Source organism: Cyclobacterium sp. 10D3-21 (assembly GCF_055809755.1).
This window is the reverse complement of record NZ_CM147924.1, coordinates 3,171,926-3,402,611: the sequence shown is the minus strand read 5'-3', so window position 1 is coordinate 3,402,611 and position 230,686 is coordinate 3,171,926. Positions and strand designations below refer to the sequence as shown.

176 protein-coding genes and 2 tRNA genes (2 of these 178 cut by a window edge) are annotated in these 230,686 nt (G+C 38.2%); 64 read left to right on the top strand and 114 right to left on the bottom strand.

The annotated features are described in order from the left end of the window. The 13 genes from AC0L7T_RS13515 to AC0L7T_RS13455 form a co-directional block, all read right to left on the bottom strand. Positions 1-302: the 5' portion of a DUF5683 domain-containing protein gene (locus AC0L7T_RS13515; protein ID WP_473343189.1), read on the bottom strand. Its footprint begins 301 nt before the window's first position; 302 of the gene's 603 nt are visible here — the first part of the coding sequence; the start codon lies at positions 300-302; its stop codon lies beyond the left edge, outside the window. Positions 303-307: 5 nt separating this feature from the next. Then, on the bottom strand, positions 308-1,231 hold the full coding sequence (locus AC0L7T_RS13510; protein ID WP_473343188.1) for a ParB/RepB/Spo0J family partition protein: 924 nt from the start codon (positions 1,229-1,231) through the stop codon (positions 308-310). Positions 1,232-1,244: 13 nt separating this feature from the next. Then, a complete protein-coding gene (locus AC0L7T_RS13505; RefSeq protein WP_473343187.1) occupies positions 1,245-2,024 on the bottom strand; it encodes a ParA family protein in 780 nt (259 codons plus the stop codon). 6 nt (positions 2,025-2,030) lie between these two features. After that, the gene (locus tag AC0L7T_RS13500; RefSeq protein WP_473343186.1) at positions 2,031-2,714 is read right to left on the bottom strand and encodes a metal-dependent hydrolase; all 684 of its coding nucleotides are present in this window, start codon (positions 2,712-2,714) and stop codon (positions 2,031-2,033) included. A gap of 554 nt (positions 2,715-3,268) precedes the next feature. Further along, positions 3,269-5,092 (bottom strand): membrane protein insertase YidC, encoded by a 1,824-nt coding sequence (yidC, locus tag AC0L7T_RS13495; RefSeq protein ID WP_473343185.1) that lies wholly within the window; start codon positions 5,090-5,092, stop codon positions 3,269-3,271. Positions 5,093-5,143: 51 nt separating this feature from the next. Beyond that, entirely contained in the window at positions 5,144-6,763 is a 1,620-nt protein-coding gene (locus AC0L7T_RS13490) for a CTP synthase (protein ID WP_473343184.1), read from the bottom strand. A 192-nt stretch (positions 6,764-6,955) separates the two neighbouring features. Then, positions 6,956-7,792 carry a fumarylacetoacetate hydrolase family protein gene (locus AC0L7T_RS13485; RefSeq protein WP_473343183.1) on the bottom strand — a complete coding sequence of 279 codons (837 nt, stop codon included), beginning with the start codon at positions 7,790-7,792 and terminating at the stop codon, positions 6,956-6,958. 189 nt (positions 7,793-7,981) lie between these two features. Further along, positions 7,982-12,871, bottom strand: coding sequence for a malectin domain-containing carbohydrate-binding protein (locus tag AC0L7T_RS13480; RefSeq protein ID WP_473343182.1), 4,890 nt, complete (start codon positions 12,869-12,871; stop codon positions 7,982-7,984). 669 nt (positions 12,872-13,540) lie between these two features. After that, the gene (locus tag AC0L7T_RS13475; protein WP_473343181.1) at positions 13,541-17,995 is read right to left on the bottom strand and encodes a T9SS type A sorting domain-containing protein; all 4,455 of its coding nucleotides are present in this window, start codon (positions 17,993-17,995) and stop codon (positions 13,541-13,543) included. 84 nt (positions 17,996-18,079) lie between these two features. Continuing rightward, entirely contained in the window at positions 18,080-19,444 is a 1,365-nt protein-coding gene (locus AC0L7T_RS13470; protein ID WP_473343180.1) for a GntT/GntP/DsdX family permease, read from the bottom strand. Between the two features lie 70 nt (positions 19,445-19,514). Continuing rightward, complete coding sequence (locus AC0L7T_RS13465; RefSeq protein ID WP_473343179.1) at positions 19,515-20,156, bottom strand: bifunctional 4-hydroxy-2-oxoglutarate aldolase/2-dehydro-3-deoxy-phosphogluconate aldolase; 642 nt, start codon at positions 20,154-20,156, stop codon at positions 19,515-19,517. Further along, complete coding sequence (locus AC0L7T_RS13460) at positions 20,125-21,120, bottom strand: 2-dehydro-3-deoxygalactonokinase (protein ID WP_473343178.1); 996 nt, start codon at positions 21,118-21,120, stop codon at positions 20,125-20,127. Before AC0L7T_RS13460 ends, AC0L7T_RS13465 begins: the two co-directional genes overlap by 32 nt. A 293-nt stretch (positions 21,121-21,413) precedes the next feature. Continuing rightward, complete coding sequence (locus AC0L7T_RS13455) at positions 21,414-22,538, bottom strand: DUF748 domain-containing protein (RefSeq protein WP_473343177.1); 1,125 nt, start codon at positions 22,536-22,538, stop codon at positions 21,414-21,416. 807 nt (positions 22,539-23,345) lie between these two features. Here AC0L7T_RS13455 and AC0L7T_RS13450 point away from each other — a divergent pair. The 3 genes from AC0L7T_RS13450 to AC0L7T_RS13440 all read left to right on the top strand — a co-directional run bounded on the left by AC0L7T_RS13450 (position 23,346) and on the right by AC0L7T_RS13440 (position 28,766). Further along, the gene (locus AC0L7T_RS13450; protein ID WP_473343176.1) at positions 23,346-26,684 is read left to right on the top strand and encodes a SusC/RagA family TonB-linked outer membrane protein; all 3,339 of its coding nucleotides are present in this window, start codon (positions 23,346-23,348) and stop codon (positions 26,682-26,684) included. Between the two features lie 13 nt (positions 26,685-26,697). Then, positions 26,698-28,182 (top strand): RagB/SusD family nutrient uptake outer membrane protein, encoded by a 1,485-nt coding sequence (locus AC0L7T_RS13445; RefSeq protein WP_473343175.1) that lies wholly within the window; start codon positions 26,698-26,700, stop codon positions 28,180-28,182. 80 nt (positions 28,183-28,262) lie between these two features. Continuing rightward, on the top strand, positions 28,263-28,766 hold the full coding sequence (locus AC0L7T_RS13440) for a hypothetical protein (RefSeq protein WP_473343174.1): 504 nt from the start codon (positions 28,263-28,265) through the stop codon (positions 28,764-28,766). Positions 28,767-28,914: 148 nt separating this feature from the next. Here AC0L7T_RS13440 and AC0L7T_RS13435 read toward each other — a convergent pair whose 3' ends face one another. The 8 genes from AC0L7T_RS13435 to eat all read right to left on the bottom strand — a co-directional run bounded on the left by AC0L7T_RS13435 (position 28,915) and on the right by eat (position 42,924). Next, complete coding sequence (locus tag AC0L7T_RS13435; protein WP_473343173.1) at positions 28,915-31,473, bottom strand: phosphocholine-specific phospholipase C; 2,559 nt, start codon at positions 31,471-31,473, stop codon at positions 28,915-28,917. 133 nt (positions 31,474-31,606) lie between these two features. Beyond that, positions 31,607-33,160 (bottom strand): SusD/RagB family nutrient-binding outer membrane lipoprotein, encoded by a 1,554-nt coding sequence (locus AC0L7T_RS13430; protein ID WP_473343172.1) that lies wholly within the window; start codon positions 33,158-33,160, stop codon positions 31,607-31,609. 20 nt (positions 33,161-33,180) lie between these two features. After that, complete coding sequence (locus AC0L7T_RS13425; RefSeq protein WP_473343171.1) at positions 33,181-36,435, bottom strand: SusC/RagA family TonB-linked outer membrane protein; 3,255 nt, start codon at positions 36,433-36,435, stop codon at positions 33,181-33,183. A 333-nt stretch (positions 36,436-36,768) separates the two neighbouring features. After that, positions 36,769-38,133 carry an aldehyde dehydrogenase family protein gene (locus AC0L7T_RS13420; RefSeq protein ID WP_473343170.1) on the bottom strand — a complete coding sequence of 455 codons (1,365 nt, stop codon included), beginning with the start codon at positions 38,131-38,133 and terminating at the stop codon, positions 36,769-36,771. A 3-nt stretch (positions 38,134-38,136) separates the two neighbouring features. Beyond that, positions 38,137-38,880, bottom strand: coding sequence for a gamma-glutamyl-gamma-aminobutyrate hydrolase family protein (locus AC0L7T_RS13415; RefSeq protein ID WP_473343169.1), 744 nt, complete (start codon positions 38,878-38,880; stop codon positions 38,137-38,139). 3 nt (positions 38,881-38,883) lie between these two features. Continuing rightward, positions 38,884-40,032 (bottom strand): iron-containing alcohol dehydrogenase, encoded by a 1,149-nt coding sequence (locus AC0L7T_RS13410; RefSeq protein WP_473343168.1) that lies wholly within the window; start codon positions 40,030-40,032, stop codon positions 38,884-38,886. A 196-nt stretch (positions 40,033-40,228) separates the two neighbouring features. Continuing rightward, entirely contained in the window at positions 40,229-41,593 is a 1,365-nt protein-coding gene (locus AC0L7T_RS13405) for a glutamine synthetase family protein (RefSeq protein ID WP_473343167.1), read from the bottom strand. Then, on the bottom strand, positions 41,590-42,924 hold the full coding sequence (gene eat / locus AC0L7T_RS13400; protein ID WP_473343166.1) for an ethanolamine permease: 1,335 nt from the start codon (positions 42,922-42,924) through the stop codon (positions 41,590-41,592). The genes AC0L7T_RS13405 and eat overlap by 4 nt, the downstream gene beginning before the upstream one ends. 551 nt (positions 42,925-43,475) lie before the next feature. Between eat and AC0L7T_RS13395 the strand changes: the two genes are divergently transcribed. Continuing rightward, positions 43,476-44,093, top strand: coding sequence for a deoxynucleoside kinase (locus tag AC0L7T_RS13395; protein ID WP_473343165.1), 618 nt, complete (start codon positions 43,476-43,478; stop codon positions 44,091-44,093). Here the strand turns inward: AC0L7T_RS13395 and AC0L7T_RS13390 are convergent. Next, positions 44,090-44,734, bottom strand: coding sequence for a DUF7255 family protein (locus AC0L7T_RS13390; protein ID WP_473343164.1), 645 nt, complete (start codon positions 44,732-44,734; stop codon positions 44,090-44,092). The two genes, AC0L7T_RS13395 and AC0L7T_RS13390, sit on opposite strands and share 4 nt — an antisense overlap. Positions 44,735-45,188: 454 nt before the next feature. Between AC0L7T_RS13390 and AC0L7T_RS13385 the strand changes: the two genes are divergently transcribed. Both AC0L7T_RS13385 and ggt read left to right on the top strand, forming a co-directional pair. Further along, positions 45,189-45,527 carry an Hpt domain-containing protein gene (locus tag AC0L7T_RS13385; protein WP_473343163.1) on the top strand — a complete coding sequence of 113 codons (339 nt, stop codon included), beginning with the start codon at positions 45,189-45,191 and terminating at the stop codon, positions 45,525-45,527. 63 nt (positions 45,528-45,590) lie between these two features. Further along, positions 45,591-47,288, top strand: a complete 1,698-nt coding sequence (gene ggt / locus AC0L7T_RS13380) for a gamma-glutamyltransferase (protein ID WP_473343162.1) — start codon at positions 45,591-45,593, stop codon at positions 47,286-47,288. 30 nt (positions 47,289-47,318) lie between these two features. Here the strand turns inward: ggt and AC0L7T_RS13375 are convergent, their stop codons facing one another. The 7 genes from AC0L7T_RS13375 to AC0L7T_RS13345 all read right to left on the bottom strand — a co-directional run bounded on the left by AC0L7T_RS13375 (position 47,319) and on the right by AC0L7T_RS13345 (position 58,775). Further along, positions 47,319-47,477: a DUF6958 family protein gene (locus AC0L7T_RS13375; protein ID WP_473343370.1), complete on the bottom strand. Its 159-nt coding sequence runs from the start codon at positions 47,475-47,477 to the stop codon at positions 47,319-47,321. Between the two features lie 109 nt (positions 47,478-47,586). Next, positions 47,587-49,095 (bottom strand): IS1634 family transposase, encoded by a 1,509-nt coding sequence (locus AC0L7T_RS13370; RefSeq protein ID WP_473338654.1) that lies wholly within the window; start codon positions 49,093-49,095, stop codon positions 47,587-47,589. A 695-nt stretch (positions 49,096-49,790) separates the two neighbouring features. Next, entirely contained in the window at positions 49,791-50,825 is a 1,035-nt protein-coding gene (locus AC0L7T_RS13365; protein ID WP_473343161.1) for a S41 family peptidase, read from the bottom strand. Positions 50,826-50,901: 76 nt separating this feature from the next. Next, on the bottom strand, positions 50,902-51,678 hold the full coding sequence (locus tag AC0L7T_RS13360; protein WP_473343160.1) for a hypothetical protein: 777 nt from the start codon (positions 51,676-51,678) through the stop codon (positions 50,902-50,904). A gap of 574 nt (positions 51,679-52,252) precedes the next feature. Next, positions 52,253-53,686: a hypothetical protein gene (locus AC0L7T_RS13355; RefSeq protein ID WP_473343159.1), complete on the bottom strand. Its 1,434-nt coding sequence runs from the start codon at positions 53,684-53,686 to the stop codon at positions 52,253-52,255. A gap of 205 nt (positions 53,687-53,891) precedes the next feature. Further along, positions 53,892-55,607 (bottom strand): RagB/SusD family nutrient uptake outer membrane protein, encoded by a 1,716-nt coding sequence (locus tag AC0L7T_RS13350; protein ID WP_473343158.1) that lies wholly within the window; start codon positions 55,605-55,607, stop codon positions 53,892-53,894. A 45-nt stretch (positions 55,608-55,652) separates the two neighbouring features. Beyond that, on the bottom strand, positions 55,653-58,775 hold the full coding sequence (locus tag AC0L7T_RS13345; protein WP_473343157.1) for a SusC/RagA family TonB-linked outer membrane protein: 3,123 nt from the start codon (positions 58,773-58,775) through the stop codon (positions 55,653-55,655). A 571-nt stretch (positions 58,776-59,346) separates the two neighbouring features. On the opposite strand from AC0L7T_RS13345, the gene AC0L7T_RS13340 reads away from it, so the two are divergent. After that, positions 59,347-60,573 carry an IS4 family transposase gene (locus tag AC0L7T_RS13340; RefSeq protein WP_473343156.1) on the top strand — a complete coding sequence of 409 codons (1,227 nt, stop codon included), beginning with the start codon at positions 59,347-59,349 and terminating at the stop codon, positions 60,571-60,573. A gap of 437 nt (positions 60,574-61,010) precedes the next feature. On the opposite strand, the gene AC0L7T_RS13335 is transcribed toward AC0L7T_RS13340, so the two are convergent. The 6 genes from AC0L7T_RS13335 to AC0L7T_RS13310 form a co-directional block, all read right to left on the bottom strand. Next, on the bottom strand, positions 61,011-62,558 hold the full coding sequence (locus AC0L7T_RS13335; RefSeq protein ID WP_473343155.1) for an SDR family NAD(P)-dependent oxidoreductase: 1,548 nt from the start codon (positions 62,556-62,558) through the stop codon (positions 61,011-61,013). A 556-nt stretch (positions 62,559-63,114) separates the two neighbouring features. Then, a complete protein-coding gene (rsgA, locus tag AC0L7T_RS13330) occupies positions 63,115-64,179 on the bottom strand; it encodes a ribosome small subunit-dependent GTPase A (RefSeq protein ID WP_473343154.1) in 1,065 nt (354 codons plus the stop codon). Between the two features lie 32 nt (positions 64,180-64,211). Further along, entirely contained in the window at positions 64,212-64,790 is a 579-nt protein-coding gene (locus AC0L7T_RS13325) for a Crp/Fnr family transcriptional regulator (protein ID WP_473343153.1), read from the bottom strand. Between the two features lie 200 nt (positions 64,791-64,990). After that, positions 64,991-65,533 carry a hypothetical protein gene (locus tag AC0L7T_RS13320; RefSeq protein WP_473343152.1) on the bottom strand — a complete coding sequence of 181 codons (543 nt, stop codon included), beginning with the start codon at positions 65,531-65,533 and terminating at the stop codon, positions 64,991-64,993. A gap of 305 nt (positions 65,534-65,838) precedes the next feature. Further along, positions 65,839-67,371, bottom strand: coding sequence for an arylsulfatase (locus tag AC0L7T_RS13315; RefSeq protein ID WP_473343151.1), 1,533 nt, complete (start codon positions 67,369-67,371; stop codon positions 65,839-65,841). Between the two features lie 176 nt (positions 67,372-67,547). Then, on the bottom strand, positions 67,548-67,811 hold the full coding sequence (locus AC0L7T_RS13310; protein ID WP_473343150.1) for a hypothetical protein: 264 nt from the start codon (positions 67,809-67,811) through the stop codon (positions 67,548-67,550). 114 nt (positions 67,812-67,925) lie between these two features. On the opposite strand from AC0L7T_RS13310, the gene AC0L7T_RS13305 reads away from it, so the two are divergent. The 3 genes from AC0L7T_RS13305 (at position 67,926) to AC0L7T_RS13295 (ending at position 71,626) form a co-directional block, all read left to right on the top strand. Further along, positions 67,926-68,927: a hypothetical protein gene (locus tag AC0L7T_RS13305; RefSeq protein WP_473343149.1), complete on the top strand. Its 1,002-nt coding sequence runs from the start codon at positions 67,926-67,928 to the stop codon at positions 68,925-68,927. A gap of 431 nt (positions 68,928-69,358) precedes the next feature. Then, positions 69,359-70,462, top strand: coding sequence for a DUF2652 domain-containing protein (locus tag AC0L7T_RS13300; RefSeq protein ID WP_473343148.1), 1,104 nt, complete (start codon positions 69,359-69,361; stop codon positions 70,460-70,462). A gap of 456 nt (positions 70,463-70,918) precedes the next feature. After that, entirely contained in the window at positions 70,919-71,626 is a 708-nt protein-coding gene (locus AC0L7T_RS13295; protein WP_473343147.1) for an NRDE family protein, read from the top strand. 239 nt (positions 71,627-71,865) lie between these two features. Here AC0L7T_RS13295 and AC0L7T_RS13290 read toward each other — a convergent pair whose 3' ends face one another. Together AC0L7T_RS13290 and AC0L7T_RS13285 are read right to left on the bottom strand one after the other, a co-directional pair. Beyond that, positions 71,866-72,429 carry a YceI family protein gene (locus tag AC0L7T_RS13290; RefSeq protein WP_473343146.1) on the bottom strand — a complete coding sequence of 188 codons (564 nt, stop codon included), beginning with the start codon at positions 72,427-72,429 and terminating at the stop codon, positions 71,866-71,868. 40 nt (positions 72,430-72,469) lie between these two features. Continuing rightward, the gene (locus tag AC0L7T_RS13285) at positions 72,470-72,949 is read right to left on the bottom strand and encodes an OB-fold protein (protein ID WP_473343145.1); all 480 of its coding nucleotides are present in this window, start codon (positions 72,947-72,949) and stop codon (positions 72,470-72,472) included. Between the two features lie 80 nt (positions 72,950-73,029). On the opposite strand from AC0L7T_RS13285, the gene AC0L7T_RS13280 reads away from it, so the two are divergent. After that, positions 73,030-73,368, top strand: coding sequence for a hypothetical protein (locus AC0L7T_RS13280; protein ID WP_473343144.1), 339 nt, complete (start codon positions 73,030-73,032; stop codon positions 73,366-73,368). 244 nt (positions 73,369-73,612) lie between these two features. Here AC0L7T_RS13280 and AC0L7T_RS13275 read toward each other — a convergent pair whose 3' ends face one another. Further along, positions 73,613-74,905: a hypothetical protein gene (locus tag AC0L7T_RS13275; RefSeq protein ID WP_473343143.1), complete on the bottom strand. Its 1,293-nt coding sequence runs from the start codon at positions 74,903-74,905 to the stop codon at positions 73,613-73,615. A 212-nt stretch (positions 74,906-75,117) separates the two neighbouring features. Further along, positions 75,118-75,894, bottom strand: coding sequence for a carbohydrate-binding family 9-like protein (locus AC0L7T_RS13270; RefSeq protein ID WP_473343142.1), 777 nt, complete (start codon positions 75,892-75,894; stop codon positions 75,118-75,120). A gap of 577 nt (positions 75,895-76,471) precedes the next feature. Between AC0L7T_RS13270 and AC0L7T_RS13265 the strand changes: the two genes are divergently transcribed. Beyond that, on the top strand, positions 76,472-78,049 hold the full coding sequence (locus AC0L7T_RS13265) for a M81 family metallopeptidase (RefSeq protein ID WP_473343141.1): 1,578 nt from the start codon (positions 76,472-76,474) through the stop codon (positions 78,047-78,049). Between the two features lie 439 nt (positions 78,050-78,488). On the opposite strand, the gene ltrA is transcribed toward AC0L7T_RS13265, so the two are convergent. From ltrA to AC0L7T_RS13240, 5 genes are all read right to left on the bottom strand, one after another. After that, positions 78,489-80,000 (bottom strand): group II intron reverse transcriptase/maturase, encoded by a 1,512-nt coding sequence (gene ltrA / locus AC0L7T_RS13260; RefSeq protein WP_473337647.1) that lies wholly within the window; start codon positions 79,998-80,000, stop codon positions 78,489-78,491. A gap of 758 nt (positions 80,001-80,758) precedes the next feature. After that, on the bottom strand, positions 80,759-81,898 hold the full coding sequence (locus tag AC0L7T_RS13255) for a bile acid:sodium symporter family protein (RefSeq protein WP_473343140.1): 1,140 nt from the start codon (positions 81,896-81,898) through the stop codon (positions 80,759-80,761). A gap of 262 nt (positions 81,899-82,160) precedes the next feature. After that, complete coding sequence (locus tag AC0L7T_RS13250) at positions 82,161-83,306, bottom strand: DUF4221 family protein (RefSeq protein ID WP_473343139.1); 1,146 nt, start codon at positions 83,304-83,306, stop codon at positions 82,161-82,163. A gap of 228 nt (positions 83,307-83,534) precedes the next feature. Continuing rightward, positions 83,535-83,963, bottom strand: a complete 429-nt coding sequence (locus tag AC0L7T_RS13245) for a DUF2141 domain-containing protein (RefSeq protein ID WP_473343138.1) — start codon at positions 83,961-83,963, stop codon at positions 83,535-83,537. 44 nt (positions 83,964-84,007) lie between these two features. Further along, the gene (locus AC0L7T_RS13240; protein ID WP_473343137.1) at positions 84,008-85,204 is read right to left on the bottom strand and encodes a hypothetical protein; all 1,197 of its coding nucleotides are present in this window, start codon (positions 85,202-85,204) and stop codon (positions 84,008-84,010) included. Between the two features lie 283 nt (positions 85,205-85,487). On the opposite strand from AC0L7T_RS13240, the gene AC0L7T_RS13235 reads away from it, so the two are divergent. From AC0L7T_RS13235 to AC0L7T_RS13220, 4 genes are all read left to right on the top strand, one after another. After that, positions 85,488-86,774, top strand: coding sequence for a DUF4270 family protein (locus AC0L7T_RS13235; RefSeq protein WP_473343136.1), 1,287 nt, complete (start codon positions 85,488-85,490; stop codon positions 86,772-86,774). Between the two features lie 6 nt (positions 86,775-86,780). After that, positions 86,781-87,761, top strand: coding sequence for a Kelch repeat-containing protein (locus AC0L7T_RS13230; protein WP_473343135.1), 981 nt, complete (start codon positions 86,781-86,783; stop codon positions 87,759-87,761). A 385-nt stretch (positions 87,762-88,146) separates the two neighbouring features. Then, positions 88,147-88,830, top strand: coding sequence for a sensor histidine kinase (locus AC0L7T_RS13225; protein ID WP_473343134.1), 684 nt, complete (start codon positions 88,147-88,149; stop codon positions 88,828-88,830). After that, positions 88,827-89,570 (top strand): LytR/AlgR family response regulator transcription factor, encoded by a 744-nt coding sequence (locus tag AC0L7T_RS13220; protein ID WP_473343133.1) that lies wholly within the window; start codon positions 88,827-88,829, stop codon positions 89,568-89,570. The genes AC0L7T_RS13225 and AC0L7T_RS13220 overlap by 4 nt, the downstream gene beginning before the upstream one ends. 765 nt (positions 89,571-90,335) lie before the next feature. Here the strand turns inward: AC0L7T_RS13220 and AC0L7T_RS13215 are convergent. After that, positions 90,336-90,575, bottom strand: coding sequence for a hypothetical protein (locus tag AC0L7T_RS13215; RefSeq protein ID WP_473343132.1), 240 nt, complete (start codon positions 90,573-90,575; stop codon positions 90,336-90,338). A gap of 758 nt (positions 90,576-91,333) precedes the next feature. Here AC0L7T_RS13215 and AC0L7T_RS13210 point away from each other — a divergent pair. Together AC0L7T_RS13210 and AC0L7T_RS13205 are read left to right on the top strand one after the other, a co-directional pair. Continuing rightward, entirely contained in the window at positions 91,334-92,329 is a 996-nt protein-coding gene (locus AC0L7T_RS13210; RefSeq protein ID WP_473343131.1) for a hypothetical protein, read from the top strand. 155 nt (positions 92,330-92,484) lie between these two features. Next, positions 92,485-92,952 (top strand): outer membrane beta-barrel protein, encoded by a 468-nt coding sequence (locus AC0L7T_RS13205; RefSeq protein WP_473343130.1) that lies wholly within the window; start codon positions 92,485-92,487, stop codon positions 92,950-92,952. A gap of 252 nt (positions 92,953-93,204) precedes the next feature. On the opposite strand, the gene AC0L7T_RS13200 is transcribed toward AC0L7T_RS13205, so the two are convergent. From AC0L7T_RS13200 to AC0L7T_RS13185, 4 genes are all read right to left on the bottom strand, one after another. Next, positions 93,205-93,903, bottom strand: coding sequence for a hypothetical protein (locus AC0L7T_RS13200; protein WP_473343129.1), 699 nt, complete (start codon positions 93,901-93,903; stop codon positions 93,205-93,207). Between the two features lie 370 nt (positions 93,904-94,273). After that, a complete protein-coding gene (locus AC0L7T_RS13195) occupies positions 94,274-94,858 on the bottom strand; it encodes a hypothetical protein (RefSeq protein ID WP_473343128.1) in 585 nt (194 codons plus the stop codon). 44 nt (positions 94,859-94,902) lie between these two features. Next, positions 94,903-96,321, bottom strand: a complete 1,419-nt coding sequence (locus tag AC0L7T_RS13190; protein ID WP_473343127.1) for a phytoene desaturase family protein — start codon at positions 96,319-96,321, stop codon at positions 94,903-94,905. A gap of 247 nt (positions 96,322-96,568) precedes the next feature. Further along, on the bottom strand, positions 96,569-96,742 hold the full coding sequence (locus AC0L7T_RS13185; protein ID WP_473343126.1) for a hypothetical protein: 174 nt from the start codon (positions 96,740-96,742) through the stop codon (positions 96,569-96,571). 264 nt (positions 96,743-97,006) lie between these two features. Between AC0L7T_RS13185 and AC0L7T_RS13180 the strand changes: the two genes are divergently transcribed. Continuing rightward, positions 97,007-98,164, top strand: coding sequence for a DUF4221 family protein (locus AC0L7T_RS13180; RefSeq protein ID WP_473343125.1), 1,158 nt, complete (start codon positions 97,007-97,009; stop codon positions 98,162-98,164). A gap of 445 nt (positions 98,165-98,609) precedes the next feature. Here the strand turns inward: AC0L7T_RS13180 and AC0L7T_RS13175 are convergent, their stop codons facing one another. Beyond that, positions 98,610-98,804 (bottom strand): hypothetical protein, encoded by a 195-nt coding sequence (locus AC0L7T_RS13175; RefSeq protein ID WP_473343124.1) that lies wholly within the window; start codon positions 98,802-98,804, stop codon positions 98,610-98,612. Between the two features lie 500 nt (positions 98,805-99,304). On the opposite strand from AC0L7T_RS13175, the gene AC0L7T_RS13170 reads away from it, so the two are divergent. Next, complete coding sequence (locus tag AC0L7T_RS13170) at positions 99,305-99,550, top strand: hypothetical protein (protein WP_473343123.1); 246 nt, start codon at positions 99,305-99,307, stop codon at positions 99,548-99,550. A gap of 21 nt (positions 99,551-99,571) precedes the next feature. Here the strand turns inward: AC0L7T_RS13170 and AC0L7T_RS13165 are convergent, their stop codons facing one another. From AC0L7T_RS13165 to AC0L7T_RS13145, 5 genes are all read right to left on the bottom strand, one after another. Continuing rightward, a complete protein-coding gene (locus AC0L7T_RS13165) occupies positions 99,572-101,842 on the bottom strand; it encodes a xanthine dehydrogenase family protein molybdopterin-binding subunit (RefSeq protein WP_473343122.1) in 2,271 nt (756 codons plus the stop codon). A gap of 12 nt (positions 101,843-101,854) precedes the next feature. Beyond that, positions 101,855-102,313, bottom strand: coding sequence for a (2Fe-2S)-binding protein (locus tag AC0L7T_RS13160; protein WP_473343121.1), 459 nt, complete (start codon positions 102,311-102,313; stop codon positions 101,855-101,857). Positions 102,314-102,421: 108 nt separating this feature from the next. Further along, a complete protein-coding gene (locus tag AC0L7T_RS13155) occupies positions 102,422-104,662 on the bottom strand; it encodes a xanthine dehydrogenase family protein molybdopterin-binding subunit (protein WP_473343120.1) in 2,241 nt (746 codons plus the stop codon). Positions 104,663-104,931: 269 nt separating this feature from the next. Beyond that, on the bottom strand, positions 104,932-105,378 hold the full coding sequence (locus AC0L7T_RS13150; RefSeq protein WP_473343119.1) for a nuclear transport factor 2 family protein: 447 nt from the start codon (positions 105,376-105,378) through the stop codon (positions 104,932-104,934). Positions 105,379-105,397: 19 nt separating this feature from the next. Next, a complete protein-coding gene (locus AC0L7T_RS13145) occupies positions 105,398-105,847 on the bottom strand; it encodes a nuclear transport factor 2 family protein (RefSeq protein WP_473343118.1) in 450 nt (149 codons plus the stop codon). Positions 105,848-106,137: 290 nt separating this feature from the next. Here AC0L7T_RS13145 and AC0L7T_RS13140 point away from each other — a divergent pair, with 290 nt between their 5' ends. Beyond that, the gene (locus AC0L7T_RS13140; protein ID WP_473343117.1) at positions 106,138-107,136 is read left to right on the top strand and encodes a sensor histidine kinase; all 999 of its coding nucleotides are present in this window, start codon (positions 106,138-106,140) and stop codon (positions 107,134-107,136) included. Next, positions 107,133-107,837, top strand: coding sequence for a LytR/AlgR family response regulator transcription factor (locus AC0L7T_RS13135; RefSeq protein ID WP_473343116.1), 705 nt, complete (start codon positions 107,133-107,135; stop codon positions 107,835-107,837). Before AC0L7T_RS13140 ends, AC0L7T_RS13135 begins: the two co-directional genes overlap by 4 nt. Positions 107,838-107,869: 32 nt before the next feature. Here AC0L7T_RS13135 and AC0L7T_RS13130 read toward each other — a convergent pair whose 3' ends face one another. Beyond that, positions 107,870-108,739: a winged helix-turn-helix domain-containing protein gene (locus AC0L7T_RS13130; RefSeq protein ID WP_473343115.1), complete on the bottom strand. Its 870-nt coding sequence runs from the start codon at positions 108,737-108,739 to the stop codon at positions 107,870-107,872. A 125-nt stretch (positions 108,740-108,864) separates the two neighbouring features. Here AC0L7T_RS13130 and AC0L7T_RS13125 point away from each other — a divergent pair, with 125 nt between their 5' ends. Then, the gene (locus AC0L7T_RS13125) at positions 108,865-109,923 is read left to right on the top strand and encodes a ligand-binding sensor domain-containing protein (protein ID WP_473343114.1); all 1,059 of its coding nucleotides are present in this window, start codon (positions 108,865-108,867) and stop codon (positions 109,921-109,923) included. 867 nt (positions 109,924-110,790) lie between these two features. On the opposite strand, the gene AC0L7T_RS13120 is transcribed toward AC0L7T_RS13125, so the two are convergent. From AC0L7T_RS13120 to AC0L7T_RS13090, 7 genes are all read right to left on the bottom strand, one after another. Beyond that, on the bottom strand, positions 110,791-111,132 hold the full coding sequence (locus tag AC0L7T_RS13120; protein WP_473343112.1) for a type II toxin-antitoxin system HicB family antitoxin: 342 nt from the start codon (positions 111,130-111,132) through the stop codon (positions 110,791-110,793). Next, a complete protein-coding gene (locus tag AC0L7T_RS13115; protein WP_473343111.1) occupies positions 111,129-111,371 on the bottom strand; it encodes a type II toxin-antitoxin system HicA family toxin in 243 nt (80 codons plus the stop codon). Before AC0L7T_RS13115 ends, AC0L7T_RS13120 begins: the two co-directional genes overlap by 4 nt. A gap of 902 nt (positions 111,372-112,273) precedes the next feature. Then, positions 112,274-112,546, bottom strand: a complete 273-nt coding sequence (locus AC0L7T_RS13110) for a type II toxin-antitoxin system RelE/ParE family toxin (RefSeq protein ID WP_473343110.1) — start codon at positions 112,544-112,546, stop codon at positions 112,274-112,276. Positions 112,547-112,585: 39 nt separating this feature from the next. Continuing rightward, positions 112,586-112,831: a hypothetical protein gene (locus tag AC0L7T_RS13105; RefSeq protein WP_473343109.1), complete on the bottom strand. Its 246-nt coding sequence runs from the start codon at positions 112,829-112,831 to the stop codon at positions 112,586-112,588. A gap of 339 nt (positions 112,832-113,170) precedes the next feature. Then, entirely contained in the window at positions 113,171-113,821 is a 651-nt protein-coding gene (locus tag AC0L7T_RS13100; protein ID WP_473343107.1) for a ParA family protein, read from the bottom strand. Between the two features lie 12 nt (positions 113,822-113,833). Further along, the gene (locus tag AC0L7T_RS13095) at positions 113,834-115,336 is read right to left on the bottom strand and encodes a relaxase/mobilization nuclease domain-containing protein (RefSeq protein WP_473343106.1); all 1,503 of its coding nucleotides are present in this window, start codon (positions 115,334-115,336) and stop codon (positions 113,834-113,836) included. Beyond that, positions 115,336-115,716: a plasmid mobilization protein gene (locus tag AC0L7T_RS13090; RefSeq protein ID WP_473343105.1), complete on the bottom strand. Its 381-nt coding sequence runs from the start codon at positions 115,714-115,716 to the stop codon at positions 115,336-115,338. The genes AC0L7T_RS13095 and AC0L7T_RS13090 overlap by 1 nt, the downstream gene beginning before the upstream one ends. A gap of 164 nt (positions 115,717-115,880) precedes the next feature. On the opposite strand from AC0L7T_RS13090, the gene AC0L7T_RS13085 reads away from it, so the two are divergent. Then, complete coding sequence (locus AC0L7T_RS13085; protein WP_473343103.1) at positions 115,881-116,078, top strand: ATP-binding protein; 198 nt, start codon at positions 115,881-115,883, stop codon at positions 116,076-116,078. Positions 116,079-116,140: 62 nt separating this feature from the next. On the opposite strand, the gene AC0L7T_RS13080 is transcribed toward AC0L7T_RS13085, so the two are convergent. The 12 genes from AC0L7T_RS13080 to AC0L7T_RS13025 form a co-directional block, all read right to left on the bottom strand. Further along, the gene (locus AC0L7T_RS13080) at positions 116,141-116,413 is read right to left on the bottom strand and encodes a hypothetical protein (protein ID WP_473343414.1); all 273 of its coding nucleotides are present in this window, start codon (positions 116,411-116,413) and stop codon (positions 116,141-116,143) included. A 270-nt stretch (positions 116,414-116,683) separates the two neighbouring features. Next, entirely contained in the window at positions 116,684-117,109 is a 426-nt protein-coding gene (locus tag AC0L7T_RS13075; protein ID WP_473343102.1) for a hypothetical protein, read from the bottom strand. Between the two features lie 289 nt (positions 117,110-117,398). Then, entirely contained in the window at positions 117,399-119,042 is a 1,644-nt protein-coding gene (locus tag AC0L7T_RS13070; protein ID WP_473343101.1) for an RHS repeat domain-containing protein, read from the bottom strand. Between the two features lie 502 nt (positions 119,043-119,544). Beyond that, positions 119,545-120,015, bottom strand: coding sequence for a hypothetical protein (locus AC0L7T_RS13065; protein ID WP_473343100.1), 471 nt, complete (start codon positions 120,013-120,015; stop codon positions 119,545-119,547). After that, the gene (locus AC0L7T_RS13060) at positions 120,008-121,399 is read right to left on the bottom strand and encodes an RHS repeat domain-containing protein (protein ID WP_473343099.1); all 1,392 of its coding nucleotides are present in this window, start codon (positions 121,397-121,399) and stop codon (positions 120,008-120,010) included. Before AC0L7T_RS13060 ends, AC0L7T_RS13065 begins: the two co-directional genes overlap by 8 nt. 432 nt (positions 121,400-121,831) lie before the next feature. Further along, positions 121,832-122,644 carry a hypothetical protein gene (locus tag AC0L7T_RS13055; protein WP_473343098.1) on the bottom strand — a complete coding sequence of 271 codons (813 nt, stop codon included), beginning with the start codon at positions 122,642-122,644 and terminating at the stop codon, positions 121,832-121,834. A gap of 17 nt (positions 122,645-122,661) precedes the next feature. Beyond that, positions 122,662-123,099, bottom strand: coding sequence for a hypothetical protein (locus AC0L7T_RS13050; RefSeq protein ID WP_473343097.1), 438 nt, complete (start codon positions 123,097-123,099; stop codon positions 122,662-122,664). After that, positions 123,100-123,657: a hypothetical protein gene (locus tag AC0L7T_RS13045; protein ID WP_473343095.1), complete on the bottom strand. Its 558-nt coding sequence runs from the start codon at positions 123,655-123,657 to the stop codon at positions 123,100-123,102. 11 nt (positions 123,658-123,668) lie between these two features. Beyond that, on the bottom strand, positions 123,669-124,421 hold the full coding sequence (locus AC0L7T_RS13040) for a hypothetical protein (protein ID WP_473343094.1): 753 nt from the start codon (positions 124,419-124,421) through the stop codon (positions 123,669-123,671). Between the two features lie 114 nt (positions 124,422-124,535). After that, the gene (locus tag AC0L7T_RS13035; protein ID WP_473343093.1) at positions 124,536-125,039 is read right to left on the bottom strand and encodes a hypothetical protein; all 504 of its coding nucleotides are present in this window, start codon (positions 125,037-125,039) and stop codon (positions 124,536-124,538) included. Next, positions 125,020-126,483: an RHS repeat domain-containing protein gene (locus AC0L7T_RS13030; RefSeq protein ID WP_473343092.1), complete on the bottom strand. Its 1,464-nt coding sequence runs from the start codon at positions 126,481-126,483 to the stop codon at positions 125,020-125,022. The genes AC0L7T_RS13035 and AC0L7T_RS13030 overlap by 20 nt, the downstream gene beginning before the upstream one ends. 45 nt (positions 126,484-126,528) lie before the next feature. Beyond that, a complete protein-coding gene (locus tag AC0L7T_RS13025; RefSeq protein WP_473343090.1) occupies positions 126,529-128,052 on the bottom strand; it encodes a hypothetical protein in 1,524 nt (507 codons plus the stop codon). A 248-nt stretch (positions 128,053-128,300) separates the two neighbouring features. Between AC0L7T_RS13025 and AC0L7T_RS13020 the strand changes: the two genes are divergently transcribed. Next, a complete protein-coding gene (locus AC0L7T_RS13020) occupies positions 128,301-128,975 on the top strand; it encodes a hypothetical protein (RefSeq protein WP_473338467.1) in 675 nt (224 codons plus the stop codon). 339 nt (positions 128,976-129,314) lie between these two features. Here AC0L7T_RS13020 and AC0L7T_RS13015 read toward each other — a convergent pair whose 3' ends face one another. The 5 genes from AC0L7T_RS13015 to AC0L7T_RS12995 form a co-directional block, all read right to left on the bottom strand. Further along, positions 129,315-130,244, bottom strand: coding sequence for a helix-turn-helix transcriptional regulator (locus AC0L7T_RS13015; protein WP_473338468.1), 930 nt, complete (start codon positions 130,242-130,244; stop codon positions 129,315-129,317). 6 nt (positions 130,245-130,250) lie between these two features. Beyond that, complete coding sequence (locus AC0L7T_RS13010; RefSeq protein ID WP_473338469.1) at positions 130,251-130,814, bottom strand: GNAT family N-acetyltransferase; 564 nt, start codon at positions 130,812-130,814, stop codon at positions 130,251-130,253. A gap of 594 nt (positions 130,815-131,408) precedes the next feature. Then, complete coding sequence (locus AC0L7T_RS13005) at positions 131,409-132,284, bottom strand: toprim domain-containing protein (protein ID WP_473338470.1); 876 nt, start codon at positions 132,282-132,284, stop codon at positions 131,409-131,411. A 208-nt stretch (positions 132,285-132,492) separates the two neighbouring features. Beyond that, positions 132,493-133,698 carry a VapE domain-containing protein gene (locus AC0L7T_RS13000; RefSeq protein WP_473343089.1) on the bottom strand — a complete coding sequence of 402 codons (1,206 nt, stop codon included), beginning with the start codon at positions 133,696-133,698 and terminating at the stop codon, positions 132,493-132,495. A 114-nt stretch (positions 133,699-133,812) separates the two neighbouring features. Beyond that, the gene (locus tag AC0L7T_RS12995) at positions 133,813-134,094 is read right to left on the bottom strand and encodes a helix-turn-helix domain-containing protein (RefSeq protein ID WP_473343088.1); all 282 of its coding nucleotides are present in this window, start codon (positions 134,092-134,094) and stop codon (positions 133,813-133,815) included. Between the two features lie 21 nt (positions 134,095-134,115). Between AC0L7T_RS12995 and AC0L7T_RS12990 the strand changes: the two genes are divergently transcribed. Beyond that, positions 134,116-134,355, top strand: coding sequence for a hypothetical protein (locus AC0L7T_RS12990; protein WP_473343087.1), 240 nt, complete (start codon positions 134,116-134,118; stop codon positions 134,353-134,355). A gap of 280 nt (positions 134,356-134,635) precedes the next feature. Here the strand turns inward: AC0L7T_RS12990 and AC0L7T_RS12985 are convergent. Next, positions 134,636-134,724, bottom strand: a tRNA-Ser gene (locus AC0L7T_RS12985). A 347-nt stretch (positions 134,725-135,071) separates the two neighbouring features. Here AC0L7T_RS12985 and AC0L7T_RS12980 point away from each other — a divergent pair. From AC0L7T_RS12980 to AC0L7T_RS12955, 6 genes are all read left to right on the top strand, one after another. Beyond that, positions 135,072-135,683 carry a fumarylacetoacetate hydrolase family protein gene (locus AC0L7T_RS12980; RefSeq protein ID WP_473343086.1) on the top strand — a complete coding sequence of 204 codons (612 nt, stop codon included), beginning with the start codon at positions 135,072-135,074 and terminating at the stop codon, positions 135,681-135,683. After that, positions 135,670-137,538, top strand: a complete 1,869-nt coding sequence (locus AC0L7T_RS12975) for a M23 family metallopeptidase (RefSeq protein ID WP_473343085.1) — start codon at positions 135,670-135,672, stop codon at positions 137,536-137,538. Before AC0L7T_RS12980 ends, AC0L7T_RS12975 begins: the two co-directional genes overlap by 14 nt. 53 nt (positions 137,539-137,591) lie before the next feature. Further along, positions 137,592-138,041: a thioredoxin-dependent thiol peroxidase gene (gene bcp / locus AC0L7T_RS12970; protein ID WP_020892330.1), complete on the top strand. Its 450-nt coding sequence runs from the start codon at positions 137,592-137,594 to the stop codon at positions 138,039-138,041. 10 nt (positions 138,042-138,051) lie between these two features. Next, entirely contained in the window at positions 138,052-138,903 is an 852-nt protein-coding gene (locus AC0L7T_RS12965) for a transketolase (protein ID WP_020892331.1), read from the top strand. A 34-nt stretch (positions 138,904-138,937) separates the two neighbouring features. Next, a complete protein-coding gene (locus tag AC0L7T_RS12960) occupies positions 138,938-139,906 on the top strand; it encodes a transketolase family protein (RefSeq protein ID WP_473343084.1) in 969 nt (322 codons plus the stop codon). 961 nt (positions 139,907-140,867) lie between these two features. Further along, positions 140,868-141,812 (top strand): DUF6807 family protein, encoded by a 945-nt coding sequence (locus AC0L7T_RS12955; RefSeq protein ID WP_473343083.1) that lies wholly within the window; start codon positions 140,868-140,870, stop codon positions 141,810-141,812. A gap of 76 nt (positions 141,813-141,888) precedes the next feature. Here AC0L7T_RS12955 and AC0L7T_RS12950 read toward each other — a convergent pair whose 3' ends face one another. The 4 genes from AC0L7T_RS12950 to AC0L7T_RS12935 form a co-directional block, all read right to left on the bottom strand. After that, positions 141,889-142,239 carry a hypothetical protein gene (locus AC0L7T_RS12950; protein ID WP_473343081.1) on the bottom strand — a complete coding sequence of 117 codons (351 nt, stop codon included), beginning with the start codon at positions 142,237-142,239 and terminating at the stop codon, positions 141,889-141,891. Positions 142,240-142,654: 415 nt separating this feature from the next. Continuing rightward, positions 142,655-143,365, bottom strand: a complete 711-nt coding sequence (locus AC0L7T_RS12945; protein WP_473343080.1) for a DUF1003 domain-containing protein — start codon at positions 143,363-143,365, stop codon at positions 142,655-142,657. 235 nt (positions 143,366-143,600) lie between these two features. After that, complete coding sequence (locus AC0L7T_RS12940; protein WP_473343079.1) at positions 143,601-144,263, bottom strand: hypothetical protein; 663 nt, start codon at positions 144,261-144,263, stop codon at positions 143,601-143,603. Continuing rightward, positions 144,260-144,862 (bottom strand): outer membrane beta-barrel protein, encoded by a 603-nt coding sequence (locus AC0L7T_RS12935; protein ID WP_473343078.1) that lies wholly within the window; start codon positions 144,860-144,862, stop codon positions 144,260-144,262. The genes AC0L7T_RS12940 and AC0L7T_RS12935 overlap by 4 nt, the downstream gene beginning before the upstream one ends. Positions 144,863-145,312: 450 nt before the next feature. Here AC0L7T_RS12935 and argS point away from each other — a divergent pair, with 450 nt between their 5' ends. The 10 genes from argS (at position 145,313) to hisB (ending at position 156,461) form a co-directional block, all read left to right on the top strand. Next, the gene (argS, locus tag AC0L7T_RS12930) at positions 145,313-147,103 is read left to right on the top strand and encodes an arginine--tRNA ligase (RefSeq protein ID WP_473343076.1); all 1,791 of its coding nucleotides are present in this window, start codon (positions 145,313-145,315) and stop codon (positions 147,101-147,103) included. Between the two features lie 2 nt (positions 147,104-147,105). Then, complete coding sequence (locus AC0L7T_RS12925) at positions 147,106-147,711, top strand: glutathione peroxidase (protein ID WP_473343075.1); 606 nt, start codon at positions 147,106-147,108, stop codon at positions 147,709-147,711. Positions 147,712-147,802: 91 nt separating this feature from the next. After that, positions 147,803-148,714 carry a 1,4-dihydroxy-2-naphthoate polyprenyltransferase gene (locus AC0L7T_RS12920; RefSeq protein ID WP_473343369.1) on the top strand — a complete coding sequence of 304 codons (912 nt, stop codon included), beginning with the start codon at positions 147,803-147,805 and terminating at the stop codon, positions 148,712-148,714. A 79-nt stretch (positions 148,715-148,793) separates the two neighbouring features. Then, entirely contained in the window at positions 148,794-149,645 is an 852-nt protein-coding gene (locus tag AC0L7T_RS12915) for a universal stress protein (RefSeq protein WP_473343074.1), read from the top strand. 9 nt (positions 149,646-149,654) lie between these two features. After that, the gene (locus tag AC0L7T_RS12910; RefSeq protein WP_473343073.1) at positions 149,655-150,011 is read left to right on the top strand and encodes a translation initiation factor; all 357 of its coding nucleotides are present in this window, start codon (positions 149,655-149,657) and stop codon (positions 150,009-150,011) included. 234 nt (positions 150,012-150,245) lie between these two features. Next, positions 150,246-151,487, top strand: coding sequence for a Rossmann-fold NAD(P)-binding domain-containing protein (locus AC0L7T_RS12905; RefSeq protein ID WP_473343071.1), 1,242 nt, complete (start codon positions 150,246-150,248; stop codon positions 151,485-151,487). Between the two features lie 547 nt (positions 151,488-152,034). Continuing rightward, positions 152,035-152,895, top strand: coding sequence for an ATP phosphoribosyltransferase (gene hisG, locus AC0L7T_RS12900; protein ID WP_473343069.1), 861 nt, complete (start codon positions 152,035-152,037; stop codon positions 152,893-152,895). Positions 152,896-152,980: 85 nt separating this feature from the next. Next, positions 152,981-154,276 (top strand): histidinol dehydrogenase, encoded by a 1,296-nt coding sequence (hisD, locus tag AC0L7T_RS12895; protein ID WP_473343068.1) that lies wholly within the window; start codon positions 152,981-152,983, stop codon positions 154,274-154,276. Further along, entirely contained in the window at positions 154,277-155,347 is a 1,071-nt protein-coding gene (gene hisC, locus AC0L7T_RS12890; protein WP_473343067.1) for a histidinol-phosphate transaminase, read from the top strand. Positions 155,348-155,360: 13 nt separating this feature from the next. Continuing rightward, positions 155,361-156,461 carry a bifunctional histidinol-phosphatase/imidazoleglycerol-phosphate dehydratase HisB gene (hisB, locus tag AC0L7T_RS12885; RefSeq protein WP_473343066.1) on the top strand — a complete coding sequence of 367 codons (1,101 nt, stop codon included), beginning with the start codon at positions 155,361-155,363 and terminating at the stop codon, positions 156,459-156,461. A gap of 121 nt (positions 156,462-156,582) precedes the next feature. On the opposite strand, the gene AC0L7T_RS12880 is transcribed toward hisB, so the two are convergent. From AC0L7T_RS12880 to AC0L7T_RS12870, 3 genes are all read right to left on the bottom strand, one after another. Beyond that, positions 156,583-160,014 carry a HEAT repeat domain-containing protein gene (locus tag AC0L7T_RS12880; protein ID WP_473343065.1) on the bottom strand — a complete coding sequence of 1,144 codons (3,432 nt, stop codon included), beginning with the start codon at positions 160,012-160,014 and terminating at the stop codon, positions 156,583-156,585. 57 nt (positions 160,015-160,071) lie between these two features. Continuing rightward, positions 160,072-163,494: a HEAT repeat domain-containing protein gene (locus tag AC0L7T_RS12875; protein ID WP_473343368.1), complete on the bottom strand. Its 3,423-nt coding sequence runs from the start codon at positions 163,492-163,494 to the stop codon at positions 160,072-160,074. 239 nt (positions 163,495-163,733) lie between these two features. Further along, a complete protein-coding gene (locus AC0L7T_RS12870; protein WP_473343064.1) occupies positions 163,734-165,116 on the bottom strand; it encodes an AGE family epimerase/isomerase in 1,383 nt (460 codons plus the stop codon). A 230-nt stretch (positions 165,117-165,346) separates the two neighbouring features. Between AC0L7T_RS12870 and AC0L7T_RS12865 the strand changes: the two genes are divergently transcribed. The 6 genes from AC0L7T_RS12865 to AC0L7T_RS12840 all read left to right on the top strand — a co-directional run bounded on the left by AC0L7T_RS12865 (position 165,347) and on the right by AC0L7T_RS12840 (position 170,832). Further along, entirely contained in the window at positions 165,347-165,703 is a 357-nt protein-coding gene (locus AC0L7T_RS12865) for a BlaI/MecI/CopY family transcriptional regulator (protein WP_473343063.1), read from the top strand. Positions 165,704-165,706: 3 nt separating this feature from the next. Further along, positions 165,707-167,011, top strand: coding sequence for a M56 family metallopeptidase (locus AC0L7T_RS12860; protein WP_473343062.1), 1,305 nt, complete (start codon positions 165,707-165,709; stop codon positions 167,009-167,011). Positions 167,012-167,358: 347 nt separating this feature from the next. Next, a complete protein-coding gene (tyrS, locus tag AC0L7T_RS12855) occupies positions 167,359-168,648 on the top strand; it encodes a tyrosine--tRNA ligase (protein ID WP_473343061.1) in 1,290 nt (429 codons plus the stop codon). Between the two features lie 43 nt (positions 168,649-168,691). Next, positions 168,692-169,390, top strand: a complete 699-nt coding sequence (locus tag AC0L7T_RS12850) for a TetR/AcrR family transcriptional regulator (RefSeq protein ID WP_473343060.1) — start codon at positions 168,692-168,694, stop codon at positions 169,388-169,390. 196 nt (positions 169,391-169,586) lie between these two features. Next, positions 169,587-169,790 (top strand): hypothetical protein, encoded by a 204-nt coding sequence (locus tag AC0L7T_RS12845; protein ID WP_473343059.1) that lies wholly within the window; start codon positions 169,587-169,589, stop codon positions 169,788-169,790. Positions 169,791-170,064: 274 nt separating this feature from the next. Continuing rightward, on the top strand, positions 170,065-170,832 hold the full coding sequence (locus AC0L7T_RS12840; protein ID WP_473343058.1) for an SDR family NAD(P)-dependent oxidoreductase: 768 nt from the start codon (positions 170,065-170,067) through the stop codon (positions 170,830-170,832). Between the two features lie 453 nt (positions 170,833-171,285). Here AC0L7T_RS12840 and AC0L7T_RS12835 read toward each other — a convergent pair whose 3' ends face one another. The 5 genes from AC0L7T_RS12835 to AC0L7T_RS12815 form a co-directional block, all read right to left on the bottom strand. Continuing rightward, positions 171,286-172,233: a YihY/virulence factor BrkB family protein gene (locus tag AC0L7T_RS12835; RefSeq protein ID WP_473343057.1), complete on the bottom strand. Its 948-nt coding sequence runs from the start codon at positions 172,231-172,233 to the stop codon at positions 171,286-171,288. Between the two features lie 921 nt (positions 172,234-173,154). Beyond that, a complete protein-coding gene (locus AC0L7T_RS12830; protein WP_473343056.1) occupies positions 173,155-173,712 on the bottom strand; it encodes a 1-acyl-sn-glycerol-3-phosphate acyltransferase in 558 nt (185 codons plus the stop codon). After that, positions 173,709-174,515 carry a patatin-like phospholipase family protein gene (locus AC0L7T_RS12825; RefSeq protein WP_473343055.1) on the bottom strand — a complete coding sequence of 269 codons (807 nt, stop codon included), beginning with the start codon at positions 174,513-174,515 and terminating at the stop codon, positions 173,709-173,711. The genes AC0L7T_RS12830 and AC0L7T_RS12825 overlap by 4 nt, the downstream gene beginning before the upstream one ends. Before the next feature lie 56 nt (positions 174,516-174,571). Beyond that, positions 174,572-175,519 (bottom strand): acetyl-CoA carboxylase carboxyltransferase subunit alpha, encoded by a 948-nt coding sequence (locus tag AC0L7T_RS12820; RefSeq protein ID WP_473343054.1) that lies wholly within the window; start codon positions 175,517-175,519, stop codon positions 174,572-174,574. Between the two features lie 88 nt (positions 175,520-175,607). Then, positions 175,608-176,261, bottom strand: a complete 654-nt coding sequence (locus AC0L7T_RS12815; protein ID WP_473343053.1) for an ABC transporter ATP-binding protein — start codon at positions 176,259-176,261, stop codon at positions 175,608-175,610. Between the two features lie 252 nt (positions 176,262-176,513). Between AC0L7T_RS12815 and sucC the strand changes: the two genes are divergently transcribed. Next, complete coding sequence (gene sucC / locus AC0L7T_RS12810; protein ID WP_473343052.1) at positions 176,514-177,728, top strand: ADP-forming succinate--CoA ligase subunit beta; 1,215 nt, start codon at positions 176,514-176,516, stop codon at positions 177,726-177,728. Between the two features lie 37 nt (positions 177,729-177,765). Continuing rightward, positions 177,766-177,839 (top strand) — tRNA-Arg (locus AC0L7T_RS12805). Positions 177,840-177,973: 134 nt separating this feature from the next. Here the strand turns inward: AC0L7T_RS12805 and AC0L7T_RS12800 are convergent. Next, positions 177,974-178,393 carry a transposase gene (locus tag AC0L7T_RS12800; RefSeq protein ID WP_473343051.1) on the bottom strand — a complete coding sequence of 140 codons (420 nt, stop codon included), beginning with the start codon at positions 178,391-178,393 and terminating at the stop codon, positions 177,974-177,976. A 582-nt stretch (positions 178,394-178,975) separates the two neighbouring features. On the opposite strand from AC0L7T_RS12800, the gene AC0L7T_RS12795 reads away from it, so the two are divergent. The 5 genes from AC0L7T_RS12795 (at position 178,976) to AC0L7T_RS12775 (ending at position 186,195) form a co-directional block, all read left to right on the top strand. Then, the gene (locus tag AC0L7T_RS12795; protein WP_473343049.1) at positions 178,976-181,450 is read left to right on the top strand and encodes a M56 family metallopeptidase; all 2,475 of its coding nucleotides are present in this window, start codon (positions 178,976-178,978) and stop codon (positions 181,448-181,450) included. 121 nt (positions 181,451-181,571) lie between these two features. After that, positions 181,572-182,783, top strand: coding sequence for a glucuronyl esterase domain-containing protein (locus AC0L7T_RS12790; RefSeq protein WP_473343048.1), 1,212 nt, complete (start codon positions 181,572-181,574; stop codon positions 182,781-182,783). Continuing rightward, entirely contained in the window at positions 182,773-183,909 is a 1,137-nt protein-coding gene (locus tag AC0L7T_RS12785) for a mannonate dehydratase (protein ID WP_473343045.1), read from the top strand. Before AC0L7T_RS12790 ends, AC0L7T_RS12785 begins: the two co-directional genes overlap by 11 nt. Positions 183,910-184,132: 223 nt before the next feature. Continuing rightward, complete coding sequence (locus AC0L7T_RS12780; protein ID WP_473343043.1) at positions 184,133-185,719, top strand: neutral/alkaline non-lysosomal ceramidase N-terminal domain-containing protein; 1,587 nt, start codon at positions 184,133-184,135, stop codon at positions 185,717-185,719. Positions 185,720-185,736: 17 nt separating this feature from the next. Then, the gene (locus AC0L7T_RS12775; RefSeq protein WP_473343042.1) at positions 185,737-186,195 is read left to right on the top strand and encodes a DUF1801 domain-containing protein; all 459 of its coding nucleotides are present in this window, start codon (positions 185,737-185,739) and stop codon (positions 186,193-186,195) included. 50 nt (positions 186,196-186,245) lie between these two features. Here AC0L7T_RS12775 and gap read toward each other — a convergent pair whose 3' ends face one another. Beyond that, a complete protein-coding gene (gap, locus tag AC0L7T_RS12770; protein WP_473343041.1) occupies positions 186,246-187,250 on the bottom strand; it encodes a type I glyceraldehyde-3-phosphate dehydrogenase in 1,005 nt (334 codons plus the stop codon). Between the two features lie 272 nt (positions 187,251-187,522). Between gap and AC0L7T_RS12765 the strand changes: the two genes are divergently transcribed. The 4 genes from AC0L7T_RS12765 (at position 187,523) to AC0L7T_RS12750 (ending at position 191,212) form a co-directional block, all read left to right on the top strand. Next, on the top strand, positions 187,523-188,434 hold the full coding sequence (locus AC0L7T_RS12765) for a bile acid:sodium symporter family protein (protein ID WP_473343040.1): 912 nt from the start codon (positions 187,523-187,525) through the stop codon (positions 188,432-188,434). Next, a complete protein-coding gene (locus tag AC0L7T_RS12760) occupies positions 188,415-189,440 on the top strand; it encodes a 1-acyl-sn-glycerol-3-phosphate acyltransferase (protein ID WP_473343039.1) in 1,026 nt (341 codons plus the stop codon). The genes AC0L7T_RS12765 and AC0L7T_RS12760 overlap by 20 nt, the downstream gene beginning before the upstream one ends. A gap of 33 nt (positions 189,441-189,473) precedes the next feature. Beyond that, positions 189,474-190,358 carry a pirin family protein gene (locus AC0L7T_RS12755; protein ID WP_473343037.1) on the top strand — a complete coding sequence of 295 codons (885 nt, stop codon included), beginning with the start codon at positions 189,474-189,476 and terminating at the stop codon, positions 190,356-190,358. A 212-nt stretch (positions 190,359-190,570) separates the two neighbouring features. Next, complete coding sequence (locus AC0L7T_RS12750) at positions 190,571-191,212, top strand: carbonic anhydrase (RefSeq protein WP_473343035.1); 642 nt, start codon at positions 190,571-190,573, stop codon at positions 191,210-191,212. Positions 191,213-191,284: 72 nt separating this feature from the next. Here the strand turns inward: AC0L7T_RS12750 and AC0L7T_RS12745 are convergent, their stop codons facing one another. Then, positions 191,285-191,704 (bottom strand): phosphoribosyltransferase, encoded by a 420-nt coding sequence (locus AC0L7T_RS12745; protein ID WP_473343034.1) that lies wholly within the window; start codon positions 191,702-191,704, stop codon positions 191,285-191,287. Between the two features lie 526 nt (positions 191,705-192,230). Here AC0L7T_RS12745 and AC0L7T_RS12740 point away from each other — a divergent pair. From AC0L7T_RS12740 to AC0L7T_RS12730, 3 genes are all read left to right on the top strand, one after another. After that, positions 192,231-193,751, top strand: coding sequence for a GH3 family acyl-acid amido synthetase (locus AC0L7T_RS12740; RefSeq protein ID WP_473343032.1), 1,521 nt, complete (start codon positions 192,231-192,233; stop codon positions 193,749-193,751). Positions 193,752-193,854: 103 nt separating this feature from the next. After that, positions 193,855-195,090, top strand: coding sequence for an MFS transporter (locus tag AC0L7T_RS12735; protein ID WP_473343029.1), 1,236 nt, complete (start codon positions 193,855-193,857; stop codon positions 195,088-195,090). 29 nt (positions 195,091-195,119) lie between these two features. Beyond that, positions 195,120-195,905: a hypothetical protein gene (locus AC0L7T_RS12730; protein ID WP_473343028.1), complete on the top strand. Its 786-nt coding sequence runs from the start codon at positions 195,120-195,122 to the stop codon at positions 195,903-195,905. A 374-nt stretch (positions 195,906-196,279) separates the two neighbouring features. Here the strand turns inward: AC0L7T_RS12730 and AC0L7T_RS12725 are convergent, their stop codons facing one another. Further along, on the bottom strand, positions 196,280-197,335 hold the full coding sequence (locus AC0L7T_RS12725; protein WP_473343027.1) for a glycoside hydrolase family 113: 1,056 nt from the start codon (positions 197,333-197,335) through the stop codon (positions 196,280-196,282). Then, complete coding sequence (locus tag AC0L7T_RS12720; protein ID WP_473343026.1) at positions 197,322-198,800, bottom strand: BCCT family transporter; 1,479 nt, start codon at positions 198,798-198,800, stop codon at positions 197,322-197,324. Before AC0L7T_RS12720 ends, AC0L7T_RS12725 begins: the two co-directional genes overlap by 14 nt. 1,077 nt (positions 198,801-199,877) lie before the next feature. Here AC0L7T_RS12720 and AC0L7T_RS12715 point away from each other — a divergent pair. Then, positions 199,878-200,510: a porin family protein gene (locus AC0L7T_RS12715; protein WP_473343025.1), complete on the top strand. Its 633-nt coding sequence runs from the start codon at positions 199,878-199,880 to the stop codon at positions 200,508-200,510. A 374-nt stretch (positions 200,511-200,884) separates the two neighbouring features. On the opposite strand, the gene AC0L7T_RS12710 is transcribed toward AC0L7T_RS12715, so the two are convergent. The 12 genes from AC0L7T_RS12710 to AC0L7T_RS12655 form a co-directional block, all read right to left on the bottom strand. Next, entirely contained in the window at positions 200,885-201,616 is a 732-nt protein-coding gene (locus tag AC0L7T_RS12710; RefSeq protein WP_473343024.1) for a hypothetical protein, read from the bottom strand. 13 nt (positions 201,617-201,629) lie between these two features. Then, positions 201,630-201,776, bottom strand: a complete 147-nt coding sequence (locus tag AC0L7T_RS12705; protein ID WP_473343023.1) for a hypothetical protein — start codon at positions 201,774-201,776, stop codon at positions 201,630-201,632. Between the two features lie 940 nt (positions 201,777-202,716). Continuing rightward, positions 202,717-203,250 carry a hypothetical protein gene (locus tag AC0L7T_RS12700; protein WP_473343021.1) on the bottom strand — a complete coding sequence of 178 codons (534 nt, stop codon included), beginning with the start codon at positions 203,248-203,250 and terminating at the stop codon, positions 202,717-202,719. 770 nt (positions 203,251-204,020) lie between these two features. Next, the gene (locus AC0L7T_RS12695) at positions 204,021-205,838 is read right to left on the bottom strand and encodes an FAD/NAD(P)-binding protein (protein WP_473343020.1); all 1,818 of its coding nucleotides are present in this window, start codon (positions 205,836-205,838) and stop codon (positions 204,021-204,023) included. Between the two features lie 92 nt (positions 205,839-205,930). After that, positions 205,931-207,517, bottom strand: coding sequence for a glucoamylase family protein (locus tag AC0L7T_RS12690; protein WP_473343019.1), 1,587 nt, complete (start codon positions 207,515-207,517; stop codon positions 205,931-205,933). A gap of 38 nt (positions 207,518-207,555) precedes the next feature. Continuing rightward, the gene (locus tag AC0L7T_RS12685; RefSeq protein WP_473343018.1) at positions 207,556-209,523 is read right to left on the bottom strand and encodes a glucoamylase family protein; all 1,968 of its coding nucleotides are present in this window, start codon (positions 209,521-209,523) and stop codon (positions 207,556-207,558) included. A 57-nt stretch (positions 209,524-209,580) separates the two neighbouring features. Beyond that, positions 209,581-210,666: a LamG domain-containing protein gene (locus tag AC0L7T_RS12680; RefSeq protein WP_473343017.1), complete on the bottom strand. Its 1,086-nt coding sequence runs from the start codon at positions 210,664-210,666 to the stop codon at positions 209,581-209,583. Positions 210,667-210,689: 23 nt separating this feature from the next. Continuing rightward, positions 210,690-212,231, bottom strand: coding sequence for a RagB/SusD family nutrient uptake outer membrane protein (locus AC0L7T_RS12675; RefSeq protein ID WP_473343016.1), 1,542 nt, complete (start codon positions 212,229-212,231; stop codon positions 210,690-210,692). A gap of 13 nt (positions 212,232-212,244) precedes the next feature. Continuing rightward, the gene (locus AC0L7T_RS12670; RefSeq protein ID WP_473343015.1) at positions 212,245-215,334 is read right to left on the bottom strand and encodes a SusC/RagA family TonB-linked outer membrane protein; all 3,090 of its coding nucleotides are present in this window, start codon (positions 215,332-215,334) and stop codon (positions 212,245-212,247) included. Positions 215,335-215,753: 419 nt separating this feature from the next. Further along, the gene (locus tag AC0L7T_RS12665; RefSeq protein ID WP_473343013.1) at positions 215,754-217,640 is read right to left on the bottom strand and encodes a 7TM diverse intracellular signaling domain-containing protein; all 1,887 of its coding nucleotides are present in this window, start codon (positions 217,638-217,640) and stop codon (positions 215,754-215,756) included. A 2,098-nt stretch (positions 217,641-219,738) separates the two neighbouring features. Beyond that, entirely contained in the window at positions 219,739-221,166 is a 1,428-nt protein-coding gene (locus tag AC0L7T_RS12660; RefSeq protein WP_473343012.1) for a BNR-4 repeat-containing protein, read from the bottom strand. Between the two features lie 128 nt (positions 221,167-221,294). Next, positions 221,295-224,027 (bottom strand): DUF6797 domain-containing protein, encoded by a 2,733-nt coding sequence (locus tag AC0L7T_RS12655; protein WP_473343011.1) that lies wholly within the window; start codon positions 224,025-224,027, stop codon positions 221,295-221,297. A 374-nt stretch (positions 224,028-224,401) separates the two neighbouring features. Here AC0L7T_RS12655 and AC0L7T_RS12650 point away from each other — a divergent pair, with 374 nt between their 5' ends. Beyond that, positions 224,402-224,572, top strand: a complete 171-nt coding sequence (locus AC0L7T_RS12650) for a hypothetical protein (RefSeq protein ID WP_473343010.1) — start codon at positions 224,402-224,404, stop codon at positions 224,570-224,572. A gap of 115 nt (positions 224,573-224,687) precedes the next feature. Here the strand turns inward: AC0L7T_RS12650 and AC0L7T_RS12645 are convergent, their stop codons facing one another. The 4 genes from AC0L7T_RS12645 to AC0L7T_RS12630 all read right to left on the bottom strand — a co-directional run. Next, a complete protein-coding gene (locus AC0L7T_RS12645; protein ID WP_473343009.1) occupies positions 224,688-225,065 on the bottom strand; it encodes a response regulator in 378 nt (125 codons plus the stop codon). A gap of 459 nt (positions 225,066-225,524) precedes the next feature. Next, positions 225,525-226,940, bottom strand: a complete 1,416-nt coding sequence (locus AC0L7T_RS12640) for an enolase C-terminal domain-like protein (RefSeq protein ID WP_473343008.1) — start codon at positions 226,938-226,940, stop codon at positions 225,525-225,527. A 9-nt stretch (positions 226,941-226,949) separates the two neighbouring features. Further along, the gene (locus AC0L7T_RS12635) at positions 226,950-229,328 is read right to left on the bottom strand and encodes a c-type cytochrome (protein WP_473343006.1); all 2,379 of its coding nucleotides are present in this window, start codon (positions 229,326-229,328) and stop codon (positions 226,950-226,952) included. Between the two features lie 13 nt (positions 229,329-229,341). Continuing rightward, on the bottom strand, positions 229,342-230,686 hold the 3' portion of the coding sequence (locus tag AC0L7T_RS12630; protein WP_473343005.1) for a sulfatase family protein. Its footprint extends 104 nt past the window's final position; the window shows 1,345 of its 1,449 coding nt (coding positions 105-1,449); the start codon falls outside the window, past its right edge; its stop codon occupies positions 229,342-229,344.

Sequence of the window (230,686 nt, the reverse complement as noted above, 5' to 3'; positions counted from 1 at the left end):
CTGTTGTTAAAATTCAAAAAATACACCGCAGCCGAGACACCACTGTAAAGTAAAGGTAATTTCCAGACTTTTTCATTATATACCTGCCCTGCTCCGGGAAACATTAAGGCCAAATAGAGTGCTTTTTTAGGATTTTTAACATTTGTAGGCGCTTCATTTCCCACAGAGTCGGTAAGAGAGTCATTGGAATCTTGTTCTTGAGCAAGAGTGGAGTGTGCCAAAAAAAGACATAACAGTCCTAAAACAGCACGCATGAGTTTTGTTTGGATATTAATATTGTCTGCCATAGAGAATTCAGGCATTTCACTTAGATCAATTCAAGAATTTCAAGAATCCTATTAAGGTCACTGGTAGAGTGAAAAGGAATTTTAATCTCTCCTTTGTCCTTTTTATCTGATTTTAACGAAACTTTGGTACCAAAATGAGAAGCCAATTTTTGTTGAAGCTTATTGATCTCATATTTCTTTACAGGATCCAGGCTTTCCGTTTCTTTAGCATCCTTCTTGGGAACACCATCGTTGAGCTCTTTTACAAGTGCTTCTACTTTCCTTACACTTAATTCCTCCTCTATGGTTTTCTTAAAGATGGCAAGTTGCTTGTCTACATCTTCAATATTGATCAAAGCCCTGGCATGACCCATGCTAATTTTCTGATCTCTAATGCCAGCTTGAATATCTGGAGGTAATTTTAATAGGCGAAGATAATTGTTGACAGTGGTTCGATTCTTTCCTACTCTGTCGCCAAGTTGCTCCTGCTTAAGGTCACATTCTGCCAAAAGTCTTTGGTAGGAATGCGCAATTTCTAAAGCGTTAAGGTTTTCTCTTTGAATATTTTCGATCAGGGCCATTTCCAGCATTTGCTGATCATTGGCAGTTCGAACATAGGCTGGAATCATTTCCAAACCTGCAATCTTAGATGCCTGGAATCTCCTTTCGCCAGAGATAAGCTGGTATTCATTCTCAGCCAGTCTTCTCACTGTAATTGGCTGAATAATCCCTTGAATTTTTATAGATTCGGCCAGCTCTTCTAAGGCTGTTTTATCAAAATGCGTTCTTGGTTGGTATGGATTTACTTGAACATCTGTTAAAGAGATCTCAAAAATCCCAGCAACTGGATATTTGTCATCTGAAGAGTCTACATTTTTTTCTTTTTGAGGAGAATCCTTCAATAAGGCCCCCAATCCTTTTCCCAAAGCGCCTCGCTTTTTACTATTTGTTTTATTGACAGTCATTGTTCTTTTTTATTCAAATTTCTTTAGCCAATCCGTTTTTAGCAGCAATTTCACTGGCCAAATTCAAGTAAGCGACAGCTCCTTTTCCAGTTGCGTCAAAAGCAACAACAGGCATACCAAAACTTGGTGACTCACTCAACTTCACATTTCTAGGAATGATTGTATCAAAAGTCATGTCTTTGAAATGCATACGCACCTCTTCTACTACTTGATTGGATAGTCTTAATCTAACGTCATACATTGTCAATAGTATGCCTTCTATCTCAAGTTCTTGATTCAATCTAGTTTGGATAATCTTTATAGTGTTTAATAACTTTCCCAAACCTTCCAATGCGAAGTATTCACATTGAACAGGAATCACCACCGAATTAGCAGCGGTGAGGGCATTGATGGTTATCAAACCAAGAGATGGAGAACAATCAATGATTATGAAATCATAGCGATCCCTTATTTCCTGGATAACACCTCTCATCTTCTCCTCTCTGTTCTCCAAATTAACCATTTCTACTTCAGCACCTACAAGGTCTATATGTGAAGGGACCAAGTCCAAATTATCAATTTCAGTTGATATAATGATCTCATTGATATCATTTTCATTGACCATACATTCGTAAATACTTATTTCTATTTCCTTAGGATCAAAGCCCAGGCCAGATGTGGTATTGGCTTGGGGATCGGCATCGATCACCAAGGTTTTGTACTCCAATACAGCTAAACTGGCGGCAAGGTTCATAGCAGTAGTGGTTTTTCCTACTCCTCCTTTTTGGTTGGCTATTGCGATTATTTTTCCCATTGTTTTTTAAAGCGAAATACTTTCCCCTATGTTTAGCAAAATCAATTCTTTCCCACTTTTCGCTGCTTCACTTTTTGCTGCTTTTTTATTTATTTTAATTGATGCAAATGTATCAAAATGCATCCCTATAATTTTATCTGTTCCCACAAAATCGGCAGCTATCAATGCATCTGTAATGCCCATGGTAAAGTTATCCCCAATTGGTAAAATTGCAAAATCAATGTCAAATGATTCTCCAATTAATTTCATGTCATAACTTAAGCCTGTATCCCCTGCATAATAAAAGGTGCCCTTATTGGAAGATACAACATATCCTCCCGGATTTCCTCCATAAGAACCATCGGGAAGAGAGCTGCTATGAGCTGCATATACATATTTGATGCTAGCAAAATCAAAAACCTTTGTCCCTCCATGATTCATTCCTAAAACCTTCTCAATCCCTCTTTTTTGAAACCAAGTGACGATCTCAAAATTCGAGATCAAGGTTGCGTCGTTATTATTTATGATCCTTTCCACGTCAAATACATGGTCCTCGTGTCCATGACTGACCAAAACAAAGTCAGTAGTGATTTTATCAATATCTATGTCAGAGGCATGTAAATTGGGTGAAATAAAAGGATCGAATAGGAGAGATTTGGCTTCAATTCCCACCAAGAAAGTCGAATGACCAAAATACGTCAGTTCAATCATAGATTATTTTGAATTTCGATTTTTCATGCGATTACAAATATATCATTTTAATCCGAACTATGGCCAGCAACCCTGCCCGTTCCGGTAGTTAAAAAAACAAGTCCTTTGAAATCTTCACTTTTAGGTCAAATTATTTTTTAGCTACAGCCATTTTAACTGGCTTTTTAGGCTTGAACCGAAATATATACCCGACCTACTATTAGCTGATGAAATCACTTCAAGATTATCCAATCTTAGCTTTTTTCGACTGAACCATTGGGAGGTAGGTTTCACTCTCCAGATGAATATATTTTCTTATACTTCAAAAAAAGGGCATTAAACCCTTTCACTAAATCCGGGTCCAACAGCAAAAATCAAGAATGAAAACCATCAGATTAAACAATAAACATCCTTTTGGCGGTATTGTTGGTCTTCCTTTACATCAAGGTTCACGAAATGCCACTCCCTGTTTGTTGATAAATATTAATTTTCACGTGCATTATAATCAGCTTAAAAAGACACAAAAAAAAGGCATGGAAATTTCCATACCTTTTTATTATCGTTAGAAAGGCAATTTATTTGTCTTTGCCTTTTCTTTTCTTGGTTTCACTTTTGCTGCTTTCGGAGGCCTTCATGGCTTGTTCAATCTTCATTTGAAATTTAGATTTTTTCTTATTTGCATTTTTAAGTTTGCTTTCTTCAACCTTCGCTCTGATCTTATCATCATCTACAAACTGTTTGATCAAATACTGCTGACCGAAAGTCACCATATTGGATACGAAATAATAAAAACTTAATGCTGCAGGGAATGAATTTAAAACAAACATAAATACTACAGGCATCACATAGCCAATGTTTTTCATTGGGCCCTGAGCAGTTGTCAATTGATTATTGAAATGCGTATAGGCTATTTGAGATACCGTCATCAGTAAGGTGAATAAACTTACATGTGACCCATAAAATGGTATGGTGAAGGGAAGGTTTGCAATAGAATCATAAGTGGACAGATCATGTGCCCATAAAAATGATTCCTGCCTCAATTCAATGGAATTAGGGAAGAAAAAGAACATTGCCAACAAAAATGGCATTTGAAGCACCATAGGCAAACATCCTGAAATAGGACTCACCCCAAGCTGACTGAAAAGTTTCATCTGCTCTTGTTGCATTTTGGTTTGGTCTTCACCGTACTTTTCTTTCAACTCATCTATTTCCGGCTTAATCACTCTCATCTTCGCCATACCAATGTATGACTTGTAGGTCAATGGCAATAAGAACAATTTGATGATGAAGACAATCAATATTATTATTATCCCATAATTATCAAAGAAATTTTCCAGCCAATGGAATAAATTTACGATGATGTACTTATTGACCCAGCTTACAAAGATATACCCCATGTCCACATTCTTGTCGAACTCAGGGGTTACTTTTTTAAGTATTTTATAATTATTAGGTCCAAAGTAATAACTTACTTCACCAGTTATAGGAAGAAATAATGTCGCAAACATGTTCTTCACATAGGAAGAATCCAAAGGAGTTTCTTGTGCTAGATTGCCACTATTAAACTGATCCTTGGCTATAATTCCAGTTGTGAAAAAACGCTGTTTGAATGCTATCCACTTTAGCGGTTCTCCTATTTGCTCTGCATCATCACCATCTCCTGTAGACAAGTAATCATAGGTTTCATCCGCAGTATAGAAATTCATATAGGTTTTCCTTCTGGATTCACCCATATCCTGTTCCAGCTTCTTAAGTTCACTATTCCAGTTGATCGTCAAAACATCATCACTAATCAGGCTTTCCAGGCTAGAACCTTCAATCTTGTGGGAAAGTTGGTAACCTGTCTGTGGCAATTGATACTTTCTGACGATACTACCCGTTCCAGCATTTGCCGTGAAAGTTACAGTACTTACCTGTACCCCATCAATAAGCTCACTAGATTCATTCGCTACGAAGAAAAGGTCATTTAAACTTAAATCTCCTTGTTTTGAATTAATTTTATAATCTAATTTCCCAGCTTTGCTATCAAATAATATTAATGGCTCCTGATCGAATGTTTTGAATCCTTTGATTTCTACTTTTTGGATTTCTCCACCCTTATTAGACAATGTAATTATTACATTTTCATTCTCTAATACAGTAGCTTGTTCCTGACCCCTTACAAGGTTAGAAAAATCACCATACTTTTGCTTTTCAGCTACACTACTCAGACTATCAGTGATTGCATTTTCAACTTGCTCAAATTCCTGATCTGCATCGACCGATTTAGATTGTACCTGAGTACTTTCATTCGTTGTTTGAGGTTCGATAATTGGTTGGGGATCACTCGCAAAAAAGAGCGAATAAACCAAAATTACCGCTGCGAAAAGAATTAGTCCTGTCGCTTGATTTCTATCCATAATTCAATCGGTTGTTTAATACAGGCTTTTACCTGTCACTAAATAATTATTTTACGATTTATTTTTATTATCACTTACAGCTTTGATAAACCTCACAAACAATGGATGAGGATTCAAAACAGTACTTTTATATTCAGGGTGGAATTGTGAACCAATAAACCAAGGGTGATCTTTCAACTCTATGATTTCCACCAATCCCTTATCTGGATTCGTCCCAGTAGCCATCATTCCATTTTCTTCAAAAACCTTAAGGTATTTATTGTTAAATTCGTACCTGTGCCTATGTCTTTCTGAGATTTTTGATTTACCATAAGCGGTGAATGCTTTAGATCCCTTTTTCAACTCACAAGGATAGGCTCCAAGACGCATCGTACCCCCCATTTGTAGTACACCTTTTTGCTCTTCCATAAGGAAGATAACCGGATCTTTACATTCTGGATCTATTTCAGTAGAAGAGGCATCTTTCAAATTCAGGACATTTCTTGCAAACTCAATGACAGCAACTTGCATCCCCAGGCAAATGCCAAAGTAGGGAATTAAATTCTCTCTGGCATACTTGGTAGCAATTAGTTTACCATCCAAGCCTCTTACTCCAAAACCAGGAGCAACGAGAACACCATCCATAAACTCAAGCTTCTTAGCAATATTCCCTTCGTTTAACTCTTCAGAAGAGACCAAGTGTAGGTTTACCTTGCATTCTAATGAGGTACCTGCATGTATAAAGGATTCGATAATGGATTTATACGCATCGGGTAGAGAAACATATTTCCCTATCAGCGCTATATCCACCTCCATTGTTGGATTCTTGAGCTTGCCCAGAAACTCTTTCCAATGCTCAAGCTCCGTATTGGTTTTGGAAGTGATTTTCAGCTTGGTCATCACCCGTTCATCAAGCCGCTCCTTCTTCATCAGCAAAGGAACATCATAGATTGAATCTGCATCCATTGCTTCTATCACACAATTCAATTGAACGTTGCAAAATTGAGCAATTTTCTTTTTTACATCTACAGGTAAATGATGTTCTGTTCTACATACCAGAATGTCTGGCTGCACCCCTGCTTCTAACAGTTGTTTTACAGAATGTTGGGTAGGCTTGGTCTTTAATTCTTTTGCTGCTGAGAGGTAAGGTATCAATGTTAAGTGAATAACTAAAAAATTATTGGGGCCTAAGTCCCACCTCACTTGTCTTACTGCCTCTACGAAAGGCAATGATTCAATGTCTCCTACACATCCGCCAATCTCAGTAATAATTACATCATACTTGCCCTCACTTCCTAGTTTATAAAAATTGCTTTTGATCTCATCAGTGATGTGAGGAATTACTTGAACTGTCTTACCGAGATATTCTCCATTCCTCTCTTTGGTAATAACGTTGTTATAAATCCTCCCCGTTGTAACATTGTTACCCTGAGACGTTGCTGTATTTAAGAACCTTTCGTAATGGCCTAGATCAAGATCCGTTTCTGCACCATCTTCGGTGACATAGCATTCCCCATGTTCATAAGGGTTCAACGTTCCCGGATCAATGTTCAGGTAAGGGTCAAATTTTTGGATGGTAACCGAAATACCTCTTGATTGAAGAAGCTTAGCAAGTGATGCAGCTATAATTCCTTTTCCAAGTGAGGAGGTAACTCCTCCGGTAATAAAGATATGTTTTGTGGACGCAGCCATAAGAACGGTTATATGAAATTTTGTTTATATTCTTATGGGATTCAAAATTAGGTAAAATAATTGACTTGAAGGCCTAGAATTGAGTTAATATTTTGATTTGAGAATCTATTTAGATGGAGGTTAGGATTAACTTGCCCACTAGCAAAGCTTTAGCTTCACTCCTTCAAATAAACAGTAAGTATCATTTTTTTTTTATTCTACAGCGTTTATTAAAGTGCCAATTCCGCTAATTTGGATCTTTACCACATCTTTAGAGGCTAAGGTAAAATCACTGCCCGGAACAATACCTGTCCCCGTCATCAAAAAAGAACCTTCTGGAAAGCTATATTCTGCATATAAATAGGAGATCAATTCATTAAAATCTCTTTTGATCTGATCTATCGTAACGGTATCACTAAAAATCAAATTGCTTTCTCTGATCACCTCCAATTTTATCTCAGTATCCTTTGGCAAGGGCTTGTCTGTAATGAAAACACAGGGTCCTAAAGCAGTGCTTCCATTGTACACTTTTGCTTGAGGAAGATACAAAGGATTTTCACCTTCAATGCTCCTAGAGCTCATGTCATTTCCTATGGTATAGCCTAAGATTTTCCCAGAAGAACTTACCAACAGGGTAAGTTCTGGCTCGGGTACATCCCATGAAGAGTCCTGCCTGATTCTAACTTTTTGCAAATGGCCCATTACCCGAGGCCCGGTTGATTTCATGAATAATTCAGGACGCGCTGCATTGTATACCTTTTCATAAAAAGTTCCTCCCCCGCTGTCCTTGGATTCTTCCTGTCTGCCTAATTTACTCTTAAAATAAGTTACTCCACTTGCCCATACTTCCTGGGTACCAACCGGAGCCAACAACTCTTCATTGATCCAATGATGGGCTTCCTCAGATGGGTTGGAAGACTGAACAATCTCTTCCAGCTTACTGTACAAGTTATCGTCATTTATAAACAAGTCCCAATTTTCATCGGGCCGGGCATACAATTGATTACTTGTTTCAATAACAATTCCTTTTTTAGTTCTGTAGATTTTCATAATAAACAAACTTAAAATATGTGAAGTAAAAAAGCGAATTAAATTTGATTAAAGCTCGTTTTCACAATGGCAAAAATAGTTAAAAAACCAGTTAATGTTAAATAATGGAATACTTTTGTTTAATTTGAAGCTAAACATAAAAAAGGCTCCTTGAAATTATTCAAGGAGCCTTTTTATTGAATTGTTATGTTAAGGATTAACGATTAGTCTTTGTTTGTTGATGATGGTTTGTTCGTTGCTTACACTTACCAGGTAAACTCCTTGAGAAAGGTTGTCAAGTGGAATGTTGAACTGGTTGTTAGTCGTTTGAATACCACTCAGATCGAAATGGCTTACCAACTGACCGTTCATGTTGTGGATAAGGACTCTTCCCTGACCAATTTCAGCATTAAGCTCCAAAGTAGCCCTTTCCTTAGCAGGGTTAGGGAAGATACGGATCTTGTCTTCAGCATCCACTGTTTCAGTGTATACATCCATTTCTTTGTATCCCCTTACGTACATTTCTTTGTATCCTCTTTTCAAAGAATTTTGAAATGTTCCTAAATTCGCTGCAATGGTTCCACCTTTTGCATCACTTCCTACAATGGCAATACCTGAAATACTTGCGTTGTTAACTGAGGCTGACAATTCAAGGCTTAATACCCCATCCGTTACCTCGATGTTTTCGAAAGACAATATTGCAGGTGCATTGTTGTTTTCTACAAAAAGGTCAAAGTTACTTTTTAACACTTCACCCTGTAGCGCGATGTCATAAACTCTTTTTCCTGCTTTGGCAGTACCTCCTGCATATCCAAACCAAAGCTCATTGTGCATGGTATATACTGTGTACGTTCCATTGGGTACCGGGATAGTGTATGTTAGATTTTCTCCTCCTCTTTCTGTTTGGAAAAGTGCATCTTCAGCTGTTTTACTGTTTTCATATCTTTTGGTTCCGTCGTTGTAATAGGCTTCAGAAGTAGACTCGTCCAGGTAAGTGATGCCGTTTAGTGTAGCATCTGATTTTCCACCAGCATTTAAAAAGTAAAGGTGTTCCGAACCAGGTTTTTGAGGAGTGTCTTTTCTTTCCTGAATGATAGTAATACCCGAAATAGAAGCATTGTTTACACTTGCGATCAATTGAAGGTTTAAAACTCCATCTACTACTTGAATGTCTTCGAAAGTAAGGATGGTCTGTTGGTTGTTGCTGTGGGTATAGATATCAAAATTGTCCATTACCACATTGTCTTCCAATAAGATGTCGAATACCCTTCTGCCTTTTCTGGCAGATGAACCGCCTTTACCAAAGTACAACTCATTGTGGTAGGTTTTTACGGTATACGTTCCGTTTTCCACAGGCACCATGAAACTCAATAAAGAAGAGTACCTTTCTGACTGGAAGATTTTATCGTCACTGGCTTTGGTATTGACAGAAGTCTTGGCGTTTGGAGAATTGATGTACTCAGTTCCTGAAACGAAGACATTGTCATTAAAAGTAACCTCGTCCTCGTAACTGGTATTGAGGTACATGACAGGATCTGTGTTGGATGCATTGCTTTCGGAAATAATAGCCAATCCACTGATGCTGGCACGGTTTATAGAAGCATTCATTCCCAGGTCAAGCTTTCCATCTACCACCTCAACTTCACTGAAAGTCAGTGTAAGGGGTTGGTTGTCATTTTCAACAAACATGTCCAGGTTTTCTTTGACTAGTTGGCCTTCAAGAAGGATGTCAAAAACTCTTCTTCCTTTTCTGGCAGAAGGACCATCCTGTCCGAAGTACAATTCTTTATGGAAAGTTTTAACAGTATAGGTTCCGTTGGGAACAGGAATTTCAAACACAAATGCATCACCGCTTCTTTCGGTCTGGAACAAAGGCTCCTGAGATTTTGTATTGGAATAGGTGTAAGTCTTTCCTGAAACATTAGCGGTTACTGCCTGCTCTCCTTCAAATTCAATTCCACCATAGGTGATTTCTTTTTGAGTACCCAGGTTTACAAATAGGCTGAATGTTTCTCCTGATTGATCATAAGTGATTTCAGGTACTTCCTCTTTTGTAGCCACAGTAACTACCACTTCATCAGACAATCCTTTACCGCCATCATTGTCAACCACCTGCAAAGCAAGGGTGAAAACTCCTTCTTGAGTAGACGTCCAGGAAAATTCGTAAGGAGATTTAGTGCTAGAAGCTGCAGTACTTCCATTTACTAAAAGGTTAACCTTGGCAATGTCCCCATCCAGATCAATTGCAGAACCTTTTACCTTTACACTTTCCGAAGTGTTGATATCCGTGTTCTCAAGAGGCTGAGTAAGCGTAATGACTGGCAATATATTTTGTTTTTTGACCTCAATGGCAACACTATCGGAGAAAACCGTTCTGCCGTAAATGTCTACCGCTTCAGCATAAATATAGTGAGATCCGTAAGGGATATTCTCCCAGGTAGAAGACAGTGGACTCTCTTCTTCTGTAGTGATCAGTGTTTCACAAAAATAGTAATTGACCTTAGCTACTTCTAATTCTCTGCCTGCAGATACATTCAAGGTAATAGGAAGGTCATCCCCCTCAATCATTCCAGATCCGTACTCTGGGATAATCACTCTCACTTCTTCTATTTCAGCTGGTTGTGCAGCTACTTTTGAGGTTTTGATTAAAATCACAGAGCGGAAAGGAGCAATTTTTATACTTCCTGAATAACTTTTATTGTCCATATCGACAAACTCACCGGACAAGCTGATTGTTTTTTCATCACTTCCCTCGTTGTAGGCAAAAAGTATTTTTTCGTCAGGATCAGCTAATTTTAGATCCGCCTCGTGTACGTTAAGGTTGTCCATTTGGAAATCAGCAGCGCTTACATTTTCAAACTTGAACATTAGCACGGTTTTTTCAGAAGTTTCTGCTGGGCTTAATAAGATTTCGTACTCATTTCGCTCAGTGGAATACTCTATGGTGTTGACAGCACTTACAGTTCTCCATGGAGAATAGGTTTCTCTCAAATAAGCTTTTCCGGCAAAGGCCTTGTTGCCAATACCACTAAATCGAATCAGGTAATCAGTACCCTTAACTACTTTGCCGATACTTACATTCATTTCAAAGGTACCGGATCCGGTTACGCGTAAAGCGCCACCATCTAGTTTAGACTTGCTCGACCAGCTGGTCTTTCCATTTTTTACTGTAACGTAATCGGCATTTTTATCAAATCCTTCGTTGTTGTATTTGTTATCGCCTATTACTCCATTCACCTCATAAGCAGCAACGTCAATAGGGTGAATTTTTGACCCTGAATCCTTGCCATAAAGTTTTTTCCAGCCATCAAGATCCAATACCTGTGTAACTTCAGAACTGGTTCCCATGTTGTATTTACTGATAATCCTGTAATTGTCAGTCAATGGACTGGCATACACGTTGTCTTTAAAGGAAGCCATCTGGCTCAGGTCATTTTTGATAGAGCTTAGGTTTAAGTTATTCTGCTCTCTATTTTGGGAGAAAAACAGGTTGTTTTCGATGACATTGCTGCGAATATCAGCACCCATATCGTCATTTCTGAAAAACAATTGGTAAGCACTGTTATAAACCGTGTTGTGGTGAATGTGGTTTTGACGTGCATTGTGCAGGTAGATTCCTTTGCTCGAGATATTGGCAATGGTATTGTAGGCAATTTCAACACCTGAAGTGTTGTCATCCAGGTAGATTCCCTCAGACTGTGGTTTAGCTAAAGCAGACCGGATATTTGTTCCTTCTACTACTCCATGACCATTCAGGATAATGTTTCCTATTACTTTTCTGTTGTAATAAGTCTCGTTGCTGTTGCCAGTATAAACGTAGATTCCACCGCCGTCATTTTTTGTTTTGTTAAAGTGGTTGATAAAATTATTTTTCACCAGGCTATTGTTTCCGCCAAAGCGAATTCCTACATAACCAACGTTGATGATTTTATTGCCTTCAATGGTATTGTTGTCATTAGGAGAAGTGATGCCAAATCCATTTCCATCACCTGATTTCCCCATTCCTGGGAACAAAAGAATATTGTTGATCTCGTTGTTGCGAATAATGGCATCGTCACAAGACTTCAATTCAATACCTGAATTGTGAATATCGACCAATTCGTTTCCTTCCAAACGCAACTGTTGATTTCCTTCTCCGAAGATGCCATTTTCACCAACCAATTCTATTTTAGTGTTTTTGATGGTTACATTCTTTCCTGTGGAAAGTTGAATGGCATTGATATTGGCTCCTTTAAAGTGAAGGTTTTCGATTACTACATTGTCCACCCTTTTCACTTGGGTTAGTAAGATGTCTAGGGCAGCTACTTGTATGGAATGGTTTTTAGGAGACTCATTTCCAAAGAAGATATTAAGTTTAGAATTGTTGGTGTCATAATACCACTCTCCTAGTTGGTCCAGGGTTCCGATATGGTTTTGGATAAAATAACCGAACTCATTTTTAGGTTGGTAGCTTGTCTCGCTGTTAGTGGCATACTTGATGGTATTGCCAGAGTGAGCGGTTATTTTGTGACGATCAAGAATCCAATAGACTTTTCTAGCAACCACTTCAGCACCGGTCCAGTTTGGCCATGAGCTTAGCTCCTTGTCAGTAATAGCATTCCATGAACTGGACTCATAAGTAAGGTACCCTTTGTCACTGCTGTCTGAATTGGGGTATCTGCCCATTTCGGCGTTCTTCTCATTAAAGCTAACCATGTTAATGGCTTTGGCCTTTAATTGAGAGTGACCCGCTTCATATATCCCATTGCCTATAGACTTCCAACTGGTAAGGTCTACAAAACCGCTGACAACTGGTTTCTCGCCACTGCCATAAGCCCCTATTGTGATTGGGTTATTGGTGGTGCCTGAATTATTCATTACTATAGTGCCGTAAAAGGTTTCTCCCCTTCTCAACAATATTTTGTCTCCCGGATTTAAGGAAGCAAAAATGGCATTCAGTTTTTCGATTGATTTCCAAGGAGTCTCAGCATTTTGTGCCTGCGAAAAGCTTCTTGAATCATCTCCCTTTTCTTTGGAAAAATGATAACTAGCAGCATGTCCCTGAATAACTGAGAAGGTTAATACAATAAGAAAGGAAATTGAGAAAAGTAACGCTTTCATGACACTAAAAATTAAAGTTTATATTAATTCGGTTTTTTATATCCACCTTATACTTCAGGTGTTTGTTAATTTTGTCCTACTATTTTTGATTTATGAAGTCTTAAAACGGTATTTCAATTAAAAGAATCTTGTTTTTTGATTTTCATATATATCAAAATGAAATTCTAAATATGAATCTCATTTCAATAATAAACAGTATAAAGTTCTTAAAAACAAACTTTTCATTTGTATAGGAAGTTGGAGACGGGAGGAGAATATTGAATAATTTCAATAGGTGAAGAGAATAGTGCTTTTGGAATTCTGAAATTTGTTGGTGATCTAAAAAATGGAAGAGAAAATTTTTTTAAATTATTTTCAAGAAAACGCTGCACTTGAAGGGTTTACCCACTGAGATTTGAATGTGGGATGGAGACGAACTAGAGGTACAAAAGGTTAAAAAAGTGGATATATTGAAAAAATACTTCTTTAAATGGTTATTAGTTGCAGGAAGTTTAAGCTTATTTAAATCTGGAACAGTAAGATTCTGTAAAATTCTAACAAAGTCCATCCATGGTATGATTCGTCCATTCTTAAGAAAATACAGTACAAGTAATGGAATCTATTAAACAAGACAAAAAAAGCTCCGAACATCTGTCCGGAGCTTTTAAAATTACTATTTGAATAATTCTTTTAATAGATAAATACCTTCTTAGAAATCACCCTGTCTCCATCAGTAACATGTATCAGGTACAATCCTGAACCATAACTTCCAAAGTTAAAGTCTGAGGTATTGGCCATCTGCCCACCGTGGATCAATTGACCATTGCCTTTATAGATCATCACCATGGCATCTTCCTTAAGGGAGGATGGGTATCGGATGTTGACTACGTTTTGAGAGGGTTGTGGATAAAGGGTAAGGTCCTCTTCCTGTCCACCCTCATTGGCACCAACTTCAGCAGCATTGGCCTCAAGCTGATTTAGGAACTCATTGCCAATCCTTAAATTGTCTCCCTCATCAAAGCCCGCTCTGAAGTTAACCGTTAGGCTTTCTCCCATCATATTGTCGCTATTGTATGGAGTAACCATCAATTTATAATTTCCTTCCTGAAGATACTTGCCAACATAATCACCTGCAGGTAAATCCCCGAAGATCGCATAAGGGGCTTTTCTTTCCGTCCAATTGTAATTTTTGGCTCCAGAGAGTTGGAAAGTCATGGCCGCAATATCTTCTCCTTTTGCATCCGCCCTAATATTCAACTTGACATCTTTGTATTGATTCAGGTCGATGTAGGCACCCTCCATTAAGGTCATGATGTCCATGTCAGTATCCGCATTTACCAAAGTGAGCTTATCCACTTTAATGTTATGAATCACTTCAAAATTAACAGTTACAGTTGCTCCACCGATACCTCTTTCGGAACTTAATGTGAATGGGAAAGCAGTTGCAGACATTGTGTAGTTTCCTTCAGGAAGGTTCTTTCCACTATAGTCTCCATTATTATCTCCAAACAATGTAAATGGCATTTCTTTCTCAAATCTGGAGAGGCTCACAGGACCTTCAATCATCAGGCCTAGTCCACCTTGCTGATCGTTAGGAACGTTTGCTCTAATGTTAAACTTTGCATCACCGAATTTGGATAGGTCTATTAAATCACCATCCTTTATTATTCGAATATCAGTATCATCTGTTGCATTGACCAACGTGAAGCTATCAATGGTTCCTTCAAACATTACTTCAAAGTTTACCGAGGATTTTAATCCCTGATTTCCAGAAAGATCCTTCATTTCATAAGGTGTGGCACTTAACATATACCTACCAGGCAATATAATTTCCCCTTTATAATTGCCATTGCTGTCACCATATAATGCATAGGGCATAACATTCTCTGTAGTACTACGCATATCGAGAGCACAGGTTGGACATAAAGTCAATGCTTCCATTTCCAATTTCACACTTCCTACTTTCTCAGGATCAGTAATAACCATCAGATTGACCATTTTGTCTTTCACTGTGGAATATGGGATTTGATCCCCATCCATAATTTCAGCGATCAATGTGTTTGTTCCCGCATCAACCAACCAAAAGCTTTCAACTCCCAAGGCATCGCTTTCTGTTACTACTTTAATATTCGCTTTAGCTGGTTCTCCACCTTCATAAGTAGCGGTCACTATCAAATCGCCCATTTTATCTGGTGTACCACAGAATTCTACTCTACCATTTTCATCAGTGATCCCTTTATCGTAGAACGAGCCATTTACATCAAAAGAAACTTCTACACCGACCAAAGGCATTCCAAATTGATCTAAAATAGTGGCTGCCAAACAAATTTCCTCGCCTACCACAACCTCGACTTCGTTGTCCACAAAAGTGATGATGGTAGGAACAGGCGTATTGTCTACTACAGTTATGCTAGCGGTTACCGAGTTTTCGGAAGTATAGTAGAAACTGTATTCAAAGTCACCTTCAGTATCAGGTGTAAAACAGTAATTAAGCATACCATTCTCATTGGTCATCATAGCCCCTGAAGCAACTCCATTTAAGGTGACAAACACCTCAATAGCTTCAACAGGATTATCGAACTGATCCAGCACCCCAACTTCCAAGCAGGTCTCCACTCCTATGGAAACAACTTCCTCTGTAGGGTTTACTGAAATGGTTGTGGCAATTATTTCAACCTGAATAACCTTAACAGAGCCATTTACTGGAATTCCTCCAGAATAACTAACTAAGAACTCAAGATCTCCCAATGTTTGAGTGACCAGACAGTATTTTACTATTCCATCCTCATTGGTAATTAGGGTTGCTACAACATTTCCATCAACTTCAATTTCTACCTCAGTATTTGGCAATGGGTCTCCATTTTGATCCAAAACCAGAGATTCAAAGCAGGCTTCCGCTCCAAGTTGTACTTCAACAGGTAATCCAGAAATAGAAATTGAACTGGCAACAAGGTCTCCACCTCCGCCATCATTTCCACCACCTCCGGAATTAAGGACTTTAATGCTGCTAGAAGCTGGTGTTCCACCACCAACATAATTAACAACGAAAATGAGCAATTCTCCATCTTCCACTTCGGCGGCTTTGCAAAACTCAGCAACTCCGTTTTCATCCGTCATCTCTGAGCCTGCAGATTCTCCATTGATTTCCAGTTGTACTTCTACCCCTTCCATTACTTCTCCAAACTGATCTAGAACAGTAGCTGTAACGCAAATCTGCTGTCCTATATTAATCTCATTGGATTCCGAAGTAATAGTAATACTACTCGGTATTGATGCTGGAATAGCAACCAAAACCATTGCTTCAGTTTTATCTCCACCATCAAAATAACTACTGAATACCAGGTCTCCCCCTGCATCTGGAGTGAAACAATATTCAATTTTCCCATTTTCATCAGTAAAACCACTATACAATACATTACCCATGTACTCAATAAATAATTCTTCCCCTTCAATTGGATTACCGAACTGATCCAATACCTGACTGCTGAGACAAATTTCTTCTCCTAAAATCACTTCCTCAGGTAACGAAGAAAAGTGAACAATATCAGGCCTGGGTATTGCAGTTACTACGGTTGCTTCTGCCGTTGTACTGCCTACGGAGGCGATGACTCTATCTGTTCCTTCGTTGACTGCATCAAAGCAGAAATTGGCAATTCCTTGCTCATCAGTCACTGCAAAACCTATTTTTTCATTGGGTCCTTCAATTTCAAAATCTACCCGGACACCAAAAATGGGCTGGTCATCATCATCCGTCACAATAGAGTTAAAACAATAAGTTGTTCCTTGCTGTATTTCCTGCTCCAGATCCAGGTTGATACTCCGTACCTGCTCCACGCTCGCTAGTGCTTGTCCTCCGGGATACCCATAAGAATCATAGTTACCAAAACCATACATAAAAGCACCAAAGGCTAAGTTTCCCGATAAATTATGTGTCCCTTCACCCACTTCTACCTGAGCACCTGCAAAGGTAGAACCAGGGATATCAATGAAAATGGAAGGATCTAAAAAACTGCCATCCAATTCAATTTTGTCTTTTTGATCAACAGGTACGGCTAGATTTATATAGTGTTTATTGAATCCGGAGGCTGGTGTGCTGACCGTATACTGATTTTGAAATTGCTCAAATGGAGGAATCAACATCATAAAGGGATCGGAAATTACTTCGTCTGAATCTTGCCCCTTCGAAAATTGAGCAACTAAAATCGCCTGATCTGATTCAATTTTTGAATAAACATCACTTGGAATACTCAATTCTTTATAGCCTCCTCGATTTAGAACAAAATCCTCGTTGTATCCATCGGTTCCATCAATAGAAATATTGGTACCATCTTTTGTGGCCAAAATCCTGAAAATATCTCCTGCTTTTCTCGAGGCAAGAGGAACAGTTACAAAACTTTGCCCCAAGGAGGTTATTGGGGGAATTTGCTCAACCAAATGATCACATGCTCTAATATTCAGAGGAACATTGGCGCAAGTATGCCCACTAAATACAGCTATGGGATTATTAGAACTAATAATACTACCCGTTAGGTCTCCATTGTTTACTGCTGCTAACAGTTGATAAGTCTCTCCTTTTTGTAAGGTAATTTGAAATGGCACTCCAGCCTGTCTGCTACTGGTATTGCTCGAAGGAATTATATTTACCTCTGTATTGTCCATTGCTGCGACAATACCAAAAATTGAAGCGGCTGTGACATCTGGAATCAGCGTAGTATAAGACATCACTATGTATTCATTTCCTAAAATATCTACAGGCAATGCCAAAAAAGCATCAGTAGTTTGATCTTTTTGATTTAAACCATAAACCGTAATCTCTTCATCAGCCATTACATGAATACCTTTCATTTCATTACCATCTGCAAGAGTAGCTACAAATTGGCTGGGAATATTAACAGTTGTAATGGCGCCAGGTGTAACATCAAAATCAACAACCGTTAAATCTGGGAAAACTACTTGTCCATTTGTAGAATTATCCCCCGAAATAAACAAGTCCAGATTTATACCACTGATATCATAATTCCGGTTAAACATTAACCAAAATTCTTTCCCTTTATTATCGGGGATTTCGGTCTGAGAATATACCATGCCCAGGGGAAGCATGATCATCAGAAAAATAAAGATTAAAACATTGTAGGTTTGTCTCATAACATACATATTTATGGTTTATATATACATAAATATATATGTTATAAGTAGAATAACAAATTTAACTTTCTAGTTTTTAATTCTTTAGAAAAAAACAAAAGAAATAAGCAAAACGATAAGAAAACCTGAAACAGATATTATTGTTTCTAAGGTAGTCCAGGTTTGTAAAGTTTCCTTTTCACTTATATTCAAATATTTCTTAACCAACCAAAACCCACTATCATTCACATGGGAAAGTATACATGCACCTGCAGCTATAGCAATCCCTATTAAAGCCTTGTATGGGTCAGACATGTTCATGTCTATAATTATAGGAGAAATCATACCAGCAGCGGTTACCATGGCTACTGTTGCAGAACCCTGAATGACACGAATAATTACAGCGATAAGATAAGCCATAACAATAGGAGCTACATTATAGGCTATAAAAACTTCTGCTAGGGCTTCTCCAGCACCACTTTGGACCAAAATCTCTTTAAACATCCCTCCCGCACCAGTAATAACAATAATCAAGCCTGCAGGCGCTAAAGCTTTGTCCGAAAACTCCAGCAATTGTTTGGCCTTAAATCCTTTTCTATATCCCAAGAAATACAAGGCTACCAAAGTAGCAATAGTGAGCGCTATAAAAGGATGACCTAAAAATTGCGCTAATTCTAAAAGGTAATTTTCCCCATTTAAATAACCTGTCTCTACCAAAAGGTTTGAGGTAGTAGCGATCAAAATCAATAGTAAGGGAAGTATGATGATAAAGGCTATCAAATAAAAATCTTGACGAGAAGGATTGGAATTGCTATCTTCTTTAAATTCAATGTATTCAGGAACAGGAACAAATATTTTTTTTGAGATATACCCTCCAAAGACAGGCCCAGCTAATATAGCACAAGGCAATCCCACGACCGCACCAAAAATAATCATCCAACCTAAGGGAGCATTCAATATTTCTGCAACAGCTACTGGTCCAGGAGTAGGTGGAATAAACGCATGTGTTACTGCCATCCCAGCCAACAGTGGTACGGCATAATGCAATAAGGACAAGCCAGATTTTTTTGCCAATGCATATACCAAAGGAATTAATATAATAAACCCTACATCTAAAAAAACGGGGATAGATACAATGAAACCAGTTAGCATCAATGCCCATGAGGTTCTCTTTTCTCCAAAGCCTTGGATAAGAAAATGCGCCATGGTTTGGGCACCTCCAGAGACTTCAAGCAGTTTCCCTAAAATTGCTCCCAGCCCTACCACAATGGTAATAAAACCAAGAATATCTCCCATACCTTTTTGAAGACTGCTTATAAGCTCCATAAATGGCATTCCGGAGGCTAAGCCTACAAAACAACTGGCAAGTAATAAGGAAATAAAAGCATGAATCTTTAATTTCATTACTAAAACCAGCAATAGCAAAATAGATAAAGAGGTAATTATAAACAAGTAGAGTGTTTGATCCATGGGTTTATTAAGTAATAAATGAAGGTATAAGAAAGGTGATAGGATAAATGAAAAATTTACAAGTACACGTTTATATAGCGTCTTGATAGGTTTTTAGAAAAAGTTCTAAATGCTTTGTTAGTCCTTTCCAGTCTTTATTTTGAAGATGAACTTTAGGAACAACAGCACTCCCTACACCTACTCCACTTGCACCTGCTTTGAAATAATCTGAAAGATTATCTATACTTACCCCTCCTGTTGGCAATAATTTGATACTGTCCAAAGGACCTAATAAATCCTTGATATAGGCAGGGCCTAATGCACCGGAAGGAAATACCTTAACCATATTCGCTCCTAGTTTCCAAGCCGAATATATTTCGGTAGGCGTGAAAGCTCCAGGAAACACTGGGACGCTTTGTTCTACACAATATTGGATGACTTCTTTATCTAACACAGGTGTAACAATAAACTGTGCGCCAGCATCTAGCGCAGAATGTAAATCATTTAAGTCACAAACAGTACCTGCACCAATATTGAGATCATCTCCAAATTCATCGACCAATCGTTTAATGTCTTGGGTAGCATTCTTAGAGTTCAGGGTTATTTCCATCGTGGAGAGTCCAGCAACTTTAAAGCATTGTGCTACTTCTAAAAGATCATCACTCTCTAAATTTCTAAAAATGGCGACGATGGGTGCTTTATTAAAAGCTTCCCAGGAAAATGTTTTTTTCATTGTTAATATTTTTATTCAAAACCTGAATTTGACCATGTATTACGGACTGGCTTACCCATTGAGTAGGTAATACTTTCGGATTAAGCCCTAAAGTTTCCATTCCTATCACATAATTGGGATGAAGTTTACCTTCTGAGCAAAGGTAAATATTTGACTCTTTTTCCTGCACCAAATTAGTCAGTTCATTTCCAATCAGCAAACCGCTTAAATAATGGAAGTTTTCCTCTTTGGAACAGCGACCAAATAATTCATTCGTTCGCGTATTAAAAAGCACTGATAACAATGCATTTTCGGCACCCACGTTTACGCCTTCTGTGAAAATAGCTTTGAATTTCTCATTATCGGAGGAGTCAAATTTTACGCTTTTAGATAAAATGCTTTTATAAGCCATGAGATGAAAGACCTCGCCTGTCATATAAGTCTTAAATCCAGTCATTTGATTATTTTTCACCCATATGTGTTTGGAATGAGTGCCAGGTAAAATAAAAATACCATTTCCAGAAAAATCCTTCAATTGACGGATAACACCTATTAGCTGGGTTTCTTCCCCTCTCATTACATTGTCATCACTTTTAACACCTGAGAGTAAAAGTAAGGGGTGGTTAAATGCCTCTGATGAGTGAAAATATTCCAAATTCATCGAAGCGCCTAAAGTATCCAAAGGTAAATTGGCATAGGGCAATTCTCTTATACCGATACTGGATGAGGCCATACCTGAGCAAACAACCAACATGCCATCCAAATTAACATTCAAGGATTCCCCCATCTTTATAATTTCGTTTCTAAGTATACCAAAATAAAAACTTTCTCTGCTATCATCTTTCCCATTTTCTATATAGGATTGATAAGCAGACTGAATCCCCGCTTCATTAATATATTCACCGCAGATGGAAGCATCATCTAAATTTACAAGCCTTAGCCTGAAGGAGCTTGTACCCCAATCACAGCTTAAAAATCTCATCATATTTCGAGTAACATTAAGTTGAGTTCAAGATTGACATAAAATAACTTCAATCCTTATGGTCAAATATTAACCACTCAATAATTAAATGAAATTAGGAAATTCAAACTGAAATTAGGATAAAGTGTCAAAAAAATACCATTTAAATGCTTGAGGACTTAATTAAAAACGGAAGTAAAACTTCTAAAATACGCTCATTGAACTATTTTAAAGAGATTTTATAGTAAGTTTCATTTGGAGAAAGAAAACACCTATCCCTATCACCCAACCTCCTGGGAAGCCGTTACCTAAGTTCATTAATCATTTTTATCTCCACTGAATAATTCATTAAAAAAGCCTTTACCACCTTCCTTCTTTTCCATATTGGAAATATTAATTGATTGCTCAATTGATGGCCTTAAAGCTTGTACAAAGGCATTCCTTAAAATCAATACGATGGCTTGACCTGTATGAATATCTGGGTTTTCGAAAGTGTTCTCAATTAAAATTTTTGAGCCGATCTGGTCTTCTTTTTGATTTTCGAAAATCTCTGCAGCACCTGCTACTACAGTTTCCCAGAGGACTTGCAATACATTACCCTCCTCTTTGTTCCATTGGACGATATCAAGCGCTTTGATTAGGGGTTTTACATATCCTTTAAAATTTCCATCCTTGGCTGCAAACTCTGTAAAAACATTAAACTCTCCTTTTTTCACATCAAAATTTCCATAAGCACGCAAAAAATCATTCAACCCCACCATGTCTACCTTTTCAATTTCGGCATTCATATCAAAAGTAGGTTGATCTGCCAAGGCATTTAATTTAACATCTAAATTGAATGTTCCTCCGTAAGCTTTCCCATTTGCATTTAGGGATGAAGGCAAAGAATCACCATTTACTGGCTTATTGGTCAAGTGCTCTGCCAATATATTTAGGTCCTTGATAAAAACATCAACGTTAGGCGAGGCCATATTGTCTATATAATGAATCTCACCTTGATTAATTTCAAAGCGATTTATAGCTAAAGGCATCAAATCCCTAATCAATCCTCTGAAATCAGATGTATCTTGTTTTACTTCAGGGTCATTTTGCACTGTATTGACAAAATTTAATTTAGGTTGATCTACTATCAGTTCACCAACAATTTTCCCTTGAAACAAGGCATTCCATTGAATGGATAGATCTACTCGTGGACAAGTAAAAAATGGAATACTGTCTGAAATTTCCCGATCTTCTGTATCCCTTTTTAATATATTGATTTCATCGATTACATAGGCTCCCCTGATTAAGGCAATATCAATGTCTTCTACCTTGCCTGTGTACTCTTCCATTTCTGCCAATTGCTTGTTTACAAAATGGAGTACAATGCTTGGCAAAAAAAGCCTAAAGACAATTAAAAGTACTATAATAACTCCCAGTATAATTGTTGTTTTTTTGCGCATTTCTATAAATTTATTCTAAATTATTTTTATCAAAATCATCCACTAAAGGACTTAAACGAAAAAATATACCTGAATATCGGTTCAAATTATTGGTATGTTTTTTTATTAACGAAGGATTGTAAACTTCCAAAATACTATATTCATCCCATAATTATTGGACGTTTTTAAGCTCAATGATCGGATACAATACACCGAATAATAGAGTGGTTAATCGCAAATAATATGCCACTAAGTTTTGGCGTATATCAAACTGAAACATCTTTTTGAGCTTAAAACCGTTTAAAACCAATTGGCTCAATTTTGGAAAATTAAAGTAGGACGCCCATAAATTTTTGTAAATTATATTTTTTACAAAAATATATAGATCTAATTATCACAATCACATATAATCAGTTATATAATTACATATCATCGAGCTAAACTTTATTTAAAATCAAAAATCGTAATTACAAAAATTGAATTTTTATAGATAAAAATTTATATTTCTTTCCTCATTATAAATTATAGCTTTTTAAAGTAAAATTAAATCTATATAATTGGGTTAATAATTCTTAGTATTTTTCTCATCTGAAACGCTTCTTATATTCTTATTCTCAACCAATTAAAATGCTAAATAACGAGTTAACAACGTGTACGTTACCTCGTAAAATCTCAATAACCAACTGACTTATATAAATAATTTAAAGAAGGTTGAACAGTTAAAATAAGTAATATTAAATACTTCTTTAGAAAACAATATTTTATTAAGATTCGAACAAGTTTTATCCAAGATAATTATTATCAAAATTAATTATAACCCCAATAACTATGAAAAAAAGTATACCTCTCCGGCGGGTAGGATGTAAAAAATTATTCACCGGCCTGCTACTGGCCACCTTGACAACCAGTCAAATAACGGTTAATCCAGTAGTCGCAAATACCGCTTTTATTCCCGGTATTACAGCAACAAGTGATCTTTTGAAGGTCAACAAGTCCTTATTTGTGGATGTGACTATTAAAGGTGTGGTCACCGATACCAATGGTGAACCATTACCAGGTGTAACAATATCCATTCCAGGAACCTCAGTGGGAACGGTTACAGACATCGATGGTAGCTATACCTTGTCAGTACCTGAGAATTCTACCTTGGTATTCTCCTTTATTGGCTTTGAAAAACAAAGCATTGCCATTGGTGGTCGTAGCATTTTAAATGTGACCTTAAATGAGAATGTTTCTGCTCTTGATGAAGTGGTGGTTATTGGGTATGGTACACAGGAAAGAAAAGACATTTCCACCGCTATTTCCTCTGCCTCAGCAGAAGACCTAAAAGATCGACCATCTTCCAACTTTGCTCAATCATTGCAAGGGAAAATGCCAGGTGTAAGAATTTCAAACAACAACTCTGCGCCAGGTGGTGGATCCAATATTGTCATCAGGGGTGTAAGTTCAATTAATGCGAGCAATAGCCCATTGATCGTTATTGATGGCTTCCCAATAAAGGATGGCTATAATAAAACGGAAAACCCATTAAACTCCATCAACCCAGCAGACATAGAGTCTATTGAAGTATTGAAGGATGCCTCTTCAAGTGCTATTTATGGTACTCAGGCGGCGAATGGTGTAATTCTGGTTACTACAAAAAAGGGTAAATCAGGCAAACCAAGCATATCAGTTAATGCCACAACAGGTGTTCAATCAATGCTAAACAAAGTGGAAGTTTTGAATAGGGATCAGTTTCTTCAAATGATGGATGAATCCAGGGCTGCTGCTTATGTAATTGAAGACCCGAATTTTGGTACCAATGACCCTGAGGCACCGTTATGGCAATGGACCGATTCTGATGAAACAAGAATCAGCAATTGGACCAACTACTCTCAGTATTCTGCAGGAATGCAAGATCCTTACCAAATGTTTTACAGGTGGATTACAGTTACTGACACAACAAAAAACAGCCCATACAATACCGATTGGCAGGATGTGATAAGCCAAATGGGTAAAACTAACGATGTTCAGCTTTCCGCCTCTGGTGGAACGGATGATATTACCTACAGAATTTCAGGTGGTTATTTCAACCAGGAAGGTATCGTTAAATCTTCTGGATACGACCGTTTTTCTTTTCGGGCGAACATAGACATGAAGGTGAATAGCTACTTGAAATTGGGTCTAATGTTGGCTCCTTCTTTGGAAAACACACAAGTATTGGCCAACACAGAAGGTGGTAGTACAAGAAACCCATTTTACAATGCATTGGGTTTGCCTCCAATTTGGGCACCGACGGACGAAAATGGGGTTCCACATTACTATGGAACAGAATCCACTTATGAAAACCCATGGTTTTGGAACTTAGATTTCGCAGTCAATCCTTTGTCAAACTTTCAAATAGAAGACAAAAGAAGAACCGTTAAAAATCTGGCAACACTTTATGGAGAAATTCAACTGATGGAAGGACTTACTTTCAGGTCAGAATTCCATACACAATTCAGGTTTTGGGAAAGAAACTATTTTCTTCCTAACGCAATGCCTACCACTTCACAACCTTTTTCCAGGTCTAGAGGTATCAATCAAATCACAACAAGTTTTACATGGAATTCCCAAAATTTCCTGACTTATACGAAGAAGTTCAATGAGCATTCGTTTAATACCATGGTCGGCTACTCGGTAGATGATGCAAGTTACAGGAGCACCTATATCAATAAATACGATTACCCTACTGATTTAATACCAACATTGAATCAAGGTGTAACCATTGTTAATGCTCAAAATGATGCCCGTACCAATCGCTCTAGTGAATCTATGATTGGTAGTTTTGCAAGGGTAATTTATAACTACGATAGCAAATACTATTTCACAGGTAGTATCCGTAGAGACGGATCTTCTAAGTTTGGTAAAGACAATAAATGGGGCGTTTTCCCTTCCATGTCTCTGGCATGGCGGGCGTCTGATGAAAATTTCTTTGAGCCTTTAAGAAGTGTTATCAGTGACCTTAAAATTCGAGGAGGATGGGGAATTATTGGTAATGCTGGTATAAGCAATTACCTGGCCTTAAGTACCTTGAATTCCGGAGCTTATGTTTTGGGAGCAGGATCAACTGTAGCGCCATCGTATGTAGATGGAAAAGTAGCCAACTCCTCTCTGGGATGGGAAGAAACGACTGATTTCAGTATAGGTACAGATGTGGAGCTCTTCAATAGTAGGGTTATGTTTAGTGTGGACTATTTTCACAGACTTACCGAAAACATGCTGTTTAATTTGCCATTGCCAGTGGTAACTGGGTTTAGTTCTTTTATGGCCAACGCTGGATCTATGAGAAACAGAGGTTATGAATATTCCATTTCTACAAGAAATCTTGACGGTGCGGTCACCTGGAATACTACGGCCAATCTTTCTTATTACAGAAACAGGGTATTGGATATAGGAAAAGACAAACGACCTATAATCAATAACAATGGCTATACTGCTGAGGACAGACCTCTGGCAGGAATATGGGGTTATTCAAACCTTGGAGCATTTGATGATTGGGAAGATGTAAAAACTTCGCCAATATTTAATCCTCAACAAGCGCTATGGAGCAAGCGATCTGCACCTGGTACGCCAAAAGCAGCTGATGTAAATGGAGATGGTATTTTGGATAGCAATGACCAGACAGTTATTGGACAAAATAACCCAGCGTTTATTTGGGGTATGACCAATAACTTAGGATACAAGAATTTTGATTTCTCAGTTCATGTGAACGGCGTACAAGGAGGAGACCTTTCTATGGTGGAATTTGAAAGTATGCTCGGAAGAGGAGGAGGAAGAAGAAGTATGACTACAGAATATTTCAACAATTACTGGACCCCAGAAAGGACAAATGCAGCTTATGCCTCTCCTACCAGAAAAAGCGCTGACGGTTCCAGTGTATCGGGTAGTCTTTTATTCAAAGGTTCCTATGTAAATATTCAAAACATAGTTCTAGGATATACTTTACCAAATCAAATCGCCAATAGAGCGAATATCAGTAATCTTCGTGTGTATGTAAGTGCACAGAATGCTTTTTACTTTACAAAGTATCCAGGTTACAATCCTGAAGTAAACTACCAGGGAAATTCTGCCTTGTCTCAAGGCATAGACAGAGGAGCTTATCCTTTGGCAAGAACCATCTCTTTAGGAATCAATTTAGCATTGTAAACAGCACTCAATCATGAAAAAAATAATTAATCTACTTATAATAGCTACACTCCTCGTATCCTGCTCGGAAGAATTCCTTGACAGACAACCTGAGGATGCACTATCTACGGGGGCGTTTTACAATAACCCCTCTGAAATCAAAGCAGGCCTGATGGCGTGTTATTCCCCCTATCAGAATATTTATTCTCGGTCTGAAGTACCACAATACCTGGAAATCATATCAGATGATGCAAAAGATGTCTTGTGGCAAAGCAATGACTACCTTTTCAAAAAGAATACGGGAAACTCCCGACCAAACTTTTGGAGAGACCATTACAAAGTCATTGTAAATTCCAATAATATTATAGACATCATAGACAACTACACTCCTTTAAATACTGCGGAAGAGAACGAAATAAAAGCCTACAGAGGGGAAGCCCAATTCCTTAGAGGATTGGCTTATTTCAATCTTGTACGGCTATACGGAGATGTTCCTAAAGTAGTGGAAAGACTGGACGATCCTAACGTAGCCATTGGTATTGGTAGGACTTCTTTGAATGAAATCTATACCTCTGTAATTATTCCTGATATGGAAGGTGCAATTGCCAATTGTCTTAAAAAAGGAGACTCCGAACTTCAGGGAGAAGAAGCAAGAGCGACTAAAGGCGCTGCCATGACCATTCTTGGTAAGGTATATTTAACCTTAAAAAACCATGCCAAAGCAGAAGAGGTTTTGAAAAGATTGATCGTAAACAAAGAAGCCGGTGATTATTCACTTTTAAGTGACTTTACTGATATCCATAAAATGGACAACAAGTTTAACGAGGAATCCATTTTCGAAATCAACTACAATGCTTCTTTGGGACAGCCTAATTTCTTATTTAAATGGATGACCAATGAGAATGGATACCTTTATGGAATTGCTTCAGGTGGTGGACCAGTGATCATGTTTAACTTACTGCAAGAGTTCGTTGAGGACAATGACTGGATAGACCAACCAGACTGGACAAGGTACACTGCGACCCTTGATTCAGGATTATTGGAAGGTGGTAGCCCTGAGTTACAACCTTGGCCTAAAAAATTCACCCCAGAAACAAGTACGCTTGCCCAATACAATGTAACAGGAACAGATTACAATTACATGGTAACCAGGTATGCAGATGCGCTGTTGATGTATGGAGAAGCTTTGGTTGGCAACAATAAAGCCAGTGAAGCCCTGCCTTATTTTAATATGGTTAGAGAAAGAGCTGGCCTAAAAGGTTTGACAGTAGACCAATTGGACATTGATCAAATTTTACATGAAAGAAGGGTTGAATTGGCTTTTGAAGGCCATCGCTTTTTTGATTTAGTAAGAACGGATAAGGCTGTGGAAAAAATCTCCTGGGCCTTGATGACCATCGTAGGGTATGATGCTAGAATATTTACTACAGAGCCAATAGAAGAATATCAGCTCTTACTACCTATTCCTGTTGGTGAGATTCAAAAGGATGCTTCTCTAAATCAAAACCCAGGCTATTAAAAACCTAAGCATAGAATTTCTGAAACCAATGCAAATTGGACGTTTCGAAATTGAATTGCCAAAAATTTAAATTCAAGAAAATGAAAAAGATAAAAAACATACTAATGATGGGGGTATTGGCTCCATTTATTTTCTTCTCCTGTTTACAGGAAGATATAGTCCCGGTACCTACAGTTCAAGGTCTTCAGTTGGTCATGACAGATATTGAAGGGAATGATTCGCTTATAAATCAACCTACTGCCAATAGGTCTTTCCGATTTGTGGTAGATACTGATGCAGACATTGCTACAGTATGGCCTGGTGGAGAACGTCGTATTGTAAAGAAAGTGAATACTGAAACAGATTCATTGGACATGTTCGGTCATCCAGTTCTTATCGTAAGTGATTACTATATGGATTATGGCTTGGTAAAAGCAAGAGGTTATAAAACCGCACTTGGTGAAACCGGATGGTATACTTCTTACACCTACAAAGAAAGTGGCGATTTTGACGTAACGGTTGTAGTAACCAATCATGGTTACAGCAGTGCCGATTACAAACAGGTCGTGCATGAAGCTGGAACAGTTACAGTGCTACCTGAATAAGCTTATGTAGAGCATACTATTGAATTAAAAAAGCCTTTTTCCATTAAATGGAAAAAGGCTTTTTTTATAACATTTGCTTTTAGCGCAAAATGTTATCAAGGTCTATTAGAGGATTAATACATAATACTGATTAATTAAACCTAAGTTTCTAGCCAAGCGTAAATGAAACTTCACCGCCCATCAAAGGATCTGATATACTGTCCTTGCCAAATTCTAAGCGACCACAATACCTTCTACTAAAGGTATTATTCCCTATAATCTTTAGGGTAAAATCATACCAGCCATTGCTTTTTACAGTAGGCACGCGAATAGGTTTTTTCTCTCCAGCAGCCAGTGTTATAGATTTTTTACCATGCTTATAGGCATTGTCATTCACCTCAACCGTCACCTTCTCCTGAGCCGTGTTTTCCATATCTATGCTATAAACGCCAGTCTTTTCTTTACCAGCCTCAGCAGTATAGGTAGAAATCAAAGTCAATTTAGGATCACTTTTATCCCCCTTAAATTCTCTAAAAAAACCATTTGGCCCATAAACCTGCAAATGATAAGTAGCCCCTTCAAAAGCTTCTAAAGGCCATTCATAGTTCAAACTATCTCCGGCTTTTACTGCAAAGGACCAGTTTTGAGCACTTTCAAAAGTATTTGTTTTTGGATTTTTATAAGCACCAGGCGCATATACTGTAAATGGAGCACCAAGGGCTTTCTTCCCAAATTTCTTATTGGAAGCAGCCAAATCAAGTACAATGGATTTACGGGAAGACTTAAATTCACCATCCACATACAATTCATAAGCAAGTGCATTAGAAGGTTTGGTTCCCGGCTCTTGTTTAGGCATCAAAGGTGACTGCAAGTGACTGTTATTAATCAGGCTCACTTCACTGTCTGTCAAAACTTTAAAGTTGTCAGGAATGTCTTTATAGCTGGCATTGAGAATTTTCTTAACATGTCCTTCCATGGTCAAGAAATTGGGCAAATCTATTTTCTCACCATTATAGGGTCTAAAAACGGAGGTGAGGTCTCCACTTACCGTCCTACGCCATGAACTAATATTGTCTTCTATAATTTTTTTACCTGTTTTATGGGACAAAAACTTTTCCATAAACATAATGGTGGTAGTTATGTCACAAATCTCCGAGTTAACCCAGCCCCCTCTACTCCAAGGTGAGGCAACAATTAATGGCACTCGATATCCCAAACCTACCGGACTTTCACGAACATCTTCGGCATCCATTCCTGGGTAATTTTCTTCTTGCTCCTTAAATACAAATTCAGTTCTGGCATCTATGCCTTTGGATACTTTTCCCGCACTTGGATCATTGGGTTTTGGTGGAACAAATGGCGGAACGTGATCAAAATAGCCGTCGTTCTCATCGTAATTGAGTATGAAAATTGTTTTTTTCCAAACCTCAGGATTCTTCGTTAGAATTTCCAGTGCTTCAGATACATACCAAGCCCCATACCAGGGAGCGCTAGGGTGGTCAGAAAAATTCTTTGGAGCCACTAAATAGGACACTGTTGGAAGATTTCCGGAGTCCACATCTTTTCTAAATTCGTGGAAAATGTCTCCTTTAGGGATTTTAGTGGACCTTTTTTCTCCTTCTTCCTCGTACTCCAGCACCTCAGTTTTATGGTAATCCGGATCTGAAATGTTCGTGGTGAATGCGCGCTGATGCATTTCCTTGTCTCGAGCTGATAACTTTTCAAAGGCCTCTGGCCCAAATTTTTCTATGGAATTGTTTACAAATTCAATGGCCTCTTTTTTAGAAACAATTGCTTTTCTTATATCGGCTTTATCTGTTTCAACTGCCTTGTCAAGTGAAGCTTCCAATTTGGAAATTTCTGCAGGAAGTGTTTTTTGCTTGTGTTTCAAAAATTCATAATGGCCGGGAGTATACCTCACCTCAAATTGCTTGAACCATTCCAGGTTATTGTCTGTAAAATTAGCCAACCAGGAACTGTCCTCTCCTTCCAGCATGGTCGATAAACTTACTTCATTCTGGTATACCTTCCATGGAATGCCATTGTCCTGAAGGCGATCAGGGAAAGTTTTCCAGTCTACTTCTTTTCCATAAGTGTGTTCTCCATTTCTCACCAAAGGTTTTTCGCCAACTTTACCTACCGTTTTACCTGCCCAGTGAAAATTTCGGTTGGTAGTGGTCCCAGTAAGTGCTCCACAAAAATGCTGGTCACAGACTGTAAATGCGTCGGCGAAGGCATAATAAAAAGGAATATCTTGTCTTTCATAAAACCCCATTGTCATGGGAACATGTTGGTATTCTTTTCTACCTGGTCTTTTGGCTTCTATCCAGCCATCGTATTTACCATTGTTCCTCGCATCCACCTGATTCTCCCAGGAATGAGGAATATCACTCATCCAGGTCGCTTTGGTCTCATTTATATTAAACCTAAAAGGCGTAAAAGCATTTCCTTTATTGTCTCGTTGTAACCAGACTTTATCTTTGTTTGGCAATGAAATAGTTCTCGGATCATTAAAACCTCGAACACCTTTTAACTTTCCAAAACAATGGTCAAAAGATCGGTTTTCCTGCATTAATAAAACGACGTGTTCAGCATCTTGAAAAGTTGTTCCCGGATCAGGATTGATGGCCATTGCTTTTTCGATGGAAGCAGGCAAAACACCCCATAATCCCAGTCCTCCAGAAAAAAGGGCTGCTTTCTTTAGAAAATCTCTTCTATTATCATTCATAATTTAAACGCTATATAAAATCAAATTCTTTTAATATAATTCCAATTTAAACAATCGCCCCATTTATCAATTGTCTTTTATAAAAAAAGGGGGATTAAACTCCCCCTTTTTACTATTTTAATCTACAATCAGACTATTCAACATCCCACCAAACTCGGGTAGTGATCCTATCCTCTCCCTGAGCAGCAACAGCGTCAAGGTAATTTTGTTTATTGAGCGCCTGAACACCTGTAGGATACATAAACCTAACAGGAACAGTAGAAATATAGGCTGCTGGTCCGGGGTTGATTTCAGGAATCCCCGTTCTTCTCCAGTCAAACCAACCTTCCATGCCGTTAAAAAACAGACTTAACCATTTTTGCGTACCTATTTTTTCTAGTTTTTCGGCTTGAGTGCCACTATAATTAACACTTTCCTGGCTAAAGTAACTCTCCTCTGGCTGCAAAACATCTGCAATTTCTCCCAAACTGGCTACTCTAAGTCTCGATTCATAATAGTCAAATGAGCTACGAATACCATTTTCATAATAAGTCGCAGCATCTCCACTTGTGATATAACCTTTTTCTCTGGCTTCTGCCAAAATAAATTGAACTTCAGAATAGGTCATAAGAAGAGATTGGTAACCAATAGGGGAAGCGTAATCTGAGCAAGCCAGACAAGAAAAGAAAACCCCTACTCTGGAAATATAATTAGACCCTCCCTTTTCAGGGTCTCCAGAAGGTGAATAACCTACTGCATTTTCATCAGCCAAACCATTGGGAACACCTGCATAATCCTCTTCTTCACCTATCAAACCAGCTCCACTGTTGTTTGTTGGTTGGTAATAGACATATAGGCGATTGTCTTTCATGTCCTTAAGGTAGGCTTCGATGGTAGTACTTAGCCTATACTCATCAAATGAGCCTGACCTTGTAGTGAAAAGGGCATGTTGGTTAGGAACGTCCTGCAAATGCTGTAAAGCAGCATTGTCTTCAATACCTTCAAAAATAGGAAATTGAGTAGGGTTAGAAACGATTGCCTGCATGCCTGCTGAAGGATCTTTACGATCTGAAATTCTAAGCAAAGCCCGTAAACGCAATGAATTCGCGAATTTTTTCCATTTCATAATATCCCCTTGAAATAGAATATCTCCTTCTACACTTTCCGAAGTACTCCCCAATAATTGGTTCGCCAGTTCCAAATCATTGATTATCCCATCATATATCACTTCTTGGCGATCAAATTTTGGATAATTGATTCCTTCTTTGGCACTAGTGGCTTCTGTATAAGGAAGGTCACCGTAAGCATCCGTCATGAAGGCATACATTAATGATTTCACAACAAGTGCAACACCTACATAATTGTTTTCTCCCAATTCACCGGAAATTTTGATCACATTATTGACATCTCTAAGCGAATTGTAATAGATATTATAAGGATCTCCCTCAGGGCCCCAGTTGTACCGGTCCTCATTGGTAAATTGAATCTTGGCAGTATACTGCATAACCACATTACCAATTCCCCAAGCCTGACCAGCCATTTCACTAGCTGCATTTCTAATAATATTTGGCAATAACAAAGAGGCGGAAACCTCTTCAGGACTATTGGGGTTTTTATTTACTTCTTCAAAATCCTTGTCACAGCTTACCAGAACAAGCAAGAAGCAGAAGGATAAAGTGCGCGTTAATATTTTATATATAGCTTTCATTTTTGTCTAGATTTAAACAATTAAAACTTAAGATTAAGGTTAAATCCTACGCTTCTGGAAGAAGGCAAAGACATGTCTTCTACTCCAGGAATTAGCGTTCCACCACTCATTGCCATTGTCTCAGGATCAAAGTGCGGGTTATCTGTCCACAAAGCCAAATTTCTAGCGACGAAGGAAATTTTCGCACTGTGAAATGGTAATTTGCTCATGGCTGAAGTTGGAATAGAATAACCTAAAGTCACTTCTCTAAGCTTTACAAATGATGCATCATATTTGGCAGCTTCAACATTACTTCTTTCATAATACCTGTTGTGCCAATCTCTCGAACTTATTTTCATCGTGTTTTCTACGAAGGATCCATCTTCATTTTGGATCACGCCCGGACTAACAATTCCATTGCCTTCTACAGATAAATCATAGCCATTTTCCCTACCATATAAAGTCTCTGCCAATTGCCCAGAGGTGCTACCAATGGTTTTGGTTCTGGAAACTACAATTCCTCCATATCGGATATCAAATAGAAAGCCGAAGGAGAACCTTTTGTAATTGAAGCTATTTTGAATCCCAAGCATCCAATCGGGATTGTAATTGCCCTGGTAAACCAATTCAGAATCTGTTAAAGGTGTTCCAGATGTATTGTGAATAATCTGGCCAAAGAAAGGGCTATTCTCATCTTCTACCCTTGCAAAACCTCTTCCATAAATATTACCCATTCTTTCGCCAATTCGGGCTTGAATCGTGGCACCATTGGTTCCAACCATGGTGTAAGTATCTAGATCATCGGTTAATTCCAACACTTTACTCCTACTTCTGGTGAAATTGGCCATTATATTCCAATTCAATCCATTGATGTTTTTTACAGGATTCCCGGAAAGCACCAATTCAATACCATTGTTTTGAATTTCCCCAGCATTGATAATTCGGGAGGCATAACCCGTGGAAATGTCAAGCTCAATAGGAATGATTTGATTTCGTGTTCTATTGTCATAATAGGTAAAATCCAATCCCAATCGTCCTTTCAAGAACCTCATATCTGCACCAAACTCAACAGAACTGGTCCTTTCTGGTTTCAATTCAGCAATGGCCAATCTACTTGATTCAGATTTACTTTGAATGGAACCCCATGCCGTAGCTGGGTTGTAAACATTGGTTAAACTGTATGGGTTTGTATCATTACCCACTTCAGCATAGGCTGCTCTTACTTTGAAAAAGGAAACCGCATCCGGCAAAACAATCATGTCTGATATTATCCCACTCATCGTAAATGAAGGGTAGAAATAGCTATTGTTGCTTACAGGAAGTGTACTGGACCAATCATTCCTTCCGGTAACATCAAGAAATAAAATATTATTATAACCTATTTGTCCAAAACCATACAAGGAGTTGATCCGCTTTTCTGAGACGGCGTGTTCTACCTGTAGGTTCACGGCAGTATTGGTGAAATTATAAATGTCTGGTATCAATAATTGAGGAGCCATTGTTTTGGTAAACCTGTTTTCCTGGATCATTTGGTTACCACCTACAGAGAAAGTATAAGACCATTTGGCTTTTTCAGTATCAGAATAGGTCAACAAGAAATCACTGTTTCGCTCACTAAAGTAAACCGCATCTTCTCTATAACTACCCAATGGAAACCTCTGCGTACTGAAGGCACGCTTTCTGTCTCTTAAGTCATTGTATAGATCAAGTCCGGTCCTAACCATCAAATTCAGTTTATCAGTAAACTTGTAATTGGCCATCACATTACCATATACCCGGTCTTTTGACTGTCCATTGGTGTTCTCATAAACATTGAAGTAGGGATTGTCATGGTAATTGTAATTGTAATTATACTGTTGTCTACCTTCCAATCCCGGCATCCAATAATTCCTTAAACTATTGGTATTGATCTGCCTTCCGTACCATATCCACAAATACATCAAACTCTCCGTTCCATAACTGATGCTTGGTCTGTTGTCACTAGTAGATTTTTGATAATTGATGGCCGTATTTATCGTTAACTTATCCGTTACTTTAGTCATACCGCTAAAAGCAATGGTATTTCGCTTCAGATCCGTATTCGGCACTGTTCCTTTTTGATCTAGGTTGGTCCAGGAAAATCTGAAGTTGGATTTTTCATTTCCTGAGGCAATGGCCACATTATTGGAAAGTGTTACCCCAGTTTCAAAGAAATCACTGATATTATTGGGATTGGATACCCAAGGTGTTGGCGTAATGCTGCTTCCTGCTGGTGCATTTAAATCTCCCCCTCTAAAACCAGCAACATCTCTTGGAGAATCAAATTGAGGAATCATGGAACCTTGATCCAATGCTGGGCCCCAACTTTCATCCACACCATCGGCATTTCCTGAACCTGCTCCATCTACAAAGGCAAATTGTCCATTGTTTCCCTGGCCATATTTATTTTGCCAATCTGGCAATTTCAAAGGATTGTCAAATGTCACATTAGAATTTATAGAAACGCCTAGTCCTTTTTTACTCTTACCAGATTTGGTAGTGATAAGGATTGCTCCATTCGCTGCTCTGGAACCATATAAGGCTGCAGCTGCAGGACCTTTCAATATACTCATGGATTCAATGTCATCTGGATTTATTTCGCCTGCAGGATTTCCATAATCCACAGGTTGGTTTCCAGATCCTGAAGAACCTACAATATTGTTACTGATAGGAACGCCATCAACGATGAAAAGGGGTTGATTGGCATTAATGTTTAAGGAAGACTCACCTCTTATGGTAACCCTTGTTGAGCCGCCTACTCCACTTGATGAGTTGGTAATCTGAACCCCTGCCACCCGGCCGCTTAGGGAATTCATCACGTTTGTTTCACGTGCTTCCGTAAATTTATCACCGTTTACGGCTTGAACAGAATAACCCAAAGCTTTGGTTTCTCTTTCCACTCCCAATGCTGTAACGACTACTTCACTCAATTCTTCGGAGGAATAGTCAAGTACCACATTTACGGTAGACCTATTCCCAACCAAAATTTCCTGAGATTGAAAACCAATGTAGGACACTACCAAGATGGATTCATTGGAGGGAATAACCAATTCAAATTGACCGTCCAGGTCTGTGACCGTACCAGTTGCTGTTCCTTTGATAAGAATCGAGGCACCTAATACAGGTTCAGCGTTTTCACTGTCTGTTATTGTTCCTGTAATGGTACGCGATTGAGCTGTGGCTATTTGGATGGAAAACCCCAATATTAGCCCTACTAAACACAGCGCTTTGATTGCTGTGGGGACTGAGTCCCTAATACTTTGTAATGATTTCTTCATAATGAACAAGGTTTAAGTATTAAAATGGTGAATACCCAAGGACCTATTTAGGGTCCTTAATTTAAATTAAAGGAGATTAAATAAATTGTTGGTTTTTGTTTGAAGTATAACCTCTGGCCAAGAAAGAGCTCGCTATTTTAATACAAACTCCCTCAATGACAATTGGTTATACACTAAATATAATTAATTATTATACTTCAAAAGCTTATATGCAGCAAAAATGACCAAATTAAGCATCCACTATTTAAACAACCGTTTAATAAACCATGAACATTACTACTGGAAAATTAACGATAAAATAAAGCCATTTCACATCCATTTCAGGGTCAGCGACTACCCTCTTATTTGGTATGCTTTTGGTTGGGTAAAAGCACGAATTCCCATATAGGATAAGGTAACACCCATCCCTGAGTTTTTCCTGCCTGTCCATGGTAGATTCGGACTTACCCTGTCACAACAGTTAATATACACAGTACCTGTTGGTAATCCATCCACCAATTCTTTCGCTCTTAATTCGTCACCTGAGAACACTGCGGCGGTCAGCCCATAAGAAGTATCCTTCATTAATTCAAAGGCTTCCTGGTCATTTTTCACCTTTTGAATCCCTATGATCGGTCCAAATGATTCTTCCATCATAAGGTCCATGGTATGGTCCACATTTGTTAAAACAGCGGGAGTCAAATAATATCCTTTATCTCCCCATTTATCTCCTCCATAAAGAACTTTAGCTCCTTTATGCTTAGCATCTGCTATCTGTGAAAGAATGACATTCATTTGGTCAGCTCTGGTGAGCGGTCCTATAAAAGTTTCCTCCTCATTTGGATCACCAATTTTATAGGTGGACACTTCATCCACAAATGCCGCTACAAATTCATCATAAATCTTTTCGTGAACATATACCCTTTCGACTGCACAACAGCTTTGGCCATTGTTGTAAAATGCTCCCTCTGCGGCATTGATTGCTGCTTGTTTCACATCTGCCACATCCTCCATCACATACAAAGGATCTTTACCTCCCAATTCCAACTGCACGGGTACAAGTTTGGAGGCTACTTTTTGCGCAATGTATTTGCCTGTTTTATAAGACCCTGTGAAGAAATAGCCATCCAGATCTGCTTCCAATAATAGCTCTCCCACTCCAGCTCCACCAAGAAAGCATTCAAATGCATCTTTTGGGATTCCTGCCTCCCAAAGTAATTCACGGAATTTAAGCCCTGTAAGTGAGGCAAACTCTGAAGGTTTATAGGCGACAGCATTACCTGCCAATAGTGCATATAAAAATACATTGTATCCAACATTGTAAGGGAAATTCCAAGCAGAAATATTGGCAATAACCCCTAGAGGTTCGAAAGCTATTTCCTCTCTCGTTCCACCTTCTTCGGTAATTATTTCCTTTTGTAACCATTTGAGCGCATCCTTTTGAATGTGGTCAATTCTATTTTGTGCCCCTTTGATCTCATTTTTGGCTTGTTGAATAGGCTTGCCCGTCTCCGAAGTCAAAATCTTCGCCAGCTCCTCTAAATTCTCCATTACTAGGTCACCGTACTTTTTGACAATGGCTATTCTTTCTTCCAAGGGTACACTGGCCCACCTTTTTTGTCCAGCTTTTAAAGCGGCTATTTTATTACTTACCTCAACAGCTGTATCTTCCGTAAGCTTTTCAATTGTGCTACCTGTAGCAGGGTTTATGATATCCATTTTTTATTGTCTTTTTACTTTGTCTATAAAATATTCATAGAGTTTTAGTGGATCTAGAAGCGGTGCTCCTTTTCCTACTGAAAACTCAGGGTGCCATTGCACGCCTAGTACATTGCCCTCCTTGTTTTGCAAGGCTTCTATAATGCCATCTTCCTTACTTATCGCTAAGGTTTCCAAACCATCTCCAATGGTTTTTACCCCCTGGTGATGCACGGAATTCACCACTGCTTGGACGACATTAGGGTATATTAAATTCAGGGTTTTACCCTTTTCAAAAATGATTTCATGCGTTAATGCATCGTATTTTTCAGCATCTCTATGCTGAATCGCTTCTGGCCTTTGCGTTGCGATGTCCTGGTATAAGCTACCGCCGAAGTAAACATTCATCAGTTGAAACCCTCTACAAATGGCAAGGGTTGGTTTCCCATGTTTCACGGCGTAGTCCATTATTCTAAGTTCATAGGCATCTCGATAAGCATCTCCTAACCATTTGCCCGCAACTATTGGGGTCTCGTTATAGGTTTCAGGTGCCAAATCGGTTCCACCTTGAAAGACAAACCCATCAAGTTCGTCCAAAATCGGTTCCAATAGATTTATTGGAAGATCTGGCAATAACACAGGAAGTATGCCTTTTTGAGAGACATAATTGAACATGTCACATTCCACATAAGCCAGGTTTTTAGGACCAAATACGATTCTAGAAGGCTCTTTATACATGAAACATGCACTGATTCCAATTTTTAACATAATCTATAGGGCGAGCTTATAAATGGATTTAAAGTCTGCTTCAGTAACAGGTTTAGGGTTATTTGGATGGCAAAAATCCGCAATTGCTAGCGAAGCCAGCGTATCGATATGCGCTTCCTTTACTCCTATTTCTGATAATTTGGCAGGCAGGCCTAATTTTTCATTTAAATCATTGATATAAGCGATGAAGTTTTTCCCTTCCCCTTGTTTGAGTCCTATCATTAGGCCCATTTGCTCGTACCTGTCCTCAAATCCTTCATAGTTAAATGCCAAACCATGGGGTAGATTTATGGCGTTTGCCAGTCCATGATGCGTATCCAATAAACTGGACAATGGGTGGGCCAAACTGTGCACAATTCCCAAGCCTTTTTGAAAGGCTATCGCTCCCATCATGGAAGCCATTAACATCTTGCTTCTGGAAACCAGATCAGGTTTTAGCGTAGCTGTTTCTATGGATTCACCAATTAATTTAATCCCCTCCAGGGCAATGCCACTACACATTGGATTCCAGTTTTTAGATAGGTAAGCTTCAATATTGTGCGTCAGTGCGTCCATTCCAGTGGCTGCGGTTACAAATGAAGGCAAATCCATGGTAAGCTCAGGGTCAGCAAATACTATTTTGGCCATAAGTGTTGGCGCAAATAGGATCCGTTTCTTCTTGCTCTCATCCTCAGAAATAATGGCACTTCTTCCTACTTCACTTCCAGTACCTGAGGTAGTGGGAACGGTAATAAAATGCGGAATAGGTTCAGTTACGTATTTGTCTCCTCCTATCAGGTCATCATAATCGAATAAATCCCTGTGGTGATTAATGCTTAGTGCGATGGCTCTTGCCACATCTAACGCCACTCCTCCCCCTATTCCAATAATGGTGTCCCGGTCGGTAGATTGGTACAAAGCTTTCCCTTTAAGCACATCCGTCTTGACTGGATTTTTATGAACATCTGAAAAAACTTCAACTGATAGACCTGATTGGCTTAGTTCTTTTTCTATTTTTTTGAAAAACCCCAGTTCCCTAACCACAGGATCTGTCACCAATAGCGGTCTTTTTAAATGGTTTTGTTTGAGATAATCAGACAATTCACTGATAACGCCTACCCCAAACCGGATGGAAGTAGGAAAACTAAAATTAAATTTTTGACGAATATCCATTTTTATAAATGAAAATTTTGGTGATAATACTTAAGACAATACTGTTAAACTTAAAATTCTTTTTGAGCGCAAATCGTTCAAAAATAAGACTACAATTGGGCCAACGTATAATAAACAGTAGAACTATTCCTTAAGTGCAAAAACGTTTTCTTTCTTGAGGTTGTACACTTATTTCAAGCCCTATTGAAAAATGCAATTAAATAATTTCAAAATAACGTTTCCTTTCCCAATCGGTAACTTTAGAAGCAAACTCTCTACATTCCCATTCCCTGGTCTTGCAGAAATGATCCACAAAAACCTCCCCAAACAAAGATTTTGCGATGGGTGAATTTTTCATTGCTTCGGTTGCTTCTTTGAGTGAAGTTGGGATAGATCCATTAGAATAATCCTCATATCCGTTTCCTACAGTGGCTGGTCTATCCAATTCCAATTTGTGCTGAATTCCATATAAACCGGAGGCAAGACAAGCAGACATGGCCAGGTAGGGATTTACATCGGAACCTATTACCCGGGTTTCAAGGCGGGTTGATTTGGCTCCTCCAGAAAGCACTCTTAAGGCAGTGGTTCTATTGTCTTGTGCCCAGGTCAAGGTTGTTGGGGCCCAGGCACCTTCTACCAACCTTTTATAACTGTTAATAGTAGGCGCAAACATTGGCAATATATGCGGCAAACATTTCAATTGACCTGCAATGTAATGTCGCATCAAAGGACTCATGCTATATTCACCTTTTGGATCATAGAACAGGTTATTTTTCACGTCTTTGTCCCAAATACTTTGATGTACATGCCCTCCATTTCCAGGAAGGTCTTCAGTCCATTTGGCCATAAATGTGGCCATTATACCATGTTGGTAGGCAATTTCTTTTACACTTGTTTTGAACAAAGTGGCACGGTCTGCAGCCAATAAAATATCACTGTATTGAATTGCCGCTTCATATACGCCAGGGCCTGTTTCTGTATGCAAACCCTCTAATGGGATGTCAAACTGATGACAAAGATCGAACAGATCATTGAAAAATTCACTTTTCAGTGAGGATCTCAAAATGGAATAGCCAAACATTCCTGGTGTCAATGGTTTGGTATTGGAACAATTCTCCCCACCAAAACCATCCGGAGTACTTTCAAAGTTAAACCACTCAAATTCTTGTGAAAACTGAGGCGTAAATCCAGCTTCAAATGCCTGTTCTTTGATATTCTTCAATAAGGTTCTAGGGCATACAAGTGCACCATTTTCTTTGTCTTTGCTAAAATCAGCTAAAAAGAATGGGAGGTCATTTTCCCAAGGTATTTTGCGAAAAGTAGATGGATCAATTGCTGCTTGAAAGTCTGGATAACCCGTATGCCAACCCGTTACAGAAACATTGTCGTAAGATTTATCTTCGACGTCCCAGCCAAAAACCACTGCACAAAAGCCCATTCCACCATCCAAAATTGAAAGGAATTTATCCAGTGAAACCACTTTACCCCGCAATACGCCATCAATGTCAACAATAGCCAGTTTCACCTTATTAAAGGAACTGTTCTTTAAACTTGAGATTACTTCTTCTTTAGAAAATTTCATGAAGTTTTAGTCTTGTTGAGGAATAATACAAAGAAAAGATAAGCGCCTAAAAGCATGGCGAAAAACAATAGCGCTAGATTAAAATTATAGATGGTCATGGCAATTAGTGATAAACTTGCAATGACCAAGGCCACAAGCGGAAATAATGGATAATAGGGTACCTTAAAGGGTCTTTCCAGATCAGGTTCATTTTTCCTTAGTTGGAGGAAAGCGAGCATGGATAAAATGTAAAGACATAAAGCACCAAATACAGCGATAGTAATGATCTCTCCGGTTTTTCCCGTAAAAAGAGCAATAATCCCAATGATCATGTTAAATATCAATGCGTTTACAGGTGTTTTAAACTTTTTATTCACTTTGCCTATTGCCTTGGGAGCATAACCAACACGTCCAAATTCAAATGTAGTTCGACCAGCTGCTAAAATGATCCCGTTAAAGGAAGCCACGAGTCCAAAAAGAGCTATAAATACCAATAGGTGGTAATAAAAGGGATTGTCACCTTTAACCAAACCCATTGCTAAAGGCAATGGGGAATCAGAAGCAACTCCTGAACCATCAGGATAAACAATCGCTTCCCAACCGCCAACACCTACAGCAGCCAAAAAGGTCAGCACACATAAAATAACCAGGGTAAGCAAAGCAAAACCAAATCCTTTCAATATGTTTTTCTGCGGGTTAATGGTTTCTTCCGCAACATTTGCTACTCCTTCAATCGCTAAGAAAAACCATATGGCAAAAGGAATGGCTGCCACTATACCCATATAGCCATTGGGAAGTGCGTTGATCTGTAAGTTTTCTACCTTAAAGGCAGGCAAGGTTACACCTGCAAAAAACAACAGGCCTAAAACAGCGACAATGGTAATGAACAATTCGAAAGTAGCAGCCACCTGAAGCCCTACAACATTAAGGGCAGTGAATATAAGATAGGCTACAATTCCTATCAACAGAGGGTCCAGTTCGGGAAAGAAAATGCCGAAATAAGCCCCTATAGCTGAGGCAATTGCAGGTGGGGCAAAAATAAACTCAATATTTTGTGACATGCCCGCTAAGAAGCCAAGGTGCTTACCCAATCCTCGCTCTGCATAGGAAAATGCACCTCCCGCCTTAGGTATGGCACAAGCCATTTCAGTGTAGCTGAAAGTAAAGGTAACATACATTATAATGATAAAGAATATGGCAATGGCCGCACCAAGGGTGCCCCCTTCAGCAAGCCCTAAATTCCATCCAAAATAATTTCCAGAAATAACATAACCCACTCCCAAACCCCACAGCATAAACGGCCCTAAAGTCTTTTTTAACTGTTGTTCTTTGTCGTTTGTTTTTTGATTCATATAAACTTTACTTTTGGAAAGGAAATCGGACTATATTAAAATTGATTTTATAACAAAAAAAGCGTGCTTATGGATTATAATTACAAATTCTTCAATAAGTCCCTCCTAAAATTAGAAATAAATTTGATTTTTCGAGTAACTGATCAAAATTATTTAAATAAAAAGCTTGGATTAGAATGAACATTGTTTTCTAACCTTTGAAAGGAATTCAAAAACTTTAACCCACTAAAATCCTACATCCGAGACGAAAACAGCGAAATAATAAAGGCAGTAATTTTAAACATTTAAAAATCACAAACTATTGATTATATGCGTATTATGTTATTAAATCTGATAAACAAAAGAAAATTAAGAAATAATTTCGAACTTAAAAAAAAGGTATTTTGTAATTCAGGTAGGAATGAAAAATCTTTATGGGTTAATGCCTAAATCGCATCGACAGGCTTTAAGCCCATAAATCACAAAGATTGTGGTTAATAATCTTAACCCGCGAATTAAAGAAGTCATTGCTTGTTTTGGTTTTGATAGGATAAAAATAAATAGAAGGACACATGCATATCGCAATTTCAGGTAATATTGGAAGCGGAAAGACCTCACTTGCCTCAAAGTTATCGGCGCACTATGGGTGGCAAATTGAATTTGAATCGGTTGAGGAAAATCCCTATTTAAAAGATTTTTATACCGACATGCCCAAATGGGCCTTTCATTTGCAAGTTTTTTTCCTTCATAGCCGCTTTAACCAGGTGAAAAGAATCCAGGAAAGTGGGGTTTCCACCATTCAGGACAGAACCATATATGAGGATTCTCACATATTTGCTTCCAACCTATATGAATCCAACCTGATTACTGAAAGGGATTATGAAAATTACAAAGGCCTATACCATTCGATGGAGCATTACATCAATCCTCCTGATTTATTGATTTTCTTGAAAGCAGATATTCCCAAACTAGTAGATCAGATTGAAAAAAGGGGAAGAGATTATGAAAGAAGCATTCAAATAGCTTACCTCAAAAATCTAAACAACCTCTATGAAAAATGGATATCTGAGTACACTCTTGGGAAGCTGTTAATTATAGATGTCAACAATATGAATTTCGTGGAGAATCCAGAAGATTTCTCGACAATTGTTGGAAAAATAGACCGAGAAATTTTTGGGCTATTTAATTAATCCATTTTTCTAACCATCCAAGAGCCTATGACTCTTAAAGTGTCTGCATTTGGCCTTAGTAACAATTTATCAATCCGCTGAAGCTTACCACCGATCATAAGATTTTCATAGGCAGGAATTCTTACTAGCTTGAATCCTTGCAGCCGACTAATCAAGTCATATTGCAAATCATTGTAAGCATTTAGCTTCCAACCTGACGAACCATTTCCGGAGAGATCGGGAGCTTCTTCAGACTTTCCAAAGCACCTTGAAGCAATGGGGGGGCCATTCCAAATGCGCTCTTGGGAGCCTGAGAGTAGGCACTCTCTTTCGAAAGTTCTACACATTCTGAGGTAACTTTGATGCCAGGAAAAATTAAAAGTGGAATAAACGTCTGCTTTTAAAGTTTTAAGTCTGTATCTGTTAAAATGATAGGCATCATCATAAACAAATAAAAACTTTCCTATTTTAATATCCACCTTTAACTGATTTAAAAGCGGAAATGCATCATTTCCATTCAGTTCACTGTAGGCCTCTGAGAGCAAAACCTCCCCTTTTCCTTCTATTAGACTTTTCTTAACTGGTATGATGAAATCAATTTCAGAAGCCATTTCAATTTCTTCCAAACTTTTGATTAATTGATCTATTTTAAGATGATGCATTTAAGTGAATAAATATAGGTTGAAATAAAGGATTGATAAGTCGATTAATCATTTTCAATTCTTTCTTTCAAATTAGGCTTGGACCCCGGAAATGTAGTCTTCGAGGACATATCATATCCTATCCATAGCATAATAGCCAAAAACACAAGACCAAAAATGAGAAAAATCAGCTTGTTCCTATTCATTATTTTTTCAAATTTAAAACTTAAACCAATCAGGAATTTATAAGGATAGTTCCATATAATCCTATCCTTTTAAAGGGATTACGGACGTTTCCTTTAAATTATTGAAAGGGAATAAAAAAGGCGCTAAACCGCAAAAATCATTATTTATGTAAAAATAATTTAATTATTTGTTAAATTACATCATTCCAACGCTATTTTTGCGTTGAACTATAATACCTATTGTTCATTGCCTATTTTATATCAATTAACATTCTCAACAAACCTGTTATATGTACAAACAGATCAAACCAGATATGATTTATCATTATTTCGATCAGGATATTGAACTTATCCATGAAATCATAGAATTGGTTTTGGAACTGAATGTGCAAGATTTAAAAAATCTAATGCCTCTTTACCAAGACGGGAAACTAAATCAAATAAAGAAGAAATTTCATAAATCTAAGCCCGTTTTTAGTTTACTAGGCGCTGGGAATGTGAATAAATACATTGTCACTTTAGAACGTAATCTTGATGAGGAATTTCCAGAAAAATACATTGAATTCCTGGAAACACTGGAAGAGCTTGAACAGGATTTGCACTCTTTTCTAAAAAGTTCTCCTCATTAATTGACCTTTGGCAATGATTTTAGCCATTTTTTTTATCCTCAACCCCCTCTATTAAAGCATTTAATGATTAAGTCTCCTTTTTATTGCCGATCACCATTTTCTGTTATCTTTCTTTTGCTTGTATTGGTTTTTTCTTGTGTACCACAGAAGCACAATACAGGTTTAGTGGGTGAAAAAGCCATGGTTGTGAGTGCCCACCCTGTGGCTTCAGAAGTAGGTAAACAAATATTACTCAAAGGAGGCAATGCGGTGGATGCTGCTATAGCAGTTCACATGACCTTGGCGGTAGTTTATCCTCAAGCAGGAAATATTGGTGGTGGCGGATTTATGGTCATCAGAGAAAAAGATGGTAGTACTCACTCCCTTGACTACAGGGAAAAAGCACCCATAAATGCGAGTAGAGATATGTATCTGGATGATCAGGGGAACCCACAACCAGAGAAAAGTCAGAATGGACACCTGGCCTCAGGAGTGCCAGGGTCGGTGGATGGGATGGTAAAAGCTCATGAAAAATTTGGATCACTTCCATGGGATCAATTAATAAGCCCGGCAATTTTACTCGCTGATGAAGGTTTTCAATTGACAGCTAAAGAGGCTGATTTCTTTACTGAAGCTTCCCTCAAGCTCAAAAAGTATTCTTCTATTGATCCCGTCAATTTTACTGCTAAAGCATTTAAAGAAGGAGATGTATTGGTTCAAAAAGACCTTGCCAATACACTTAAATTGATAAGGGACCATGGTCGTGAAGGATTTTATGCTGGCCAAGTAGCAGACTATTTAGTCGCCGAAATGAAGAGAGGTGGTGGATTAATAAACCATAAGGACCTTGAAAACTACCAAAGCATCTGGAGAAAACCGCTTACCGGGAATTATAAGGATTACCGGATAATTACCATGGGCCCTCCAAGTGGTGGGGGAATCATTTTGCTTCAGATGCTAGGCATACTTGAAGACCATAAAATTTCTAAAAACGAATTCAGTAATTATCTCCATTTGAAAACAGAAATGGAACGCAGAATCTTTGCAGATCGAGCAGAATACATGGCCGATGCTGATTTTTATCCCGTTCCAGTAGAGCAGTTGATCGCAGACACTTATTTAAGGGAAAGGTTTCAAAATTTCAACCCAAATAAGGCTACATCTTCTTCGGAAATCAATGCAGGTAGGCTTCTTCAAGAGACTGAGGAAACAACTCATTTCTCAATTATTGATCAGGAAGGTAATGCTGTATCAAGTACGACTACCCTAAACGGAAATATGGGATCGAAAGTGATGGTAGCCGGTGCCGGATTTCTCTTAAACAATGAGATGGATGATTTTTCAATTAAGCCTGGTTTTCCTAACATGTTCGGTGTTCTTGGAGGAGAGGCCAACAAAGTTGAGCCTGAGAAAAGGATGCTTAGCTCCATGAGCCCAACCATTTTGGAAAAAAATGGCAAATTGTTCATGGTAGTAGGAACACCAGGTGGTTCTACTATACCCACTTCCGTTTTTCAGTCCATTGTAAATGTTATTGAATTTGGAATGGGAATGCAGGAATCAGTTGATGAAAACCGCTTTCATAGCCAATGGAAACCGGATTGGATAAGCTATGAAAAAGGGTATTCAAACAAAGCCATACTGGACGAACTAAGGGCTAAAGGCCATGAGCTAAAAGAAAGAAATGCAATTGGTAAAGTCGATGCCATTCTTGTCCGAGAAGATGGAACATTGGAAGCAGGAGCTGATTATAGAGGTATGGATTCGGCTGCAGGCTTTTAACCTACAATAGTTCATCGGCTGGTAATAAAATCACTCCTTGTTCACACCCATTCTCACAAAATGTGGACTTGTTCCTGGAATACGCTCAATTATTTTTCTCGCCTCCAAATCCAGCTTTACCGAAACAAGGTACCAGGGAATTGAGCCATCAAAACTATCCTTCAATGTAGCTATGGCTAATTCATTCAGTTCCTTGTAGGAAATCTCATTCCTTTCCTCTAGGATGTTGAGAATAAATTCTTTAACCCAACTTGGCTATTGAGTAAATTAACATTTTGATTATTAGTGTTTTACAAAATCAGTGGTACACTACATATTTTTTCACTGCCTTTTGTGTATCCGTACAGCCAGTGGCCTTGTAGATCTGTTGGACTTCCCTGATTGGCTTTGAGGGTTTTCTTATGTGGATATCCTTTTTATCGGTTGGCAGTTCTATGGTCTGGATGGTCTGTGTGGCCATGATGCGCAGGATATTCTTCCAGTCATGACGGATGCCTTTTTTCCGGAGCATGTACCGGATGGTATTTACCAGTTGATAGGCCAATATGGTCAGGTAGATGTGTGCTTCGATCCTTTCGTCATTTTGATGGAAAACTGGTCTGATGCTCAGGTCAGACTTCAGGCATCTGAAGGTAGATTCCACCTCTCTTATGGTGTTGTAAATATCCCAAAGCTCTTTTTCCCCAGGATCCTTATAACTGGTACGGATAAAATATACCCCCTTTTCCTTCTCATCTCGTACCGAGTCGGCCCTGCGTTCCCATTTTATGTCGGTGGCTGTCCCTTTGGACTGCTCTACGTTGACCTGATATCTGCCGGATGCCCGATTGTGTTTTTGCTTTGCCCTGCCGATCCGCTCCCATACTTTTTCAACCTTTTTGGTGCCTCCCTTTTTGTTGAGGGCCGCTCTGATGCCTTGCAGCTCTTCTTCAAAACGCCCTGCCAGTTTTCCGGCCATTGATTCTTCCTTCTTCCTTTTGGCAGCACTCTGCACGTACATCCAGGTGTCTGAATAGCCTTTAGGGTGGAAAATGGCCAGCTTCACTTTGTTCTTGTCCCTGTCGGTAAACTGGCTGACGGTTGTTGCCGCCGAATAATTCCGAAGCCTTTTGCGTGATACGCAGACATAGTCATAGCCCTTTTCCCTAATCAGGGCCAAGTTGTCCTCCGTGGCAATCCCGGCATCCATCACGATGGTCTTTTTATGGGCCTTGCCACTGTGTCTTTCCAGGTCTTCCACCATATCGGAGAGTGTGTTGGTATCAGGCTTGTTGCCTTCGTAGATACGGGAGTGCCGGATAAATCCCTGGGCATTGATAACCCCGGTAAAGACCACCAACGGACAGTCGCTCCTCTTTTCCTTGCTTCTTCCATGGAAGGCTAACTTACTGCCCTTTTTGCCTGTCTCAAAATAAGTATTGCTGATATCGAAGATGACCAGCTTGTCCTCAATGTCAAACATATCGGTGATATGGTCATATAAGAAACTGTCAATCTTCTCTTTGTGGGCGTAAAGTTGATCGGAAACTGCATAAAGCTGTTTATGGGTGATCGAAGAGCGGTATCCGAAACATCCTGCCAGTTCGCTGTTCATCTCCAGCAGCTGTGCGGTTTTGTACTCGGAACTGGAAAAAACAGCCCGTGAGGCGATGGCTATCAGTGCCTTATCAGCCTGCTTACCCTCAAAACCCAGGTTGAGCAGGCATTCCCTTAGCTTAAGCTTGTCCAATACCTGCCTGCACAAATGTTCGCCGCCAAAGCTCTTCACATCGGCCACTTGAAGTCCTTTGATATCGACATGGTGCATCTCGGCCCTCTCGGGTGCCGGGGGGATGGAGACCTGGTCCGGTTCTGGCTCGCCGTATTTGATAAGGTACTTTTCGTAAAGAGACAAAGCCAGTGTGTGCAAATATTCGGGGGCATCATGGGGAAAGATGTCGGGTTGCATGAAAATCTTCGATTTAAGCATGCTCAGGACAATTTTCCGGTTATCCTTGTCTGCCAGAAGGGGGTCTGAGCCCAGGTACAGTATGACGTTCTGTTTGACTTTTCCTTCAATCCTGGAGGTTTGAACCAGATTGTACTGGAAAAAAGTTTTGCTGTCTTTGCTTCGCTGTTTTTTGACTTCCCTGATGAACATGACACAAATATAGGAAATGTAAAATAAACAAACAACAACCGTACATCACTACAAATGAAAAAAGCCAAAATAATCGGCCTTTAAACGCAATAAAGGCACTTACACCTCTGAAAATTCATGAAAATATGATGCGTAGAGCCAAGTTGGGTTAATTATTGTGTATTTAGACTCCAAAATGTTAACCCCTTTCTTGCCTTCTGGATGCAATGTCAATAGCCTTTTTTCCATAAAAGTTCATTCGATTTTTCAAGCCCTATTTTAAAATAAACTTCAACATACAAAAAAACATTAATTAATTTAAGTTATTAATGATCAGACTACTACAACTGACTTATCTGTAAATAGAGGAATTAGATAAATTTTTATTTCACCCCATATTCATTGGACAAATAGTCTATTGCTTGCTCCACCACAAGGTCCAGATTATTATTGATGCTATTCTCTGTGTTCTTCACATAAACATCAGGAACATGGCCGATGCCATCTAAGCTTTGACCATTAGGCAATAAAAATTTCTGTATAGAATACACATACCTCCAACCATTTGGGAGAAAACGCATATTGCTCACTGTAGAAAAATCACCAGCAGTGGTATCTCCCATTTGAGTTACATGGTCAAAAGCATTTAGATGTAGCAAGAAAATTTCTCCAGCACTAATGGTTTTTCTATCTGTAAGCACTATTACCGGCTTGGTGTAAGCGTTATTACTATCAAATTGGGTGTAATAAATCTTCTTTTCATCAAAATCATTGTAATCCCTGCCATTTCTAGTCTGCACGCTGTATATTTCATGCTTTCCGTCAGAAAATGCCTGGGCAATTCTTGCTGAATACCTGTCGTCTCCACCACTATTCTGTCGTATGTCCAATACAATGGCTTCGGTATTTTCAAATTTTCTAATTACCTCATCAATGACTGAAGGGTTATACCCATCCATTGCCCCCAAATAAATGTATCCTATATTCCTGTTCTTGACAGCTCCATACCAAAGTTCATCTTCTGATTTTACTACGGTAACATTCTCTACGTACTTTGAAAGCAATAACTCAGCACTAAATTCAGCAATTGATTGGTCGTTGAGGGCATAGCCAGATTTATAACGAACATTTCCATCATATAATGTGGTATGGCTGTCATCCAAGTGTTCTATCATGGCTGTCATTACCTCCCATAGTTCTTCATTAGACAGCTCATCGCTCACTTGTGGACGATAAGTTTGGTACAACTGACCCCAATCTATGCCCCTAACTTCAAATAGGCTGTAATGCTGGTCAAAATCATTCCAGAAGATTTCAAAATTGTTGGTCGGGCTATTTGGTGCATCCTCACCTAAAAAAGCTTCTTCACAGCCAAACCAGAAAAGAGATACGATTATTAAACAAATATTTTTATTCATCTTGGAAAGATTAAAATTGGAAGCCAATGAATTTTTAATTTTATCAATTTTAACTCGGGAATTTCTAGTCACTTGGTTAAAAGTTTAAGGTTATACCAGTTGAGGGTGTCATTGACATCCTTTTATAAGGGTGTAGTCCATCTACTTTTTGGAGGAATAGTGAATAATCAATGTTCCATGCCAAATGTGGTGAAATTTGGAAGGTGTAACCCAAACTCCAATCCAATCCTAAGTATTGACCAAAAGAGGAAGGTTCTCCCTGCAACATAATGTTAACCGGACTATCCTGGTTCTCTATTATAAATTCATCAATCCCATTATAAGGCGGCCTACCTAAGAATTGGACAACTGGTATTCCAAGAGATGTTTGAATGCTGTGCTTAGGGTTAAATCGCTTTGTTAGCAAACCCTTAATTGCCAAACCTTGTGTAGAAGTGTAGCTAAATGCATCCAAATCGTTCCACTCAACGAAAAAAGCCCTGGTTTCATAGGCTCCGCCAACATGGAAGTCGATGGATTCGTTTTGGTTTGCAATCTTTACTAAATATTCCAATCTTATTTTTATGTCTAAATAGGTATTTGTGAATCCATTTGTCTCATTGGAATTTAACTCACCAGCACCATAGGCCATTGAAATGCTTAAAATGTTTTTTGCAATTCTTCGATAGGCAATGCCAAATTGCATCCCGTTTCCTTGTTGATTTAAGGGGGATAAAATAGCGTCTTTTAGGTAATTGTTCTGATATCCTGCATGTACCTTAAATTGGTTAACTGTCGGATAAACTCCATTCTGCGCTTTTGATAATCCAGCCGAGAGGAAAAAAAATAAAGTATATAGAAGGGCTTTTTTCATTTTATAATTAAAGGTATTTTTAAGGATAATTGTGCTTCGTTAAAGTAAGACAACCAAGTAGTAGTATTCCCTTGCTATAAGAGAAATTATTTTTGAAAAAGAACAGGGCTGCTTAAGTTTTGTTTTCCACTAATGATTAAATACCTATAAAACAATAGCTTATCTAAATTCAATAGGACTTGTTTACGAAGGAGAGGGAACAAAAGAAAATCCTACTATTTGTAGATGATGCGACGACCTAAGTTATTGAAAAGTTAAAAATAACAAAGAAGTGACTAATTTTGGAAGTGTTTAATCAAGCTATAGGAGGATTATTCCCTATTTTAACCCAAAGCCAAGTGATAAAGGTATTTTGTCGGTATTGATGTAAAAAAATCAACAATACCGACAAAACAATTTGGATTTAATTTTCATTTCCACGGATTAAAAAACCGTATCCATGTATTTCTAAGCTCCCTAAAAACTGATGTATGATTGGGCTTAAACGTGATATTTTAAAAGTGTTTACTGAATTCACTCTGATAGTGGTTGCATCTGGCATTTTCAGATAGATCGTCATTTTCGGATTTAAGCTTTATTCTTTTAGTAACTCTTTAATTGCCTTCATCAGTACTCCTTCTACTTCAGGAGCAACATTTGAGGCCCTATTGCTTACTTCATACCCACCTTTTTCATAGGCCAGGGCCGTTCCAATATAACCAGGTCCAAGATCACCATATGAGGCCATGGCGACAAATAAATCCGGTCGTTCCGCTTTTGCCGCAAGCTGGTATTCAACAAATAATTCACCAGGCATATGCAGCAGTCGGGTATCATTTATGCTAAGGCACATTATGTCTAATTTTTTTCCAGCTTGTGACCTGCGCAACCAAGCCATTTTACGTGCGTTTCCGCTGCTTTTTTCTAATAAATCATTACTGGTCTTTAGCTCTTCTTGCATTTGGTACAAGTATTTGGCAGGAGGCAAAGAAACCGACGCTACATTCCAAGCCACATTCTGTGCCGTTATAGGCTCTCGCTTAGTGGTTTTCCAGGCTTTTTCCATTCCAGCAGCCAATCGTTCTGCAAAAATAAGCCGGTTTTCGTGAGAGCCATCATTGTATTTCCCTGCCGCAATATTGCCCCCAGCTCCGTTAAAATGCACATGTAGGGCATCTGGTACGGCTAATTGACGAAAAAATCTGGCCACTCCTACGAAATCCGGATTAGGAATACCTGTACGGTAATAACTCTGTGGGTGCGTGGCATAATAACTAAAAATGGCCACGGGTTCGTCTTCATTCCAAAAACTGACAAGTGACAACTCAGGATCAATCAATCCTTCAGGTTCCGCACGAATTTCAGCATCTTTGGTAGTGGACATACGTGTCACTCTTACTTTACCATCTGCACCGTAAATGTTTCGGTTGGATGCTACCTTTTCCACATTTGCCTTTCCCAAACCCAAATGGGTAACAGGCTGCGTATGGCCAAGAGAATTTTTAACTGCAACAGTTAAACGACGAAGTGCATCCCGGGCAAAAGTACCGTCAAATTGAGTAGGGTTAATTTTTGCCGGATCAATTCCAGCTTCGATAAGGATCTGTTCAGCCCCTGCATCAAATCTGGGTGCATCGTGCTGATGAATTACACTCACTGCAATCCGTTCGGGAATAGAACCAACAGCAGCAGCAAGTGCCCGCTTGAAATCATCCATTCCTTCATTGCCAATGGCAAGCCAGTCTACTGCACACATAACAATCGGCATTCCGGCTCCTTGTAATACTACTCCTTTGGCACGTAAACCCAAGTCCCAGGTGTTAATGGAAACATCATAAGCCAAGGGGTTTCCTACCGGTGGCGTAACATCAATATCAAAAGTGGACAGACGGAGTCCCTCTTGAAGGTTTTGTTGGGAAGGCTGCTTGATTTCCTTGTTGCTTCTACCCTCTGCTATGGATAGTTGCGCAAAAAAAAGTAGGGAAACCATACTAAGTATACCAGACAACCTTTTATTAAAACCGCTCATAATTTTAAACATTTATCATTCAATACAAAAACAAATCTTTCTAACTCCTCAATTTAAGGGAATCTATTGTAATGATCAAAGGAGAAACCTAAGGTTTCTCCTTTGAAATTAAAACCCAAATTGATTCTCAGGGAAAACCTGAAAACTCTGGGGATTGAAACTATTTATTCCAACCAGAACAATTCATTTATCTATCGATAACTAATTAATATCCAGGATTTTGAGGAAAATCTGCATCCACATTTAAATCAATTTGGGCTTGAGGTATAGGCCACCTAAAGTTATGTTCTGCGATATTAGCACCAGGTACTAGAGGGTTATCATTGTATTTCCTTACCCTTTCAAGTAGCATTCCTGTGCGCCTCAAAACAATAAGTCTCCACTCTTCACCATACAATTCTCTAACACGTTCATCCAATAAGAAATCCATATCAATTTCTGACGCAGAAACAGGAGTTGCATTGGAGCGATCTCTCACCCTATTTACATCCGCTGCTGCAAGGCTATTATTACCCAATTCCAAATAAGCTTCTGCCCTAATAAGCAAGGTTTCAGCAAAACGCAAGGCATACCAATCCTTGTGCGTAATACCTCCACCTGAACGGTTAGGCTGCAAGAAGTAATTTAAAGGATCTGTAAATTTAGTATGGATAGGGAAAATGATTTTAGTAGAATCTACCAAAGGATCAGGTCTAGGCGGATCATAAAGGCTGAAATCTATCTTTTGTTTATCATAAGCAGACTCCGGATTGTCAAAATAAAAATTACGCTTTAGGTTATGTTCAGCGTTCCTGATATCATTGTCCCAATTGTCTTTCCACACTTCATAATATACCAGGCTGGTACCTCTACCATTTGCAGTAGGACGACCCAATGAATCGGAATATCCAGTATACAAACCATTGAACAATTCACCTTGAAAACCTTTTTTACCATCTGGAGTAAGTCCAATATCAAAATAACGTGGACCGAATATATAGGCACTCGCTATTTGTCCACCACCAATAAGGAAAGGCTCAACCTGGATGGCCCACATCGTCTCTTTATTTTCCGTCAAGTTGTGATTTCCAAAACCAAAGAGGTCTAGAAACACATCTCCGGAGCCCCAAACATCATTGCCAAGTTTTGTACCAAAACGGCTTGTCATCAAATCGTAATCATAACCATCAATCACACTTGTAGCTGCTTCAGCTGCCAACTCAAACTCATCCTGCTCAAGATAAGTCTCCGCAAGATAATGCCAGGCTGGTCCTTGGGTAATTCTTCCAGGAGCATCTTCTTCACCTGGTTTAGGCAAATTAGCAGCTGCAAATTTGAAATCCTCTACCATCAAGGCATGAATATCCGCAACAGGGTTTCTAACAAAATCAGCCTTGGCCGAATTAATCGGCTCGGTCAATAAAGGAAGGTCCCCATAAGTTGAAACCAGGTACCTGTAGGCAAATGCCCGAAAGAATCTAGCTTCAGCTATGTATTTGTTTTTTCCTGCTTCTCCACCCACAAAAACATCAGGATCTGCAATGCCTACTTTATCAATCAATACATTTGACCATTGGATAATCTCAAACCCTACATTCCATGTAGCGATAACGTTTCTCCAAACAGGGGTCATGTCATCATATGAGTTTAAATAAGAACCTCCAGGACCAGGTGTTTCACCATTGTATCCAATATCAGACCCATGTGTGGCCCAATTCATCACACCAAATTCACCGAATGAATAATAAGCTGATCTGACACGGTCGTGAATAGCTGTAATTCCTTGAAATGCCCCCGCTTCAGTTAGGTAAGCATTGTCTGGTGAAAGAAAATCGATGGGTTTTTCATCAAGAATATCATCACTACAGGACGGAAATATAAACAGCGCAATGACAGCAACCACCAAAGATTTAATTGCTAGTTTTTTTATATTTATGTTCATTGTTTTTTTATTTATCAGGTAATACTTAATTAATAAGCTGATTACTTATAGGCTAAGATTCAAACCTAAAATGAAATTTCTCATAAGCGGAGTATCACTTACACCCGTTTCCGGATCCCAACCTTGCCAATTTGTGAATACATAAGGGTTTTTGCTTGCGATATAAACCTGAGCTGACTGTAAATTTAATTTATTCAGAAAGTTTTGTCCGAAAGTATAACCAAGGGAGATGTCTTGTATCCTTACAAAACTTCTGCTTTGATAAACCCCACTTTGACGCTGTGGCACATTATAAATACCTGTGGTATTCGTTGTTGGATTTTCTGGTGTCCAGTATGGATTTACTGCTGAATTATTTCTTCTATCCGGGAAATAAAACAGAGGGTTGATAATTGCAGCATTGTCCGCTAAATAATAATTTTTTCCTCCCTGAATGGAATTAATAAAAACTGAAAGGGTGAAATTATTATAAGTAAAGGAGTTGTTGATACTGAAACGATAACTTGGGGATTCGTTTCCAATTACCTTTCTGTCATTTGTTGGATCTATGCCTCCATCACCGTTCTGATCAACATAACGGAATTGACCTGGATACCATCCATCTAGCGTATTTCCACTAAAAAACTCTTCTTCAGTCCAAACTCCTCCGGCCATTTCATAATCGTATAGTGCACTAAGGGACTCGCCCACAAACCAGCCGTTCCCGATGTCATTGTCGTTCTCGCCACCATACAATTTGGTGATTTCATCCCTATTCAAAGCAAAGGTGAAATTGGTCTCCCATCTTAACAGTCCATCCATATTGATGGTTCTCAAATCAAACTCTACCCCTTTGTTTTTAATGCCTCCTATATTCGTCCATATATTTTCATAACCTGCCGTTCTTGGCAGTTGTCTTTCGACCAAAACATCTGTTGTGTTTGCAGTATAGGCATTGAATGAGCCTGTAATTCTATTTTGCCACAAACCAAAATCCAGACCTAAGTTATACGAAGTAGTCGTTTCCCAAGCGAGGTTTTCATTTCCAAGATTACTTGGATAAAGCCCTATAGCTGTTGATTGTCCATAAACATAATACCTGGTCCCCATTCTTGACAAACTTGAATACCTGCCAATCCCTTGGTTACCATTTTTTCCATAGGAGGTTCTTAATTTCAAATAGACGCCCAAATTCTCAAGGAATGGTTCATCAGAAGCTACCCAAGCCAAGGATGCAGATGGGAAAGTTGCCCATTTATTTCCAGCACCAAAGCCTGAAAATCCATCCCTACGTACCGTACCAGTAAACATATACTTGGATTGGAAACTATAATTGACACGAGCCATATAGGCAAGACTATTTTCTTCATAAGCGTCTGATTCACCTGTGATGACCTCAGCCAAACCAATATTATTATAACCAAGGATTTCATTTTCAAACCCTGAAGCAGTAAGAGTAGAAGAATTTCCACTTCTTCCTTCTCTACTGAATAGGAAAGTAGAATTTATCTGATGGTCTCCAAAACCTTTAGAATAACTAACTATATTGTTAATGTTAAAGTCTGTGGATTCAGAAGGGTTCTTTATAGCCAAACCTCTATTTGATACTCCTTGAGGAGTAGTACTTGAATGAAAGGTATTGTTATTCCTGTTGGCGTATACCTGAGAATAATTAAACTCATAATTTAAGCCTTCAATCCAAGGCACTTTAACCTTGATTCTTCCAACAGCAAAAAGCTCATTGTCGATATCAGAATTATCAATGTACTTGTACACCAGCGGGTAAGGCTGGAACAATTCTCCTCCTAGGAAAATGTCGTAATTAGGCTCTCCGATATAATTATTGACCAATGGACTTGCATCCCTTGCATTCGATAGACTGGTTGGAATTCCTGAATTATCCCTGGAACTATAGGACACATTCAATCCAAAAGTTAGCCAATCTGTTATCTCACTCTCTACATTACTACGTAGTGTAAAGCGTTTGAACTTATCATTTTTCTGAATTCCTTCAACATCTGTAAAAGAACCAGAAACATAATAGGTGGACCGTTCAGTCATACCCTGAAGACTCAAGTTGTAATTTTGCATCGGAGCAACCTGTAAAACCTGATCTACCCAGTTAATTTCATTGCCAGCAAGATAATTTTGTTGCTCTTCAAAAGTTTTCAAATAAGAGCCTACTGTTTCTCTGTTGGTTAAATCAGCTCTTTGTGGTCTTCCTTCCGCACTTGTAGGATTGGTTTTATACCAATTGTAAACTTTACTCTGATGATCCCAATCAACCAAACGATTTGCAAACTCGTCCCCATTCATTACTCTCATATCGTTATTGGTCATGTCCTGGAAGCCAGTATACATTCCAAATGAAATCACCGGTTTTTCGGAGGTACCTTTTTTGGTGGTTATCAACAAGACACCGTTGGCAGACCTTGATCCATAAACAGCAGCAGCACTGGCATCCTTCAAGATATCAATTGTTTCCACATCATTGACGTTGATGTTGGATATGCTTCCATTGTAAATCACACCATCCATAACTATCAAGGGACCGTCTGAAGCAGATAGGGAAGTTTTACCTCTTATTGAAAGTTCAGGCTCACTTGATGCTCCTCCCCTTCCTTCAAGGTTTACTCCTGCAGAAGCACCTATTAATGCCTGAAAGAGGTTCACATTTGCCTGATTTGCCTTGTCTTTCATAGAGATTCTTGCTACAGATCCGGTAAGATCACTTTTCTTTGCCGTACCGTAACCAATCACAACAATCTCATCCATTGAGGTTACATCCTCTTCTAATACTACATCCAAAACCGTTCTGTTCCCTACGGCAATACTTTGGGTAACGTACCCAATATAGGAAAAAGACAAAGTTGCATCTTCAGGTACAGTAATGGTATATTTCCCCATTAAGTCAGTGGCAGTTCCTGTGGTAGTTCCAGGAACGAATACAGTAACACCAGGAATGGTTTCCCCATCGGTATCCGTTACGGTACCGGTAACGGTGATGTCCACAATAAAATTATTGTTGTCTAATGGTTCATTATTTACAACTTTTATTGCAGCATCATTCCTATAGTCCGTCTTCTTTTCAGCAGCCCAGGAAAATCCCAGTGTCAAAAATTGTACGGATAAAGCAAGGACAAATAATCCACACTTTAATTTTAAATTTTTAGGTAATTTTCTACTCATCAGCTTGGTTATTAAAATCCATAAATTAGGTTAAATATTAAATAACATAGAATTGTTTTGAATTCATTAAGCTATGAAAATTATAAACTACTTGACTCAATCACAAACATTTTTATAACATTTTTATTTTAAATGGTGAATTAAGATGAATTTTGGCGTAGATTCCCTACTGATCACTCCTCCCTCAGGACACGCTAAATGTTTAAAACTTCCTTTTTTGGAAAAGCTAAAATGATCTAGCCTTTCCTGATTAAATAACATCAACAATTTATTTCCTGCCATTCGTAAAAATGATTGAATAGTTATTGTCCAACGCAGGTTGACCAATGTTTTACAACAAAAAAATTCAAAAAACCAAATTTTCAACCATTGGGTGTAGCTAAGTATTTGCTACGGATTGACTTTCGATAGTCTAGAAGGCGGCACTTTTTTCTTAAAAACTTTTACTGTCGTCCGAGAACAAAAATAGGTTAAATAAATTAATCTATAAATAGTACAAAATTAAAGATGGGAAGCTCTTTGGAGCTATCCCATCTTTTTTATATTGTTGTTTCGACCAAAAAATAACAATATGAAGCAAGATAAGAATAATTTTCTGTCGGGACACCCTATTATAGCCCAGCTTTTATCTATGATTCCAAAAGATATTTTTAGCCAAGTTGTGGAACAGGAAAATAGTGATCGGTATTATAAGAAACTGAAATCTATAGATCACTTTATCTGCATGTTCTATGCCGTTTTGACTAGAAACAGTAGCCTCAGGGAAGTTTGTAAGAATATTTCCTTGATAGCCCAAAAGCTGATTCCATTTGGAATCAAGCAGTTGCCGGCAAAGAGCACACTTTCTGACGCTAACCGTAAACGGGACAATAAGGTTTTTGCAGTACTCTATTCAAGACTCTTCGCTCATTATAAAAAGAAACTTCAGGGTAATTGGTTGGATATTGGCGGAGAAGTAGATCCCAGTTGCGTGGAAGTTTTTGATTCCACAACAATTACGCTTTTTAAGGAGATACTCAAGGGAGCTGGTCGAAACCCTTTAAAGGGGAAGAAGAAAGGAGGAGCTAAAGTATTTGCCAAGATGAACCTGGCAGAAGGAGTTCCCAATTATATTTGCATCCGTTCGGCAGCCACTAATGAAAACATGTTTTTAAAAGTTATGGAACTTCCAGAACATGGAATAGCGGTATTCGACAAAGGTTATAACCGCTATTCATGCTTTGAAAAGTGGAGTAGCTCTAACAGGTATTTTGTAACTCGAAAAAAAGATAATGCCCGATATGGAGTGATTCGGGACTTTGACTGTTCCCATAGCAAAGATGTTATTTCAGACCAACTTATCTCCCTGAATTACAGAGAGAAGGGTGTTTCTCGGACAGTTAAGGCTAGATTGGTAAGTTACATTGACCCAGAAAGCGGTGAAAAACTGGAGTTTATCACTAACCTGATGGGACACAATGCCCTGACTATAGCTTTACTTTACAAAAACAGGTGGATCATTGAAGTTCTTTTTAAGCAGATTAAGCAAAATTTTGAGCTTAAATATTTTTTGTCGGACAGCGAGAACGGGATCAAAATCCAGATATGGGTGGCATTGATACTGAATTTACTCTTTACAGTACTCCATAAGAGAATAAAGGAGGCGGAGGATTTTTCCACAATGGTGATGGTAGCGGCAAAAAATTTATGCTCTTATGTCAGTCTAGAAAAGTTTTTGGTCTATTCCGAGGCTTATTTTAAAAGTATATTTCAAAAAAATCTAAATAATACCCAAACCCAATTAATGTTCTCAGGGTAGGGGTACTTTTTTAAAATCATAAATAAAGTCTTTTTAAATTCAGTATGACCACTTTATTTTAAATTTGATAATTTAGTCGGACGACAGTAAAAAACTTTTCTCATTCAAACTAAAGATTCAAATTTCAATATCAGTAAAAAGTATCATGAAAAAGTCATAGAATTGAAAATTATACTATGCATAAAAATAAAAAATTGATTAATCGCAACAATCAATCATTTCTTTTAAAGGGGGTAACATGCTAAAAATCATGAAGTAACCATTTACTACCTATCATTTGGTGCTAAATAGGCCTTAAGGAAGAAAAAACACTCAACCTTTCCATAAATTATAGAATAAACTTAATCCCAATGCCCTCCTATCTATTTTGAAATGCTTAGCCACAAAAATTTTAGACTGCTATCCTTGGTAGCATAATCTTATGGTAAATCGTATCGTTACCAACTTGTTGGCTTAAAGTCTTTCAGGAATTTCCCAGTCCAGTGTTTTCCAGTATTGATCCCATCGAACAAAGGATCCATCACCCGGGCTGCACCGTCAACAATGTCTAAAGGAGGCTGAAAGTCATGGATTTCTTCTTTCTTCCTGGCCAACTCAATTGGATCTTCGTCTGTTACCCATCCCGTATCTACTGCATTGGTATAGATCCCATACTTGGCAAAATCTGCTGCTGAAGTAAGGGTCATCATGTTCAATGCGGCTTTGGCCATATTGGTGTGTGGATGGCGAGATTCTTTGTGGTATTTATGGAATTTCCCTTCCATGGCAGAAACATTGATGATGTGTTTCTTACCCGTGTTGTCTTTTTTCATCACATGAACCAAACGATTGCAGAGCACAAAAGGGGCAATAGAATTGACAAGCTGCACTTCTAACATTTCATTGGTATGAATCTCCCCTAATTTTAACCTCCAGCTATTGGTCTTTCTCAAATCGACTTGTTGCAAATCCGCATCCATCTTACCTATTGGGAAAACTTCCTCAGACGTCAAAGCATGGTCAATCGTATAGGCAATTTGGGATAATTTGGCTGAAGCAGTCAAGCCAATACCAACTTGCTTTCCATGCCAGGTTACGGGTAGGTTTCTGTTAGAATCTTCAAGCATTGCACCGCTTGCTCCTAACTCTTGCAGGCAGGCTTCATAGTCTGATAGCAAATCTTTTACAGAAGAAGAAAATTCAGCATAGGAAAGCGCTTCATTTGGCAATAGATGCTGGTAAAAACCTGCGGGACGCCTAACGGTCTGCGCAGCATTATTGATCAGTACATCCAACCTGTCATATTGTTGCTCTATAAAATTACAAAACAGTTCTACGCTGGGAATATGCCTGAGGTCCAATCCATGAATTTTAAGCCTATGTCCCCATGTTTTAAAGTCCTCCTCTTTGGCAAAACGCAAAGCAGCATCTACTGGGAATCGTGTCGTCGCAATTACCGTGGCACCTGCCCGTAACATCATTAAACTAATGTGGTACCCAATTTTCAGGCGAGAGCCCGTAACAAGCACAACTTGTCCTGTTAGGTCTGCGGTTTGAAAGCGCTTGGCATAATTAAAGTCGCCACAGGGCCCACACATGGTGTCATAAAAGTGATGCAGGGTGGTGAAAACCTCCTTACACACGTAACATTCTCGTGGAGCAACAGTTACTGGAACAGGCTTTTTCTGTTCACCATTCGATGTTATCATTTTAGGTGCAACAAATACAATTGCTTCTCTGGCACTCCGAATTCCTGTATTGTTTCGTGCTTGTTTATGACTGTCAGCCGTTTCCTTTTTGACTTTCTTCTTCGCGTTTTTCTTACGCTTGATCAACTCCTCTTTTTGAGGCCTTGAGAGTCTGCCTGCCTGAGTGATTAATTCAATTCTTCGATCCAATGGAATATTGAATATTTGGTCGGTGTCATTGTTTAATGTTTCTAATATGGCGATGCATTGATCAATTTGATCTTTGCTTAGGCGACCTTTTTCTATATTGAATTCCATTGATTTGATTGGTGTCGTGTACAAGACGGCTCTGTTCCTGGCAATGTTTGTTTCGGAGGTCAAAGGTACTGAAATTCAATTCAACTCTAATTCGTAAAATTTTTATTTTGGCCCGAATAAGGTATTCGAGATTTTGTCAGCATTGTTGCAGAAAAAAAGCAACAATGCCGCCAAAATCGTTTAATGCGTATCCACTGAACCACGGGCTACACCCGTGGCTATCCTATTACGCCCTTCCAGGGCTGCCAATTCGGATAAAAAATTACGGGTAAACATCCATCAGGAAAAACCTAAACCTTTAACGAAGTAGGTGAACTCTATGATATCGGCAAAAAAGTAATGATGTTAACTTAAGAGATTTTGTCAGCATTGTTGCAGAAAAAAAGCAAAAATACCGCCAAAATTGTTTCTTATGCATTTCTCAAATCTATGGATTGAAATTCATGGCTATTGATTCCATCGGTTCTTCCAGAAAGCGTTGGACGAAATTACGCAATAAGCTGTTGCCTATTTTGGTTTAAGGCTTGTTTCTAAGAAATACTCTCCCAAAAATATTCTAGTATTTATTGTCTTTCCTTTGCTTTTTCACCTTCTTAATCATTTTACCGAAATCCTTGTCCTTCTTTTTTCTCTCTCTTGCATTGGATTCAAAGTGCATTTTTTCTTTTTCCATTTTCATGAAATTCGCATAGGAATCGTGGTCTAATGTTTGATTTTCCAATGCCAGCAAAACTGCGCATCCAGTTTCATTGGTATGGGTACAATCATTGTATTTGCAATCTTTGGCAAGACGCATTATTTCATCAAAAGTCACTTCAAGCCCATCCGAAATATTGGTGATCCCAACTTCTCTCATTCCAGGATTGTCAATAAGTATCCCAACGTCTAGCACCATTAAGGCTCTATGGCTTGTAACATGTTTCCCGCGATCAATGCGCTCACTAATGTCTCCCGTTTCCATCAGATTGGTATTCGATAAAACATTAATAAGGGTAGATTTCCCAACACCTGATGAACCCAATAAACAATAGGTTTTACCTTTTATCAATTTAGATTTTAACTGATCAATACCCATTTGGGATTGATTACTAATGGCAATTAAGGGGACGTCTTTAATTCTTGCTTTTACTTGAGTTAATATTTCTTCTAACTGCTGTTTCTCAACTAAATCAATTTTACTTAAAACGACAATGGGTTCAATTTTGAAAGCGTTACAAATGGTCAGGTAACGTTCCAAACGATTGATGCTAAAGTCTCTGTTTACAGATTGAATAATCAGTCCAAAATCAACATTTGTAGCTATTATTTGGGTCTCTCCAAACTGGCCAACAGCTTTTCTTTCTACAATCGATTTTCTTGGAAATACAGCATGAATAAGCGCTTTATTGTCATCGTATTCTGAGATTGCTACCCAATCCCCTACCGCTGGTAGGTCAGGCCTATTGGTGGCCGTAAACCTTAAATTACCTATAAGCTCAGCATCGAATTCATCCGTTTCGGTTTTGACTGTATATCGGTCTTTATGCTCCGAAGTGACTCTTCCAACACCAAAGGAGTCCAGCTTGTTTTCTTTTCGGTAATCAGCAATTTTCCTATTGTATCCTAAATCTTCAATTGTCATTGCTTTTCTTTTCTGATTTTTCCTTCAATAAATCAAGAAGTAGCGCCTACTGCTTTTTTCCTGATTCTGCTTAATGTTTCCGGTGTCATACCAAGCATAGAAGCAAGATATTGCAAAGGCACCTGATTAAACAGCTCCTTATTAAAATCAAAAAGGTGATTGTACCTTTCTTCTGCTGTCATAGATAGATGCGTGATAACCCTATCTTCCAAAACGGTAAAACATTTTGCTATAAATAGTTTTTCCAATTCCTTCCAGCGCGGAATCAGCTCTCCTATTTTTTGGTAGTCCTTGTCGTTAATGATATACAATTCGCAATCCGTCAATGCTTGTATATTCCATCGAGCTGGGATTTTAAACATAAAACTGGCCAGGTCAACTACAAAATAGCCCTTAGTGGAAATCCACTTGGTTATTTCTTTGTCATCAATGAAAACGAATTCTCTTACAATACCTGTTTGGACAAATCCAAGCCTGTCTGAATGCCTTCCAGTTTTAACAAAATAGTCTCCCTTTTTAAAGGCTACTGGTTTGAAAAACGAGCTAATTTTTGATAAATCCTCCTTGTTAACACTAAAATAGGTGTGAATGTACTTCTCAAGTTCTGTCATTGTTTGCTAAACATCATTCAATTTAAATATATTAACCTAAATAGTCAACAAACATTCAATTGCATAATTAAAACGCTTACCGGTTGAGTCAAGTCACTACCTATCCTATTGAATTATTCAGGTTTAAAAATATATGGAAATTGAAAAAATACACCCATGCCACTGCTTCATGGAAAATATGAACCTTAATCTTAGATTTTTTAATCCTCAAATTCATCCCTTATTATTTGGTGTTTCATTCTCCTTTGCTTTTTAGTTCGCTTCGATTTTATTTTTGCAGCACCTTCCTTTTTATCAGATTTGAAGTGCATACTTGCTTCTGCAAACCATGAGCCTTGCTTTATCATTAAACCATTGTAAGGGCAATCCTCATGTCCACAATTGTGCTTGGAGTACTCGCCAAAATTCCTGTGTTTAATTTTTTTGTCGGAAAGTATTTTTTCTTGATTGAAGCTGATATCACTCCAGATTTGTCTTTCGTCAGCAACGGTCAGCTCAAGCCCTAATGTTGTTAAGTCAAAATGGGTTCTGGGGTCTTTTAGTTGATAAAAATTGAATGTTTTCCCGAATACTTCATTGGCATAATCTCTTACCTCAATTTGATCCCTTAATTCAAGGTTTTCATTCTCACAAATGGAACGGTACAATCCTAAGGTATTGAAATCTGAGTATTTCTTATAATTGTCTATAAAGTAAAAATATTCCTCTTTGCTCAATTGATTGAACTTCTTGTCAATTTTCATTTTTTTCAGTTTAAAGAGTCTCGTATTATGGTGAAAATTATTGTCACAGAAAAAATATTCAATGTGGCAAGTGTAAATTAAAAACCTGAATTACGCAATAAAAAATCAAGTGATGTCAGCAAACGACGCTCAATTGAATATTCTTAACCACCAATTGAAATAAGTGTAGACAGGACTTATCTCACAATGGTATTGTCATCGACACCTTTTTATTGTATCAAAAACAGCTCCAATGAACCGAAGACTTACTTCGCCTCATTGGGGCTTTATGGTCATCCCTTCAAGTTTTATGAAGTCCTTAAAGCTTAATTTAACTCAGGTTTTACCCAATCTTTGATCCCCTCAGCTTCCTTTTGTTTTTCATATTCCACCCAAAAAGGTTTCTCTTTTGCTAAAGGTGCTGTTTCGTTAACCATTAAAGGTCGCACCTCATCCCACCAAATCCCATAGGCTTCTCTCATTTGTTGGATGAGCTCAGGATGCTCTGCTGCGATATTATTTGTTTCTCCAGGATCTTGATCCAAATCATACAATTCACTGTTTTTCACAAATCTATACTGTTCGTTTCTAACCGCATATTTCTTGAATTTTGAACTGTCAGGGTTCGACGTTTCTGCGGTTCCTACCCAACGTTCAGTGCCTTCCTGGTCTGTAATATTGTCTGGATTTAATGGCCATCTACCCTCATGAAAGAATCGAAACCTGTCTTCAGATTGAATGCTGTCATTATTCAAATAAGGAAGGAAGCTTTGACCATCCAGATCCGGAAGGTCAGAGATATCAATATTGGCAATTTCTGCAAAGGTGGGCATCATGTCATAATGATTAAGCATCACATCTACTTCTTTGCCTTTATTGAATTTATTGGGCCACCGGATAAAGAAGGGAACTCTTGTTCCTCCTTCGTAAACACTTCCCTTAAACCCTTTCATCCCTGCATTGTAGGTTTCTCCATGCACGGTATTGTAACCACCATAAGTTTTTCCATTGTCCGACATAAAAATCAAAATGGTATTGTCGGCAATGCCCCAGGCATCTAGTTTATCCATCAATATACCCAAGTTATGGTCCACGTTTTCGATCATTCCATAAAACCCCTGGGCATCTGTTGGGTAACCCTGATCGATGAATTTTTGCTTGTATTCTTCAGGAGCTATAAAAGGACCGTGAGGTGCATTGGTGGTTATATAAGCAAAAAACGGTTCCTCTGTGGAGGATTTTTGCTTTATCCAGGACAAGGCCTGTGTAAAAAACACATCGGTACAAAACCCTTCCGTTTTCACAAAGGTGCCATTGTGTTTGATAACGGGATCGAAATAACCATTTCCAGGAGCATCGGCACAGGAACCCGCATAAGCCTGACCTATACCGCCAGCACCATGTATAAACACCTCGTCAAATCCACGACTATCGGGTTGGTACTCCTGTTCATCGCCCAAATGCCATTTTCCAAATATACCACTGGTATAACCTCCCCGTTTCAATACCTGAGGCAAGGTAGTTAGACCTAGCGCCATTCTTTCTCTTTCCAGAATAGTATGCGTAATGCCATTTTTAAAAGGATGTCGCCCACTCATAATGGCAGATCTTGTAGGCGCACAAGTAGGACTGACCTGAAAATCTTCCAAACTAATGCTCTGAGATTTCAACTTATCCATATTTGGCGTAGAAACATCCGGACTTCCATTGGCAGAAATGTCGCCATATCCCTGGTCATCTGTCATTACCAATATAATATTTGGCGGCAATGGTTCCACCTCTTTGTCCTGCTTACAACCGAAAATCAGCATGGCCAGACCAAAGAAGAAAAGTGAATTTAATGGGAAAGTGTTTTTCATTTTAAGTTCCATTATGGATTGATTACAAAAATAGCAATAAGATGGGGAAAATAGGTGTTATTTGGTTTAATGGTTAATTGTTAATTGTTAATTGTTTTTTAACGTATACTCTTCAATAATCTATAAACGGTGTCTGAACCTGTCAAACGACCGGTGCCTGGGCTTGTTGGACTTCTCTACCTGCTGGACTTCTCTACCGGTGCCTGAGCTTGTCGAAGGCAAAGGTACCTGAACAGTCTCATATCCGACTTCCGTAATGGTGCCTGAGCCTGTCGAAGACTGGTGCCTGAGCCTGTCGAAGGCAACCATGAAGTGAGCAACTTAAAAAAATATGTGGATTTAGTATTGATGGCTAAAAATTTTCTCGCCACTCCCATCACCACATCTCCTATCACTCTATCACTGATCACTCCATCTCTTATCACCCAATCACGGATCACTCCATCACCGATCTCTCATTTCGACCTTGTTTTTCTAGCAATTTTACTACAAAATAAAAAAGACATTGTATATTTCCGGTAGAACAAACTGTCTCCTACCCAACCCCAAATACCATGCGCAGATCCTATGCCATCGCAGGCCTTATAAGTATTTTAATAATGGCTGCTGGCTTTAATAAGCTAGCCAAACCTCCTCAAACGGAAATCAGTAATGGGATAGTCACAGCAAACCTCTACCTACCAGATCATGAAAATGGTTATTACCGTGCTTCTCGCTTCGATTGGTCAGGAGTAATTTCAAGCCTGGAATATAAAGGGCACCAATATTTTGGGCAGTGGTTCAAAAATTATGATCCAATGACAAATGATGCCATCATGGGGCCTGTGGAAGATTTCTCTCCTCTAGGATATGATGAAGCAGAAGAAGGTGGCGTGTTTGTTAAAATTGGGATAGGTGCCCTAAAGAAGATCAAGGAAGAAAAATACCGCTTCTCCCGTACCTATGAATTGGTAAATGGCGGGGAATGGAAGGTGAAGACGCATAAAAACCGGGTGGAGTTTTCACATGAATTAATAGATGCGGATGGCTATTCCTATCAGTATACCAAAATAGTGGAATTGGTAAAGAGTAAACCATTACTTGAAATCAGACACGAGCTGAAGAATACAGGGAAAAAAGCAATCAAAACAAGTGTCTACAACCATAATTTCTTTGTGATCGATCAGGAACTTACAGGACCAAATATCAAAACCACCTTCCCTTATGACATCCACCTAGACAATAGCGAAAAAAAGAAAGTGGTGAATTTTGATTCATTAGGAATAGTTTCCGACCGTACCATCAGCTTTAGCCGGTATTTCAAAAATGGGGAAAGCGTATATACCAGCGGTATTATGGGTTTCAGAGATTTGCCTGAAGACTATCAGTTCTCTGTAATGAACACCAAGACTGGGGCCGGAGTAAAGATCAAAGGGGACAAAGCTTTGGAGAAAATTGTTTATTGGGCCAACCCAAGGACTTACTGCGCTGAACCCTATATTAGACTTGAACTGGAGCCTGGCGAGTCCATACAATGGAAATTTGACTACAGTTTTTTTACTGAGGATATAGAGTGATGATCCTAACACCCCATTAGACTTAGAACTGATTGGTAACTACATAAACACATACAACTACCTGATATAGAAGAGATGCCAATACATTATAAATAATCATTTCCCAATCTGTATGAATTCACTTGAATGATTTGTTGATTTAAACAATACTATTTTGTCAGGAATTCCAATCCCAGCGTCCATTCTAATAAAGTATTCCCATTTACCATTAACCTAAATTCGGGGTAAGATTATGTTAAAAAAATAGGAAAAGCCATGCCTTCAATCAGCGTTTTTTTATTTACCTATTATACTTTCCATCCCAAAAATTAAGTTTATGTCTTTAAAAATTAAGTAATTTTGTGGAAGAAAATTAATTTTTCTCCTTCTTTAAATACATCTAGCCGAATTGGTAATCTCTTTCGATAATAAGTAAACCCCACATCCCCACAATGCATGCTTTTTCCCCAATAACGGATTCAAACAATGGGATTATTTTTATTCCTGATATAAGCGGGTTCACCCAATTCATCAAACAAACTGAGATCAGTCATAGTCAACACATTATCACTGAGTTATTAGAACTAATAATAAGAGAAACAGGTGAAGAATTTTCCGTTTCGGAAATAGAAGGAGATGCCGTTCTCTTTTACAATACCAATTCAACCCCTGGTTTTGAAAAACTTACCTTACTCTGTATTGCGATCTTTAAGAAATTTCATCAGCATCTAAAATATTATGCCAGAGATAGGATTTGCCAATGCGGTGCCTGTAACTCCACGGAAAATTTATCCTTAAAGTTTATATTACACGCTGGTACCATTACCAGGTATCAGGTAGGTGGCCACCAAAAACTTCTGGGAGAAGACGTAATTGTCGCCCATAGGTTTTTGAAAAACAGTATCAACCAATCAGAATACATTCTTTTCAGTGAAAATTTCATAAAAGCAGCAAAGCTAGAGGAGCATCAATTGAAGACACTCAGCATGAGTGAAGAAAAACTGGAAGGCTTGATTAAAACGGTTTTTTATTACCGGACACTTCGTTCCTTTAAAGAAAATATCGAAGAGCCGCCACCAAGAAATTCCATTGCCTTTCCCCAAATAAAAACTGGCAGGATGGTGGAAATACTCGCCCACCCTAAAGAGCTACTGCTAATGCTAGCAGAACCTGAACATCGGATTAAATGGATGAAAAGCTTAAAAAAAATCACTTTAAGGGATCAAAAGATTAACCGGATTCTATCCTCGCATGAATGTTTGCTTGGGGCAAATCAACTTGAAATTTCCATAGAGGATGTGATTTCAAACGACTTGGGCATCAAATTTTTTGAACGGGCGAGGATGAAGCGCCCTCAGATTGATTTCATCATCCTTTACCATTTGGAAAAAAAGGACGATAAAACAACACGTATAGGCATTGGAAATTATTTTTTCAAATCAAGACATTGGGCAATAAACCTATTTTTACTTCCTGTTTTTTCGATTATGTTTAGGTTTTTAAACCAAATCAATCTTAGAAGGCTTAAAAAATATGTTGAAAAAGAGTTGAAATAAAAAATTAATAGTCGAATCAAAAACGCTTTTAATCTTCTTTTTACTTTAAATACTGAATTGACAATAGTCTTCCTATTATCCACTGAAATGACTTCAAATTCAATCACTAAAATGCCGCTTCCTTATTCGGTGTCAACCACATGCATAAAACCCTATAAGCTACATTTTAACCAGGAAATAGTTTAAAAATATTTCCTTAATTACCTCTAATGCTATTATACTCAATGGCTGCTTTTACCAGGCTATGGGAGGTTTGGTGGATTAAATCCAGACAAGATGAATTTTCAGGGATACTTTTTTCTCAAATCAGGAGATTACCAAAGCCTAAATCCTTCTCTTATAAACACTCAAAACTTCACATTTAAATAAAAAAACAATTTTTTTTGTCAGGAAACGAAATAACCGTCGTCTAATAAAGGTTAAAGAATTAGCAATAAGCAAAACCGTATTCAACAAATGTCTACATTAACCTATATTCCCCTGGCTGATGGCTATTTACTGACTTCGAGCAGGGATGAATTTATTAATAGAGAAACCCTTCCACCAATGGCTTACCCCCATGCTGATAAAAAAATCACCTATCCAAAGGATGTACTTTCTGGTGGGACCTGGATCGCCGGATGCAATAATGAAGCTGTTGCTTGTTTGTTAAATGGGGCTTTTGAAAAGCCCCAAAAAAAGCCTACACAGGTAATAAGCCAAGGGAAGATGGTAATAGAATCCCTGGAATACGATGATTTTAATGTATTCATTGAAAATTTCGATTTTAACCAAGTGGAGCCTTTTACACTCTTGATGATAAAGGATCGATTGTTTTTTGAACTAATATGGAACGGGGAATCCACTTTCTTAAACAAACTGGACAAAGACAAACCGAAAATTTGGTCATCACCCACCTTGTATACTACGGAACAACGAATAGTAAGGGAAAAATGGTTTTTCCAATGGCTTATTGGCAATTCCGGCCTATCGGGTTTTGACATGATAGGATTTCATAATAAACAGCATGGTGAAGACAAGACCTTCGATATTTTAATGCGTAGGCCTAATGGCATGCAAACGGTTAGCATTACCCAAATTCATAACACAAGATTTAATCCCTCGATGATCCATGTTGATTTAAAAACAAATGAAACCTATGGACCTATTTTTTTCACAGTGTAACCTGAATGCTGAACCTGTTAAAATGGTAAAGATGTGAATTAAGGTTGTGATCTCGTCATAATTCCGATTTTTTCATAGCAAAAAAAAATTACCTGACATTGCAAAATGTAGGTAGCTAAAAGTAAGAAGCAAGATTAGTTTTATATAACCTGTATTTTCTCAAAAAACATTCTGAAAGGAAAAAAGTGCAGGGCCCATCACTGCGCCCTTGCACTTAATCAATCCATCAACAACCTATTTTAATTGTCGTACTCACCTTTAAAAGTGATTTCAATGGTTTTTGCAATATTGGAAGCAGGTTTCCCTTTTTCAAAAGTAATACCATAATCAGCAAGCGTGATTTCAAAGGTACTTTCTGCAGAGACTTTGCCACCACTTACAGTGATTGTTCCTTTTTCATCGACATCTTTCGTCTCTCCTTTGATTGTCATCTTACCCTTAACGGATGCCTCATAGGTACCGTCTTTGGCAAAATTTACATCTCCAAAATTCGTGATTTTACCAACAAATTTGGATTTAGGAAAAGACTTTGTATCCAAAAAGTTTTTGCTATTGTAATGCTTTTGCATTAGGGCTTTTTCGAATTCAAAACTTTGCATGGGCACTGAGAATACTATGTCTCCAGTTGATGTATCAAGCGTACTGGTAGCTTTGTAATTATCAGCAGTGATGTCTTCAACAGGTGTAGAAGAAAAAAAGCTGATATGGGTTTTTTGACTGATAAGCTTTTCTACAGGAGAAACAAATGCAGCTGTGATAAGCATAACAAATGGAAGGGCTAAAACAATTGATCTAATTTTCATAATTTTTAAATTTTGTATGGGTTAATTTTGTATTGATTAATTATATATTGGTGACCAGGTCACACTTTTCCATGATTACATTTTCGTACATTTCCAGGTCGGCATCATAATTGGCTCCTGAACGGATGACACCCTTTACTTTTATTTTTTGGCCTACTTTTATGGATTGACTTAAATCTTCTTGTCTCGATAAAAAAGTACAACTTACACCAGCAACTTCATCTTGGGCTTTTAGCAGAATGACCGTCTGTTCGTTAAAATCCTTGCTGATTTTCGACACTTCTCCCTCTACCTCCAGGATTTTAGATTCCCCGGATTCATCAAGGTATTTGTCATATGCTGTTTCTCCATTGGATAGAAACTCATCCACCAACTCCTTTGAAGAAATACCAAAATCGGTTTGTGCAGATTGAACATCCCTATGAGGCATGTTTAAAAGATAGGTTACTATCCCGAGACCAATGACTGCGGTTACCGCAAGGACTATGAGTAAAGGCATAAGCCATTTGTATTTTTTCATGGTTATTGATTTTGATTTCGCCTGATTAGTCGTAGCCCTCTGTCCTTCCTGACCGAAATGAGCCATTTATTTGAAAAAAAATGGAAACCTTCAACCAAATAAAACCAATCGTAAGAAAAAAATCTTGTGCCCCATGGCTGGATTATAGCATAGTAAATAGAGAGGTATTGAGGACCATCAACCCTCATTTTTACATTCCTAAGTATTTGAATTCTATGAAGTACCATCTAGGAAAAGAGGCATTGGATAACATGGGGAATTTCGTCCAGTTATTATGGTTATTGGAAAAAATCGCCACATTGGAAAGCACTAATGAAAGGTTTTATATGACCCACTTTTCTTTTAAGGCAATTGAAAAAATCAAGACTCAGGGGGTACTTGCACAGAACTGGTCCAGCAATTTAATAATCTGGTTTTAGTCACTTGGGCCAATACCATTACAGGAAATGATTGCCTTCTTTAAAAAATTGTATATCGATAACCATTCGCTCTCACCCCCCTTGAGCCAAGAAGGACTATTGACCACCTATTCAAGGGGAACTACCCAAACCTTTTAATAGAAAAAATCCACGAGTGCTCACCCGTGGATTTTTTATTAAAGCAATTAAAGTAAACAGAACGATATCCATTCACCAGGAATATTCATCTCTCTATAGGATTCACTTAATCGATTCTTTTCCCATTTTCATCCCATCCGGTTTTACAAAAATGAGAAGCATTTGGCGTTATATAGCTTACCTTAGCTAGTTCCGGAGTTTTAAGCTTTTTGTGCCCTAGAATTCTTGACTCTAAAGCAAAATCCAATATTCCACTGCTGAGCATGGTTCGCTCAACAGGATAAGGAGCCTCCCCTGTTTCAAATAATATCTCAATGTTTTTAACCAGACATCCAAAGTGATGGTGCGGTTTGCCTTGTAATCGCATAAGGGTAGAATAGGGCTTGGATGTATTCTCCAACTCAACGGCTACAGTAAAATCCTGTACCAAACCTGTCAATAGGAAAGCAGCAACTTTTAACCCATCCTTATAATCCACTACAAAAAGAGCAGGGGATTTCACCAATTCTTTCATGTCACCTTCTACCTTGGTGAGACTATGTGAAATTGCCTCCTTAAACAGTCTGTTGGCCCATTCATTCTGATCCAAAAACTGCCAGCAGTCCTCTCCTTCCAGACATTGAACAGCTTTCACACCCGTTTCTCCTCCTTTTCTCCTCTCTACTACCGACTGAAGTGAATCCAGCAAATGAAAGCCATAAATATCCAAACCACTATAGGAAATCCCTACAGCATATTTTTGGGCTTCTCCGTAAGGCGTATCAATCGCCGGAATGCGCCATGCTACGGGAACAGAAGAACCTGCCAACATCGGGAAGTCAAGTTCCTTTGAAATTTCCACCATACGTTTGGCCTGCCTCCAACTGTACGAAAGATGCTTGTCATTGAAGACGGGGACTGATTTCTTCGTTTCTCTAAAAACATCCGTAATTTTCAAAAACATTTCAAATCGTGGATATTGCTTTTGCTCCTTGTCATTCATTCGGTAAACCCCGTGTTCTCCTATAAGCAAAACCGCATCTACCGCCAGTTTGTCTCCACCCAATGTAAGTGCATCGGCCACGGTTCGAAAAATGGGAATATCATATTTCTTGGCCATGTCACGGCTCATATCTGTATCAGGAACCTGCTCGGTAAACATGGAAACGATTTTCGACCGCGGATAAGGCGCCATACCGTCTTGATTGTACCCTTCCAGGTACTTACCAACAATCACATCCGCATGTGAATTGGGTCGGTATTCTGTGAGAATAGCAGCTATTCTTTTGGGTTTTCCCTGGAAAAACTTATCGACATCAACCATGATGTTTTCCTTTGCTTCTGCAGGAGTGATGGAAAGTATTTGCCCAGGCAATATGGGCGTTAAGGCGAGATATCTGAGAAGGTCACGACGTTTCATTTTGTGTTTTTATGTTATGTTAATGGTTTTATTTAAATCGTAGATCCCTTTTCCAACCCTAAGAAGAAGTTCATTTTCTTAACTTTGATGGCTAAGACTACTCTTTAATTCCGAATCCAATCCATCCAGACAGGTGGAAACAAAGAAGCAGGGCGTAGAGGTAATCTTTTCATTTGTTGAAAATTCAATTCTTGGGAGAATAGGTTTCTAGATTATTGAAATTTTAAGGTGCCAAAAAACTGTGGCAAATGAAAGTTTGGTTTTGGGTTGTCAACATAGGACCATGTCAGGAAATTTGGATTGCTGGTTCTGCTACCTGTCTTGTAAAAGTTGGCTTTCCAAATCGTACCACTTTCAGGCTGGGTAATTTTCGAATGATTTTTCAACATAGAAAGAGGTATCCGATACTCAATGGTCCAGGTCGTCGGCTCAGTAATTTCCGGGTCCACTACTTTAGGCAATGAATGGGCAATTTCTATCTGATCAATGTCTTCCTTTCCTAATTTTGTAAATTTATCCCAAGGTTTGGCCACATAAAAAATCAGCGGCGTACCTCCAGCATTGATTTCAAGATTGAAATAACTCAATGGCAAGTCCGTATCAGGCGAAAAGAAGAATTCCACACATGAATCTCCGGAAACATTTCCATTGTATTCCTGGACGACAGATCTGACATATCGGTCTTCCACCTTAAAAATCCCATAGATATTTTCATCATCATACATCAATTTTGCCTGAACTTTTGGAAGAAACTTTGGTTCAGTTCCCATATTGTAATCAAGCGTGACCGGCTTAATTTTCTTCCATTGAGCCTTGTCCCAATTTGCATCTATAGGCATTGAGCCCTTTTTCAGTTTTTTAACCAAATACTCTGCTTTTTCTTTGATTGGGGTTAACTCGCTCTTTACAGGATCTTTCGTTATCTTATTTTGATAACTGTAGAATAACGGTAAGGTTAACAATGATAAAGATAAAACTATTGCTTTCATGAAATTAATGGTTGGTGCTAAATTTAGGTAAGTAACTTTGGCTTATACAAAAAATAAATTTTTGCAAGCCAACCTCTCTGGACTTCAAAGAAAATAGTTGTCAAAACAGGTATTAGTGCCTGAATATATGTAAAAGTTCAAAAAGTTGGCTACAAAGTAAGTATCTTTTTGAGTTTTTATTATATCTATGGTTATTATGGGGTGAAAAAATTTGTAAGGGTAGCAAACTCCCTTCTTTGGTAGATAGATTGAGTGGGAAAAAGCGAGACGACCAAGGTATATAATTTTTAAAAAACTAATTAGCTTTAATACCTTTTGTAAATACAATAATCACTTAAAAAAACTGAGATTCGCTCAAAATAAATAATTACAATCACAAAAACTTAAAATATAAATCCGGAATGTCTGGACTCCAATTACTAAATTTATAAGAAATTGATAACATTGAACCCTTTAAACATATCCCTTAAAAACATTGAATTTTAAGGAAATAAACGGTATTATTGATGAATTTACTTTAAAACAACCACCTTTTTAAGTCATTTAATAAATGACTTAAATCTTATAAAAAACCAAAATGAAAAAATCCACAATTCTGAGAATTACTATTGTTTTACCGCTCGTTCTGTTTTCCTTCTTGACTACTTTTGCTCAGAAAAAGCCCATAATCGGCGTAGCTGGAATTGCACATGAATCAAATTCTTTCAGCAGTCAACCTACGACACTGGACCTATTTGATTTTCAATTAGGAGAAACGCAAAAAGAATTGGCCAAAAAATTCTTTTCTTATGCCAATTCCCAAACCATAAGCTCAGGTTATATTGAAGGAGCAAAACGTTTTGGATTGGAGCTTTATCCTACCGTAGTGACCAGGGCCAGACCCATGGGCCCGCTTACTGACAATGCCTTCGATACCATAATGGGCGAAATAATTAAACAGTTAAAAGCAGGACCAAAGCTAGACGGTATATTGCTGAACCTTCACGGCGCAATGGTAGTGGAAAGTTACCCCAGTGGTGACGAAGAAATAGTAAGAAGGGTGCGAGAAGCATTTGGACCTAAAATGCCAATCATTGTTACCCATGATTTTCATGCCAATGTTACACCAGAAATGGTTAAGTTATCAAATGTCCTGATCACCTTTAAGGAAAACCCTCATCTTGATACTTTTGACCGGGGACTACAAGCGGCAAAAATAATGGCTGAAATGGTCAAAGAAGGTATCAAGCCAACCCAGGCTATTGTGAAGCCACCTATGGTTTATAATATTGTATATCAAAGTACTTTTTCAGACCCATTACTTCCCATCACCACAGAAAGTAAAAAACTGGAAGAAAATGAAAAAGTACTTGCAGTAAGTGTTTCTGGAGGCTATCAATATGCAGATGTGCCATGGATGGGCCCTTCAGTGATTGTAGTTACTGATAATGACCCGGAACTTGCGCAAAAGGAAGCGCAAAGACTCTCGGATATGCTGTGGGATTCCCGTGATAAAACAATCCTTGATAGTCCTCAGCCAGCAGAAGCTGTAAAAATGGCAATGGAACATGATGGTCGACCCGTTGTCTTGATTGATATGGGTGACAATATCGGTGGTGGATCCACAGGTGACAGTTCCTTTTTATTGGAAGAATTGATCAAGCAGGGAGCCCAGGGATGGGTGATGGTAATTGCTGACCCAGAAGCTTATAAGATCGCTGAGAATGCAGGTGTTGGAAATGATTTTGATTTTGAGGTAGGCGGAAAAACAGATGATATGCATGGAAAACCTGTTAGGGTTAAAGGCCAGGTTCGTTCTTTAAATGTGGGACGTTATCTTGAGACAGAAGTTCGCCATGGAGGTGGTCGTTACTGGAACATGGGGCATACAGCGGTTATTCAAGTAGAAGGTTCCACTTTGGATGAACCTAATCTATTACTATTGACTACTTTGGCATCCAGCCCAAACAGTGCACACCAACTTATCTCTAATGGCGTTTATGTTGAAAGACAGAAAATAATTGTGGCCAAAGGAAACATTGCTCCAAGAGCTGCATATGAACCATTTGCTTCCTTATTGATTCAAGTTGACAGTCCAGGTTCTACCGCTGTTAATCCAACATGGTTTACTTTCAAGCGTGCCCGAAAAGGAATGTTCGGAATGGGGGATTACTAATTGGTTTTTATTAAACAATAAATGTTTGGTTGCCAACTGCAAATAATCCTAGACAGTTGAAGATTATATTTGACGCCCTCCTGGCCGTGCTATGGAGGGCGTTTTCATTTACCAGAGTGCTAATGTCAATCCTCTTCTTGGGAAGAGTCAGGAAATCCTATTGCCTGGTTCTAAGTAATTCTATTAGTACTTACCTCACATGAAGGTGAATCCCTACTCATGATAGTTACCTAATGTTGTTTATCAATACCTTCCTACCTGGGTAAATTGGTTATTAAATTGATTGTTCAACCCTTTTCAGGGTTGCGGAAAAATAGTGCGTTAAGGTCCGTGAGTTGACACTCACGGTTAATCGGGATGGGTGGGCGGTATTCTACCGCCGTCCCCCCCACACCACCAGGCATACGCTTTAACGTACCATGGCGGTTTCTTCTAAAGGTTAACCCTTCTGTACAGCGACCAAAGACCTAAGACCGATGCCTGCGAACCATGCCAGGCCCATGCCCTTTCGTACATATGGTAGGTTGGCCATAGGCCACCAACCATAGAATCTCACGGCGTTCCACGATTGACCCTCTGCTAATCCAAGAGACCTTAGAAAACGGTAGGTTGCGTATTTCCGCCCGTGTTGTTTTAGTGCATAACATCTGAGTCGGTTGCGTATCCATCCGTCCATTTCTCTTAATGAACTCAGCCATGTGTTGCATTTACGGTAGTAGATTGCCCAGCCTTGGATGATCAGGTTAAGTTCTTTTATAAGCCTCTTAAGCGGTATCGCCCGATTGCGCTTTGTAACTTCCCTGATCTTTACCTTGAACCTCAAGATACTTTTATCCGCTATCCGGATTTTGCCATCTCCCATGATCGTATGACCTAAGAATTTGACTTTATCACATCTGCGGACTCCGCTTTTCTCTAGGTTCACTTTTAGCTTGAGCTTCTTTTCGATATAGGTCGTGATGGATTCCAGCACTCTGTGGGCCGATCTTTCACTTCCCACAAAGATATTACAGTCGTCCGCATATCGTACAAAGCTCAGACCCCTTACTTCTAGCTCCTTATCCAGCTCGTCTAAAACTATGTTGGACAGCAGCGGCGATAGTGGGCCTCCTTGTGGCGTTCCCGCTATTCGTTGTGTCTCCACCCCGCCTTGCATGAGTCCGGCACGAAGGAATTGGTGGATTAACTTCAATAGTTTCTTGTCCGAGATACTATTCCTGAGCCGATTCATTAATCGGTCATGGTTGATTTCATCGAAGAAACTTTTCAAGTCTATGTCCACTACCCATATCTTGCCTTCCTTTACACATTCGCTCGCACGCTCTATTGCCTGATGGGCTGATCGGCCCGGACGAAAGCCATAGCTGTTTTCACTGAAGAAGGGGTCGAATACCATTTGCAGTTCTGTCTGTATACTTTGCTGTACTAACCGGTCTGCTACGGTCGGTATACCCAATAAGCGTGTACCACCGTTCGGTTTCTCTATCTCTACTCCCCTTACCGCATTTGGCTCATAGGTTACAGCCTTGAGTTGGATTTGTAGTCGTTTAATATTCGCTAATAACTCACGCTCGTATTCTCCAACCGTTGTTCCATCTATCCCGGCTGTCCCATTGTTGCTTTTCACTCTTCGGAATGCTTGGAGTAACTGCAACTGATCTGATATTTTGTCTACTGTGTTGCTGGTCAAGGTTCGCTGTTCTTCCAGTCGAGAAATTAACGCTATCTTCTGCTCTTTCCGAGAGGTTCCTCCTCTTTTCTTGGTCACAGAATCCTGTTCCTTGGCAAACAGATCTCCCTGTATGCCATGTTTGCATTCTTTCGATAGTTTGTTCTTTTTACTCACTTTAAGTTCACTTCCTTGTTTAGAAAATTCAGGCCTTCTCCTGACTTTTATCGTCAGGATACTATGCCCTCTGCTGACTTCTGTTGACTTGGATTCCTTCAGCACTCGCACGTACCTCCGGCAATTGCCCTAGTCACAGACCTCCCGGGGTAAGACTTTCTACTTTCATCCGATGCGGCTGAATTTACCAATAGATCCTTTGTCTGACTATTGGGATTAGACGCTGCAAAGTGCGCTTCCCCAAATCTATTGGCCTACTATTCAGTTTCTGTTCGTCCACATCTGGAGTTTGCCGCCGCCTTCCTTCAGATTTCCGGTCGCCCGGAACACCCTTGGCTTTAGCTATGGGGTTCCCGTCAGAGGGCCCCCTAGGGACATGCTCTCTCCATTGAGATTGCTCACCCTTGAGTAGAATGCCATGCCCGGCACACTTATTGTTCAGGCCCTTTAGGCCTGGCTTTTATATTTGATAGAAGCCACTTTTATACCCTGAGCTTTCAACCATATTAACAAGGGTTTGAAGGAAAGTAAAATAAAAATCACTGTTTCTATACCTAAAGACAGAACATATTTTTTGTATTTTTCTTAAGTTGTACTTTGGAATTAGTTTAAAAAAATAGAGAACATATCCTTGAAGATAAAAGGCTACAACTTCCATAACATTCTCTGATAAATAGTGTAAAGAAATAAAATCTTAATCAAAGTAACGGCTTACTAATTGATTGTTCAACCCTTTTCAGGGTTGGAAAAAAATTGACTTGTTTGCCGCCGTGAGTTGACACTCACGGTTAATATTGTTCAGGCCCATTAGGTCTGGGTTTTATACTAGAAACCGACCACTATGAAATTCGGGAAATCAGGCTTTATTTTTCAATTTCCTTTAATGGTTGAGGGCCACCAGTAAGTTCTGCTGCATCCTTTTCTCCCGTGGGTGCTGTCCGCCACCAGTTGGCGAGGAAAGAGCCGGATATGTCCATCCAGGTGCCAAAGATCGCGGGGAATAACCCCAGTGTAGCAGCCTTTCCCAGCTCCGATGCAATGCCTGCTGCCATGCCTCCATTCTGCATTCCTACTTCTATAGCAATGGTACGACTGTCCACTTTGTTCATCTTGAAGAGACGACAACCCCAATAGCCCAAAACATAGCCACTTGCGTTGTGTATGATGGCTGCCAGCAACAGTAAAAGACCAATCTCCAAAAGGCTGTCACGCCCTGCAGCTACAATTACAGCAATAATTACTACGTTCGCTGCCATGGCAATATAGGGCATGGCAATATTAAGCCATACTGCCCTCCCCTTGAAAATCTTATTGAAAACCATCCCTGCAATTATAGGTACAAATATCATCTTGATTATGCTCACCATCATCTGGAAAGAGTCAATCGGAATAAACTGACCTGCCAAAAGCTTCATTAACAGGGGTGTTAAAAAAGGTGCCAAAATAGTAGTAAAAGCAGTTAAAGTAATGGACAAAGCCAGGTTTCCCTTGGCCAGGAAGGTGATAATGTTGGAAGATACGCCACTAGGTGAGGAACCTATAAGAACGATTCCAGCTGCAATCTCTGGTGGAAATTCCATCAATACAGCCAAGGTTATCGCAAGGATGGGCATAATGGTAAACTGGGAAACCAATCCGACAATTACTCCTTTTGGCATCTTTAATACCCCTTGGAAATCTTTAATGCCCATGGTGGTTCCCATTCCAAACATAATGAGCTGTATCAATGGGACAATAAAGTTATCTGTTTTATAGCCAGCAACCTCTGTTATGTAACTTGGGAAAGTCATGCTTATGGCTACAGCTGCAATTACCCAAACGGTAAATGAAAAACCTTTTAACCTATCGTAACCTTGCATGCCTATAAGCAAAAAAGCAAAGAAAAACAGCACCAATTGAGAAGCTTCCTTTTGGTAAGTCAATAAAAGCATGCCAACTATACCTACTAAAGATAATCCTGCTAAAGCAAGAGAGGAGCTAAATATCGTTTGCCTTTTATTCATGTTTCTTTTCGTAAATGCTTTCTGATTTGATTTGTAATTAACCACAACTCTGTAGTCGGTCCATCAAGGTTAGGTGAACTTCCCTGATTTGCCAGCCAAAATGGCTGTCTGGTAAATATAGAAGGGATTTTATTAAGTAGGGGCAACTTATTCCCCTTTTACCTCAAAAAATGTCTTTAATTTTGCTAAAAAATCTATGATGGTATTTAGCCTTTGTAGAAAACAAAGTAAAAATTGGTTTTGACGCTATTGCAAGCGCCAACTACAAATCAATATTGAGTCGGACGAAACCCATTTCGTCATCAATATTCTCAAAAATCCAAATCTTTCCGTCCTTTACAAAATAACTTGAAGGAACTTTATCCAACATGGGTATCAATGATTCATTAATTTGATCTAAATTTTTATCATATAAGGTCAGAAATACCTTGAATTTGCCGGGTGTTAGGTCATGGTTTGGCTTATCAGAATCCGGAATATATTGCCCAAGGAAGGAAAACCGGTAATACAATTCTTTATCGTCATCCCAGAACGGGGCTCCATAGGAAATCTCCTCATTGATTGTTCGATAAACAGCATCCATCTGTTCCTCAGAACTTACTTCATTTTGGTATTTACCGGACTTTTCAGGAGGCATGATTTCACTTTCGTATGCGTGATAGTGCAAGGTATCTACTAACCTGTCCAAAACATATAACTCATTACTAACTCCTGTACCCACTATAACTTTACTCCCTTCAGTAACCAAAAAAATTGCAGGAGATACAGATTTGATAGCCGGCCCATCCCTGAAGGTTACCTTAAACGGTCTTATTCGATCCATTAGTGGCAATGGAGTCCGGTTAATATGATTAGACCCTATATCAATTTTTGCCAGTTCATATTTATCTCTGTCAAAAGCAGTGATAAGCCCATAAAAAACCTCGCCATTATTTGAAAAACATTTTATACTACTCAATTGTTCACGTGGAGAAACCTGGGTCGATGGATCTCCATATTCATTTAAGGGAAGGTCCATAAGTTTTTTACCCTCCAGTGAAAAAACCCCTCCTACCCCATTGTAACTTCCAAAATACACGCTTTCTGAGTTTATGCGTAGAACTGTACTTACATTATTTCCAACTCCATTTGGACCTTCCTTTTCAAAGGGAAATTTTTCTACTAATATCAAATTATCTAAATCAATTTTTTCAAGCGTATAATCAAACAAATTGAAATTGAACAAATACCGGTGATCATTGGAAAGAAAGGACGGACGAAGGTTCCAGTTCAGATAGAGGATTTCGCCAGTTGGGTTTACCAAGACGGTATCTAGTGAAAACGACATAGTGCTTTCATTGCTATTCTCTGATTGCTTATTGATTCCACAGGACACAAAAAAAGTCAAAATAAATAGGCCATATTTCATATACATCATTTTAATTAGACTAAATAATAAGTAAATTTTCAGAGAAATATAAATTATTTAACGTTTATAAATGATAAATGAACTAAAATCACCAGTTTTATTAAGCATTGGTTATTAGCTTTAACTAAGAATCAATAAATCTTTCGATTACTTACAGTTCTTCAATAAGCTTACTTGAGTATTTTAAGAAAGCAGATTTTACTTTCCAAGCAAAAAAAATTGCCCTTATCAATAGCAGACATTAACAGTGATATCCTGGGTTCCTGAATTTAATTGTATGTAATGCAATTCCGGCATAGGATTTTTTGTCTTACAGTTAAATTCTCCTGAAAAACCATACCCCTCTTTAGGAGATCCAAAAAAGCTGTAATCCATTTTTCCATTTTTATTGCTATCATGGAATACGGCTATCATGTACTCGCCAGGTTCCAATTCAGGCAGATTAACATAAGGAGCTTTTTCCAAAGTTACCTGTAGCTTTACAACAGGCTCCAATTCCGTCAACATATCAATAGGTTGTTTTTTAAACACCTGAATCCGAACATCCCCGCCCAATTCAAAATCCAAATTACCTACCCTTAAATTGGTATGGTTCAGGATTGGGGAAGTAAAAGAGCAAATTAATAAGCTATATAAAAAGGCAAAAGCTATTTTCATTTTTGAACGATTAGAAGTAAAATTTTATAAGACCATTTCACGAATTATTTATAGCCTTTCTTTTGAAACCAGATATCAGCAAGATTAATATTTAATGTGATCCCATGAGTAGTCTCCCTGGACAAAAGTGAGGTACTTCCCTGTTTTTCATATTGATAGGACAAAGTTAACCTGGTAAGATTTTGTATGGGAAAGCCTATTCCCGCTGAAAATCCCCAACGACTCACAGGTGTATTTTGAAATAAATAATTACCAGTATCATAATAAAGACCTGCTGAATAATTCAATTGCTTCGGAAAACTATAACCATAAAAATCCGGCACATATTCAGCCCCGAGACTTACTTGCTGTGCAGGGGTATAGTTCTCCCATGAATCTGGGAAATATTTATAGGTATAATCTGCGGCAAGTATCCAATTCTTGGTTTGGTAAGAAATCCCTGCCTTGGCAGATTGGAAGAAATCCATTCCCTCCATTTCTCCACTTGATTCAAAAAGAAGTGAATCTGAATCAAGGAGCTGAACTTCCTCAGAAAGTTGTTCACTGACACTTGCAGGGGCATTATAAGTCAATCCCAGTATTAGTTTTTTGTCTTTGTTTTTATAAGCAATGTATTGCATACCAAGGTCTACTCCCACTCCGCTATAATTATTCTTTAAATTCAGCTGAAAGCTGTCTACTGATCCGTAGACATCGGATTGGACTTCATATAAATTTGTATTATTGATATGCCCAAATAGGTAATAGGGTCTTACACCCAGCGACAATCTGGGGTGAAGGGAATAGGCATAATTCAGAAATACCTTGCTTATGTCACCATAATTTTTGGTGTATTTAGAATAAGGATCTGCCGATCCTACAAAATAAGTGGTTTCCAGAAAACTATTGTCCACACTACTAATGGGCATCAGTCCAAAGGTAAAGGCTGATGATTTGGATACTTTTAACCAAAAAGCTACATGGGACAAGTTGGTCCTATTGATGTCAATATTTTCTTCAGAGGTAGCGATGTTCATCATCTGGTATTTGACATCCGCATCAATCATGAAATTATAGGCGCCAAGAATTCCTACGCTTGAAGCTGGATTGATGTGGTTGAGGAAATAGGGTGATTGAACAGCAACACCTGTTCCACCGAGTCGGGTTGAATACCCCACATTGTCATTATTGATCAATCCTATACCATAGGAAGAATATAAGGAACCGTCTCCCCGTTGTGCTAGCAATGTTCCTGTTAGCATAAAGGAAATAACATATAGGCAAAGCGCTCGAATTGGAAAAACCATTTTTATTTTTTCCGAAAGCTATTCTTTCGATTCTGGAAATTCTCTTATAATAGATATAAGCTGAAAATGTATAGACGTAATCCTATTATTTACCTCTTAAGGCCAAAACAGTAACTTCAATTCCGGTTTTGTAGATCATAGAGAACAAAGGGCCTTTCGTCGACAACATTGGCTCCTAGGTCTATTATATCTGATTTTTCAGCGAAGATTGATTTGGTTTGGGGCAAAAATAATCTCTATGGATTCTAGTTTCACTTTAATCAAAAATTTTTGTTTCTCTGCTGTGGCCATTTTACTGACAGGATGTTTTGAAAATGACATACTTGTCCAGCCTGAAGTCATCAAAGACGATGAACAGCTGGAAGTGAGCTTAATTGAAAGCACGGAGATCTTACTGTACAACTATTATAAAGATAGTCTGGTAACAAATGGCAAGACAAATTTCATGGTTGGCTCCTATAAAGACAATATCAGAGGCGATGTAAACGCAGTTTCCTATCTGCAATTCGGCGCTGAAAGTGCTATTAGGATGAATGATGAGGCACAAATGGATTCGGTCGTCCTCGTTTTGTTCTATGAAAGTTTCCAATATGACACACTCCCTATTTTCGATTTAAACATCTACGAATTGCTCGAAAATCCAGAACCGGATGATTATTCTGCCATCTATAACTTCCAAACTTTTGACTATAGCTCAAGTCCCATGACAAGCAAACGGGTTCAAGCCTTGCCTCATAAGGATTCGCTTACCCTGACCTTGCCTTATCAATTTGGTCTTGAGCTATTTGAAAATTCAAAATCAAGTAGCTCAGTATTCAATTCTAATGAAGACCTGGAAGAACAATTCAAAGGTTTGGTCATTGAAGCTGTGGGAAATGGGCCTTTGTTATCCTTTTCCGAAACTTCTTATATAGGTTTTTATTACAGAGCTTCGGCCAACATCGACCAAACAAATGCTCAATTCAAAATTACCGTACAGAATGGTACCGAGCATTTTACAAATTTGAATGTAGACAAGTCTACTGGCCTATTGAGTGGATTTGCTTCTTATACAAATATTGATTCCGAGGAAACTTCCGGGACAGTAATGGTAGATCCGCTTTACGAATCAGGTATCAGGATTGAATTTCCCGAAATCCAGATGCTGAAAGAAATTTCCGAGAGCTTCTTTATTTCTTCGGCCGTACTTCACTTGCCAGTAAAACCAGGGACTTATAACAATTATTTCAACACCCCATCCTTTTCCATAGACGTTTATATGGTAGATAAAAACAACCAGATCATTGGCTCTTTAGGAACTGTGGGCATGACAGCTTTTGATGCTCAATTTCAGGAGAAAACCTATTATGAAATTCCAGTTAAAGATTTTATCGACTACCAGCTAGGAGCCAATTACGAAAATGGGAATGCCATATGGATTACATTACCTGTTAGCACAACACTCACCTCAAGGTATTTGGTATTATCTTCTCATTCTACACAACAAAAAATCAAATTAGATATTGTATTTCTTCCTTTAAATTAAATTATTATGAATAAAACACGTTTGTTAATAGGAGTTATTATTGGAGTTTTTTTCTTGGGAGGCTGTATCAGTGATGATGTGACTACCAGTGAAGGAAACTGGGTCCGTAGGTCCTATTTTGAAGGCAGCAACCGCTCCAATGCTGCATCTTTCTCAATTGGCGACAGGGCTTTTGTAATGGGAGGCTATACAGGAGAAGATTATTTAAATGATTTCTGGGAATACAATTCTGCAGGGGATTACTGGATCAAAAAATCGGATTTTCCTGGGCAAGCTCGAAGCAATGCAGTCGCATTCACCATTGATGGTAAAGGTTATGTTGGAACAGGATACGACGGAACAAACAAACTCAATGATTTTTGGGAATATGATCCTGAAAATGATTCATGGATGGAAGTGGCTTCCTTCGGTGGTACTGCCAGGTACAATGCAATAGGGTTTTCTCTTGTAGGAAAAGGATACATTGGAACTGGGTATGATGGAAGTGAGCAAAAGGATTTTTGGCAGTATGATCCTACCAGCAATTCCTGGTCTCAAATAATCTCTATGGGAGGGGCAAAACGTCAAAGTGCCATGGTTTTTGTTATAGGCGACATTGCTTATATTGGAACAGGAATTAACAATGGTTCTTATGAGTATGATTTCTGGGCCTTAGACGGCAATAGCATGGAATGGACCAGAAAAAATGACCTTGATTATGATGACGATTACAGCTTGGTTAGAAGTGAAGCAAGTGCTTTTTCTGTTGGCTCATTTGGCTATCTCGTAGCAGGTTCTCTTGGTTCGATTTTAGGAAGCACCTGGGAATACAACCCTGAAGATGACCTTTGGGAAGAAAAGACTCCACTTGAAGCAGTTTATAGAGCTGGGGCTTCCGCCTTCTCGGTTAATGGAAGAGCTTATGTTCTTTTGGGAAGAAGTTCCAGCTTAAGATTTGATGACATATATGAATTTCAGCCTTTTGTTTATTATGACGAGGAAGATTAAACCTTTCACAGCGATATAAATGTTGCATTTTGAAAAAAAAGTAATTCTAAAGACATTGGTTCATGTCTTGATACTGGGGGTAATTTTATCCCCAGTATTTTTTATTATCTCAAATAGAAACCAGGAATTACGAACAAATTTCTACCTGAGTATTTCCAATATTACCATTATTTTTTTCTATTTGGTCAATATTGTTTGGATGATTCCTCATCTGTTGTTCAAACAAAAGTATTCAAACTATGTACTCTTTCTAATTTCCTTTCTTGCACTGTTTATATTCCTCGAGTATACTTTTATGGATTTCATGCTCATGGGCGAAGGCCGTCCTACTCCCAGATTTCGAGGAGGGGATCGTAGAAAATTGTTTTTTTTAATACCTTCACTGATGAGATTCGTCCTTATGATGGTACTGGGAACAGCCATAGAACTTATTACCAAGCTTGATAAAGAGCAAAAAAGATATGATGAGTTGAAGCGACAGAAAATTGTCAAAGAGTTAAATTTTCTTAAAAGCCAGCTTAACCCTCACTTTTTATTCAATGCCTTAAATAACATTTATTCTCTTGCAAGTCGAAAATCTGAATACACCACCCCTTCCATTATGTTGCTTTCTAACATCCTCAGGTACGTTTTATATGAATCTGGGAAAGAAAAGGTGTTTATTCATCAAGAGATGGATTTCATAAAAAACTATGTAAATCTGGAAAAGCTCAAATTTTCGGATAACAACGCTCCGCAAATTAAGTGTTACTTTTCGTTTACAAATGAAAACTATACAGTAGAACCGCTCTTGTTTATTACCTTAATTGAGAATGCTTTTAAACACGGGATCAGTTACGTTACGCCTTCATTTATCCTTATTTCCTTTAAGGAAGACAAGGATGAAATATTCCTTTCGGTAATCAATAGTGTGGGCAAAAAAGACGAGCAAAACATCAATACCAATAAAGTGGGAATAGGCATCGAGAATCTAAAGAAAAGGTTGGAGTTTCTGTACCCAGGGAAACACAGCTTTAAGCAAATCTATGAAAACAGTACTTTTAAAGCTTTTCTAAAAATAAAGAAATGAAGATTAACTGTATTATCATTGATGATGAGGTTTTGGCACTGGATATATTGGAAGATTATATTTCCAGAATGCCAATGCTGGAACTTAAAGGCAGGTTTGACTCTCCCCTAAAAGCCATGGATTGCATTGTTCATGATGAAATCAAGTTGATGTTTTTGGATATTAATATGCCGGACATGAATGGTATTAAATTTTATGAAAGTCTTTCGAACAAACCCAAGGTCATCTTCACCACCGCCTACAGCGAATATGCAGTGAAAGGTTTTGAGATTAACGCCATTGATTATTTGCTAAAACCAATCAGTTTTAGTCGTTTCTTTCAGGCCGTAGGGAAAGTTATCCATATCCCAAATGTCCAGCCAAATGCCGTCCCACAAGCTGCTTATCAGGAAAGCCAGAGCGATGAATCGTCGAGGTTTATTTTTGTGAAAGTAGAACATTTTACGATTAAGGTCAGTCTTAAAGACATTGCCTATCTTCAAGGTTACAAAGATTATGTCAAAATATACCTCATTGGCAATGACAAGCCAATACTTACGCTTAATTCAATCAAACACTATGAAATGAGCCTCTTTTCCAAGGGTTTTATCCGCATTCACAAATCCTATATTGTATCTGTCAACCAAATAGAAATCATCAGCCGAAATAAAGTCAAATTGATAAATCAGGACCTACACATAACCATTGGCGGGAACTATCGGGATTTTTTCTACGAGCTGGTGGTGAATAAAAATATTTAGAGTAGTTGAAGGTTTTTTCCATTGCATGCCCCAACAAATAGGCTGTTGAGTAAGACGTGCCACTTTGGATTCTGATTGCGCTTTTTGAATCTTGAGTAAAATAGCCAATAGCCTAACCTATCTACCTTAAAGGACTTTAGTAACACCCGTTTTAATAAGGCCATTTGCCATTACCTTCCAAATGGCATTAGAAAACAGATTTAAAGGAAACTTAAAGCATAAAATTTTTATATAAAAATAGTTGCCATTAATTCGACTATTTCATTGGACAAGATGAACACCCTTCGCAGGAATAGATTGACCGATGGAGTATAATGGTACAGAAAGTTGGTGATTTAAATGATCCTGATGAAATCGATAAATATTTCTCGAAAAGGTGTTATCGTGAAGAAGTGGAACATTCATAATGCAAAGAACCAGCAGCTTTAATGACTGCTGGTTCTTCTATTTACTAACATAGGAAAATTATTTTATTCATTAAGACAGGTATCTGACGTAGGTTAACCGTTTAATTCACTAATAATTGAACATTGTTAAAGTTCCTATTTAGGAAATCCGTAGAAGCGCTATTTATTTACTTTTCCTTCAATGATCTTTTGAAACAAAAGCTTAGAAAAGGTCATTGCTACACCTAGAGGAATTTGATTTTAAAAGGAATTATTGAAATTATCAATAAAACAGACAATATTTAAAGGAAATTTTGCTGAACGTAATATAATTAAGGAATCCAAAAGCTCAAATGGAATGGGATAAACCAATCGGCTACTAATCCTTATCGTTTTCTTTTAACCAGGTAGTTATAAACCTTACTCCCTCATCCACAATCGCCTCATGGCTTCCCTCGTGCAAATTTAGCTCTATCCTTTCCGGCATTTTTAGTTTCTGATAATGCACTATTGATTTATCATATTCTTCCACAACCTGAGGCCAATGGGCTATTCCATCCTTCTTCCCATGCTGGATCATCAATGGCCTAGGAGCAATCAAAGTAGGCGTCAAGGACAAACCCCGCCACTTAGTATCATCTCGGTAAAAATTTAATGATCCGTTTTTTATAAATGACTGACTTATACTAAATCCAAATTATAGGATTAAGAGAACATCAGCTTTTTCTAAATAAGCTTCTCCCCTATTAAGAAAATACTTGATAACAATCAAAAAAGATAAATCCGAATAGACATATAAAAATATACAAGCGGTATTTAAAAATAAAACCTAAGCCCCATCACTTTTCATTTTATGCCCTGCGAGGGAGTTGCTAATCCCTTAAGACTTAAAGTTATGATTGCAAACTCACACCTGATTCCTTAATCTGCATCCTATTGTTATTGCTTTTTCAGGACAATAAAGTAAAAAAGATAGAACAACAACAAAGGGATTTATTTCTTTAATACTGTACTACTCTTGCATTTTGTCCAGAACATATTTGGTCAAAGACCGCAGTAATTAATATAAAATATAATTTTATGTTTTAATATTAAGAGGCATACTATGCGATTATATTTTTTAATATAAATGACTGTAAAAATTAAAAACTTTTATTAATACAGATCAAGATTTTTTTTTTACTGAACCACCAATATTGGTGAACAGATTGGAAATCCGATCCTTTAAATTTGGTTTAAGATCTATAAATCATTGACCAACATCTCAGAAGAAACCTTACCCTTAGGCCATACATCCGACTGAAAAGCATTGATTATTTAGATAAATTATTAAGGGTATTTGATTCGAACAAACCTTTCAACCAAAATAATAAAACTATGGAAACCTTAAATTTCATTCAAAAGTACCGGTTTATTAAAATTGAAAAACTGGTGAAATATTTTTTTCTATTTTATTTATTAATGTTCAGTATCGATTCAATGGGGCAAGACCAAGCTTCTAGCGAACCAAAGGTGGATTATCTCCAACGAATATATTTTTCGGGAGAAAATCATGAGGGGCTAATGTCTAATATAAATGAAACTATTGTTGAACTGAATGATAAAGCTCCTACTCCTTCTCTTGCCTCCCAATTTGCCTTTTTGATGGGGATACAAGAAAGGGCAGAAAAGGCTGGTAATGCCTGTGATGTATTGGATTTGCTCTCGGTTGGAATCTATGATATAGACAAGATTGAAGCAATTAAGGAAGGCGTTCAAATGCCTACAGAAAATGCCAAGGAAAATACAGTTGATGTATTGGATAATCTTAATAAAATAAGCGAAGCATCAAAGTCATTTAGTAGTACTACAAGTAATTTGACATGGTCCAGTTATTATTTAGCCAATAGCAGTAACTATTTGGGTTTAAGTAAAATTGCTGGAACGACACAAATGGTCAGTCAAATTGCTGGAGTGGCATCAGGAGCAGGGAAAATGGCGAAAAGCCTGGGAATTAAATTTAAGGGTAAAGACAAGCCTTGTAAAGGAGTACCCACTAAGGAAATTCAAATTGGTGAACATAAGGCTATAGCGATGGATGTAGACTTGTCCTCTTTCGAAAATGGTGAGAAGGAAGAGGATCAATTGACCACGGTAATCACCATTACCGACTTGGACTTTTCCTCATTTAGAACCTTAACGGACACATTGGACAATCATAAAGTGATTCGTTCCTTCGATAAAACATTTCAAGATTCAATGTCTACCATTACTGTTATCCATTTAGGAAGCACTGATGAATTAGCGAATTGGATTTATGATCGTTTCGACGATACCTTGAATCTTGTGGCACTTGAAGAAGGTAAAATTAGCTTGGCTTCTAAGGACGATTAAGAAAATAATCCGAATTAAAGCAAACGCTATTTTGCTAACAATCCTTTCCTTCCCCTATTCTAATACCCTCTATTAAACTTTTGAAAACCATCCTACAAAAAGGTTTTTAAATCATTCTTATGAAAATCTATTTTAACATTCAAATCAAAAAAACGATGAAAAAATTAATTTTATTAGCAGTGTTTGTATCAATTGCCACATTTTCACAAGCCCAAGAAACAGGTACTATCCGATTACAGGCAGGAGGCGATTATGGATTCGAAATCGAAACATTTGGTATAAACTTTGGAGGTGAATACTTCATAACTGAAAACATTTCCGCTGCACCAAACTACACGATTTATTTTCCTGACGGATTCAATTCCAGTTCATTGAATATTGACGCAAGGTATTATTTAACACTAGATGAACTTCAATGGTATGGAATGGTAGGGTATTCCAATTTTAGTATTTCTAGTAAATTTATGGATGTGAAATATTCTGATAGCAGTTCAGAGGTAAATATTGGCTTAGGAGGTGTCTTGAAAATTGCTGATAATGTAGCCTTAAACCCAGAATTAAAATACCAGACTATAGGCGATGGGCAATTTGTATTGAAACTCGGAATCGTTTATATATTATAGGTACTGCTAATAGGTTGCTATTCATGATTAACAAAAGCTTCATAAAGAAGCTTTTGTTTTTTTCATTCATTTGTCTATTGTGATGATGTAGTATCGCCAAAATAAAAATATAAACCAGTCAAATGTGACTGGTTTATATTGCGAGATTTTTTAGCCCACCACTTGGCGTAGCCAAATTATGGACTTGGGCCGAGTGATTTTGAAAATAAACCCAAATGTCTTCAACGAATTGTCCTTCGAAAATAGGTCAAATTATCCTTTCGTAAATAATCGTCTGGTTATTTTTTTGAAATACAAATGCACAGCGTTCGGTAAAAGCATGAGTATCGAAGGAATACAAACTACAAATAAAATAGTATGGGATGGAATTGGAATGGGTTTAGGATAATAACCGGAAATTATAACTACTGCTAAAATTAGAAAAGCCGTTAAAAACGCTTTTTTATTCCGAATAAAATAGTGTTGAAATTTTTCTGAAAGTTCAGATTTATTTTCAGAATAGAAATAAATTAAATAAGGTATAAAAATCAAGACATGTGATGTAAAGGGTATATTTAGCATTAACAGTACACCAAGGTGAAACAAAGCTGCTATTCCTATTGATCTCAAAAACAGGGCTGACCAGAATATTGTAAATATGAATCCCAATTCGAATACTAGGGTACTGTAATCTAGCATTTTATAAATAAACAAATTATTTATCTTTGCAAACATTTCATTTAAGTACAAGGGTTCTTGACCTGAATGAAATCTTCTTAAAATATACCCTGCGGTGGTAGAAAATGAAGGGTCTAACCATCCTCCTAATAGCTTTGGCAAACCTGCGGTAAAATAACCCCATCCCAGCAAAAACGAAAAATATGATAATGGCCATCCTTTCGGTTCAATTTTCGTGTTTTTATTCCTTAATGAATCTATTGATAGCGCCCCTCCCCAATTGGTAAAAGCCATAATTATTGGGAAAACAACTGGATAAATGTTATGATTAATTTTTCCGTAACTGTAAAGATATGTATAACCGAAAAGTAAAAATAATCCGAAAATGATAGATGATACCTTTGTTCGATAACCTACCAATACAGCAACAAAAGTTATTCTCAGAAACAAATCGAAAACCCACCAAAAATCAGCTGAATCAATGGGCCCAATGATTAAAGATAATCCTGGAGGCGGGTCAAAAAACACCAGCTCAAGATTTGATATCTCTATAAATTGGGGAATGCCATAAGTAAAAATCCCCAGGCAAAACAAAATTCTGGTAAGGCCCAATTGAAAAAAAGTAGGCTTCCATGTATTTTTAAGCCAACTGGTTATTTTTTCGTTAATTGATAGTATCATCCTCAAATTTAAATTCTTTGTGTCTTACAATTTCTCTATACTGAAAGCCATCCACTTGGTGGTAATATTCTTTGTACTCATTGACAATAAAGCCGGTTACCTCATTGGATTCAAATGGTTTCTTTTTATACATTAGTTTGGGTATTTCTATATCTGCTCCCCCAATCACGTCATTTGTTATCCACTTTTTTATTGTTTCACGGATTTTAACTCCACCTGGAATTGATGATATTATTCTTCCATTTGGTTTATTTGATTCATTAAGGTATGCTTTCGCTTGATTGAAAAAAATAAATTTCATATTACTCCTGTATTTAACTAAGTTTCCCGGATTGAAAAGCGCTATTAAATCTCCCCTCCATACCTCTTCTTCATCATTCAAATAGACAATTTCAAAGGTACTGGTAGCTAAAGTATCACTATCCATTCCACTTCCTTTAAAGGCAGGCATATTGAAACTTGGATATGGCTCTTTTGCTAATTTGGCAAATCCCATCGATATAAATAGGAAAATGACGGTTACATAGAAAACCAAAGTAATTTTATATTTCTTTAGGAAATTATACATCTTGTTTATTTTTTTCAAAAATAATAATTGTAATTCATTGAACCTTAAAATAAATCTTTAATTGCTCTATTTGCAGCATAATACCCGCCCATTCCATGAACTCCGCCTCCTGGTGGAGTCGATGCAGAGCAGATATAAATGTTTTTTGCTGAGGTTCTATAGGGAGAGATCCTAAGGGCAGGCCTGGTAAACAATTGGGACCAGTCTTGTACGCCAGAATTGATATCTCCTCCGATATAATTTGGGTTATAGTTTTCAATCTCCCTGGTATTGAAAGTATGCTTGCCTATAATGGTTTCTTTAAAACCTGGGGCGTATTTCTCGATTTGATTCTCGATTGCAGCAGACATGTCCACTTCAGAACCCGATGGTACATGACAATAAGCCCATGCGGTGTGATATCCATCTGGAGATCGTGATTTATCAAATAGGCTTTGTTGAGCCAATAGAACAAATGGGTTTTGACTGTATTTTCCTTCCCAGGTTAATTTTTCTGATTTTGAAATATCTTCAATCGTGCCTCCTAAATGGACTGTACCAGCTCCATTAAGTGCTGTTGATTTCCAGGGTATGGGTTGAGAAAGTGCAAAATCCATTTTAAACACCCCCATGCCATACCTGTAACGATTCAGTTGCCAACGATACAATTTGGAGAACTTGTCTCCAGCTATATTTAACAAGTTTTTTGGGCTCACGTCAAACATTACCAATTTCGCATCAGGAATTTGGTTGAAGTCAGCTATCATTTTCCCTTTTTCAATTTTACCGCCCAAGGCTATAAAATAATTCGCTAAAGAATCGGCCAGTGTTTGAGAGCCTCCTTTAATCATCGGCCAGCCACTATGATGACCAGCCGCCATCAAGACCATTGCAATAGCTGAAGTAGTGATATTGGTTAAGGGTTGGATGCCATGTGCTGCCATACCTGCCCAAAGTGCACGGGTACTGGTCTCTTTGAATTTTCTCGCAAGCAGGGTGGCAGGTTGAAGTGCATTGAGCCCAAATAGACCCAACTTTATCGGGTTATCAGGGATTTTTAATGGTGCTAAAAAATCCGATGACAAGGCATCCCAATGGTCCACAAGAGGATTTAATAAATCGATATAGGCTTTTCTATCACTGCCCAGTTGATCCGCGGTTTCAGATAAGGACCGATGCAAGGAAGCCACCCTCCCATCCGGTAGCGGATGTCCGGCCAACGTTTTAGGGTGAATGTATTCAAGGCCGTATTCAGCAAGGGGCAATGTCTTAAAAAAAGGGCCTGCAGCTGCCATAGGATGAATTGCAGAACAAACGTCATGGTGAAAACCAGGAAGTGTAAGCTCCATCGTTCGCATGCCACCACCAATTGTTTCCTTTCCTTCAATTAGAAGAACATTTAATCCATGTTTTTGTAAAACAATTGCCGCTGATAGTCCGTTTGGCCCCGATCCAACAACTACAGCATCATAAGTAGCGTCCATAGGTAGTTATTTATGGTAAAACTACTATAAATATTAGTTCAAAAAAAGAGTAATCACCACTATTCAATAACATATGCCCAAACAATCCATTTTTTTCTAGAATGCCTTTTTGAGGATACTAACCTAAATGAGAAATCTGTCATTTTCGAGGTTCTACCCTACATCAATTGGAATAAAAAAGTTCTCGTTCAGGTGATCCTAAAGTTGGTGTTTTTCTTGCCAGCAAAGATATAAAATAAGATTGAATCTACATTTTTGTTTGAAACCATTTAAATCCATAATAGCTCAAATAGAACCACACTATGGCAGCCCCAATTGAGGTATAAAAACCAACCTCCAAAGGATTAAAAGATCCATAAGAACCGAAGGTCATCAATAAAATTGCCATTCCCATACTACCTATGATAAATCGCTTTTTCAATTTCCCCTTTTTAAAGTGATCATTCTTACTTCAACTAATATAATGAAATTCTATTACGTTCTAAAACAAGGTAACAGCAAGCTGAAATCCCCACCATAAAAGGCAGCTAGAAGAATCCAATAGCTCAACTAAAAATTGAATTCAAATAATATATCGAGAAGGATTGGTGAATTCTTAACAACTACCCTATTCAAATTCAAACCTTAAACTGAAATTTTAGTCCTTAAAATTTGATTAATTGTAAGATTAGTTCAAATTAGAGACATGAAAAAATTCGGTTATTTATTTGTGGGTATTTTTCTATTGTATTCCTGCAATCAATCTTCTTCAACGTCTAAAAGCGTTGATGGCTTGGACATTGCTGTTGATACGGTCATGATAGCTACTGGCGATGATATTATTAACCTTAAATGGGGAATTTATCAGTCCGGTATTAGCCATGATAAAAAATACCTGTTCATTTCCGGTGGCACAAGTCCCTATTTGGAAAGGATAAATCTGGAAACATTGGCCTTTGAAGAAAAGATGATATTTGATGTTGAAGGGCCTAATGGATTTGGTGATTACGTTTATGCGGTAAGCTCAGATGTCAACAACAATTTGATTTTGACAAGTCATTATTCCACAAGCATTTTTAATTTTGATAAACAAAAACTGAAAAAGTACCTATTGATTGGGCGTAATTTTGAAGGAGAACAATTAATAAAAAGAGAACAATTTACCTCTAAAATCATCCCTTCAAAAGACTATAAAACAGCGTTTGGCTTGATTCAGAACCATGATACCGGAGAAATATTTTTTGCTCTTGTAAATGAAAAAACAGATATTTTAAGGAAAGTAAAACTAAATGGATTTGAGAAGGCAGAAGATTTTACAGTAAGACATCAGCAAGGAAGAGGTGCATCAATTTCTCCCCAAAATACAGAAATTGTTCAATTGGGAAATAAACTCGTGATCACAAATCCCGTATTCAGCAAAATTGCAGTATATGATTTAGTTGAGCAAAACTTAAAGTATTATCCCTGTCTACCGACATTAACGGCCTCAGAAAAAACCGGCACCTATATCAAAGATGTCAATTCAAGAGAAGAATTCTTGATTCGAAAAATAGAGATAGGGAAAGAAGTCACATTTTCACCTTTAATGACAGAGGCCACTACTAATAAGTATGTCAGAATTTCTACCATAGGCCTACCAAAATTAAATGACAAAGGCCTACCCGAAATGAATGACCACAAAGTATTTATCAGTATTCTTAATGATTCCTTTGAAGTAATCAAAGAAACTGAAGTTCCAGATGGTATCGGGAAGCTTTTTTCTAATTTCATACCGCAAAAGCCATTTTTAAAAGATGGCAAGATTTGGCTCTATTTAAATATAAATGATGAATTGGCTTTTGTCCGCCTGGATCTGGGTTTATAATAGTATAAAAGAAGTTTCTAATGAACGGATTAATCTCGGTGCTTCACCCAGGGTTTATTCTCGTAGGAATTACAAATGAGTACTGCCCGATTAAATAACCAAGGAATGGTTGATTTGAATGAGCATTCAATTTCATCAGACACTGTTCAAAATTTTAGACCATTCTAAACCAAGACGCTCATTAGTAATCCTTGGCTGATCAATCGTAATTATCCTTTCTGTGGCCGACTTTTCAGGCATCCACCAACAGTATTTCATGGTCAACGGCATATACTACCCTATAATCAGCTACCCTGATACGCCAGTTTCAGACCCACCCCGAAGCTTTTTGGCACCAACCTGCCTTGGATACTCTGATAGGGCCATTCAGGCCTTGATAAGTTTATTATTGACCCGTTTGGGCAATTTGAATACTTCTTTTGCGGCCGACTTGCTGACGGTTATCTCATAATTTATCCAGCTTTCCTTCTTCTTTCAAGGAACTGATCAACTCAGACAATGGTATTTTTTCCTCGTTTTTCCTTTGCTCTGCTACCAAATTATCATAAAAATCCTCCCACAGTTTACCGTGTTTTTTCAGGTCTATCGGGACAGCCACTTTCCTGTCATTCTCATCCGTCACGTAATTTAATCCTTTCATCAAATTAAATTTTATCCTTCTAAAGTCAACGATTTATTTATGTAATTGATTCACCCTAGCGGCGGGTGTTTCTATATCTGCCACTTTTTATTCCTAAAGGTCTTTTCTCTGTACCTCTCCTTTGTGCTCGAAAGTTGTCACTTCCTACGGCTAGGACATTACCTAGGTGGTTGGATAGTTCGTATTTCTTGCCTACCAGGGTTCGGTAGCCTGCTTTGGAGGATGCCGTCATCAGACCTAGGCGGGAAATGCCATCAATTCAATTTTTAAAGAACTTTTTTGGCCTAATTGACAATCCTAAAGATATTTTTTTTCTTTCAATCACAAAGGTTTCAATTGAAAAATAGAGATCGGTCTTCGAATCCCTTAAGAATAAAGGTGGTAAAAAAAATATTCCTTATTTGCGATCTGTAAATATTTTTTAATTGTGGTGGCATGAACATAGGTAAGGGAATTGCAAATTCCCATTGATAGGAAGGTGTAGATTAATCTACACCTGGTTGCCACTAGTCATTCTAAACCTAGCTGTGACTGTTTTCCAAATTCTCAACTACGAAGGAGACCTCACCAAAGAAGTTACTGTAAAAGACAAAAAAGGATTTGAGCAGCTCAATATGATTAACCAACTCGACGAGGAAGATAAAACCACCGTTTTCAAAATCATTCACACCATGCTCACCAAAAAGAATCTCAAAGACTTCTTTAATAAGAAGGTGGAAATATCTTTAATGGATAAATCTAATTAAATACATTATTATTACAATTAATTACATTCCAAAATTTTGTATTTGAATGATTTTTGGATAGAAAGGTTGTTCATAAAGCCTTTTCCCTGTCGCTTTGTAAAGGGAATTCCCCAATGCAGCAAATACCGGTGGAAATAAAGGCTCACCCAAACCAGTAGGGTCCTCATTATTTTCTACAAAGTAGACTTCAATATTTTTAGGTGCTTCGCTATGGCGGATCATTCGGTATTTATCAAAATTCCTTTTTGTTGGCGCCCCATTTTCAAAGGCCATTTCACCATAAAATGCATTCCCTATTCCATCTACAATTGCTCCTTCTCCCATATTGGCCGCAGCGTCCGGGTTAACTACTACCCCACAGTCAACAGCAGCAAAGACATTTTCAACGACAGGTTGATTGTCAACAATAGAAATATCAACCACCTCGGCCACATACGAATTATGACAGAAATAGGCAGATACACCACGGTGAATTCCGGGTGAAGGTTTCTCCCAATTGGATTTATCCCGAACTAGTTTCAAGACTCCTGCATATCGCATTGGATCATAATCATTATTATCACCCACAGGGTTGGTTGCTGCTTTTTCAAGCAGTTCAAGACGAAAATCAATGGGATCTTTATCCATCACTTCCGCAAGTTCATCCAGGAAACTTTGCTCAGCACCTGCAATAAAGTTGGACCTCGGTGCACGAAAAGCTCCTATAGTTATATTCGATTCAATTTGCCAACTTTCGGCAAGGTAGTTTTCGACAGCTCCGGCAGGAAATCTATTTGCATGCAATGGAGATTCAGGAATTCCTCCTGCCTTTACATAAAAGGCCAAAAGGTTATTTTCGTTATCCAATGCAGCCTTATAGGTCGCTGAATAGGTGGGTCGGTAAACCCCTGCACTCATGTCGTCTTCACGGGTATAGGTCATTTTTACAGGAGCCTGAATTTTTTGAGAAATTAATGCCGCCTCCACAAAATGATGACTATATGCCCTACGGCCAAAACCTCCACCCATTCTGGTCAGCTTTATTTGTATATTTTCCCGAGGAATCCCCAAGCTACTGGAAAGCGTTCCCATAATAAAATCCGGCGCTTGTGTAGGCCCGTAAATGACAGCCTTGTCACCTTTCACATCTGCAAAGGCATTCATTGGTTCCATGGTATTGTGTGCCAAAAAAGGAGCGGTATAAGTACGTTCAATCACTTTAGTCGCCCGCTTGAATGCACTTTCGGGATCCCCATCTTTTCTTCGAACCTGTCCCGGCTTAGCGTGGTAATCGGCCATATTCTTTTTATGAATACTGGAGCTTTCCAATCCTGCCGGAACCTTCACCTCAATATTTTCTCCACCTCTACCTGCCATAGGGAAAGTACTTGTAGGAGCGGGTTCCCATTCTGCTTTAATACTTTTTTTGGCTTGCATGACTTCCCAGGTTGAGTTGCCAACAATGGCTATAAGCTCTGGAAAGGTCGTGGTGTCGAAAAAATTTCTTGCATAATCATCTTTAAAAACCTCGATCTTAAAAGCATCCTGAATCCCCGGCAATGAGACCACAGAACTCCTGTCAAAATCCACTAGCTTCATCCCAAATGCAGGAGGATGCACAATGGCTGCATACTTCATACCAGCAACTTTATGGTCAATCGAAAAAATTGATTTGCCGGTTACAATCTTATCTCCATCAACATTCTTTTTGGATTTACCGATGATTTTGAAATCAGAAATTTCCTTTAATTTAACGGTTTCAGGATCCGGTGTATCCAGTGTTCCAGCCAATGAGGCCATTTCTCCATACCCCGCTCTCTTTCCAGAGGTTTTGTGTTCAACATTTCCGCGATTGGTAGTAATTTCACCTTCCGGCACATTCCAACTTTGGGCTGCAGCCTGCACAATCAGTTTTCTTGCAGTAGCTCCCGCAGTACGTAAAGGAATCCAACCCTGCCTTATCCCCTGACTCCCCCCTGTAAACTGCCTGTCAAACCTTTCAGGATAAAAATCTGCCTGTTCAACGGTGACCATTTTCCAATCTACATCCAACTCTTCAGCCAACAACATAGGTAAGGAAGTTTTTACATTGGAGCCAAATTCAGGGTTAGGGTTAAATAGAGTAACCACCCCATTGTCTCCAATTTTAATATAACTATTCAATTCAAACCATTCATCCGGCATGGTCAGCACATCTTCCGACTTTGGTTGACAACCCGCTAGCCAACTAAAACTAAGCATCATACCTCCTCCGGCCAAGGCAGAAACTTTCAGGAATGATCTTCTATCTAATTTATTATCTGTAAAAGCCATAATTCTAATAGTTTAAGCGTTTTGGGAGGCAGTTTTAATTGCAGCTCTAATTCTCGTATAGGTTCCACATCGGCATATATTACCATTCATGGCCTGGTTAATCTCTTCATCATTTGGACTAGGGTTCTTCTTCAAAAGGGCTGAAGCTGACATGATTTGCCCTGCTTGACAATATCCGCATTGTGGTACATCATGTTCCATCCATGCTTTTTGAACGGGATGGTCTCCTTTCTCAGAAAGCCCTTCAATGGTTGTAATCTCAGCCTCTTCAACGGAAGATACAGGTAATTGACAAGCCCTTACAGCATTTCCATCCATATGAATGGTACAGGCACCACATTGGGCAATACCACAGCCAAATTTAGTTCCTACCAGATCCAAATGATCTCTCAAAACCCAAAGCATTGGTGTATTTGGGTCTACTTCTACCTGATGCAATTTCCCGTTAATTTTAAGCTTGAATTGTGCCATTAGTCTATGTATTTGGTTCTAAATTAATGCTTTACAGCATTTAAATCAAATGGATATATTTTTTTTATCAACTTATACCTGAGTTCCTTCACATTATAAAAGCTGGTTTCAGCCATTCAATTGATTTATAAATGGTTGATCATAAAACCTCTTTCCTGTAGCCTTATACAAGGCATTGGCCACTGCTGCGAAAATAGGTGGATAGGCAGGCTCTCCTAAACCTGTAGGATCTTCGCCATTTTCTACAAAATAGGTGGCTATGGATTTGGGAGCTTCTTTTATTCGAATCATCCGGTATGTATCAAAATTGGATTTATTTATTACCCCATCCTCAATTCTTAGTTCCCCAAACATGGCTGTCCCAATTCCATCAATTACTGCCCCTTCACAAAGATTTCTTGCTGCATCTGGGTTTACAACAATTCCACAATCTATCACATTTGTCACCTTCTCAAAGTGAACTTCACCATTTGTTACCTTTAAATCAACTACCTGAGCAGCATAACTATTGTGGCAATAATAAGCTGAAACGCCTTGATGCACTCCTTCAGGGGCATTTCCCCAGTTTGCCTTTTTCTTCACCATTTCTAAAACCTTGGCATAACGTTCCGGATTGTAATCGTTATTTTCACCCACAGGGTTTTCCTTTGCCCTTTGTAACAATTTCAATCGAAACGCTATAGGGTCCTGCCCCGATACTTCCGCGATTTCATCTAAAAATGATTGCTCCACGCAAGCCATAAAATTTGACCTGGGTGCACGAAAGGAACCGGTAGTAATATTTGAAGCTACTTCCCAACCTTCAGCTAAATAGTTGGGCACAGCTCCTGCGGGAAATCTATTGGCGTACAATGGATTTTCAGGTAAGCCGCCAGCATTGACATGAAAAGCTACCAATTCATTTTTGATGTTAAATCCTGCACGATAGGTAGCTTGGTAGCGGGACCGGTATACTCCTGCAGTCATTTCGTCTTCCCTGTTGTAAAGAAGTTTTATAGGCGCGCCTGTTTTTTGGGAAATCACTGCTGCTTCAATTAACCAATGGGCATAAGATCTGCGCCCATAGCCCCCTCCAAGTCTTGTCATGGATATTTCGATATTTTCAATAGGGATCCCTAGCCTGTCTGCAAGTGCCTGTTCCGTTAATTCAGGCTTCTGTAAAGGCCCTGCACAAAACACCTTATCCCCTTGAACATGGGCAAAAAAATTCATAGGTTCCATACAGTTGTGAGCCAGAAATGGCCCGGAAAAACTTCGTTCAATTACCCTAGTAGCTTTTTCGAATTCTTTTTTAGGATCACCATCCATCCTTTGTTTCTGAGGGCTCATGGCGGCATGCCTCATTTTATGTTCCTGCTCGGCACTATTCTCCAATCCTTCAGGAACCACTCTTACTCCGGCTCTACCAAACATGTCACGTTTTTCTTCAAAACCTTTCTGAATTTCCCATGAAACTGTAACAGCTTTTTTGGCCTGTTGAACTTGCCAGGTACTATCTCCAACCACAGCAATAAGATCTGTAAATTGAACGGTGTCAAAGAAAGTTCTTTTATAATCATCCTGAAGGGATTTAATTGCAAATACGTCCTTTATTCCCGGCATTGCACGCGCTCGATTGGCGTCAAAAGATTTCAATTTCTTACCAATGGCCGGCGGATGAATAATCATCGCATAAAGCATTCCCGGTTTTTTGAAATCTATGCCGAAAAGTGGTTTTCCTGTTATAATTTTATGTAGATCAACGTTCTTTTTAGAAGTTCCAATAATTCTAAAATCCTGGACTTCCTTTAATTTAACGTCTTCCGGTATGGGTAAAGTGGCTGCCAATGCGGCTAAACTCCCATAGTCTGCTTTTCTTTTTCCTGAAATATCCAATACAAAACCGGAAGCTGTTTTAATTTCACTATCAGGAATATCCCAGGTTTTTGCAGCTGCTAAGATTAACATCCGGCGTGCAGTGGCTCCTGCCGTTCGCAAGGCTTTCCAACCGGTACGAATAGCCTGGCTTCCCCCAATAAATTGCCGTGTAAAATTGTCCGTATCTAAAGGGGCTTGTTCTACAATAACTTTGTTCCAATCGACATCAAGCTCATCGGCTATAATCATCGGCATGGAGGTTTTAACATTTTGTCCACCTTCGGGATTGGGAGACATCAAAGTGATACTTCCATTTTCCCCGATTCGAATGTAACCATTCAACCTGAACCAGTTTTTTGGCACACCTAAGCTTTCTTCCTCTTTAGGTTCACAGCTGACAATCCAGCCAAAATTCAAAGCCATCCCTCCTCCGGCTATAGCCGAAACTTTCAGAAATGACCTTCTATTGAAGTTGCTGGCAGGCCTAGACATGTCTTTTTATTTTATAGGTAATATAAATAATTAAGTTACTCATTATCAGTCCTAAAAACTAACATTCGGATGATTTTCTCGTGGGATTATTGTTCATAAAATGAAGAAACAGAAGTGAATTTCTGTAGGCTTTCCAACCATTTATTTACTGCTTGTCTTACCTCCTTTTTTTTTCACCTTCCATAACATATAAAATACCATCACGCTCTATACCCCAGTGGAGAAGCCTTTCAATACATGGCTGTTTTGGCAATGCCTTTTTACAGTTTTTAGCGGTTGCCGGCTATCATCAATTTGGTAAAAGAGAGGGCAGCCAACTTCCAGCCATCTGCTTTTTTTATATATACCTCAGTGACTTCAAACGGGTTGGTAACTTCATTCCCTCCCACCTCTGCAGTCAAAGTGATACGATTCAGCAAAATGGCCGTATCGTTTATTAACGCTACAGAAACCTCATGTATATCGGCGTTTTTATACCAAATACCACCACTACGAATAATATTCACTTCACGCTCCTTTCCCCAAGAACCTCCCATATGGACAAATACCGCTTTATCGTCAAAGAGTTCAACCAATTTTTCAACCTCCTTCTCTGCCATCCACTGCCATTTGTTTTTAGAAAGTTCAAGGATTTCTTGTTTCGTTTTTTCCTCTTGTCCAATAGCAAATTGTGAGATCGGTAAGAGGGTCAATACAATAAAAATCGTCTTTCTCATTGCTATAATGTTGAAGGGTTTAATGTTCAATTTCATGAGTATCCCTAACACTGCTAAAGGTGAAAACCAGCATTTTCCAGTCCTCTCCCTGTTTTTGATAAACTTCTGTTACTGTAAATTCATTTTCAACATCATTGCCTCTTACAAAAGCGGTCAAGGTGATTCTGTTCCATACTACTGCAATGTTGCCTGAAAGCTCTACCACTGAATCATGAACCTCAGCATTTTTATACCAGATGCTTCCCGTTTCAATAATCTCCAATTCACGATCTTTTTTCCAGCTTCCACTCATATGGACAAACCTAGCCTTATCGTCAAAGAGATCTTCCAGTTTCGACACCTCCTTTTCAGCCATCCATTGCCACTTGTCCATAGAGAGTTTTTTTATTTCCTGCTCTATGGCAGATTGAGCAAAAGTGATGGAATTGCATATAAAAATAAGACCAAACAGGCATAAGTACTTTTTCATTTAAATCTGGGTTTTGATAATTAATTTTTTATTCCTGGAAATAATAAAAGCCATTCATTCATTACGAATAGACAAAAAAATTTCTAAATATTTAACCCAATTCAATAGAATGCATGGTTCTCTCATCCGAATGTCAAATTTGATCTACGAATGAATAGGGCTTCTATTAAAGCATGGTCGGGAGGTGTGGGCATTACCACTTATTGGATTAAAAACACCTACTGTAGATCAGTACTGTCCTTTGGATGATTGCTATAAAATTGTGTTATTTAAAAAGCTATATTTCCACAATGAAAAATAATTTTATTTCTCGACCAGCCTTCTATGTGCTGCATGTCTTTTTTTGGCTATGCTATGGGACGATTCTGTACGCCTCCTTAGGCAATTGGATCAATTCTTCTCGGGAAATTTCGAGAGCGGTAGTTTCTGATGTCTTAACTTCCTCGGCCATTGCCTATTTGAATTATTACCTTTTGCTACCGAAACTTTATAAAAAAGGGAAATATACCGCTTACATTTTGGCTTCCATTGCGGTGGTCGTTACCATAGTCTTACTGAGGGTAAACCTGTTAGGAATGACCCACAGGTCTGTAACCTATACCTACTTTATTCGATCAGTACCTGCCTTTGGCTTTTACCTTATCACCACCGTCATTTGGTTTTTTGCCAATATGATATCAGCGCAGCGAAATGAAATTGAACTTAGAAACAGTCAATTGGCAACTGAGTTGAAGTTCCTGAAACTTCAATTAAGTCCACATTTTCTTTTCAACACCTTGAATAATATTTATTCTATGGCGTATTTCAAGGAAAACAACACCGCCCCTGCGATTATGAAACTCTCTGAAATGATGCGACATATGCTTTATGAAGACCAAGGGCGGTATGTTTCACTTTCCAGAGAAATCAAATTCATGGAAAATTTCATTGAATTATGGAAATTAAAGCTCGATGAAAAGCCACGGATAACGTTTAATTATGAAGGGGTATTGGAAAGGCATAGGGTTGCCCACTTGATTTTTTTGGTTTTCCTTGAGAACGCCTTTAAGCATGGCAACACCATTGACGGGAGGATAGCCATTAAGCTTAGTATAGATGCAGAAGACATCCTTCATTTTTACATTAGCAATGATGTAATTCTTGCCCGTAAAACAGCTGAGGAAGAAAGTGGGGTTGGCCTGCTGAATGTGAAGAAAAGGCTTAACCTTATTTATTCGGGAAAGCATGAGTTGAAATTAAATCAAAATAACAGCTCCTTTGAAATAAAATTAACCATAGACCTGAAATGAAATACCATATCCTTATCGTAGACGATGAGCCACCTGCTAGAAAATTACTTAAGGACTATGTTTCCAAGCTTGGTGATTTAGAATTGGTAGGTGTTTGCAACAACGGAGAAGATGCCTTGAGCGTGTTGAAGAAGCATCCTGTGGATATTCTATTATTGGACATCCGCATGCCATTGATGACAGGAATGGATTTGTTGGATGAACTTAGGGAAAAGCCATTAACGATCTTTGTAACAGCCTATGAAGAATATGCAGTTAAAGGTTATGAATTGGATGTGATTGATTACTTGATGAAACCAGTTTCATTTGAGCGTTTTAATAAAGCCATTGAAAAGGCCATCGAATACCTGTCCGTTCAGGTTACTTCCAAGCATGCCAAAGAAACACCAGACTATTTTTTCATAAAAACAGATACCCGCATTGTGAAAATTAGATATGAAGAGGTTCAAGCCATAGAAGCCCAAAGAGAATACATCAAAATCATTACTCCAACAAGAAAGGTTTTGTCTTTAATACCCCTTACAAATGTGGCAAATGGCTTACCGGAGGATTTTGTTCGCATCCATCGTTCATTTATTATCAATATGAGCCAAATTGATGAAGTTCAATCCAATGAAATCTTGATAGGTAAATCCTATTATCCCATCAGCAGGAATTACCGAGAAGCATTTTTCAAAAAACTGGAAGAAAGAAGGTTGTAATCATGTAGCATCAATATGTTTTCCGGCGCTTTTTAATTAACATGAAGTACATACCCCCTACCACGGATATTTTTAATTTGAACATTCGGGTCTTGCAATAGCTTTTTGCGAAGTTTGGAAACAAACATATCCAGGCTTCTGCCCACAAAGACCCCTTCATCTTCCCATATTTCTTTTAGCAGGTGATCTCTCTCAAGCATTTCGTTTGGGTGTAAGGCAAATAGAGTAAGCAACTTATTTTCTTTCTGGGAAAGTTGAATTTCCTCACTTCCGATCTTCAAAAGCTGTTTACTGTGATACAGTTCAAACTTCCCGATTCCCACGGATTGACTATTGTCCATGTTGTTACTCTTGCTGGGTTTAAGTGCATTTTTATTGTATAGCAACAAAAAGCCAAAGGCCAAAATCCCAAAGATAATAGGCACAGAAAAGTTAGATGCCCTCATTGGATTGTGTTCAAACCGGATTTTGATGCTATAGCAATCTTTTGGCTGCACACGGCCCTGACATGGAATTAGGGTTTTGTCTTTGTGACTGGACATTTGATAACTGTAAACAACCTGATTGTCTATGCATTCCACAACATTAACCAGATATTTGTCTTCAGCTTTTTTGCCCACCAAGCCTTCCCCCAAACCCTTATGAATGACTTTGACCAAACTGTCCGGGTCAAATTGGAAGGGGTTTTCAAATACAATAATATATTCACTCTCGCTGATTCTCTTGATTGGCAAAACCCTAGAAGTGCTATCCCCTGAGGCAAGCAAGATTTGGTGTCCCACATTTCTCAACCTGATTTCTCTGTTTTCTGCAAAATCATCTGACTTCCATGGCCACAAAACGACCATCACCAAAAGCATAGTGATCATCCCGATTCCGGCCGGTTGTATCAGTTTTTTCATTGTTCAAATATAAGGCTTAATAAAGGCCAAATGTCAATTTTACCCTGTTTTACAATCTTTTTACATTCTATTTACGATCTTGACTTTGGATAGCTTTAGGTTTGGACATGCTTAATAAATAAAAAATGAAAAAACACTTAAGATTATTTTCTTGGCTAATGCTGTTGGTTTTTATCGTCTCATGTAATGATCAAGTTAAAACTGACCAACCAAAAGACCATTCCAATTCCGAAAACCATCATTTAAACTCTTCCAAAGCGCCTAATTCTATCGTACGTAATATAGTACAGGATGACATAGGAAACATTTGGATGGCTACCTGGGAAGGGGTGTTTCGGTATGATGGAAAATCTTTTACCAATGTAACAAAGCAAGTAAGTTCAGCTCGCTTCTTTTCAGTTTTGGAAGACAGCAAAGGCAATATGTGGTTTGGAAGTATTGGATCAGGTGTATATTATTTTGATGGAAAAGACTTTCAACATTTCACAACCAAGGAAGGGCTTCCGAATAATGAGATTACCAGCATTTATGAGGACCAAGCAAATAATATCTGGTTGGGTACAAATGGGGGATTGAGCCGGTACGATGGAAAAACTTTTCAGAATTTTATGTTGACCAAAGATTCTATTGTTGAAGATAAAACAGGGAAAACAGTTCCGAATTTCACCCGCCCACCTAACGAGGTCAACTCCATCATTGAAGACAAAACGGGTATTTTTTGGTTTGCCACAAGGGGCAACACCTATCTTTATGACGGAAAAATATTTACCATTGTAAGCCATAAGGACAAGCCGTTTACCAATGTTCGATCTATAATCGAAGATAAAAAAGGCACTATCTGGCTAGGTGGAAATGATGGCCTATGGCGCTATGACCCTTCGACTTCGCTCAGGGCTGGTGGGGGTGAGTTTTCCAACATCAGCAAGAATTTTATTGGATACATTCACGAGGATAAAAAAGGCAATATCTGGACAAATTCAGAAACTAAAGAAGGACCTTGGGTACTTTCTCTTTATTATTCGCAGACCTTTTTAAATAAAACACCCGCTGCAACCGAAATAAACACCAAGGAAAGAAAGATGCTTTTTGGAATTTTAGAAGCCAATGATGGCAGTATTTGGTTCGGCTCTGATGGGGTGTATCGATACAATGGAAAAACCATAACCGATTTTAGAAGCAAATAGGCTGCACCCCACAAACGAATAGTTTTCAAAATACCCTTTTACCCATTCCAAGTGGCAATTGGAAGGGATGGATTCAATAGTGATCCACGGCTATCAAACCTTGCAATCCATCATAGTTTCTGATGGGTGTAAACATCTCTGATTTCCTATGCTCCATTCACCTATAGACTTAAGTGAAGCTTTGGCTCTTTCGGCCAAATCGTCTTCTTTGGTTACAAATAAGTCTTTATCTTGATCTAGTAATTGTTTGATCCTGAGTATAAGGTGACATTTTCGATAGTAGTAAAACGAGCTATAAGTCCAGATTTTTCACTTCTAAAATCCATAGCCTTTAGGTTAAGATTCTTAATTTATGGATTTTCTTTATCCAGTCGCTAAGTGACTAAGTCTACTTCGAATCTTTAGATTTACAAACGTTTCATTTTTTTCTCTACCATAAAGTAGACGTTTTTTTTGGTAAGTTAAGTTTCCACCTTAGAAGTATTTTATGCCTTTGTCAGCAGGATGTAGTTTATCATCCCTACCACCAGACAAACCCAAAACAGTCTTATAGACTGAATATTTATGGTTTGTTCTACCCTTCTATCCTTTCCAAGTGGCAACTGAAGGATAAATGAAATTACCAAAACAAAGAGGTGATTGGAAATCCATCTACTCAGCAATTGCTATAGACCTAGAACCTTCTTTAAAAAAAATATGTCTTTGAGTCACATTAAGGACTTCCGGACACACCTGTAAAAGAATAATAGTAAGCAACCGTTTTATTTGAATGAATTTTTCCTTGATAGTGATGAAAATCGCAGCTTTTATTCTGGTAGCAGGTTGGCTATTATGGTGATTTCTCAGAGGCTTGCAAGTTGTGTTTTACTATACTTTTTCTTTTGTTACTCGCGAACGTATGGATTCTGCAACAAAGTTGTTTAAAGACATTTTAGCTTCTCTTGCTAATAAAGCTGCTTTTTGATGTAATGAAGCTGAAATACGAACATTAAAGCTCCCTTTATAGGGTTTCTCCGGTGTTTTACCTGCTTCTTTACAATCAGCTAAATAAACATTTATCGCTTCTTTAAAATCATTTTCTAACTCTTGACCTGTTAAGCCTTCATAAGAAATTAAACCTTGAATACCGAGTACCTTTCCATAAAGTAAATTATCATCGTGGTTATACTCAATACTCCCTTTGTAACCTTTGTAATCTAAATACTTCATAATTCTAAAACCTCCTTTACTTGTTTTAATTGGTACGCTTTCATTATGCCACTTGGGTGCGGTTTGTGCAACATAATCGGTACACCCGATTCGTTTTCAAACTTAACCCTTGAACCACTGGTTTTACCCTTTTTTATTTCCTCAAAACCATAGTAACCTAAAAGCTTTACCATTTCATCGTAATGAAAATCTTTAGGTTGTGTAAGAAATCGTTCCAGTAGTTTTTCTTTCTTAGACATAAACACGAAGTAACTGTATTTAGTTGCTATTTCAAAGTTTTTTTTTTTAGAACAATAAATACTTGTTTACGTCTTCTTGAAAATTGTCTAAACCGTTATTAAATACGCTTCTGTATTGCTTACGTAATAATAACCAGCCATAAATTGTCCCCCTAGGTGTAGTTTATGACTTCGTAAACTGGGTGTAGGCTTGCAAAACACCTTTCTATTATTTTCAATTTGCAATTGGAATTGGACGGAATTACCAATGATCAACGATTATCAAACCTTCTAATTCAGCATAATTTCATCTGTTGATAATTGTTTTTAATGGTCAGAACTTGCCCCGGTTTATCGGGGTGGAATCTCGCATAGCTGATGATCGTCTAATCACGTGACAATTGGGTCATGCTCGATTTCTTGCACTCGAACACATGTAGTCCTTTGGTTTTTCCACGATTCCTGCCCTTACCGGATTCTCATGAATACAATTGGAATGTGAAAAAATAGGGTATTTCATCTGTTTATATTTGTTTTCAAAAGGTCAGAACTTGCCCCGGTTTATCGGGGTGGAATCTCGCCACAATAATCATCCTTATGCATAACGATTTCGTCATGCCTATCTGCCTCGGGCAGGCTCGATTTCCTGATCTCTTATTTGATAAACCGCACCCATAACTAAAAATAGTCTATCCTTGATTGAATTACAAATAAATGATGCCCGAGTAACTGAATAAAGTGTCGTTGATTTGGATGGGGTCTCAAATTTCAGTCAAAAAGTATTCAAAATTTTGTCCATTTGTTTACTAAAGAGGTCTTTCAGAAGCCATTGTAAATGGCATATAAAAGGTTTCGACTTCAAAGTAAGTTAGGAATAAAAGGGGGTAGAGGATTCTACACGAAACCCTGATCCAGCTTGGTGGCTATTTATTCCTTTTCGGTTTCCTGGTAGGTTTCTGATAGTTGCTAAAAATATCCGTGACAATAACGATTTCACTATCAACCATGTAAATGATTTTGTAATGATATTCCTGCAAATATCGGTGCCCTTTCCCAAGAGATATCAGGTCATCTTCTACTCTTCCTCTATCCGGATAGTTTTCAAGCGTTTCTGCTCTGTCAATTATTTTATTTACAATCTCAGTCGCTTTTTCGGGACTGGCTTCCTCTGAATAATGATCGTAAATCTCTTTCAAGCACATTTTCGCCCACTCTGAAAACCTAACCTCCCTGGATTACCAATGCTTTATTTCTTCCCTGACCTGTTTTGACGTTTTTACACGGCCTTCTCTAATGTCCTTTTCAGACCTTTCCGCCCTGGATATTAGTTCCTCTTTTGTGATAGCTGTGCCATCGGGTTTATATCCAACAGGTGAAGCTATTTGGTCTGCTTTAATCAGCCCATGAATAAGTTTTAACACACGATCATCTGCATGTTGAAGGTATTGGCTTATTTCTTCTCGTATTTTAACTGTGTCCATCGGTTTTTTCTTTTCGTTCCCTAAAGTTAACGATTCCGTATTACAATTTGATTGGTTCCAATGGAGGATATTTCAGTTTTTGACTTTTCTTAGGCGGTAAACAAAAAAGTTCCACCCGATGTATTTCATAATGTTTTCGGCTGTCATCAGAATAATATTCTGTTTAGATTTGTCCCTTTAAAGCTAGATAAGGCTTTTTAAATTAAAGTTCATCCCAGACTGGGTGTAGGTTTGCAAAACACCCCCCCTTCTATTCTTTCCAATTTGCAATTGGAATTGGACGTAATTACCAATGATCCACGGTTATCAAACCTTCTAGTCCAGAATAATTCCACATACTCAAACACATGTAATCATCTTGTGCCATGCCGGGTCTATGTATTCGTTATAAATGGATTCAAAAACAGGTTCGATCACCTCAATGATATTCGAAGGAATGTCATAGGTAGTGATCCGCTGGAAATCTATCCTTTCAGTGATGCTACTGGTGACTGCTCCGAAATTTTTCAGCGCGTCCTGAACCGATTTCATGGTTTCGTATTTCACACTGCTCCGCACCCTATTGGGAATAAATATGATTTTGGCGTTCGGATTAATTTTTTTGATTACAAAGGAAAACTCGATGGTAGAGGACACGGAGTATTCGTCATAACTGAAGGGACATAGGATGAGGTCCGATTTTTGGAATACCGGAACAAGTTCATCATCATCCATTTTACCCGCCAGGTCAATGATGCTGACCTGATTTTCTTTTTTGGTGTCCTTTTTTTGTATGGCATTAAATTGAGACAATTCGGCGGCCTCTACGGGGTACAACGGCGTGTTTTCAATCATTTCTGCCGCCTGGGCCTTATTGTAAAGCGACCGTTGAAAGTCCATGTCATAGACCTTTACCGGTTTGTTTTTGGCCAGGGTTAGGTAGTTGGAAAATAGCACCGAAAGGGTACTTTTACCGACTCCTCCTTTTTGGTTTGCGAATAGAATTATCATATGCATTGGTTTTTATCTGATGCTTCTCTTTTTGTTGTCTTTATCTTTGTTTCTTCTCCTTCCATGCATTGCTTCGTCGTCCACATCCTGATGGATATCCAGGTTAATAGTGGGAAGTGGGGACACTGTCTCCCGGTCTGGTTCGGCGTATTCATTGCCCAAAGTGTGGGGTAAGACCTTTTCGCTGTCCGCTTGTATTGGTAATTGAACTTTTGAATTAGAACCTGATTCGATATAAGCAGGTTGTTCTGCCCCATTTCGGAGAGGGACTTCCCAAAGTCTGGCAAATCTGTTGTATTCTTTATTTTGCAGAATGGCTTCCAGCCGAATAAAAAACCGCTCTTGAGTGTCCAGTAAAAACAAGCGCTTTTCGTTTACCAGTAGGTGTAATTTGAATTCCTCAAGACCCGTTTGGAGGTTGGGGTAATCTTCCAAAACAGACAGTAATTTCAACCGGTAAGCCGTATTTTCCGGAAAACGTTTGATTCGAAAAAGGGTATCTGAAGCGCCTGTAATGCTTTTATAAGCAGGAATATCTGATGGAAAAAGAAAATTGATCACTTTAACTTTATCCTTGGTTTCTTCCTGAATCAGATTTTTAAGCGGATAGATTTCACCTCCCTTGAAGATGATTTTCCTGCTATGGTCAATAATCGTATAGCCATAAGGTTTCTTGCCATCCCTGCCATGAAACAACAGTTCTATTCCAAATTTTTCTTTGAGAAAGTCGGCCATTTCTGACCGGTAACCCTTTGGTTTCCCAAGGCGATTGCCTTTCAGCGGTTCAAATATTGGAACAGGGGTGCTGCAGTAAACCTTCCTGTACTTTTCAAACAAGGCATGTAGCTGCTTTTTTCTTGCCTTGTCAATGGTATAGGCATTGGTCTTGTGCATTATTTCCTTTAGGGAAAGTTCGCCTTGTAGCAAACCAAATTTATACAGGAACAATTTATCTTCTTTTTCCTGAAGGTTATATCCCCGAGTTTCCAGATATAACTTGGCCTGGTTGAGGGTGGAAAAGGTAAATGATTTTAACTGATCCAGGATCTTCCTGCATTCCTGACCCGGATTTCTTTCCATGATCTCCAGCATGCATTTCTGTGTCCTGATCCTTTCCATACTGTCATTAATCTTTTTGCCATCGTTGCCGATTCTGGAGGAGACCATATGGACATGGTTGTTTTTGGTATCTCCATGGAATACGATCAGGTAAGGGTTGTTTCCATAGCCCATTTTTTCAAGCCACTCCTCGGCCATTTTGGTGAGTTCCTTCTTGTTGTATTCTCGTTCCTTGCAAGAAATCATGGCATGAAATTGTTTGTTTTGTACCCTGGAATTTCGGTTAGAATGGACTTTGAGAAAGGTTTTCATTTCAGCCGGGCTTACTTTTTGCGCCGATTGCAGGTAACCGAAATTTTTGAATTTCATCAGTTCACCTTTGCCGGACTGCATTTTGTTGGTGTTGTAGGAAACCCCTTTGAAAGTACTGGTGGATGATAGAATTTTGACTGTCATCAGCTGATGGATTTATAAATTTTTCGGAAAGTCCTGTTCATGTCCTCCTGAAAGTCAAGGTGCCGGTTTAGAAGCGTATTAAATCTTACAAATACCTTAGGGTCCAGGTCACTTACCTTGGAATATTGATTGGCATGCCTGGCCAGTTGATTGATATTGTTGTTTACCCTACCCTGCTCAGCTGCAAGATCAGACAGGGTATTAAGCAATTTATCGGTCTTGATAATGGTTGCATCTCCCTGGATTTTCCGGATCAGGTTCCTGAGTGTATCGCTTCTGGAAACACCTGCACTCCCAGCAAAATCATCCAGGAATTTTGCCTCCTGCGCTTTGAGCCTGAAGGTGATTTTGTGTGTTTTATTTTCATGGTGATCCTTCATGTTTTTCAGGTTGTCTGGTTCTTGCTAACTATTAACAGACCCAAAGAGAAGGAAAAAATATAAGGAAGGAAATACGTAAAAAGGGCTATTTTAGGTGAATACGTAGGTATGCGTATATAGAAATGTAAGGTTATTCAGGTATATATTGTTCAATAAAAACCAATTTGCTTATCCTAGACTATTTTGGGTTGACCCACCTGAAAAAACAACACCAAATGGATCTGATGGAAATAATAGAAGATAGGCATACCAGAACAGCTACCTTAATAGTCATTCAATTACCAGTTGGAAGTTGGTTTGATATTATAGGGGAAGCCACTAATGTTGATGTGATTTTGGATAGATTGGTGCATACCTCTTGAAGAATTGAAACCAAAGGTGAGTGTCTTAGGAAAATAATATTAGTTTATCTCACTAGCCTTTTTTAGTTACCAAAATCCAAGGGGGACAATATCACCGTTGGAGGGGTCAACATCACCGGTATTTCCAGATAAAAAGCATCATCGTCTTTTTGGCCAAAAGAAAGCATTTGCTGCCCATGGAAACTCATAATAAATTCATCGGCTAATTTTTTAAGTTTTTTGATCTCAAACTCATCAGAAGAACTTCCGATTGTTTTTACAACCTTATAAACTCCTAGATTTTTTTCTATAACCTGAACTGATACACTGCCAGATCGATTCGTTTTAGCTCTCACAAACATGAAGTAAAGCTACAAATAAAAAAAACGGGACACCCAAGACACCACCAAAAAACATCCTCAGACGCTGGGATCAAACGTTATTAGTTTAATAATTGATAATTGATGAAGTCAGGAGCAATTAAGGCTGATTGCCGAACTGGACGAAGAAGATAAAGAGGTGATCTTTAAAATGACTGATACCATGCTTACCAAAAAGAAGTTTAAGACCTTCTTTCAAGAGAACATCAGTAAATAAAAAAGCCCCACCGAATTGAGGCTTTAAATCTATTTTAGTTTACTAAAACTTATACTACGATTTCTTGCGATTAAGTCCATTCCTTTTTCATCTAAATATACAACCGTATTAACAACAGTATCTTTATCTAATGTATCAAACTCCTTGATTTCAACTTTGGATGACAACTTACCATCTTTCATAAAATTGAAGACATTTCCTTTCTTCTCATAATACGAGATAGAGTCTTTAATAGAAAGAACAAAAGGATTTTTATACTCAAGCTCTCCATCATAATAATAAGCCATTGTATCGTTTCTTATTTCTACAATAAATCTTTCATCAGTTGACAAAACCCATCTGCCAGTAATGAGTTTCTTTATCTTTTCAGACTTACCTTGACTACCTGTATTTAAGGTACTACAAGCAAAGGCACTTAAAATCATTGAAAAAACTATTAAAAGAATATCCCTCATACCTAATTATTTAATAGTTCTATTAACTTTTTCAAACAACGATTTTCGCCTTGGAAAAGATTGCTTATCATAAAAGTTAACCTTTCTACTAACAGCATCAATATTGTAGCTATCTAAACCAAACAAACCATTTACTTTAAAGAAAATTAATCCACTTCTAACAGCTATTTGATGGTCAGTAGCCAATAACGCTGGCGTTTTCGTAAAATCGTAGCTTGTTCCGTATCTACTATTATACCTATTGCTTAAAGTTTTATAGTTGCTCTCCCAAGTTGTATGAATCAAGCCTCTACCTCTGTAGTCTAACCCATTTCCTGCCCCCCCCATATAAAAGAACAGCAAGCTTATCACCATCTTTTCTGACAGTATTCAAATATTCATCAGAATAGCTACTTAATCGTTTAAAATTCCCTCTAAGACCTGATAAACTATAATTTAGGTTTTCTATCAACTTTGTAAAGCCTTGCGTTTCAATTCCTGTTTGGGCTAAAAACCCATTTAACTCAGTTTGAGAACTTATTCCAAAACTCGACCCTTCTAAATTAAGAGTAGTTTCTACTGATTTAAGTAATCCTTTATCACTTTTAGGAAACAACGTACTTAATTCATTTTGAGTAACTCCCGCACTTGTAGAGCTCCAAGTATTATTATTCCAAGTCCATCTATAATCGTCTGTTCCTTCGCAATCATCTCCACATTTATCCCTTTGCGGAGCTATGGCTCCTTGTCCACCATAAGAACCAGATTCAGTAGGTTCCAAGCCTTCAAGCTCTATCATATCAATAACTCTATTACCACTAAATTGGTAACTTGAATAATATGGATATTTCGCAGCAAGTGGGTCTACCGCAAAAAAGCGTCCTAACCTTGGATTGTATCCTCTAAACGTATAATCAACGTAATTTCCCGCTCCATAAATCTCATCTATTTTTTCCTGTCCTTGGAACCCATATCGGTAACTACTATCCTGCTCGCTACGACCACCCATAGCCAAGCCAAACGGATAAAAGTCCGTCGTATTAATCAGGGATGTCCAAGTACTGTCCTGATCTAGGTGGATATTATCACTTACAACAGCTAGGACATTACCCAGGTGATTGGATAGTTCATACTTCTTGCCACCTAATGATCTGTAACCCGTCTTTGATGCGTAATTAACCAATCCTAGGCGTGAACTACCATAAATGGATTGCTCCGCTAAAGTGTCATTCTTATAGACACCCATTACGTTACCGCTTGCATCACGAACATAAATGGTCGTATCACTTTCAGTGATCTTGGCAATCCTGTTTCCTGCGGCATCATACCTAAAATGTACTTCGGAAGTATCGTTTTTGTAAACGGCCCTCACCTTACCATATGGCGTCCAAGCAATACTATCTATACCTTCGGCATTGTCACTAATCAGGTTGCCGATCTCATCATAGGTGTAATTTTCAGTCTCCGTACCATCCACATTCTTCAGTTTATTGCTGAAGTCGTAGTATTCGTATGTCAAATCATCTTGGAGAGACGTACTCTCATCCCTTCTCTGTAAAGTTAATAAATTCCCATTAGGATCATAGCTATAATCCGTATCGTATTTTTTTGGGTTCTCTGGATTGTAACTCCTTTGGACAAAGCCGGTAGTTTCTGAGCTGGTCAGGCTTCTGGCTTGAACGATTCGGTGGAGCTGATCGTACCCATAAACCATCGCCTGCATACGATCCGGCTCTCCCAAACTGGGAAGGTCAGTACTCATCCAGGAAATATTGCCATTGTACAAACCAGTTGCTGAGATTGTATCCCTTGTGTCTTTATAATGATCCCATAGTTCGTCTCGTGAATCGGAAATGGTTACACTGGGATTGATGGGTTTGTAATCCCCTTGGTAATACCCGAGCGCAAAGGAAAAGGCATCAGTTCCTGTACGGAATCCACCTAAGCTAATCATCCTTAAAGTGACCTCCTAGCTTAATTTCGAACCTTGTTTTACATATTCAAAATATTGAAGTCATTAAACCGCAATTGTCATGGAAGAAACAGAATAAATTAAACTAGTGAAGGAAAAAACAAACAGTAAAGGCCAAGCATTGAAAATGAATAAAGAGAAAAGAGCAATGCCGTTTTGATACTGATATTTGATTTAGATACCTCAATAAGTAAGAGGAATATTAAAGGGGAAAAAGAAAAAATTGTTACATAACCCATATCATCGTGACGGTAAACATAGTAAGTATTAAAAAATAACATACGTTCAAGACTATCGTAAATTAAATAAATAAACGGTAAGACATACAATATATGGCTTTTTTGGGAAAATGTTTTTTTAAAAATAAAAAACCATAAAAAGATCAAAATCATCTTTGATATAAAGTAATACCATCCGAAACTTGTGGCATATATGAGAGTTAAGCTAATAATATACGAAACTATAATTGTTGCCGTTTTCTTCATTAATTCAAGAATAATCTATTGAAGGGGAAATCCACAAGAGTAAATGCAATTGATTCCACGCAAAAACATGAACTTTGGCTTCTAAATTCATCTTGCCATAACTCGTGTTGAAATCCTAGACCTTTATCTAATGAATTAAATAATACCTTTTCATCGGTATAGAAAATGATTCCATCCTTATTATAACACCAATCGACAATTATCCTGCTGGGATCTCTATTACTTAATATCAAGTAATTATTTTCAGGTATTTCATAATCCTTATAGATACCTGGTACAATTACTGCTATTGAACCTTCGGCATTGCTAGAAAAAAAAATAGTTAAGTTTTTATCATTCACAGGTGATTGAATAACAGCCTTCATTTTAGTTAAACTAAACCATGTTATAAAATTTAAAAGCAAAATGACAAAGGACATTACAGTTAAAGATGCAACAATAAGCCCTTTTGAAACTCTTCTCTTATTCATATGGCCTCCCCCATCTTTCACTTGGTGACAAACTATTAACCATTTCTCGATATCTACCAATGCCAACTTCCCAGCCATATCTTTCCGCTTGCACCGTTCCTTTAGTTTCTGGGACTCCGTTAAGAGCTCTTCCAATTCGTTCTACCCAAGTGTAATTTGTATTAGTAAAGTCATTCATACCTTGCCTCATCTCAAATGCACGTTTCGTCACTAGCCAGGAAAGCCCAGAGTTCCCAGCAGATTTACCCGCCTGTATGTTACCGACATCCCTGGCACTGGCGATCAACCCATTGTCTAATCTAGCACCTCGATAATTGTAAATTGAATTTCCCTGTTCGCTCCGTTCTCCATCCCTAATTGCCTTGTAGTCATAATTATTGGGATTGGGTAGCAAATATCCAAGAGCTTCTAAATTTTCGTTCTTATCAAGGAACTTTTGGTGGGATTTATCATTGAGATCAATTCTGGCACCTTCCACCCAACTTTTCTTATCATAGTTATAGAAGGAACCAGTAAACAATGTTTCTCCAATGCGTTCACGTTCTTTATTCGCATTGAGTACATAAACCCCTCTGTCATCTCCTATCAAGCTTCCCCCAGTTACATTATATGTTCCGTCTTTATTGCTATTGACAAAGGTTGAGTCACCAAAGGGGTCAGAATAGAATATGGGGTTGCCGTCGAATCCAATGTAAGGACTTTGCCAAGGGAAATTGGTTGCCAATGGATCCACTCCCCACCACCTTCCTACGACGGGATCATACTGCCTGAATTCTGTTGTATAGCTCCTGCCGGGGCCATTTACCTCATCGTCCCCTTCCATACCATTAAACCCATACCTATAACTACTATCCTGCACGCTACGACCATCCATGGCCAATCCAAAGGGATAGTAATCCGTAACATTTACTACACTGGTCCAAGTGCTGTCCTGATCAAGATGAATATTATCCGAAACCACCGCCAGGACGTTCCCCAAGTGATTGGACAGTTCATACTTCTTACCGCCTAATGACCTGTAGCCTGTCTTGGATGCATAATTAACCAAGCCTAGTCGAGAACTGCCATAGACTGATTGTTCTATCAAGGTGTCGTTTTTATAGACAGCCATGACATTTCCAGAGGCGTCCCGGGCATAAACCGTGGTGTCTGTTTCGGTGATCTTCGCGATGCGGTTTCCGGAGGCATCGTACCTGAAATGGATTTCGGAGTTGTCGTCCTTATACACTGCCTTCACTTTCCCGTAAGGAGTCCAAGTGATGCTGTCTATGCCTTCTGCAGCATCAGAAATCAGGTTGCCGATTTCGTCGTAGGTATAGTTTTCTATGGTTGATCCATCTACATTTTTAAGTTTATTGGTTACATCATAGTAACTGTATGTCAAGTCCTCTTGAATGGCCGTCTGCTCATCCCTATTGTTACGCTTTAAAGTTAAGGTTTTTCATTAGAATGTTTGCCGCAACTTACTTAAAAGTACTAACAAAAAAATACTCACATAATGCCCCCCTGCAACCTGGCCCCTACCTAAAAATTTCCACAGGACATTTTCTTAACTGTCAGTCCTCATTAGGATCATAGGTGTAATCTATCATATTATCACTTATTTAGGGAAATCTGCAATATTTTTTAATGTAGATATCCACTACATTAATAAAAGATCTGGGAAAGTGTACAAAAGACATCTAATCCTTAGCATATTAATATTCAAAAGGCCAATAACATAAGGTAAACCATCTGGGGATCTGGATAAGGACTATATCCTCCAAAAGGCTCTATTCATATTCCCTAATTCTATTTGCGAATCAATAGCTAAGCCTTACTCATAATGAATATCCTTAGTTGAGATATCATTTTGTTTAAATGCATCTTCTATATTTTCGTAATCTAGATATTGAATCTGAAAAAGTTTGTTATCAGCAAAAGTTAAAACAATTCCAACTGTATAATCCAAACAGCATTCTGGAGCTACACGATTATACCAAGTATTGTTAATCGAAGTAGTTGCTTCCATTAAAACAAGTTTAAACATTCGCTTTTGGTTAAAAAGGATTGCATCATACGGTATTTCCAATGCTGACATTACTTCTTTAAAGTCGGAATTATTTGAAAATTTTTTATTTAATTTGAATAGGCTATCAGTAGTTGAAAAATACCTTACGCGTAACTCATTTTTAATTTGGAAATCGTCACTTTTTAAGTCATGGCTCAACACGATAATCGAATCCTTTGAATTATAAAACCCAGTCAAAAAAGGACCTTCAGTGTATTCTACTTTATTAAATTGATTATTCTTAAGCCTATTACTATTTTTAAAGTTAATATATTTAGGAATAAATAGATTCCAATATGTACTAGATAAAAATTCAACTCCCTTCTTTCTGTTATAAAAAATATAGTAATAATTACCAGCTACAAAAGATAACAATATTTTCTCATCAATTATTTTTGACAAGTTATTAGAATCTGTTTCCGATGGAAATATTTGTTTCCCTATTAAAATAGTATCCAAATACCCAATACTCAAGGTATCAGTATTATGAGAACTAATTACCTCAATTGCTTCAGAGCAAGAATATAACAATACAGTTACAATTAAAATAATAACCAAAGTTTGATTTCTGCCATTCATATTGAAAAGTCAACTTTTTAAAATCCTGTTTTTTGAATTAGTTTATATTCGATTCCATTGCCAAAATCAGAGCTTGGTCTAGCCTTTGTACCAACAGCATTATAATCCTTAGTTGCTCCTAACATTTTGTTTATTTGTTTGGACGTTTGTAAACTCAACTTAGATTTATAAAAAATTTGTCCATTGGTAAATGAATAATCTGAACATACAACATAACAACCTTCTGTCCACTGAATTGCTCCTGTAATTTCCCTTTTAGAAGGAGCCGGATGGATTCTAACACCTCTTCCTCCGACATAACCATTATTTTCTCCCTTACTTATTCCTGGTTGTACCCATTTTAAACCATGCGAGGAAGGGGCAGCAATTTCATATTGATCATCCGGTAATCTCTTTCCCGAATTTATTGAGGTACTTGGTTCCCCTCCAGGGATTGAATGTATAAAAAAAGCCACTCATTGAATGACTTTTCTTTTTCTGATTAACTGCCATAATAAAAGCAATAGTGATATTATCGCTCCTGTAAAGAATAAAAGTCTTTTCATAGTTATTTCTTTAGCACTTCCCTCAACTAAATCAGTCCATCTGTACTTATCCTTTACTTGTTCAAATTTAGTTTCTGACATATCTTCAAAACTGATTTCAGGGCTTCCATTATCACTTTTATTTCCTGTTTCGTAAGAAGATAAATACTTGATGTTATTTAAGCTATCTGTAACTTTTGCAACAATAGAAGTGTCATTATAGCCGTAGCCTAAGAAATTTTTAATCTTAAAATCACTATTCCTATATCTAAATCCAATACCCATCAATTCAAAATCATCATCATCCATTAAAACAAAGCTTTGCGGATATTCAAAATTAAATCTTGGCTTTACGTTGTATGGAAGCATATTACTGCAAAAAGCACAATCCCATCCATAATCATATCTTTCGCTATCATACTTTAGAGATAGAAAAACAAATACAATAAATGATAATCCAAGTAATAATCGAACTACTGTTTTTTTCATAATCTGTCAAGTTATTTTTGTTCTTCAACAGGTTTGAAAAAGAAAGTTCTTTCTCTTGTTTTATAATCATAAGGTGTCCCTCCAAACCTTTCTAAGTTTGGTCCTTTCCCATCTGGTTGATATTTCTTTATACCCAACCTTCCTAAAGTGTTTTCATCAATAAAATCAGGGTCCCAAAATCCATCTCTCGAAAATAATGTATAATTTACGGAACTTGAATTTCCATTGCCGTCCACCTTATAATCTACATTTGTTCTACCTATATGAAAAGTTTCACTTCTCAAGTCAACTGAGAAAAATCCTTCTGGCTCAACACTTTGGCTTGTGATTTTTTTATGTTTAGCTTGAAATTTATCTGAACTTAATAGTTCTACTGTAGAAGCATCTCCAACATCTGCAGATGCACCATTTCCGTTAAAATAATGACTTGTTGCTTCTTTAGAATTATTTACAACAGCACCACTTCCAGACTTAGAACCTACCCATAAATTATTTTTAGCAAAAGACTGTCCTTCTTTAAGGTTCAAAATTCCTTTATCATTTGCAGTAACTCCACCTCTGTTTAGGATAGTCATTGCATTTTTTTGACTTGTTCCTAAAAATTTCGCTAATGAATATGATTGGTCGCCTTTTTCAGCAACAAGATTCCCTACTGCATCCCATTCCCACCTACCATCAGGGTCAGTATACCGTATTGGGTTATTAAAGCCAAATCTGTATGATGTCCAACCTGGTGCATCAGATGCGAGAGGGTCAACACTCAAAAACCTCTGTGCGGTTTTTACATCGGCTTACATTTTTCCCTACACGGCTTTTCAATCAAAGAACACTTGCAAAATGCCGTTGCACTTACGCTGACTTAAAAGGAAATCTAAGGATTAAGGGAAATTTGAATCTATAAGTAATTGCCACTGGTCAGAAAGAGAGACTTTTCTTATTGTCTCTGATCTATAGTTAATTTCCTCTTCTTTACATGTATCATATATAAAATATACTGAAGGGTAACCTTTTTGATAATATTCAAAATATAATTTGTCAAAATAAATCAAAGAATCGCACTTTTCATTTTCTTTTTCCATATGAATATTTGAAACATGCACTTGCTCCATAAGTCTTGTCAAATTTTCTTCTACTATTTCTATTTTCAATGTAGGCGTTTGCAAATTCGGATTAACAAATATCATTCTACCTAAATCTTTATTCCCACTATCCTTTCCATAATAGCTTACTAAATAATCCTTGATTACCTCAAAGTCTTGCTTTCGCTCTTTAAAGTGTTGCAGATACTCCTTTTCATCATTTTTTCCCGCACAAGAGGCAATTAAAATGACAAAAAAAATCACTGCACTAGTCCTAAAAACACTATTTTTTATCCTTCGCATTTTCTCTATATTCTATTCGTCTTTCCAATACTGCACCTTTTATACTATTATCCTTTAGTAGATTTAGAGCTTTGATTCTTCCTGCGGATATTGCTTTCTGTTCATGAGGCTCATCTGACCTCCCTTGGATTTGGCTTCCCGCTTCAGCGATTGCATTTGGAGAAATAAATGATGCGTGATATTCTAAAGACAAACCCCACAAATAATTCCCAGCTTCATTAGCATTATAGGTTACACCATCTATCTCAAGTAATTGATTTCTTCCTATTAGCCTTAGATCGTACATTTTACTCTTAAAATCCAATTCTTTTCCAGACCCCCTAAATGCATTTGATTGTAAAGCTGTAGCCTGCTCAACATTTCCATTGTACACGTCATTTATTATATATGAAGCATATCCCAAAGCTGAAATGAGGTCCTCTTTTTGTAAAGTTGAAATTCCAGAAAAATCACCTATTTCATCTATTCCATTATCTCTGCCCTCAAGAGTTTTGTAGCTATTAGCTGTATAGATTCTATTTGCTAATTGAATTTTAAAAATTTCCTCACGAGGAGCATTGGCATTAACAATTGTTATTTCTGAGTTAATCAGTTGAACTTTAGGTTTTCCAGTAGTAAAAGTGAACCTTGTTTCAACTTTTTCAAGCCCATCTAAATCGACATTTCGAATAACATCATTCTCGGCAAAAGAATACGGGCTATTCCATGGAAAATCCTCTGCCAACGGGTCAACACTTAGGAACTTCCCTATCCTAGGATTATAGATCCTAAAACCGTAGTCGTAATGGCTTTGATTTCCCCATTCTCCGCCATCATCGAGTTCCTTGCCGTTGAACCCATACCTATAACTACTGTCCTGAACCGTACGGCCATCCATAGCCAATCCAAACGGATAATAGTCTGTAATATTTACCACACTTGCCCAGGTGGAATCCTGGTCTAGATGGATATTATCTATTACTACAGCTAGGACATTTCCAAGGTGGTTGGATAGTTCATACTTTTTGCCACCTAGGCTTCTGTAACCCGTCTTTGAAGCATAATTAACCAATCCTAGGCGTGAACTACCATAAATGGATTGCTCAGTTAAGGTATCGTTTCTATAGACTGCCATGACATTTCCAGAGGCGTCCCGGGCATAAATGGTCGTATCCGTTTCAGTTATCTTCGCGATGCGGTTTCCGGAGGCATCGTACCTGAAATGGACTTCGGAGTTGTCGTCCTTATACACTGCCCTCACTTTCCCGTAAGGAGTCCAAGTGATGCTGTCTATGCCCTCTGCATTGTCACTAATCAGGTTGCCGATTTCGTCGTAGGTATAGTTTTCTATGGTTGATCCATCTACATTTTTAAGTTTATTGGTTACATCATAGTAACTGTATGTCAAGTCCTCTTGAATGGCCGTCTGCTCATCCCTTCTTTGTAAAGTTAACCTCCCCCACATCCTGGCCCTTCGCTAAATTCATACTAAGGTATAAATTTTTTACGCTCAGTCCTCGTTTGGATCATAACTATAATCCGCATCATATTTATTTGCACCTGGCGACCTCGAATCAAAACCAGTGCTTTGTGAACCACTCAAGCTTCTGGCCTGAACGATCCTGTGCAGCTGATCGTACCCATAAACCATAGCCTGCATACGATCCGGCTCTCCCAAGCTGGGAAGGTCAGTACTCATCCAGGAAATATTGCCATTGTACAGACCAGTTGCTGAGATTGTATCCCTTGTGTCTTTATAATGATCCCAGAGTTGGTCTCGTGAATCAGAAATGGTTACACTCGGATTGATGGGTTTGTAATCCCCTTCGTAATACCCAAGCGCAAAGGAAAAGGCATCAGTACCTGTACGGAATCCACCCACTCCATCCCCCCCGGGATCTCCTTCCATTGGCATATTGATACCTTTCAGCCAGCCCTGTAGCGTATAGTAATAATCCATACCCTGAACATTGTACTCACCCAACTCTACCCTGGCCAGCGGTCCATGTGGGTAGTAATAATAGGCTGCATCCCTATTCCATACCAATCCATCTGTGCTTGTCTGCACTTCTTCCAGTCGGTTGTCAGCATCGTATCGATAGCGGTGAATCAATTGATCAGGATAACCTTTTTGGTAGTGCACCTGGTTCACGTTGCCACTAACCAGATCATATACATACTCCGTACGTTTTGGGCCTACTCCGGGAAGATCCTGAAGCAGGGCTTTGACATTGCCATGGGGATCATAGCTATAATAAGTAAATATTGTATCGGTTGAGTTTTTCTCCACCATTGCTGTCCAGGATACCCGGCTGCGCAGGTATTCCTGAGAAAAAGTTGGATCTTTGGGTAGACCTGCCCGATCGTAAACCGTGAGCGTCACATCTACACAGCCATAGGTTCCACAATCGGGAAAGGTTAAATCTTCCAAATTCACCTGCAAGGTATCGGTGGGTTCTATCGAATAAATCTCCCCTGTCTCTATCACTCTGCCCTGCTTGTCGTATCTGGTATAGCTGTACAGATCATTCACAGTCTGTTTGGCATTTTGCGACAATCGAAGTTGCCCGGCCTTATTGTACCAGAAACGGCTTACTCCACCATCCGGGCTGTCCTGCCAAATCAATTGGTTTCGGCTATTGTATTGGTAGCGGGTTTCCAGTCTGTGATAGGGATGAATAGCTGTACCACCTTTCACCGATGTAACCTGCTCTCCACTTAGTGGCTGCACTCCTGCCGGGGGCACAGTTTGAACTAGGCTACCGGCCTGATCGTAATAGTAAAGGGTATAGTGGTATTCCTTGGGAATATAAGTGTAAGACAAACTCTCCTCCGTCAGTTCCAAACAACTCCTGTCAAAGGTGGCATAGTATTCTTCTATTCTCCGATCGAGCATTTTCGATGCTGCCAGTTCTTTTAGCGAAGAGGCCCTGGCAGCCTTATCCGCCATACAAGAATCCAATACTGCCTCCCAATCCGGGCTATAGAAAAATATGCTCGCAGATGAGGTAACAGTGGGCCCTGATCCGTTCATGGAGGGAAACTCTCAAAAACAAGGTAACCAAATGTAAATAGGTAAATGCAGGAGTATAGGTTTTAAATCTTAAGAATAAATAATTATCTTGTATTCTAAGTAACTCGATTGGCCTCACCAGCTAAAAACATCCTTAAAAACTGAAAATTAAATAGATACATTTATCAACAAGCAAAATCTGAAGGTTAAAAAGGGTAAGTTTTGATTCCGCCATAGTTTTTAGTCTTAATGCTATCTGTAAAATATAAATGCGATATTTCACCGTATTAATCATTGTTTTATTATTAAATGGTTGTAAAGAACAAGCAGAGAGTAACACATCATTAGCTACCCAGTTGATATCTACCGGCAAAGACGAATATCAATGGCTTCCAAAATTAGAAGAAGGACACTTACTTATTGAAGTGGAAAAAATCAAAGATCGTCTCACTCAACTTATAATTTTAGATTCGGTTGAACTGGCACTTGAAGAAATTTACTATCGAGATCAAATATATCGTGACAGTATTCAAACAGTACCTAACTTAAAGAAAGCTGATATAACACGGCTTTATCAAAAAATTAATCACTTCGATAAAATAAATTCGGAGCTAGCCATAAAACTATTAAAAAAATGGAAATGGCCCAAAACAAGCCATATGTCAAATGAAGCTCAAGAGGCTCTCTGTTTAGTAACAGTACACAATAACATATTAGAATTAAATCAACTTGTATCTGAAAATTTTCACAGAGCATATCATATTGATTCTTCGTTTAGCCCCTATATGTTTGCTGTAATTTCGGATAGATTATCACTTAGAGCTGGTGGGCAATATATTTTTGGAACACTTACTTTTAAGCCAGAAAATTACTCTGAAAGCGAAATTAATCAGATCAATACAAACAGATCTAAATTGGGATTAAAGGATCTATTAAATAGATAGTCAAGTAGGTAAAGGGGAATCCCACCCCTAAATGGGTCATTCCATAAGGCGCTTAACATCCTGTCGGTTGATTCATTATGTTATACTAATATGTATCTCAGTCCCCTATTGTAGAAAAGGTTTGGAAAAGAGACATTAACATATCTAAGCCATGTAACTATCTTGACCTTGCTTTCTATGAAGCTTTTTTATTTGTTCAGAATCCACTTGATCAAACGATGGAGCAGGTAATAAAACACTGGTTTTAAACTTCTTCGTCTTATTTTTCCATTATAGTGAACCGCGATGCATAAAATGATTCAATTTGTGTCACTACATTACTTTTAGCATTCCAGATGATTAACCCACCTCAGCTGTCCTTTCACCTTTAGTAATCTTATTCAACAAATCAAACTTGTTATTACTTTCTGCTTTTTTGAAAATATTCTGCATATGTTTATTCACTGTTCTTTCGGAGATAAACAAAGTGTCAGCTATATCCTTGTATATATGACCTTCTCGAACCAATTCGCAGACTTCAATTTCACGCTTTGTAAAGCCAAGCTTGGTACAGCGAATGGTGAAAATTTCATCTTCATTTTTGGTTTGCAGAAGATTCAGGGTTTCCAAATCTTTTCTATTTTCCTCGACCATGTTCCGGATGTAAAGTACAGTGATTACCAGGAAGCCACCATTTGTCAATAAAACTTCAGTAAGCTGTGTTACTTCCAAATAGGCCAACAAAGGCATCAATGTCCAGGGAGCTACAGCAACGTAAGATAGAATAGCATCGAAGGAAGCCTTTCTGGTTTTGTAGCGTTGCCGAATGCCCCAAAGTATATTGTAAACCATGTAAAAAGCATAGGAAAACGGAATGATCATTCCCACGTAGATCATGGTCTTAAAGTCTATTCCTATGGGATATAAAATACAGAAGAAAAGTACAAACGGTAAGATCAAAAATATTAGCACCCCGTATTTGGCATGAAATTCCAAATGTGTAATATTGAATGCCCTGTAAAAATAATAAGGAAAATAAGCTCCCATTCCGAAACCGGCACCATAGGCAAGAATGTATTGCAATGTTACTGACAGGGGTAAATCTTCATCTGGAAAAAGTCCTCCGGCCAAATTGTAAACAATCAGAAGAAAAAGCAAAATTAGGTAATATTTCCTCTTCTTCTCATTGGGCTTTTGGAGGTAAAAAACCAGTTGATGAGAAAACATCATCACCTCCAGCAAAACAAATACTAAGGTTACAATGTGAATTTCGGTATTCAGAACAGTCATAGCGTTTTAGGCAGTTTTCAGGAAGTAAAAGGGAAATCCAAACTTTTCGGAAACGGTATAAATCTCCAAACCGTGTTTCTGATACCAGGGGAGATTGCTCTCCGTAGATGTTTCAAGGTAAACAGGACGGTCAAGTGTTTTGGAATAATCCAGTACATGCTTCAGGATCTTAGTGCCAAAGCCATTTTTTTGCTTTTCCGGGCTGACCCCAACAAACCATAGGTAGGTAAAAGGCGCTTTGGGATAATGCTTCTTGATAAAGGATTCTCTGGATAAGGCTTTGGGAATATTTCCCACCCCAATGGTTTTGAAAATTAACTGTATATCCAGATAGGTACTTTTCCAAGAGAACTTTTTCTTATCCTGAAATTGGATCATGGCACAAGCATTGCCATCCTCCGAAATAAAAACTTCCCCCATATCAATGCAGTTTTCAAAAGAATACTCCATCAAATAGCGAATTTTTTCTTCTTCTTTGCCAGCAATGTAGTTGACACTTTTGTTTTTTTTAAATGCTTTCAACAGGATGGTCACGACCTGTTCCCTGTCATTTTGAGTTGCTTTTTTCATTTGATTTTTTTGTTAAAATCCGAGTTGCGAGGATTTTTCTTCTCCACTCCACATTGCACAACTGTCGAACAAGAAGGGAAATGGGAGGGGCAAGTTCGTCTTTGGTAGAAAAAAACCCAGTGGTTTTTTGTCGGACAAAGACACAACTTGCAAAGACCGCGCACAGCGGAATTCTAGTGGCACCAGAGCGGTAATTAGACTCTAGTTGGTTAAATAAAGAACTGTTTTAATGTAAATTAATAACTAAATATTACTAATAATATTGCTTAACATATGTTTTTATCTAAATATATACAAATAAATATTATATTTTTATTGGGATATAGGGATCTTTAAATACATGGTCATATGTGTATATGGATACCTGAATAGGCATTTATTATTGGAACTCAGCATTCCATTTTTCGTCATTCCCCCCTCCCCTTCGGAATATAATTAGGTATAGCATTATTTGAATAGGAATGTATGTAAGTATTGGTATATAGGCATATCCGTATATTCAACAATTTGCTAGGCAAAGCCTTAAGTCTCCTCCACTCATCTAGACATTTTCTTAGTTTTTCTGTAGTATCCTAAAAATCTTAATTGGTTCGGTTACCTTTTTACGCTTAAATTTTCCCTACTCATCCAATACTCGTTTAAATCTTTATGGGGATGAAATAATTCTGACTGGTCTCTGCAATGGGGTAGGCTATCCATTAATTTTCTGGCCGCCTCTTTCCCAGCCTTATCCCTGTCCAAAAATAAGTTTACACAGCTGTACTTATTTATTTTCGAATAGAACCCCTGTAAATTAGCCAAAGAATTAAGCACCATAAAGTCCTCTCGGTAATGGTCCCCTTTTCTCATCTCCCTATAACTCAGCAGGTCAAATATTCCTTCAAAAAGGCAAAGATCAGCTGAATTGTTACAGTAGGTAGATACCCCCTGGGCAGTGCAGCCTTTCCAATATTTGTTACGAATTGCCCAACCATTTTCATGAGGGTTGCCTAGACCAAAATATCTGTTGTCACCAATGCGGTAATAGACTTCACGGCAAAATTCTTTAGCTGTGTCCAGAAGGATTCGCCTAGATTGAAGGTAATCCGTTATTGCGCTATTGTTTCCTAATGGTTTGGTTTTAATTATCTTGATTCCTTCAGCTGTCTCTACAGATGGGTCGGGTCGGGGAATAGCAGGCTGATGAAGATAAAAAGAAGAGCCACTTACCGTTTCGATTTCCCTAATAGCATCAGGAACAGTATAAGCAGGATTCATTTTAAGAACCAGGTCAATCAACGTACCCCCAGCATTTCCATCTCCGAAATCTACCCATAGATTTTTGCTCGGGCTTACCTTAAAAGAAGGGGTGGATTCCTCCCGGTAGGGAGAATAATAAAAGCAATAACCTGCTTTAACTTTACTTGGTCTGATTCCTATCTGGTCCAGATAGGTTATTATGGATATTTTATTTGCCTCTTTTGCATTCATTGTTCTTAAGTTTAATTTTTTTGAAAAACCACTTACTACAGCTACTACCTTACTACAAACACCCGTTTAATTATTGATATTCAACTGGTTATATTATTATGCATCAAAGACCATCTTACTACAAAAGCGCTATTTGTAGTAGGTTGTAGTAACTTTAATTATTTTATCTTACTACAGGTTAATTAGCTGTATTTCAATTATCTACCTCCTATTTGTAGTAAGTAGTAGGTTGGTTTTGTTTTATGTAGTATCCCTTTTCGGGGAAGGTTTGGGTTTCGTTTCTCCGTACTTGGGTCTGAACATGACCAAGCAGTTTCAAGGCTTTCCCAATCTCCACAGGGCTAATTCTTAGATTGCCGGAAATATTTAAAGCCAGCTGATGGCAGATATCCGTTGCAGTCATGAATTTGTCATGGTCCTCTTTGGTGCCTGGTGTAAAGAACTTTTGCACTAGCTCTACTTCAGGAGAAATGGTTTTGTATTGATTGTTCATGATTTCATTTTCCCGGATTTCCTTCGCTGTCATTTCATAATGAAAATTCGACAGGTATAGCTGATAAGCCTGTGCCCAAACCCTATCGATTTCAATTTCCTTTATGTAATTCCAATTAATTTCCCTTACCGTAAAGCAGAGCCAACGCACGCTACCTGTCACATCTGTAAGGAACTCGGCCTTATTGGTAGATCCCCATATGGAAGCCCTTCTCGGTTCCATTTTAGGCTTCTTGTCATAAGGATGCCTGACTTTGACTTGTGATTTACTCATCAGCGTTTTCTGTGCATTGATCTCGGTTTTGGAAAGTGTGGAAAGCTCATCCTGAATGATTCCGAAATTCTGGCTCAAGGCGATCAGGCTATCCTTGTCCACAGAAATATTTTCAGCTTGGTAAGTCTTCAGCTGATCTGGAATCAGGAAACGAGTAAGTGTGGTTTTACCACTATTCTGTTGCTCCTGTACAAAGATCAAAGCTTGCTTATTGAAAAAGTCATCGCGGAGACAACAGACCACACAGCGCACCAGCCATTTTTTGAACTGGACCTCAAATCGTTCTTGTCCTTGTACCTGAATATAGCGAGTGAACTCTTGAATATAGTCGCCATGGCTGACTTCACTCCAGGAGTCCCGGACATGCTTAAAGTAATTCACGAAAGGGTTTGTTTTTGGGATAAAATCTGAAGACAGAAAGGTATTGATCTCTGCCACCGAGGTACGGTATCCCTCCTGTCGGCACTCTATGTAAAGCGTGTGGGGATTGACTGGGTGGTACTTCTCTCCTTCTTTTTCTTTTGCAAAGACCTCGTTGAGTACCATGTTATTTTTAAACTCATATTTTGTCATAAGGAATCTGATCATTCGAATGGTTGCACTCGAAGATTTCTCATCAATCTTTTTGATAGGGGTTTGATCGTCCATATTTCTGTAGATTTGGGTTGATTATTTCATACAGAAATGGTATATTTATCTCAGTGAAAGTGGAATACCATTTCCTAATGAAATTAATTAAGGCGGATCGGGCATGATCCGCTTTTATTTTTTCCGACCGTTTTTTTGGTGACCGGCATTGAGGATATCCGACTTTTTAAAATATACCCTGGTGTTAATTACTTGTTCCTTCAGGAAACCTTCCCTCCTCCAGTTGTTGATCGTAGTGCGAGAGCGCCCGAGCAGTTTCATGGCCTCAGGTATCTGTATCAATTCATCGTCAGGATTTGCTGGCTGCAACTCTGGGATTATCCTTGAAGCTACTTCTTCAGCAATCTCCTGGATAAGTTGTCTTTTGTCAATTGAGGAAAAGATCATGTCATTCATATTCGGTTTTCGTTTGGTTTGTTGGCCGAATATGGTCACAAGTTTGCAGGGGTAGTTAGCTGGGGTAGTACCCCAAGTTTTTGGAAAGCCTCATGGTTGGCTGGAATGAAGGGTTTTGAAGGAAAAAAATTGCATGAAAGCAAAATGCTTATTGAACTGATAAGAATGATCCTTCAAGTCATTGAAAGAGATGACTTCATTCTTCCACGGAAGCATATCAAAGATTTTGAAAATGTAAGTTTGAAACTGGCCGTTGGATGATATGGAGGAAAAGCTAAAAGTTTTATTCTAAAATTAAGTGCATTTCAATTTTCAAGTCACTCCACCCAATTGTTGTAATGAAAAAATATTTGAAGTTGGAAACAATTAGGTCTCATTAAAAAAAAAATTCAGCAAATTCTAGAAAATGAAAAAACAGGAATACTTAATTTGAATTAAGCGGTTAGAGTGAAAATTTAGATAATCCGCCCCTGAATTTGCCCCTGACTAAAAAAATAAAACCCTAACCTATTGAAAATCAATAAGCCAGGGTTTTGTTCAGTAGAGAGTGGGGGATTCGAACCCCCGGTACGCTTTAAGACGTACGACAGTTTAGCAAACTGCTGGTTTAAGCCACTCACCCAACTCTCTATGTGTTGGTGAAGCAATTAAACAATTAATTTTGATCCTTTATCGATCCAGCAACCTATTTAAATAAACAGGCCATTTGAAAGGTTTCAAATCATATCTTAATAGTATTTCCGACCGCTTCCCGATCAGTGATGCAAATATAAACCAATATTCTCCAATTTAACAAAACCAAAACAGGAAAAAACGGTACTTTTTTACAGCTTTTGCCGGAAAATGAAGCTAATCGATTTTAAGCCAGCGGAATAAAATTTTAAACAAATTCTCAACTTCCTTCCAATTAAATAATCCTTCTTTTAAAATCGCATTAGAATTCCTTTCTTTGCAGCCCATACTATATTTCTTTAGAGATGAAAATTATTGCCATAGGCCGAAATTATGCGGCACATATAGAAGAACTTAACAATGAAAAGCCGGATGCGCCGGTCGTTTTCATGAAACCGGACACGGCCTTGCTAAAAAACAATGCCCCTTTTTACCACCCGGAATATTCTGACAATATCCACCATGAAGTAGAACTGGTCCTAAAAATAAGTAAGGAAGGCAAATACATTCAGCAAAAGTTTGCCCATAAGTATTACAATGAAATCGGGATAGGTATAGATTTTACTGCCCGGGACTTGCAGCAAAAATGCAAAGACAAGGGGCTCCCTTGGGAAATTGCCAAGGCTTTTAATGGTTCCGCCCCTTTGGGCGAATTCAAACCTGTAGCCCTTTTCCCCGATCTGGCCAATATTAATTTCCACCTTGACATCAATGGGGAAAGGCGCCAAACCGGAAATACTTCGCTTTTACTTTTTCCATTTGATGTGATCATCGCTTATGTTTCTAAGTTTTTTACCCTAAAAACCGGTGACCTGATCTATACCGGAACACCTGCCGGAGTTGGCAAAGTAAATATAGGAGACAGACTAGAGGCTTATGTGGAAGATGAAAAATTGCTGGACTTTGAAATCAAATAAAACCCTAAACAGCCTCCTATTCATTTTCCTTGCCATTGTCTTTCTTTCTCAAACCCAGAAAGGCTACTATCTCTTTCCGATCAAACCAGGGCAGCAAAATTTTCTGGCCGGAAATATGGGCGAGATAAGAAGCAACCATTTTCATACTGGAATTGATATAAAAACCGAGGGAAGACAAGGCCTGCCGGTACACGCTTCCGCCGATGGGTATGTGTCTAAAATAAAGGTTTCCTCTTTTGGTTACGGAAATGTACTGTACCTGAAACATACCAATGGATCAAGTACAGTATATGCGCATCTCAGGAGTTTTGAGTCTCCTATAGCGGAATACATGCAGCGCAAAATCTACGAAGCGCAAGAGAATGAATTAGAATACATACTAAAGCCTGGCGAATTGCCCATCTCTCAAGGAGACACCATCGCCTATTCTGGGAATACCGGTAGTTCTGGTGGCCCACACCTCCATTTTGAGATCAGAGACTCCTTGGACAGGGCCATTGACCCCCTTCATGCTGGCTTCAAAGAAATTGTAGACACCACCTCTCCCATTGTCCGGAGGGTAGCAATAAGCCCACTTACACCGGAAAGCCGGGTCAATGGGATGTATCGTCGTCAGGAGTTTTCACTTATCTACAGCTCTGGGGCATTTGAGGTGCAGCCTACCGTAAAAATCTCTGGAAAAGTAGGGATCGAAGTACTGGCTTATGATCAGCTGGATGAAATGTACAACAGAAATGGCTTTCCTATTTTTGAAATTTATGAGGAGGGCAACAAAATATTCAGGGCGGAAGTCAACGAAATAGACTTTAACGTTGGCCGCCATATTCTCTTACACACCTACCGCAACCGATATACCCGTCTATATAAAAAGCGTAACAATAAGTTCGCCTTTTATACACCCGACTCAGTATTGAGTGGTGCTATTTCAGCTTTGCCAGGTGAAGAAAAATTAATCACTTTGAAATTGGCTGATGCCTATGCCAATGAATCCGACTTGAGGATCAAGTTTAGTGGAGAGCTAGCACCAACTGACCTGGATGGCGTAAACTATACATCTGGCAATAGGCAGATAGAATACCTTGACAATGTTTTAATCCTGAACAGTATCGATGCAGAAGACGGCGACCTGGCCATTGTATATGTACATGGACTAAGCATGGAACTGCCTTATGCTTATGTCGGGAGAAACAAACGCACCTACCTTTGGGACATGGCTTTGGGGGTCCCCGACTCCATCAACCTTTGTTCAGAAACCCTATTTCCGGAAGTGGTTGCCAAAATTCCTGCAGGAAAAGAGACGCTAATAGACAATGGGGAGGTCAAAATTATCTTTGAGGAGGAAAGCCTTCTAGAGGACCTCTATCTGAGGATCGACACCTTTGAAGACAAGGGGATGAAAGGTTTGACACTCAATGACCAATTTGAATACCTTTGGCAACCTTTTTCGGTAAAGATGAAAGTGGACAATTTCCAAGGGGATACTTCAAAAACGGATATGTATCAACTGTACAGAAACGGTCACAGAAATTTTCTAGGAGGCAACTGGCAAGGACAGTTTATTCATTTCAAGACCAGGGTTTTTGGGGATTTTGTATTGGCTACAGATAGTATTGCTCCCACAATTCGTCCAGTTCGTATCAATAATAGGGAAATAAGGTTTGTAATTAAAGACAATTTATCAGGAATCAAGGATTTTGAAGCCTGGGTAGATGGAAAATGGACCCAGATGAGATATGAACACAAGCAGGCAATAATTTGGTCTGATCCACTGCCAGGAACGGCCTTAAAAGGCGAGGTTCTCCTAAAAGTAAGAGATCGTGCAAATAACGAGCGCATTTATAAGGGAAACATTTAATTTATTCCGATATTTAAGGGCTAAAATCAATAGTAAAAATTAAAACTACAACTATGTCACTAGAAGTAGGCCAAACGGCACCTGACTTTGAGTCAAAAGATCAAGATGGAAAAGCTATCAAATTGTCCGATTTTCAAGGCAAAAAAGTAGTCTTGTACTTTTACCCAAAGGACAACACACCTGGATGCACAGCTCAGGCCTGTAATTTGAGAGACAACTATGAAAGTCTCCAGAAAGCTGGTTATGTAGTGCTTGGAATAAGCTCGGATGCAGAAAAATCTCATAAAAAGTTTATAGAGAAATTTGAACTTCCCTTTCCGCTTATAGCCGATGAAGACAAGAGTGTACACGAAAAATATGGTACCTGGGTAGAGAAAAACATGTACGGTAGAAAATACATGGGCACTGCCAGAACCACATTTATTATTGATGAGAAGGGAATAATTGAAGAGATTATTTCAAAAGTAAAAACAAAGGAACACACCAATCAAATTATTAAATAATTCCAAATCAATGGAAAAAAAATCAACCGAACAATTAGAAGCAATTTGCTCCCAGGTAAGAAGAGATATTTTACGAATGGTGCATGCCTGTCAATCAGGTCATCCAGGAGCATCTTTGGGCTGTACGGAGTTTTTCGTAGCCTTGTATTTTGACCAAATGACCAATAACCCAGATTTTAATCTTGACGGACCTGGAGAAGACCTATTTTTTCTTTCAAATGGGCACATTTCCCCCGTTTGGTACAGTGTATTAGCCAGAAGCGGTTATTTTGAGACAAGTGAATTAAAGACTTTCCGCAAATTAAATAGCAGATTACAAGGTCACCCAGCCACTGAAGAAGGACTTCCGGGCATACGCATAGCCTCAGGTTCTTTGGGCCAGGGACTATCTGTAGGGATAGGCGCTGCATTTGCAAAAAAAATCAATAAAGACGACAAAACTGTCTATGTCCTTATGGGAGATGGAGAACAGCAAGAAGGACAAATCTGGGAGGCTGCTTTAAGTGCACCTCACCATAAATTGGACAACTTGATCGCAACCATAGATCTTAATGGACAACAAATAGACGGACCTACCAAGGACATCATAAACTTGGGAGATCTGAAAGCTAAATGGGAAGCATTTGGCTGGGAAGTCATCGTGACTGAGCATGGCAATGACATGTCAGGCGTAGTTAAAGGACTGGAAAAAGCAAAAAGCCTCCTTGGAAAAGGAAAACCAGTACTAAACCTGTTACATACCGATATGGGCTACGGCGTAGATTTCATGGTTGGCACCCACAAATGGCATGGTGTAGCTCCAAATGACGAGCAACTTGAAAATGCCTTAGGACAACTGAAAGAAACACTTGGTGATTATTGATTTCGGTGATAACAGATCTAAAAAAGTTTGAATAATGGAAAATAAATTGGATACAAAATATACATACACTGAAAAAAAGGACACCAGGTCCGGTTTTGGTGATGGTCTACTAGAAGCTGGTAGAAGAAATGAAAACGTAGTAGCGCTTTGCGCAGACCTTATTGGTTCATTGAAAATGGGTGCCTTCCAAAAGGAATTCCCTGAGCGTTTTTTCCAAATGGGTATCTCAGAAGCCAATATGATAGGTGCAGCTGCAGGACTAACCATTGGAGGAAAAATACCTTTTACAGGTACATTTGCTAACTTTTCTACTGGTCGTGTTTACGATCAAATCAGACAGTCTGTAGCCTACTCTGAAAAGAATGTAAAGATTTGTGCCTCTCACGCGGGACTTACTTTGGGAGAAGATGGTGCTACTCACCAAATCCTAGAAGACATAGGCATGATGAAAATGCTTCCCAACATGACGGTTATAAACCCTTGTGATTACAACCAAACAAAGGCAGCAACCATTGCCATCGCTGAGCATGAAGGCCCTGTGTATTTACGATTTGGTAGACCAAAATGGCCTATTTTCACTCCTGAAAACCAGGAATTTGAAATAGGTAAAGCCTGGAAAATGATCGAAGGAACAGATGTTACCATTTTCGCCACAGGACATCTTGTGTGGGAAGCGGTAGAAGCGGAAGCAATCTTAAGAGCTGAAGGCATCTCTGTTGAATTAATAAATATCCATACCATCAAGCCTTTGGATACTGAAGCCATCCTGAAATCTGTTGCTAAAACAGGATGTGCAGTAAGTGCAGAAGAACACCAATTCAATGGTGGCTTAAATGATAGCATCGCTCAGACGCTAATCAGAAACCAACCTGCACCTCTTGAATTTATAGGTGTAGATGATTCTTTTGGAGAATCAGGAAAACCTGAAGAGTTATTGGAAAAATACGGTTTGAATGCTAAAAACATCGTTGAAGCAGCTAAAAAGGCTATTTCAAGGAAATAAGTTATTCAAAATTAAATTGAAGCGGAGAAAGTTTAGAAATTTCTCCGCTTTTTTGTTTTATAGGGGTTTAGGATGAAAAATTAAACCCGGATTATTCAATAGGGTTTCTGACATTTTTTAGCCTGACCTGATCATAATCTAAGGGAGGTGATTTCAGCACGAAGTAGAAAGGATATTACATATACCATCTAAATATTTATAGCCTGACATTTCTTTCTATATTGATGTTGACTGTGGAATTTTATAAAACTCAAAAACACCAAAGGAGTGGAATTTTTATAGCCAGACATGCCAATCCCTGGTAAAACCATCAGTACAATACTATTTTACCGGTATTCGGTATTCTTGCTTTTTTTTCTGCAACAATGCTGACAAAATCTTACGCTAAATTAGCTCACCTACGTTACTTTTCCGAGGCCTTAGAATTACATCTAAATCTTTATAGTATGATACTTCTTCCTATGTTGATGTTGACTTTGGAATATTATAAACCCCAAAACCCCAGAAGGGGTGGGATTTTTGTAGCCAGGGATGCGAATCCCTGGTAAAAACAATCAGCACAATACGATTTTGGCGGTATTGTTGCTTTTTTTTTCTGCAACAATACTGACAAAATCTCAGGCTAAGTTAGCTTCTAAACGTTACTTAGCGATGTCTTTGAATTCGGGTTAAATAAACCCCGACTACTAGGTATGAAGATATGTTGTCAATGGGGAGTTGGTAAGCCTATAATACCCGAAAAACAATTACTGTTGAAATGAAGCCTCAGCTAAAGGCAAATCCACCACTTATCCAACCCCGATTGATTTTCAACTGGACATTAGGCATCATCATACCTCCCCTACCATCGAACGCTGGTTAATTGACCTTTTTTTATTTACTTCAGCCACTTATGAAATAGGCACTTGGTTAGCTCATCCTTATCTTTTACTTTTATGAACAACTAACCTTTTTCCATCCAATGAAATACCTACACATAACCCCTGTAGTCCTTTTACTATTTTCAGCAATATTTCTCATCGCCGAAGTGCCTACAGCCACGGCACAAATGCTCACATTCGAGGAAAAGGAAGGTGGCGTGCTTCTACTTTCAGATGGAAAACCAAGGTTGTTTTACCAAAAGGAAATGATTAGTCAAAATGGGGAATATCCGAGAGCAAATTACCTTCATCCAGTTTTTGACACAAAAGGAGAGATCATTACAGAAGATTTCCCTAAAGACCATTTGCACCATAGGGGAATTTTTTGGACCTGGCATCAGCTATGGGTTAATGATTTGAGGATTGGTGACCCATGGATAAGTGATGGCGTTGAATGGGAAGTAAAAAAGATCAAAACCAAAATTCACCCCAATAATTCTGCTACCATTGGCCTCAAGGTGATTTGGAAAGGCAATAAGGTTTTGAAAAAGAACCTTATTGAAGAAAATACAGTCATCACCTACCAGCCAATTGGAAACCAGGCTTATAAGATAACCTTTGACATTACTTTAAAACCATTGGTATCCGGGGTGCGTATCGGAGGCTCTCAAGATGCTAAAGGGTACGGAGGCTTCTCACCAAGGCTTAAATTGTCGGAGAATGTTGGCTTCTATGATGAAAACGGTGAAGTGACACCTAACAATTTACCCGTTTCTGGAGGCGATTGGATGAATATTACAAAAAATGGTCCCGATGATCCTGGTGTTGTCATTATGGGCGAACCAGACTTGCTCCCCTCCTATCAAGGATGGATTCTCCGAAAAAGAAACAGCATGCAGAACATGGCATTTCCAGGCCAAGAACCGTTATTGCTAAATAAAAAAGAACCTTTACACTTCAGAAATCAATTGTTGGTTCACCAAGGAATGTCAACCCAGGAAATAATAAATCAGTATAGAATTTTCAGAAACCAATCCACTCAATAAAATTTGGAATAAAAAAAGCAATGGTCAAAGGCCATTGCTTTTTAGTTGGTTTATTTTTAAGGGTATTTGCCCAAGATTATTTCTTAACTGGCTCTGCTTTTTCTACTGGAGCTTCCTCTTCTACTTCTACTACTTCCTTACCCATGGCATCAAATTTCTTTTCGATTTGTTCGCCAGGAGTATCTGATTCAAATTTTATCAGATAATGCACCTGCGCTTCTTCCATCACTTGATGGGCTTCGGCAATTTTCAGGTCCTTCAATTCCAAATCATTCTGAATTGCTTCTTTCACTTTTTCAGGAAGACTTTCAGGATCAATCTTAGTTGTTTCCTGGTACCATTCTTGAGGAATAGGTACAACAGTTGATCCGGCGTTTGCAAAAGCAAATACAGTCATTGCGGCGACACTCAAAATTAACTTTTTCATGACTTTTTACATTTATAGGTTTAAATAATAATTGGTTAAACAATACTTTTTAAATATCATTTTCAATTATCCTAAGCCAAATGATATGCCAAGTTATTTTTCAATTAATAAATTAAACTAAAATAGTACTCAATCTCTTTTAAACAAGGTTTTTATTTACACTGGAGAAATTGAGAGGTATATGATCTGGAAACGCTAGAATCATAAAAATGTGGAGCAAGCTCCACAAACTGTAAATAACCTTAACATTTTATACACAATTACACGAAAGGCTATTATATTATATAAAAAGTATATTTTTAATTTGAATAGTATAAATAATTCTGTTATTTAGAAAAACAGGCTGAAAAATGATACAAGAATTGAAAAAGAGAAGGATTTAAGATTGATCACTCAAGTTTGCTAGCTACTCTTATTATTTCTTATGGTCCGGTTTGCTATTTTTCAATTCCTTCATCAAGTCCTCTAAATAGTCAATTTGCACTTCCTGGACTTCGAGTAGTTTTTTGTTTTGATGCACCAATAAATGATCAATTTTCTCATTCAGTAGTTGGATTTCAAGTTCAGACTTAAGGTTAATTTTGTAATCGAGTTCAGCTCTCTGTCTGTCTTTTTGCCCTTGCCGGTTTTGGCTCATCATAATAATTGGTGCCTGTATAGCAGCGATACAGGAAAGCATTAAATTCAACAATATAAAAGGATAGGGATCAAAAGTACGGCTGGCAAGCAACCAAATATTGGCTATGATCCACAAGGTTAAAAAAGAAAAGAAAGCAATAATAAAGGTCCAACTCCCTCCAAAAGAAGCGATTTTATCGGCCATCTTTTCCCCTAAGGTTAAAGTGGTATCAATGTCTTCCTGTAAGTTTTCAGAAAGTATGGAATTGTTGCGAATGGCATCCATTACATCCTTGTCAATGGCAGCCAAATCCCCTTTTTCTTGTTCGATAAGCTTGGTTAAATACAGTCGACGGTATTTATTGAGCTCTCCGATAGAAATATAGCTTTCTCTGGAAAAATCAGGATATTGAGATTTTATAAAGTCGAAAATTCCGTCACGGATTTCATTCCCATTGACAACTTCCCCTCTATTGATCTCTTTTTTAGAAATATGGCTCTTGTTCATTTTATTTCCGGATTGTTTCCACCCTGATTACACCTTATATGGAAATCTATTTATTGATTTCCATATAAAGCCTAAAAATAAGCATTGGTAAACTTATAAAGCCAATAAATTTACTTTTTTAGCACACTTAGGATCGTATACTCCACGCTATACGATTGGCACACAATAAGATTATGCCCAACAAGAAACCATTTTTCCGGTTGAAAAGATCACTTAAGTTTTTTAATTGGCCGAGTTAAAAATAATACCTTAGGGCAAGGCTTGGTTGGTCCAGAAAACCATCCACTTCAAAACCCCAACCATTGTCCTGATAGTTGCTGTTATATTGGCCACTCCATATATGTTTATTATAAACCTTAAAAAATTGACCTTCTATAAATATTAGTTCAAAACTAAATTTTTCACTTGGAAAATAAGCCAATCCCAGGTTCCCGAAAAGGCCAAATTGATTTACTTTTTGCCGGGAAGTGTTAAAGTCCTTTTCATCTGCAATAACTGATTCCGCCAAATTATCAGTCCATGAATACCTTAATCCATAGGTCGCTAGCATAAATAATTTGGGGCTGATTTCAATGTGTTTTCTTAACCCTACAAAAACATCCAACTCTTTTCTTTTCCATCCTGGAGAATTGGCATTTTGAGTAGTATTATTAATTTTCCGCTTGTAAAAACGCCCACCACCTATAATACTTAGCTGATCTTTAATAAAGTAGGAATAGCTAGGTGTAAACCTAAAGTAATCGTCTTCTTGAGTTCTTTCTTCATAAAAATCTACATTCCTATCACTCCAGCCGAATTCCAGGCCCACAGATTGATTCCCCTGCGAAATCTGAGCAATTGCATTGTTCCCCATGAGGCAAAGCCCTAAATAAAAGAAAGGAAATATTAGCTTCTTCATTGGTCCTTTTTATTAAAAAAATAATTGATCCCTATGCTATTGGTGGTGACTAAATCAAAGGCAAATCGAGAATTATTATAATCTTGATTTGGTCCTGAGTTATCATAGTTGGTATTATAAACAAGCCCACCAAAAGTTGCTTCGACCATCCATTTGTTGTTAATCCTATAGGATGCTCCGGGTGCTAATGAAAACCCAAAATAATTGAGGTCATTTTCTCCTACAAAGGTCTTATTAAACATCACTTTAGGTTCTAGAAAAAGATAAAAATTGTCGATCACAGGAAAGTACCTCCTATAAAACAACCCAATACCTCCCGATACATCTTTGTTGATAAATTTTGAATTTGAAGTGGTTGTTGTACTATGAAAAAATTTTACCTGAGGAGAAACACCTATCAAAGATCGGTCAGAAATAAAATAACCCAAATTTGGATTAAGGTTTATACCGTATGTGGAGGAACTGCTTGGATTTGAGCTTTCATTGGAATTTATGGAAAAACCAAAATTACCCCCAACATACCGATCTCCTTTTTCAAATTGCGCAAAGGCAGTGGAGATCCCGGAAATAAAAAAGAGCAATAAGAGACAGTGTTTCATATAAATAATTTGGTGTAAAAATTTATGAATTTTATTACTTATTTAAATAGTTAAAGGCAATCGGAATATCTACGAATTAATTAGTCTGATGGTTTCGAAATAAACCTTATTTATTTTTTAAAATCAATAAATAGCCATGAGGCATAAAACCTTTCTTTTCCCATAGAATGCTGACATAATCACCAGCTAAGCTAGCTACCTATCCGTGTCTTAGAATCCTGGTTTTTTCAATCAATTGGCATTCTTGTAGATAAGTTACATGAAGGAAAACTACTCCATTAATCCTAAATATTTCAGATTCCATGGTTTTATCGTTTATTTTGAGTTTTACATATGTAATGATAACACCTTATACTCAAAACCCTCGCCATTTAATTTAGGCCTAGCCCTCTCCTCTTTGAAAGGAAAACCTTATATTTGCGCCTCGATAATTAGGAAGTAATTGACAATATGGATATTCAAGAGAGCATTTTAAAGACAATAGCCAAGGCCTTTGAGCAACTATTTAATCATAAGGTTGACAGTGAAGACCTAAGCCTACAACCTACCAGAAAAGAATTTGAAGGCAGCTACACCTTTGTGCTTTTCCCCTACCTGAAAATCACCAAAGGATCTCCTGAACAATCTGGAGAGAAGATTGGTAATTATTTGAAGGAAAACCATCCTTCAGTAGCTAATTTTAATGTTGTAAAAGGATTTTTAAACATCAGTCTTTCGTCAGCTTTTTGGATAGAGCTACTCGCTCAAATGATGACTGAAGAAACTCCAGGCCAATTTGCACCTAGAAATCAAAAGGTAATGGTTGAATACAGCTCACCAAACACCAATAAGCCTTTGCACCTTGGACATTTGAGGAATAATTTCCTTGGCTTCGCAGTTTCCAACATCCTCAAGGCCTACGGCTATGAAGTCATCAAAACCAACCTGGTAAATGACAGAGGCATCCATATTTGCAAGTCAATGGTCGCTTACCAAAAATTGGGGAATAACGAGACACCAGAAATGGCAGGAATGAAAGGTGACCACCTGGTGGGCAAATACTACGTTCTTTTTGATCAGGAGTACAAAAAGCAAATAAAAGAGCTTATAGCTGATGGGATGACTGAAGAGTTGGCCAAAAAAGAGGCGCCATGGATGAAAGAAGCGCAAGAATCATTGGTAAAGTGGGAATTGGGGGATGAAGAAACCGTCAGCCTTTGGAAGAAATTAAACAACTGGGTTTACCAGGGCTTCAATGAAACCTACGAAAAGATGAACGTTTCTTTTGACCAATATTATTATGAATCGGACACCTACCTATTGGGAAAAGATATAGTGACTGAAGGCCTGGAGAAAGGAGTGTTTTTCAAGAAAGAAAACGGTTCTGTTTGGGCAGATTTAAGCAATCAAGGACTCGATGAAAAGCTTGTTTTAAGAGCTGATGGCACTTCCGTCTACATGACCCAAGACATGGGAACTGCTGACCTTAAATTTAAAGACCATGGCATAGATAAATCTGTGTATGTAGTGGGCAACGAACAAGATTATCACTTTGAGGTCTTGTTTAAGATAATGGGTTTATTGGAGCGACCTTATGCCAATAATCTTTTCCACCTATCCTACGGCATGGTGGATCTACCTTCTGGTAAAATGAAGTCCCGTGAAGGAAAAGTAGTAGACGCCGATGACCTGATTCAGGAAATGGTAGATACAGCACGTTCCCACACACAAGAACTCGGTAAAATAGATGGTTTTAGCCAGGAAGAGGCAGAAAAACTATACGAAATGTTGGGTTTAGGAGCAATCAAATATTTCCTTTTGAAAGTAGATCCAAAGAAGCGGATGTTGTTCAACCCTCAAGAGTCAATTGAATTCCAAGGAAATACTGGCCCATTTATCCAATACACACATGCCCGAATTGCCGCTATTTTAAGAAAGGCCGATCAAATTGGATTAGATTATAGCAGCAATAACTTTGATGGCTTAGGCGAACTAGAGAATGTTGAAAAGCAATTGGTATTTATGCTTGCAGATTATTCAAAGAAAATAGCAATGGCAGCGGAAGAGCTATCTCCTGCTGTTATCGCCATGTATTTGTTTGATTTGGCCAAGGAGTATAACAGATTTTATGCGGAACTTCCTATATTTAGTGAAGCAAAAAATGAAGTCCAATCCTTTAGGGTAACCTTATCAGACAGCGTAGCTAAAACAATCAGTGCTGGAATGAAGTTATTGGGCATAGATGTTCCACAAAAAATGTAATTATGAAATCAATTTTCTACATTTTCGCAATAAGCATGGTTACTTTTCAGTTTCCCATGCAGAATCAGTTGACAAATGCTTTATCTACGCTTAATTTTCATGAAAATAATAGCCCAGAAATCATGAAGGAAACCAGTAGTATTTATGATTTCACATTGAATGATATCGATGGAAATCCGGTTGATTTGGCAAAATATAAAGGCAAGAAATTGTTGCTTGTCAATGTGGCTTCAAAATGCGGATACACTCCTCAATATGCTGAATTACAAGAACTTTATGAAGCCTATAAGGGTAAGCTAACTATTCTGGCTTTTCCGGCCAATAACTTTGGAGGCCAAGAACCCGGTAGTAGTGAAGACATCAAGTCATTTTGTTCAGAAAACTATGGCATTTCCTTTCCTATCTTTGAAAAAATATCTGTTAAAGGCGTGGACAAACATCCGCTTTACAGATGGTTATCAGACAAAGATTTGAACGGATGGAACAATGAAGAACCATCCTGGAATTTCTGTAAATATTTCATCAATGAAAAAGGTGAATTGGTAAAGTTCTTTCCTTCCGCTGTAAAGCCAATGGACAGTGAGATTATAAAATTAATCAATGCCTAATCACCTTGGTAATCCAAATTTAAAGGACAGATAATTTAGATGCACCAAGGATGGTAATTTGTCTATGTTGTTTACAATATCATAAAAATTAATTAAGTTGCTCATTAACACCAAGAGACAAGCCTGGATCCACGCCCTTAGACTGAGAACACTCCCACTTGCATTGTCGAGTATATTCATGGGGAGTTTTATTGCATTTCAGATGTCTGGATTTAGATGGTCAGTATTATTATTGGCAGCAATTACCACTACTCTTTTACAGATATTGTCCAACCTGGCCAATGACTACGGAGACAGCATAAATGGTGCCGACCACGCTGGTCGACAGGGGCCAATAAGGGCTGTTCAATCAGGCCTAATCAAAGCTTCTGAGATGAAAGTCGCAGTGATTATTTTTTCAATCCTATCCTTAATTAGTGGTTTGATTTTGTTAATCATCGCCCTGGATGACATTTATAAATTCCTATTGTTTTTAGGCATTGGTATCTTAGCTATTATCGCTGCAATCGCCTATACCTCGGGGAAAAAGCCCTATGGTTATGCCGGTTTAGGAGACATTTCCGTGTTTTTATTTTTTGGCTGTGTGGGGGTAATGGGCACCTATTACTTGCATACCTTGACTTTTGATCCAGCGCTTTGGTTGCCTGCAGCTTCGATAGGACTCTTAAGTACAGCTGTATTGAATATCAATAATATAAGAGACATTGAATCTGATAAAGCTGCCGGAAAACTTTCCATTCCGGTGAGAATAGGGAAAAAAGCAGCCCAAAAGTACCACTGGGCACTTATTGTTATTGCCTTGCTATTGTTAGTAGCATTTATTATAATTGAGCAGGCCTATGGGGCTTTGGCATTTTTATTTATGGCACCTACTATTTTGAAAACCGGATGGGCCGTTGGGAAGTTTGAGACTCCAGAAAAATTAGATCCTTACTTAAAAGTAATGGCCTTATCTACTCTTTTTTGCGTTTTATTTTTCGGAATAGGGTGGATGATTTTTTGAATTATTGGTCCATTTAGTACCTAAATTGTTTACTTTTATGTAGTTTAACTGAAATATTAAATTAAACAGCACAATACCTATGAAAAGTATTTTAGTACCTTATGATTTTTCAGAAGAGGCTAATTTCGCCTTTGAACTCGCCCAGGAATTAGCTACTAAGGCTGCATGCAATCTTAAGCTAATACATATAATCGAAATCCCTACCTCTCAGAACTTCAACACGATGGGTGAAGTAAGTATGGGAGAAAACTTCATTGATAAAATCTACATGGTTGATTTGGTCAATAAAAGGAAGGAACAATTCAAAAAATTACAGGAGGACCATGCAGGCAAAGCCTATAAATTCAGCACAAATTTATCCTTTGGCAGTCCCTATGCTGGCATATCTGGAGAAATAACAGATGTAGAAGCAGACCTGGTAATCATGGGATCCAAGGGATCTAGTGGACTTGAAGAAATTCTTATCGGCTCAAATACTGAGAAAGTAGTAAGGCATTCGGCATGTCCTGTAATTACGGTTAAAGCTAAGGTTGGTGCTTCTTCCATTAAAAATATTGTGTTTGCGAGTGACTTTGGAGAAAGCAACAAAAAGGTAGTCAAAAAATTAAAAGTACTGCAGGAATTGCTAGGTGCAACACTCAGACTTGTAAAAATAAACACGCCCAATTCCTTTGAAAGATCCATTGTCTCAATGGAAAAAATCAGTGCGTTTATAAAATCTAATAAACTGGAAAACACAGGAATTGACATTTTCAATGCTGACAGTGAAGAGGAAGGAATCAATGAGTTTGCCGATTTCATAGATGCTGATTTAATAGCAATGGCCACACATGGTAGAACCGGCTTTTTGCACCTCTTGGGGGGCAGTATAGCAGAGGATGTAGTCAATAGTTCTAAAAAGCCAGTATGGACAATGAAGTTCAAAAAATAAAGGAAGAATATGGCTAGAAAAAAGAGCAACGATTGGAAAAAGAGAGATGGGGTAGTCTATTCTACGGCAGATAGCTTTGATTTTGAACTAGAGAACAATGGGAATGAAAGTACACTTCCCCCAAAGCAGCAAAATTTAAAGGTCTTATTAGACAAAAAATCAAGAGGAGGAAAACAGGTTACACTTGTAACAGGCTTCATTGGGCAGGAAGATGATTTAAAAACTTTGGGTAAAGACCTAAAAGCAAAGTGTGGTGTAGGTGGAAATACCAAAGATGGCGAAATTCTAATTCAGGGTGATCAAAGAGACAAAGTACTTGATTACTTGATAGGTATAGGCTATAAAGCCAAAAAGTCCGGTGGCTAGAAACCGGGCTTTTCTTTTTTTAAAAGCTTTTTAAATATTATGTTAGCTCAGTGATTTATTTCACCGTCCAATTGAGCCATCTTATCGACGATACCTACACGTTCATCGACTAATTTTTAATAGTTTTTATATTATTTTTAAATTTGAGTATTAATTTTTAAAAACCGGTAAATCCGGCAAAGTGTGGAGATACGTATAGTATCAATACATTAACAGCAAATACAAACAGCAATAATGGGACAGTTTAGATTATTGAGCTTCAGCGGCAATTTATACAACTTAAAAAGCGACGCATTTTATTTGAACTCGGATGAAAGTAAACAATTACTTTTCACGCTGAAATCCTGGCCAGAAATTAAAGAGTTAATTATCCTGTCAATTCCAGAGAGAACTGAAATAATATATTACAGCGATATAGACTTGGAAGACAGAGTATTTGCAGCTATAACTGATTGTATATCCATTGGTGGCATGCCTCTGAAAAATGAATTCCACCAGACCTGTGATGAAGAGAAATTATTGGTTCACCTTTCAGAACTTTGTTTTGGTGTTCAGTCTTCTAATTATGGTACCACTCCCCTCTTCCCTCATTTTATTCAGGCGTATAATTTGGCGCTAGAAAATGGTATGGTAGGCGAGTACCTTGAGAGATGGTGGAATAACTTACTAGCCACTAATAAACGTATAAAAGAACAAGTAGATTACCAATTGCCGAATTTTTCGATAACCTTCACGGTTTCAGATTTGATAACTGATTTGGTGAAAAATTTAAAACATCCAAAAATTGCAATTATTGGATTCAATGCATTAAGCAAAAGAATTTACAAAAATCTTACTCGCAAAGGCTTTAAAAACATTTCCATCGTAGATAAAAGTATTGCCTCATTTTCATCATTAGCTGAAATGGATTTAAACAACTTTATCTTTCAGCCCATGTCAGAGGTTGAAAATGTGATAAAGGAAAATGACATATTAATCTCCACCTTTGAAGATGCCCAACAAATACTACATCAAAATTACTTTCAGAAGAATTTTGACACGACAAAAATTTTCATTGACCTTTCTATAAAAAGTAATTTAACAGCTATTTTCAATGACAATCAACAGGTAATTCCATTTAACCTGACCGATATCTACAAAATAATTGAGCAGAAAATGGAAATTAACAAAAAGTGGCTTAAAAAGGCCAGGCCTATTATCTCAGAAATGAATTTGGAATTTTTCAATTGGATTGACAATAAAAAAGGCCAGGATATGCTGTCCATAGCAAATAAACTATTGGTTAAAAATATTCATAGCGGCCAATTTACTAAAGTTTTAATTGCTGATGAGCCTTTTTTTAAAGTTGAAATGACCGATAATAGGGTCAATAAAGTACTGTTGAAAAAATCTATCGAAAAAATAAAAAGCAATACTCAGTACAAAGACATCATGAATTATGATAGAATAGTGAATGATTTTTACCAATACAACTAGCTTTTTAGATTATTTTTTAAATAATTATACTTTTTGTTTGTTGCAACTTAAATCGATAAGTAATCTCAAACGTATACTTTTCAAGTTATACTTTTTTTAACCCCAATAAATAGCCATAGGTTTGTTGGTTAGTAAAATGCTTGAAATCAATGAGAATTCTATCAAATTCGAATCCGAAAAGTAGAAAAGAATTCCATTAATAATCTTTTCGGCTATTTGCCAAAGAATAAAAAAATAAGCACTATCGTCAACTTTTTGTACAATACTCCAGAAGCTATTTAGTAAAGGATAAAAAGAGACCCTTTTTATCACAGGAAACATCATTTTTATTTTGCAAGTTTGCAATTGCTGACTAAATTTGCAATACTATGATGATATCAGGAAGTTTACGCTTTACCTCAAAATTTTTATACCCAGCAAATGCACATAAGCATCATGCAGGTCATCATTGCTCCTAAATGGAGATTTCCCCTCCGTCTAATCTCCTGCCCCGGGGGAAACAAATCAAACTAAATATATTCTAAGTATTTATTGTATACATTATTCCATGGAAAACATTATCAGGATTGCCGTTCAAAAAAGTGGGCGTTTAAGTGACGATTCTCTCCAACTCATAAAAGAGTGTGGCATCAAATTTCATAACGGCACAGGTAAATTAAAATCATCTTCAACAAACTTTCCTATAGAATTTTTATTTCTACGAGATGATGACATTCCTGGATATGTGGCCGATGGAATAGCTGATCTAGGTATAGTAGGAGAAAATGAACTTGTTGAAAAGGACAAAAATGTAAATGTGCTTAAGCAACTGGGCTTTTCAAAATGTAGATTATCTTTGGCTATCCCAAAAGGAGAGTCTTATCCTGGTATCCAATACTTTGAAGGCAAAAACATAGCCACCTCCTATCCTAAAATTCTTGGGGATTACCTTAGAAAGGTAAATATCAAAGCTGACATTCATGAAATTAGTGGTTCGGTAGAAATCGCTCCGAGTATAGGATTAGCAGAAGGGATTTGTGACATCGTCAGTTCAGGGTCTACATTGATGATGAATGGACTGAAGGAAGTCGAAGAAATTTTCCAATCCCAGGCAGTACTTATAAGTCATAAAGGCATTTCCACTGCAAAGCAGGGCTCTGTGGAGAAGTTGCTGTTCAGAATGGATGCTGTTCAAAAAGGCAAAAAGAACAAGTACGTACTTTTGAATGCACCCAATGAGAATTTGGACAAAATAGTCGCATTAATACCTGGCATGAGAAGCCCTACCATATTGCCTTTGGCTGAAGAGGGATGGTCATCTGTTCACTCCGTCATTAGTGAAGACCAATTTTGGGAAAATATTGAGGAACTAAGAAATGCTGGCGCACAGGGTATTTTGGTTGTTCCCATTGAGAAGATGCTTATATAGGAATAGATTGAACACTGATGGAAAATACCATCAATTCATTAAGTGATCAATGGATTGAATATTCCCATTACAAAATTCATAACGTATGAAAATCCTGGTCAACCCTGACAAAAAGAGCTGGAAGAAAGAACTGGCAAGACCTGTTCAGAAAACAAAGGACATAGAAAAGATCGTAAAACCGATCATGAAAAAGGTGAAACGCCAAGGAGACAAAGCCCTTCGTAAGTTTGCCTTTGAATATGACCATGTGGAAATAGATTCCATAATGGTAGATCCTGCGGACATAAAAAATGCTGGAAAGCATGTTGAAAAAGCACTGAAAGATGCGATTAAAACGGCCAAGTCCAATATTGAAAAATTTCACAAATTACAGGAAGCTCCCCCCTTAAGCACCGAAATCATGAAGGGGGTGACTTGCATGCGTAGAAGTGTTGCCATCCAAAAGGTAGGCTTGTATGTACCTGGTGGAACAGCGCCTTTATTCTCGACCGTACTTATGCTTGGCATACCAGCAAAACTAGCAGGATGCGAAGAGATTATACTGTGCACCCCACCTGATCAGAAAGGACAAGTGCATCCGGCAATATTATATGCTGCCAAATTGATTGGCATCACGAAAGTAATTAAAGCCGGAGGAGCACAAGCCATTGCAGCCCTTGCCTATGGCACAGAATCCGTTCCACGGGTAGACAAAATATTTGGTCCTGGAAATCAATATGTAACTGCTGCAAAACAGTTGGCAGCTAAAAAAGGAGTGGCGATTGATATGCCTGCAGGCCCATCTGAGGTATTGGTATATGCAGATGAAACGGCTATTCCTGCCTTTGTAGCAGCAGATTTACTATCTCAGGCCGAACATGGAGCAGACAGTCAGGTAATACTAGTTTGTCCTTCAGAAAAAATAGTGCACAATGTGATCCTTGAAGTCGAAAGTCAACTGGAGCATTTGCCCCGACAGAAAACAGCAAGAAAAGCCTTGGAAAACAGTGTAGCTGTAGTGATTGACGACATGGATATTGCTTTGGAACTTATAAACGAATACGCCCCAGAGCATTTGATCATCAACATTAAGGAAGAAGACAGAGCTGTAAAAGGAATTATAAATGCGGGATCAGTATTTATAGGTAATTTCACGCCAGAGTCTGCTGGAGACTATGCTTCAGGCACGAACCATACGCTTCCTACCAATGGCTATGCGAGAAGTTATTCAGGTGTTTCATTGGACAGTTTTGTGAAGAAAATCACCTACCAGAAAATCACTGAAGAAGGCCTGAGAGGTTTGGGTCCTGTGATAGAAGTGATGGCAGAGAATGAACAACTTATGGCCCACAAACAGGCCGTTAGTGTTCGTTTAAATTACCTGGATAAAGAAAAGAAATAGATGGCATTTGATCTTCAAAAATTACTTAGGCCGCACATAGCTTCCCTGAAACCCTATTCTTCCGCCAGAGATGAATATACGGGTACAGAAGGGATATTTCTTGATGCCAATGAAAATGCAATGGGATCTGTTTCTGAACAATCTTTTAACAGGTATCCGGATCCTTATCAGTCAAAGTTAAAGGAAAAACTAGGTGCAATTAAGCAGGTACCTCCTGCCCATATTTTCCTCGGCAATGGAAGTGATGAAGCAATAGACTTGCTATTCAGGGCCTTTTGCAGACCGGGAATTGACAATGTTATCATCATGCCCCCAACCTACGGCATGTATGAAGTAAGTGCAGGCATTAATGATGTGGCCACAAAGAAAGTATCCCTTTCCCCTGCATTTGATATGGAGGTGCAAAATGTGTTGGATGCAGTAGATGAGCATACGAAGATCATCTTCATTTGCTCGCCAAATAACCCAAGCGGAAATAAAATTGATCGACAAGCGATCTATCAAATATTAGCCAAATTTGATGGCTTGGTAGTGATTGATGAAGCCTATATTGATTTCAGTGATGAGCCTAGTTTTAGCCTGGAATTGAGTCAATATCCCAACTTACTCGTTATGCAGACACTTTCCAAAGCATGGGGGCTGGCGACATTGCGCCTGGGAATGGCTTTTGCCTCGAAGGAAATAATTGGCATACTCAATAAAATCAAACCTCCATACAATATTAGCGGCCTGACCCAAGACACGGTATTGGAAGCCATAGGTAATACTCCGAAGCTTGAAGCGATGGTGAAGGAAATCCTGGCACAAAAAGAACAATTGCGGCTTGCATTGGAAAATATTCCCGAGGTTGAAAAGGTACACCCATCAGCAGCCAATTTTCTGCTGGCGAAAGTACCTCAAGCCGATCAGGTATATCAGCAATTAATTGATAAAAAAATAATCGTCAGAGACCGATCAAAAGTACAACGTTGTGAAGATTGTTTGCGGATAACAGTTGGAAGTGAAGCGGAAAACACACAGTTGATCAATGCATTGAAAGGGGTACTTAGCATTCATACCAACAAGCACTAGAAAAAATTGAAGCATGAAAAAAAAGGTATTGTTTATAGATAGGGATGGCACCATCATCAAGGAGCCACCAACTGATTTTCAGGTAGATAGTTTAGAGAAACTTGAATTTATACCCCGTGCAATTAGTAACCTGGTAAAAATAGCAGAAGAAGGAGATTTTGAATTGGTCCTTGTCACCAATCAAGATGGTTTAGGAACAGATTCTTATCCTGAAAACACCTTCTGGCCAGCACAATTCAAAATGCTAAAAACCCTGGAACAGGAAGGGGTATTTTTTAAAGACATACATATAGACAAAACTTTTGAACATGAAAATGCACCAACCAGAAAACCTGGTACGGCCATGCTCACCGCCTATCTCAATGGGGACTACGACCTGGAAAATTCCTATGTGATAGGTGATAGGTTAACCGATGTGACCCTGGCTGAAAACCTTGGAACCAAATCCATTTATTTTGGGAAAGAGGTAGTGAAAAATGCAGATAAAAGTGTCGACAATTGGGATGCTATTTATGAATTTCTAAAGCTTCCCCCAAGGAAAGCTGAAGTCATTCGCAAGACCTCAGAAACCAATATAGACATCCGGCTGAACCTGGATGGTTCAGGCAAAAGCGCTATTGGCACAGGCCTACCCTTTTTTGACCATATGTTGGATCAACTGGCCAAGCATGGTGGATGCGATCTGGAGATTAAGGTTGAGGGAGATTTGCATATAGATGAACACCATACAATTGAAGATACTGGCTTGGCACTTGGTGAAGCGTATCTGAAAGCTATAGGAGACAAAAAAGGCATCTACAGGTATGGCTTTTTATTGCCTATGGATGATTGTTTGGCTCAAGTAGCCATTGACTTTGGTGGTCGACCATGGATCGTATGGGAAGCCGATTTCAAACGTGAAAAAATCGGAGACATGCCAACAGAGATGTTCTTTCATTTCTTCAAGTCTTTCAGCGACACGGCTAAATGCAACCTGAACATCAAGGCCGAAGGGGAAAATGAACACCATAAAATAGAAGCCATATTCAAAGGCTTGGCAAGAGCCATTAAAATGGCGGTCAAGAAAGACCTGAATGCATTGGATCAACTGCCAAGTACAAAAGGGACTTTATAAATTAAAACCTAAATAGGAGGTTAATTAGGGCTAATGCCGATTAATACTTCTTTAAAGGCTAAAAAGCAAGAGGCCTCATTTAAAAAATGAGGCCTCTTGCTTTTATTATGGAATCCTTCAATCAATTAAAATCTTCCTTCAAGGTCACGAGGAAACTAACCAAGTCCCTGATTTCTCTTCTGCTTAAAAATTGCTTCATATCAGGCATACTGGATGGAGCATCTTTTCTTTCTAGAATTTGACTTTTCATAATCAGCGTATCCGGTTGATTACCCATTTTCAAGGTGATGCTTTCTTCTGTTTCGTCCATTTTGATACCTGCGAGTTTCTTGTCATTGTCCAGAGAAAGGGTAACGACGCCAAATCCTGGAGCAAGTCGCTTACTTGGATCAATAACTGCTTCAAGCAATTGTTCCCGTGTTAAATTGGCTCCTACCCCATTTAGCTTTGGTCCGGCATTGCCACCAAAGTCATCATATGCATGGCATTTGATACATTGAGCGGTTGCATGTTGGAAGAAAATCCTACGTCCCTTTACCAGGTCTCCACCGTATAAACTCCCACTATAGGAAGCCAGAAGGTCATCTTGGCTCATGCTTTCATGAACCTTGTTGTACCTTTCTTTTAATTGGACATCTTCTCTTGTCTCCATGGCTTCATAAAACTCGAGCTCTATGGCTTGAGGCAACGCTCCATTTTCAAATTGCACCAATAATTTTTCAAATATAGGTTTGGTACTATTTTGGTCCAGCTTGGCTAAAGTAGTCACCGCTGCTTGTTGTTCTTCCACAGTTCTTTTTTGAATGACCTCTTCCAGGAGTGCTGCTTTTCTTTCCTCAGGAATTGTTAGTTCTTCCAAAAGGTCTAGACCGGCAACTCTTACGCTTCTTTCTTTGTCTGAAAGTGCTTGCTCGATCGCCTTATCCATAGGTGATTCTGGAATTTTAGACAATGCCCTTAAACTTTCAGCCCTAACGTCTGCATCATTATCATTTGTAAGCACAGTGAGTAAGCGTTCATTGGATTCAGAAATTTTTAATTCGCCCAAAGCCGTCACCGCTTCTTCACGAATCAGGTGGCTATTGTTTTTGGTCAAGTCCATTAAAACTTTAGATGCCGAAGCCTGGAAGGCTACAATATCTCTGTTGAATTCGCCTCTATACCATCCATCAACCCTATCCAATACAGAAGGAGAAGTCCAGGTACTCAATGCTGCTATGGCTTCTACACGCATGGCCTCAGGGGCCTTTGCTTTATTGGAATAAGTCAATAAGTTATTGAATGCTTCTTCAGTACCCCACCTTAAATTGGCATTAATCGCCCTTCTAAGAAGTGGTTCTGAAGTAAAATCTCCAGATACCAATAATTTCCCAAGAGCCGGGATGGCTGCTTCTATTGAGAAATCATCATTGATCGCTCTTGCTGCTTCCGCTATTATATATTCGCTTTTATCATTTAAAAAGGCTTCGATCCCTTTATCGCCTAACCTCCTTAGTGCAATAACTGCCCCAAGACGAACCGCTTCTGAAGGATGGTTTGCCAAATCAACGATTTCTGAAGACTTTCCAATCCTGGACAATGCTAGACTGGCCGCATGCCTGATATACAGGTCTGCATTGTCATTTTCTTGTAAAAGTGTTACGATGGCTTCGAAAGCGGCTTCATACTTCATTTTACCCAAAGCTTCCGCGGCAAAAAACTGAACTCTTGGCTCATCTGATGAAAGCAGGGGAAGTATATTTTTGGCAACAGGCGTATATTTTAAATCACCTATCCATCTGGCTGACTGCGCTATAATTTCAACATCACTGTCTTTCAAATAAGGCACCAAAGTTTCTGCGCGTTCAGAATTTTCTCGAGCGAGCTGAGAGATTCCCCAAATGGAATGAATTCTTGCCAATTGATTTTCTTTTTTAGCCAAGACAGTAGTAAATACTTCCATTCCTTCTTCTCCTCGTTTCGCCAATTCAAACTGTGCTTTTTGTCTGACACGCTGGTCTTCGAAACCTAAAAGAGAGGAAAGTTCCTCTTTTGATAAATCAGGATAATTTTTTGCTAAATGAGATGCTGTGAGTTTTCGAATATCAGCAGTTGCAGTTTTATCTGTAAATTTCCAAATCCTGCCATAGCCTTTGTTCACCCATCCATCAATCCAATCAGAAAAATACAATCCTCCATCAGGTGCAAAGTCCATTCCAGTGGCGAGGATACCAGTAAGAATCTGCTCCGTTTCTCCCATCTCAAAACCCGCTCCTTTTGGTTTCAGGTCAAAAGCATGAATCCCTGATCTGGCAGCATTCCCTCCAAATTCTGCAACAAAAAACTTATTTTTCCATTGTTCACCAAGCCCTGTTCCCGGGTTATGCTGCATTCCGGTAGGTCCATTTACGTAATTGGCAATTGTAGGAATGAAATAAGCAGCTTGATCTTCATTTCTTGGAAGATGCATCTTTTCATCCATCCATACCTTGTATCCATTGTTCTTAGGGTCACGATATTTACCAAACTGCCAATTAATTCTCCAGCCTGTATCCGATCCCTCTACTAAATAGACTATTCTTTCTCGTTCTCCTTTGTGATCTCCGTCATTGTCCACACTTATAAGGTTTCCATAATCATCGAAATCAAATTCATGGGTGTTTCTAACACCATAAGCGAAAATTTCAAAATCCGAACCATCTGGATTGGCACGAGCCACTACACCACAGTTTGGATAATCAAGTAGATTTCCTTTATCATCTTCTCCACTAAAGCCAATATCACCTATTCCCCAATAAATTTTACCTTCCGGGCCCACTTTAAGTCCTGACATATTGTGTCCGCCAAAACCGATGTGCACACCAAATCCATGGGCTAGAGATTTTTTCTCATCCATAAATCCATCACCATTGGTATCTGTCATCCTCCATAAATCAGGAGCCACACCAACAAAAAGCGCATCGTCATAATACAATACCGCTCCAGCGACATCGGAAGTTTCCTGATTAAAATCACTGGCAATTAATGTTGAACGATCTGCTTTACCATCACCGTCGGTATCCTGAATTTCGAAAACATTTTCCTTTTCAATCGTAAGGTCCTTCCAGTCATGGGAACCATCACCATTAATATCAGGAAGCCATTCGTTCTCAGCACTGTTTTCTGGTGCCAATTGTTTATGGATAAATGCCTTTCGATCCGCTACATTTTTGAAACTTATAGAGGATATTTCCCAATCCTGATGGCTTCGGATATCAAATTCAGAAATTTTTCTTCTATTTGTTTTTGAATAGAAGGCATTGCCATGATCATCTATTTGTAAAGAAATCGGATCAGCAACCAATGAGTCCACTGCCCAAAGGTCCAATTTGAGATCATTATTATACACAGGATTGACCAAGCCTTCGATGGCGACTGTTTGTGTGTTAACTTCTTCCTGAGTCAGTTGCTTTACCTGAAGTGTCGCTGCTTTTTCACCTGAGTTACATGCAGTAAAGCCAAGGCTAAGGACAATGCAAAAAGGTAGGATATTAAAAATCTTGTATTGTTCTGTCAATTTAAATTTTCTCAACATGGATAATCAATATAAATTTATGAGATGGGTGGTTTTATAAAAATTTGGCAAAAAAGGCTATTGTTCTTCTTTATCTAATGTCACTAGAAAACTAACCAAATCTCGGATTTCTCTTTTTGTCAATAAAGCCTTCATATCAGGCATAGAGGACAAGGCATTTGACCTCTCTTTTATGGTGTTTTTTGCAATAATTTTATCTGGTTCATTTCCTATTTTTAAAGTAATGCTGCTTTTGTCTTCATTTACTACAATTCCTGAAACGCTATTCTCCTCGTTAAGTTTTAAGGTAACAACTCCATAACCAGGGGCAAGCCGATTGCTTGGTGCCACAAGAGCTTCAAGCAATTGCTTCCTATCAAGTCTATTGGCAATACCATTTAATCGAGGACCAGCATTACCTCCAAAATCATCGTAAGAATGACAACGCATGCATTGGGCATTCTGGTTTTGGAAGAAAATCCTTCGTCCCTTAGAAGCATCCCCTCCAAAGAGGCTTCCATTGTAACTTGCTAAAGCATTCCCAGCATACAAATTTTCATTAATGGCTTTATATTTAGCTAACAAATTCGCACTGCCTAATGTTTCCAGTGCTTCACTTAATTCCAATTCAACGGCTGCTGGTAATTTTTTATTCTTTAACTCATCTAGTAATTTTTCAAAAACGGGAAGAGCATAAGCTTCATCTACTTTTCCTAAAGTGCTTATTGCCGCTTGCTTTTCTTCCACTGTTTGATTTAGGATCACTTGCTCTAATAAGTTGGCTACTGTATTGCCAGACAAGTCCATTTCTCCCAGAATTGCCAAACCAGCAACCCTCACACTTTTATCTTTGTCCGTAGTGGCCTGTTCTAGTGCGATCTCCATATTATCAGCTTCTGATTTAGCCAGTGCATTTAATGCAGCCTCTCTGACCAATGGATCCCTATCTGTTTTAAGCATGGACAGCAATTTATCGGAAGTATTGGCAATCTTTAATAATCCAACCGCATTTACGGCAGTGTATCGAAGGGATGCATTTGAATGATTGATCAGTTTCAACAATGGAGCCGATGCCTGTTGCCTTATTAAATTCGATTCCCGTTTTATTTCTCCTCTATATCTACCATCCACCCTGTCCAGGACGGATGGATTATCCCAGGTAGAAAGGGCATTTATGGCTTCAATGCGCATGCTTTCCGGTGCAGATTCCATGGCAATAAAGCGAAGCACCTGATTAAGTGCGGCTTCATTTCCCACCCTAAGATTGGCATTTATAGCCCTTCTGAGCAATGGTTCTGAGGACAGGTTTTCCCTGGTTAGTACTTTACCCAAAGCAGGCAATGCTGCTTCAATGGAATAATCATCATTGATGGCCCTTGCTGCTTCAGCAACAATATATTCATCTTTATCCTCCAAAAAGGCAGCCACTTCAGGTGCCTGAATGCGCCTCAATGCAACTACAGCAGCAATCCTTACTGCCTTTGACGGATGTTGGTAAAGCGCTTCAACAGCAGCCACATCCCCTATCCTCGCTAAGGCCAGGCTACCGGCATGTCGTAAATATACGTCTTCATCATTATTGGCTTCTAGAAATGCGATTAGGGGTTGAACTGCGGAAGCGGCCTTAATCCTGCCCAATGCCTCAGCTGCAAAGAATTGTACCCGGACCGATTGGTCTTGAAGAAGAGGAACCAAATTTCCTTCAGCTTCCTCATACCTTATATCTCCCAGCCATCTAGCCCCTTGGGCCCTTATTTCAGGGTCCGTATCCTTTAGCATAGGGATCAGCAATTCACCTGCATTGGGTTCACCTGATCGGGCAAGTTGTGCTATTCCCCAAATGGCATGAACTCTTGCCATTTGGCCATTGCCTGCACCTAGTCTTGCCTGAAATATTTCAAGTCCATCACTGCCTCTTTTGGCCAATTCAAACTGTGCTTTTTGTCGCACCCTTTTGTCAGGATTATCCAGCAAATTACTCAATTCAGCGTCCTTTTTTTCCTTGAAATTAGCCTTAATCAAGGTTTCTGTATCATTTCTCAGCTGGTTATTTTTGCCTTCGCTAACCTCCATTTTCCAGATTCTACCATTGTCCTTAGTGCCCCAACCATCAATCCAATCAGCAAAATAAAGGGCTCCATCCGGGCCAAAGTCCATTCCCGTCGCCAATATTCCACCCATGATCTTTTTGGTCTCGGTCATTTCAAATCCAGCTCCTTTTGGGGCCAGTTTGAAAGCATGGATTCCTGACCTTGCTGGGTTTCCTGAAAATCCTGCTACAAAAAAAGTGTCTTTCCATCGCTCCCCTAAAGCAGTACCTGGATTATACAACATACCCGTAGGGCCATTGATGTAGTTTTTTATAGGTGGAAGAAAATACGCGGCCTGACCTTCTTGGCGCGGTTTGTACATTTCCTCATCCATCCAAACCTTGTATTCATTGTTCTTGGGGTCCCTGTATTTACCAAATTGCCAGTTTATTCTCCATCCTGTATCGGAACCATCTACCAGGTACACCAGGCGCTCACTTTCACCCCGGTGGTCACCATCATTGTCTACGCTTATCAGGTTCCCAAAATCATCAAAAACAAATTCATGTGTATTTCTTACCCCCATGGCAAAAATCTCAAAATCGCTTCCATCAGGGTTTGAGCGTGCGATTACTCCTCTATTGGGATATTTATTGGTGTTGCCATCCTGGTCTTTTCCGTTAAAGCCTATGTCACCTATACCCCAATAAACCCTGCCATCGGGTCCCATTTCAAGGCCAGACATTCCATGTCCTCCAAAACCAATATGAATACCATATCCATGAGAGATGGACACCTTTTCCTTGGTCAATCCAGTTTTAGGATCTTCTTTGACCCGCCACATATCAGGAGCCGCACCTACGAAAAGATCGTCTCCAAATTTCATCACCGCTCCTGCTACATCGGTAACCTCTTCATTTAATTCTTCAAAGACCAATTGGTATTGATCTGCCAGACCATCTTCATCCGTATCCTCAAGCCGGTATATATGGTCTTTTTCAATGGCCATGTCTTTCCAGGTATGGAATCCATCTCCATTAAGATCTTCCAGCCACTCGTTTTTATCGCTGTTTTCTTCTGAAAGTTCTTCCCTTAAAAAAGCCCGCTTTTCTTCAATGGTTTGCAAAGCAATTGACCTGATCTCCCAGTCTTGATGCCTTCTTATATCATGCTCGGAGTTTTTTTGTCGATTGGTACGGCTATAATACAACCTTCCCTGGTAGTCAAAATCTATGGAGATTGGATCAAAAACCATAGAATCAGATGCCCATATATGCACCATCAACCCGGAATCTAATGATGGCTGTACCATTTCCTCAACCTGAGATGCCCAATTCTGGGTATCAGTAGCACTAAAATGCTTAATTTTTAAATCCTGCTCATCCTTTGAACCACAACTAAAAATAATTAATACACTAGCAAATAATAAATATTGCAACTGCTGTCTAAATTTCACATTCAATAGATTCATAGAATATTCTCTGGTCATTATTGTTAATCTGGGTTAAACCCCTGCTGGTGTAAAACAGGAAAACGTAGTTATTCATTATATGTTCCTGCTAGCAACAGTTCCTTCTCCTCAATTCTCTTAATACTTCTGAACAGCACGGATTACTAAAGGTTTAAATAAAAGACACTATTCAAGTTCAGAAATATAAGGAAAAGATTATTAGTGGGAAATAAAACTTTTATAAAGATTGGAAACATGCCTTAATGACCAACTCCACCCTTATTTATAGTCAATGCGAGATGGGAAGGGTCCCGTAGCTTTTGTTCACAGTTATTCAATGACCTGAAGTTGTGATAAGCGGTTTTCCATATATGGCCTTTTTGGGCATTTTTTAATTCTGGCTGTTTATCCCATCCACCAGCATACCATTCTCCATTTTGATGGTCAATAAGGTATTTTTGTATATAATTCCATTGAAGTTTAAATTTACTAAAATACTGCATCGCATCATTGGGGTATAAATCCGTCAGAATTAAAAGGGTATTGAGCCCCTCGGCTTGTGCCCACCAGTTTTTCGTGTCCTTGATAACTTCTGGTGGTGCTTCACCGGGAAAATAATAACCACCATCATAGAACCCGCCTGTTGCATTATCCCAGCCATATGTGAGCGAATGGTCTACCATTTTCTTACCTATTTCCCAAGTGGCATGGTCATCAACCAGCCCCAAAACATGCGAGGCTTCCATCATCAAATAGGCCGTCTCTACATCATGCCCGTAGGAAACATGGTCTATGGAATGGTGCTTCTCTATGGAGTCCCTACCTTCTTCCCTAAAACTTACAGGAGTCCAATCTGGTTGTAAAAACAACTGAAGGTAACCCTCCTTTTGAACTATGGTGTCCCTGATTAAGGCCAGTAGTTCTTTAGTCCTTTGCTTAAGTAAAGGGTCTTTCCATACAGTGTATAATTCAGTAAATGCTTCTAATAAATGGATGGAGCTATTTTGATCTTTGTACCCAATGGTGGATGTAGAGGGGGTGCTGCTATCTCTATCCAGTGGAGAACCATCTACTGCCAGAGATTGGAAATACCCGCCATATTGAGGGTCATAACTGTTTTCTTCCAGCCAATAAAAGGCTTTCTTAGCCAATTCAAGGACTTCGGGATCCGATGACACCTTATAATACGCAGCAAGGCCATAAATACCGAAGGAATTACCATAGGCAGTTTTAGCTCCAATACCACTTTCCTTTACCTGACCATCACGACTTAGCAAGGTGTGAAACCCACCATTCTCTTTGTCCCAAAATTTATCTCTTATAAAGGTATAGCCAAGCCTTGCTCCTTTTTTATAGTGATCAGTATCTGGGCTTCTCTCTATCATTTTAGACAAGGTCCACAAGTGCCTGGCTTGTGAAACAATCATCTTGTCCTGATTTTCTGTTGGATTAAAGGCTGCATCAAAGGAACTGATATAACCTCCAAATTCAGTATCATAAGCTTTCGGGTACCAATGGTTGATCAATTCATTGTTGATGGAGTAAGCCATCTCATCTGCCAATTTAATTCTTTCGGGTGTTTGAGCAAGTATTGGCTGGGCAAGACAGCAGGTAAAAATAACTACACATGTCAGAAGCTTCATATAATTTTGGGTTTAAATAATTACTTAAATTTAATTTCATTCTTTGGGATTTCCAACTAAGCGAACTTTGGAGAGAAAAATGATAAATAACTATAATAGAAACCCTTTCGAGGGAAATCAAATTTGAACACACAACCTTTAGTTTAAATTATTAGTTATTTAACTGGTAAAACAATTGACAAACTGGAAAACCCGTTGTATATTTATTCAAATTTAAATTTCAAATCTCTATGGAGAAATTGACCAAGAAAGAAGAGGAGCTAATGCAAATCCTTTGGAAACTTAAAAAGGCATTCGTTAAGGACATTGTGGCCAAATATCCCGATCCAAAACCCCATTACAATACTATCTCATCCCTCATCAGGGTTTTGCAAGAAAAAGAAGTGGTAGGATTCAATGCCTTCGGCAATACTTATGAATATTTCCCATTGCTTAAAAAAGAAGCCTACCGCAAAATTTACATGAAAGAAATTGTCAGTCATTACTTTGACAATTCATTTTCCAGTGCCGTTGCTGCCTTTGTAAAAGAGGAAAAATTGGATGAGGAGGAAGTAAAAGAATTGATACAATTGATAAAATCAAAATAATTTATGGAAGCTGTTTTTCTTTATTTATTGAAGGTATCATTGGCCACAGCGGTTTTATACCTTACCTACCATTTCCTATTCCGAGAAAAAAAACAATTTGTTTTTAATCGCTACTACTTACTGCTTATCCTTCCTGTCGCCCATATTCTTCCATTAATTAGCTTTCCCACAGGAGCTGATCTATCCGTGACTACTGTTTATTTTAATGAAATAAATCCACTCCCAATAAGTGGATCTAATGTAATACAGAATAACGGTGAAAATACCTTAATTAATTGGATATCAGTTTTGTCCATCATTTATGTTTCTGGGATGGTTTTCTGTCTGATAAGGTTTTTTATCAGCTATATTCAAGCATCGGCCATACAAAAAGCATCCCAACAGGACATCATCGATAACCAAACAGTCTACTTGTCAGAAAAAAATATACGGGCATTTACCTTCATTGATAAAATTATCATTGGAAGAAATATCCTCGATCATCCAAGTTTAAAAATGGTGATTGACCATGAGAAGGTTCATCTTAAGGAGAATCATTTCATTGATTTATTTATCATTGAATTTCTTTCGGCCTTCCAATGGTTCAATCCTTTTGCTATTACCATTAACAAAGCGGTAAGACTAAACCTGGAATACAGAGCTGATGATATGGTTGTACAACAAGCAAACATGAGGCAATACCAAATGGCATTAATCTCAATGGTCAGCGAAAGAATAGCGCTGCCACAATTCACAGAATTGAACTCAAACAACCTCAGAAACCGCATACTCATGATGAAATCTCAAAATGAATCGAAATTTTCAAAAATCAGGAAATTAGCTGTCCTTCCAGTTTTTCTAATCCTATTGGCAGGCCTATCCGAAAAAACTACTGCGTTAAAGGCAAGTGATGTTCCAGAAATGAACCTAAATATAACTGAAAGCGAATTGCCAAAGGCCCAGGAAAAATCAACAGACCCAGCAATAAATAGTATAGATGAATTAATTAGGTATATAGCCAAAACCATTACCTACCCAAAAGAAGCCAAAGAATATGGGCAGAATGGAAGGTTAATTGTATTTGCAAAGGTAGATAACAATGGAAAAGTGACGGGCGTTTATAGGGATCGGCCTCAAAGAAAAGTTTTTACACTTAGCGAAATAGTAATTGTTGGATATGGAATTGATCCTTCATTAATTACTGAAGTCAACGACTACCCATGGCTGTTTGAAGAATGTAAAAGTCTAATTGAAGGATTCCCTGAATTGAACATCCCTGAATTAAAAAATAACACGGTGAAATTTCAGTTTAAATTCAAATTAAAATAATAATCTTTCCAATCCTGATTTTCGGCTGATAGCAATTTAGTTTTTGAAATAAAATCAACCTCCAAACCGATAATTATAGATTTACCATGCACAGGCTTTTTAATACCTCCTTGGGGAAGATTATAATTCTACCTTTTTAAATCCATTGGCCCCAATATTATTATTTTTTCCGGAAACGGGTAGATTCATTTTATAAGCTTCTCCCCCATTCTAATCCGTAAAGACCCATTTAAAATTTATGGTATTCCTAATGAAAGAGCAGAAGGGTAAATTATTAAATCCTTTTCATTCCTTCCTTTTATCAAGATGCCTTATATTTGCGGACGCATAATAAAAAGCCAAGTAGAATGAATGATTTTATAGCTGAATTAAAGTGGCGGGGCATGATCCAGGACATGACCGCAGGATTAGAAGAACATATTCAAAAAGGAAAAGCATCAGCCTATCTTGGTTTTGACCCAACTGCTGATTCACTTCATATTGGCCATTTGGTTGGAGTAATGACCTTGCTCCATTTTCAGCGATCAGGGCATCAACCAGTTGCACTTATAGGAGGTGCTACGGGTATGATAGGAGATCCTTCCTTTAAGTCCTCAGAGCGAAACTTATTGGACAAGGCTACTTTGGATCAAAACATTGCTGGCATCCGAAAACAATTAGAGAAATTTTTAGATTTTGATGCAGAAGCATCCAATAAAGCCTTGTTGGTTAACAATTACGACTGGATGTCTGAATTTTCATTCTTGGAATTCATTAGGGACGTAGGCAAATACATCACCGTCAACTACATGATGGCAAAAGATTCAGTGAAAAGAAGACTTGAAGATGGCAATGGTTTGTCTTTTACAGAGTTTACTTACCAGTTGATCCAAGGCTATGACTTTTATTATTTATGGAAAAACAAAGGTTGTAGCATTCAGTTGGGTGGATCTGATCAGTGGGGTAATATTGTCACTGGTACTGAACTGATTCGAAAAAAAGCCGGAGGTGAAGCTTTTGCACTTACAGTGCCGCTGATTACCAAAGCGGATGGCACCAAGTTTGGAAAAACAGAAGGTGGAAGTGTTTGGCTTGATCCAGAAAAGACATCCCCTTATGCTTTTTACCAGTTTTGGCTTAATGTTTCTGATGAAGATGCAGCCAAATATATCCGAATCTTCACCACCTTAGACCAAAAAGCCATTGAAGGTTTAGAAAAAGAACATATTGGAGCACCGCATCTACGGGTTTTACAAAAAGCCTTGGCAGAGGAAATTACAATTCTTGTTCACAGCCTAAAAGAATATGAAGTAGCGGTGAAAGCGTCAGGAATTCTATTTGGTAAATCTTCCCTGGAAGATTTGTCTACACTAGATGAACGTACTTTTCTGCAGGTTTTCGATGGAGTAGATGTGATAGAAATGGATCAAAAAACCTATGAAAATGCTGAAAATGCCCTGGATTTACTGACTTTAGACCAAACCATTTTTAAATCTAAAGGCGAAGCCAGAAAAATGATTCAAGGTGGTGGTGTCTCTATCAATAAGCAAAAAATAGAAAATCCAAACAATAAAGTGGATACCCCCTTGCTTCAAGGTAAGTACCTTTTGGTCCAAAAAGGAAAGAAAAATTATTATATAATCAAGGTTCTCTCTTAAGGATTATATTTAAGGGAGATTTATAACAGGCATAAAATAGAATATGGGCGTTTACGAAAGACAGCAAAAAGAGAAAAAGATCCTTGAATCAGCCATTGCATTGTTTGCTGAAAAAGGGCTCCATGCAACAAAAGTCGAAGACGTAGCCAAGAAAGCTAAAATAAGTAAAGGTCTGGTTTATTTTTATTATAAAAGTAAAGAGGACCTTTACATGGCCATTACTAAAAAGGGCATTGAAGAATTGAAAGAGGTCTTCAACAAGTCCTTCGGGAAAGGAAAAGACAAAACGGGCATAGAGGTAATGACCGATATGGTCAATGGTTATTTTCAATTTGTCCAAGAAAAGAAAGTTTTCCATGATGCCATTTTATATTTTCTGTCTGTTTTGGAATTGTATCATCAAGATTCAGAAAAAGTAAATCCATTGCTTTTAGAAAGCCAATTTTTCAATAAGTTGCTTCAAAGCCACAATGATTTGGCGAAAATCGGCATCAAAGCGATTTCTCAAGGCATTAAGGATGGTAGCATGCGTCCTGATCTGCAGGCCGACAGCACTTTTTATACCATTTGGAGCATGCTGATTGGCTACTGTCAATTGTCTGGCTCAGTGAATTTGGAGCCAAATGACATTAAGATCAATATTGAAAGTTGGAAAAATGGCTTCAATAAGATCCTTTTTGAAATATTAAAAGGCACCAGCAACCCATTCAAAACCCAACCCATACAGGGAAATCTTTTTTAAAAGTTGAATTTGGTGGTAAAAAAGAGGAAAAGTTAACCTCTTAAGCTATAGACAAGCAATTGGGAGTGCAAATTACGTCCATGGATGTGCAACAATCCTTAATGTGAAATTAAAGTTAAAAAAAAGTGAAATCTCTCTTTTTTAGGCATCTTTATTGTTCTATAAATATATAGTAGAATTAATTAAAGACAAAACTATGGATTTATTAATAGGAGCACTCATTATTTTTGCAATTGTAATTGCGATATTCCTGCTTTATAAGAAAATATTTAGCACGAAGAAATCAAAAGCAGGTAAAGAACAGGAAATCTCGGCCAAAGAAGTTTTAGGCAAGGAGGTTTCAGAAATTAACGATCGGAACATTACCCACCCTAAATCGGATAAGGTCAAAAAAGAATGATTTTGATAATGATTATTTTAGGTACTTAACAAAAAAATAATCTATAGGATAAATAATGGGTATTTTAAGACCTACCTTACCGAAATACACATTAAAATCAGATAGTTATAGCCGGTATCCTATTATTAAGCGCTGTAATTTTTTGGGATATAAGCTTTTCCATTTATTGTAAATGCAATACTTACTGAGATGGAACACCAATTAAATTGCTTTATCCAGGTTAAAATTTTAAATTTGATTAGGTATATTTCTGACAAAATAAAACAGAAAATTTATGGATTTAAGTACACTATTTTCATTACATGGCAAAGTCGCTATTATAACTGGCGCAAGTAGTGGCATTGGTTTTTCAATCGCACATTTTTTTGCTGCAGCTGGAGCTAAAGTGGTGATAAATAGTAGAAATCAGGAACGTCTAGATGAGGCCATTGCCAAACTTAAGGAGAAAGGTTATGTGGCCATGGGAGTAGCCAATAATATCGGCTATGAAGAGGATAGAAAAAATTTGATTGAGCAAACGGTTAATAAATACGGACAAATCGATATCCTAGTAAACAACGCTGCTACCAACCCTGTATATGGAGCGATAGAAACCACAGACTTGGGTGTGTTCGATAAAATTCTGGATGTGAATTTGAAAGCTCCTTATGAGTTGTCAAAACTTAGCCTTCCCTATTTAAAACAATCTTCTTCAGCTTCCATTATCAATATTAGCTCTATAAGTGCCTTATCACCTGAGAAAGGGCTTGGCCTTTATAGCGTCAGTAAATCAGCCCTTATTTCGTTGACAAAAGTCTTTGCGAAAGAATGGGGTACTTACAATATACGTGTAAATGCCATTTGCCCTGGGTTGATTAAAACAAAATTCAGTGAGGTTTTATGGTCAAATCAAGAACTTCGTGAGAAATTTTTAGAAGAACTCCCCTTACAAAGAATAGGCGAAGAAGGAGAGATAGGATCCATGGCACTATTTCTAGCATCTGAGGCATCGAGCTACACCACAGGTAGTATATTTACCGTTGATGGTGGATTTCAGGCTTAATTCAACACAGGCCTTAAGTATTAAAAAAGGTAAAGCACCCCAACTAATAGGCGAATTTCACTCTTTAGATACCAATGGAAATGAGTTCAATTGATTTTAAAATTAGGACAATTAAGGCTAGAAAAGTAGGCACGACTACTTTTTTAAATAACCATCGTTGTATAATTACACCTAATTCAGTCTCTTCAATGGGACGATTTCAGGCATAAATCGATCCCATCACCCTAAAATAGTAGGTATAGGGATTGATTTGCGCAATGGATGGGCAAAGGTCATGGTGCAATGGAAGTAGAACCAATTGGTTAATGGTGAAATGATTTAATTGCGAGAAAGAGGGGATTTGAGTCATTTTGGATTCTGAAAAGCAATTTACACCGCGCTATCCTATTTACATTACAAGCTTTAAAGGCGGATGTCCTATGTCCGCTTGTTTAAATCTAATATCCAAGCTTCTTAATGATCTCCCTCTTCTTCCTCCTCATCATCATTTATTTCAATAAGCCGAACTTTAACCGCTTCATTTATTGGGGTAACATGTCCTCCAACATTTTCAGCAATATAATAGGTTAATTGAGCACCAAAAAGGAAGATTACTACGGAATAATACACCCATATTAAAACGACCACCAAAGAGCCAGCGGTGCCATAATAACTTCCAACATCAGCGTTTCCTAAATAAAGGCCGATGAGTAATTTCCCCAAACCAAAAAGGAGCATTGTCACGAAAGCGCCTAACCAGACATCTTTCCAATTCACCTTGGCATCAGGAAGAATCTTATACATAAGGCCAAAAACCAGCACAAAAATGGATTGAGTCACCAGAAAATTAATAACTGATGCCAACTTCAAAGTACCAGTATCAAAAATATCAGAAAAATAATTCAACAAGATAACTATAAAAGCATCAGCAAGGAGAGATACCAATAAAAGAAACCCAATGGAAGCAACCATTGAAAAACTTAGAATCCTGTTCATTATGAATTTCAAAAACCCCTTTTCAGGTTTTGACCTTATGTGCCATATATGATTGATACTATTTTGTAAACTAACAAATACAGTGGTAGCTGAAAAGATTAAAACAGAAATACCTACAATCCGTGAATACAAAGTCTGTCCACTTATAGCGACATTTGCCATAACACCTTCTAAAGTTGAAGCACTATCACTACCCATCATTTTAGTCACCTGAGCCAGTAGTTCCTCTTTTACAGTGTCTTCATTCAATATTACTGAAGCAATATTGAGAATAATAATCAATAAGGCTGGTAAAGAGAAAATGGTGTAAAAGGCCGTTGAAGCAGCAAAAGTTATGGAATCATTCTTCCCAAAATCTTTAACAGCATCAATAAGGATTTCAAAAATTGAATATTTTTTAAGCCTTTTTAATTTATTTTTGATCATTGTTTTTTTCCTGAATTTGAATCTAATGTACCAAAAACCATTCCCTATTTTTGTTCTGAATAAGATTTTTGATGTTTACTAGAAAAAAAATTTAGCAACATACTTCCTGGTTTCCCATGATGCCAGTAGTGATTTTTTTACGTATATGTCTACAATGGTATTACCCAAATTTTGGCACCTGTCGAATGATTGCCTACCGAATTCATTTAAAATCAATTCCCAAAGGCTTCAGTCCCTGAAATATGAAGACTTGCATCGGAGTCAGCCTACCTAGGTAATTTTAACTGAGGTCAGCATTTATCTAATTCTTTCAAAATGCAGCAAAAAAATCAATGCCATGGATTTTTCCCTATAGAAAAGTGTAATACACAATACTGGGTCTTACAGGTATTGTTGCTTTTTTTCTGCAACATTGCTGAAAAAATTTCAAGCTAGGTTTGATTTACTAGGTAACATTTCCCCAGATCTTGTATCTAAATTAAAGCGTTTTAAAAAATTAGGTAAACTGACCAATAGGACAAGTCTATTTTTCAAAAACGCCATTTATTTGCTATTTTATTGAAAATAAGAAATAAAGAGATCAGGCTACATTAAATCCGCTATACAGCCTTTTATTTTTGTTTCACCTTAGCATCAAGGCCTTTCCAGATCGTAGTAAAAAGAAAAAAAATATACCTGAAAAGTATGGATATATAATTTTTTTTCCCTTAGAAAGAAATCTTAAGGATTAGTTTCTAGTAAAGAAAAATGGATTATAGATACATTAAATAGAATTATGTAACAACTTTAATTGATCTTTCTTAAACAATTATATATTCGAAAGACATTCCATCTATTACTTATTTAAGGAGTAAATTTTTAGATAATAGTTTAGAAAAGGTTTTACAATAAGCAGAAATCAGACCTTGAGCATAAAGGATATTAACGGATACCTTGATCTGGATATTTTCCAGTAATGGTTCTACCAAAAGCTTTCAATTCTTCCACTTGTTCCTGAAGATTTCCATTTGGATGGATGACAGGACCTATGCCTGCCAGCTTCCTTTTATAGTCTAAAAACCCGACCACTATGGGCACATTTGCTCCTAAGGCAATATGGTAAAAACCAGATTTCCAACGAGGTGCATAGCTTCTAGTCCCCTCTGGGGTCACCATCATAACCAACTCCTCCCTATCATTCAGCATCTGTATCATGGCTTCAGTATAGGTTTGTTTTCTTTTTCCAATAACCTTTTTTCTATCAATCGGTATTCCTCCTAAAGCTTTAATCAACCAACCAAGTGGCCCTATCATTATTTCCTTCTTAATGGTGAATTTTACAGGGACTTCCATAATATAGAAGGCAGAACGGGCATAAACCAAATCCCAATTACTGGTATGTGGAATCGCAATAAGGACAGCCTTTTTTAAACCTTGCGGCCAATTTCCTGAAACTTTCCAACCAGAAATCCAAAGTATTAAACGGGCGATTAATTTCATGATTTAAATAGACTATTAATATCTTGACTTTTTAACCTAGACATTGATGGGTTTTCAAGTAAAAATTCTTTACAATACCGGTATCCGGTATCATATATTTCGTTGGCTTTTTTAACCTCCAATACACCAAATTGGGCCAAACCCGGAGGGTCAATAAAGTAATCACATTTATTTTTCCTACTGTAGACATTATAGTTTAATGTCATAATCACAGAACGCTCGATCAACCCTTTAATGTGGGTGTCGGCCTTTAAATCCGGAAGATTGTTGCAATTAATCCCAACAATCGCATCACAGATTTCTTCCAATGGTTCTATGGGAAGGTTATTAAGCACTCCCCCGTCAATGTACAAATCCCCATCCATTAATATCGGCTCAAACATGCCTGGAATGCAGGAAGAGGCCATCAATCGTTTTATCAATGGGCCCTTGGAGAAAAACTCTGTGCGGCTTTTTTGGAAATTTGTAGCCGCAACATAGATAGGAACTTTTAAGGCTGAAAAATCATCCTCTGGCAAATACTTGGCAAATAAATCTGCCAAAAGGTCCATTCTTAACAAGGCCTTAAAACTGATTGAAGGTTTGAAGAATTTGAAGTATTTGGTTTGAACAATTATCTCAAGGATTTCTTTTGGTTGGTAGCCATGGGCATACAAGGCTGCAACGATCGCTCCAGCGCTACTTCCAGAAAGACAATCAGGGTATATCCCTTCCTCATTTAGCCCTTGCAATATCCCAAGGTGCGCAATACCTCTTACTCCACCTCCAGATAATGCGACTCCAATTTTATTGGTTTTTTCCAAAATAATAATTAACAGGATATATATATTAACCCACAATTACTGCAATAAATGACACCTTACTCCTGAACAAAACCCATCGAACAAAATTTCTCTATTCGTTTTTCTATGCGTTTATCCACTTTCATTTTGTCAAGCTCAACCAGCGATTCATTAATTTTTTCTTTAATTCTCAAGGCCATGTCCTGCATATTTCTATGGGCACCGCCTAGAGGCTCTTCTATAATAGAGTCGATCAGACCATTGCTCTTCATGTCTGGGCCTGTCAATTTAAGGGCTTCAGCGGCTTGTTCCTTATGGTCCCAGCTTCTCCACAGGATTGTAGAACAGTTTTCAGGGGAAATAACTGAATACCAGGAGTTTTCTAGCATCATCACCTTATCTCCAATGGCTATCCCTAAAGCTCCACCAGAAGCTCCTTCACCAATAATGATGCAGATTACCGGAACTTTCAGCTTGAACATCTCCCGAAGGTTTTTGGCGATAGCTTCACCCTGCCCTCTTTCCTCTGCCTCAATTCCAGGATAGGCACCTGGAGTATCTATTAAAGTGACAATTGGTTTGTTGAATTTCTCGGCCATCTTCATCAGCCGCAAAGCCTTCCTATAACCTTCAGGATTGGCCATTCCGAAATTTCTTTCTTGCCGTAGCTTGGTATTTCTCCCTTTCTGTTGGCCTATAAACATGACTGATCGTCCGTCTATATCACCAAGCCCACCTATCATCGCCTTGTCATCCTTCACTGTTCTATCACCATGCAACTCAATAAAGTTGCTGGTCATTTCATAAATATAATCCAATGCATAAGGCCTATCGGCATGCCGGGAAAGTTGCACTCGCTGCCATCGAGTGAGGTTTTGAAAGGTTTCCCTTTTTAATACCTGAAGCTTTTCATCCAGAGACTTAATATCTGTCGACAGATCTATGTTTTTTTCATTGGCCAATTGAATCATTTCCTGAAGTTTAAGTTCAAGGTCAGCAATTGGCTTTTCAAATTCTAATACCATAAAGTGAAGTTTTGAAGTATCAAAGATAAAAATTAATTTTTGATTACGTGACCAACTTTTATCAAAGATATTTTATAAAGGTTTTAAGTCAGGTTAAAATTTTGCCATCTTTCATGGTAAGCATTCTATCCGACATCCCTGCAAGGGATTGATTGTGGGTTACGATTACGAAGGATTGACCTAGTTCATCCCTTAATTTAAAAAACAATTCATGAAGCGCTTGGGCATTCTCTGTATCAAGGTTACCACTGGGTTCATCAGCGAATATAATGTCAGGGCTATTGACAAGGGCTCTAGCTACCGCCACCCGCTGTTGCTCTCCTCCTGATAGCTGGGCAGGTTTATGACCTAACCGAGAAGTGATTCCAAGCAAATTGGCTAACTCATTGGTTCTTTTTCTAAGGACATTCTCAGGTTTTTTACCAATTAGGCCTGGAATCCAAATATTTTCTTCAGCAGTAAATTCGGGAAGCAAATTGTGAAATTGGAAAATGAAACTGATTCTATCATTTCTAAAGCTCGCTAATTTATCACCATTGAGTTTTAATACATCAAGGGCATCTACATGCAAGGATCCTTCATCCGGCCTGTCTAAAGTACCCAAGATATGCAGCAAAGTGCTTTTACCTGCTCCAGATGCCCCAACTATGGACACTATTTCTCCCTTCTCGATAGTTACATCTACTCCTTTTAGTACATGAAGGTCGCCATAATATTTTTGAAGTGATTTAGCGTAAAGCATAGGATTAACAGTAGATTAAATTTGTCTTGGTGACAAACATAGTTGTATTTTAAAATTAATCAAAAATATAATTACTATTGAAGTTTTTAATTTTTGAGGGGGCAACAGTAGCTATGCACTTGATTTTTAAGGCTTGAAACCTAATTATTGGTATAAACAGAATAAAAACATTTAAAGAATCAATAAAAAGCCCTTGCTAAATCTTGAATAATCGGACATTTGACATTAACTTCGAGCAAAAATTTGATTGGAATGAATATACACGAATATCAAGCTAAAGAAGTTTTAAAATCTTACGGAGTCAAAATACAAGAAGGGATTGTAGCAGAAAGCCCTGAAGCGGCACTTGAGGCGGCAAAGAAGCTTACTGCGGACACAGGTACTTCTTGGTATGTTCTAAAAGCACAAATCCATGCTGGAGGTAGAGGTAAAGGAGAAATTAAAGAAACAGGATCAAGAGGCGTGGTTTTGGCTAAATCATTAGAACAAGTTTCAGAGAAAGCCAAGGAAATCCTGGGAGGAACTCTTGTTACTATTCAAACAGGTGCAGAAGGGAAATTGGTTAAAAAAATCTTGGTTGCACAAGATGTTTACTATCCTGGAAAATCTGAGCCAAAGGAATATTATTTGTCAATATTATTGGACAGAGCTACTGGTAGTAATATTATCATGGCCTCTACAGAAGGTGGTGTAAACATAGAGGAAATCGCTGAAAACACCCCAGAGAAGATTATTAAGGAGTGGATAGACCCTATGGTGGGTATTCAACCTTACCAGGCACGAAAAGTAGCCTTTAAATTAGGTTTGGAAGGAAATGCATTCAAGGAAATGGTAAAGTTTATCATGGCTCTTTATGCTGCATATGATGCCAGTGATGCATCACAATTTGAAATTAACCCAGTATTAAAAACATCCGACGATCATATCCTGGCCGTAGATGCTAAAGTAAACCTGGATGACAATGCCCTTTATAGAAATAAAGGTTTGGCCGAAATGAGAGATATCGATGAGGAGGATCCATTTGAGGTGGAAGCAGCCAAATCAGGACTTAATTACGTGAAGCTTGATGGAAATGTTGGTTGTATGGTAAATGGTGCCGGGCTTGCAATGGCGACCATGGACATGATAAAACTTTCTGGTGGCGAACCGGCAAACTTCCTGGACGTTGGGGGCGGGGCCAATGCACAAACTGTTGAAGCTGGTTTTAGAATCATCCTTAAAGATCCTAAAGTTAAAGCTATCCTTATTAATGTCTTTGGTGGTATTGTTAGGTGTGACAGAATTGCATCCGGTGTAGTTGAAGCTTACAAATCCATTGGCGATATCCGTGTTCCAATTATAGTAAGACTACAAGGTACTAACGCTGAAGAAGGCGCAAAAATCATAGACGAATCAGGTCTTAAGGTGACTTCTGCAATTACTTTAAAAGAAGCAGCAGAAAAAGTACAGAACGTGCTAAATGTTTAATTAATTTCATTAATATTGCGGCCCCATAGGCCTGCATGCACTCGTAGTTCAACTGGATAGAATATCGGATTTCGGCTCCGAGGGTTGAGGGTTCGAATCCTTCCGAGTGCACAAAAAAGCCCCCTTATGAAAATCATAAGGGGGCTTTTACATTAAAGAATACACTCAGCAGAAAGGTTTAAAAATTGCGTCAGGCCAAACAAAAATTGGCTTCACCTGATGGTATACACCCCCTGTCAAAAGACTTATGATTCTTTGATCCACTTGAATAAAGTTTGGTAAGTAACTCCAGTATCTTTACTGAAATCAGCTTTGGTTTTTCCATCGGCTTCAGCCTTCTTCCAGTTGGCAAGAATATTTGCCTTTTCTTCCGCAGAATAAGTTCTTCTTCCTCTCGTAGCTGTTTTATCAGCTTTAGCATCCACTCCGTAAATAAATTGTATAAGGCCCATTAATTTGGAAGCCTCACTTTTAGAAGTTAAACCTAAATCATTAAGGTCAGCAATTGCTGAATCCTTTAAATTTTTTGTTGTGAAAGGATGTTTACCTTTCTTGTGCGCTTCATCAATAGAATGGAAAATATTTCCATCTGCATCTTCCATATAAACCACAGCGTTGGTTTTAGAAAGATCTGAATACTTGTTTAAAAATTCTTGAATAGACATATAATAATAATTATTTAGATGATAAACTTTCCAAAGTTACATTATAATTTTTAATTGAATTACAAATGCTATACCTGATATTGTATTTTATTTAATTTATTTAATTAAAACGTATTATTATTATAAATTGTTTTAATTAACTTATCAAATAGTCGATAATGAATATTTCAAGACTTCAATCCAATTAAAAGCATTGGGGAATATCCGGAAACGTAAACGGAAAAGATATTGTAATTCATCAAATTGATTCAATTTGTGTTTAACTGAAAGCGAGGCTTCGTTTCAATCTTTGTCCTTTATTAATTTTTTTAAATTATTTAGGAATTTTAAAACTAAATCGATAAGTTTAAATAGGCTTGTTTTCGACTTGTTCAAATTGTTCAGATTTTCACCCAAAAGAATACGTTCAAAAAACGTTGGCCTTGATCAATTATTACAAAATTGTCCATTTAAAAAAGATAAAAACGGACATCATCAAATTTTCAAAGTAGATCACTTTGAAAATATTTAGTACAAATTCTTTTTAGATTTTAAATCTGACAGAAAAATTAACTTATCTGCAATACTATTTAAAAACTGAATATGGCTTCAATTATCAATTTTATTTGGCAGAGTATCATATGCCTTTTGTTCTTTTATGCCTTTTATTGGGTATTTCTAAAGGATGAAAAAACTTTCGTGTTTAATAGGGTTTATTTATTGATCACTCCTATTTTAGCCATTGCATTTTCTCTTATCGAAATTCCTGTTTCTTTTGAAAAACCGAGCATTTCGTTAGAAAACACAGCTTTTCTAAAAGCCTTTGAATCGGATTCCCAAAAAGAGATAATTGGAACCTATGGGCTACCAGAAGTAACCGTAACAGGAAGTAAATTACCAACTTTATGGGTATTTACCGACTATTTATATCTTGGCTACATTATAATAGTGCTGTTTCTATTTGCCAAATTCTATTGGCAGTACCTCCAACTCAAGGAAATTTTACGAAAAGGCTGGTACCAGACAACCTACATCCTGAAAGACAACTATTTTAATGTGCCAAATTTTGGGCTTACACCAGTATTCTCCTACTTTGATAAAATATTCTGGGATGACTCTCTTGTTTTAAGCCAAAAAGAAAAAAAGCAAATTCTGAGTCACGAAATAGAGCACGTCAAACAAAGACACAGCTATGATGTGATTATTTACCAAGTGATGTGTAATGTATTTTGGTTTAACCCTATCATTCACTTAATGCAGAATGAATTAATTGATTTACATGAATTTCAAGCTGATGAAAGGGTAATAAAGGATCATGAACTTAAAGATTCTTATCCGAAACTTGTGGCGAAGATGGCTTTTCAAGGTTTAGATCTTTCTTTGGGGAATTATTTTATTCGCTCCACAACGTTAAAAAGAATTCAGATGATGAAAGCAAATCGAAAAACAAATTGGTTTAAGTTAGCCATGTTAATTCCCTTAACGGTCATGGTTTTTGGTCTGATTTCCATGAAAAGTAACAGTAGTATCATCTCTTTAAATAACTATTCAACCCTTCCAATTTCTTTTCTTAAAAATCAAATAGAAGCTTTCCAAGATTCAATAGCTGTTGGTATCAAATTAAAAAACATTAAAAACCCTACGCACTATGAAAGTATTGGAAAACTTCATCATGAATCACTCAATGTTCAGGTAGGTGAACTGTCCTATGAATTTACTGGTATCAAAAATCAGCAAGAATACAAAAAAGTGCTTAATTTGGTTGAATCATTAAGGCCGAATTCGACACTCAATAAAAAATATGAAAACGCTTACCCCTATTACACTATAGACCATAAACCAGAGCCAAAAATTGGTTGGAAAGCTTGGGAAAATTATTTGACTAGCCAAATACCTGAGGAGCTTATTGACGAAACCTATATAAATGGAGGTAGTGTTGAATTGGAGTTTGTAATAAACCAGGAGGCTAAAGTAGTAAGTGCATCCATCAAGAAAAGCTTAGGCGAGGAAGTGGATCAAATCTTACTAACCGCCCTTACCAATCCTAGCAGTCCTGCATGGCTCCCAGGTAAAGAAGGCAATGAAAATGTAGCTGTAATAGTAAATGCAAAAATTAAATTACAAAAAACCAATGAGCCTACTTTAAATACTCCTACAAACAATCAGGCATCTTCAGTTAGTATTGATCAAAAAAACACCCCCAATAAATTACCTGAAAACTTGGCCATAGAGCTAAGGGATGACCTCAAATCTGGAGCAATTGCCCTTGGTACCCCATTTAAAATGCACATGGCAAAAATGCTATCATTTCCAGAGGGAACCATAAAAGATGGCACGTCAGGGACTGCAATAGCAAAATTAAAAACGAATTCTTCTGGAGAATTGACAGGCATATCCTTTGTACAAAGACTTGATCCGCGTTTTGAAGAGGCAATAATAAATGTTTTAGCGGATGCTCCAAACCTAATACCAATACTTCAAAACAACGAGTACGAGTTGTTATTGCCAATTTCTTTTGTAATAAATGGTTCAAGCATAAACAATATAATCCCAAGTTTAAATGAAGAATATGGTGACGCTATTCGCATCAATGGCTATAGTGTATCTGAAAATCGATTGACAAAAGACCCTTTTAAATCACCAGTAGAAGAAATTCCAGTCCATGTTCTTAAAGCAGGTTTGGTTTCCTTTAATGGTGTCAAAATGCCAATAAATTCAGGTCTGTCGGATATTATCAATTCCTATATCATTTACCATTCCATCAATCCCCAATCGACAATGGTCAAGTTTTCCGCCGGAAAAGGTGTGAAGATGGGTGACGTGCAAAATGTGCAGTCAGCACTAAGAATAGTTGGCATTACTAAAATAACTTTTAACGAAGAAGCGACTCAACATGCGAAACAACTCGAGAACTCTCCCTTGTACATTATAGATGGGATAATACACGTAAATTCTGACAAATTGGATTATCCTAAACCTGATGAGATTGAATCCATTTCCATAGTAAGTTCAGACAAATTGCATTTGTATGGAGAAAAAGCCAAAAACGGCGCAATAATCATCAAAACAAAACAATGAAATTCATTGTCAATTTCGTAAGATAAATTGGCTAAAATACGGTCCTAGCTATACTTAAACCTGCCTTTTGGCAGGTTTTTTTTATATATTGCAATAATAATTATCCTAATCAAAAAATAAAATGACCTACAAATCCTTTTTTTACATATTCTTCCTTTCACTTCTTCCAGGTTTAACTTTTGGTCAAAATAAGGCCAATGAAGACGAGTCAAAAGTCCCTGAATATTCTATTCCTGACATCTTTGTAAACCTCAAAGGACAAGAAATAAATACCATACAGGATTGGATACACCTCAGAAGACCTGAAATTGTAAACCTTTTTGAGGACAATGTCTATGGGAACATGCCCAAAACCTTAGACGCAATAAATTACACCACAGTCAATGAGGACAAAATGGCCATGAATGGAACGGCCACACTCAAAGAGGTAGACATTGAAGTGACCAATAAGACCCAAAAGGTAACCATGAGGTTAATCCTTTTCACACCCAACAAAAGCAGTAGCCCTGCCCCGGTCTTTCTATTAATCAACCATAGGGATCCTGAGAACATTGATCCTACAAGAAAAAGTAAAATGGGCTTCTGGCCAGCAGAGGAAATAATTAAACGTGGGTATGCGGCTGCAACTTTTCATGTTAAAGATGTTTCTGATGATGATAAAGTGACATTTAGTGAGGATATTTTAAGCAAATTGTACCCAGAAGAATTGGCAAAAGAAAATGGGCTGCGCGGCTTAGGAGCTTGGGCATGGGGCGCCATGCGTGCCATGGATTATTTTGAAACGGCACCAGAGATAGATGCTGAAAAAGCAGCTGTAATTGGACACTCAAGAGGTGGAAAAGCATCCCTATGGACTGGCGCTTCTGACCCAAGATGGGCGATCACCATTTCTAATGAGTCAGGATGCGGAGGTGCTGCGATGTCCAGAAGAAAATTTGGAGAGACTGTGAAAGTAATTAACACCGTTTTCCCCTATTGGTTTACAGACAATTTCAGCAAATACAACGACAATGAAGCACTCCTCCCTATAGACCAACACATGCTAATTGCTTCGATTGCCCCTAGAGCAGTCTATGTGGCGAGCGCATCAGAAGACCTATGGGCTGATCCCAAAGGAGAGTACATGTCACTACAATTGGGTACACGTGTACACAGGGAGATCTACAATATGGAAGGAAACTTCCCTGAAGAAATAAATGCACCAGGCAATCCTATACACCTGCCTTATGCAGGACACCATATTCGCGAAGGAAAACACAATTTGACTCCTTACGATTGGAATTTATTCATGGATTTTGCTGACAAACATTACGGCATTAATAGTGAAAATTAAAAGACGAAATTTTCTTCAAAATTCTGCTAAACTTACCGGGCTCACTTTAGCGGGCCCGGTTATCCTTCCCTCTATTTCCAAGGCAGGATCAATGATTAAAAACACCTACGAAAGGGATTTGGGGATGAAGTTGTGCCTGGCTTACTTTTGGGGCATAGAAAAACACAAGACTGCCCTATCACGGCAAATGGATGTGATGGGTGCAGTGAGCCCAGTACATGCTAATTTGGCTGGCCTCCCAGGTGAAAAAGACAATTCAAGGAAAGTAATCAAAGCAATCAAAAATGCCTGGGAAAAAGAAGGTTTAACCCTAAGGGTGATCGAAGGGCCTCCCTATCTTGGCACAAAAACCAAGCTTGGTTTGCCAGGTCGGGATGAGGAAATTGAAAACTTTATCATTTTAATGAAAAATTTGTCGCTGGAGGGAATTGATACCATCTGCTACAATTGGATGCCAGTGATAAGCTGGGCACGTACTTTTTTAGATAAGCCAGGTCGTGGTGGTGCATTGGTAAGTGGATTTAATTCATCGGCCATTCTCCAAAAAGAACCCATTACGGAATATGGGGATTTATCTCCTGAATTAATGTGGGAAAACTTAAACTATTTCCTTCAAGCAGTAGTTCCAGAAGCCGAAAAATATGGCATCAAATTGGCTTTGCATCCGGATGATCCTCCTATTGATAGTATCCGGGGAATACCTCGTATAATTACTTCCGTTCAGACATTTAAGAGAATGTTAGCCCTTTACCCAAGTGAAAACAATGGCATAACATTCTGCCAGGGCAGTTTTGCATCGATGGGTAGCGGTGATCAACAAGTGGACATTCCTGAAGCCATACGGTATTTTGGGAAAAGAAAAGCCATTCATTTTGTCCATTTCAGGGATGTTAGAGGTGACAAAAACAACTTTGAGGAGACTTTCCATGATGAAGGTAAAACAGACATGTTTGCGGCAATGCAAGCCTACCATGAAATAGGTTTTAAAGGCCCTATGCGCCCCGACCATGTCCCTACCATGGCTGGAGACAGCAATGATAAACCAGGTTATAGCACTATAGGGACTCTATTTGCCATTGGTTACATAAGAGGACTAATGGAAGGTGTAGGGAAAAGCCAAAGCTGAAATAAATTTAGATTCGCGTCCCATTCAATTTCCCTATAAGGAAGAACAGGAAAATTTAATGCTGCATATTTCAATTTCCCTTATAATTATACTATTCCTAACCCTTTCAATTGTATCATCTAAATGATATTTTGTGCGTCTAATTACAACTACCATAATCGATATAAGCAATTGAGGTAGTGGTCTTATCTTACCATTTTTAGTAATAAATAAAAACTATTTTATGAATCGCTGGCTAAAGTATTCTCTTCTATTTATAGGTGCCATTATTTTGTTTGCTGTGATTTTCGGAATTTACCAATTTCGAGACAGGCACAAAGGTTATGACCTGGATCTTTCATTGATGAATGAAGGAGAAGGAGAAGGCGATCTCTCCGCAGGTTTTGCTATTGCAGACATTAGCCCTGTGGGATTCGATACCTGGGAGGATGTAAATGGCGATGCCAGGTTCAATGAATCAGATGGCGATTATTATAACGATCTTAATCAAAATGGCAAATTTGACCCTATTTGGGTGGCAGGTTTTCACCAAAATAAGCCCGCATCCGGAATTAATGATCCTTTATGGGCAAGATCCATGGTTCTAAATGACGGTAAAATAAAATTAGGGTTATGCGTTATCGATATGATAGGCTTTGGGAATGATGAAGTCCTTACAGTAAGAAAACGAATTCTCGAACAAACAGACCTTGATCATCTTATCATCGCAAGTACGCATGTGCATTCCTCACCAGATATGATGGGCATGTGGGGACCTGATCCATTTACAAGAGGTGTAGATGAAGGATATAAAAACCTTGTTTTTGACGGGATCGTTTCATCTGTTTTGGCAGCCTACAACAACCAAAAACCTGCTTACTTAAAATTTGCTATCAATGAAAGTGATGCTGCTCCTCTTGTAGGCGACACCAGGGCTCCGGAGGTGTACGATGCTGCTATAAGATTGATGCAAGTAGTAGAAAAAGGTTCCAATAAAACCTTGGGAACAATTATGAACTGGGGCAATCATCCCGAAACGCTATGGTCTCAAAATACGCTGATAAGTTCAGATTTCCCTCATTATTGGCGAGAATACATGGAAAAAGGGATTGTGTACAATGATTCCATTTACCATGAAGGACTAGGCGGTGTTTCCATATTTCTTAATGCCGCTTTAGGAGGCCTTATGACCACCAGGCCAAGTGATGCTTTGCTCCATCCCTATTCTCAAGACACGCTTAAAGAAGCAACCATAGCAAAAATTGACGCTCAGGGAATGGCACTGGCTAAAATAAGCTTTGAAACCATGGAAAAAGGAATGGACACGGTCTATAACAGTAGCCTGGCCTTACGAGCCAAAACTGTGGTTCTACCCATGGCCAATAAACTTTTTAGACTTGCGTCTTTTATTGGGGTTTTTGATCGGGGCTTTATCTCCTGGGGCAATGTTAGGTCTGAAGTGAATGCCTGGAAACTAGGCCCTGCTACATTTGTACATATCCCAGGTGAACTCTATCCTGAAATCCTTAACGGAGGAGTAGAAGCTCCTGAAGGGGCTGATTTTGGTATTGCACCAGTAGAGGTGCCTGCCATCAAAGGTCAAATGCCTGGGAAGTTTAAATTTTTTAGTGGAATGGCCAATGATATGATCGGGTATATCGTCCCCAAAAGCCAATGGGATGAAAAAGCACCTTTCACTTATGGGCGAGAAAAAGCTCCCTACGGGGAAGTCAATTCCCTGGGGCCTGAGACAGCTCCTATATTGCACCGAGAGACATTAAAACTACTTGAAGATCTTTCGAAAACATCTACTTCCTTAGAAAAAAATTAACCATTAAAGGCCTTGAAATGAACAGTAAAGCACAATCGGTGGAAGCCTATCTTGAAGAAATCCCAGAGGAAAGAAAGGATGCTTTTTTTCAACTGAGGGACACGATTCTCTCCCAACTTCCTGAAGGTTTTGAAGAAACCATGAGCTATGGCATGATTGGCTATGTAGTTCCTCATGAGCGGTACCCGGCAGGTTACCATTGTAATCCTAAATTGCCCCTACCCTTTGTGAATATTGCCAATCAAAAGAATTACCTGGCCATCTATCATTTATGCCTCTATGCCAATGATGCGTTAATGAATTGGTTTAAACAAGAATACCCTAAACACAGCACCGCCAAACTGGATATTGGTAAAAGCTGTATTCGATTCAAAAAATTGGACGAAATACCCTTCGCTTTAATTGGCGAACTAATAGCAAAAGTGAGTATGGAAGAGTGGGTAACCACTTATGAAAATAGCATAAAACGAAAATAGGGTTGGAAAATCCCCAACCCTATTAAATAAATTCAAAAGCCTAAGGCTTGTTATTTTTTTGCAATGTATTGCAACAAGTCTACTACTTTGTTAGAGTAACCCCATTCGTTGTCATACCAAGCTACTAATTTCACAAAATTGTCGTTTAACTGAATTCCAGCTCCTGCATCAAATATAGAAGTTCTTGGATCTCCGATGAAATCATTGGAAACAACTGCATCTTCAGTGTAACCCATGATTCCTTTTAGGTCACCTTCAGCAGCTTCCTTCATTTTGGCACAAATCTCTTCGTAAGTAGCACCTTTAGCCAATCTTACAGTAAGATCTACTACAGATACATCAGGAGTTGGTACTCTGAAAGACATACCAGTTAGTTTCCCGTTCAATTCAGGAATTACTTTACCTACAGCTTTAGCAGCACCAGTTGAAGAAGGGATGATGTTTTGTCCAGCTCCTCTTCCGCCTCTCCAGTCCTTCATAGAAGGTCCGTCAACAGTTTTTTGAGTAGCAGTAGTCGCATGTACCGTAGTCATTAGACCTTCTACAATACCCCAGTTGTCATTGACAACCTTCGCTAGAGGAGCAAGGCAGTTAGTAGTACAAGATGCATTGGAAACAAATACCATGTCAGAAGTATAAGTACCTTCGTTTACACCCATTACTATCATAGGCGTGTCGTCTTTTGAAGGAGCTGACATTACTACTTTTTTAGCACCTGCATCAATATGACCTTGCGCTTTTTCTTTAGTCAAAAATAAACCTGTAGATTCTACAATAATTTCTGCACCTACGTCAGACCATTTCAAATCAGCAGGGTTTCTTTCGGCTGTTACTCTGATGGCGTTTCCATTCACAATTAATTGTCCATCTTTCACTTGTACATCACCTTTGAACTGGCCATGGGTAGAGTCATATTTCAACATGTAGGCCATGTAATCAACATCTATTAAATCATTGATACCTACTATTTGAATATCTTCTCTTTCTTGAGCAGCACGGAAAACGAGTCTTCCTATCCTACCGAATCCATTGATACCTACTTTAATTTTTTCCATAATGTTTATTGTCTATTCTATGGTTTAAAAGATTACTTTTTATTGCTGTTCACCGCTTTGGAAATAAAATGAAGTTCTAGTGCTGAACAATTCAAAATTAGCCAAATGGGCTATTTGATCTTTCCTTCCGAAATTTTCAATGGTCAAATTTATAAAAATTAAATTTATCATTGAAATTTTGTTTTTGAATAGTTGTAAAAACTTAACATTTATTCAACAAAACTACCGTTCTGAAAATTTATCTTAATTTTGGCCTTCACATCAATAACTATATGGAAGAATTAGATCAAATGCAGATCAATTTTGGGGAAGATTCTTTATTACTAATGAATGTGTCCTTGGCCGTGATCATGTTTGGAGTTGCACTAGAAATCAAACTTTCTGATTTCAACTATATATGGACAAAACCCAAATCCTTTTTTTTAGGCATTGTCTCCCAATTTCTTTTACTACCATTCTTAACCTTTCTTCTGGTTCTATTAATCAAACCCACTCCCAGTGTTGCCTTGGGAATGTTTTTGGTGGCAGCATGTCCCGGAGGAAACATTTCAAATTTTTTGACCAACTATGCAAAAGGCAACGCTGCACTGTCTGTAAGTCTTACGGCTTTTGCTACTTTAAGTTCTATTTTACTTACCCCATTTAACTTTGCTTTATGGTCTGGAATGTATGCACCTACTGCCCTATTACTAAAAAGTATTAGTCTTGATTATGGGGATGTGTTTGAAACAGTGGCATTAATCTTAGGTATTCCATTAATACTAGGGATTTATATCAATCAAAAAAATCCAAAAATAGCCCATAAAATGGCTTCAATCCTCAAACCCATTAGTGTTGTCATATTTATAAGCATTGTAATTGTTGCCTTCTTTAGCAATTTTGATCTCTTTATTAAGGTCATTGGATGGATTTTTGGGCTGGTTCTAATGCATAATCTTGTTGCTTTAGGTTCAGGATACAGTTTGTCAAAAATTTTCGGACTAAATCTTGAAGACACCAAAACCATTACCATCGAAACAGGCATTCAAAATTCAGGATTGGCACTTGTTTTAATTTTTAATTACTTCGATGGACTAGGAGGCATGTCCATCATTGCAGGATGGTGGGGCATTTGGCACATAGTTTCAGGACTCACAATTGCTACACTATGGAAAAAATACAGCTATGTGGCAAAGATTGTTTAATAACCTTTTAAATCGATTGGTGAAAACTGCCCTGTGGTTTTACTTTTCTGAAATTAATGTGAAAGGAAAGTGGAAGGCCTATAAGGATGACCCAATCATAATTGTAGCCAACCACCAAAACGCTTTATTGGATCCTTTGTTGATTGCAACCTTTATCAATTTAAAACCCCATTTTTTATCAAGAGCCTCCGTATTTAAAAATCCTGTCATTGCTAAAATCCTGACTTTCATTCGAATGGTGCCAGTATATAGAATCAGAGATGGTTTTGGTAGTATTCCTGGAAATAAAACGAGTTTTTCCTTTTGTGAATCTGTATTAAAAAATAATGGAAAAATACTTGTGTTCCCAGAAGGCAACCACAGCCTCAGACGTCAGGTAAGACCCTTAAGCAAAGGGTTTATTAGGATTGTTTCCCTTGCTTTGCAGAATGAGCCGCAAATGGATTTAAAAATACTCCCAATTGGCATTAATTACCAGGCACACCAAAAATCTGGCTCCAAAGTGTTACTGGACATTGGAAAACCCATCTCTGCTAAACAGTATATTGGCCAGGAAAAAACATTGCTTAGAAAGGTAGAAAAGGAGTTACAATCTTTGACCTTACACCTTCCAGAGGGTACTTATAATGAATCCCTTAAATCGCTCCTTCGATCCAATAAGGACCTCACCACCAGTCGATGGGAAGTTGAAACTTCCACTTTATCGGTTCCAGACGAGTCTAAGAAACACCATCCAAGGTGGAAGAATTGGCTATTTAAGGCTTTGCATTTTCCGCTTTGGATTCTGTGGAGATCAATTAAACCAAGGATAAAGGACACCGTATTTTACGGTACGGTCAAGTTTTGCCTGGGTTTAGTGGGAATCCCTATTTATTATCTTTTTATTTTTTGGTTCATTTACTCATTTACTGCTTTAAGCATCGCTTTAATTTGTATCTTTCTAATGCTTTTAGGTTTAAAAATTAACCGAAATTGGTACAACCAAAGCGAAAGAGATTTGATCTAAATTTGTTTGCACAAACTTTAAGTCTTAAATAATATGTCAAACCTATCTTTGATTATTGAGGAAAGGGCAGCATCTATCGGTAAATTTTTGGTAGGAAGGTTATTGCCTTTTGCACAAAAAAGAGCTGTTGGCCCATTTGTTTTCATAGACCATATGGGGCCCGCCAAATTAAATGAAAGTCAAAACCTTGATGTACCTCCTCATCCGCACATCGGCCTTTCCACCCTTACCTATTTATTTGAAGGATCAATTTTGCATAAAGACAGTTTAGGTACCTCTGTAGAGATTAAACCTGGAGCAGTGAACTTGATGACAGCCGGCAAGGGTGTTGTCCACTCCGAAAGAACACCCGATTACCTTAGGAAATCGGACAAAAAGCTACATGGATTGCAAATATGGGTTGCACTTCCAAAAGAGTTGGAGGAAATAGAACCATCATTTGCGCATATTTCTGCTGAAGACCTCCCAGAATGGGAACAAGATGGCGTTAAAATGAAATTAATTGCCGGCAAGGCATTTGGTAAGGAATCACCTGTACCCATATATAGTGAACTGTACTTTTTAGAGATAATGAGCACAAATAAAACAGAATTAATGCTGGGTGATAATTTGTTTGGCGAAAGTGCCCTATATATCTTAAGTGGTGAGATTAGCGCTGAAGGGAACACTTACGGCCCCAAACAACTATTGATAGCGAAGGACAGTAAACTGTGCACATTTACCATAGAGGAAAATGCTACAATTTATCTTTTTGGTGGTGAGCCCTTTCCTGAAGAACGTTTTATTGAATGGAATTTTATTTCTTCTGACAAAGATTTGATCAAGTTGGCCAAATCAAAATGGGCTGAACAAAAATTCCCGAAGGTACCTGGTGAAACAGATTTTGTTCCGCTTCCCCTACCCCGATCAGGCCGATAAAAAGTTTTGTAAATTGACTTGTCAAACCATGGTTTAGGTTGTTTTTTATATGGTATTAGGGTGAAATTATATATTCATAAATTCACAGCCCACAATAGCAATTTGCAGGCAGTAGTTTGCACCCACAAAGATTAAAAGTATATTTGAAGGCTTTGAACCTGGCGTTCAATCATTCACTAAGGTTGTGATGTAAACTAATATAAGGTAACACTATGGAGTACAAGCGACTATTAGAGAATAACAGGGTTTGGGTTCAAAAAAAGTTGGGGCAGGACAAAGACTTTTTTGAAAAGCTTTCCAAAGGTCAAAAACCAAAGCACCTTTTTATTGGCTGTAGTGACAGTAGGGTGACTGCTGAGGAACTTTTGGGAGCTGGTGCAGGAGAAGTTTTTGTACACAGAAACATTGCCAATTTGGTACCAAACAATGACAACAATTCAGCATCAGTTATAGAATATGCCGTAGGTCATTTAGAAGTAAAGCACATTATTGTTTGTGGCCATTACCTATGTGGGGGAATTGCCGCCGCTTTGGAATCAAAAGATCTTGGAATATTGAACCCATGGCTTAGAAACATCCGAGATGTTTACCGTTTACATTTTCAAGAGCTAAATTTAATTGCCGATGAGAGGGAAAGATACAATAGACTTGTTGAGTTGAATGTTCAGGAGCAATGTATAAATGTGGTGAAAATGGCTGTTTGGCAAAAAAGCTTTCTCAAAAATGGTGGCCCAATAATCCACGGAGTTGTTTTTGATATCAAAACAGGAAATTTGATTGACTTAAATATAGATGTCAATCAAATTTTAAAAGAGGTACGAAATATTTATGACTTGGGAACGGAACTGCTTTAAAGTACAGTTGGCCCTATAATGCAGCTCCTAGCTTATTTATTAGGCATCCAATATCTCATTTAATATAACCTTTCATTTTTCTTCAGGAATCCAGGGCAACCTTACCATAGATTTCACTTTGGGGAATAGTACATAGTCTGCTTCACCAAAAAGAACCAGACTGTATACATCATCCGCTTTGACATTCTCTTTAATAAATTGAATCGTATTGCCCGTAATAGAAATATCATCCACAATTAAAATTCGGTGATGACCGAAAAAATCCCATTCCTCGCTGTGTTCAATTTCGGCTATAGAAACAGAAAATTTTCCTTGATTATTTTTCTTACCTACAATTATTAATTTTAATTCAACGCCTAACTGGTGGGCAATCATTGCTGCAGGTGCTTTGGCTCCCTCAGAAATGCCTAAAACCAAATCAATTTCAGGGAAATTAAAACCATGCATCGCATTACTTATGGCGCCAAATGAAATATCTAATGAAGATTTCATAATTAAATTTTAAACAATAATGTTGAGACTAAACCCGAATTTTAAAAAAGCAATGTTATTTTGGGTTACATTCATTTCAAATACTGTCATTATCTAAAAAACTCTATTTAGATTAAAGTCCACATTCAAATAAAAAACAATTCTTTGAAACCAGTAACAATTAAAATTATTTGAATTTATCACTTAAAAAGACAAAAGGGATTGGGTAAAAATTTAAAATAAATTACCGCTTTAATCCAATCCAATTTTAGAATAAATCCATATCCAAACTAAACTATTTTAATCTGAAACAAAAGTTAAACCCGCTGTTTGAAGGTTTAAAAAGTTGGTTTTACAATGACTTTAAAGTCCCTGAAACCAATAAAAACGATGTTATAATCAATCATTATTGACTATTACATTCTGTAAACTTAAATAAACTTTTTTTAAAAGACTAAATTGCAACAACTTAAACTTTTATTTTTTAATGGTCTGATAATTGCTTCAGATTAAAAAAATAAATCGACCACAAATAATAGCATTGCTTATGCCCGTAATTGGTGAATTAATAAAGAAAGCCATTGAACTTGGCGGTAAATTAAATTCTGAAAACAGCCCTGAAAAAGACCAAGCAAAAGTATTGAATCACCTTTTAGAAACGGCGAAAGACACCGCTTTCGGAAAGTATTATGGATTTAAAAATATTTTAAATTCAAAGAATACAACTAAAGCTTTCCAAGAAAAAGTCCCCTACCATGACTATGATAAAATCTATAGTGAATGGTGGAAAAAAATAAGAGAAGGGCATGAAGACATCACATGGCCTGGCATCAATAAATACTTTGCGGTAAGTTCAGGGACCACTAGCAATAGCAAGTACATCCCTGTAACTGAAGAGATGATAGATGCTATAAGAAAAACGGGAATCCAACAGGTAGTAAGTTTATCTAAATATGATCTACCTCCTGACTTTTTTGAGCGACAAATCATGATGTTGGGAAGCTCCACGGCACTTAAGGAGAAAAATGGTTTTTTACAAGGCGAAATAAGTGGTATCAGCGCCAATCAAATCCCCTTCTGGTTTCAAAGCTTCTATAAACCAGGGCCCGAAATATCAGCCATTGAAGACTGGGATGAAAGAATCGAAGAAATTGCAAAAAATGCCAAAGATTGGGACATTGGAAGTATTTCTGGTATTCCATCATGGATAGAATTGATGATGAAAAGAGTGATTTCCTATCATGGAGCCTCCTCTATTCATGATATCTGGCCAAATTTATCCGTTTATACTCCTGGTGGTGTAGCCTTTGAGCCTCACAGAAAAAGCTTTGAGAAAAATCTTGCCCACCCATTGATCTATATAGATACCTACCTTGCTTCGGAAGGTTTTCTGGCTTTTCAGAACCGTCCCGATACAGATGCAATGGCTTTGGTTTTAGACAATGGTGTGTACTTTGAATTTGTGCCTTTTGAGCCTGAAAACATAGATGAAAATGGGGCTGTGAAAGCCGATGCCAAAGCATTGGGGATTGCTGAAGTAGAAGAAAACAGAGATTACATATTGATGATATCTACAGTTTCTGGTACCTGGCGGTACATGATTGGAGATACGATAGCATTTACCAATAAGGAGCGTGCAGAAATACGCATAACAGGGAGAACCAAGTTTTTTCTCAATGTAGTAGGAAGCCAATTGGGCGTTCACCAAATGGACAAGGCAATTGAAGCCTTACAGGAAAAATTCAACCTGACCATTCCTGAATATACCGTGGCGGCTATTGAAGAAAATGACGAATACCTTCACCGTTGGTACTTGGGTAAAGACTCAGGAAATGCCGATGCAGCTGCTGTTAAAGATTTTCTGGATGCTTTCCTTAGAGAGAACAATAAGAATTACAATGTAGCCAGAAACAAAGCTTTAAAAAGCATTGATGTGAAAATTGTGCCTGTTTCTACTTTCATTGCCTACAATGAAAAGCAGAAAAAGAAGGGTGGGCAAGTCAAATTTCCACGAGTCATGAAAGCGGAACCTTTTGGGAAATGGGAGGATTTCGTAAAAAGCATTTAACAATATTGCTATGGATGAAACCAAACAAGCCTTTTTTTGATTGTAAAAGATCAAGGACAGAACTTGCCTTGTTTGCAGAATACTAATTTTTTCATCCCTAGCAATGTTAATTTTCAAATCTCTGTCTTCATCAAATTACCGGTATTTCTTTACCGGACAGGCATTTTCTAACCTGGGAAATATGATGAAGCAGGTGGTAGTTGGCTGGTTGGTGTATAGCCTTACCGGCTCTGCCCTACTTTTGGGGGTCGTGTCTTTTTCAAGGGAGATTTCAGCTTTCCTTGTATCAATCTTTGCAGGGGTTTTTGCGGACAAATATAACAAGCACAAATTATTGATGGTCTGCCAAACGGTTATTGCCATCAATGCCACTGCTTTGGCGATTTTCACCATTTCAGGCAATATAAATTTCAACCTAATACTCAGCTTAGAAATTATTTTTGGGCTGGTGAGTGGGTTAGAAATGCCTTCAAGGCATGCTTTTGTAAACGATTTAGTAGAAGACAAGGCCTACCTGACCAATGCCATTGCCTTGAACTCTTCACTTTTCAATACCGCTCGAATCGTAGGCCCCGCCATTGCCGGTATTCTAATACCAATAATAGGTGAAGGTTATTGTTTGCTCCTTTACGCAATTGCAAGTTTTAGTGTGGTTGTGTTTTTTGCTTTTATCAAGTACCGGCCTGCGGCAAAAGATTCCCCAAAACAAAATTTCAAAAATGCTTTTGCAGAAGGAGCAAGGTTTGCATTTAAAACAAAACACCTGCGTTTTATAATGTTGTTTGTTGCTGCCATCACCTTAATTGGCATGTCCTATATGGTCATTCTACCCGTCTATGCTGCAGAGATATTTGATGGTGATGCGGTGATTTTCGGGTACATGACAAGTGCTGTTGGACTGGGTTCTTTGGTAGGTGCATTTTTTGTTGGAACAAAAAATAACATTTTAGGATTGGATAAGTTAATACTTATAGGCACCATAATATTTGGTTTGGGACTGGCAGTGTTTTCCTTCAGTTCAATATTATGGCTCTCATTACTAGCACTTTTAGCTACAGGTCTGGGAAGGGTAATCATATTTACCGGGTCCAATACATTGATTCAATCCATTTCACCTGAGGAGAAAAGGGGAAGGGTCTTAAGCTTTTATATTATGCTGTTTATGGGTTCACTTTCCTTGGGCAGCTTTGTAATTGGATTTGTAACTGACTGGATCGGTGCTCCATTTACACTGGCATTTGGAAGTTTAGGCGTGCTCCTTTTAGCTGCTTATTATGCCAAGAGCCTTCCTTTGTTTAGAAAAAGAACCTATAGGGCTATCAAAAAATCTGAACTATAATAAACCTTACAACATAACCCAAGAACAAAATGAAACCACTACCTCTTCTATTAACCAATACCCTCACTTTTATTTTTACTTTATTCATCAATTACCTGGGAGGCTCCGGAGATTATTTTGGTAATTCAGTAGGTGACATCAGCGACGATTTCACCACCTTGATTACACCGGCAGGGTACGCTTTCTCCATTTGGGGCTTGATCTATTTGGCTTTGATTGCTTACTTGATTTACCAATGGATTGGTTATTTTAAAAATCAAAACGACCTATCATTATCCCCTTCAGGTATTTGGTTTATCGTAGCCAATTTGAGCAATGCCCTTTGGATATACGTTTGGGTCAATGAACAAATACTCCTGTCTGTATTGGTGATTCTAGTATTACTCTTCTCATTGATCCAATTGGTGATTAGACTAAGATTGGAAACCTATGATGCACCTTTGAAAACCATCTTTTTTGTCTGGTGGCCCATTTGCCTTTATATTGGTTGGGTCATTTTGGCTACGGTTTTGACCCTTTCTGTAGGAGTTAAAAATACAGGGATATTGGATGGCATTTGGACAGAAACGGCTTGGGCATCTTTGGTTCTTATCGTGGCCACTTCTATCTATGCACTACTAACCTATTATAGGAATATGCGGGAAGCTGCATTGGTAGGTGCTTGGGGCATAACAGCAATTGCTGTCAAGCAATGGGAATTAAATGATACGCTCAGTATTGTAGCGGTTGTAATGGTAGGTGTATTGGTTGTTATCGTTTCCATCCATGGCTTCATCAATCGAAAAACCTCTATTCCTGCAAAAATGGCTGACTGATTATTAAAGAGATAATTTATATACATTATAGCCTATTGTAGAAAGAAAATTTATAGTATTAACCTGAGTTCGAATAGGAATTAGTGTTAATAACCGGGTTCTAATCAGTTCCGAAGCAAACCATCTTGTAATCAACCCAAATCTCATTATCAGTGACACCCCTTAATCAAAGAGGCAGAGCCTGTCCCGGCCAAAGTCGGGAGGGATTTTAACGGGAATAGCAAAAACTATTTCGAAGTTAATATTATTTACGGTTGCGAAAAAATCCACCTTTCCCCCTTTAAGAAAGGGGGACTTACCTAATCTGCTTTTTCTGTGTCTATTCTAGAGAGAAAATTGCTTGACTAAATAAACCTAATTTTACCAATAAGTATTTATATCGAACTTAGGTCATCAAGAAAATACTTTTTCATTATTTTCTCGGCCATCTTATTTTGAGGGGTAAAGTCAGGCTCCCGTCCTGAAGGTTCAGGATACCATTTCCAAAAATACACCCCTTGCATCCAAGGCTTCTCCCATACAGCTTCAAAAAAGGCTTCATAACACAAGGCTTGAACCTCTTCCGAAAGGTTGGAAGCATGCCTTTCATTGGGCCATACCCAAGGCGATTGTGCAGCATCTTCGGTATTGCAGTAGCCTATTTCAGTAAATAAAACAGGCTTTTGGTAGGTCCTGTTTGTTTTTTCAATTTCTGGAATCACCTTTTCCCAACCAGCAATCAATTGGGCTAAATCAGGAACTTTATCGTCTTTTACCAATGGAAAATAGGCCTGAATACCAATATAATCCAAAGCATCCCAAAAATTAACCTTTTGGTATTCTGTGAAATTGGCAGCATAGGTAAGCTTTCCATTGTATACTTCTCTGACGGCCTTAATAATATCCCGCCATTCCTTCTCTTTATGACTGGCTTTTTCGAATTCTGTTCCTATACATAATATGGGTATACCTTGTCTTTCAGCAATCCGTGCATAGTAAAGAATAAAGCCTTTGTAATTTTCAAACCACAAGTCCCAATCTTTTTCATTGGTCATGGCTATTTCTCCAGGCCAGGATCCTCGTACCCAAATATGGGGTTTTAAAATATTAACAAGGCCCAGAGCATTCGCAGTATCAGAAGTCGATATTAACCCATTGCTACTTTCTCCCCACCATGATTTATCGCGGTGTTTTTCCCAGCTTAAATCTGGTTCAGCAATCGATTTTTGCCAGCCAAAAGGCGTTTGGGAAAGGTGACTAATGCCTAGATTTCTCAAGGAAAGTAATTCCCCTCCTTTGAGTGGCATCCTACTTCCCACCCAACAAACTCCCTTGTGTTTCACCCCTTCAAAACTGGCCAATTTTTTATTGCTTTCACATGACAGGCATAGAAAAATCCCTAAAAGGAGACTTAGGGTTAAATACCAATTTTTCAGATTAAATTGCATCATGCTTATTTCTTTTTATCAAGATAAATATAAAACTACCAATCATCAAAAGATAAACCCAACTAAAAGGCAACGCAATCAAAATAAGCAGTTGACTAACAGCCTGTAACAGTTCTTCTTTTCCTATAAATAGGGTTGCAATTGTAAATAAGGACAATATCAAACCCCAACCCAATAAATGTTGTTTATCCGGCTCCATATTCCCTCTGTCTGCAAACATGCCTAGAACATAAATGGCAGAATCCAATGAGGTAATCAGGAAGGTAAAAACCAAGATAAAAGCCAATATTTTCATAACAGCAGTAAATGAAAAGCTGTCAAAGAAAACAAAGATGGATCCATACAAAGAATCGTATTGACCGCTGTAGTTTTCAGGGTTTCCTATCAATTCAAAGACCGAGGTTCCAAACACTGTGAACCAGAGAAATGTACCTAGTGAGGGCACCAAAATGACCCCAAATATAAAAGCCCTAAATGTTCTACCCTTTGAAATACGTGCAATAAACACCCCTGTAAATGGTGCCCAGGAAAGCCAGAAGGCCCAATAAAAAAAGGTCCAATCCATTAAGAATTCCTGGGAAACACTTTTGCTTCCATAATTGATACTCATGGGCAAAAAATCATACGCATAGGCAGCTATAGAAGATAAAAAATTACCCATAATTCCTACAATATCACCTGAAAACAAGGTGGCCAATAGTAGGAAGATTGCCACACTTATATTAAAGCGGGATAAATTTTGAATTCCTTTACTCAGCCCTGAAAATGCGGAAATCGTAGCCAATCCGCCAAGCAGTAGTACTACCAAGGCATTGTTGAAATAGCTGATTTCTACCTCTACAAATAGCTTTTGAAAACCCACCAGTAATTGCCTACTGCCTAATCCTACAGCGCCTACCACACCAAATAAGGTACTGATAATGGTAATTACATCTACAATTACAATCAATAAAGGCCTATTGTATCTACCTACCAGAAGCGAGGAACTTAACATGGCTCTCCCCTTTCCATAAACCAAGTAGCCAATCATCAAGCCAAATAGCCCATAAAATGCCCAAGGTGTCAAGCCCCAATGAAAAAACGTGTATTCCAAAGCGAAAACCTCTCCTGATAAGTCTGTTGATCTAGGTGGATTGATGAAATAATAGACAGGTTCCTGTACGGCCCTTAGCATTAGCCCCGCGCCCATGCCTGTACTATAAAGCATGGCTACCCAGGAAAACCAATTGTAAGCAACGGGACCTTCACCCAATTTAATTTTTCCCCAGGGAGAAATGGCGATTCCTATCAATAGCAACACCATAAATAGACCTAAGACCAAATAATAATTCCCAAATAAGCTTAAAGTAGATGCGGAAGCAATTGCCAATTGTTCCCTGATCCCCACAGGGAAGCTAAAGGCCAAAACCAAAAAGAACAGGCAAATGGACAATGCGATTATAAAGGTCGGCTGGCGGTAAAAGGTCACGATAGTAGGTTTATATTTTTTTCAATTTAACCATAAATAAAGCGTTTATCCAAAAAATAATTTATGTTCAATTTTACCTTCCTAAGCACCGAATTTCCTTCCATCACTCAGGCTAACAAAAGGTAGGTGGTAGGAAGCATCCGGGAGGAAAAAAGGCAGGGGCGAAATATATTCGTCGATCCATACGCCAGCTCAGGAAAATATCAAGTCCTTACTCCGCATAACCCCCGGCTTTAGCAAAAATGGTGAAAAGGTAAGGCCATAGAAGCCATTTTGAGTTGGCTAAAGCCAAGAATGCCGAAAAAGCACCAGTTGACTACAGCTAAAGCAGTAGGCAATTGATCAAAAATCTATAGCTGCTAAATACACTTGGTCGGCCATGTATTTTTTGTTCACGAAATTTTGAAATAGGGCCATTTAAATAGTCTGATAAACGGATCGCTAAAAGGAAACATTTTCCTAAAAATAGTAAGATTGGGGGTTTTAGGTAAACCAAAGGCAATAATTGTTGAACCCGAAATATGCAATAGACATTCTATTACGTGCTGAAATCGCTTTAAAATCAGCCACTTCGTTGCTGTTTTCAATTTCACCATAGCGGTGCTAAGCTAAAATCTCCAAACAGCCTGATTTTCTTGCGATTGCAACACTCATCGCAAATTCTATTACATAATCCGGGTTGAAATTTTTACTAAGAAAGCGAGGGAAATTTATCAGAATGGAAGGAAAGGCAACAAAGTATTATTGATGGTTCAAGAGAATTCCTCAACCTTTCAGGTACACCGCAAGTTAATCTAACTTGTGATATCGGAGTCATATTTGTTAAGGCAAAACGATTAAACTAATCTATATTTTTTTTGACTAATTTTTTATTAAATAAAATATTTTGATTGCGTATTTAATTTAAACATGATAATTTTAAATAGCAGATTTACTCCGAGGGGTTTATTATCGTCATACCATACCAGATAATAAATCAAAGCTTGCTATTCAAAAAGCAAAAATCATTTTAGAATAAATAATCGTTATTAAAACGAACAAAAAAATACTGCCCTTTCATCATTAATTAACCTGATTATGAGATACACAAATAAGGTTGTTGCCTTTATTGCCGTTGTACTTTTTTTGAGTGCTTCCTGGGACGGGTACGGACAGAGCGGTATCCGGGTAGGAATTACTGGCGGGGTTAACGCTGGTCAGCTTAAAAACAGTATTAACCTGACTGATAGGATATGGAAGTACAATGCAGGGCTTGCATTTGCAAAACCGCTTTCAGGAAATTTTTCCTTGGCAAGCGAACTGGTCTACAGCAAACAGGGTAGCAGTATAGACGGGTCCCAATCGAACAAATTACTTACCCATTTTGACTACATCGCGCTTCCTGTCCTGGTTCGTTTCAGTCCAGTTGGGAAAAATGTTTTCCTCCAGGCAGGTGGCAAGTTTGGCTATCTGCTAAAAGGTGAAAGGTTAAATACCAACAATAGTTCTCCAAATGACATACCGCATCTCCGCCATTGGGACGCCGGAGCATTAGCGGGTCTGGGCTATCGGCTGGGAAGCCATATTGTATTAGATGTCCGTTATTATCATGGATTGGCACCTTTGATTAAAGATCATTGGATATTGGATGGTGATTTAAATCCAATTTTATATGGGGCCGACCGGTTGGTTCACCGGGTTTGGTCGATGAATCTGACCTATTATCTCTGAGCAGAAAATATTCCGCCCCGACAGGGCTCAAAACAATTCGGGATTTATGTAAAATGGATGCCACCCTTTCCTCAGGATTTAAATATTTACCTATTGCCACAGGGCCGACACCCTGTGCTAAGTTACTATGCCCTTTCAGGGCTAAAATGAAAAAATACTAGGATTATAAGTTCATTTTCAACTAAAAATTCAAGGAGGTAAAGCACAAACTCCTACAAATCTAAAGGAAAGGGACAAATACAATAGCACAGGGTGAAGCCCTGTGTAGAAAACCAGTATTGCAACCTAAGCCCTGCAGGGGCGAAATATTTGAGCAATTCGGGATTTTTGTAATTTGAACTGTATAGGAGCTGAGGGATGTTATACCAGTAAGATCAAGATTGATGGGGATTTTTAATCCACCAATATTTAAAATTGTCAGTGCCAATTGCCTTTTCAAGCTCATTAACCAACCAATATAATTCCATAATTATAGAAAAATGAATTGGCTCATCATCAGAAACTCTAAACTGAGAAAACTCGGTGCTTAAGATAGTCGAACCATATAAAAAAATAAATATTTTAACAAAATCAATCAAATCTAAAAAGTCTTCCCAGAAATTATTTAAGTGATTAAAATCTACACCACCTTCATTGTGAGCAATGAATTTATCTCGAAAAAACTTTAGGTTTTCTATTTTTTTGGCAAAAGGCGATTTAGAAAGAATCTCTAAAAAAAAATTAGACAAATCATTCGGAAGCTTAAAATCCTGAGGGATTGATTTTATGTTAAAACGGTCTTTTAATATAGTAAATTCGCTAAAATCTTTAGATAAAAACGGAAAATATTGAGTGCTAACCATCTCATTACTCAAAAAGCTGAAAATACTTCTTACCGGATATTTATAGTTGTGAACATCATATATTTTTGCAAGGCTTAAAACAGCTAAATCAAAAGATGATGATTGCAATTGGCCAAACATGCTATCGATATTTTTATTAGAAACTTTTTTAAGGTCCAAATAATTTTCTCCCACAGTTCTCCAAATAAAATAATGCCTTGTAGCAAACATTAGATCATTGACAATACCTTCTTGAAAGAAATTGAGCATTTCCTCTTTATTCATAATTTGCTTTTTTTCACCCATCACCCCCTTCCACAATCTTAATCTCCTCTTCTGTTAATCCATACAATTGATACACCAGCTGATCGATTTCTCGGTCAATGCGGTTGATTTCTGTTTGAAGTTCTTGGGCTTTGTCCTTTTGTTCGTTAAAATAAATCATCCATTCGGCTTCTTCCGATAGACTTAATTTGACCTTGGCTTTTTTTAGTTCTACTAAAAACCCTTTAAAATCAAAGGTTGACCAGTTTTTGAGTTTGGTGGAAGGTTCAAATAAAATCTAGATATGTGGAAGTTTAATTTTGATATGAAATACTGATAATAAACATTTCAATTTCATTTATTCAGTTCTTTGAGATGATTGGATATGGAATCGTTAATTTTATTCAGTAAATCAGAGGGTTTAAATTTTAATGTCTTTAGTAATGATAGACTTCTTTCAAATGCAATAAAAGTGACAAAAGATTGTAAAATAGCTTTGTTATTATCTATATCTTGGTCACTTACCTCTAATTGGAAAGATGAAATATTATTATATATTAAGACTAAAAAATAAACCACATAAATAATAAATCGAATGTTGTTTTCTGAAAGGAGGTAATCGGAATTCTCTTTAGCTTTAAGTATGGTATCTGAACTGTCCGAAATACTCGGAGACAAATAATTAATTAGACTTCTTATTTGAAAATTAAATAAAACAGCAGTGAACACAATGAATGTCCAATTTAAATATATGACTAATGTAGAAGATTGTATGAGATTAAAATATTGTAATAAATAAAATAAAAAATATGAAACACTGATAATTAATAAAAAATAAATTACAACATTATAGATTAATTCTAGAAAGGGCCTAATTAGAAGTCCTAAAACAAGCATTATCCCAGCAGGAAACGAAATAATATTTATAATTTTATTGAAAATATTATTTTTTAACACTTTACCTAGCAATGTCAAACTTACAACAATAACTATATATAGTACAAAATATTTTATAAATCCAAATTTAGGATCAAATCGATTAATTAAATAGACGAGCAGAAAAAACAGAGATCCTACACCTAAGAAAATTAAAACAGCCCTTATTTCTTTTATATAATTGTTCACCCATCACCCCCTTCCACAATCTTAATCTCCTCATCCGTTAATCCATACAATTCATACACCAACTGATCGATTTCCTGGTCAATGCGGGTGATTTCATTTTGTAGCTCCCGGGCTCTAGCTTTTTGTTCGTTGAAATAGACCTTCCAATCGGCTTCTTCCGCAAGGCTTAATTTGACCTTGGCTTTCTTTAACTCTCCTAAAAACCATTTAAAACCTAAGGTAGACCAGTTTTTTAGTTTGGTGGAAGGTTTGGATATGGAGAATGTGGATTGGACGTGGTTAAAAAATGAAGCAATTACCTTTTGATTGGAATCCGTTGCTTCAATAATTAGATCAGCCAACCCGAGAATATTGACAAAAAATTCTCGAAGAAAACCTTCCTGAAACTGTTCCTCTTTGGCCGCCCTGATATTGGCATGGATTAGTGGATTGTGAAAATACTTTCGATACGCTTCAAAGGCTACCTGCATGGCTGCATAGTCCTGTGAAGCGATGTATTTATTGCGTACGGAATTTTGAAATAGCACCATTAAAAACTATAAGTGAAAAACAAGTTGTAAAAACATGAGTCTGTTAAAAAGCTACACATTAAATCCGACGTTTGTCATACAAAACCCTTCCAGGCTTTGGTAATTGTAGCTATTTCGGGTCTAAAAGATTTCATTCTTAAAAATAGAAAGAATGAGCTATTAAGTTTAACTAAAACTAAAAATTATTGAGATTTTTTATGAGAGAGCCAAATTAATGGGAGCAGTTAGCTAATCTGTTCCTATTTTAGGTCTAAGTTACACGTTGCTAAAATTGGACCAGATCGGGAGCCGTGGGTGACTGAGCGGAGCCGTTTGGGTGGCTGAGCGGAGCCGAAGTCAGCGGAGCCGAAGCCAAAAATTTCCTACTAATTTATGATCCCAGTCCCATTGATTTTGGCTAAAGCCACGTTTTTAATACCCTACTTTTAAATGGGCTGAAGCCCATTCCTATTGAATAATTTTCCATAAAGGATCGAATCAGTAATAGATTGAACCCGTTTTAGCAGATCCATTTGGGCGACTGAGCGAAGCCGTTTGGGTGGCTGAGCGGAGTCGAAGCCAGCGGAGCCGAAGCCAAAAATTCCCTCCTAATCTATGATCCCAATTGAATTGGGGTCACCTTAATTATCAAATCAGCCTTGTGCTTCATTAATTTTGGCTAAAGCCATGTTTTTATTACCCTATTTTTAAATGGGCTGAAGCCCATTCCTATTGAATAAAATTTCCATGAAGGATCGAATCAGTAGACAATACTTTCTTATTTTACTCAATTACAATTCCTCATTTTCTTCGTAAAGGGCAGTAATGTCTTCAATTTTGTTGCTAATATTTTCACCTTCTAAAATTTCGGAAACCCATGACTCAACCAAAATTAAACTTGTGGCATTACAGGCTTGAAGACCATATGAATAGGGACGTAAACCATTGGTATGGGTGAAATTGATATCATATAAAGAACTGTTAAGTGTGCCATTTTCATTAATGGTCCTATAACTTGAATCAATGTCGATCCCCGACAGTATTAAGCGAGTACGATCACCATCGAGCATAATTTTGCTAGCGTCCAACTCTTTGAATAATTGATCCGTGTTCATTTGATTAGCAAAATTAGTGGTTGCCCTTCGTATGCTTCCTTGTTTTACCAATGATTGAAATGGAAAATTTTCTAATTCTACGCTTTTTTGTCCCCCACAATTGATAAATAAATTGTACTCCATCTCCTCTTTTCTATCATTTTCAAACTCAACCGTAATTTTGGTTTTATCATTTTCAAAGGAGTCGTCATTGAAAATAACCTTTCCTGCCTTTAATGCTATACATTTAGCATCATAAAGGGCTAAGAATATCTCTGCAGATTGTAATGGCAAAGCAGCAATAACGTTCATTAAAAAAGGCATGATCTCTTTGTGTAAAAAAACATGATCTTCTGCTGGCAGTAACTCTGAATGGTAATTTAAACTATACATTAAATCATCCAATGTTTCCATCCAGTAAATAGGGATTTTATGGTTAATGGAATCTTTAGCCCTTACCATTTCAGATTTCATTCCTTCAAAGGAATTAACATATTCGTGCTTTTCGGACATTAGAGCGACCAAATCTTTAAAGCTAAAGGCTTCCTGCTGAAGTTTTTCAACTACATCCAATAAATTATCTTTAATGAAAGCAGCAATCAATGAGGGTCGACATAGTTTTTCAAAAAAATCTTCAATTCTTAAAAATCCTTCATCACCTATCAAATCCAATAATTGCCTCCTACTAAAATGGCGATAAATCTCCCGCAATGGCTCTTGTTGTTCATATTGTAAATGTGGAAGCCACCCTTCTGCGGAGTGTAGAACTATTTTAAAATTTGAAGCCTCTTTATGCTTTAAAAATTTTAATTTATTTTCAACAGATACAAACTCTCCGTGCCGATGTGATAGAGAGGTCACAACATCAAAAGCGCTTAAGGAAGCGCCAAGGATACCAACGGGAAAATCATAAAACACATCCTCTTTAGGGAGAATCTTGCTAATTGGCCAAGGGGATGCAAAATATCCAGCTTTTATTTTATCTTTTTCTTTCCAAAGGTGCCCGCTAGCAATGATGACAGTAGAGAATGTCTGTTTTTTATGTTTACTGTCGGTTAATAGTATTCTCCCATTTTTCTTCTGTAGTAGGTCTATCACTTCAGCATCACCATGTTCATTGACTTCGATCCCCGTAGCTTTAATAGAAGTTAATAATTGGTTGAACTGCTCATGAAAATAATATCCTAAAGCTATTCTACTATATACCTCAGAATCATCAATAGGAAATTCACTTATATTGAATTTTGTTAGTAATTCTTTATTTTGCCTGCGAAGCCAATCACCGAAAGATTCTTGTAATTTTGGGATTTCTTCCGATGAAATATTTGCCATATTAAATACATCTGTATTAGAAGGATTATACGGCATACCAAATCCTAAATTTTTATCTTTTTCAAAAATTGATATTTTACCAATTTTATTTTTAAATACGTCAATATGAGTCCAAATATTTTGAAGTAGATAGAGTGAAGTTGGACCACTTCCTATAATAGCAATATTTGATAAATCAATCATAATCAAATGTTTATGCTTTAAATAGATACACACATTAATCTAAATATTCTACCTCAACGTATAACTTTCCAAGTTGTTTAAAATGTTTTAAATTACTCTTCAGATACAGTAAAACCCAGCTTTTCTAATCCCTCTTGAACCTCTGGTGCAGCCATAAATAGCTCCCACCCAAGGCCTGTTCTGTAGTTTTCAATCATCGCAACAATTGGCCCCTGATCGATGGCCAAATAACGTTGAGGGTACCAGTCTTTCTCCGGGCTAAGGGCGTCATAAAAGCCATACCGTCCAAAAACTTTTTCTCCATAATTGTAATACAAATTTTTTATCACCGCCATGCTTTCTTCAGGCGTATAAGGAATAGAAGACAATGCAGCTGTGGGAGAAATCACCCCCAAATCATTTCCTGGCTTATGGGCAGCATATCCTGTTACGGTATAGCTTGCCGTCAAGCCCCAAAGGTCTTCTCCATAGCCTTTAAATCCTTGTTCATTATTTACACACCATTGCCTGTTAATCAAAGTATGGTTTCGGTTATGCTCCCAATAGTTGGCGTATTGGTCTTTTAAGCCCTTAGGATTTAGGCCTAAATAAGAGTAATGAGACCAAAATAAGGGGCCTCCAAACTCAGGTGAGCCATTGTGTTTCAAAGGAAGGTCATGTCCATAGGCCGAAGTGTCATTTACAATCCCACCATCCCTGGCCCATCCTTTATGGTAGACAGTTGCTGGTACCCCATAGGTGGGTGAGGAAGCTGCCAAAACATAGGTAATCATGCATTCATCATAGCCTTTGATCCCAAAATTCTTTTGCCAGGCAAAATTGGGGGACCAATGCCAGAACAGGATATCTTGACCACCTTGTGTGTACCAACTCCATTCCATGGATTTCCATAATTCGTCTATCTGATTGGCGAGTTGCTTTTCCCTTTCACTTCCATTATTGTAGTATTCTCTAACAGCCAATAGGCCCTGCATTAAGAAAGCTGACTCTACTAAATCTCCTCCATCATCATCATTTCCAAAAGGCTTTACTTTACCGCTTTCACCATTGATCCAATGGGACCATACTCCATGGAATCTGTCTGCCTTTTCAAGGAAGTCCACTATACGTTCAAATCGCTCTAAGCCCTCTTCCTTACTCACCCAGTTTCTTTCAATTCCTGCCAATAATCCAAAAATACCAAATCCAGTTCCTCCTGTGGTCACTACATTTTGGTCATTTTGTGGATAGACTCCATCCATATGAACTCTTTCCCTGGCCATTCCTGAATTGGGTTCTGCACCTTCCCAAAAATACCGAAAAGTATAGTATTGTACCATGTCCAGCAATTCCTCATCCGTCATGGATTGGGTAGCTACTGTGACTTCACCCAAACTCTCAGTACCTTCATTTAATTGTGCTTCCACCTTGTAGGAAAGTTCTAGCTCAGTCCCCAGGTCGTTCACAAAATCCATGTAAATGGTATCCTTCACGTTTGCTCTTTCTGTATAGCTATTGTCCTCTTTTTTTACAAAAACAGCATAGCTCTTAGCCCCTTCAACAGACTCCCACTGCAATTCAACATGTCGGTCATATCCCTTAACAATTATCCTCTTGGATGGTTCGGGATTGTTGTCACAACTTGAAATAAGGAGCAACACTCCTATTCCAAAAATCCATAAGTTTAATGTCCTGTTCATTTGATATCTCTTTTATATTGACGCTATTAATCAATTTTTCAATAACTAAACCCCAACTTTTCCAAGCCATCTTTGACCTCCTGGTTTTGCATAAAATATTTCCACAATAAACCTGTTCTGTGGTTTTCTATCATAATTATTATGGGCCCCTGATCTATGGCGAGATAACTATCCGCAAACCAATCTTCAGTAAGGTTAAAAGCATCGTGAAAACCATATTCTCCCCATAACCTGTCTCCCAAACCATAATAATACAACTCTAGTGCAGCCATTGAGGCTTCTGGTGAATAGGGCATGGACGACAATGCGGCAGTAGGCGCTATTACGCCAATATCATTGGTCGGGGAATGGGCGGAATATCCTTCTTGGTTGTCACTGGCTGTCAGCCCCCACATCTCTGGGCCATACCCAACATAGCCCAAACTGTTTTGCTCGCTATAGGCTTGGTGAATTAGGCTATGGTTTACATTTTGAGTCCAGTAGTTGGCGTATTGATCCTTTAAGTTTCTGGGATCCAAACCTAAAAACGAATAATGCGCGTAAAACAAGGGGCCTCCCATTGCAGCACCTAAAGGCAATTCCTTCCCAAAATAACTGTTCCCATTCATTATTCCTCCATCTCTTGCCCAGCCCTTATGGTACACCTCTGCGGCAATGGGATGGGTAGGGGATGATGCTGCCAAAACATATACAATAAGGGCTTCATTGTATCCGGAAACGGGTAAATTCATATCCCATTCATGGTTTGGAGACCAGTGCCAGAACAATTTGTTTTGACCTCCTCTGGTATACCAATCCCACTCTACTTCCTCCCATAAAACATTTATATCCTCAATGATTTCATTCTCCGTGGCATTAGAAGGATCCAGGTATTCTTTAACAGTTAATAGCCCTTGAATGAGCAGGGCTGTCTCAACAAGATCTCCCCCATCGTCTTTGGGACTGAAAGGAATCACTTTCCCTGTATTGCCATTTAACCAATGAGACCATGCACCATGAAACCTATCTGCTTTTGATAAAAATTCCACCACTTTTGCCCACCTTTCCACACCTTCACTTCTACTGATAAATCCTCTTTCTATTCCAACAATAATGGCCATCATACCAAATCCGGTTCCACCAGTGGTTACCAGGTCCCCTGAAGTATTTCTTTCTCTTACCAATCCACTACTCGGGTGAGCAAAATCCCAGAAATACTTAAAGGTTTGCTCCTGAACCAGCGTTAACAAAGCAGCATCGGTGAGAACAGGAAACTTATTAAGCTCAGATTTGCCTGTATAAAATTCAACAGTAAAATCCTCTAATTCTTCTGACACTGAAGAATTAGGATCAGAGACTATTGAAAGGGTATGCTTTTTAAAATCATTAAGTAAACCTGTACTTTTGATTGTCCAAGTCTTCTCACTGTCTCCTGCTTCCACTTTCACAAGAAGCGGATTCCCATTCTCTGTTAGCTTTACCTGATCTGATATAAGGTCGATAGTTTGGGAAAAAGCCAAGGTTAAAGAAAAGTCTAGACTAGCCCCTACCCATCGGCGGTTACCAACCCATTCAGCCCCATCAATCTCGAAATTAAGCACCTTAATGGCCGCAGATAAGGTGGTAAATTCCAACTTATAACCGGAAAAGTAGGCACCATTTTTCCCTAATGAACCTTCTTTGACTGCTAAGGAATAGGCAGTGCCTTGTTTTAATAAGCCAATAGGTCGGAGGATTATTTCTCTATTTTGAGCTAAAAAATTAACATTAAAATTCACTAATTGACCGGATTCCTTCTCTTTGAAAATTATAAGGTCATCTATATTGCTTGCCTCTATTGCAACAGAAAAAGTCAAAGAAATGCTTTCGTCTACAGCAACACTTGTATTTTGGCTAAAATCCTGAGCCAACAGAATTTGACCGGCCGTTGCTTTGGTCAATTGAATATTGGGTGCCTCAGAATTTTCCTCCTTACAAGAAAATATCAAAATCAGGAAAAGGTAGGGTAGAATTAATTTTCGGTACATGGGGTAGAAAATAAAACGGCAGCCGTGATGGGTGGCTGCCGTTGAGCTATGATTTTCTTAATTGTTTTCTGCAGCCATAATAGCTTGAATCTCTTCCTGAGTCAAAACTTTATCAAAAATCCTCAGTTCATCCATCAAGCTGGAAGTGGATAAATGTCCCCATCCAGCAAATCGGGGAGCTCCAGAACCTACAGACAGCAAATCACATCCAGTCCAGTCAATCCCCGGAAAATTATTTTGACTAACAATTTCTCCATTGAGGTAAACTGTGGCTTGATCAGGTGAAATGGTGAAAGCGATATGGTTCCAACCAGCAATAGCCGGGTCAATATCTGCAGCACTTCCTCCATCAAACCAATTGTCACCGGAACCATTTCCCACATTGAGTTTTATCCGCTGTTTGCCTCCCGCATTTTCCCTAAACAACCTGAATCCTGAAGTTCTATTGTTCATTGCTGATGGATTGGATTCATCAGGTGGCCCCATCACCAAAAGCCCTGCCCTATCCGGATTGGCATTCAGGTTGTACCAGAACACAGCACTAAAAGAATCATTTTTTAATCCATCGGTAGGGAATTTGAGGTAAGAATCTGTTTTACCAGCATAAGCACTCCCCACCAATCCATTGGCGAATTCAGGTGCTCCTGCAATATCAGGGATTTGTAGCCTTACCAGCTCCACATAGTCACCATCAAAGGGGGCATAGAAAACTTCACCCTCATAAATTGGCTGATAGGGTTCTGTTTTTTCGAAAGTCACTGATTTCGTAGCAGTTTTACCAGACATATCTGTGGCAATAACTTCAAGCACATGCTGTCCGTTGGTAAGCGTTTCAAAAGTGTATTTTTTCAAAAACCTTCTGTAATCAATAAATTCGTTAAAACTGGCTATTTCTGTTCCATCCATATTTAATGATACTTTTTCGATTTCAATATCATCTTCAATCTCTATGTCTATATTGATAGCCGTGACATCTTCTATGACGCGGATTTGCGTGCCTTCATTTGGAAAATTGATTTGAATTTCCGGCGCCACATTGTCTGTGCCGGGAGCTACAAAGGCGATATCGTCAATATATCCATCTGTGCATGAGACGGCAATCAAGGCCATCAACATGATTAGTGTGAACCTTATATTTATCATCGGATTATATTTTAAATTTACCATTAGTTATTGTTAGCAGCGGCTTTGATTTGAGGCAAAATATCCTGCTGCTCTAAAGGATAAGGCAAGTATTTATCTGCCTCAGGTTCGTAAACCCTTCCTCCGTAATTCAAGGCATCGGTTTGGCCATGACGAATCAAATCGTAATACCTGATTCCCCATTCCATTCCAAATTCTGCAAATTTTTCGTCCAGCACGGCCTCAAGATTTACGCCACTAAGATTTCCTAGACCTGCCCTATTTCGAACCAAATTGACAGCATCATCAGCCGAAACCACTCCTCCTGTGGCACCACTTACCAAAGCCTCTGCATGGATAAGCAATATTTCCGCATACCTGATACAAGTGAAGTTTTTATTTTCACCGTAGCCGAATCTACCTGGAGTAAGTTGGGTAGAGGGTAAATAATGTTTTCCACTTAGAAAATTATACCTGGGGTGATCATTGAATACATCACCGTCCACACTGCTATTGGTAACCCAATTGGGTAGGCTTGCATAATTGGGATCGGCTTGTATTTCGGCTATTCCTTCCGGAGTAAATAAAACAGAGGTGGACAATCTCTCTTGCTCGTTTCTATCCAGCATAAATTTCACATATTTAAGAGATGGTTCCCAAAAACCCCATCCACCTCCGGCACCGGAAACGGCAGGTGTCCAGTTGGAAGGACCGAAAAAATCCCATAAATATCTTGTATTGGTACCACTCGCCTGACCAAAATCTGAATATTGCAGTTCTAAAATATTTTCGTCGTTAAGTTTACCGGGAATTTTGAAAAGCTGGTAGTAATCTGGCTCCAGGCTAAACAAGCCACTGCTAATGATTTCATCCGTTGCGTTTACCACCGCCTGGTAATTTTTCATTTCCAGATTTGCCAGTGCTTTAACTGCCAATGCGGTATACCTTGTAACGCCACCTTTCACTTTTGTCCTTTGATTGGGGTGAACATCCGGAAGGTCAGGGATAGCTTCATCCATCTGTTCGGAAATATGCTGCATCACTGCATCAAAATCTGAAAGGGGTACATTAAACAAGTGACTTGGTTCTGAAGAATTGGGAATCAACACTGCTCCCCATAGTCGGGCCAAATGCATCAATTCATAAGCCCTTAGCACTTTGATTTCAGCAATGTATTGACGGGTATCAGCTTCACTGGCCCCTGCATCCTGGTACTTTTGGATCTCCTCCATGGCACCATGCCAAAATAAAAGATCAGAATAGAGGTTGAGCCAGGTGGAATTGTACATCCAGAAATTTCTGTTGTATTGAAAATTATCTGTTTCTATAAGAGGCACCTGATCTCCACCAGCATTGACATCATCACCCCGTACACTAATTAAAGGGAAGCTTTCCCACTGAAGTGAATAAAGCTCATTGTATGCCCCATACAGCAGAAGGTCCATATTTTGGAATTGCGTATAATCTGTATTTTCAGCAATGAATTTGTTTTCTAATGGCTCATCCAGCAAATCCGTACAAGATTGTCCTGCCAGCCCAAGTGTTAAAGCCAAAAACAAAACGATAGTATATTTATTGTTTTTCATCTTTGTTTCGAATTTAAAGTTTGATGTTTAGGCCGATTGTATAGGTGCCAGGGATTGGATATACCTGACGGTCTATGCCATTGGCTACTTCAGGATTGAAACCGTTGTAATTGAAGATTGTCAATGGCCTGTCTGCAGTGAGTGTAACCCTGGTTTGAGGAAACTTCACGCCCATCACTTCCTTATCGACAATGGCATAAGTTAATCGGACATTTTGAAGCCTAAAATAGCTTCCATCTTCCACAAAATAATTGCTTAAATTCTGGTTCCAACTTCTTCTCAACCCAGATGCTGAAGGATATTTATTGGAAGTCCCCTCACCTCTCCAAAGGTTTTCGGCAAGTTCAGCATCAATATTGGTATCATTGGTGAAAATAATTTCTCCCCTTTTTCTATTGAGAATACTATTGCCAACCTGACCTTGGATCAAAGCGGAGAACTCAAAATTCCTGTAATTAATTCCAGCATTGAACCCATAAGAATACTTTGGTAAAAAAGAGCCAAGGACTACCCTGTCTTCATCATTGATGATCCCATCACCGTTCTGATCCTTGAATTTCAAGTCTCCGGATTGTAAATTGTTGTCGGTAATGAATTGTGGCGTATACCCGTAATTATTGATTTGCTCCTCAGTTTGAAATACTCCATCTGTTTCATAACCGTAGAAAGCCAGGTAAGGCTGTCCAACAATAGAACGCTGTCTGAATTCGGCTGAGCCGGCATCAAGACTTTCCGGACCACCTAGGCTTAAAACTGTATTTTCTAGGGTGGCGATATTTCCACTTAGGTAATAGGAGAAGTCCTGAGAGATATCGTCTTCCCAGTTTAGAGACAGTTCCAGCCCTTCATTTCTAATTTCGCCAACACTCCTTCTTTCACTTGCCCGTATTACGGGTGGAATAATGCTGACAGCCAGGTTTCTTGTGTCTCTAATAAAATAGTCAGCATCTATTGATAAACGCTCTCCTAATAATCTGGCATTTAATCCAATATTTCTCTCAACTGTAGTTTCCCAGCGATCGATCAAATCAAAAGTTGGGTCTAATCTCCTGCCGATTATCAAAACTCCATCAAAAGCCCCCCTGTTTTCCACCAACTCAGGTGCTCCAACTGAAGAATTAATTCCATCATTACCCAATTGACCCCAGGATCCTCTTATCTTAAGGAAATCAATGGCTGGAACATTAAAAAAGGATTCTTCGGTAAGTACCCAACCTGCTCCAAATGTGGCGAAGTTGCCCCATTTTTGTTGAAACTTGTTGTTTCCATCTCTCCTATACGTTCCGTACAACAAGTAGCGGTCGTCATAATTGTAGGCCACTCTTGAGAAATAGGACTGATAAAACAACTTATTTCCGCCATCTCCTATTCCGTTTAGATCAAAATCAGTGGCATTGTTTAGGTACCAAAACTGTTCCTCATCCCGCATTGGATCAGGGTTTAAGTTTTCACCTCTTGCAAATAAAACTTCATTGGTTTCACTCCTGAAAGATTGTCCTAATACTACCGTAAGGTTGTGTAAGTCAAAATTATTCTGATAGGTTAGGAAATTGTCCCAAATCTGATCATACCTTGAGAAGGAATTCCTGCTCAAAGAGGATTGCCGTTCCTCTCTACCATCACTATAAGCAAATCCTACATTTCTTGCATTAATACTCTCCATACTGAAATTGTAGGAAGTTTTAAAGGTCAGGTTATTCGGTATTATTTCTATTTCGGAATAAAAATTACCCAACAGTTTGGAAACTTTGTTCCTGTTGTCAGAATAGAGCAAGTTGTAAAATGGGTTTTGGTTGCTTCTATATCCTAATTGCTGAGCATTAGACAAGCCATAAGGCCTTGCATCTACATTGGTATCATCATAAACAGGAAGAATAGGAACAGCAAAGTAAGACCTAAACCAAGCTCCATTGTCTCCATTGTATTGCTCGGCAGTACTTAGATTCAAATTACCGCCTACTGTCATCCACTCCTTCACATCCGTGTCAAGCTTGATTCTGAAATTCATTCGCTGATAACTGTTGCGTGTTTCTTTCATCAAACCCTCCTGATCAAAATAACTGGCACCAATTGAATACCTGGTTTTATTACTGCCTCCATTAAAAGAAAGGTTGTGGTTTTGTATGGCAGCTGGTGCCATCATTTCACTATACCAATCTGTATTCACTGCAGGTAATGAGGGATCTACATAGCTTCTTCCATAACGTTGAATGGCATTTTGCACAAAGGCAATATCAGCAGCAGATCCTGTTTCATTGATGTATTGAACAAATTGTTGAGAATTTGCCATCTTCAATACATTTTGAGGGTTTTGAATGCCATAATAGCCGTCATATACGATTTCTGGCTCCTGATTGTAATCCCCCCCTTTGGTTTCTATTACCACCACGCCATTTGCTGCACGCACCCCATAGATAGCCGAAGCAGAGGCATCTTTAAGTACAGATATGGTTTCAATGTCATTGGGATTAAGAAAATCTATGTTGTCAAAAAACATACCGTCGACCACATAAAGTGGTGCTCCTCCTCCTTCGAAAGAACCAATCCCACGCACCCGTACTGTTGGCGAGGCACCAGGTGCACCATTACTAACGATTTGAACACCAGCAACCCTCCCTTGTAAGGATTGCATGGCTTGAGAATTGGGTGTTTTGATGATGTCATCGGATTTTATAGTGGTAATTGCGGAGGTAAGGTCTCGTTCTCGTTGCGTACCATAACCAATAACTACCACCTCTTCTAGTCCTTGCGCATCTTCTTTGAAATTAACATTAATTGTGCTTTGGTCACCGACCAATATCTCTTGGGTTTCAAAGCCGATAAATGAAAATACCAGTACAGATTGCGCCGAACTAACCTGTAATTCATAATTACCATCTATATTGGTAACGGTTCCATTTCCTGTGTTCTGTTCAAGAATATTTACCCCAGGAATGGATTCCCCAGATGGGTCCTTCACGGTGCCGCTCACCGTGAGTTGTTGTGCTTGCAATGTCGAGTTTTCGGAAAGCATAAGCCCTCCAAATAAAAGTGTCAGCAAAATTAATGAAAAAGGGATTTTGGGTTTTAAATTTCCTTTTTCAATGGTAAAGGGAATTTTCATAAGGTTTTGAGTTTAGGTAATTTTAATAGTTTATAGGTCAATCAAAGTCCTTTTGATTTGTAGGTTTGAAATTATATTAAAGTATTGGCTGGATATAAAAAATGACCTTAAACTTCAACTAAAACCACATAAAATACTATCAAATTCAATCAAAAAATATCACATTAATATCAGAAAAAAATAGCCTAATTTTAAAATAAAAGGCATATTAAAAAATTTCGTACCGGTTGAATAGCATTAAAATGAAGATTGATAAATAGCTTGTTATAATTGAATATTTTGAGATACTCAGAGGTTTAGACAGGCACCTACTTTGGACCCATGTCTCAAAGCAAATAACCTCAAAAAAAGGGCAGAGGAAGTAAAAACGGAAATAAGTTCTAAATTTCCCCGCCAATCATCAAAACATGAAACAGGTTTTAGTAATCGACCATTTCAAGTTGAACAATTTCCTCCCATCCAGGCTCCAGATCTTCCGAATTGGCAATCCGTGTTTGGACTTTTTTTCTAAAAGCCCATATGGTATTTCTTCTTAAATCCAAAGTTGTCGCCAGCTGGTCCAAGGTTAATTTTTCCTGGGTAATGTAAGAGGCATAGATAATATAGAAAGCTTTGTCAAGGGGAAATTTTATGCCATGGAATACTGTCCCTGAGGTCACTGAATTAATGTAGCCGCATTTGGTACATCTACGGCTAAATACCTTAGGCGTCTTCCCATATTTATTATTGTCACAATGCCGGCATTGAAAACCATCTCCCCATTTTAACTCTTCCAAATACCTATAGCAAGCTGAAGAATCAGGGAATATCTCTCTAAATTCTGAAAGAGTTAAAGATTTCTGGGTTAGCCTTGCGCGAAAAGAAGCTTTTATAGAGCTTTTCAATTTCCAATTGTCTTTATCCAACAAGGCGTTGATACGCTCAATTTCTTCGTCTTTCTCCTGAAGTTGACCATTATATGTTTCCAGAAGTTTGTTCTTTGCTTGAAGTTCAGCAGTCCTTTCACTCACCTTAAACTCCAGTTCCTTGTTTACCTTTTCTTTTAAGGCCATATTCTCTTTGTATTGCGAAAGGGATCTTTTAAGTGCCTTGTCCCTGATTTCCTTCATTAACCTAATCCTGTCTCCCAAGGCAAAAGACAAAAGCACCATTTCCACTAGAAAAGCAAAGTGAAGACTGTAATAAACAAAGGTATTATGGGGTATAATGGCATTGTTAGCCATAATTTTTATACAGACTCCTATAAATAAAACACCGTAGGCCATGACAAAAAATCTGGCAGCCTGGTATTTTTTCACTAGCAGAAAAATTGAAGTAGACAATATTAATAAAAAGGGTAAGCTATCGAAATAGGTAAGTTCAAAATATTTAGTGTCAACAAATAAACCTAAACAAAAAAGGACAATCTTAATACTTAGAGAAATCCACAAGGAATAGTGAAAAGCCAATGCCTTTCTTTTGGTGTTTAGAAATCTCACTGTAAACAAAACCGCCCATAACACAATCGAGAAGCTAAAAATACCATTCACCACAGCATTCCAATTTGGATAATTGGGCCAAAAATATTGAAAACCTATTCCATCTAGACTCATTGCATAAAGCGCCACACTCAGAAGGTAAAGAATGTAGTAAACGTATTTCATCTCTTTGACTGCCAGAAATATTAAAAGATTATAGAAGGCAATAATCAAAATCATACCATAAAAAAGGCCGTAAAGAAAATATTCGCTTAGGGCATAATGAACAAAACGATTAAGGGACCTTACCGCAATTCTGATATCAGCCTTTTGTGAAGAATTAATCTTGAAATAAAAATTAGAAATGCCAGATTCACTATTATCCAAAAGCAATTGGAAATTTTTATGATTGAAAAGTCGCTGTGAAAAGGGATTACTGTCTCCCATTTCCTTTACCGTATATCCCCCATTGGCATTAGGTACATACGCAATAATATGGTCGATGCTTTGGTCATAAAACTCGAGTAACCATTTTTTTTTACTTTCTGGACTGTTATCGATCGATAGCTTTACCCAGTAGGTATAATCAGTATTAAAGTTATTCTTACTGAAGTTAGGCCTGATTTTTATAAACTGCTGAAATCTTTCCTCACTTATATCATTGAAATCCAGTTGATTTGTACTGTCCTCAAAAAATTCAAGTTGATTGATAGCATAAATTCGTTCATTCCAGCCATCATCAATTTTTAATGTCGCGGCACCAGATATTCTTTGACCTAAACAAAGAGAGTTTGAGATCAAAATTAACGTTACAATAGGCCAAACCTGTCTTCTCAATAAATTATACATTTCCACTCTCTTTGTAGACCATGATGCAATAGAAGCAAACAACCACTTTTAGGGCTTAGTTATTAAAAAATGAAAATGGGCAAAAACCATGCTTAATTTGGAATCAACCCAAATCATATTTCTGTGACTTCTTTCTTTGGGGCTGAATGGTTAAAGAGAATTTAAAAACTGCACGCAGAGTCGCAGAGCCGCAAAGAAATATTTTCTACACCCTAACGAGGGTTAAGTAAAAAAAAACTAATCAAAGGGTTACCTTTTCAATAAGAGGCAACAACCCTATTCCCTTTGCGTCTTAGCGCCTTTGCGAGAAACAATAACTAAGTAGAATTTGAAAATTTGCACGCAGAGCCGCAGAGTCGCAAAGAAATTCAAGAATAAAAAAAACAATTCAAGGGGTACCTTTTTAATAAGAGGCAACCCTATGCCCTTTGCGTCTTAGCGCCTTTGCGAGAATCAATAACTAAGTAGAATTTGAAAAACTGCACGCAGAGCCGCAGAGTCGCAAAGAAATTCAAAAATAAAAAAAACAATTCAATGGTTACCTTTTCAATAAGAGGCATCCCCATTCCCTTTGCGTCTTAGCGCCTTTGCGAGAAACAAAAGCTAAGTAGAACTTAAAAATTGCACGCAGAGCCGCAGAGTCGCAAAGAAATTCAAGAATAAAAAAACAATTCAAGGGGTACCTTTTCAATAAGAGGCATCCCTTTGCCCTTTGCGTCTTAGCGCCTTTGCGAGAATCAATAACTAAGTAGAATTTGAAAAACTGCACGCAGAGCCGCAGAGTCGCAAAGAAATGTTTTCTACTTCTTAGCGAGAATCAATAACTATGTAGAACTTAAAAACTGCACGCAGAGCCGCAGAGTCGCAAAGAAATGTTCTCAACGTCCTAACGAGGGTTAAGAAAAAAAACTAATCCAAGGGTTACCTTTTCAATAAGAGGCATCCCTTTGCCCTTTGCGTCTTAGCGCCTTTGCGAGAATCAATAACTAAGTAGAACTTGAAAAATTTCACGCAGAGTCGCAGAGTCTCAAAGAAATGTTTTCTACTTCTTAGCGAGAATCAAGAATCTAAAAAGAACTTAAAAACTGCACGCAGAGCCGCGGAGTCGCAAAGAAATGTTCTCAACGTCCTAACGAGGGTTAAGAAAAAAAACTAATCCAAGGGTTACCTTTTCAATAAGAGGCATCCCTTTGCCCTTTGCGTCTTAGCGCCTTTGCGAGAATCAATAACTAAGTAGAACTTGAAAAATTTCACGCAGAGTCGCAGAGTCTCAAAGAAATGTTTTCTACTTCTTAGCGAGAATCAAGAATCTAAAAAGAACTTAAAAACTGCACGCAGAGCCGCGGAGTCGCAAAGAAATTTAAGAATAAAAAAAACAATTCAAGGGGTACCTTTTCAATAAGAGACATCCCCATTCCCTTTGCGTCTTAGCGCCTTTGCGAGAATCAATAACTAAGTAGAATTTGAAAAACTGCACGCAGAGCCGCAGAGTCGCAAAGAAATTTAAGAATAAAAAAACAATTCAAGGGGTACCTTTTCAATAAGAGGCATTCCCATTCCCTTTGCGTCTTAGCGCCTTTGCGAGAATCAATAACTATGTAGAACTTAAAAACTGCACGCAGAGCCGCGGAGTCGCAAAGAAAAATTTTCTACTTCTTAGCGAGAATCAAGAATCTAAAAAGAACTTAAAAACTGCACGCAGAGCCGCGGAGTCGCAAAGAAATTTAAGAATAAAAAAAACAATTCAAGGGGTACCTTTTCAATAAGAGACATCCCCATTCCCTTTGCGTCTTAGCGCCTTTGCGAGAATCAATAACTAAGTAGAATTTGAAAAACTGCACGCAGAGCCGCAGAGTCGCAAAGAAATTCAAGAATAAAAAAACAATTCAAGGGTAAGCCAAATTATTATCCCAAAACCTTTAAAATTGGGAATTTGAATTTCCATAGAATAGAAAGGAGTATTTGCAAACTACGCCTAGTCAAGGGTAGTTGCAAACTCACCTTGTCGAAGCAAATTCTGGACAAAAAAATCCGGCAAACTACCATAAATGTTAATTTGCCGGATATAATAAATTTTCTTAAAGTCCTTAAATTTGGGTTAAAACCACCTGCTAAAGAGATTGGTTCTAAGCCTTTGAGGCTTTTCTTGTTCAGCAGTCATTTCATAAGGAAGTTGCCAAACTTTTCCCTCACTGTCCCCAAAATAAAGTTGACTCTTGCTGAAATCGTTTGGATCTCCATCTGCCCAAAAATATAGAAAAGGATCTGTTCCATTCGACACCCTTCTAATATAATTGTGGTTTCGCTTACTCCCTTTCGTTAGTTTTTTCGATCTGTCCCAGGTTTTACCGGCATCTGTACTCTTCCACATTTCCACTTCACCACCAGCACCATATTCCTGTGGTGAATTATTCGTAGGACCTATTACCATCCAATCATCACCATCTACCCACAAACTACCCATGTCATAATTTTGGTCTGACTGAGTGATTATATTGTCTTGCCATTGGTTACCATCCCAATGGACTACATGCCAGTTTCTAGGGCCATATTTAGGTCCTGGTTGATGCCCTTCTCCTTCTACATACAAAGCGATAGGATTACCTAGTGCATCAAAATTCACATCTTTTAGGTATACATTTCGTTTTTGGCTAAAATATTCTTTCACCAATCCCGAGGTAGAAGGATCTGTCACCGGTAAGGACACCGTATTGCCATTGATATCTGTCCATGTCTGGCCAAAATCTTCTGTCTGATAGTAATACAAATTAGTTCTCAGGTCCACGTTGCCATTGGGATGCCAGTTACAAAAAAACACAATTTTATTTTCATGCTGACTGCTGATCTGGTAATGTCCACTGTTTTTATCTTCTGGTCTTTTTATACCTACTAGATGTTGGTCTGCTGACCAATTAGAACCATCAGGACTTGTTTCAAAATACAATTGACGCACTCCGGTATATTTGGTAAAAAGGTTTAGAAATCCCTTCCCAGCAATGTATTTCGGTTGCGGGTAAGTCATCTCTTCCTCGGTAACCTGCTCGAAAGAAGTTATGCTGTATGGCAAAGTACTTTTGTACTTGAAGCCCATTCTTCGACTTCCTCTTCCACTTACAAATACCCATATATAGCCTTCATCATCAATTGCAAGACTTGGATTGTCATGTGGGTCGTCTACTCCTAATTTATCGTAAACAATTACAGGTTTTGAAACCATGCCGGTGTTGTGATCAAACACTCCTATCATGCAGAGAAGGTATCTTTCATCCTCGCTCCTGGTACCCCCATAAACAAAAAAGGTCTGGTTTACTTTAGGCGCATAAATGGCCAAGGGAATATGCTTTGCAGTATAGGTGCCAAGGCCCCCAGAATATTTATCACCAAATTCTGATTTTTGACCTAGGGTAAACCAAATACCTTTGTATCCATCAATGGTTGGGTTATTCTCTTGGGCTAGTAATGTGTTGGCAGAGGAACAAAAAAGTATTAATAAACTAATTAATAAATAGTTAAAGAAAAGCTTCATAAGGGTTCGTTTTTTGAGGACCCAAAAATATACATTATATGGAAGGAAAGAAAATAAAATTGGTTGTTCAGCGATATTTTACGGCACCTCTTTTAACCTATCTACCGGAAGATGGATTTGTAATGTGCTCAGTTTAATGGACTGCCCAGTTTATGTACCGTATTTTGAATGGCCCCTTCCATCACTAGTCCGTCTTTATTTTTTATGGCATATTTTACTTCCATTCCCCAGGTTGGTTTAATCTCAGGTATAATCAATTCCAGGGAATTTTGGTCTTTTCCTAAATTTACCTTTGTAACTTTAAGTGTTTGGCTATTGTAATGTTTTGACCCATAACTTCTTGAGCGCAATAAGTCCCAAGTAGTCACTGTATAATTTGCTGTATCTTCAGCAGTATTGAAGTCGATTTTTTGAGCAAAATGGAGCGTAATACCTTTCTTGGATGCATTGATCCCCACTGGCACCAATAATGGCGCATTCATTTTTCTTATGCGGAAAAGCCCTCCCAGCTGGGACTGTGTAGTACCCCATGCTGATAAACCGCAAACATACAATTGTCCATCTTCAGGATTGAATCGCCCGCGCATAATTCCTGTAGAAAACCGAGGAATAGGAAGTGCTACAATACCACCCTGCACCTGGCCTTGGACGGTTTCAAAAGGCACCAAAAATACCTTTCCGTATCCATAGGAGAAATTCAATAATTTACCATTTAAGGCTCCCCATTTTTCGCTGTCTACCCATAGCAATTCCGAAGGGGATCGATCCCAATCTCTATCTACCCATACCATAGGTAATTCCATGCCCGTATTTGAACTGTCTGCAGGTGGATCATAGCCAAACATATTGCCATTAAAACTGCCCTTTTTCACCCAATTAATCCGATTCATAGGGTTCCAGTGTCCTTCCTGATCCGTCACAATGAAACTACCATCCGGATTGATACAAACACCATTGGCCGCTCGAAAACCTGTGGCAACTATTTCAGTTTGGGCACCGTCGGCACTAACTTTAAGCAAGGTTCCATGCTGGGGCACAAGGGCCTCTCTGGCATGCCTGGCGCTTTTTGCATAATAAAAATTTCCTTCCTCATCTGTCTGCAATCCCATTGCAAATTCATGGAAATGATCTGTTACCTGATGGTCACTGTTAAAACTTTCATAAAAATCAGTTTCCATGTCACCATTTAAGTCGTGCAATTTAACCAGTTGATCTCTACAGGTAACAAATACCTCCTCCTTGACTACTTTGATACCCAAAGGTTGAAATAAACCAGAGGCAATTCGCTGCCAGGTAAGTTTACCGCTGTTTTGGGTAAACCCTTCAACCAACCATACATCTCCATCTGATGAACAAACTACACCTCTATTGGCATCCGTGAAAAAATCCAAGCCACTTAACCTCAGTTGGTTTTTCCAAAGCATATTGAATGGTGGATTCAAAACATCAACCTGAAAAGGTCCATCATGGTCCCCCTTTACTACAGATGATGTCAATTTTTTCGAATATCTTGGAGGTCCTCCTTTGGTATATTTGTCAAGCGAAAGTTGTATTTGAGCATCAGCTGCATGTGTCTGCAATTTTTTCAATCCATCTTTTGCCATGTACAACTTAAATTTAGCCGATGATCCAGGGGTAATCTCAATGAGTATAAAACCATTTTCTTCTATAAGTTTAGCCCCATCTCCCTTAAATGCCACAGCTGTTCCGCCTGGAGCTACCCTTATTTTCATTACTTGAGATGAAGCAGACACATTTATAGTCCTTGTAAAAACAGGTGAATTTTCCACCATCTCTAGACCGAAGGTCTCCAAAATATTGGTACCACCTATATTATAAGAAATGATTACCTGATCTTCATGGGTGTATACACCATCAAACTTCGCCCAATTCTTTGGTAAGGGACCAAATCTTCTTTTATCCCTGGCCATAAACCTTGGATCCTCAAATGAGCCCGTTTCAGGATTTGCCCAGCCTGGTCCGACTGGATTTTCAAAATGTAGCTCTCCTGTAATCCGTGGAGAAATATTATGTTTCCCGTTAAACAATATACCCTCCCAATCAATAAAACCTTCTCCTGTCCATGCCCCAGCTACTCGCATTAGATCATGGTCAAAAATCATCCACGCCTTGCCTTTTGCTATGCCTCCTTCACCCTTATCCAATCTTACAGCTATCCCTTTGTAAGCAAAATTAGCATCCACAAGATTCTCATCTGGTAGAGGCTGAACAGGGCCTCTGGACCGTTCTCTTGGGGGAGCATTTGTTGGAACTACCTCATACGTATTGATTAAAAAATTACCATAATCCATCTCTGCCCAAGGTTTGTAATCTTTAGGAGCTGGACCATATGAGCTGCCTTTTGGTAAATTTGACAAATAGTCATTGTTGACACCAAAAAATTGTTGGGGATTACCCTGTTTAACAAACTCCTCCGTAATATAGTGTATGAGGTCATATTTTTCTATAGGTGAAAGTTGCGTTTGAGGAGGCATGGCTCCATAACCTCTGCTTATAGTTTGATAAATTGAAAATGGATCATTCCCCGCTTTAAATTCTCCCTTCCAAAATTTGAATGCTGTAGGAATGGATCCTTCTTCTTCAGGAGTCCCATGGCAGTTCATGCAAATTTTTTCATATAAATGAGCACCTGTTTTCAATGATTCACCATTCCTATCATCAATTGCTTCGATTAGCCCTTTGTGGTTAATCCTTTCTTCATAATCCGGAAGGTCTTCATTCGATAATATATAATTGGTTTCAAGCTTTTCATATTTTGATGCTTTTTTTTCAGCTTTGCCACATCCAATCATTAGCAACATGATAAAAAATAAAAACAAATTACTGGTAAGCTTCAACATGGCATTTAAATTATTTCTATAATCAATACTTTATCCAAAATATCTCCTTATATTTTCCCGATAATTGAAATTAGTTTAAAAAATTATAAACATTGCCAATGAAAAGCTTATTTTTTTAAGAATTCTTACCTTCCCACAGCTCATTTCCTTGTATTGCAACCATTTCCTTCTAATCCGAAATAGGCATAGACCTTCTATTATGTGATGGAATCACTTCCCTATGTGTCAAGCTTTGACACACCCTATTGCATAATCCGAGTTTAAGGTGGTTTAAAATCAATTTTCAAGGGATTGAGCTGTTGAAATGAGGGGATTTCCACTGGAGTTAGCAGCCATACGTAACTTTTTGCTGATGTCTTAGATTCGGGATTAAAGTGGTAGAGAGTACCGCTACAGATACCCGCAGATGGCGAAGGATGATGGCCGTTTGTAGAAAAATAGGAGAACATGATTTTACCGGTATCATGGCCTGGTATTCAAAAGCCTTAAAAAAATATTCATCCCTGTTGGCTACATCTCCAACTGATGGAATTTACGATGGATAAAAAAAAATGAAGATTTACCAAAAAACCTTCATCTCAACATTATTTTAAAACTAAAATTAAATTACGGAATCCGTATTATTTCCTTTGAATTTAAGGACAAATCATCAGGGTTAAATCATAAATCAAATTTAGATTTTAGATTAGTAAAATCCTGTAAACTGAAAGGTTTCACCCAAAAGTCCACTACTCTTTCGTAAGACTTTGCTTTAAAACGATCAGCATCCTCGATCGATGAAGTAATAATAATTACCCTAAGTTCAAACGGTATTTCTACATTCTCCAATTCATCTAAAACTTCCCAACCTGATAATCCAGGCATATTAATATCAAGGAACATAAGGTATTTATTCCCAGATTCCTTTTTTACAAGAGAGTCCAATACCTCCTCGCCATTATTATACGAAATTATTTGATGGGAAATCCCTGCTTTTTCCATCAATTTCTTCTGTAATAAAATTACGATTGGGTCATCGTCTACTAAAATTATATCCACCTTCTACTTATTTACTTGAACAAATCAAACTTTAAACCCAAAATCAATCCTTACTAACTAGTAGTATTCAGACCTAAATCAGAACAATTATTCAATGTACAGTTTTATATATTTAAAATACATTTTTTCAAATGTAAATTAAGAATAACGAATTAAAAAAATATTGCACCCTTTTTTTCTTAAAATAATGCCCATTCTACTTTTCGTAATATAAAATATTTGCTGTATTATAAATTCAAATTTTTAGAGAATAAATATTCTGAAAGATTTTAATAATGAAATAGCCAAAATCACCTATGATTATTTGAGCAAAACGTTAATCGTTTATGGAATATAAAACTTTCTTTCGACAATGAATAGAAGTACCAAAATAAATCCATTAGATACTTCTCCTCATAAGCCCATTCTTAAAGTCTATTAATTATTGGCCTTTTAAACCAAATAATCACCAAACGCCTCTTAGTGGTCGAACATTTTTTCGTAATGAGGAATAGTCGCCAGGATTCCGCCACTCTTTTCATAAAATGCTTTCCCAGTTGGATAAACGCCATTTTTGGTTTTAACCCATTCTTCATTTGCCATTGGGTGATAGCTAACCATTTTATCCCAATTCTTGTAATATTGATGTCCATTGGTCTCTTGTAATCCAAGAGGCATGTCAGGAAACGAATGTAATCTTGCCGCTACATTTTTATTCCAATCTACCAAAATTGGATTTACGGTCAAATCCGCACAGAAACAAGGAACATTTTTCTCATAGGCCGCTTGAGCTATCTTCATGGTCATGCTCATGGTTTTGGCTATCGCTTTAAGAGCAATGGCAGAATAACCCTGTTCTATTCTTTCAAGCGCATCTTCTACTGTATGCGCACTTTCATCCGCCGCTATGCGTACTCCTAAATCACCAACAAAAACCTTATTTTTCTCACCAAAAGGCTCTTCAATTACTGCGATTTGATCAAATGCGCCAATTTTTTTGGCATGGTCTAGAAAGCGCTCCAGGGTTTCTTTTTTCTCATACCTTTCGTTAACATCAAAATAATAAGGGATTTTGCCATTTTTAGTATAAGGCGTTTCCCTGTCACCTAAAGTTTTATGGACTTCTGTAAGGAATTCAATGTCCTTGGCCAACATTTCCTTCTGTGTTCCTGCAGCACCCGTTTTTAGTTTCATAATAAAATGACCCTCATCGGCGGCCGCTTTGATATCTTTAATAGGGGCTCCAACACTAAATGAAGGTATGCTTGCAACTTTATCATGTTTTTGAGACAAGCCCGGACGATACGCTTCAGGGATCATCTCATCAAAATTTTTCATGCCATTTTCTTCACCGTACAATAACCAAATGGCATTGTCTACAGGAACGAGTGAATTAAGCGCAAAAGTGGTCTTCAAATCAGGATTACCAGTGATTTTAACGCCATAGGCATAAACTTCCGGCAATATGTCATCAAGTAGGCTAACGGGGTCTACAAAACTGTTCCCTTTTATGATTTGCAAGGCCCTTTCTGTCATCGCATACATCAACGCATTTCCACCTGTAGTAGAATGGCTTTGAAATACGGCTTTGTCTGACCACAAAGTACCTTGCGTGCCAATTCCGATCTTGTGAATCCCACTATCCGATTCCATCAAAGCAACCGCCTGCCAAGCCTGAGTAATTGCACTCCCCTTAAAACGATAAGGAAATAATGGTTCTCTTTCGAAGTTTGAGTCAGTATGGGTTATTTTTATTTTCTTCATTGCTTTGTTTACTTTTTTAGAATGACCAAAACTTATGGAAGGGCTAAGACCTATTCCACCAGCAGCTAGCGCTATTCCTGACTTGTTCAAAAATTCTCTTCTGCTAAATCCGTTATTTTCGTTCTTCTTCATGGTTGTTAGTTAATTGGGGATTTTATTTAAGGTATACCAGGCCTCAGAAGACCATAATGAATTTCCAGTATTGCTCTTTAGATCAACTGGCAAATTAAAATATACGACATGATTTTCCTTTAACCCAGAAATCTTAAGGTCTATTTTCATTCCATCTTCCGCCAATTTAATGTCCTCGGGCTTCAAAGTTTCCAAATCCAATTTTGGCCCACCATAAGCAGCAGTAGCTTTGTACCTATACTGCTCAATGACAAACTTGTCTAGAACGTCGTTTAACGCCTCCTTTTTCAGTGGTTCTGTGAAAGCAATTTCAAAACCGTCCGGTTTGGCCTTGATGGTTAACATCTCAAAGGTACTTTTTCCATTAAATTTGATTTTCTCTAATCCATACTGGTTTTCCTTCCAGCTCCAACCCCCGACCATGCCTACTTCACCTACGTACAAAGCCCCATCAGGTCCCCAAACAAGCCTATTGACCCCTGCAGTAAAGCCTTGAGAAAATCTAAATACTGCTCCCTGGTATTGTCCTTTGATTTTTTCCAAAAAGTCACGTTTAATTCCTCCATTACTGACGTCACCATGTAACATCTGTCCTTTATAAGGCCCATCTTTCATTAAAATAGGCTCGGAAGGTGAATTGCCAATTTCATTATCAGGCAACCAAATTGCAGGAGGACTGGCTTCTGGTGGGTCTTGCTCCTGTTCTGCACTCAGGCCCCAAGCCATGCCATTGTAATTGTCTTTTTGAACATGGATTAATTTATTGGCAGGGAGCCATTGGCCCTGGTTGTCTGTTAGGAACAATTCATCATCCACCCCTATACCTATTCCGTTTGGCGTTCTAAGGCCATAATCTAACCTTTCGATACTGCCATCTTTGCTAATTTTAAGCGTTCTGCCTCTGTCAGGGAGTTGCCTATCTGTGGACAATAACCGCATGGCCATTGATAAGGTAATGTAAAAGTGGTCTTCCTTATAGACCAAGCCAAAGGCAAATTCGTGGAAATCATCCGATGCTCCCCAGCCATCACATACCACCTTGTACTCATCCATTATCCCATCTCCATCGAGGTCTGTCAATTGGGTCAGCTCATGCTTTTGAAGTACGTAAATAGATCCGTCCACTACTTCCATTCCAAGTGGTTCGGCCAAACCTGAAGCGATGCGTTGTATTTTGATTTTTTTAGGATCATTCTGCTCAACTCCCTCTAAGGCATAAATTCCACCTATGGAATCCCAGGTACTTACCAAGAGTCTTCCGTCTGGCAAAAATGCCAATCCTCCAACCCTTGGTTGGAACTCTTCATTGTGCAAAACCGTCAGGTCATAACTAGGATGGACACCTTCCAAGGGTGCGCCAAAACCAGGCTTTAACGGAATAGACTCCTCATTGGGTAGCTTAACCATTTTTGCTTTGGCAGTAGGCTTTTTCGAGCTTACTTCAGCATCCTTTGGTCTAAAAGTAAAAACATAATCCAGTATGGTTTTAATTTCATTCTCCTTTAAATCCGGGTGTGGGTTCATGGGGGTTGTTCCCCAGACTCCTGCGCCTCCACTAATAATTTTCTTTGTTAGATAGGCTATATTGGATGGATTCCTCTCATACTTCGTTGCCACCTGCTTAAATGAAGGCCCTACCATTGCGTTTTTCTCTTCGTGGCAAGTATAGCAATCACTGTTTTCCATCCACAAAATTCCCAAATGATCATATCCTTCACTAATCGCAGGTTTTTCCTGCTTAGGGATAGGCTCAAAGAAATCCAGAATCTTAGATTGGTCAGTCACGGTAATGAATTCTTGCGCGTCCGACGCCTGTTGTAAAGTCACTTCTAAGTCTGCTGAGGGACTATTTACAGTGAAATTCCTTTCAAACCCGGTTTTCCCATTTTCATTGATCGTGAATTCTGGGTTTTCTTCAATAGCGATGGCTTCTCCATCTGGTAAAATCAGCTTGTACTGAAGCGTAATGTGATTGTCCAAAATAAAATACCCTTCATATTTCAAATCGGCAGGCACAGGTTTACCATTTCTACTTACTGTCCATCGATTGTAAAGCTTTCCTTCTTCATAGTAAGGAACACCCCAACTTGTGGGTTGTATGTTTTTTTTATTGGTAAATACAGTACCTTCCTTGGTTACGCCACCATTCCATACTTTATACAATTGGCCAATACTCAGATCGTAGGCTGCGAAATTAACGCTATCAAAGGCCAGAGTTAGCATTCGTGGTTTTTTATCCAACACGGAGCGAAATGCCCAAGGATCCATGGTTCGGATTGCCGGTTCACTTTTTGGAGCCTGGCAGGCATTAAAAATCCATACGTGAGCGATAAGGACCAAAGGCAATAAACCTTTTTTTAAGCTAAGATTACAGGTTTTAAAATACATTGTTTTTTATTGACTAAAATGGACCTTTTTCAGTAGTAATAAGTGCTTTTGGACCGCCTGGCATCTCACCTCTGTCCCTTTGAACTTTAAGTGGCCTGCCATCTTCTTTATTGTACCAATCTTTTGTTAAGTTGGTGGGGACCGAATCATCGGTTTCAACTGACCATTTCTCTAAAGCAAACCTCAGCTGTACCATTTCTTTGTTATCCCCTATGATGGTCGCTCTATTCAATAACTGGTATTTGTCGTCAGCTACGAAGTAGAACTCCTCAAAGGCGCGTGTTGCGGAAAAAACATCTGCTTGTGCAGGGTTAAGTTTGCCTTGGTCCCTTAGTTTCCTGAGATCTGCATAGGAATCGCTGGAATTGGAATCTGCTGGTCCCTGATTGGCAAATTGAGAACGGTTATTTTTTATGTATAAATAATCTTTCGTTCTTACCATTCGCTCATGGGCTTCATGATCATGCCAATTGTGCTCCGCAAAAACATAATTTCTAAAGGGTAAATCAGGATTTTTAAGGACGTATAAAAAACTCTTTCCCTGAAAGTTATCAGGAGCTTTTACCCCTGCAAGTTGTAAAAAGGTTGGGGCAAGATCTATACTGCTAACCATGGCATCGGCTACCAAACCACCCTTCAAAGACTTTGGCCATTTTACAAGCAATGGCGATTTGATACCTGAATCAATGAGTCTGGTTTTACTTCTGGGAAATGGCCTACCATTGTCCGATAAAATGAAAATAATTGTATTATCCAATTGACCCTGCCGTTCCAATTCTTCTTCCACTTTACCTATGAAATGATCAAATCTGGTCATTTCATCGTAATAATTTGCCAGATCTATTTTAGTAGCTGGTTCATTGGCCAAATAAGGAGGCACCTCCACCTTATCCGGGTCATGCGCTCCAGAGAAATCATTCTCTGCCCAAGGCCGGTGAGCATCTAAGGCTGCCAACCAAAGGAAAAACGGTTTATCCATTGGCCTTTCCTTTAAAAGGGGTACCCAATAATCTTCCCCTCCCTGGCCTATCTCAGGTTGTTTATCATAAATCAGGTCAAAACCCTTACGGGGCACTGGACCCATATGCCATTTACCGGACTGCCCGGTAAAATAACCTGCTTCTTTAAGTAATTCAGGAAAGGTGAGTATATTCTCCGGCATGGCTGTGTGCAACTCAGCAGCCCCTGTATTGTGGGGATATCTTCCCGAGATAATACTACTCCTACTTGGACTACAGGAACTTGTAGTCAAATAAAAATTAGTAAATTTGATTCCCTGAGAAGCGATTTTGTCTGTAACAGGCGTGGAAGCAATTGCATTTCCATAACTACCCAAATCTTCATAGCCTATATCATCA

What these genes read in the sequence shown, in the direction of transcription:
- AC0L7T_RS13510 (WP_473343188.1), bottom strand. Translation starts at nt 1,231, where the DNA reads ATGACTGTCAATAAAACAAATAGTAAAAAGCGAGGCGCTTTGGGAAAA.
- AC0L7T_RS13505 (WP_473343187.1), bottom strand. Translation starts at nt 2,024, where the DNA reads ATGGGAAAAATAATCGCAATAGCCAACCAAAAAGGAGGAGTAGGAAAA.
- AC0L7T_RS13500 (WP_473343186.1), bottom strand. Translation starts at nt 2,714, where the DNA reads ATGATTGAACTGACGTATTTTGGTCATTCGACTTTCTTGGTGGGAATT.
- yidC (WP_473343185.1), bottom strand. Translation starts at nt 5,092, where the DNA reads ATGGATAGAAATCAAGCGACAGGACTAATTCTTTTCGCAGCGGTAATT.
- AC0L7T_RS13490 (WP_473343184.1), bottom strand. Translation starts at nt 6,763, where the DNA reads ATGGCTGCGTCCACAAAACATATCTTTATTACCGGAGGAGTTACCTCC.
- AC0L7T_RS13485 (WP_473343183.1), bottom strand. Translation starts at nt 7,792, where the DNA reads ATGAAAATCTACAGAACTAAAAAAGGAATTGTTATTGAAACAAGTAAT.
- AC0L7T_RS13480 (WP_473343182.1), bottom strand. Translation starts at nt 12,871, where the DNA reads ATGAAAGCGTTACTTTTCTCAATTTCCTTTCTTATTGTATTAACCTTC.
- AC0L7T_RS13475 (WP_473343181.1), bottom strand. Translation starts at nt 17,995, where the DNA reads ATGAGACAAACCTACAATGTTTTAATCTTTATTTTTCTGATGATCATG.
- AC0L7T_RS13470 (WP_473343180.1), bottom strand. Translation starts at nt 19,444, where the DNA reads ATGGATCAAACACTCTACTTGTTTATAATTACCTCTTTATCTATTTTG.
- AC0L7T_RS13465 (WP_473343179.1), bottom strand. Translation starts at nt 20,156, where the DNA reads ATGAAAAAAACATTTTCCTGGGAAGCTTTTAATAAAGCACCCATCGTC.
- AC0L7T_RS13460 (WP_473343178.1), bottom strand. Translation starts at nt 21,120, where the DNA reads ATGATGAGATTTTTAAGCTGTGATTGGGGTACAAGCTCCTTCAGGCTA.
- AC0L7T_RS13455 (WP_473343177.1), bottom strand. Translation starts at nt 22,538, where the DNA reads ATGCGCAAAAAAACAACAATTATACTGGGAGTTATTATAGTACTTTTA.
- AC0L7T_RS13450 (WP_473343176.1), top strand. Translation starts at nt 23,346, where the DNA reads ATGAAAAAAAGTATACCTCTCCGGCGGGTAGGATGTAAAAAATTATTC.
- AC0L7T_RS13445 (WP_473343175.1), top strand. Translation starts at nt 26,698, where the DNA reads ATGAAAAAAATAATTAATCTACTTATAATAGCTACACTCCTCGTATCC.
- AC0L7T_RS13440 (WP_473343174.1), top strand. Translation starts at nt 28,263, where the DNA reads ATGAAAAAGATAAAAAACATACTAATGATGGGGGTATTGGCTCCATTT.
- AC0L7T_RS13435 (WP_473343173.1), bottom strand. Translation starts at nt 31,473, where the DNA reads ATGAATGATAATAGAAGAGATTTTCTAAAGAAAGCAGCCCTTTTTTCT.
- AC0L7T_RS13430 (WP_473343172.1), bottom strand. Translation starts at nt 33,160, where the DNA reads ATGAAAGCTATATATAAAATATTAACGCGCACTTTATCCTTCTGCTTC.
- AC0L7T_RS13425 (WP_473343171.1), bottom strand. Translation starts at nt 36,435, where the DNA reads ATGAAGAAATCATTACAAAGTATTAGGGACTCAGTCCCCACAGCAATC.
- AC0L7T_RS13420 (WP_473343170.1), bottom strand. Translation starts at nt 38,133, where the DNA reads ATGGATATCATAAACCCTGCTACAGGTAGCACAATTGAAAAGCTTACG.
- AC0L7T_RS13415 (WP_473343169.1), bottom strand. Translation starts at nt 38,880, where the DNA reads ATGTTAAAAATTGGAATCAGTGCATGTTTCATGTATAAAGAGCCTTCT.
- AC0L7T_RS13410 (WP_473343168.1), bottom strand. Translation starts at nt 40,032, where the DNA reads ATGGATATTCGTCAAAAATTTAATTTTAGTTTTCCTACTTCCATCCGG.
- AC0L7T_RS13405 (WP_473343167.1), bottom strand. Translation starts at nt 41,593, where the DNA reads ATGAAATTTTCTAAAGAAGAAGTAATCTCAAGTTTAAAGAACAGTTCC.
- eat (WP_473343166.1), bottom strand. Translation starts at nt 42,924, where the DNA reads ATGAATCAAAAAACAAACGACAAAGAACAACAGTTAAAAAAGACTTTA.
- AC0L7T_RS13395 (WP_473343165.1), top strand. Translation starts at nt 43,476, where the DNA reads ATGCATATCGCAATTTCAGGTAATATTGGAAGCGGAAAGACCTCACTT.
- AC0L7T_RS13390 (WP_473343164.1), bottom strand. Translation starts at nt 44,734, where the DNA reads ATGCATCATCTTAAAATAGATCAATTAATCAAAAGTTTGGAAGAAATT.
- AC0L7T_RS13385 (WP_473343163.1), top strand. Translation starts at nt 45,189, where the DNA reads ATGTACAAACAGATCAAACCAGATATGATTTATCATTATTTCGATCAG.
- ggt (WP_473343162.1), top strand. Translation starts at nt 45,591, where the DNA reads ATGATTAAGTCTCCTTTTTATTGCCGATCACCATTTTCTGTTATCTTT.
- AC0L7T_RS13370 (WP_473338654.1), bottom strand. Translation starts at nt 49,095, where the DNA reads ATGCACCATGTCGATATCAAAGGACTTCAAGTGGCCGATGTGAAGAGC.
- AC0L7T_RS13365 (WP_473343161.1), bottom strand. Translation starts at nt 50,825, where the DNA reads ATGAATAAAAATATTTGTTTAATAATCGTATCTCTTTTCTGGTTTGGC.
- AC0L7T_RS13360 (WP_473343160.1), bottom strand. Translation starts at nt 51,678, where the DNA reads ATGAAAAAAGCCCTTCTATATACTTTATTTTTTTTCCTCTCGGCTGGA.
- AC0L7T_RS13355 (WP_473343159.1), bottom strand. Translation starts at nt 53,686, where the DNA reads ATGAGCGGTTTTAATAAAAGGTTGTCTGGTATACTTAGTATGGTTTCC.
- AC0L7T_RS13350 (WP_473343158.1), bottom strand. Translation starts at nt 55,607, where the DNA reads ATGAACATAAATATAAAAAAACTAGCAATTAAATCTTTGGTGGTTGCT.
- AC0L7T_RS13345 (WP_473343157.1), bottom strand. Translation starts at nt 58,775, where the DNA reads ATGAGTAGAAAATTACCTAAAAATTTAAAATTAAAGTGTGGATTATTT.
- AC0L7T_RS13340 (WP_473343156.1), top strand. Translation starts at nt 59,347, where the DNA reads ATGAAGCAAGATAAGAATAATTTTCTGTCGGGACACCCTATTATAGCC.
- AC0L7T_RS13335 (WP_473343155.1), bottom strand. Translation starts at nt 62,558, where the DNA reads ATGGAATTCAATATAGAAAAAGGTCGCCTAAGCAAAGATCAAATTGAT.
- rsgA (WP_473343154.1), bottom strand. Translation starts at nt 64,179, where the DNA reads ATGACAATTGAAGATTTAGGATACAATAGGAAAATTGCTGATTACCGA.
- AC0L7T_RS13325 (WP_473343153.1), bottom strand. Translation starts at nt 64,790, where the DNA reads ATGACAGAACTTGAGAAGTACATTCACACCTATTTTAGTGTTAACAAG.
- AC0L7T_RS13320 (WP_473343152.1), bottom strand. Translation starts at nt 65,533, where the DNA reads ATGAAAATTGACAAGAAGTTCAATCAATTGAGCAAAGAGGAATATTTT.
- AC0L7T_RS13315 (WP_473343151.1), bottom strand. Translation starts at nt 67,371, where the DNA reads ATGAAAAACACTTTCCCATTAAATTCACTTTTCTTCTTTGGTCTGGCC.
- AC0L7T_RS13305 (WP_473343149.1), top strand. Translation starts at nt 67,926, where the DNA reads ATGCGCAGATCCTATGCCATCGCAGGCCTTATAAGTATTTTAATAATG.
- AC0L7T_RS13300 (WP_473343148.1), top strand. Translation starts at nt 69,359, where the DNA reads ATGCATGCTTTTTCCCCAATAACGGATTCAAACAATGGGATTATTTTT.
- AC0L7T_RS13295 (WP_473343147.1), top strand. Translation starts at nt 70,919, where the DNA reads ATGTCTACATTAACCTATATTCCCCTGGCTGATGGCTATTTACTGACT.
- AC0L7T_RS13290 (WP_473343146.1), bottom strand. Translation starts at nt 72,429, where the DNA reads ATGAAAATTAGATCAATTGTTTTAGCCCTTCCATTTGTTATGCTTATC.
- AC0L7T_RS13285 (WP_473343145.1), bottom strand. Translation starts at nt 72,949, where the DNA reads ATGAAAAAATACAAATGGCTTATGCCTTTACTCATAGTCCTTGCGGTA.
- AC0L7T_RS13280 (WP_473343144.1), top strand. Translation starts at nt 73,030, where the DNA reads ATGGAAACCTTCAACCAAATAAAACCAATCGTAAGAAAAAAATCTTGT.
- AC0L7T_RS13275 (WP_473343143.1), bottom strand. Translation starts at nt 74,905, where the DNA reads ATGAAACGTCGTGACCTTCTCAGATATCTCGCCTTAACGCCCATATTG.
- AC0L7T_RS13270 (WP_473343142.1), bottom strand. Translation starts at nt 75,894, where the DNA reads ATGAAAGCAATAGTTTTATCTTTATCATTGTTAACCTTACCGTTATTC.
- AC0L7T_RS13265 (WP_473343141.1), top strand. Translation starts at nt 76,472, where the DNA reads ATGAAAAAATCCACAATTCTGAGAATTACTATTGTTTTACCGCTCGTT.
- AC0L7T_RS13255 (WP_473343140.1), bottom strand. Translation starts at nt 81,898, where the DNA reads ATGAATAAAAGGCAAACGATATTTAGCTCCTCTCTTGCTTTAGCAGGA.
- AC0L7T_RS13250 (WP_473343139.1), bottom strand. Translation starts at nt 83,306, where the DNA reads ATGAAATATGGCCTATTTATTTTGACTTTTTTTGTGTCCTGTGGAATC.
- AC0L7T_RS13245 (WP_473343138.1), bottom strand. Translation starts at nt 83,963, where the DNA reads ATGAAAATAGCTTTTGCCTTTTTATATAGCTTATTAATTTGCTCTTTT.
- AC0L7T_RS13240 (WP_473343137.1), bottom strand. Translation starts at nt 85,204, where the DNA reads ATGCTAACAGGAACATTGCTAGCACAACGGGGAGACGGTTCCTTATAT.
- AC0L7T_RS13235 (WP_473343136.1), top strand. Translation starts at nt 85,488, where the DNA reads ATGGATTCTAGTTTCACTTTAATCAAAAATTTTTGTTTCTCTGCTGTG.
- AC0L7T_RS13230 (WP_473343135.1), top strand. Translation starts at nt 86,781, where the DNA reads ATGAATAAAACACGTTTGTTAATAGGAGTTATTATTGGAGTTTTTTTC.
- AC0L7T_RS13225 (WP_473343134.1), top strand. Translation starts at nt 88,147, where the DNA reads ATGAGATTCGTCCTTATGATGGTACTGGGAACAGCCATAGAACTTATT.
- AC0L7T_RS13220 (WP_473343133.1), top strand. Translation starts at nt 88,827, where the DNA reads ATGAAGATTAACTGTATTATCATTGATGATGAGGTTTTGGCACTGGAT.
- AC0L7T_RS13210 (WP_473343131.1), top strand. Translation starts at nt 91,334, where the DNA reads ATGGAAACCTTAAATTTCATTCAAAAGTACCGGTTTATTAAAATTGAA.
- AC0L7T_RS13205 (WP_473343130.1), top strand. Translation starts at nt 92,485, where the DNA reads ATGAAAAAATTAATTTTATTAGCAGTGTTTGTATCAATTGCCACATTT.
- AC0L7T_RS13200 (WP_473343129.1), bottom strand. Translation starts at nt 93,903, where the DNA reads ATGGCTTTTACCAATTGGGGAGGGGCGCTATCAATAGATTCATTAAGG.
- AC0L7T_RS13195 (WP_473343128.1), bottom strand. Translation starts at nt 94,858, where the DNA reads ATGTATAATTTCCTAAAGAAATATAAAATTACTTTGGTTTTCTATGTA.
- AC0L7T_RS13190 (WP_473343127.1), bottom strand. Translation starts at nt 96,321, where the DNA reads ATGGACGCTACTTATGATGCTGTAGTTGTTGGATCGGGGCCAAACGGA.
- AC0L7T_RS13180 (WP_473343125.1), top strand. Translation starts at nt 97,007, where the DNA reads ATGAAAAAATTCGGTTATTTATTTGTGGGTATTTTTCTATTGTATTCC.
- AC0L7T_RS13175 (WP_473343124.1), bottom strand. Translation starts at nt 98,804, where the DNA reads ATGAAAGGATTAAATTACGTGACGGATGAGAATGACAGGAAAGTGGCT.
- AC0L7T_RS13165 (WP_473343122.1), bottom strand. Translation starts at nt 101,842, where the DNA reads ATGGCTTTTACAGATAATAAATTAGATAGAAGATCATTCCTGAAAGTT.
- AC0L7T_RS13160 (WP_473343121.1), bottom strand. Translation starts at nt 102,313, where the DNA reads ATGGCACAATTCAAGCTTAAAATTAACGGGAAATTGCATCAGGTAGAA.
- AC0L7T_RS13155 (WP_473343120.1), bottom strand. Translation starts at nt 104,662, where the DNA reads ATGTCTAGGCCTGCCAGCAACTTCAATAGAAGGTCATTTCTGAAAGTT.
- AC0L7T_RS13150 (WP_473343119.1), bottom strand. Translation starts at nt 105,378, where the DNA reads ATGAGAAAGACGATTTTTATTGTATTGACCCTCTTACCGATCTCACAA.
- AC0L7T_RS13145 (WP_473343118.1), bottom strand. Translation starts at nt 105,847, where the DNA reads ATGAAAAAGTACTTATGCCTGTTTGGTCTTATTTTTATATGCAATTCC.
- AC0L7T_RS13140 (WP_473343117.1), top strand. Translation starts at nt 106,138, where the DNA reads ATGAAAAATAATTTTATTTCTCGACCAGCCTTCTATGTGCTGCATGTC.
- AC0L7T_RS13135 (WP_473343116.1), top strand. Translation starts at nt 107,133, where the DNA reads ATGAAATACCATATCCTTATCGTAGACGATGAGCCACCTGCTAGAAAA.
- AC0L7T_RS13130 (WP_473343115.1), bottom strand. Translation starts at nt 108,739, where the DNA reads ATGAAAAAACTGATACAACCGGCCGGAATCGGGATGATCACTATGCTT.
- AC0L7T_RS13125 (WP_473343114.1), top strand. Translation starts at nt 108,865, where the DNA reads ATGAAAAAACACTTAAGATTATTTTCTTGGCTAATGCTGTTGGTTTTT.
- AC0L7T_RS13120 (WP_473343112.1), bottom strand. Translation starts at nt 111,132, where the DNA reads ATGAAGTATTTAGATTACAAAGGTTACAAAGGGAGTATTGAGTATAAC.
- AC0L7T_RS13115 (WP_473343111.1), bottom strand. Translation starts at nt 111,371, where the DNA reads ATGTCTAAGAAAGAAAAACTACTGGAACGATTTCTTACACAACCTAAA.
- AC0L7T_RS13105 (WP_473343109.1), bottom strand. Translation starts at nt 112,831, where the DNA reads ATGGACACAGTTAAAATACGAGAAGAAATAAGCCAATACCTTCAACAT.
- AC0L7T_RS13100 (WP_473343107.1), bottom strand. Translation starts at nt 113,821, where the DNA reads ATGATAATTCTATTCGCAAACCAAAAAGGAGGAGTCGGTAAAAGTACC.
- AC0L7T_RS13095 (WP_473343106.1), bottom strand. Translation starts at nt 115,336, where the DNA reads ATGACAGTCAAAATTCTATCATCCACCAGTACTTTCAAAGGGGTTTCC.
- AC0L7T_RS13090 (WP_473343105.1), bottom strand. Translation starts at nt 115,716, where the DNA reads ATGAAGGATCACCATGAAAATAAAACACACAAAATCACCTTCAGGCTC.
- AC0L7T_RS13075 (WP_473343102.1), bottom strand. Translation starts at nt 117,109, where the DNA reads ATGAGGGATATTCTTTTAATAGTTTTTTCAATGATTTTAAGTGCCTTT.
- AC0L7T_RS13070 (WP_473343101.1), bottom strand. Translation starts at nt 119,042, where the DNA reads ATGATTAGCTTAGGTGGATTCCGTACAGGAACTGATGCCTTTTCCTTT.
- AC0L7T_RS13065 (WP_473343100.1), bottom strand. Translation starts at nt 120,015, where the DNA reads ATGAATAAGAGAAGAGTTTCAAAAGGGCTTATTGTTGCATCTTTAACT.
- AC0L7T_RS13055 (WP_473343098.1), bottom strand. Translation starts at nt 122,644, where the DNA reads ATGAATGGCAGAAATCAAACTTTGGTTATTATTTTAATTGTAACTGTA.
- AC0L7T_RS13045 (WP_473343095.1), bottom strand. Translation starts at nt 123,657, where the DNA reads ATGAAAAAAACAGTAGTTCGATTATTACTTGGATTATCATTTATTGTA.
- AC0L7T_RS13035 (WP_473343093.1), bottom strand. Translation starts at nt 125,039, where the DNA reads ATGCGAAGGATAAAAAATAGTGTTTTTAGGACTAGTGCAGTGATTTTT.
- AC0L7T_RS13030 (WP_473343092.1), bottom strand. Translation starts at nt 126,483, where the DNA reads ATGTGGGGGAGGTTAACTTTACAAAGAAGGGATGAGCAGACGGCCATT.
- AC0L7T_RS13025 (WP_473343090.1), bottom strand. Translation starts at nt 128,052, where the DNA reads ATGAACGGATCAGGGCCCACTGTTACCTCATCTGCGAGCATATTTTTC.
- AC0L7T_RS13020 (WP_473338467.1), top strand. Translation starts at nt 128,301, where the DNA reads ATGCGATATTTCACCGTATTAATCATTGTTTTATTATTAAATGGTTGT.
- AC0L7T_RS13015 (WP_473338468.1), bottom strand. Translation starts at nt 130,244, where the DNA reads ATGACTGTTCTGAATACCGAAATTCACATTGTAACCTTAGTATTTGTT.
- AC0L7T_RS13010 (WP_473338469.1), bottom strand. Translation starts at nt 130,814, where the DNA reads ATGAAAAAAGCAACTCAAAATGACAGGGAACAGGTCGTGACCATCCTG.
- AC0L7T_RS13005 (WP_473338470.1), bottom strand. Translation starts at nt 132,284, where the DNA reads ATGAATGCAAAAGAGGCAAATAAAATATCCATAATAACCTATCTGGAC.
- AC0L7T_RS13000 (WP_473343089.1), bottom strand. Translation starts at nt 133,698, where the DNA reads ATGGACGATCAAACCCCTATCAAAAAGATTGATGAGAAATCTTCGAGT.
- AC0L7T_RS12995 (WP_473343088.1), bottom strand. Translation starts at nt 134,094, where the DNA reads ATGAATGACATGATCTTTTCCTCAATTGACAAAAGACAACTTATCCAG.
- AC0L7T_RS12980 (WP_473343086.1), top strand. Translation starts at nt 135,072, where the DNA reads ATGAAAATTATTGCCATAGGCCGAAATTATGCGGCACATATAGAAGAA.
- bcp (WP_020892330.1), top strand. Translation starts at nt 137,592, where the DNA reads ATGTCACTAGAAGTAGGCCAAACGGCACCTGACTTTGAGTCAAAAGAT.
- AC0L7T_RS12965 (WP_020892331.1), top strand. Translation starts at nt 138,052, where the DNA reads ATGGAAAAAAAATCAACCGAACAATTAGAAGCAATTTGCTCCCAGGTA.
- AC0L7T_RS12960 (WP_473343084.1), top strand. Translation starts at nt 138,938, where the DNA reads ATGGAAAATAAATTGGATACAAAATATACATACACTGAAAAAAAGGAC.
- AC0L7T_RS12955 (WP_473343083.1), top strand. Translation starts at nt 140,868, where the DNA reads ATGAAATACCTACACATAACCCCTGTAGTCCTTTTACTATTTTCAGCA.
- AC0L7T_RS12950 (WP_473343081.1), bottom strand. Translation starts at nt 142,239, where the DNA reads ATGAAAAAGTTAATTTTGAGTGTCGCCGCAATGACTGTATTTGCTTTT.
- AC0L7T_RS12945 (WP_473343080.1), bottom strand. Translation starts at nt 143,365, where the DNA reads ATGAACAAGAGCCATATTTCTAAAAAAGAGATCAATAGAGGGGAAGTT.
- AC0L7T_RS12940 (WP_473343079.1), bottom strand. Translation starts at nt 144,263, where the DNA reads ATGAAGAAGCTAATATTTCCTTTCTTTTATTTAGGGCTTTGCCTCATG.
- AC0L7T_RS12935 (WP_473343078.1), bottom strand. Translation starts at nt 144,862, where the DNA reads ATGAAACACTGTCTCTTATTGCTCTTTTTTATTTCCGGGATCTCCACT.
- argS (WP_473343076.1), top strand. Translation starts at nt 145,313, where the DNA reads ATGGATATTCAAGAGAGCATTTTAAAGACAATAGCCAAGGCCTTTGAG.
- AC0L7T_RS12925 (WP_473343075.1), top strand. Translation starts at nt 147,106, where the DNA reads ATGAAATCAATTTTCTACATTTTCGCAATAAGCATGGTTACTTTTCAG.
- AC0L7T_RS12915 (WP_473343074.1), top strand. Translation starts at nt 148,794, where the DNA reads ATGAAAAGTATTTTAGTACCTTATGATTTTTCAGAAGAGGCTAATTTC.
- AC0L7T_RS12910 (WP_473343073.1), top strand. Translation starts at nt 149,655, where the DNA reads ATGGCTAGAAAAAAGAGCAACGATTGGAAAAAGAGAGATGGGGTAGTC.
- AC0L7T_RS12905 (WP_473343071.1), top strand. Translation starts at nt 150,246, where the DNA reads ATGGGACAGTTTAGATTATTGAGCTTCAGCGGCAATTTATACAACTTA.
- hisG (WP_473343069.1), top strand. Translation starts at nt 152,035, where the DNA reads ATGGAAAACATTATCAGGATTGCCGTTCAAAAAAGTGGGCGTTTAAGT.
- hisD (WP_473343068.1), top strand. Translation starts at nt 152,981, where the DNA reads ATGAAAATCCTGGTCAACCCTGACAAAAAGAGCTGGAAGAAAGAACTG.
- hisC (WP_473343067.1), top strand. Translation starts at nt 154,277, where the DNA reads ATGGCATTTGATCTTCAAAAATTACTTAGGCCGCACATAGCTTCCCTG.
- hisB (WP_473343066.1), top strand. Translation starts at nt 155,361, where the DNA reads ATGAAAAAAAAGGTATTGTTTATAGATAGGGATGGCACCATCATCAAG.
- AC0L7T_RS12880 (WP_473343065.1), bottom strand. Translation starts at nt 160,014, where the DNA reads ATGTTGAGAAAATTTAAATTGACAGAACAATACAAGATTTTTAATATC.
- AC0L7T_RS12875 (WP_473343368.1), bottom strand. Translation starts at nt 163,494, where the DNA reads ATGAATCTATTGAATGTGAAATTTAGACAGCAGTTGCAATATTTATTA.
- AC0L7T_RS12870 (WP_473343064.1), bottom strand. Translation starts at nt 165,116, where the DNA reads ATGAAGCTTCTGACATGTGTAGTTATTTTTACCTGCTGTCTTGCCCAG.
- AC0L7T_RS12865 (WP_473343063.1), top strand. Translation starts at nt 165,347, where the DNA reads ATGGAGAAATTGACCAAGAAAGAAGAGGAGCTAATGCAAATCCTTTGG.
- AC0L7T_RS12860 (WP_473343062.1), top strand. Translation starts at nt 165,707, where the DNA reads ATGGAAGCTGTTTTTCTTTATTTATTGAAGGTATCATTGGCCACAGCG.
- tyrS (WP_473343061.1), top strand. Translation starts at nt 167,359, where the DNA reads ATGAATGATTTTATAGCTGAATTAAAGTGGCGGGGCATGATCCAGGAC.
- AC0L7T_RS12850 (WP_473343060.1), top strand. Translation starts at nt 168,692, where the DNA reads ATGGGCGTTTACGAAAGACAGCAAAAAGAGAAAAAGATCCTTGAATCA.
- AC0L7T_RS12845 (WP_473343059.1), top strand. Translation starts at nt 169,587, where the DNA reads ATGGATTTATTAATAGGAGCACTCATTATTTTTGCAATTGTAATTGCG.
- AC0L7T_RS12840 (WP_473343058.1), top strand. Translation starts at nt 170,065, where the DNA reads ATGGATTTAAGTACACTATTTTCATTACATGGCAAAGTCGCTATTATA.
- AC0L7T_RS12835 (WP_473343057.1), bottom strand. Translation starts at nt 172,233, where the DNA reads ATGATCAAAAATAAATTAAAAAGGCTTAAAAAATATTCAATTTTTGAA.
- AC0L7T_RS12830 (WP_473343056.1), bottom strand. Translation starts at nt 173,712, where the DNA reads ATGAAATTAATCGCCCGTTTAATACTTTGGATTTCTGGTTGGAAAGTT.
- AC0L7T_RS12820 (WP_473343054.1), bottom strand. Translation starts at nt 175,519, where the DNA reads ATGGTATTAGAATTTGAAAAGCCAATTGCTGACCTTGAACTTAAACTT.
- AC0L7T_RS12815 (WP_473343053.1), bottom strand. Translation starts at nt 176,261, where the DNA reads ATGCTTTACGCTAAATCACTTCAAAAATATTATGGCGACCTTCATGTA.
- sucC (WP_473343052.1), top strand. Translation starts at nt 176,514, where the DNA reads ATGAATATACACGAATATCAAGCTAAAGAAGTTTTAAAATCTTACGGA.
- AC0L7T_RS12800 (WP_473343051.1), bottom strand. Translation starts at nt 178,393, where the DNA reads ATGTCTATTCAAGAATTTTTAAACAAGTATTCAGATCTTTCTAAAACC.
- AC0L7T_RS12795 (WP_473343049.1), top strand. Translation starts at nt 178,976, where the DNA reads ATGGCTTCAATTATCAATTTTATTTGGCAGAGTATCATATGCCTTTTG.
- AC0L7T_RS12790 (WP_473343048.1), top strand. Translation starts at nt 181,572, where the DNA reads ATGACCTACAAATCCTTTTTTTACATATTCTTCCTTTCACTTCTTCCA.
- AC0L7T_RS12780 (WP_473343043.1), top strand. Translation starts at nt 184,133, where the DNA reads ATGAATCGCTGGCTAAAGTATTCTCTTCTATTTATAGGTGCCATTATT.
- AC0L7T_RS12775 (WP_473343042.1), top strand. Translation starts at nt 185,737, where the DNA reads ATGAACAGTAAAGCACAATCGGTGGAAGCCTATCTTGAAGAAATCCCA.
- gap (WP_473343041.1), bottom strand. Translation starts at nt 187,250, where the DNA reads ATGGAAAAAATTAAAGTAGGTATCAATGGATTCGGTAGGATAGGAAGA.
- AC0L7T_RS12765 (WP_473343040.1), top strand. Translation starts at nt 187,523, where the DNA reads ATGGAAGAATTAGATCAAATGCAGATCAATTTTGGGGAAGATTCTTTA.
- AC0L7T_RS12760 (WP_473343039.1), top strand. Translation starts at nt 188,415, where the DNA reads ATGTGGCAAAGATTGTTTAATAACCTTTTAAATCGATTGGTGAAAACT.
- AC0L7T_RS12755 (WP_473343037.1), top strand. Translation starts at nt 189,474, where the DNA reads ATGTCAAACCTATCTTTGATTATTGAGGAAAGGGCAGCATCTATCGGT.
- AC0L7T_RS12750 (WP_473343035.1), top strand. Translation starts at nt 190,571, where the DNA reads ATGGAGTACAAGCGACTATTAGAGAATAACAGGGTTTGGGTTCAAAAA.
- AC0L7T_RS12745 (WP_473343034.1), bottom strand. Translation starts at nt 191,704, where the DNA reads ATGAAATCTTCATTAGATATTTCATTTGGCGCCATAAGTAATGCGATG.
- AC0L7T_RS12740 (WP_473343032.1), top strand. Translation starts at nt 192,231, where the DNA reads ATGCCCGTAATTGGTGAATTAATAAAGAAAGCCATTGAACTTGGCGGT.
- AC0L7T_RS12735 (WP_473343029.1), top strand. Translation starts at nt 193,855, where the DNA reads ATGTTAATTTTCAAATCTCTGTCTTCATCAAATTACCGGTATTTCTTT.
- AC0L7T_RS12730 (WP_473343028.1), top strand. Translation starts at nt 195,120, where the DNA reads ATGAAACCACTACCTCTTCTATTAACCAATACCCTCACTTTTATTTTT.
- AC0L7T_RS12725 (WP_473343027.1), bottom strand. Translation starts at nt 197,335, where the DNA reads ATGATGCAATTTAATCTGAAAAATTGGTATTTAACCCTAAGTCTCCTT.
- AC0L7T_RS12715 (WP_473343025.1), top strand. Translation starts at nt 199,878, where the DNA reads ATGAGATACACAAATAAGGTTGTTGCCTTTATTGCCGTTGTACTTTTT.
- AC0L7T_RS12710 (WP_473343024.1), bottom strand. Translation starts at nt 201,616, where the DNA reads ATGAATAAAGAGGAAATGCTCAATTTCTTTCAAGAAGGTATTGTCAAT.
- AC0L7T_RS12705 (WP_473343023.1), bottom strand. Translation starts at nt 201,776, where the DNA reads ATGATTTATTTTAACGAACAAAAGGACAAAGCCCAAGAACTTCAAACA.
- AC0L7T_RS12700 (WP_473343021.1), bottom strand. Translation starts at nt 203,250, where the DNA reads ATGGTGCTATTTCAAAATTCCGTACGCAATAAATACATCGCTTCACAG.
- AC0L7T_RS12695 (WP_473343020.1), bottom strand. Translation starts at nt 205,838, where the DNA reads ATGATTGATTTATCAAATATTGCTATTATAGGAAGTGGTCCAACTTCA.
- AC0L7T_RS12690 (WP_473343019.1), bottom strand. Translation starts at nt 207,517, where the DNA reads ATGAACAGGACATTAAACTTATGGATTTTTGGAATAGGAGTGTTGCTC.
- AC0L7T_RS12685 (WP_473343018.1), bottom strand. Translation starts at nt 209,523, where the DNA reads ATGTACCGAAAATTAATTCTACCCTACCTTTTCCTGATTTTGATATTT.
- AC0L7T_RS12680 (WP_473343017.1), bottom strand. Translation starts at nt 210,666, where the DNA reads ATGATAAATATAAGGTTCACACTAATCATGTTGATGGCCTTGATTGCC.
- AC0L7T_RS12675 (WP_473343016.1), bottom strand. Translation starts at nt 212,231, where the DNA reads ATGAAAAACAATAAATATACTATCGTTTTGTTTTTGGCTTTAACACTT.
- AC0L7T_RS12670 (WP_473343015.1), bottom strand. Translation starts at nt 215,334, where the DNA reads ATGAAAATTCCCTTTACCATTGAAAAAGGAAATTTAAAACCCAAAATC.
- AC0L7T_RS12665 (WP_473343013.1), bottom strand. Translation starts at nt 217,640, where the DNA reads ATGTATAATTTATTGAGAAGACAGGTTTGGCCTATTGTAACGTTAATT.
- AC0L7T_RS12660 (WP_473343012.1), bottom strand. Translation starts at nt 221,166, where the DNA reads ATGAAGCTTTTCTTTAACTATTTATTAATTAGTTTATTAATACTTTTT.
- AC0L7T_RS12655 (WP_473343011.1), bottom strand. Translation starts at nt 224,027, where the DNA reads ATGTTGAAGCTTACCAGTAATTTGTTTTTATTTTTTATCATGTTGCTA.
- AC0L7T_RS12640 (WP_473343008.1), bottom strand. Translation starts at nt 226,940, where the DNA reads ATGAAGAAGAACGAAAATAACGGATTTAGCAGAAGAGAATTTTTGAAC.
- AC0L7T_RS12635 (WP_473343006.1), bottom strand. Translation starts at nt 229,328, where the DNA reads ATGTATTTTAAAACCTGTAATCTTAGCTTAAAAAAAGGTTTATTGCCT.